Genomic DNA, 164,969 nt, shown 5'->3' with positions numbered 1-164,969 from the left:
GAAATCAGGAGATTTCTTTTGATTTATTGGGCACGAATGATGCTATCGCTTAACATTCGTGCCAGTGCTATTTCTACAAATTTATAGCGCAAGAGTTAAGCGACAGCGTCTCTTGTGCTTTAAAGATCTTAAGAAGTCTCTGACTTCTAGGTTAATAATGATGTAGTAATATTTACAATTCAAAAACAGAAACTGAATTGACAATATCTCCACCAAGGAATAACAAACCATCTTTCTCAATAATTGCCCCTGCCTCTTCTACTACTTTCCCTTCCTCATCTGTAAACACTCTAATAATTTCTCCTTGATCCGAGACTTCCATTACTAATCCATATTTTTCAGGTTTCGGTTTCATAAAATCAGGCATCGCAAAAACCATTTGCTTCATCCAAGGTTTCGGGTGGATATTGTCTAATTGTTGATTTCTTTTTGTCGTAAAACCTAACCAGTAATTGCCATTCGAACTCTGTTTCAGGTTGTTCGGGAAACCCGGTAAATTATCTAAGAACACCTCCGATTGTCCTTTCTTTTCACCTTTAATCCAATATCTTAATATTCTGTATTTTGAGGTTTCTGAGACTAGAATAGATTGCTCATCCTTGCTGAGTACAAGACCATTTCCGAAATAATTTCCTGATGATATAACTTCCGTTTTCTTTGTTTTGGGATCGAAACAATACACTCCTCCATCTGGCTTCATTTCTAAAATAAGCTGATTGATAGTTGCAATAGAAGTCTCCATGTGCGAGGAAAGATTATTAAAATAGATTTTTCCATCTTGTGCAATATCAAGCCCTGAACCCATCAATATCGGTTTCCCATCAGGAGTTTGGGTCAATAAGGTATCAAAAGAGTGATCCGCATTGATTTTCAACAAGCCCACTCCATTCATCAATAGAATCATTTCGTTATTGGCATTAAAATGCATTCCAGTGACCCATTTATCAGTCTTGATATACTCTTCTACATTCAATAAAGAATCGATTTTTAGGATAGCTCCTCCTGTAAAATCATCATTACTGTTATGGGTTCCACAATACAAATTACCTTCTTGGTCCATCGCAAAATCTTCTGCTCCTGAAAAGCCTAAAAGTGATACCGTCCTGGAGTCGGTAAGTTGGTTTGTTGATGGTAATGTGCTAATATCAACTTCTGTTGCTGTTGGCGTCCATTTATTGGGGTGAATCGCACAACTTGAAAGGAGAAAGTTGAATAATAGGATAGAATAAAATGGTAATGCTTTCATAGTACTTTTTGATTTTTAGTGTACCACAAAAGTGACCAACAAGGATTAGTGAAACATTTACATATGTAATTTTAATCCAGATTGCTTTTCAATATACCCTTTCGAATTCTGCTTAATTGAGTAGCAGAAATTCCTAAATAGGATGCAATATGATATTGAGGGATTTGCTGTTCTAAATTTGGAAATTCTTTTTGAAAAATTACATAACGTTCCTCACCTTCCAACAATCCCATTTCTAATTCCTTTTTTTCTTTTTCTAAAAAATAATGTTCCGCAATTTTCCTCCCTAGCTTCTCTAAGGCGTGATGTTTTGAATACAAAGCTTCAATATCTTTGTATTCTGCTTCAAGAATTTCACAATCCGTCAATGCTTGCTGAGGAATCAAATTGGGAGTATTGGTTAAAAGCGATGTATAAGGACCAATCAACGATGGCCCTACAAAAAACTGCTTATTGTATTCTTTGCCTTCCTCATTCAAATAAAATGCACGTATCACTCCATTCATCAAAAAACCAACCTTATGAGCATATTCTCCTTTTTGTGAAAAGAAATCATTTTTCTCCAATGAACGCACACTAAAACATGCAAACAATTCCGACAAAACATCTTCTTTGAGATCACTACTGATTTGCTGACAATAACTAAAAAAATCCTTTTTCATAAATAGCAATTAGAACCAATTGGGAGGTAAAAATAAACTATTTTTTGAAAAAGGATTTTATCTCAATACTAAGAATGTATTAAACGATCTCTTCAATCGAAGATACATATTCAATATTCAGTTTATCGATAACAAGATCTTTATACTTCTCTTCTATTTGTGCCCTGCCCGCTTTTACTGATGCTTCAAACCAAGGTAAATTTTGAGGAAGAATTTTTACATGATTGACTAATCCATACTCTTCAAACATTTCTCTTTTCCAAAACACAAAATACCATTCCATTGAAGGCTGATGAAATACTCTAAGGCTTTGTTTATCGAACAGGAACTTGTCTACTTGATCAAACAGTGAGAAGTTTAAGGTGATAAAATGAAAGACTTTTTTAAAATCCTCAATTGGAATATATTCTTGTAGTGCTTCACATACTAACAGGTTTTTCTCTTGAATAAAGTAGACTTTTGTGTATTCATCCTTGTAAAGGCAGTCAAAAAGAGTATTTCTTGTTGTTTTTAATTCACTTGGGGTAGTTACCATGATAAGATTTTTAAAAGATTATAGTTTTATTCCCATTACCAAAACATCATCCGTTTGTACTTTGTTCCCTCTCCATTTTTCAAAAGTGAGGTCAATGATTTTCTGTTGTTTTTCTATTGGGTAGTCGGCAATTTTTAACAAAAGGTTCTTAAAATTTTTCCTTTTAAACTTTTCATTATTTTGTCCACCAAACTGATCAATGATACCATCAGTAGACAAATAAATCATATCTCCCTGTTCAAATTCTAATTGATGATTTATCAACTTTTCTTGTCTTTTGGAAAACTCCCCAATGGAATAGGAAGCCCCTTTGTATTCTTCAATAGTTTGAGAAGAAACATGATATAGTCTTTGATGAGTTGATGAAAAGTAAATTTTATTAGACGATTTCTCTTTCATACAAAAAGTGATATCCAAACCGTCCTGAATTTTCTTTACACCTTCATTCTTGTTCAAATAATAAAAAAGACGTTCATCCAATTTCTTTAATAAAATATCTGCACGGTTGCTTTTATTTTCCTTTAAAATTGACTCCAATAATGAGTTAACTATCAAAGTCAAAAAAGCCCCAGGAACACCATGTCCAGTACAATCAATCACTGCCAAATAGTTGAAGCGATCATCTTCGTCTGCATAATAGAAGTCGCCACTCACCACATCTTTTGGTTTGTAAAGCACAAAGGAATCAGGATACAAACGATGTACTTTCTGATCTGATGGAAGTATTTTCTGTTGGATGCGTTGAGCATAGTTGATGCTTTGCTGTACCCTTTTATTTACTTTATCAATCTCATCCTTGGCTTCGGTTAGTTTCTCATTCGCATCTTGAAGAAAACCGATGGTCATTTCAGTCATTTGCTTTTGCGACTCGTATTTCTCCTCTAATTTCCGAAGTTGTTCAGTTAAATCTTTTACACTGTTTTCATTGATACTGGTAGTCTGCATAAGTCAGAATTTTAAATGTACAGATTAGTAACTGACTTTTGGTGAATTTTGTTTAAACAAACATCGTCAAAATCAAGCTTTAGACAACAAAAAAGTCATTCCCAGTAATTTGAGAATGACTTCCTTGTTGATGTTAGTGAATTACTACATCGCATATTCAATGATTGGCTTAATGAAAGTAAGCTTACCATTTTTATATTTTAAAAGATCTTTACGTCCACGTCCTAAAGCTGTTCCTTCATAATCTGCTAAGATTAATTTCTTCTTACCCGCTTTTTTTACAGATAAAGTTATAAACTTAAAAGGAGAATCTTCAGGAGTGATGATGATTGAATCTTTTCCTGCTTCAATTTTTTTCTTGATAAAAGACAGATATGGATATAAGTAATCACCTTCATCTAATCTTTTCTTTTGCATGTATTGTCTAGTTTTGATAACGATTCCTGTAGTTATCGCAGCGCCGGCAGCAATAGCAGTAACTAGTGTTGTTGCTTGTCTTCTTTTCATGGTTTTTAAAAATATTATAGTTTCCTAACAAATAATATTACGTCTTTCAGTAATAATTAGTTTTGTGATTAAGTTTTATTTTATGTTAAGTACTATGACAAAAGTATATAACACTAATTCATATTATTTTTGGCTTAGTACTTCAACAGAAATTGTACATTTATAAGATGCCCCAACTTCTTGTTTATAAAAAAAGGTATCAATATTAACTACTGATACCTTATATAATTTTATCCTATAACAATTTAACCTTTTATTGCTTCAGAACCAACTCTATTGACTAACTCTTCACCTTTTTCAAAGGCAGTTAAGTTACCAAGCGTCACTCTTGCAATTTGAGTCAAGGCTGTATCCGTGAAAAAGGCTTGGTGACCTGTTACTAATACGTTAGGGAATGACATCAAATTCAACATTTTTTCATCTCTGATCAATGTTTCTGATAAGTCTCTGAAGAATAATTTTTCTTCTTGCTCATACACGTCAATACCAAGGTATCCTAAGTGACCTTTTGATAACGCACGAATAGCTGATTCTGTATCAATTAAACGACCTCTTGAAGTGTTGATCAACATCGCTCCTTTTTTCATTCTCCAAATAGAATGATCATTGATGATATGATGTGTTTGAGGCGTCAATGGACAGTGCAATGAGATAATATCAGAATTTTCTAACAACTCATTTAATGTCACATATTCTAAAATACCTTCCTTTTCAAATTCTTTGTTAGGGTATAAATCAAAGCCCACTACTTTACAACCCATACCTTTCATGATTCTAGCGAAAATCTGACCGATTTTACCAGTACCAATCACACCAACAGTTTTACCGTAAATATCAAATCCCGTTAATCTGTCTAAAGAGAAATTACCTTCACGAACACGGTTGTAGGCTTTGTGTGTTTTTCTATTTAATGTAAGAATTAATGCTAATGTATGCTCTGCAACTGCATAAGGAGAATAAGCTGGTACTCTTAATACTTCAATACCTTGCTTCTCTGCCTCAATCAAGTCAACGTTATTAAAACCAGCACAACGTAATGCAATTACTTTGATACCAAATTCACCTAACATTTTAACTGTTTCTGTATCTACTACATCATTCACAAATACACATACAGCATCAAATCCTCTTGCTAGTGGGGCAGTCTTCACTCTTAAGCGGGATTCAAAGAAAACTAATTCGTGTGTAGTATTTACTCCTTCAAGTTTAAAAAACTCTTTATCGTATGATTTTGTACCAAAGACAGCAACTTTCATATTAATCTTATTTTATAAGTGAATTTTTATATGTAATAGTTATTACTTTACCATAGGGAACAAATAAAGTACCACGGTGAAGTAATTGATACAATTTACATTATTATTGGAAAACAAAATAGGACTTTTGACAACTCCCTTTCGTTGAAATGACACTTTAAAACTTTGTTATCAGCAATTTACAATCAAGATCAAAAAGGATATGTTTAGTATTCAACTATTTACAATAGTGTCCAAAAGGCCCTTTATCACCTTTATTTTTTTGTGAATAAAGGTGAAATTTTCAATTTAAAAAGTGATCGGCATTCCACTTTTCACCAACTTCCCAACAGATTGCTCTGGAATATTCAAGACAATACCACACATGTAAGCGTGAGCATAGAGCTCGTTATCTAAAATGCTTGGCTGTAACTCCTTTCGTTTATTTAAAAATGCTTTTTGAAAACCTTTCATGGCTTCACCTGTAATAGAGTCTCTTGTAGGTACAGGACAACGCTCACAAGGCTTATACCCTCTCAATTCAGTACCATTGATGAAGAACGACCTCGGTTCACTTTTAGAAGGTCCCATCAAGTTATCTTCTCCAAAAGCAGTTTCGTTATCTATAATAAAGTTCATTCTCATTCTTCGCTCCACCTCATCAACAGGTAAATCAAACCACTCACCCACTTTCTCCAAAGTCTGTATCGAAACCAACGATGCTCCTACATTTCCTCCACTATGGTCTGGAAAACCCGTCTTGGCATTTTCTAATACATAAACTTCCTCTTCAAAATAGTCGGACAAATACTGATTCATTTGTGTATAATCTCCTTCAAGCACAAATGAACCGATTCCAACTTTAGCACTTGACATCTCTACTCTGAGATCTTCCAAGTCGTATTTTGTTCTTAGTTTATGGATTGTAGGGTATTTTTTTCCGTTGACGGTTCTACCATCACTTTTGCGGTGAATCCCCCATCTTCTATCCCATTTTAACGTTGCTCCTTCAGAGATTTCAACCTCATCCAATACTATTGAGTCCAATGATTTAATTGGAAATACATTTATTTTCTTTAATTCCATAAGGCATTTTTCTATTTTTTTGCCCAAATAAGGGCTTTTTCATTAAAAAACGTAAAATAATACGTATTTCATGAATCCTATTTCTATTCAATAACGTTTAATACAAAAACGTATTTCACTTTTAAACCTAAAGCCATGAAGCATTTAATTCTAAAGAAGGAAATCCAACTTGGTAAAGTTATGGCAGTTCCTGAAACAACAAAAATGCCGTTAACATTAAGTGAATTGGTCAACTACATGAGTTTTCCAACAAACAAATTCGCACTATTGGCCTTAAGCCAGCTATTCAAGGATAAAGATAAATTTATTCAGCAGAATTTTAATACAAAATTCAGTGCAGATCAACTTTTAGTTGAAGCAGGATATTCCTTCAAGCACGAAGCAGATAAGGATACTCAAAAGTATCTTGAGGAGGTAGAAGAAGCTTGGACAGATTTCCTTAGAAAAATGAAAAGTGCATTAATGAATGTACGCTATCGTTTTCTAGAACAGAGAGTAGACATTAATCCCTCAAAACTATATCAATAAATAAATTGTGACTTGCTTGTTTTCAAAAAAAAGGTTGTCTGATTATAAAAAATCAAGGCGACCTTTTTTTATTGGTCGCCTGTTGATGATGATTTGATTTCTAAATGATTTTATGCTGCTCTATGTTTTTCTCTTATTGTTTTCAATGTATAGTTAAAATCCTTTTTTGAATGAATTTCCGGCATTTTCTCAAACAATATATAAAACTCTGAATCTGACATTTCGGTAATTTCTTCGTTGATTTTACCAAGGTATTGAGCATACAACTTCGCACTCTCCGTAAGTTCTACCAATGCTTGTTGATCAACGCAAGTATAGTTTTCTGATTTGTAAAGCGGTTCCATCCATGTATTACCATTTCTTTGAAGAAAGAACTCGAAATTAATAGTACAAGAATCATTAAATTTCGCTGATACAGTTTTAGTGATAAGTATATTCATAGTAGTAGAGTTTTAAGCTTTTTATTTTTTTGCGGAATACAAAATTGACGGTTATGTAATATCACAATACAAAAAGCTGTTTTCACATTGTTATTGTATATATATTACACAATTAATAGACGTAATACCCTACCCTTTGTTCTTAGAAAATTACTATATTCGATTTTATTGACATCTATTTTCTAGCATTTACAAATAAGGTTCATAAAGTAGCTTTTTGTACCCTATGAACCTTTTTCATCTATTGACATTAGACGATGTTTTATTTTGTAAACCCTATGATCATCACATCATCCACTTGTTCTTCATCTTGCTTCCAGCTTTCAAATTGTGTTTTCATAAACTGTTTTTGGTCTTTAATTGGAAGAGAAGAACAAGCTTCAAGAATCTTTCTGAAATTAGGGCTTTTCAATTTTTTACCTTTTGGACCTCCAAACTGATCCGCATAGCCATCAGAATAAATAAAGAACATCTTCTGCGATGTATACTCGAAGGTATGTGTCTCGCATGTTGAGAAAGTTGAAACACCACCTACACCTCTTGACGTACCTTTGATGATCTGATGCTTATTGTTGTCTACAATGGTCATAGACATCCCTGCCCCTGCATATTGGACAGTATTATTCTCATTATCGATCAAACAAACAGATACATCCATTCCGTCCATATTTCCAGATTTTTTCTGTCTTAATATACTTGACAAACGAGCATGTAATTCCTCTAGAATCTTAGAAGGGTAATAGATTTTTTGAGAGTCAACAATATATTCCAAGGCTGTCTCTCCTACCATACTCATAAAGCCACCTGGTACACCATGACCTGTACAATCGGCTGCAATCAAGATTCCTTTTGAGTTATCTATATTTTTAAACCAGTAGAAATCACCTGAAACAATATCCCTTGGTTCAAAATAAACAAAAGAGTTAGGCAAAAATGTTTTGACATGTGCCCAGCTTGGTAGAATAGCCTTCTGAATGCCTTTTGCATAATTGATGCTATCCATTATATCTTGAGACTTTGCTTGAAGTAAGTTATTGATACGGTGAATCTCTTTAGATTGCAATTCCAATTCTGATTTTTGGATATGCAATGTATGGTTAATCACCTTCTTATTTTTATTTTCTTTGTATAGGTAGTAGATAAAGAAACTCAAAATGATGATCAAAATAAAAGAACCAAACATAATGATGGTATGTCGTTCAATTATTATTTGATTAATCTCTTGATCTTTTTTCAGTATTTCATTTTCCTTTTCTCTTTGAGCAACTAAATACCTTACGTTTATTTCAGCCAATTTTAATCGTATTTCCTCATTGAAAATAGAGTCTTTATAGTTTTCAATCAGGTCGTCATATTCTAATGCTTTCTTGTATCTTCCCTTTGCTCTTTCTATTGTCTTTAACTCTAAAAAGGCATTTAATGCCATGTGCTTAGCTCTAATATTGACAGAAATATTCGCTGCTTTCTCTGCTAGTTCTTTCGCTTTATCATAATTTGCTTGATTTCTGTAGATTCTAGCCATATCAATTAAGGTACCGACCATTGTATCGGCATCTTCATTGTTTTTTTGATTTAAGTCTAATGAAAGTTTTAGGTATCTTAATGCCTCTTCATATTGACCTGTTTCAGCATAGACTGTCCCCATATCGGAGTAAGTCACGATCTGACCATACAAGTCATTTTCTTTTTTTCTTAAATCTAATGCCTCATTAAAACTATCTACAGCTTTTTTGAAGAGCTCAGTCGCAAAATAAACCCTGCCATAGTTCGTCAATACATAACCAAGCATTCGTTTATCTTTTAATTGTTTACTGATTACCTCTGCCAGTTCAAGATGAATAATAGCTTCATTATAATTATGCTGATAGATGTTGACACTTGCAATGTTGATATGGGCATACCCTTCATCTTCCAAAGATTGAATGGTCGTCGACTTTTCTAATGCTTGCATAAACAAGTTCATTGCATTCTGGTACTCCCCTCTATTTCTCAATGCAATACCTCCATAACTTATTGCACGGATTTCATATTTTTCAAACTGATTTTGTTTACTTAAATCTTCCGCAATTTTGGCATATAAATAAGCATTATCAGGTGATACGTTTCGGTACAACCAAGCTAATTGCAAAGCCGTTCCGATTCTGACAGAATCAGAAGTTTCCTTACTTTCAAACACAGTCAATAAGCTGTCAAACTGAGGGATTTTATCCACTGTTTTTGGGTATGAAAAACATAAAGTTGAAATAAGTACAAAAGATACAGTAAAGAAAGTTTTCATTTAGAATAGCCTAAAGACACCACACCAAAAATTGAATGTTAGCATCAAAAAATTAACAGATAAAAAAAGATGAAAATAGATCAAATTACTAATTCAAAATCAGCACATTATTACTATTTCCGATCACATTGTACACAATCATTTATGATATTGATTGAGCACTTAAAAATAAATAAAATAACATTACCCCAAAACAAAAGCCCAATATTAGTACTAATATTGGGCTTATATAGAAGAACTAAAGCGTTTTATGGCTTTAATCCTTAAGTATTATTGTCAAAGACTAACCTTTTCTTTCGATTGCTTTTTTAGCTGCCGCAACAACGTCATTTGCAGTTAATCCATATTTCTCCATTAATTGAGCAGGAGTACCTGATTCACCAAATGTATCATTTACTGCTACGAATTCTTGTGGAGCTAATAAGTTTCTAGTTAAGCAAGCTGATACGCTTTCGCCTAAACCACCTGCAATTTGGTGCTCTTCAGCTGTCACTACACAACCTGTTTTACCTACTGACTTCAAGATTGCCTCTTCGTCCAATGGCTTAATGGTGTGAATGTTGATAATTTCAGCAGAGATACCTTCTTCTGCTAATTTCTCACCTGCTTGAATAGCTTCCCAAACTAAGTGACCTGTTGCTACGATAGTAACATCAGTCCCTTCGTTTAACATTACCGCTTTTCCAATTTCGAATTCACCTTCTGGCATGAAAACAGGAATTGACGGACGTCCGAAACGTAAGTATACAGGACCATCATGTTTCGCTGCTGCGATTGTAGCTGCCTTTGTTTGGTTGTAATCACAAGTGTTAATTACAGTCATGTTTGGCAACATTTTCATCATACCAATGTCTTCTAAAACTTGGTGAGTTGCTCCATCTTCTCCTAAAGTTAGACCTGAGTGAGAAGCGGCAATTTTAACGTTCTTTCCAGAGTAAGCGATTGATTGACGGATCTGATCGTAAACACGGCTTGTTGAGAAATTGGCGAAAGTACCCGTGAAAGGAATTTTACCACCAATTGTCATACCTGCTGCTACGTTGATCATGTTTGCTTCAGCGATACCCATTTGAAAGAATCTCTCAGGGAAATCATTTTTGAATGCATCCATTTTTAGAGAACCTGTTAAGTCAGCACATAATGCTACTACATCCTCGTTCGTTTTACCTAGCTCATGTAAGCCCGCACCAAATCCTGAGCGCGTATCTTTTTTCTCTGTGTATGTATACTTCTTCATTTTAATGTTTGAAGCGATTTATGATTCTTTCAAATAAATTCGGATACAAATCTAAGGTTTGTCTTTAATCGGACAAAATTATTTCGACTACAAAAGCGTATATTGTGAAAATGTTGCATAATGAGACGTTCAGAACCCCTATTAACCCTCTATTTTTTGAGGAAAAGATTAATTTTGATAGTACTATTTTAAGTATAGGGTCTTGCTTTGCCCAAAATATTGGCCAACGACTTCAAGAAAATAGGTTCAATATCACTATTAATCCTTACGGAGTACTTTACAACCCAGTAAGTATTTTTGATAATTTATTTCAGGCTTTTACCGATCATAAAAAAGTGGATGAACAGATGATCATTGAAAACGAAGATATTTTCAAACACTTCAATTTTCATTCGGATATCTCTGGGTTAAATCAAAAGGACTTAATTGATCAAATCAAAAGTATTCAACAATCCACACACAACATTTTACAGAAAGTGGATTTTCTCATTATTACTTTGGGAACTTCTTTTGTTTTTAAGCATAATGAGCACCAACAATTAGTGGCTAACTGTCATAAAGTCCCATCAAAACAGTTTACGCAAGAATTATTAGAAGTAGACCAAATGATGGAGAAGTTTAATGAGCTTCTAACTCTACTTCCTCAAAGTTGCAAAGTCATTTTTACAGTCTCTCCAATTCGGCATTTCAGAAATGGATTAGTAGATAATAGTCTAAGTAAATCCATCTTGAGATACTTCACTCATCTAGTAACCTCAAAATATGAAAACTGTTTCTATTTCCCTGCCTATGAAATAATGTTAGATGAATTGAGAGATTATCGTTTTTATACTGATGACCTTGTTCACCCATCAAAATTGGCCCAAGACTATATTTGGTCTTATTTTGATCAGGCCTTAATTCATGAAAAAACCCATTCAACAAGACAAAAATTAGATAAAGTACTCAAAGGTTTAAATCACAAACCTTTCAATCCTCAAAGTACACCACATCAAAAGTTTCTTCAAAAATTACTAAATATAAGTCAGTCCATAAAAGAGGTCAATGTTAAGGATTTGATAACTGAAATTGAACAAAGAATCAATTAAATAAGTCGGTTAAAAATAATTCACAATTGATATTTTTATATTATTCAAATAGTGACCTCTTTTGGGGCTAATATTTTAATAACATGTTTACACTACCTAACATGTTGACTACAATCCAATATAATTTCTAAAGAATACTATTTAAATGAACATCAAAAAATTACTGATCACCTCCGTCCTTATGGGGACGAGTATACTGAGTGCTTTTGCTCAGTTTACAGAAGACAAACCCAAAGTTGTTGTAGGAATTATTGTTGATCAAATGAAGTACGATTATATCTCAAGATATTGGGATAGCTTTGGACAAGATGGTTTTAAGAAACTAGTCAACGATGGTTATAACGTCAGAAACGGCCAATACAATTACGCCCCAACGGTAACCGGGCCAGGTCATGCTTCTGTTTATTCGGGTACTTCACCTGCGTACCACTCTATTGTCAATAATAATTTCTATGATAGAGAATTACGTAAATCAGTCTATTGTGTAGATGACAAGAGATACCAAACAGTAGGATCTGACAGTAAGAATGGGCAAAAATCACCTTATCGTCTTGCGGTAACTAACTTATCAGATGAATTGAAATGGGCGAGTAATTTCAGATCAAAAGTGATCAGTGTTTCTATTAAAGATAGATCTGCTGTTCTTCCTGCTGGGCATAAAGCAGATGCCGCTTATTGGTTAGATGAAAAGAATGGTAATTGGATTACTTCTTCTTTTTACATTGATCAATTGCCAGATTGGGTAACAGCTTTAAATGAAGGTAAAAACCGACCTATCGATCAATATATGAAATCTGATTGGACACTTTCTTTGCCTATCGAAGAATACACTGCTTCAACAGAAGATGATACACCTTACGAATCTTTGTTTCCTGGAAAAGACAAACCGACTTTCCCTTACAGTATCAAAAAAGCAGTAGTAGCTGATAGAGTAAGAGCAAAGACTGGTAAAAAATACGATATCATTAAAGGCACTCCTTATGGTAATACTATTGTAACTGAAATGGCAATGAGTGTTATTGATAATGAAAATATGGGTCAGGATAACTTCACTGATTTACTTGCAGTAAGCTACTCTTCTACCGATTATGCAGGTCACGCTTATGGTCCTCAATCTATTGAAGTACAGGATATGTATATCAAACTAGATCAGGAAATTGCCACTTTAATTAATCATTTAGATCAAAAAGTTGGTAAAGGCCAATATGTTATTTTCTTAACTGCCGATCACGCTGGAGCTCAAAACGCTGCATTTATGCGTGATAGAATGAATTTTGAAGCAAAAAACATTAAGAGTAAAGAAGATACCGAATACATTGAAAAGGCTTTAAATGCACGATTCGGCGAAGGTAAATATGTTGCTTCCAACTACTCTGGTCAACTTTATTTGGATAGAGAATTCATTAAAGAAAAAGGGCTTGACTTAGAAGAAGTTCAAAAAGCAACAGCTGAAGCATTTATGGAATTACCACAATATACTCATGCTTTGTTAGGTAAAGATTTAGAACGCAATGAGTATTCTCAAGGATATAAAGGTTTAATTTACAATGCTTTTAATCCTAGATTCTCGCCAGATGTATTTGGTGTTCTAAGATCACATTATGTAGATTACGGACCTGCAGGTACTACACACTTTTCTCCTTATAAATATGACACTCATGTTCCTATTTTATTCTATGGTTGGAATATTAAAGCTGGAGAAACACATGCACCTCACACTGTAACAGAGATCGCACCAACAATTTGTTCATTCTTGAATATGAACTATCCTTCCGGTTGTTACTCTAATCCTATTTTGATTCCTTTGAAGTAAATTACAAATTGATTTATAATAAAAAGGCTACAAGGTCGATAACCTTGTAGCCTTTTTATTATTGATTAGCTATCTCTTTTAATTCAACAATAGATAGCCCTGTCCCTTTCAGCCTGTTCTTGTATAGGGAAACTAGAATAATGAATTGTTCTATCCTTGAAAAATTTCTGAGAAGCTCTCTGCAATTCAACAATAAACTTTTCACCTTTCTAATTCTCACAATATAAATCATAAATAGCCTTATGGTCTGTATCATTTTTTGGAAGATGTTCAGTTGACTTATAAGTCAAATCTTAATTTGATCTTCCGCAGGTAATACAGCATTTAAAAAAATTGATAAGAATATCCTTATTAGATTCTTCACCAAATATCTTCTTAAAACCGAAATCCGTAAAAGGATTTATATAGCGTGAATTACACATGTTTATTGAATAAAGATACTATTTTAAAAGTATTGAACTTCAACAAGAATTAAAAAATGGCTACCAGATTTTTAAACTAATAGCCATTTTTATATATAATAATTTAGAAAGGAGGATCATTTGACGGAGGAGGTGCCCCACCATCGTTATCTCTATTCAATTTTGATGGAAGCGTCTGAAACTCTTGTCCTCCATCATCCCCACCTTCATTAAAATCGATATCTGGAGGCATGGCATTCATTTGATCAAAAGTGACTTCGCCTGGCATATTACCACCTGCTTCTGGAAGACTTGATGGAATAGCAGGAGCGCCAGCAAAACCACCGTGCATACCTGACATCATATCTTCAGTTGACATAAACGATCCGTCCTCCCAATCTGCAAACTTGGTGTACTGACCAATAAATTTCAAGCGAACATTTTCCAAGCCACCACTACGGTTTTTAGAAATGATCACCTCACCCATACCTTTTGTTGAATTGCCTTCTTCATCCTCATCTAAACCGTAATATTCAGGACGGTATAAGAACATTACCATATCGGCATCTTGCTCAATCGATCCTGATTCACGAAGATCGGAAAGCTGTGGTCTCTTATCTCCTCCTCTGGTTTCTACGGCACGACTCAACTGAGAAAGGGCTATTACAGGCACATTTAGTTCCTTTGCAATTTGTTTCAACGATCGAGAAATAAAGGCAATTTCCTGTTCACGGTTACCCTTCGATTTACTATCACCTCCACTCATCAGCTGAAGGTAATCAATCACAATCATTTGGATATCATGTTGTGCTTTTAACCTTCTACATTTGGCTCTTAATTCAAGTACCGTAAGTGCTGGCGTATCATCAATATAGATTGGTGCTGAAGACAAACTAGATGTTTTATCTACTAGACGTCTCCACTCCTCATCCGTCAGATTACCTTTCTTCAATTTCTCACTTTCCAACTCTGCTTCAGCGGAAACCAAACGTTTTACCAACTGTGCTGCAGACATCTCCAGAGAGAAAATTGCGGTAGGTTTTCCAAAACCAACGGATGCGTTTCTACAAGCTGATAAAATAAAAGCTGTTTTACCCATCGCTGGACGAGCCGCAATAATGATCAAATCAGAAGGCTGCCACCCTGAAGTAACCCTATCAAGGTTCGTAAATCCAGAAGGAACACCTGTAAAATCATTATCATTGTCTCTTAGTTCTTCCAGTTCATGGAAAACCTCCTTCACTACTTCATTCATGCCCATGTAGTTTTTACGTACATTTTCTTCTGACACTTCAAAAAGTGAGGTTTCCATCTTATCTAAAAGATCAAAAACATCAGTGGTATCCTCATATGCTTTTACTTGAATCTCATTTGAAACGTTGATCAGTTTTCTTTTGATCGAATATTCCTGTAAAATACGTGCATAGTGAAGAACATTGGCAGAAGAGGTTACACTTTGTGTAAGACGAGCTATATAACTTACTCCCCCTACTTTCTCTAACTCCCCTGATTTTCTAAGTTCTGTCACAATCGTCATATGATCAACAGGTTCACTTCTGTTGAAAATCCCTACGATTGCATTATATATATATTGATGTGCTTCTCTATCAAAAGTATCCGTCTTCAGCACCTCAATTACTTCATTGAGGGCTTCCTTCTCTAAAATTAATGCACCCAAGGTCACACGTTCCAACTCGTGGTCACATGGTCTTTTTTTAGCATTCATTAATTCTAGACCTACATTGTCTGGTTTATTTTGATTAAAAGCAGATTGAATTAAACTACTTTTACTACTAGACTTCTCCATGGGTACAAAATTAAGGAGATTTATTCTAAAATTTAGGTTTTATTCGAATAGATCTTCAAATAAGTGTCATATCGTATACTAAATTATTGATCTTAAAAAGATTCCTATAACAACTTGTTTATGCCCTATACAATATTTCAATAATCAAATACGGATTATCATTATTTCTAGATGAACAAATTAGATGTTATTTATAAAGATTTACAATATGATGGATTGATTTCAATATGAATAGTAGTCTATTCGTCAAAATTTAATAAATTTGCACTTCAAAAGTAAAAGAAGGGCTTCCTTTTTATGTTTACTTTGAATACATCATATTATTTGAATTATTTTATTCTACAATAGATATACATGAGAGTTCATTTTATTGCAATAGGTGGAAGCATTATGCACAACCTAGCAATCACATTACAGCAAAAAGGTTACAACGTGAGTGGTTCTGATGATCACATATATGAACCTGCATATTCTAACCTTAAGGAATTCGATTTACTTCCTGCTGAAATGGGATGGCACCCTGAAAAAATTACAAACGATATCAACGCTGTAATTTTGGGTATGCACGCTCAAAAAGACAATCCAGAATTAGTAAAAGCTAAACAATTAGGACTTAATATTTATTCTTTCCCTGAATATATCTACTCTCAGACTAAGAATAAGCAACGTGTTGTTGTGGCTGGAAGTCATGGTAAGACGTCTGTAACATCAATGATCATTCATGTTCTTAACTATTGGAATATCGAATGTGATTATCTTGTAGGAGCTGCGTTGAAAGGTGTAGAAAGACCTGTAAAAATTACAGATAGTGCTCCTGTTGTAATCCTAGAAGGTGACGAATACTTATCTTCTCCATTGGATTCAAAACCTAAGTTTTTAAATTATCATCATCATATTGGAGTTATCACTGGCATAGCATGGGATCACGTAAACGTATATCCTAAATATGAAGATTATGAAAAACAATTTGAGTTATTCGTAGAAAATTCTCCAAAAGCAGGTGTAATTATTTACAGTGCTGATGATAAAGTTTTAAAGAAATTAGTCAAAAGACTCGATATATCAGGCGATGTTGACGTTATCCCTTACGACAAATTAAAGTCGAAGGTAAAAGATGGCAAAACAATTATCACTGCAGGACATGTAAACACTGAAACGAAAGTATTTGGTGATCATAATTTGCAAAACATGTCTGCTGCAATGGAAGTGTGTAAGCGTCTTAATGTAAGCAAGGATGAATTCATCGAAGCGATTGCTTCTTTTGAGGGAGCTGCACTAAGAATGCAATTACTCAAAGAGACTCCTAATACAAAAGTATTTAGAGACTTTGCACATTCACCGTCAAAAGTTCAAGCCACTGTACATGCCGTAGCAAAGCAATATTCTAAAGAAAAGCTTGTAGCTTGTTTGGAATTACATACCTTTAGTAGTCTTACTTCTTCTTTCTTAACAGAGTATGAAAAAACACTCAAGGAAGCGGATATTCCTTTGGTCTATTTTAACCCTAAAGTAGTAGAAAACAAAGGTCTAAGTTCAATCACGAAAGAAGATGTTTTCAACGCTTTCAAACAAAAAAATGTAGAAGTTTTTACAGATGAGAAAGCTCTTCAAAAAAGATTATTAGAGATTGACTGGAATAAGAAGAACCTATTGCTAATGTCTTCTGGACAATTCAACAAAATGCCAATTGATGAGCTAGTGGAAGAAATTACTAAATAGTACTTCTCACTACCAATAATAATACAAGGCGTTGGGTTGATTTCAATTCGAAAATACAACCTGACGCCTTATTTTTTAAAGACCTATGAAAACAAATATTTCACTCCTACCTTACCACACATTTGGTGCTAAAGTAAATGCTGATTTCTTTACGACTTTTTCAAATAAAGAAGAATTAACTACTATCCTTGATCAAAAACCTAATGATCAAAACTTCATTATCCTTGGAGGTGGAAGCAATATACTTTTCACTCAAGATTTCCATGGTTTAATCATTAAAAATGAAATTAGCGGCTTTGATGTCATCTCTGAAGATGATAATCATATTACATTAAAAATTGGTGCCGGTGAAAATTGGCATGATACGGTAATGCAAACAGTAGAAAAAGGTTGGCAGGGCATTGAAAACCTTGCTTTAATTCCTGGAACCGTTGGTGCAAGTCCTATACAAAATATTGGTGCCTATGGCGTTGAAGTAAAAGATGTAATACAAAAAGTCGAGTTTTATCATTTTGATAAAAAAGAGACATTTGAATATAGCAATCAGGAATGTGCTTTTGGATATAGAAATAGTATTTTCAAAAATGAGTTGAAAGGAAAAATTGCCGTTCTCTCTATCACTATTAAGCTCAATAAAAATTGGCACTTCAATACAAGTTATGGTGCTATTGAAGACGAAATTAAGCATCAAGGTATCGAAAACCTTACTCCTCTTGATTTAGCTAATGTGATCATCAAGATTCGTGAATCAAAATTACCAGATCCTAAAGAAATTGGTAATTGTGGTAGTTTCTTCAAGAATCCCGTTCTTCCAAAAAAGGATGCCTTAAAAATCATTGAAAAATACCCGGAAGCACCTCATTATATTGTAGGTGAAGAAGCAATTAAGATACCTGCAGGGTGGTTGATTCAAACCGCTGGATGGAAAGGAAAATCTTTAGGAAATGTAGGAACATATCCTAAACAAGCATTGGTACTCGTCAACAATGGTGGAGCAACAGGTGAAGAAGCTTGGGCTCTAGCACTTCAAATTCAAAAAGATGTAAAAACGCAATTTGGTATCAGCATCGAACCTGAAGTGAATATACTATAGATGAGACCCATAATATCCAAAATATTACCGGCCTTTGGTGTTATTCTCTTTATTTTGCTAATGGGAACAGTTGGTTTTATGGCTACATCAAGTACCCCTGTAGACCCAATTGATGCATTCTTTATGACTGCAATTACTATCACAACCATTGGCTATGGTGAAGTAATCCCATTAGACAATAATCCCGTTGGAAGATTTTTTGCTATTTTTATAGCATTCAGCGGAATCGGTACTTTTACTTATATTGCCACTTCTTTGTCGGCTTTCTTTTTGGAAGGACACATACAGGAGGAGTTTATCAAAAGAAGAAGTTTACGTATGATCAACAAACTAGACAAACATCTTATCATTTGCGGTTTAGGAAGAGTTGGACTTAAAATCGCTGAAGAGTTAGATAAAAAAGAAAAAGCTTTTGTGTTTATTGAAAGCGACAATCAAGTTTATCTAAAACATAGAAAAGTATATAAACATGCTTACGGTATTGTGGGTGATTGTACCGTTGATGATACATTAATTTCAGCTGGAATTGAAAATGCAGAGGGTGTATTTGTCTGTACTAACGATGACAACATTAATCTAGTAACTACTCTTTCCTCACGGCAGCTCAACCCTACAGCTAGAATTGTTTCTGCTAATAAATTTCCTTCTTTCAAACAAAAACTAATTTCAGTGGGTGCAAACGAGGTAGTGTCTCCCCACTCCATTGGAGGTAGAAGAATGGCAATGGAAATGCTTCGCCCTACCATCACTACTTTTATTGATGCCATTAGAAGAGAAAAAACCGACTTTTTCAGACTCGAAGAAATTCATGTCAACGAATCTTTCGCAGGTCAAAAACTTGAAGCCTTAGAAATCCACAATTTGCCTTCTACTCTTATTTTGGCCATCAGAAATAATGAAGATTGGCAATTTAAACCCGATGTTAATACAGTTCTTCAAAGTGAATCTGTATTGGTGATTATGACAAATTCGGAAGAAAAAGCGTATATTCAAGAACGCTTATCAAAAGTATAGATGAACTACAAGAAAATATTTTCAACAATTATTTTTATCTATCTTCTTATTTTTAGTTTTGCTGGAGTAGCTCAAGATAAAGATAGACCACAAACGCTCGCTCATTCTGATGAGGATGAAAACTTTATTACCCAAACTTCCAAAAAACAAATTCTAACAGGCTTTGGATATGGTCTTGGTTTCGCTTATCAAAATCGTAATTTGGGTTTTACAAATAGTAATATTTTAGTGGATGCCTTTGGTACTTTATACGCAGGATATTTCATTATAGATGAGCTAATGATTGGAGGGTTTGTGCATGGAGGGTTGAGAACTTTATCTTTTACTTACGATAATAAAAACATAGAAACTTTCATTGGCGGCGGCCCAAGAGTAAGAAAATACCTAAAAAATGGTATTTTTGGAGAGTTATCTTATGCGAGAAGTAAAACGCGTGTTACTTATACTGTTCAAGACAATACGGCAAAGTTTGATGGATATGGTAATGTATACGGTATAAGTCTTGGGTTTGGTAATTTTTGGACTCCAAGAATTTCTCTTGAGATTGTCCTCAATTACTTCTACATAGAAAGTCATTATGATATTTATACAGTACCTAATACTTCAAGCAATTTTAGTATTACAGCAAGTATCAGCTTTGCCACAAAGAAAAAACATAGAATTCAATGAAGCCAACATTTGGACTTTGTATATATAGTACCCTAGCGGTAAGAGGAGAAGCGGCACATTCATCAGAAATGACAACACAATTGTTATATGGCGAATTGTATAAAGTTTTATCCGTTGATGAAAAAGAAGAGTGGATCAAAATTAAAATGCTCAAGGATAATTATGAAGGTTGGATTACTTTCGGCCAACATAATGAAGTAGCTCCAGAATATGCTGAAAGGTATAGAAAAGAAGAGCACCCCGTCGTTACACGTTTGATCTACCCTATTTTTGACAATCAAAAAACCATACATTTATCAGTAGGATCAACATTGCCTTTTCATTATGAAAAATGTAACTCTATGCAATTAAAATATGCTCAATTGCATAGTGTATTACCTTCAAAAAATGAAGAGCACCCCATCACTACAGCGGAGAAATATATGGGAGTCCCTTATTTATGGGGAGGTCGCTCAATTTTTGGAATTGATTGTTCTGGTTTTGCTCAAACAGTCATGGGTGCACATGGTATTCTTCTGCCTAGAGATGCTTACCAACAAGCTGAAATCGGAACTAAAGTCTCTTTCTCCGATGCTAAAGCAGGTGACTTAGCGTATTTTAATAATGAAAAAGGGAGAATTACGCATGTTGGAATTGTTTCAGGAGAGGGTAAAATTATACATTCTTCCCATTTTGTAAGGGAAGACATTTTGAATATAAAAGGGATTTTTAGTAATCGAGAAGGCAAGCAGACCCACGAACTATCACATATTATGAGGGTTTCTAAAAGTCTTGTTTAAGTTTTTAGCATACTATTTTATTTGCTTCAAATCTAAAGTATTCATTAAAAACCTCTTACAAAACCTACAAATACCTTTTTTTCAGCTATTTGTAGGTTTTTGATTTGGAATAAATATTTAATAATATTAAAATTGTATAACATCAATTTGTTACTGCAAAAAAAGGTTAATCATGTTCTCGCCGATTTTTACCCGAAATCATGAGAAATAATAATTAACATCACTTATTGATGAAATTACTTTCAACAATTTAGCCGGAACTAGCCGTGGCCATCATGATTTCTTGATGGCTTTTTTTGTGTCAAAATTTATCTTAATTCATTTCACTAACTATCACTCTCCTCTTCAATAGCATTGCATTTTTTAACATGGAAATAACATTTTTAAAGTATTACAAATAGCTTTTTCTAAAAGAATAATAATACATTGGAGTATAAATAAAACTAATCACCTTTAGCTAAACTATTGTATCATAACTACATACCCTGAGTTAAAACTGGTGAAATTCAATCTAATTATTTAAATCATGAAACTACTATTAAAAGCTATTATTGTACTTTTTCTCAACGTGCTTCTATTTAGTTGTACGGAACAAAAGCTGGATCAGACCACAAAAATTGAATCTTTCTCCAAGGTATGGGGATTCTTAAAGTACTACCACCCTGAGATAGCAAAAGGGAAAAAGGACTGGGATCAAGAGTACCTCTCAAAAATTGAGGTCATCAAACAAATTCAAACTAAAGATGAACTCAATGAATTTTACTCCAAATGGATCAAAGGACTTGGGGAAGTTCCTGAATGCATAACTTGTAATGACGAGATTCCTGATAGTTTGAAAGTCAATTTGAACCTTGATTGGATCAGTAATTCATCGTTGTTTAACAATGAAGTCAAAAAACAATTGGATTACATAAAGACCAATAGAAATCAAGGAGACAATTACTATGTTTCTGCTGCTCCTGAAATTGGCAATACATTATTTCCTAATGAGAAAAGGTACGCTGAGTCAACTTATCCTTCTGAAAACATGAGACTTTTGGCATTGGCTCGCTACTGGAACATCATTGACTATTTTTTTCCTTACAAATACAAAACAGATGATAACTGGGAGGACGTATTACCTGCTCAAATACCCAACTTCATTGAAGCTAAAGATTCTGTTGAATACCATCTTGCGGTGTTAAAAATGGTTGCAAAAATTAATGATTCACATGGATATGTAATCTTTGACAACTATATCGTAAATGAATTCTGGGGAGATAATTATGTTCCTTTTCTTTTTCACACTTATGAGGATAAAGTCGTAGTGACAGATTTTTTTGATGAAAAGTTATGCAAAAACAATGATATCCAAAGAGGTGATATCATAACAGCAGTCAATCAACAAAGTATGGAAGATAGAATAAATTATATCGCTGAATACTATGGAGGTTCAAATAAAAACGCTGTTATGAGAGATATGTTACCTTCAATTTTTAATGGAAAATCAGACTCTTTAGACATCACATTTGAAAGAAATGGGAAACAATTGAATAAAAAGATAAGGAGATACCCTCTAGACTCCATAGCATTTAATATGCCTTATGACACCTCAACAGTAAAGATTCTCAATGATGGAATAGTCTATTTCAATATGGACCTGTTAAAAGAAAAGGAAGCTTTAAATATATTAGAGAAACATAAAAATGCCAAAGCGATGATTTTTGATGTAAGAAATCATTCAGATGGTTTTGCTATGTATGAAGTAGCGAAATTCCTAAATGACAAAAAGAAGGAATTTTCTCAATTCTCTAAACCTAATTTGAAATATCCTGGAACTTACACATTTTATACTGACTCTTCAGGCTATTGTGGTGAAGAGAACGAAGACTACTATAAGGGTAAAGTAATTCTACTTTGTAATGCCTATACACAAAGTCATGCTGAATATACGTTGATGGCTTTACAGACTGCACCTAATGTAACTTTAATTGGAAGTCAAACCGCAGGTGCTGATGGTAATGTCTCAGAAATACCATTGCCTGGTGGAATTACAACATTGATATCTGGAATTGGAGTCTTCTACCCTGATGGAAGAGAAACTCAAAGAATTGGGATTGTGCCAGATATTGAAGTTTATCCAACTCCAGAGGGATTAAAAGCAAACAAGGATGAAATATTAGATAAAGCATTAGAAACAATCAATCAGATTTAGTTTAAGATAAATGAAAAGAGTTAGGAGAAATCTTAGCTCTTTTTTATTTCAGCTTGATGAGCTAAAATTGGCTAAAATCATACTATTACTCGTTAAATCTATACCAATTATATTCAGCTGTAAAATGGATATTTGTTTGAAGCATGAATTATTTCAACAAACATTTTTTGATATGTCAACCTTAGCAACACAACAGGAACAACAATCCATTTCAGCAAAATCCATTTTAGCTGTATTTTCAGCAGGTGCATTTTTCTTTTATAGTTTTATTCAAATGACACTCTTCAGTACCGAAACAATGAAAGGGTACTTTATGGATAAATTGTCACTTTCAACCGTTTCTGAATTTGGCTCATTTGCAGGAACGTTCCTTTATGGAACTGTTTTATTATTAATTCCTATTGGAGTGCTTCTGGATAAAGTATCTGTAAAAAAAGTTGTACTTGGAATGTGTGCTGTCGCTGTACTTTGTGTATTTGGTACAGCGTTCACTAAAAGCGTTTTGGTTGCTTCAATCTTAAGGTTCATTTTAGGTATCGCTCATTGTGTGGCATTTATGGCACCTTTTCGATTAGCACCTAGATGGTTTCCTTCTTCTAAACTCGCATTAATTTCAGGTCTTCTAGTAACATTTGCAGTATTCGGCGGATGGGTATCAGGCTCTCCTGTATTGATGCTTATGGATAATTTCGGTGGTGACACAACGATGCTAATCAATGGAGGTATTGGTATTGTGATATTAGTATTAATTGCATTATTTGTTAAAGATAGTCCTTCTGAAGAAGTCAAAAGAGATGAAAATGATAGCGGATTATCGCTTATTGAAGGATTGAAATTGGCTGCTTCTAATTCTCAAAATTGGTTAGCAGGTCTTTATATTGGGCTATTAAACCTTTCCGTTCTTCTTTTAGGAGCCGTTTGGGGTACAACCTATCTTAAATTTGTCAATCCAGATTTTTCTGAAGCTACTTCCACAGGTATTATCGGAATGATTTTCATCGGCACTATGGTCGGCTCACCTTTGTGTGGTTGGATTTCAGATCAACTGCAATCTAGAAAGAAAGCAATGTTAGGTGGTGGTGTATTATCTTTTATCATTATGTTATTAATCATGTTTCCAATTTCTACGGGAGCTACCTATTTTTATACATTATTTCTTTTACTGGGAATTATCACTGCGGCTCAAACTATTGGCTACCCTGTAATTGGCGAATCCAATAGTGACGAAGTTTTAGGAACAGCCAACGGTTTATCAGCAGTTGTATTAATGGGTATTGGCGCTGTTGGTCAGCCATTATTCGGTTGGTTGGTTTCTTATTTTGGAGGACATGAAAACTCATCACCTGAAGCTTTACAATCGGCATTCCAATCCGCTATTTGGGTGATGCCAATAGCCTTTGTTTTGGCATGTATTTGTTCGATTAGCTTAAAAGAAACTTTCAAAAAAATATAGTATTTTTAAAACAAAAAGGTTAATCAGAGGTGTGAATCAATCATGCCTCTTTTTTTGTTTTTGACCTATTCCTCTTTCCTTTTTCATCTAAATAAATCGTACATTTGCTCAAAATAGAATTACAGATTATTTATGATGAATTTATATAAAGTTGGTGGTGCTGAACTGAATCAGACTCCATTGGATTGGAACAACAACTTTCAGAATATATTACAGGCAATTCAAACAGCCAAAGAAGAAAATGTGGGTATCTTATGCCTTCCTGAATTATGCTTATCAGGTTACGGATGTGAAGATGCTTTTTACTCTCCAAATACAGAACAACAATCACTCAAATTATTAGGCGACTTATTGCCCCACACAAAAGATATAGTGATCTCTGTTGGACTTCCTTTAAGACATAAAAATAAATTATACAATACCGTTGCTTTGATTGCAGACCAAAAGATTTTAGGGTTTGTAGCAAAGAAACATTTAGCAGGAAATGGCATTCATTATGAACCAAGATGGTTTACCCCTTGGGAAGGTGGAGAAGTTTCTGAAATTAAATTAGATAAATCATACGAGAATACTTTAGGTGCATCTACTTTCCCTATCGGGGATTTATTATTTGATGTAAACGGCGTTCGTATCGGTTTTGAGATTTGTGAAGATGCTTGGGTAGCCAACCGCCCTGGTCGTTCTCTTTATCAAAATGGGGTAGATATTATCTTAAACCCGTCAGCGAGTCACTTTGCTTTTGATAAATTAGATGTTCGTAAACGATTTGTCTTGGAAGGTTCAAGAGCATATGGTGTGGGATATATTTATGCCAATCTTTTAGGTAATGAATCTGGAAGAGCAATTTATGACGGTGGTGTAATGATCGCCTTATCAGGAAATCTTTTAGCCATCAGTAAACGCTTTTCTTTTAAAAACTGTAAAGTCACAACCGCTACATTTGATTTGGACGTTGCTCGTTTAGCACAAATCCAAAGTCACACTTCTAATACAGGTACTTCCAATATTGAAGTGATCAATTCTGATTTTACAATTCCTCAAACTGTCCCTGAAAAGCACTCTCCTTCAGAAGCTTCTTGGGAACATTCCAAATACATTAAAGAAGAAGAATTTGGAAGAGCGGTAGCTTTAGGTCTTTTTGATTATATGCGAAAAAGCTATTCAAAAGGCTTTGTCGTTTCACTTTCTGGAGGTGCCGATTCTTCTGCTATTGTGACATTGATTCACTTGATGATTGAGATGGGCGTTGAGGATTTAGGACTAGAAGGTTTTAAAGAAAAATTAGGCTACTTCGCTTCTTTAAAAGGCTGCAACTCTATCAAAGAAATCTGTAATAAAGTTTTAACTACTGCTTATCAACCGACTGAAAACAGTGGCGATGTCACTTTCAATGCTGCTAAATCATTGGCAGAAGCCGTTGGAGCTACATTCTACAATGTGAATGTCAACCCAATGTTCAAAGGGTATTTGAATGCCATAGAAACAGCCATCGACCGTGAATTGACTTGGGAACAAGACGATATTACTCTACAAAATATTCAAGCAAGAGTACGCGCCCCTTCAGTTTGGATGTTAGCCAATATTAATGGTGCCTTACTCCTTTCTACTTCCAACCGTTCTGAAGCTGCCGTAGGTTACGCGACCATGGACGGTGATACGAGTGGTGGTTTAAGTCCGATTGCCGGTATCGATAAAAATTACTTGAGAAGCTGGTTGAGATGGATGGAAAAAGATGGTTTGGATGGTAAATGGAATATCCCTGCCCTTTCTTTCGTCAATGAACAACAGCCTACAGCTGAGCTTCGACCTGCGGATTCTAAACAAACAGATGAGGCGGATTTAATGCCTTATGATGTATTGGAAGAAATTGAAAAATTAGCCATTCGTGATAAGAAATCACCTCAAGAATGTCTTCTTTTTGTACAGGCGAATCATCCTGATACCCCTAGAGAAACCGTACATCAATGGATTACGAAGTTCTTTAGACTTTGGAGTAGAAACCAATGGAAACGTGAGCGCTATGCTCCTTCTTTCCATTTAGACGATAAAAACCTTGATCCTAAAACTTGGTGCAGATTCCCTATTTTGAGTGGAGGGTTTACATCTGAGCTTTCTGATTTGAAATAAAAAACTTCATTCCCTCTTTTAACCAATTCATTAGGGAAATGAACATTAATATCACAAGGGCTAAAACCCTTATTCTGGGCGGGCAGACACATGGGTCTGCCCCTACGGACAATTCAATTAACTTCTAATTATTATAAATGAAATATCAATTAACTAATTTGTTAATCCTACTCTTTGCTTTGGCGACTTTCGCTCAAGAAAAAGAGGAGAAATGGGATATTACCAAACCCCAACGTGAGGTAAAAAGTGTAGACTTTGAAACAGAAGAAGGCACTTGGATGAATTTAGATATCAGCCCTGATGGCAAAACAATTGTTTTTGATTTGTTAGGTGATATCTACACTATGCCTATTACTGGTGGTGATGCTAAGTTACTTCGTGGTGGTTTGGCTTGGGAAACACAACCTAAGTTTTCTCCTGATGGGAAGAAAATAGCATTCACTTCTGATGCAGGTGGTGGTGACAATATTTGGGTAATGGACAGCGATGCTCAAAACCCCAAGCAAGTCACTAAAGAGAAATTCCGTCTGACCAACAACCCTACTTGGAGCGAAGACGGACAATACATTATTGCTCGTAAACACTATACCTTTACAAGATCATTGGGAGCTGGTGCACTTTGGATGTACCATATTTCTGGTGGTGAAGGTATCGAATTAGTTCCCCGCAAAAATGAGCAACAAGACATCAACCAACCTGTTGTTTCTGCTGATGGGAAATACATGTATTATGTTGAAGATGTATATCCAGGTGGTTTCTTCCAATACAACAAAGACCCAAACAGTCAGATCTATGTCATTAAGTCTTACAATCGAATTAATGGCGAAATCAAAACAGTAGTAAGTGGCCCTGGTGGAGCGATTGGTCCTGTTCCTTCCCATGATGGTAAAAAACTATCTTTCATTAGAAGGGTTCGCGACAAATCAGTTTTATTTATCCATGATTTCGAAATGAACAGTCAACGCCCTCTATTTGATCAACTAGAAAAAGATCAACAAGAAGCTTGGGCTATTTTTGGTCCTTCAACAAAATATGCTTGGACTCCAGATGACAAATACATAGTGCTTTGGGGTAAAGGCGGTAAAATTTGGAAAGTAGATGCTTCAACAGGTGAAGGTGAAATCATTCCTTTTAAGGCAAATATTCATCAGGAATTTACAGCTTCACTCCGATTCAAACAGGAAGTTGCGCCTGAACAATTTACTGCAAAGGCTTTAAGAAATGTGATCACTTCAAAAGATGGAAAGAAAACTTATTTCCATGCAGCTGGATATTTATACGAAAAGAAATTACCAAAAGGCAAACCTGTTCGATTGACTTCTCAAAATGACGCGTTTGAATACGAGCCTCACATTTCACCTGACGGAACTAAAATGGTTTATGTTTCATGGTCGGACAGTGAAAAAGGAAAAGTACATGTAATTGATTTAACCGCTAAAAAAGTGAGTCCAATTACATTAGACTTACCTAAGGGGATCTATAGAAAACCTCAATTCTCCAAAGACAATCAAACCATTGTTTTATTAAAAGAGTCTGGTAACAACCAACAAGGCTATGCTTTCACCAAAGAAACCGGAATTTATACCGTTAATATCAATGATGTAAGCTCATTAAAAAGAGTGGTTGAAGAAGGCGATTTCCCTCAGTTCAATACAGCAGGAGATCGTATTTTCTATCAAACAGGCGGTTTCTTCTTTGGTAGTTTAAAGAAAGCATTCAAAAGTGTGGATCTAAATGGTCAAGACAAAAGGGTGCATTTCACTACAAAATATACCAATCAATTTGTACCATCTCCAGACAACAAATGGATTGCATTTACAGAGTTATTTAAAGTATACATTGCTCCAATGCCAATGGCGGGTAAAGCGATTGATTTATCATCAGGTACAAAAGCGGTTCCAGTAGCACAAGTTGCCAAAGATGCAGGTTATAATATTCATTGGTCGGGTGACAGTCAAAAATTACATTGGTCATTAGGTAACGAATATTTCACGACATCTCTTCAAGAAGTCTTCTCTTTTGTAGAAGGTGGAAATGAAAAACCGGTAGATCCTAAATCAGAAGGCATTGAAATCAACCTTGAATTGGAAAGTGCTAAACCTTCTACCACTTATGCTTTAACCAATGCGAGAGTGATCACGGTAAATGCCAAAGATGAGGTATTGGAAAATGCTACTGTAGTTGTTAAAGAAAATAGAATTGTAGCTATTGGAACTGATGTACAAGTTCCATCAGGAGCTAAAGTGATTGACTGTAAAGGAAAGACAATCATGCCGGGTATTGTGGATGCTCATGCTCACTTGGGTGCTTTCCGTTTAGGAATGAGTGCACAACAAAACTGGCCTTATTATGCTAACCTTGCATATGGTGTTACAACAACACACGATCCTTCTGCTAACTCTGAAATGGTATTCAACCAATCGGAAATGGTGAGAACAGGTGCAATGGTGGGACCTAGAATTTACTCAACAGGTGTAATTCTTTATGGTGCTGATGGTGACTTCAAAGCCAATATCAACTCATTGGAAGATGCTCGTTCGGCAATCAGAAGAACAAAAGCTTGGGGTGCGATTTCTGTAAAGTCTTACAATCAGCCTAGACGTGAGCAGAGACAACAAGTCATCAAAGCGGCAGAAGAAGAAGGAATCATGGTAGTTCCTGAAGGTGGTTCTACTTTCTACCATAATATGACGATGATTTTAGATGGTCACACCGGTGTAGAACACAATATTCCAATCACTCCTGTTTTTGATGATGTTCAAAACCTTTGGGCAAAAACGGAAGTAGGCTATACTCCTACTCTGATTGTAAACTATGGTGGTATCAACGGTGAATATTACTGGTACCAACATACCAACGTTTGGGAGAAAGAAAGATTATTGAACTTCACTCCAAGAGCGATTATTGATAGTAGATCAAGACATAGAACGATGGTTCCTGAAACCGAATACAAGATTGGTCATATCGCCACTTCTGAATCAGCAAAAATGTTATCAGATAAGGGTGTAAAAGTAAACCTTGGTGCACACGGTCAAATTCAAGGTATTGGTGCACATTGGGAGCTTTGGATGTTAGCACAAGGTGGAATGTCTCCATTAGAAGCTATCCGTTCTGCTACTTATAATGGTGCTCATTACCTAGGTTTAGATGGAGATGTTGGTTCTTTGGAAGAAGGAAAATTAGCCGACCTTATTATTATGAATAAAAACCCATTGGAAGACATTCATAATACTGAATTCATCAACAAAGTAATGATCAATGGTGAACTTTATGATGCTGAAACAATGCATAATGTAAATGGCGAGGAACGCCATAAATTCTATTGGGAAGAAGAAAGCTATAATGCTTCTTTCCCTTGGCATGAGGCCTCACAAGGATTTACAGTGCCAAAATGTGGTTGTGGTTTGCATTAAGATTTGATATTAATATTAGAATGCCCCTTTGTCGAATATTTCAGACAAAGGGGCATTTTTTATTGAAGATATTTCTTAATCATCATAAGTCCACTAATTAATTCTAATTTTATGATGAAAATAGTTTTTTATAATGTCTCTAATTCTGTAAGAGCTTTCTTCACCTTCTCAATATCAAAACCTATCTCATTAATAAAGTCTCGAGTTTCCATCAAGGCGAAACCTAACAAATTTAATCCTTTCCAGCTATTAACATCATTTGCACTTTCGCTGTCTTTAGTCAAACCAATACCCCATATAGTATCTACAGGACTTGCTTCTACCAAAACTCTCGATTGAGTACTTAATAAGTATTGACCTAGTGCTGGATTTTGAGTGAATTTATAAATATTCCCTTTGGTGACAATTTCATATCGATGTTGCTTCCATAAAGATTCATCAAAATTTCTCACTTTCCTTCCTAAAGCTTTTGCTTCAACAGGCTTTTTACAATTGATAATTTGATCATAAATCTCAGTATCATTAAATAGTTTTGCCTTTTGAGCCATCATCCAATGCTCAGTAGATTTAAATGTGATACCATCCACTTCAAAGTCACTTTCAAACCACTGACTGAAACAAAAATTACCTACTACCTGATTTTTTGATTTTGTATGCCCCCAAAAGAAGAGGAATTTTACAGATTCATTATTATTGACTTTATCTTGAAGCCACTCCAAACTATAATTTGCTTTCATTTTGTGTGTATGATTAGTTTATTCAGCATTAAAGTTAAAAATTTCCCCGCTTATTATTACTCCTTAACGCTTTAAATCCTTTCAAATCTTCCGATTCCAAAATTAATTTTCTACCTTTGCGTGCTGATTTACACGTACTAGCTCTGTAAGGCAGTTGTTAATCCACGTACTAGCTCTGGATTTTCATTAATAATTTAATCATAAATCTCTTGCGTCATAGCACTAGCGTAAGAGCGTAAACAGTGCTCATATATTATTATGTCAGAACAATCACAAGACTTCAACTGGGACGAGTTTGAAAGCTCTACATCATCATTCGGCGATGGTTACTCAGCAGCAGAAAAAGAAGAGATGCTTAAAATGTACGAAGGTACATTAAACCAACTTAATGAAAAAGAAGTTGTTAAAGCATCTGTAGTATCTATTACTGACCGTGATGTAGTATTAAACATCGGTTTCAAATCTGATGGTTTAGTTCCTTCAAACGAATTCCGTGACACTCCAGACCTAAAAGTAGGTGATGAAGTTGAGGTATTTGTTGAGCAACAAGAAGACAACAACGGTCAACTTGTTCTTTCTAGAAGAAAAGCAAAAATCGTTCGCGCTTGGGAGAATATCCAAAATGCTCTTGATAACGACGTTGTTATCGAAGGTGTTGTTAAGCGTAGAACTAAAGGTGGTCTTATCACTGATATTTTCGGAATCGAGGCGTTCTTGCCAGGTTCTCAAATTGATGTGAAGCCTATCCGTGACTTCGACGTATTTGTAGGTAAGAAGATGGAATTGAAAGTAGTTAAAATTAACTACGCTAACGATAACGTTGTAGTTTCTCATAAGATCCTTATCGAGAAGGATTTGGAGGAGCAAAAGCAACGCATCTTGAACAACCTAGAAAGAGGTCAAATCTTGGAAGGTGTGATCAAAAACATGACAAACTTCGGTGTATTCATCGATTTAGGTGGTGTAGATGGTCTTCTTCACATTACAGACATCTCTTGGGGACGTATCTCTCATCCAGAGGAAGTATTGCAGCTTGACCAAAAAGTTAACGTTGTTGTACTTGACTTTGATGATGATAAGAAACGTATCTCATTAGGTATGAAACAACTTACTTCTCATCCTTGGGATTCTCTTGGTGCAGATGTTGAAGTTGGAGCTAAAGTTAAAGGTAAAATCGTAAACGTTGCTGATTACGGTGCGTTCTTAGAAATCATGCCAGGCGTTGAAGGTCTGATCCACGTTTCTGAAATGTCATGGTCACAACACTTACGTAACCCTCAAGACTTCATCAAAGTTGGTGACGAAATCGAAGCAGTTGTATTAACTATCGATCGTGACGAGCGTAAGATGTCATTAGGTATCAAGCAATTAACTGAAGATCCTTGGACTAAGAAAGATCTTTTAGAGAAGTATGCTGTAGGTACTAAGCACTCAGGTGTAGTTCGTAACTTAACTAACTTCGGTTTATTCCTTGAGTTAGAAGAAGGTATCGACGGTTTAGTACACGTTTCTGACCTTTCATGGACTAAGAAAATCAAGCATCCTTCTGAATTCATCAAACAAGGTGAAAAATTAGAAGTTGTTGTTCTTGAAATCAACCCTGAAGAGCGTCGTTTAGCTTTAGGTCACAAGCAGTTAGAAGAGAACCCTTGGGAACACTTCGAAACAGTATTTACTCCTGATTCTGTACATAAAGGTACTATTATCTCTAAGTCAGATAAAGGTGGTGTGATCGAGTTACCTTACGGTATCGAAGGATTCTCAATCGCTAAGAACCTTAAGAAAGAGGACGGATCTAACCCTGAAACTGGTGAGTCATTAGACTTCAAAGTTTTAGAATTCTCTAAAGAGGACAAGAAGATCATCCTTTCTCACGTTCACGTATACAACGAAGCAGCTAGCACTTCTGCTCCTAAGAAAGGTGGTGCTAAAAAAGGTGGTGCTAAGCCAGCTGCAGCTTCAAACGAAGAGGCTACTACTTCATTAGGTGATTTAGATGCTCTTGCAAACTTGAAAAGTCAAATGAAAGACAAAAAATAATTAAGATCTCTTAATTATAAGTCTTTTATAAGCTATAGGTCCCTCCTAGTTACGACGGTAACTGGGAGGGTTATTTTTTGCCCAAAATTTAATGCTTCGAAAGCTAATTTATATTTTTTTTCTAATCAATCTACCTACAAGATTTATAGGGTCTACTTTCAAGTTTCCTTAACAGCCTAATATTTAATTTACACGTTTATTTAAAAGAATATTTAAAGTGTTTCTATTCAAAACACCAAGCAAAAGACTACACTGTGTTATATGTATAATCCTGATAGTATTTGCTTTCGCACCTCCTATCACCCAAAGTATTTGAATTCAATTACTTAAAATGTTTTAAACACTGCACTCCTATTTTGTTAAAAAGAGAAGCTAAACCTCCATTTTACACTTAATTTATCTTAAATATCTACTAATTCAGTAGAATATAAATGAATAATTACTCATTATGTTAATTTTATAATGACAAATGTAATGATATAACCTTTCAGCAGAATATTATTTTGAACATCTAATATTAAACAAAATTAACAATACGTAATTCATATTAAATTATATTAATTTTCACAAAAACCAATGTTAAGCCTAAGTGAATTAACGTTTGTTTGATAGTTGTAACATACTCATTTTCAATAATATGTGATTTTACAGTGATTTAGTTGCATTAATTATGGTAATTATTGTGAAAATATAGCATAGTTTTGCCCTCGAAATCTAATTCAAATTTATTTATCTAATTAAACAAACTTATTCTTTTATGAAAAAGTCGTTTATGTTACTTCTGTCATTCATAGTTTCATTATCTCTTTTTGCACAAGAGGTATCTACAACTATTGAAGGTAAAGTTATTGACGGAGCAACTGGTGAAGCAGTTATCGGCGCTTCAATTGTACTAAAAGGAACTACTGTTGGTACAATCTCTGATTTCGATGGAGAGTTTAAATTAAAAACTTCAAGAAACGGTAAGCAAACTGTGATCATTTCATTTGTTGGCTTGACAACAATAGAGAAAGAAGTCACACTTAATGGTACAGCAATCAACTTTGGTGAAATTACTTTAGCATCTGATGCTATTGGTCTAGCAGAAGTAGAAGTTATCGCTTCAGTTGCTATTGATCGTAAAACGCCAGTAGCTGTATCAACAATTAATCCTGAGAGATTAGAAACAAAATTAGGAACTAAAGAATTCCCTGAAATATTAAAATCAACTCCTGGTATCTATGCTACAAAACAAGGTGGTGGATTTGGTGATGCTCGTGTGAACATTCGTGGTTTTAACTCAACTAACGTTGCCGTTATGATCAATGGTGTTCCTGTAAACGACATGGAAAATGGTACTGTATACTGGTCAAACTGGGCAGGTCTTTCTGATGTAGCTCGTACAATCCAAGTACAAAGAGGTTTAGGTGCTTCTAAAGTAGCTGTTCCTTCTGTTGGTGGTACTATTAATGTCATTACTAAAACTACTGATGCTGAAAAAGGTGGTACATTATATTACGGTATTGGTAATGATGGTAGACAAAAAATGAGTGTTAACCTTTCTACTGGTAAAATGGACGATGGTTTTGCTGTAACTTTTGCAGGATCAAGAACTACTGGTAACGGATATGTAGATGCAACAGCATTTGAAGGATACTCTTACTTTATGAACATTGCAAAAGAAATCAATAAAAATCACATGATTTCATTTACTGCATTTGGTGCTCCTCAAGTTCACGGTCAAAGAACAGGTAGAGATGAAGGTATCGTAGACTATCAAAAATATGGAAGAAGATACAATCCAGATTGGGGTTACTTGGATGGTCAAGTGTACAATATGCACACTAACTTCTATCACAAACCACAAATCTCATTAAACCACTATTGGAAAATCAATGAGAAATCTAACCTATCAACTTCAGTTTACTACTCTCTTGGTACTGGTGGAGGTACTGGTTTATTAGGTGATGATAAATCAAATGATGCTAATTATAGAAGAAATGATGGTTTGATTGACTTTGAAGCAATCAGAGATGACAATATTGCTGCTGCTGCAAGAGGAGAAGGTGCTTCAACTGTACTTAGATCTTCAAACAACAACCATACTTGGGTAGGCGGTATTTCAACATATGACAATAAGTTAACGGACTACTTAACAGTAATGGCAGGTGTTGATTTAAGATACTATTATGGTGAGCACTACCGTCAAGTAGAAGATTTATTAGGAGGTACTTACTATACAAGTGATGACAACATCAATGACCTTGGTAAAAAAGCTGTTGTAGGAGATAAAGTAGGTTACAATAACGATGGTGAAGTATATTGGACTGGTGTTTTTGGTCAGTTGGAATACTCTAAAGACAAATTATCAGCATTTGTTTCAGGTGCTATCTCAAATACTACTTATACAAGATACGATTACTTCCAATATACACCTGAAAACCAAAAATCTGTTGCACTTGATTTCTTAGGTTTTAGTGGTAAAGGTGGTGTAAACTACAACTTAACTGACAACCATAATGTATTCTTCAATACTGGTTACATTTCTAGAGCTCCTTTCTTCGGAACTGCATTCCCAGGTTTCCAAAACGTTCCTAATGCAGATGCAGAAAACGAAAAAATCTTATCATTCGAATTAGGTTATGGTTACCGTTCTGCAAAATTGAAAGCAAACGTGAACGTCTACCATACAAAATGGCAAGATCAATCATTTAGAGTTCAAGCTGGTCAGCAAGGAAGTGCAAACATCTTAGGCTTAAATTCAACTCACCAAGGGATTGAATTCGATGCCAACTACAAAGTGAATCATAAATTATCATTCACTGCTATGCTTTCAATTGGAGATTGGCAATATGATAATGACATCAGAGATATTCCTGTATTTGATGACAACAACAACATCGAAGAATATATCAATGTATATTTGAAAGATATCAAAGTAGGTAACTCAGCACAAACTACAGCCGCTTTAGGTGCTAACTATGAATTAATCAAAGGTTTAAGAATTGGAGCTGACTTCAACTTCTTCGGCGACAACTATGCTGATTTCGATCCAACAGATCGTACTGATTCAGAAGATAGAGCACAATCTTGGAGATTAGAAGATTACTCAGTAGTTGATATGAACATCAATTATAAATTCAAACTTGGTAAGTTAGATACTTCTATCTTCGGTAACGTTGACAACATCTTTGACACTACTTATATCACTGATGCTACTGACGGTACTGACCATACTGCATTATCTGCAAAAAGAGTTTACTACGGTTGGGGTAGATCTTGGAGCATGGGTATGAAATTAAAATTCTAATCTGAAACCATTCAATTTATTCGAAAAATGAAAAAATCATTAATATATATTCTTGCTATTGTTGCTGGACTTTATTCATGTGATCCTTACAAGGATTTGAATGATTCAGTAAAACAAGATTTATCAGATCAAAGAGATGATGAGTCTATTCCTGATGCATTTGAAATTTCATCAGAGGATATGGTTTTCTTCAGTGTGAAAGAAGCTCAAGATTCAATTCCTAATTACCTTAAGGAAAACTATACTGCAAGTAAGTTCACTGATGGTAGAATTGTTGAAGTGACTTATACTGTTGAGATGAAAAACATGACTCCTAAGAGTTTCTTTACAGACAGCGATTACGCTATTGCTGGTAACGAATTTTGTAAAGAAGAGGCAGGTTGGTCTATTGACACATTGAAATTTGAAGATGCAGAGGTAGAAATCACATTAGAAAGTGATGATTATACTTACCTAGGTTTTAGATTCCCTAACTTCAGTGATGATGACTATGATGAAGGTGCTTATTTAGGTTACACTTACTCAAGCAGAATTGAAGCAATGATCAGTGATGTTCTTGAAACACAACGTAGTGCTGATAGAACAAAATCTACTGCTGTAATCTTTGATGTATATGATGGCGATGATACGTCTGCAGATACTTTAGTATTCAAAGCTGATACTTTAAAAGGATGTGCATACCACTTCTTACCTTCAGATGATGTAGAAGCTAAGATCACAACAATCTTCAATTCAAAGTACCCTGATCAAGCAAAAGACTCTCAAAGTGCAGCAGTGTACAAGGTGGGTGACATCGGAGGTGAAGTAATGGAGTATTCTGAATTCTTCCAAAAAGACGAAACTTCAGTTTGGAAAAAAATCGCTGAAGAAGACTTAACTCAAGAATACTATACACTTGCAAAAGAAGATTATGATAGCTTCGGTTTCAAATATCCTAACTTCTCTAGCTCTGTAAAACAAGAGAATTACCTTCCAAGATTCTTAGCTGGTAAGTTCCCATATGCTCAAGAGAACGATAACATTAGAATCAAATATGATTACTATAGCGGAGGTACTACTGAGCATATTGTTGAGTACACTTTCATGGAAGGAGCTTGGAAACAAGTTGCTCCATATGCTGAGGAAAGCACAAATATGGATAAGTTCAAATACAAGCATGAGGAAGCTTCTTGGGCTCACTCACAAACTGTAGTAATTGAACTTGAAGATGCAGACTACGCATTAACTGGAGATGATAAGTACAAAAACTTTGGTTGGGGTGACGAGCCAGGTGAATACAATGGCAAAGAAGTTGACAACATCAACGATGCTAAAATCATCCATATCTTAACAGAGAACTATAGTGACTTAGCAAAACCTGATCAAGAAGTGTCAGTGTCTTACAAATTCTACAATGGTTCACATAGTGTACAAACAAGACTATTTATTTATGACGCTACCTTAGAAACTTGGGTACGTATATAATTTAGCCATTGGCTAATCATAATTTATCCTACTACTCTACTTTTACTTAGTAAAACGTGAGTAGTAGGATTTTTATTAACCAAAGAATTCTATTTGCACTTCTTACCTATTACAGCAAGAACACTAATTATTTATTACATTAGAAAAAAACATAAGCTACTCACTCCTTTACTATCCAAATTACAACACTAATATTCAATATCTTACATGGCATTTCGTTGTGTTATGGAACTATACAAAGTCTTCATGTAACTTTTTCGTGTTATCCTTTTGAAATTCTATAAACAATACACCTACCTATCGAAGAAGTACTTTTTAATATTTATATTAGGTTAAAATTTTAAAGAGAAAATTTTTCAAAAAAATTAACTATAAAATTACTCTTCAATAATTAATTAACTATTTCTTATGAAAAAGGCTACATTGCTGCTTCTATGTACTATAGCAAGTCTTTCGCTTTATGCACAGGAAGTAACTACTGTAATTAAAGGTACCGTAATTGAAAAAGATGTTGCTCAACCTGTCATAGGTGCATCTATCGTAATCGAAGGTACAACTATTGGAACTACATCAGATTTCGATGGGAATTTTATCCTCAAAACCTCCAAATCTGGTGATGCCAACCTAATTATTTCCTTTATTGGATTACAATCTATCAAAAAGCAAATCTCATTAAATGGTAAAGAAACCGATCTTGGGCAAATGGAAATGGCTTCTGATGCAATTGGATTAGCAGAAGTGGAAGTAGTAGCCTCGATTGCCGTTGACCGTAAAACTCCTGTAGCTGTCTCGACGATTAAGCCTGAAGCATTAGAAGAAAAATTAGGTTCTCAAGAATTTCCAGAAATCTTAAAATCTACACCTGGCGTTTATGCTACAAAAGCAGGTGGTGGATACGGTGACAGTAGAATAAACCTAAGAGGTTTTTCTTCTGAAAATATAGCGGTAATGATCAATGGTGTACCAGTCAATGATATGGAAAATGGAGCGGTTTTCTGGTCAAATTGGGCTGGTTTAGCAGATGTTACAAGATCAATGCAAGTTCAAAGAGGATTAGGAGCGTCAAAAGTTGCAGTACCATCCGTTGGAGGTACAATTAATATTTTAACGAAGACAACCGACGCTGAGAAAGGTGGAAATATTTTCTATGGGATCGGTAACAATGGATACAATAAAGTTGCTTTTACAGCTTCAACAGGTTTGACTGACAATGGTTGGGCAATTAGTATTTCAGGAGCTAGAACAGCAGGAAATGGTTTTGTAGACGGAACGCAATTCGAAGGATATTCTTACTTCGCTAACATTTCAAAAGAGATCAATAAAAGTCATCAACTTGCCTTTACAGTCTTTGGTGCACCACAGGTACACGGGCAAAGAAGAAATAAGCTGTTGTTATCTGATTTTAAGGAATCAGGAAGAGGAATAGTCTACAATGGAGATTGGGGTTACCGAAATGGACAAGTGGCCAATGTAAGAGAAAACTTTTACCACAAACCTCAAATGTCATTGAACTGGTATTGGAACATCAACGAAAAAATGGATCTCGCTACTGTTATATATGCTTCTATCGGTAATGGAGGTGGATCTGGAGGTGCTGGTATTGATAAATTCTCACCTAACATCAATAACCCTTGGAGAAGAGACGGCGTGATTGACTTTGATCGTATTGTCGATGAAAATATCGCTAAAGGCCGCGAAGGTTCAGAAACTGTTTTATATAACAGTGTCAATAATCATAAATGGTACGGAGGTCTCGCTACACTTACCACCCAGCTTTCAGAGCATATTAATTTCACTGGAGGCCTTGATATTAGATATTATGAAGGAAATCATTACCGTGAATTAAGAGACCTTCTTGGAGGGCAATTTTATACAGACCCATCCGTTGGAGGTGCAGAAGCTGGAGCTGTTGGTGCTGATCCTAGAGCTGTAAAGGTCGGTGATAAGATACAATATAATAACGATGGTAATGTTTGGTGGCAAAGTATAAATGCTCAAGCCGAATACTCTAAAGATGAACTTTCTGCATTTTTATCTGGATCTATTTCGAACCAATCCTTCAAAAGAATTGATTACTTCCAAAAACGACCTGAAAATCAAGAAACGGAATGGCAAAACTTCTTTGGTTTCAATATAAAAGGTGGAGCTAATTATAATCTAACTGATGTACATAACGTATTTTTCAATGCCGGTTATTTCTCTAGACAACCTTTCTTCAATAGCGTTTTCCCAACATTTACCAATGATGTCAATGAAGGAGTTGTAAATGAAAAAGCACTAAGTTTTGAATTAGGTTATGGCTACAGAGGTAAATTAATATCAGGTAATATTAATTTCTATCATACTACATGGAAGGATAAATACTATAGAGCATCGGTTCCTGTTGGTGGTGTTTCTTTCTCTGCCAATATTCCTGGTATCGACGCCGTACATATGGGTGTAGAAGTTGATTTTGTCATAAGACCAACTGATAAATTGAATATCACGGGTATGTTGTCTGTAGGAGATTGGAAATGGGATAAAGATGTGTTAGGGGTCCCTATCTTAGATGATACTCAACAAGTTGTAGGAGAAGTGAATGTATTTGCGAAGGGTATTCATGTTGGTGATGCTGCACAAACAACAGCTGCTTTAGGTGTTAACTATAATATTATGGCGGGGTTAAAAGTAGGTGCAGACTGGAATATTTATGATCGTCTATTTGCAGATTTCAATGTTACCCAAATTGATTCAGAAGAGAATAGACAAGATGCATGGAAAGTCCCTACTTATAACCTATTTGATTTAAATGCAAGTTACAAGTTTGGTATTGGTAGCCTTGATGCAACATTTTACGCAAAAGTAAACAATGTATTCAACATCAAATATGTTTCTGATGCCTTTGATGGTGCTTCTCGCGATTGGGATACTGCCCTCGTTTTTTATGGAGCAGGCACTACTTGGACAACTAGTATCAAATTAAACTTCTAGTCATTTATACTCAAGATTATGAAAAGCATTTACAAATATATTGGGATAAGCTTAGCCTTGATATCAATCAATGCTTGTGATCCTTTAAAAGATATCAATGATCAAATTGTTGACGGAAGGCCGTCTACTAATACAGATTATACACTTGTCGAGGACGATTACGATTTATCATGTAGTGACGCTGTAAAACGATTTAAAAGTTTCAGCAATGATGTACCACCTGATAATGACACTTGCGGGGTAGCTCAGATTTTGAATCAAAAATTCCTAGGTGTCGAAGGAGATATTCTTAATGCAACCTATGACTTTTATAACCCTCTCTATAAGGGAACAACGGTACAATATACAGCCACACAAGCAGATTATGATCGCTTTGGTAATTTCAGTAACCTCAACCTCACGCAATCCATTATTGTTTGTGATTCTGTATTTACGCTTACATCTGGAAAACAAGCTGTTAAAACTGACATAGTTGCGCTTACTGCTAATTATTACGATGGTAGAAATACAGCAAGTGACACTTTAATTGAATATGTATCTTTCGGAAGTCCAATATGGCATCAGATTTATGTTTTGCAGACTGACGATTATCAATTGATGGATCAGGCCACTAATCCGAATTATTTCACGAGCAAGAGTACAGCTATTGATCGAATTCCAGTGTGGTTAAAACTATACAGTGATCCATTTGCTAGTGCAGGAGACACAAAAATTATTCAATATATCGTACGAGAATTTGATGACGATAATAATGCTCAGTACAAAGATTACCTTGCCCAGTTTGATTACAATGGGGCTGAATGGGAAAATATCACTGATACTTCCCCTCAAACTTCAGCATTTAAATGGTCTGCTGAAACTTCTGATTGGGCAATATCACCAGTATATACTTTTATAAGACAGCCTGATGATACCGAACCTACTGATGGTAAAACGTATACACTTCAAGCTTCTGACTATACTTCGGTGGGTGAGTCATTCCCTAACTTTGACACTAGAAATAATTCACAAGAGGATATTGACAGAAAAATTGGTACAATTCTTAATTCTCAATCTGAAATAACTATAGAGGAAAATGATAACATCAAAGTTATCTATGCAGTCTACCCTGCTGGCAGTGCTCCTACAGAAGGAGTATATAAAGCCACTCTTTAATGGATAAGATATACTCATGAAAATAATGCTCAAAAATCTAAATATGAGCACTTTAGAAAAATAAATAATTTTCATCACAGTTTCATTCTTACAACTTTAAAAATAAAGTCATCTTCACTAATAATGGAGATGACTTTTCTTTTCTTAGCTCAAAACCATAATATATTATTATGTTTATCATTAAAAGTATAAATAAAAACTAATGACTTATTTTCTTCATATTTGCGATATAACCATTTAAAACCTATTGCATATGAGTACATTAGAATTAGTTAGTAGAACAGAAGAAAAGAAAATTAAAGTACCTGTAAAAATTGCTGTTGCTGAAGGAGATGGCATTGGTCCTGAGATCATGAAAGCCACTTTAAACATCTTAAAAAAGGCCGGTGCTGAAATAGAACCAGAGTTTATTGAACTCGGTGAAAAAGCATATTTAGCAGGAAAAACATCAGGTATAGACGAAGATGCTTGGGGTATCATCAAGAATAACAAGATCATCCTAAAGGCTCCTATTACAACACCACAAGGAAAAGGATACAAGAGCTTAAATGTTACTCTAAGAAAAACATTAGGTTTATTTGCCAATGTCAGGCCTGTAGAAGCCTACTCTCCTTTTGTTCCTACTCACTTCCCAAAAATGGATGTGGTTATCATAAGAGAAAACGAAGAAGACTTATATGCTGGAGTCGAACATAGACAAACCCAAGATGTGTATCAATGCTTAAAACTAATCACTAGACCGGGTTGTGAAAGAATCATCAGATACGCTTTTGAGTACGCAAAAGTTTACAATAGAAAGAAGGTAACATGCATGGTCAAAGATAATATCATGAAAATTACCGATGGGTTATTCCATAAAGTATTTGATGAAATCGCTCAAGAGTACCCTGAAATTAAAAACGAAGTACAGATTATAGATATTGGTTCTGCCAAACTTGCGGCTCAACCAGAAGATTATGATGTAATTGTAACCTCAAATCTTTATGGTGATATTATATCTGATATTGCCGCTGAAATTGGGGGTTCAGTAGGCATGTGTGGATCTTCAAATATAGGAAAAGAAGTAGCAATGTTTGAAGCAATTCATGGTTCTGCCCCAGATATAGCCAGTAAAAACATCGCCAATCCCTCCGGACTTTTAAATGCTGCTATCTCAATGCTTGCTCATATTGGACAAGCTGAAATTGGAGACAAGATCAAAAATGCTTGGCTATGTACGATCGAACAGGGGTATCACACTGCTGATATCTATAGAAAAGATGTTAGTAGAAAACAGGTAGGCACTGAAGAGTTTACAAATATCATTATTTCAAATATTGGACGAACACCTAACCTTCTACCAAAGAGTTTTAGTAGCTCGGGAAACAGAATGATAAATATTCCAGACTATATCAGAAAAGAACAGAAAAAGGAATTGGTGGGCGTAGATGTATTTTTGGATTGGAAAGAAGCTGACCCTGAGAAACTTGGTAGCGTACTATCAAGGCTTGACATCTATCAATTAAAGCTAAAAATGATTACAAATAGAGGTGTAAAAGTGTATCCAGAGGGATTAAGCGAAACGTATTGCACTGACCATTGGAGATGCAGGTTTGTGAGTCAAAGTGCTATTATCAATAAAGATGAACCTGATTATAAAGCCATTGAATTTGAACATATCTTAGCTTTACAATCCGTATTACATCATCTTGGTTACGATGTTATCAAAACTGAGAATCTTTATGAGTTTGAAGGCCATAGAGGTTTCTCTTTAGGCCAAGGCGAGTAAGTAATAATAAACCCACTGAACGTATATGTCATACTGCATTCAGTGGGTATTTTTTTGATAAATGACCAAAATATAGTTTCACTTATTCAACAATTAAATTTTGATGTTCTACCATAAAATAAAAGGCTAATTCCTCTAATATTAATTTTTAAAACTTTTCTAAGTAGTCATATGAACAAATAGCAGAAGTTATTGAATAAAAAAATCTCGATGAGTTCACTAAAAAGCTTACTCACCGAGATCTATATTTTTATTTGTATCGAAAGATTCTTAAAAACTTAAAGCATCTTTCAAATTACAAAATCAATTCTAATTAAGAATTAACTAAAAGCTTAGATGAAGGCTTGAACTTCGTTAAGTTGATACCTTTTACTGCTGCTTGGTACTCAGTTAAATCAGGAGTTCTACCTAAGATAGTTGAAAGTACTACTACAGGAGTAGATGATAATAATGACTCACCTTTCTTCTCAGAAGAATCTTTTACAACTCTACCTTGGAATAAACGAGTTGAAGTTGCCATTACAGTATCACCTGGCTCAGCTTTTTCTTGGTTACCCATACAAAGGTTACATCCAGGACGCTCTAAGTATAACATGTTCTCATACTTTGTACGAGCAGCACCTTTAGGAGCATCATCATCGAATTCAAAACCAGAGTACTTTTGAAGTACTTCCCAATCTCCTTCTTCTTTTAACTCATCTACAATGTTGTATGTAGGAGGAGCTACTACTAGAGGAGCTTTGAATTCTACTTTACCATGTAACTCTTCAATGTTTTTCAACATTTGAGCAAGAATCTTCATATCGCCTTTGTGAACCATACATGATCCAACGAAACCTAAATCAACTTGTCTGTCTCCACCGTAGTAAGAAAGAGGTCTGATGGTATCGTGCGTATAACGCTTCGACACGTCTTCGTTGTATACATCTGGATCGGCAATCATTGGTTCGACGATTTCATCCAAGTCAACTACTACTTCAGCGAAGTACTTCGCGTCAGCATCTGGAGTCAATGGAGGTTTAGCACCTGACTTCACCTCTTCGATTCTTGTATTTGCTTTGTCAATTAAGCCTTGAAGCACTCCTTTTTCGTTGTCCATACCCTTCTCAATCATGATCTGGATTCTAGACTTAGCGATTTCTAATGACTCTACTAATGTTTCATCTTCAGAAATACAGATAGATGCTTTCGCTTTCATTTCTGCAGTCCAGTCAGTGAAAGTAAACGCTTGGTCAGCTGTTAAAGTACCGATATGTACCTCAATTACTCTACCTTGGAATACGTTGTCACCACCGAATTGCTTCAACATTTGTTGTTGCGTGGCATGAACTACATCACGGAAGTCCATGTAAGGCTTCATATCACCTTTGAAAGTCACTTTTACTGACTCAGGAATTGGCATAGTTGCCTCACCTGTTGCCAATGCTAATGCTACTGTACCTGAGTCAGCACCAAAAGCAACACCTTTTGACATTCTTGTATGAGAGTCACCACCGATGATGATATCCCAATCAGAAACTGTGATATCATTCAATACTTTATGAATAACGTCTGTCATTGAGTGGTAAACGTGTTTAGGGTCACGAGCAGTAATCAAACCGAAGTCGTTCATGAATTTCATCAACTTAGGAATGTTTGCTTGTGCTTTCTTATCCCAAACAGATGCAGTATGACAACCTGATTGATAAGCACCATCAACGATTGGAGAAATAACTGTAGCAGCCATTGACTCTAATTCTTGAGAGGTCATCAAACCAGTAGTATCTTGAGAACCAACGATGTTTACTTCAACACGAACGTCTGAACCTGCGTGTAAAGTAACACCTGGAGTAGTTCCTACTGCATTTTTATTAAAGATTTTTTCAACCGCAGTTAAACCTTGACCATCAACTGAAATCTCTTTTGATGGAGCAAATACTACTGGAGCTTCCACTCCTAAAGTCTTCGCTGCGAATGATTGTAATTTCTTACCGAATACAACTGCGTAAGAACCACCTGCTTTGATAAACTCTACCTTTTGTGGAGTTAATGAAGCTGAGATGTCAATTAATTCTTGATCACCGTTGTATAACTTTTTAGTCTTAGTGTTGATTGTTAGCACCGTACCAGTTTCTACTGAGTAAGCCTGCTCTAAAACTGGCTCGCCTTCAGCATCTAATACTGTGTTACCATCAGCATCTTTTTGCTTCACCCAGTTTTGAAGGTCAATACCGATACCACCTGTTACTCCTACTGTAGTTAAGAAGATTGGTGAAATACCGTTTGTACCTGCAATAATTGGAGCGATGTTTACAAATGGAACATATGGGCTACCAGGGATACCTGTCCATAATGCCACGTTGTTTACACCAGACATTCTTGAAGAACCTACACCCATTGTACCTTTCTCAGCAATTAACATCACTCTCTTGTCAGGGTGCTCTTCTTTTAATGCTTTTAAAGCTGCTTGTTGCTCTTTATTGTGTTCGAAGATACATTGTCCGTGTAACTCACGATCTGATCTTGAGTGAGCGTCAGCACCAGGAGAAAGTAAATCTGTAGAGATATCACCTGTTCCAGCAATAAATGTTACAATTTTGATTTCCTCATCCACTTCAGGAAGTTTTGTGAAGAACTCCGCGTTAGCATAGCTTTCTAAAATATCTTTCGCGATAGCATTACCTTCTTTGAAAGCAACCTCTAAACGCTCCATATCCGCTTCGTATAAGAAAACTTGTGTTTTCAATACTTTTGAAGCTTCTTCAGCAACTTTTACGTCAGCACCTAAAGCAAGGTCTAAAAGTACTTCGATAGAAGGACCTCCTTTCATGTGTGACAATTGCTCAAATGCAAACTCAGAAGAAATCTCAGCTACAGCAACTTCTCCAAGAATAATCTCTTTTAAAAACTTCGCTTTTACACCTGCTGCACTTGTAGTACCAGGTAATGTGTTGTAAATAAAAAAGTTAAGTGAACCTTCACGGTGTTCGTTACCAGTGTCTTTGATTTGTTCAATTACTTCTGAAAGTAATTCTGCGTCATCGATCGGTTTCGGGTGAAGTCCTTGCGCTTTTCTCTCTTCAATTTCCTTGAGGTATTCGTTATATCTGCTCATAAAAATTCTCTTTGTGGTGTAAAAGGTAGTTTATAAGTTTGTTTTATGTAAATTAGTAAAATATGTATATTACTGATTACTTGATAGATAAATACAATTATCTGTTTTTTCGCAGTGCAAATTTACAAATAAAATTTAATATTTATCCCCTAACCTAGTATAATCGGATATCATACCACTTAATATCCAACTCTATTTTTAGAATTTAAACTAAAATCGTATTAATAAATTATTACAATTTTGAAGCAATATTCATTATTAAAGAACCCACAATAATCAAATTAAGAGTTAATCTAGATGTTAAATGAAGTTGTTGCGAGTCCTTTTAAGTATTACTACGTAAATTTACGTAAAAAATCTATCAATTCAAACCCAATTCAGAAGTGTATTACATATCTTACACCTATTCATGGATTCTAATTCAAATTTAGTAATAAACTCTTTTAATTTTTATTAAAAACAAAAAAGAGAAGCTTTTTTAAAACTTCTCTTCCTTATTTATTTTAATTCTAAAGCAACGACGTTCTCTACGTGGTAAGTGTGAGGGAACATATCTACAGGCATTACCTTTGTCACTTTGTATTTCTCATCTAATAGTGCTAAATCTCTCGCTTGTGTAGCAGGGTTACAACTAATGTAAACGATGCGCTTCGGAGCTACTTTCAAGATCTGAGCAACTACCTTTTCATCCATACCCGCTCTTGGAGGATCAGTGATAATCACATCCGGTTCTCCATGCTTTTTGATGAATGATGGCACCAAGATATCTTTCATATCACCAGCAAAGAACTTACAGTTTTCAATACCATTCAAATCCGTATTGACTTTTGCATCTTTGATGGCATCTTTTACATACTCAATACCAATCACCTCTTTTGCCTTTTTAGAAACAAATTGAGCAATTGTACCCGTACCTGTATAAAGGTCATATACTTTTTCCTCACCTGTCAACTCTGCAAAGTCACGAGCTACTTTATATAAATTGTAAGCTTGTTTAGAGTTTGTTTGGTAGAACGATTTAGGTCCAACTCTGAAACGCAAGCCCTCCATTTCTTCCTCAATATAAGGCAAACCATGGTAAGTAATTACATCCAGATCATGGTAGCTGTCATTTCTCTTACCATTAATCACATATAATAAAGAAGTAATTTCAGGGAATTGTTCTTTAATATGATCTAAAAGAGCATTACGTTTCTCTTCATCATCTTTGAAGAACAATAACATCACCATGATATCTCCTGTTGAAGAAGTTCTGATGACCATGTTTCTTAAGAAACCATCTTCTTCTTTTTGATCATAAACTGTATAGTCATTCTTTACAATAAAATCATAAACAGATTTTCTGATATCGTCAGAAGGTTTATTTTGAAGGTAGCAATTGTTTAGGTGTAGAATCTTATTCCACATACCTGGCAAATGAAGTCCTACTCCTCTTTTTTCAATTCCTTCCGTATTGGATTCCATTTCTTCTTTTGTCAACCAACGGTTACCTGTAAAGGTAAATTCCATTTTATTACGGTATTCAAAAGTTTCTTCAGAAGCAAAAATTGGAGTGATCTCAGGTAATTCAACCTTACCAATTCTTGATAATTGATCCACAACTTGTTTTTGCTTGTAATGCAATTGCCATTTGTAATCCAACATTTGCCATTTACAACCTCCACAAGTACCAAAGTGCTCACAGAAAGGTTCAACTCTTTGATCAGATAATTCATGGAACTGTGTTGGGCGAGCTTCCATATACGCTCTTCTCTTTTTTGTCACTTGAAGGTCACAAACATCACCTGTAACGGCACCTGTTACAAAAACAGTCATGTTATCTTCTGTTTTTGCAATTGCTTTTCCTTCACTTCCAACATCAATAATATTGACGTTCTCTAATACTATATTTTTTTTTCTTCTTCCCATTAAAGTATTTCCTATCTAAAGATAAACCTATTTAATTGACAGCTTTTTTACTGTAAGCGGATCTTTACAGTGCAAAAGTAAATCACTTAAAGATTGATTTAAAACCGGATGAACAAAGTTTGGTAATATTTCTGTTAATGGTTCTAATGTGAACCTTCTTTCTTGAATAAAAGGATGTGGCACTTTCAAGTTTTCATCTGAAACCACCTCGTTTTCAATAAACAATATATCAACATCAATAATTCTTGCTCCCCACTTTTCTTTTCTAACTCTCCCTAATTTCTGCTCAATATTTTGAGTTGTGTTTAATAAATCTTGTGGATTCATCGTTGACTTACACACCAAAACTTGATTGTAATAACTAGGTTGATCCTCCTTTCCCCACGCTGCTGTTTCATAGAAATGTGAAAGGCTTAAAACTTCACCAACATCATTATTAATTTCCTTTACAGCCTGACGAAGAGTCTCTTCTTTATTTCCAAGATTAGCCCCTAACAAAAGGACAATATTCTTTTCTGACATTTATTCATTTTAAAATTTCGCACAAAAATAAGAATAATTAGAAAGGATACCCTATACCGATGTTAAATTCAGTAGTCCCTTTTCCAAGAAAATCGTACCCTGCCACAAAACGATCTCCTTCTCTTCTTGCTGGATCATAGATCTTCGTCCCTACATCTAAACGAATAAGCAAGAACGAAAAGTCGATTCTAGCTCCTAGTCCTGCTCCTATTCCAAATTCTTTCCAAAAACGAGTCACATCAAAGTTTCCTCCAGGCCTTGTATTATCCTCTTCCAACAACCATACATTAGTAGCATCAATAAAAAAGGCCCATTGAAAAAGTTGTGATATTTTATAACGCCATTCTACATTGAACTCGATGATCATATCACCGGGCTGTTCAAAACTATAATTGAAAGATCCATCTTCATTTTGAGGAGGTGTATAAGAACCTGGTCCCAATCGCCTAGGTCTCCAAGCCCTATTACTATTACCTCCTCCGGAGAAGAAATATTTTTCATAAGGTAAAGCCTCTACTTCACCATAAGATTTTGCAACGCCCATATGTAACCTTGATGCAAAGAAGTGTTTTTTCTGACCTCCAATTGGTGTCACCTTACGGTAATCAAAATAGAATTTAAAAAACTTATAGTAACGAAGTCCATAAATTGCTCCAGGTTCACTGCCTGACCATTGATTTACTAAATCGAGAATATTACCACCCACTTCTCCAAAAAGCTTCATGTAAGACGCTTTAGAAGAACTAGTCATATAATCCCCTCTCATGCGTGACATACTGATGTGGGTACTTGAGACAAATGAGTTATCAAATGAATAGTGTAGCGTGTTTCCTTGCTCTGCTAATTGTTGTAATCGCACTCTGAAATCATTACTCAAAAATGGCGTTCTGACAACGTTCAAATCAGCAAGAGACAACTCAAATAAATCTTCTTTACGGTTTCTCCAATCGTATCCAAAAAGCCCTTTTAAATTAAGACGAGTATATTCGGGTCTACTTACATAAGAAACATCTGCCAGCACTTTCGTTTTGGCATTTCTGATATAATAAGACTCATTGAATCTATTATAAAATGGAATTAATGGTCTTGGAATATTTAAGATTGTACTAAAACCATATTCAGTACCATTATAAATTTCGTTGCTGCTTTCTGATACACTGGCTTGTGCTTCTAATGAAAAACGGCCTCTAAACTCTATTGATTCAGCACCTCGAAAAACGTTTCTTGATTTTAGAGAAACACTAGCAAAAGGCCCTGGTAAAGATCGGCTCACATTTAAACCTGTTTCAAAGGCATATTGGTATTTATCAAATGAACTTGGGTAAATAAAAACATTCAGAGAATCTTTACCCGTTTTTACATATTCAATGTTCACAAATTTAAAAGCGTCCATTTGACTAAGAAAACGCCTTGTATCATTGGATAATAATTCATTGTATGGCGTGCTTTCTTTTAAGGCTAATTTGCCATCTAAAATTTTAGGTTTATACTTTTTTGCATGCTGAATGTATGTGACATCCTCATATTCGACGGTGTCTGAAAGTACTGGATCAGTAGGGTCCGTTTCAAAAGTAATATCATTGATATGATACCTTGTATGTCGTTCCCCTGACTTTGGGGCATCAACTAAAATTAATATATCTACTTTACCATGAACATTATTTGTATCCACCTCATAATGAATATAGTTTGATGCAAAATCAAAATATCCACTATTTTTCAACACTTTAGTAAGTCTACTTCTCTCTAACTGTAAACTATTTTCTGAGTAAGGACCGTTCTCTTGTAAATAACTTTTTTTACTGTAAGTCAGAAGTTCATTATAAATACTGTAGCTTGGGGTTTTATATTTAACCGAATTGACCTTCCATTTTGATTGTTCTTTAATGATATATTTTTCAGAAACTAATCGATAATCTCTGTAAATGACTGTATCTACTTCTAAATCTACAGATGCATTAAGATAGCCTTTCGCATGTAATGTCCTTTCTAATAGTTTCTGGGTATTTTGTGACTCTTCTAAATCAAAATAAGCAGGTGGTTCTCCGGCTGATCGCATCCACCAGTTTCCATTCTCTACTCTCTCAGCAATTTTCTCCGTTTTACTGATTGATTTAGATTTGATTTTTCTCAATTTTTTGATTCCACGTACAGAATCCCTCACTGCCTTTCTCTCTGCCTTTCTTAAATCTTTATAGACCAAATAAACATCTTGCTGATAAAGACTATCTAAGTTCGCTCTGTTATCAATTACATCTTCTTTCCATTCATCCTCCATTGCTTTTATGACTTCCTCAAAATACTCCGTCATGTCAGCATATTTTATACTATCTTTTTGATAGTTTCTTTTATAAAATTTCTCCCCTCTCATATAAAAATAAAGAGGTAATCGAATATCCGACTTGAATAATGATCGATTGGGTTTTAATCGTATATAAGAATATAGAGTAGATTTATCAATCGCTTTTGACCCTTCAATTTTTTGATCAACCAAAAGACTCCTATCCTGTTCCAAATTTTTATAGGAAACACAACTTGAAATCAACAATAGGTTTGAGAAGAAGATGATAAATATGTATAAATGATTTCTCAAGTGAAGTATTTACAACAGTGAAAAAATATATCTTTTCAGATACTTAGCCTTAATTTAAAACGCAAATATACCTATTAAAAGCACTTTTTATATTCCTTGAAATGAAATATCACTTTCAAATAGGAAAGTTTTAAATTATTAATGATAAATTAGAAATAAAAAAGCATTAAGCAAGAATTGAAATGAACTCAGAAGCACTAAAAATTCATAAAAAGAAATTTCCTAATATTAATCCCAATTCATGGGAGCATCCTACCGATAAATTAGCCTTATCTGCATTACAAAAAATGCCTGGCTTTGATACTCTATTGAAATTCATAATTAGTAACACAACAGAAAAGTCACTGAGGATGATGACATTAGCTTCATCAGTCAGAGTCAATGACCTCCAATTTCCAAAAGTTTACGAATTATTAATAGAAGCATGTCAGATTTTTGACATTAAAGATATTCCTGAATTATATATTTCTCAGAGTCCAGTGCTTAATGCAGGAGCAATTGGGGTTGAAAGACCTTTTATTGTTCTTAATTCTAGCATGGTGGAAACCTTGAATCAAGAAGAACTTCTGACCGTAATAGCACATGAATTGGGGCACATTTTATCAGGTCATGTTTTATACCATACTTTATTGCAAGTTCTACTGAAGTTATCGATTATGGACATTGGCATTCCGCTTGGGAAAACAGCTATATTAGGGTTGATAATGGGACTAAAAGAATGGGAACGCAAAAGTGAACTTTCTGCCGACAGAGCAAGTTTACTTGCTTCTCAAAACCCAGAAACCTGTATCCATCTCTTAATGAAAATTGCTGGTGGAGGTATGATTGAGGAGATGAATTTGGGTGAATTTTTAAAACAAGCTGAAGAATATGAAAGACAATCAGGTTTTATGAATAAGACTCACAAATTTTTAAATACGGTCTTTGAGTCTCATCCATTTCCTGTTACAAGAATTGCAGAATTATTAAAATGGGTACAAAGTGGAGAATATGAAAACATCTTGAATGGCAATTATGATAACTCTCCTCTTTCGGAAGACAATGCAAAAACGTATAGTTTTCAGGAGGATTTCAAAGATTATACTGACCCCATCAATGAAAAAGTGAAAGATGCTACTGATTTTGTAAAGGGAATCTTAAACAAAAAAAGTTTCGAATAAAATAGCTACAACGTAAACCTCATAAACTAATAAAGCCTTAGGAATCGGTTCCTAAGGCTTTATTGTTATATAGTAAGCACTAATGACTAAGTCATCAATACTGCTTTAAAGTTGTCTAAGTTTTTCAATGCCTGTCCTGTACCACGTACAACTGCTCTCAACGGATCATCTGCAACATGAACTGGAAGCTTTGTTTTAATCGATAAACGCTTATCTAATCCTCTCAATAAAGCTCCTCCACCTGTTAAGTGAATACCTCTGTCATAAATATCTGCTGACAATTCTGGTGGTGCAGTTTCAAGTGCTCTTAATACTGCTTCCTCTATTTTTGAGATAGACTTATCAATAGCGTAAGCTACTTCTGAGTAAGTTACTGTGATTACTTTAGGAATACCAGTCATTAAATCTCTACCCCTTACTTCAAATGGTTCGATTTCTTCATCTAACTCTGTCAATGCAGAACCTACCTCTACTTTGATTTTCTCAGCAGAACGCTCACCTATTAATAGGTTATGTTGGCGACGCATATAATCCAAGATATCTCTTGTAAATACATCACCGGCAGTTCTAATTGACTGATCTCCAACAATACCAGATAAAGCAATGACTGCAATTTCAGTCGTACCTCCTCCGATATCTACAATCATACTACCTACAGGTTGTTCAATATCAATACCGATACCAATTGCAGCTGCAATCGGCTCAGGAATCATATAAACTTCTTTTGCTCCAGCATGCTCTGCTGAGTCACGTACGGCACGTTTTTCCACTTCGGTGATACCAGAAGGGATACAAATTACCATACGGTGAGAAGGAGTAAAGAATTTTTTCCCTTGATTGATCATACGTATCATACCACGTATCATCTGCTCTGCAGCGTGGAAGTCAGCAATAACACCATCACGAAGAGGACGAATAGTTCTGATGTTTTCATGCGTCTTCTCGTGCATTTGCATCGCTTTTGTACCCACAGCAATGACTTTTCCATTCTGACGGTCTAATGCAATGATTGAAGGCTCATCTACAACTACCTTGTCTTTCTGAATAACGAGTGTGTTGGCAGTACCTAAGTCAATTGCCAGGTCGCTAGAAAAGAAATCAAACAATCCCATATATTATTATTTCAGTATATTTCTATTATTGGTCCAATAAAAAAGATCACAATCACCTCATTTTTGATGAAGTTCTGCACAGTTTTAAGGTCAGTTTATCCATTAACTTTGCAAATCTGCAAAAACTACCTCTAAATAGAAAGTAAGAGTACAAATTACATTCGTTTTTTTACATCTGTTTTGTAATTTCTCTATGTATTTTAATTCTATCTCCTTATTATTGGAGGTATTTAAGAACGAAACATAAAATTCATCAGATGCACATTGAAGAAATCTATCAATTAGAAAAAAGTGACCGCCTAGATTTGGAAGCTCATAATATCACTCCAGAAGCAAGCGATTTTATTTTTTCTCTTAATGAGTTTGAATTCTTTAAATCTATTTATGATCAAAGTGAAGAAAGCAATTCTTCTCTTTTCCCTCCTTTTACAGCTTCTGAGTTACAACAAGTAAAAGCAATACTTGACAATATTGACTTCAGTAAAGGAAAGAGGACTCCTGTATACAATGCTATTCAAGAAGTACTCCAAAAAGCAGAACAACTGTCTTTTTTCAAGGATTTAAGTGAAAAACTAGATGAAATAGAAACAGATTGGGAATACGAGGACGAAAACCGATGGGAACTAATTGATTCTCTGAAAAACATTAGTGTTCTTTTCATGATGAATGAGATTGAAAGAGAATTTGGCGATAGTGAATTAACATCAGCTACTACTCTTTCCGATCAAGAATTTGAGTTTTTGTCTATTATTCATGAAGACGAGACAAAGAACAAGAAAGAGGTGAAAATTGGCCATCTCACTTTTAACCTTGCTCAGCTGGATTATGTTCGTGAAATCATTACTACACTTGAATATCCTGAGAACACTCCATTAGACATGGATCAAGAGCATTTCATTCTAAATATTTTAGAAAAGTGCTCACTCCTCAATGATGAGGAGCCCAATGAGTTCCACACCTTTAGTATTCAAGAGTTGTATGAGATTGAATCATCAAGCAGCACAACGAATGATGACAATTCTATTTTTGCAGATAATAATTTTTCAAAAGCTGAATTAAAACTTCTGGATGCTGTATTTAATGATAAAACATTCGTTAAAATAGGTGATTCAAAATACAATAAAAAACAACTTAGCAGTTTAAAAGGAGCCTTTACTGAAGAAATTGAATGGGATAGCATCAAAAAATACTTCTCTGAAAGTCAACAGGAATTAATTACTCATATTCTTTTAGTATATGAAAACCAATTCTTAATTGAAGAAGATGAAGAAGTTGAGGAAGGTAAAATTGACATAGAGGTTTTTTATCTAATGGATCAAATTGAGAGAAATGAAATGAATAATATTGGATCTTCTATTGGAGACCTGATTTTTACAGACCCTCAATATGAACTATTGGATGCTATTTATAAAAATAAGCCTTCGTTTGAGAATAAACTTCTAAAAATTAGTTTGAAAAGGGACGAGTTGGATAAAGTAGCTAAAATATTTGATCAATTACCATTGTACCAATCAGGCAAGATGGTAATTTCTCTACCTAAAAAGGCAAAACACTTTGTAGATGATTTAATTAATACTGCAATAGAAAATGACCCTAAGATATAGAGTAAGAATAGCTACATAAAATGAAAGGAGAGCAATTAAGACTCTCCTTTTTTTATTCTTCTAAAATATGCATGTGAATTGGTAGTTTGATAACTTCCTTGAAGTCTTCTCCAGATTCTTGCATATCTTCATCATCTTCTTCGTAATACCAATTTACTTCAACTTCATGTCCGCTTGCTTTTAAAAACTCTAGCTTTCTAAAAACTTCAACTAGACACTTTGAAGAACTTGTATTAAAGTACTCTAATCTCACATCGAACTGAGTTTTCGATTGTGGTTTAGTATTATATTCATCCAACCATTCAAATAATGGTCTATAAAACTCTATCGAATTTTCAGGAATCGACCTACCTGATATTAAAAAATAACCACTCTCATATTCCATTTGTATAAGAGGAGTTTTAGGAGTATCTTTTTTAAGAAAATCTTTCATCTTCTAGTGCGATTATACGGGTACGCTTACTTTGATTGTAAAAAATGAGTTTCTATTATCGTTAGTGATAAAATCATAGTCCAAATTCTGACCAGATTTACGAGCTATATCAATTATGCCTAAGCCTGCACCTCCTTGCTCTGAAAAATCACCATTACTGAGAACTTTGCGGTAACGCTTCTTAAGTTCTTCTACAGATAGATTGTTAATAGAATCTATTTTCTCTTTTAAAAATTCCGCGGTCTCAATAGGAACATAATTTCCTGCTATAATATAATAGGCATCTTTTCCTTTAGATAGCAAGAACATGACAACATTGTGGGAAGGATCATTAACAGTAGTGGAATCTACTCCTTCAAAATGATGAAATATATTTTGAAGAATTTCTACAGCAATCACATTAATTCGACGTTGAAGCTTCATTAATGATTCATACTCAGACAAAGTATCCTCCACTCTACTTAGAATCTCTCCGAGAATATCGTCATTCATCATGCCTTTAAATGCAAATAGTTCTTCTCCATTTGCACCCCGCATTTTTTGGTATAGTGTATCGACTTCTGAATGCACTTTCAATAGAGTGTTATCCAATTTTTAACTATGTACTCATCTCATCATATCAAAATGAAATGTTATAATTATACAATTACTTCATCTTAATTTGATATTCAAAATGTTTCTTTAAAAATAATTACAAAATTTAAATATTTACCAATTTTGTACCCTCATTTGTGAATTCTACAACCCCAATTTTGTATAAATAACCCAAAATCTGTTTGAATTGTTTTTTACTCATTTGAAATTCACGCATAATATCTTTCGGGTGACTCTTGTCGTTAAACGGCATCGAACCTCCTTTTTTTCTCATTAATAGAATTAGTTCTTTTCCTTTTCTGTCAACATCATCTGAGTGATAGCCTTGTTTTGTTAGCGAAAGATCGAGTTTTCCGTCAGGTCGTATGGCAGAAATAAAACCTTTTATTTTACTTCCTTCCTTTAAAGGTTTAAATACTTTATTCTTATATAATAAACCTCTCCATTTTTTATTAACAATACATTCATACCCAAGTTCTACTTCATGAGCTATGTATAAAAAAACTTCCTGATCAGTATAAAAAGATGAAGTATCTCTGGATAAATATTTATATAATTTTGTAGAAGCAAAAACCCTTCCTGTTTTTCTATCCAAGTCAATATAGACAGTATAATACTTCTTTTTTCTAAGGGCTTCTTCTTGTTCTGCGAAAGGAACAAATAGATCTTTGGATATTCCCCAGTCTAAAAACGCCCCCATTCGGTTGGTATCTTTACAAGGAAGAGTTACAAAGTCACCCACAATACCTTTGGGTTTTTCATGTGTAGCAACCCATCTTCTATCTTGATCTGTATAAATAAAAGCTGTAGTAGTTTCTCCTACTTTCAACTCTCCTTTTGCTAATCTTTTAGGCATAAAAACGTCCCCATCATCTGTGGCAAAGAAGTAACCAAAATCCGTTACTCTAGCCACTTCCAATTCGTTATATACACCAACGAGTACCTTACTCATAATTAATATCTATTAATGTTAATATCTCTTTAAAATCACTTGGTAGTTCTGCTTTTATCTCCGTCAACTTTTGTGTTATGGGATGTATGAAACTATACTTCCAAGCATGTAACCATAATCGGTCTAATTGAAACTTCTCCAAGAACATGTTATTATGGCGGTGATCACCATACCTTCTATCACCAATAATAGGATGATTTTCTCCTCTTAAATGAAGCCTGATTTGATGTGTCTTCCCTGTATAAGGTCTTGACAAAACTAAAGTATACCTTGAGGTTTGATAAGGCCCCACCGGAATAGGCAACTCTACTCTCTCCAATGGTTCTATATAAGTTTTAGCCGATTTATAGACTTTATCGTACCTATTTTTGATATCTTTAGTCAGCACCTTAGATTCCAATAAATGCCCTCTTACAATGGAGAGGTACTCTTTTTTTACTTCCCCACTTTCGTTATTCAACTCTTGAAACTGTTGACACATTTCTGAACTGAATGCAAAGATCAACACTCCTGAAGTAGCCCTATCCAATCGATGACAAGGATATACATATTTACCCAACTGATCTCTTAATAAATACATTGCAAACTCTCCTTCACGTCCGGTAAGTTCTGAAGGATGTACCATTAAGCCTGAGGGTTTATTGATGGCTACAAAATGTTCATCTTGATATAAGATTTCCAACATTTATTAATTTAACCTAAAGAAATTTCAATTATTAAACATAGACACCTTACCTTACGTTATAATAAAGTGTTTATATTTGCAAAAAGACAAATATACAGTTAAGTCTTCAATATTTTCATTATTGGAGCTTTAATACAGAAACATTACGAAATTAAATTATACAAATTATACTTATGCTAATAAAAATATTAATTGTTGTCGCTGCATTTGTATTTCTTTTTAAAAGATATTCTAAAGTCATTATTAAGTTCTTAATGGGTATCTTAAGCAAAAGATTGATGAAGATGCAACAGCAACAAGCACAAAACAATCCTTATTTTAGCCAACAGCAACAGTCTAATCCCTCTTATCAGCAACAAAACAACTTTGAGAAAGCGATAAAAGTGGACGACGACATGACCATTTATGTACCAAAAAAGAAAAAATAAAAAAATGATGCTGTTTCAATTTGAATTGAAACAGCATCATTTTTTTATCGCTTATTATTAATACTACTAATATGAATAAATTTATTTTTTCTAATAATTACAACCCCGTCTGAATTCTCACAAAATCAATTTTCTTTTCCATCTCCCATTCTACAGGTATCCAATGGATTTTCGTTTTTTTCTCCATTCTTCTAAACCAAGTCATTTGTCTTTTCGAAAACTTGCGGATGGACACCATCAGTATTTCTCTCATTTCTTCAAATGAAATTTCATCTAACAAATACTCTGTAATATGTCTATATTCTAAACCAAAACTTTTCAATTTCTCTGCACCCACTTCATCTAACAAAGCTTTCACTTCATCAATCATACCTTCATTAAATCGCTCATCCAATCGTTTTTCAATTTTTTTCCATCTTGTATCCTTATCAATGAGAATTGCAAAGTTTGAAGTCTGTAATTGTGGAATATCAACAGGTCTATCTTTTGATATTTGATCGCTTTTCAGAAACGACTCGATCTCGATTGCCCTGATTAGTGATCGCTCTCGATGCTCAATTCCTTTATGATCATCACGACTTGTCTTTAATTCCTCATAAATTGATGACAGTTCATCGATTGTTTTTCCTTCAAGAGACAATCTCAATTCTTCATTTCTTGGAATCCAAATATGTTCATAACCTTCCAATGTTACTGCTTCGATATACAATCCAGTCCCACCGCTCAAAATTGGAACAGTATGATTCGATTGAATTTGCTGAATCGCTTGTGCATAATGCTTCTGAAATTGATAAACATTAAAGGTCTCCCCAGGTTCACATATGTCAATTAAATGATAAGGTATTGGATTTCCATTGACACTATATTCTGATAAATCTTTTCCTGTACCAATATCCATCCTCTTGTAAACTTGTCTAGAATCTGCACTAATTACCTCTCCATTTATTGTAGCAGCCAAGTGTGTTGCTAAAGCTGTTTTACCGCTTGCAGTTGGCCCTGTTATTACTACTAATGGAGAATTCAAAGATTTTTCTTGTGACATATTTATAAATAATATCTATTGATAAAAAAAAACACGAAATTAAATATTAACTCCTAAGTCAAAAATTAATTTTCACTTTTGACTTAGATTAAAAGTGCTAATCTAAATGTATTTCAGTGATTTTACACTAATGTAAATTTACAATAACATTTATTGACCCAATCTATATATCGTGAGCTGTTTGTAATTTCAATTACATAAGGTAGGCCATTAGACAAGAATAACAGATGTCCATTAAACTTGAAATACCTTTAATAAATTACTCGTTGTTTCAATCTATTAAAAAACGAATCTCAGAGCTATTTGAAGAAGTGACCCAAAGGGAGTCAGATAGAAACTTTTTACTCTTTTCTATTCTTATGACTTTTGGTGGTACAACTTGGAGTGGGCTTTCATTTTATTTTGATCTTCAAACAGCAGGTTATATCCCTTTAGGCTACGTCATTTTCAGTATTTTCAATCTCTACTTTTGGGCCACAAAAGATTTTAAAAGATCCTGTAAAGCATTACAAACCTTCTTATCAATACTTTTACCTTTTGTATTTCAAATCATATTAGGTGGAACACGTTCTACAGGAGTTGTAATGATATGGTCTCTTTTTGCCTTGACTTCGACCTTAGCTTTTTACAGAGGCAAATCTCTATACTATTGGCTTTGTATTTTTGTATTTTTGATGGGCATCGTGATTTTAATTGACCACGACATTGAACATATCACTCCTAAATCACTGAAAAATTATCATGTATTCAATATGCTACTCATGATCAATTTTTCTATGATTTCCACAATGCTATTTTTCTTATCTAAGTTTTTTGTTGACCAGCAATTAAGAACATTAAATGAATTAGTAGAAACCAATGGACAATTAATCTCTGCAGAAGAAGAGGTACGTCAAAACGCTGAGGAAATATCTGTCATGAATGACATGCTCAAAGAGAGTAACAAAAAGTTAGAGGATGCTTACATAGAATTAGAAAAGAAGAAAAATGTTCAAATTGAATCTATGAACCATGCTATCCTTGAAAGTATTAATTATGCTAAACAGATTCAAAGATGTTTTCTTCCTTCTATCCATCGCTTTTCTGAAATTGTTAAAGATGGTTTTATTTTTTTCAAGCCAAGAGACATTGTCAGCGGCGACTTTTACTGGTTTTACAAGCAAGAACAATATACAGTAATCGCTGCCGTGGATTGTACAGGTCATGGTGTCCCAGGTGCTTTCATGTCGCTATTAGGTTCTGAAGCATTAACCAATATTGTCATCAATAAACAAGTATTTGACTCTGCTGAAATCCTAAATCAATTGGATCTAACTATTCGAAAAAAGCTGAAACAAGAAACTACAAGTAATAAAGATGGTATGGATCTAGCACTCACCGTATTTGATTCATATAATAAAACATGCTCATTTTCAGGGGCTAAAAACCCATTATTATATACTGACAATGAAGAACTTGTTTGTATAAAAGGGGATCGCCAACCTATTGGGATGTTTCATCCTGACCAATTACCAGTTCCTTTTACCAAACATGAATTTTCATATCATGAAAATATGAGATTTTACATGTATAGTGACGGTTTCCAAGATCAATTTGGAGGTGAAAGGCTGAAGAAATTTATGCCGAAAAGGTTAAAAAACACACTATTTGAGAACAGAAATATGGAAATGAAAATGCAACTTAGTACTCTTGAAAACACCTTCTCAACATGGAAAAAAAGTGAGGAACAAACTGACGATGTGTTAGTAATGGGATTCACCATGGAATAAGAATTCCTTGAAGAATACATTTTTATAAAGATTATAGATTATATTTACGGTCAAATATTTTTTTAAAACTAGCAAATGATCAATGAATCATAGAAAGTATAACCTATTCTACTTTTTAATACTCTTATTCTTCCATTTTTCTTGTACTACAACTAAAAATGGAGAAAATAGTGGAAACGCTAACCAAGAGATTGTTGAAACTGAAATAGAAGAAGAAAAGTTTAGCAATAAAGATTTCCCTGAAATTAAAAGAAGAGGAAAACTGATTGCTTTAACTGCCTATAGTTCTACTTCTTATTTTATTTATAAAGGTCAAACCATGGGATATGAGTATGAATTACTCTCAAAATTAGCTCATGATCTTGATTTGGAACTCCATGTTAAAGTTTACAGAAGCATTGATAGTTTATCCATGGCCTTACAAAAAGGTGACGGAGATTTAATTGCTTATGGACTTGCTATTACAAAAGACCGTCAAGAAAGAGTGGATTTCACTACTTCTTTAGCTCAAATCAAGCAAGTACTTGTACAAAGAAAACCTGATAATTGGCGTAAAATACCCAAACATAAAACAGATAAACAGTTAATAAGAAATGTTATTGATCTTGCGAACAAGACGGTAACAGTAAGAGAAAATACACCTTATCATTTACGTCTAAAAAACTTAGAAAATGAATTGGGTGAGGACATAAATATCGTATTAGCGAACAAAACTACAAGTACTGAAGAGCTTATTCATAAGGTTGCTAATAAAGAAATTGAACTTACTGTAGCAGACGAGAATATCGCTAAACTAAATAACACCTATTACCCTAATATTGATATTGAAACTGCGATTAGTTTTCCTCAACGTATTGCTTGGGCCACAAGAAAACAATCACCAGAGCTCAAAGCTAAAGTAAGTCACTGGTTAGACAGCATGAAAAACACCACTGATTTTTATGTCATCTATAATAAGTATTTCAAAAACGTCAGAGCCCAATCGAAACGTTTTGACAGTGAATACTTTAGCAGCGTAGATCATAGAGGTTTACTTTCAAAATACGATGAGATAATCAAGGAACAGGCTGATATTTTAGGATGGGATTGGTTATTACTTGCTTCTTTAGTATTTCAAGAATCAAAGTTTGACCCACATGCAAAGTCATGGGTAGGTGCTGTTGGACTTATGCAATTAATGCCTGCTACTGCTAAAATGTATGGTGCTAATAACCCACGTGATCCTCGACAAAACCTACGTGCAGGAACAAAATACCTGAAATGGCTGGAAGAGTATTGGAAGGATATACCGGACGAGAAAGAACGATTGAAATTTGTCTTAGCATCTTACAACACAGGACAAGGTCATGTTAGAGATGCCCAACGTCTTGCAAAAAAATATGATCATGACCCTCTAGTTTGGGATGATAATGTTGAAAAATACCTTTTACTTAAAAGTAACAAACATTATTACCATGATGAAGTCGTAAAATTTGGGTATGCAAGAGGAAAAGAACCTGTTCATTACGTTACTGATATTTCAGAACGATACAACAGATATATTGAATTATTAAGAAATAATTGATAAGTAGTTAACTCTCTCTCCTATAACAAGTTGTATTTATTGAATTCCTAAAGTGTAAAAAAATTATTCACGTATTTTTTACACTTTAGGAATTTTAGGTTTAAAACCCCACATTTTTCCTTATTTTTGCATCGAATCAATAATGACGAATCGTAAATATCGTCCTAAATAAAGATGACAAAAAAGCAAATCTCAGAATACACTTTTTCGAAAGAAGAAGTAGTGAATGACCTCAGGATAGCTATTGAGAGTAGACATGCGAGTTTAATTGGTCGAAAAGAAGTCTTCATGGGTAAAGCCAAATTTGGTATTTTTGGAGACGGAAAAGAAGTCGCCCAACTTGCAATGGCTAAATTCTTCAAGGAGGGTGATTTTCGCTCCGGCTATTACCGAGATCAAACATTTATGTTTGCAATCAATCAATTAACTATCCAAGAGTTTTACGCTCAATTATACGCACATACTGACATAGAAGCCGAGCCATCAAGTGGTGGTAGATGTATGAATTCTCATTTCTCTACTAGAAGTATTAATCCAGATGGTTCTTGGAAAGATTTAATTAACCAAAAAAATTCAAGTGCTGATGTTTCTACTACATCTGGCCAAATGCCTAGAATGGTGGGTTTAGCCTATGCTTCTAAGTTATATAGAAACAATCCTGAGCTTTTGGATAATGAAACTGCAAAGAAATTTACAAATAAAGGAAACGAAGTAACATTTGGTAGTATTGGTAATGCCTCTTGTGCAGAGGGTGCATTTTTTGAATCAATCAATGCTGCTGGTGTTCTACAAGTACCGATGGTCTGTGCTGTTTGGGATGATGGATATGGCATCTCTGTTCCCAACGAATATCAAATGACCAAAAATAGTGTTAGTGAAGCACTGAAAGGTTTCCAAAGGACAAAAGGTTCAAATGGTCTTGAAGTATTTACAGTAGATGGTTGGGACTACCCTGCCCTTGTTAAAACGTACAAGCAAGCTGTTGATATTGCAAGAAAAGAACATGTACCTTCATTAATTCACGTGGTGAATGTAACCCAGCCTCAAGGTCACTCTACTTCTGGCTCTCATGAGCGTTACAAATCGAAAGAACGTTTAGAATGGGAATTGGAATACGACTGCCTTAAGAAAATGAAAGAATGGGCTGTAGGAGAAGGTTTTATTACAGAAGAGGAAATTGCAGTCATTGAAAAAGAAAGCCTTGAAAAGGTAAAAAAAGAAAGAAAGGCAGCTTGGGACAGCTTCAAAGTAAGTATGACAAAGGAATACGACGAAGCAATGCAATTGATGAACAGAGCTGTAAGTTCACTTCCTGAAAACAATGAAATCTTACGTTTAGCCAAAGAGCTTAAAAAGACCATCAACCCTATTCGAAAAGATGCTATTTCTGTAATCAGAAAATCTTTAAGAGAGCTCCGCAATACTAATTTGCCCATCAAAACAGATATGCAGGAATGGGTAAAGAAAGAGAGAAGAGAAAATTACGAAAGATATAGCAGTCACCTTTACAGTGAATCTGCAGCTGCAACAAAACATATTAAAGAAGTACTTCCAATTTACAATGCCAACTCACCAATGGTCGATGGCAGAGAAATTATGCAAGCTTGCTTTGATAAAATGTTTGAGCAGAATCCTTTAGTTTTTGCCATTGGTGAAGATGTAGGTAAAATTGGTGATGTAAACCAAGCTTTTGCTGATCTTCAAGACAAGTATGGTGAAATCCGTATTACTGATACAGGTATTAGAGAAACATCAATTCTCGGTCAAGGTATTGGTGCTGCACTTCGTGGATTGAGGCCAATCATTGAAATCCAATATTTGGATTATATCTATTATGCTATCACTGCATTAACTGATGATTTGGCTTGCTTGGAATACAGAACAAAAGGCGGTCAAAAAGCCCCACTAATCATTAGAACACGAGGTCACCGTCTAGAAGGTGTTTGGCATTCTGGTTCACCAATGGCGGCACTCATCCATAGTATGAGAGGTGTCAATATTCTAGTACCAAGAAACATGACAAGAGCAGCAGGTTTCTACAATACAATGCTCAAGTCTGATGAACCTGCATTAATTATTGAATGTTTGAATGGCTATCGCTTAAAAGAGAAAATGCCTGAAAACATCGATGAAGTTTGTACTCCACTTGGTATTCCTGAAGTTATTAAAGAAGGTCAAGATATCACTATTGTAACTTATGGTTCAATGTGTAGAATCGTAATGGAAGCCGCTGATCAATTGGCTAAAATTGGAATAAGCGCTGAGGTTATTGATGTACAATCATTGTTACCGTTTGACACAACAGGAATTATTAAAGCTTCTATTCAAAAAACAAATAGAGTTATTTTTGCTGATGAGGATATGCCTGGTGGCGGAACGGGATACATGATGCAACAAGTAATTGATGAGCAAAAAGCCTATGAATTCTTAGATTCATCTCCAGTATGTGTCTCTGCAATGCCTCATAGACCTGCTTATGCATCGGATGGCGATTATTTCTCTAAGCCTAATACAGAAGATATTTTTGAAGCGGCTTATGAGATTATGTCTGAAGTAAAACCAACTGAATACCCTGAATTATATTAAGAGTATTTCAAAGATAAAGGTCTGAAAGATCCAAAACGCCTGTACAAGCTATGCTGTATAGGCGTTTTTTATTTCCCTTCACATCAATAAAAAAACCACTCCCATAAGAAGTGGCCTAATGCGAAGTAAATGAGTTGCATTTCGAGGTGGATTTACCTCATATTTACTCAGCATTGCAAAGTTATATTTTAATTTGAATCTTTAAAAAGATAAATTTCTAAAAAAACGTAATCACTAATTAAATTTGATTGACTTGATCGGTGATATACCTAAAACAATAGAGGTAGGTACGAGCAAACTCATTGAAGTCAAGATAATTATAGTGATATTAATAATAAAAATAGTATCCCAATGAAAACTAAAAGGCACATGATCAAGATAATACGTAGATGCTTCTAGTGGGATTAATTTGAATTGATTTTGGATGATACCAAAGGAAATAGCAATAAAATTACCAATCAACATTCCTTTTACAGCCATTCGAATTCCATCAAAAATAAATATCTTTTGTAAAAGATTATTTGTAGCGCCCAATGCTTTAAATGTTCCAATCATAGAAGTTCTCTCCATTATTAAAATCAACATAATAGAAATTACATTAAAGATGGCTACACTTGTAATTACAATTAAGAAAATCCAAACATTGTTATACAGCATCTGAAACCAATCGAAAAAATGTGCATATTTATCTTTTACACTTCTTGATATAAGGTGAACATCAACATAGTTTTCGTCTAAATATTCTGAAGTTGCTTCAATCGTATCAAAATTATGAAGCATTAGTTCCATTCCTCCTACTAAAGAATCACCCCAATTATTAAGCCTTCTTACAAGATTTATATCACCATATGCAACAAGTTCATCAAAATCTTCAAGGCCAGTATTATAAATTCCAGAGATCTTCATTTTACGAGCCTTTGGCGGTTGTTGGATAAAATAGATGATAATATCATCTCCTATCTTCAAGTGCATTTTAGTCGCTAATGCTTTACTAATCACTATTTCCTTTGACCCTTTTTTATCTTTCTCAAACTCAGGAAACCTTCCCTCTTCCATCTGAGTATCCCATCTCGATACATCATAATCTTCGGAAAGTCCTTTAATTAAAATTCCCGACACCTCGTCATTTGATTTCAACAAACCCCATTTATGTGCGTAACTATATACGTTCTTCACACCAGGTAAATGTTCTTTCTCATTATAAAGAACAGATTTATTTACGTTGACAGGAGGTTCTTCTTTACTCCTATTCATTGTAAACTTTTCAACATTAAGGTGACCTACATGTAAGAAAAGTTTTTCCTCAATACCTTCTTTAAATCCATAAAAAATAGAAAATGCCAAAATTAAGGCTCCCACACCCAACGCCACACTACCAATAGCTATCTTTGATATCAGCTTTGTAAATGAATTATTTCTATGTTGACTTAACCTTTTTGATATAAAATAAGGTAAATTCTTTGTTTCTTTCATTCAAAAAAATCTATTGGTCCTCGACAAAAATTTCTGATAATTCCTTATCAATATCCTTCAACTTATCCTTACACCATTGTACCAAGAATTTTGCTCTATTGGCCAATTGTGATAATTGATCTATAGGCACTTCCTCTGACTCCAGTTTCTTTTGAATACTCTCTAATTCCTCAAGGGCAGATTCGTATGATAAATTCTCTTTTTTGTCTGACATTCTTTTTTTTCAATATTGTGGATGCAAGTTAAGAGGTAGTCGAAAAATATTACAATTTTTCATCTATTTTATCGACTATACTTTCAATAATTTTATGATGAGTATGGGTTTGTATTTTATCTCCTTTTTTGAGTTGTTGCGGATTAACGAGTTTTCCATCTTTCAAAGTCATAGAATAACCCAATGCCAATACTTCCAAAGGGTCTTTAGACCTTATACTTACTTCTTTCATTGAAAGCTTATACTTTTCTTCCTTTAACCTATTTTTAAGAGAAAATTGAAAATGTCCCCACAACTGATCTAGTTTTTCTACCTCTCGTTTTGTTGACAGCTTTGAAAAGTACACCTTCTTTTGATTTAACTTAAACTTCTCAAAATCTATATTTGTAGTAATTAAATTCTTCAGGTTAAAGCGTTGCTTTTCAATTTTGAAATGCTCTTGCTCAATTTTCTTCTGAAAGGCAGGTAATGTTTTTGTGACGTGGAACCTTAATGTAGATTTTCTAAATTGTATTTTTTCTGTTAGTATTCGGTGTATACGTTCTAACTTTAAATCCACTTTTTTATCAAATCCAAATGCCTTATCTAATAAATAATGAGCTACTGCAGTGGGGGTTTTAAAGTTTTCATGTGCTACCATGTCGACGATAGAGAGATCTCTATCGTGTCCTATACCTGTCAACACTGGCAATTCACATTTTGCTACTGCATAAGATAAATGATAATCATCAAACGCAACTAAATCAGCTTTTGCCCCTCCACCTCTAATCATTACCACAACATCAAAATTATCTTTATCAATTTTATGAAGAGCCGCAAGTAATTCTTCACTCGCATTTTGCCCTTGTACAGTTGCTTTGAAAAGTTTCACCTCAAACTTATAATTTTCATTGTTTGATAATAAATGTTGATTGAAATCTTCAAAACCAGCCGCTTTTGAGGAGGATATCACAGCAATTCTTTGAGCTACCATAGGCAGTTTTAGTTGTTTTTGCCATTCAAAAGCACCTAACTGCTCAAGCTTTGCTATATTTTCTTTTCGTATTCTTTCAAGTTCTCCTATACTAAACGACTCATCGATATCTTCAATTTGTAATGAAAGGCCATATACTGCATGGTATTTAATTGACACTTCGACTAAGACATTGACTCCCACCTTTACTACTTCATCAAAAATTGATTTCAGCCTATGCTTAAAAACTTGCAACTCCGCTTTCCATATTGTTGCTCTATTTCTGGCAATAATTTGGTTTTCATTCTTCTCAATTAATTCCAGGTAAGCATGACCTCCATTATATTGCAATTGGGCAATTTCTGTTTTGATCCAAAAAGAAGACTTCACCTTTAAAAGGTGAAGTTCAATACTTCTATTTAGCTGTGAAAGAGAATAAATGTTTTTACCACTCGTCATCTTCTTCTAATTGAAAATTAGTATAGGCAGATTGTAATTCTTTAAAAGCGTGATGATCTTTCTCTTGCTGACATATTTTCAACCCCGTTTTATAAGTCTCTTCGGCTTTATCTGACTGTCCATTTTCAGCATAAGCATAAGCAGCATGATAATATGTACCGGTATAAGTTTCATGCTCTTTTAATAGAATCTCATAATATTTTATTGCTTCTTCCCACTTTTCCACTGATGCATATTCTGTTGCAATTCCATAAATTACAAAAGGGTCCGAAGGGTCTTCTTTATAAAAAGCAAATAATTGATCTAATCTCTTTGTGTTCATTTTTTAATCTTTAACACGAAAGATAAATAATTTCATTTTTGCATCAAACAAAAGAAGGTCAGCTCTTTTTTAAAGAACTGACCTTCTTTTCATAATGTTATCACGCCTACTTATGGAAAGGGCTTAGGTTTACCAAAAAGTCATTGATATCAATTAAGAACTGACTCAAACCATCAATAAACGAAGCATCATAAGTGTATGCCAATGTGTAAACAATAAAGAGGACGTAGAGGAGAATTAATAAATAACCACTTTTTGCTCCCAATTTCTTTCTCTTTGCTCCATAATAAAAAATCATGGTAGCAAATAAAGTTAAGAAAAGAAGTAAAACTCTGAACTGCCCAATAAAGTGCATCTCATCGTTACCTCCCGTCATTACTATACTTTTATCGTACACTAACGTATAAATCGTTAGTGGCATACCTAAAGCAAAACAAATATCAAAAATATTACTTCCTAATGCATTGGAAATTGCATCATTGTAAGCTCCATTGTTTGCACTCTTTACAGAGATAATCGTATCAGGAACGGATGTTGCCGCTGCAGCAAAAATTAAAGCTACCACGTATGTATTCCAGTTTAAACCATCTCCTAGCATCTCACATCCCGTTACCAAAAGGTGACAAGATCCACCAACAATAGAAGTAGATAGTATAAGAAGAATCCATGCTCTAGTTGAATTCATATCGTTGTTACCTAATATAGCATGAGATAAATCCAATTTCAATAAAGCCTTCAATCTCCCTCCAGATCCTGCTTCATATTCATACTCCTCGTCATCATCACCTTCAGAATCCATTTTGATAAAGAACAGTGAAATAACATAAACAACATAAAGCGACATCAAAAATACACCATGATACCACTCTAAAGTTTTTTCAGAGACAAAAATAATTAAACAAAGGATAGCGAGCATTAGAGCAATTCCATCTCTCAATATTACTTTCGGGTTAACATTGATGTATTGAACTTTTCTGTTGATTACAATAACACTCATAATTACCGCCGCTGGAATAATCATAATGTTAAAAACTGCACTACCTGATGTGGTTCCTATACCGCTGGCAAAACCTGCAGCATCACCCGTTAACACTAAGAAGAAGAATGTTGTAAATAACTCTGGCATTGAACTACCGATCGCATCGATTGTCGCTCCCTTTACTCCTCCCTTCATATTACGGCCTAAGAATCCTGATGCGTCTTCAAAACCATCGCATGCTTTCCAAATAATAATACATGCAAAAAATATAATAACAAGACCTGAGATTATCTCCATTATTTGTTTAACCTATTAAAAAGTTTCTAGTTCAATTTTTTCTGCCAATACCTTAGTAATCCTGCCACACTCATAAAAGGTGGGTTAGCAGCATCATATTGTTTCAGCATTTCTTCCGTCAAATTTAGTGCCCTTAATGCGTTATCGACATGATTAATGAATAGATCCTCCATTTCCGGAAGGGATAACCCTTGATCAATATAACCTTTAATTATATCAGCAGTTTCATAAAGGTCTTTTTCTAATGCAATAAGATGACTTTCTATATCACTAACGGCACCGAAGTGAGTTAAGTATAAATTTGAAGGAGATATTTCCCGAATTAGATCAATTGAGGCCTGCCATTTCTCCAAATTAATATCTGGTGGTGGGCAAGGTGCCACAACTGGACCATTTTCGATTTTTACACCCGCCACATCGCCTGTAAACAAGTTATCTCCTATTTGCCATGCAATATGGTGATTGGCGTGCCCCGGCGTGTGCCAAGCTTTTATTTCCGTATCTCCTATCGTGATTATTTCTTCATGAGCAGTAGCATGTAATAAATTAGTAGGAATCGATTTCATATCTCCCCAAAGACGATCCATATCTTCTTTATAGATCTGTTTAGCAGAAGCCATGAGTTTAGTTGGATCAGCCATATGCCTCTCTCCAAAAGGGTGAAGATAAACTTTTGCTCCAAATTCTGCAAATTTCCACGCAGCTCCTGCATGATCTAAATGGATATGAGTAATAAATACATGTTGAACATCTTCCGGCTTATACCCATACTCTTTTAGTTTATCTTGAAGATTTTTGAATGTAGAATATGGGCCTGTCTCTATTAAAATAGGACCTTCTGAAGTTTCAATTAGGTAAGAAGCTATTGCTTCTTGGTTTTCTAAAAAATTTAGATCTAAGGTATGTATGTTAAACATTAAAAAATTAATTAGGGTTTATGTTTTTACTACTAAAAGTAGGTTCTATTTCAATGTAATTTAACAGAAATCACCTTAGGTATAATTTCCCCACTTCTTTTATTTGTCATTAACTGACCAAAATCAACTTCAAGAAATGATAAAATATTCAATCTAATAAGAAAAGAAAATCACTGAAATTTGAGCGTCACGAATAATTACTTTGGTATCTAAAGATCATTAATTTACTTTATTCCACCATATGCTCCAAAACACAAATTTTTATGTAAAATCTCTGTGGAAGAGAACCCTATCTTCTTCATTAATTCTAATTGATAAGTAATAGATCTTGGAGAATCCTCTTTTTCAATGTAATCAAGTACTTTTGCTCTATATTCTTCACCTCCGATACTTTCAAGGTATAGACCATATTTTTCCCAAATCATTTTATTGATGTTTGGATTTTCCTGGAGTACTAAATCTGAAATCATTAAACATCCCCCTTTTTTCAATAATTTAAAAAGTTTGGTGAATGTTTCTTCCCAGTCTTGATCGTCTCTTAGATGATGTAATACGGCACCTGCCAAGATGATATCAAATTTCCCTTCCTCTAAATCAATAGCTCTTATATCACCCTGTAATACGGTAACACTACCTTTTGTTTCACTACTAACTCTTTCTTTGGCTCTTTCCAACATTGGAAGGCTCAAGTCATTGAGCGTACAGTTTAAATCAGCAATTTTGGTCAACATTTTTAGCGTATAGTTACCGGCACCACAACCAATGTCCAACAACTCTTGTGCTTCCAAATTTACGTTTTTTGCCGCTTCAGTTATTAGTTCTAAGCTAACTGTCGCGTCTATCGTTGAAACTTGGCCTGTCTCTAAATTCGAGAAGCGTTCTACATCATTATCGAATCGCTCTTTAATTTCTTCAATTGTTGATTTTTCCATAAGCTTTTTCGTTAGTTTATTTTATTTTGAACACACATCCTCTCTCATCTATAAAAACTAAAGATTAAAAACGAATGAATACATCTCTTCTTTTTAAAGAGTAATCTCCAACAGAAATGCACTGTCATAAGTCGTTTAAAAAAGTGAAATTTCACTTAAAGAGAGGCCTTCAATTATGTTCTTCGTATTTAAAGTCATGTTAAATTAATAATAGATTCTATAAAATCAACAATATCACCCCTCAATCTTTTTTGTATATTGTATTTAATTGCGTCTTTAATGTAACTTTAGTGCTTCTAAGTTAAATAGCATGAATAACTCACAACAGTTTTTTTTCATATTCACTGTATTATTTTTTTCATTATTGGGTGAAACACTTTACGCTCAAAAAGTAGGTCATTACATTAAAGATATTGAGATTATTAGTGATACTACAATCACGAACCTCACATCTCATGGAATAGTATTGAACAGGAAAAGAAGAAATGAAAAAACATTACCATTTCATTTCAATAGTATTGATCAAGTCTTTGAGGTCAGAGTCTACCTAAAGAATGATGATAATATTGTTGATCTTAAATTAATTCCTACTTCAGAAATTAAAGTAGTCGATTACCCTTTACCTGTTGCTGACAACATATATAAATTCCGTATTCAATTCAATAAAGCAACCACGACACTTAGACCCGCTATCATTATAGCCTTATGGACCGCTGATGGTAAAGAATTAACTTATGAACAGCAATTGATGCCTTATACAAATACATCAGTAGAACTGATTGATAAAAAAGGTAATGAAGTTCGTGAATTATATATTGGAGAAGAAAGGGAATATGAAATATTGACCAATCACCCTATGAATATTAGGGTAGACAATATTTGGCATGAGCAAGAGTTTATGTCTTGGAGGGTTTCTAGAAGAGAAAATAGGATCTTCCTAGGTATTCTACCAAAGTCATTAAATACATTTTCTACAGAAATTGCTCTTGAGACATTCGCTCCTAATTTTCTTTTTGGGAACCCTCAATATGAGACCCTTCCTTTAAATTTAAGGTTTACGGTAAAAGCACCTCGTCTTACTTTCCTTTCTACCGACAAAAGTGAAGTTATATATGATGCAGAAGAACATGGACAAGAAGGTTTAGAGATTCAAATCCAACAAAACAGGAAGTTATTACTTAATAAAACCTATAGAATTGAAGCACAAGAAGAAAGAGGAGGAAAACTAGTTGCAGAACTTTTCACGAAAAATAACCTTAGTAATAACCGTACAATGTGTGCTTTGAGAGTCTATGATTACCACAACTTCCAAGATGGATATTTATACATAAAAGATGGTGATGATCCAGTATTTATTACCAACTTCAGTATTAATTCAAAAACTATTATTAAAAGTACTCAAGTGCTTCATGCAGGCAAAAACTGGACGGACAATTTAGATGTCTACCCAGGAGAAACGGTAGCGATTAAATTTGAAGGGGAACAGATGCAACATGCACGTTTTATGTTTGATGGACTTCGAAACTTAAGTATTGACTCCGTTAATATCACTAAGAATATGCAAACGATGCAGATTTCCATCCCTATTAATATTAATCGCAAAGAGCTTAAAATTTTTAATGGAGATGAGTTTACAGGCCTTTCTTTAAAAATCAAAGAAAAGCAATCCCCAAGAGATTTTGATTTTGTCACCATAGACTACGGGAATGCTCCTCGACTAGTTTCTGAGATAGAGAAACCTATTTTTTACTTTAAGGCCATGACAGATGTTATCCTTCGTTTTAACCCCGATTGGATTGACGATGGACTCCTCTATGGAAAACAGTACATTACGTTAGATGTAAGAGTCATCGGTCCAGCGGGTCAATTGGTAGAAATCGCAAAAGATGAGAATATTGTGATATGTCCAGGTAACTCCTCTCCCCGATATCATAACTATGAAAAAAATAATTGTACTGACCCTTTGATAACACTCAACAAGTACTTAGGTATTAAGACACATCGATTAGAGGATTGGTCAAAAATTGAAATTTACCTTAAACACCAAAAAGATAAATATTCTGAACAGATACACACAAAAAAAATTGAAATCTATGCCGCTAAAAAGTCTCAATTTGACGTAGAGCTTTCCTTCCCTGCCGGATTACTTGTTAAAAAAGCAAATGAAGATGATATTTCATCTGGCATTAGTGGTATTAGTATTTCAGCTATTGCCCAATTTAAGTTTTTCAAACCTGGAACAATCGGTAAAGTGAGACCTTACAGAGTTGGTGTTGGTTCAATTGCTCTAAATGCCTTCAACCTAAGTGACAATATTGATGTAGAAAGAGATTTAGGAATTGTAGCACTAGCGAGTGTACACCCTCTACAGCGGCCTGGTCGTAAACTCTCTTTACCATTGTACGTCGGTTTTGGATATTTCTTAAAAGCAGAAACTTTCTTTTGGATGATAGGCCCTGGTATAAGTGTCAGTTTTTAATAACTAAGTACCTATTCAAAATTATCTATAGCTTAAATGCATTTTAACGAAACCTGAGATCAATTCATTCTACATTTAGAAAATATTTAATTATGATCAGCTACTTATACCATTAAAAATTCTACAAAGAAAGAAGTACCATCTCCTTCGGTAGTCTCAAACCAAATACTTCCACCCATTTGCTCGATACCTCTCTTTGCAACGGCTAGACCAATACCTGAACCTGTCTCTTTCGTTGTGAAATTTGGCACAAAAACCTTATTCTGAACATCTTCAGGAATACCATTACCATTATCAATCACAGTTACAATAGCTTTTTCTCCATTTTCATAAAGATCAATGATTATCTTTGATTTCTTATCATCATCTATTGCCTGTATTCCATTTAATATCAAATTACTTAAAATTCTAGCAGTTAACTTTTCATCACCTTCAACAATAACATCGGCTCCAACTTGAGTGTTTGAGAAATGTATATTGGATTTACTTGAATGTAAAAGAATAGTTTGTTGAATGACTTTTGACAAATTGAATTCTTCTCTTTTCGGAACTGGCATCGTTGCAAATGAAGAGAATGAAGTCACTATACCACTTAATGTATCTACCTGATTAATAAGCATTTTTGTCGCTTTCATCAATTTCGGATTATCGTCAGTACGTGCTACTCTTTCCAACTGTTGTAAATACAGTTTCATTGGAGTCAGAGGGTTTTTTATTTCATGAGCAACTTGCTTTGCTACATCTCTCCAAGCACTTTCTCTTTGACTCTGCTCTAATTCCTTTTTGGACTCTTCTAACTTCGCTAACATTTTATTGTATTCTCCAACCAATTGTCCAAACTCATCATGAGCATTGTATTGAATAGGCTCATTCTTCTTACTCAAAGTTATTCTATTCAACTCTGGAATAATTAGTTTTATGGGACTTAAAAGTCCTTGGGCAGCATAATGAACGATTGGAAGTAATGTCAGGAATAATATTGTAAATATCATCATGATTGTAGTGATTACTTCCAAAGATCTATCATCCAAACGGTTTAAAGACTTGAAAAATGGTATACTGACGATTCCCATTACTTTACCAGTATTGAAGGCTTTCACACCAATATAAGATGTATTATACTCCAAAGTACCAATCTGTTCTTTAAGAACAACCCTAGTTTTCTTTTCTTCTACAATACCAACGTAAGCTTGAGGGTTAATTTCAGCAGATAGAATTTCTTCATCAAAAATTTCATTATCAGAAGCAGACTTTAAAATACCCTGTTTGTTATAAAAACGGATGTCTGCTTGCATAATATCAGATAACTCTTCGATAAACACATCTAGCTTTATCGTCTCATTTTCTGAGTAATTTTTAGATAACTCGTGATTTTTGAAAAGGTTACTTGCCACAATTTGAGCTTTCTCTAAGTATTGTCTTTCAACTTCCATTTTTGTAGTTGTAACCATCACTGAACCCATTACTATTGCTAACAAGAAGATTGGAAAGAAGATTGACAGGTTGAGGTAGATTTGTACTTTTGTGGAGAAACTTCTCGAATACTCCAAAGGGTTTCTGAGGTAATTTGTGAGGTTGAAAGTGAAGAAAACTATAAATACCAGAACAGTAAAATAGGAAGAAAAGGCCTTGAAATAATTAAGGTAATTAAACTCTTTAGAAGAAATTACAACTATTCTATTGTTCGTGTTAGGTAGTAATAAGTGTTCATAACCATTAAATTTCACATTGGACAATAGATAAATTGTTCCTTCTTTAAAAGACTCTTCTAAGAAGTTATTGGAGTAATTATAATCCCCCGCACTAAAAATTAGTTCTCCTTTAAAAAAGATTGCGTAAGAGTAATCTTCTTGGGAATTTCCAATGATAAAATCCTCATCTAACAATGTAGATCTAAAGTACTTCCCCCCGATTGACTTTTGATAAAGTTCTATTAAACAATAACCTAAAGTATCTGTAGACTCAAATTTATCAACAATTGGTATATTACAAAGGTAGCTATAGGTACCTTTTTGAAGGTCCATTTTGGTATTCAATCCCAATGTTATTTTTGAATCATTATTTTCCTGAAATGAATTAAGCAACTGTTCATGATCATACTCTCCAGATACATTCTCACCATTATCGAACAACATATTGACTTTTATATCAAATCGATTACCAAGCCACTCCACTAGTTCCAGCTTAATATTTTTTGAAACCTCTATTCCATATGGTTTATTGAGAAAAGCCATTGCATCTATTACACTATTATCTTCTTCAATTTGTGCTATAGTTTTTTCAAGCAGCGTTTTAACAAAGTCATCATTGTCCATCAGTTTTAATGCAAACTTCTGTTTAAAAGCTTCGTCTTTTTTTGTTTGAACACTTTCTATTACTATTGCACCCATTGTAGAGAACAAAACAATATGTGAAATGAGATACATGATTGCCGGAAACCTACCACTTGCATAATAGTTGGGAGATTTGATCATGAGAGAAACCCCAATAAAAATAGCAACAAGGTTTATTAAAATAAGGTCAAAAGGCTCAAAGAAGAATTGAAGGATAAATACCGTTAGAACTGAAATTAAGAGAGCTATTGATTTACCATAAAAATCTAACCACCAACAAATCAATCTCATAAAGAAATGAGCAGTCAGTCCCATCATCAAGAACCCCATCAGTGCAATTAGTTGAGATAAAAATATGAGTGTATTCATCTCAAAGAAAGTCAGCTCTATCTCATAGGTAAGAATAATTTCAAAAACATTGACAAATACATCTTTAAAACCATTAATTATGAAAAAGTAACCAATAATCATGAAAACACTAATCCCTATTTTCACCCTCGAATCTAAATCGATAATCGATCGAATAGAAAAAAGATATTTAAAGTTTTTAGAAATCCATCTGAAAATCAGTAAGCAAAATACAAAGTCTAGTAGAATAACTGCGATAGAATCCCAAGATCCCACAAAAGAGGTTCTAATAGGTTCTAATACTTTGTATTCATCTTTAATGAGAGGGTTACTTATTATATCAAGTACTATCTGATGTAAAAGGACCACTCCAATTAAAAAAACCGACAACATCACAAAAACAGAGTAGCCTTCTAAAATTTTCTCGGTGATATAAGTACTGAGTGACGATAGCAGAAAGAAAACGGCAAGTAAAACAGAGACTAGAAAAAATTGCCAAGGGAAAAATTCTACAATTGTTCTATTTGACACATCAATTGAGAAAAGGTATTTATCAAGCTTTGTCTTGATATTTCTGTAATTACTATTGACTTTAAATTTTGCTAGTTTGGGCTGCTTCTTACTTCCAAAAACAAACTTATTTACATAATCAGGAAGAATTATAGATTGATAATTTGACTTTATAAGTAGAGGTACTATAACAAAGATCTCGTAATCTTGGTTGTATAATAATATATTTGATTTTCTAACGTAGTAGTATGAGTCTTCCTTTTTTATAACATCTTCTACAAAATAGTTAAATAGCTTATCTTCAATATATTTTAATTTTAAATTATTGTCAGACCAATAAACTAACTCCCCTTTTTTGAAAATATAAGTTGGACCTGAATCTACAGATAATAAAGATTTAAATTGAATAGTTTCCCCTTTTTGACCTTTCAAAGATTGCTTGATCTCATAAATAGCATCATCAGCATTCTTACTCAAATCAATAATTCGATTTTGAACATAGGAGTCATACTTATCATCACTATAAAATTCTATATTTACTAGATAAATAATGATAGATAGGAACATAAAGACACCCCCTATGATGACTTTATTTTTTACACCGAAAACTTTTCTAAAAAATTGCTTAGCTGTCATAAAAAATCGATTGGAATACCCAATACTACAAAAAAAAACTTCAACAAGGCGAACTTATTGAAGTTTTTTGAAATGGTCAATATTTATTATTAAATAGAAAGAGCTTGCTTCTCTTTTTGAGTTTTTCTATACCATAAATAAACGATAGAGGAAATAATAATGTAAGGCATTACCATAAGGTATAAAATCCCATTATTCAATCCCGCACCAACTGCACTTGATCCGTCACTGATATTGTTTTCTACAGTTGCTCTACACATTGCACATTGTGCAAACAGGCTTACAGTAGAAAGTATAGAAATAGCGATTGATAAAAATATTTTCTTAAGCATAGTATGGGCTGATTAATAAATAAACAATTACACCTGTTACTGCTACGTATTCCCAGATTGGGAAAGTCCACTTTACAATTTTCCGGTGAGCTTCTAATTTCTTTGAAATTGCAAAATAAATTGCCAATAACACAAACGGAACTACGACAGCTGACAAAACGATATGTGATAATAATATCACTATGTATACAGTTCTTAAAGACCCTGCTTCTGCTTTTTCAGATTCTGATAGAATCCCATCCGCATTTAAATCTCCAAAAACGGTGTGTCCGCCTTGGAAATGATAGATTACATAAGATACTAAAAATATAGCTCCTAATGTAAACGCTATATACATCATTAGTTTATGCAATTCTAATTTTCTTTTTTTGGCAAAATAAGCTCCTAAAAGAAGTACTACCGCACAAGAGAAATTAATTACTGCATTGAGGTGAGGTAGAAAGGAAACATCAAGATCCCCCAACTTACCTGTTTGTGGTATAAAAAGTAGTAATGCTACAACGATTGGTATTAAAACTGAAACTACCCCGATTACAATCATCGGTAGTTTATCATTTTTGTTTGTAATTACCTGTTCCATTATTTTTCTGTTAATAGTATTGATATCTCAGTTAATAATCTTTTCACATCCTCCTGATCTGTTCCACTGTAAAATCCTCGGATTCTTCCTTCAGTATCTACTAATATTAATTTATCTGAATGTGATAGAGATGTACTTTGACCAAGTGCCTCCTCTTTGGCGGTAATGTAGAAACCACATTGACCTAAGTCCATGATCGTTTGTTTATCCCCTGTCAAAAGATTCCACTTTTTCGTATCTATCTTATTCTTTTGGGAATAGTCTTTCAAGACTGTTGGAGTGTCGTAGTTAGGATCAATAGAAAAGGATAAGATTTCTAATCTATCTTCATTTTTGAAACGTTCTTGTACTCTTAGCAAACCTGATGTCATCGCTTTACAGATGTCAGGGCAAGATGTAAAAAAGAAATCTGCTACATAAACCTTTCCTTCCAGATTTCTATTTGTGAATCGAACGCTATCTTGGTTCAAGAAATCAAAAGAGGGAATTCTATGTACTCCATTGATCTCGTTTGGTGTACAATTTACCGACTTTAAGTTGTACACCTGAAGTTCTTCTGGTGATTCTAGTTTATATTCGTTTGTTCCGAAGTTCTTCAAGAAGAAGAAGATAAATAATGGAGTTCCTATTAGTGCAAATAGAAAAATCCATTTTTTCGCATTAGGTTTATTCATTGATATAGTGCTATAAAAGTAAATATGGTTTGATTTCTACAAAGGTGAAGAAATCAAACCATATTATTGATTAATATTATCCAAAATTTGGGATTACCAATTCTGAATAGCAGTTACAACTGCTCCACCTTCATCAAAAAGGGCTACTAATAACCATACTAAAAACAGTAATGGGAATAAGATAACAAACTTTAAAAGTTTAGTTTCATGTCCTAGGTGCATGAATTCCCAAATAATATAACCTGCTTTCACTAAAGTTAAAGCAACAAAAATAATATTTAACGGTGTTCTGCTAGCGCCGTCAGGCCATGCAAAAGCAAAGATAAATTCAATAATAGTTACGATAGCTAAAATTGCAGTTACTTTTACTACAGTTTTCATTTTAGCTGCTTTGATTTGCTCAGGTGTCATTGAAGCATCAAAATGTGCCATATCTTTATTCTTTAATGGTTTTTAATCTAATTTTCTGTCTTATACAAGGTAGAAGAAAGTAAATACGAATACCCACACTAAATCGACAAAGTGCCAGTATAAACCTCCCTTCTCAATCATTTCATAAGTACCTCTTTCCTCATAAGTACCCATTACTACGTTGTAGAAGATCACGATATTAATAATAACACCAGAGGTTACGTGAATACCGTGGAAACCTGTAATAAAGAAGAAGAAACTAGCAAATAATTGAGGACCGTATTGGTTCTCTCTTAAATTGGCACCAAAAATTTGAACACCATCTCTGATTACACCTTCGTCAGTACCGTGAATAAAGTGAGACCATTCCCAAGCTTGACATGCAAGGAAAGTAATACCACCTACAATTGTCCAAAGCATCCACTTTTCAACTTCTGCTTTTGATTTTCTTTCTCCTGCTTCTACTGCTAATACCATGGTTACTGAAGAAAGAATAAGAATAAATGTCATTAAACCTACGAACATCAATGGAGCATCCACTCCGTGTAAACCAGGGAAAGCATTAAATACCTTTTCTGGAATAGGCCAGTAAAAATTATCTGAACTTGTAGCAAATTCAAAAGCTGAATAAGGGCCTTCGTACGCTGGGTGCATATACCTAACTACACCGTATGCAATTAATAAAGACGCGAATGTAAAAGCATCCGATACCAAGAAAAACCACATCATCAGTTTTCCATAAGTTGCTTTCATTGGTCTCTCTCCACCATCCCATTTAGTAACTACGGGATTCTTCAAAGTTGTAGATGATGACATAAAAAATTGTAAGTTATTTTTATAGTGTCTGTTTGAATTATATTTCCTAACACAAATAAATGGTCGTTTTTTAACAATAACAACTATTTGATGACATTTGTGCTATTTTTTTATGACGATTGTCATTCTTTAGCGATTCAAAAGTAGAAAAACAAACAGATAAACCCATAATCCACCTAAGAAGTGCCAATAATTGGCACACATCTCCATTCTTACGATTGATGATGAATTGATCTTGTTTCTATATGATTCTACTAATATAATCCCCAAATAAATAATACCACTTACAATGTGTAAACCGTGAAGTCCTGTCAAAACATATACAAAAGAACCTGATGGATTACCTACAAAATAGACATTGATGTCCACTAACTCTTCCCATCCAATAAATTGTAAGAACAAGAAAACAAGTCCGAGTACAGATGTCAAAGTAATAGCACTTTTCAATTGTGACATATTATCTTTTTTGGCTCCTAAATAAGCCCAATGCATCGTCAGACTGCTTACTAATATAACAACTGTACTAGCATACAAAATGTTTGGTAATTCAAATGTATACCAATTCCCTTCTGCTTGTCTTACGATGTATGCACTTGTAAGAGCTGCAAAAATCATCACTACACTAACGATGAACAACCACATCGCAAATTTCTTTGGATGCATGCTTAAAGGACGTTTAGGTGTATTTGCTACTGACATAGTTTCTTAAATCTTATCTATTAAATATACAATTTGAACAATGGGTAAGTAGATAAAGGATGAGAACATAATTTTCAATGCTGCTTTATCTGTTTTATCTTTTATAAGGCCGAATGTTTGGAATAGGAAACCTGCACCAGCCAATGCTGCAATAATCCCAGAAATATGTCCTGTTACGCCAAACTGCGTAGGCAAGAAGCCCATTGGCAACAAGAACATAGTATAAATCGAGATTTGTATTGCTGTATTTACATCTTTATCTCCATTAAAGGGAAGCATCTTAAACCCTGCTTTCTTGTAATCTTTATCTGCTACCCAAGCAATAGCCCAGAAATGAGGGAATTGCCACATAAATTGGATCGCAAATAATATTAACCCCTCTATACCTATAAAACCTGTCGCTGCTACCCAACCAATCATAGGAGGAAAACCACCAGGAAAAGCTCCTACTAAAACAGATAAAGGAGTAATCCTTTTTAGTGGTGTATACACGAAGGCATACAAGACTAAGGACAGCAAGGATAACATAGTGGAGTATGCGTTCAGAAAGGTAAACATGATTGCTCCTCCCAAAACTGCAAGAACTGCCGCATATATTGCTGCTTCTTTTCTTGAAATGATCCCCAATGGCAATGGTCTATTCATTGTTCTCTTCATCATCTTATCGTATTCCTTTTCAAGAATTTGATTGATGGTATTTGCAGAACCCGTAATTAGAAAACTACCAATGGTTAATGCTAATAATTCAATTGCAGAAGCATCTTTTGTCCCCAACAAATAACCAAAGACGCCTGAGAATACGACAACCATTGTAAGTCTAACTTTCAATAAGTCATAGAAATCTCTAAATCGACTCTTCCTCGGTGTTATCAACTGCTCTTTTTCTTTTACTTCTGCTACTAACATATTATGCTGTTGCGTTTTTTTGTTTGAATGTCTTATTGTCATAAGATATAGTGTTCTCTAGAACTTTAGAGTGATTCACTAACAATGCAATGTAAAATTGGCATCCAACAATTAGTGAACCTAAGAGTAAATGGACTGGCTGAAGGAAAGCAGGAATGGCAAAATGTCCCATAATTGCTCCAGATGCAATCACTACTCCAAAAAGACCTAACATTACTTTAGACCAGAATCTCGAAGGGTGATTGACTTCAGTACCAGAAAATATATGCTTTACAAAGATGATATTCAGAATCAATACTACGATAGAAAAAGACCTATGTACAAGGAATGTCCATCCTAATTGATCGATCCATAATTCTCTTTGTTGTTCATCAAAACTTTTTGCAACAATATCTACAGACTCTCTTACTTGTGTACCAAGAATAATCTGAAGGAATGACAACATCAAAATACCAATCATCCATTTATTAATCGTCTTGATATTATGAGGATCTTTATAGGTCAATTCTTTTTTATGAGATCTTGCAACGGCGTATATCAAAACACCAACAATAATTAGTGCTACCAACATGTGTAGTGTGATTAATACTGGATGCAGGTCAGATGACACCACCTTGGATCCCAACCATCCTTCAAAACCTACTAATACAAATGCTGTAAATGAACACCAAGTCACCACTGGGTCTTCCTTTCTGTAAGAGAAAGAAAAAACTAATGTTAGAAAAACGAAGAATCCAATCAATACTCCCACTAAGCGATTGACATATTCAATCCATGTTTTAATTGGTGAAAAGTCTGCAATTTCTCTTCCTTGAACTGCAAAAATCGTTTTATAATCTTCTGGAAGTTGACTGACATCCGTTGGTGGCACCCAAGTTCCAAAACATTTTGGCCAATCGGGACATCCCATTCCAGAACCCGTACTTCTCACTATCCCTCCCACTAGAATTAAGAAAAATACTGCATAGACAGTAATTACTCCAAATCTTCTGTAGAGTGCTCCGTTGTTTGTTAAATTCCTGCTGTTCATACTAAATATCAATTAACCTTTATTAAAAGGAACAAAGATCAACTCATAGGTTGTAACGCAAAAATATAAAAAACATCTGATTTATATGACATTTGTCATGTTTTATTTGTGATAATATTCATCTTAAAAGGGCATAAAAGCTCTTCCAAGGTCAAAAAATCCAAATGATTCTTTATAAGCACGGAACAAATGAGCTGTAAACCTGTCATATATCTCTGCCATGCTCGTCATCATTTTCGCTTTGATTTTATTGTTTTCCTCAAAAATATTATGAATTACTGCCTGAGGAATTACATAAACATCGGCGTGATCAGAGAAACAAACGGCATTGTAAGGTCGATTGGTTCCTTCCAAAATTGCGTTATCACCAAAAGTTTCTGTAGCCTTAAGGTGAACTAAATCTTCAAATTTATCTTCAATATCGATATTCAAAGTCACGATACCTCTTGAGATAAGATAAAGTGCCTGACTTGGGTCATCTCTAAAGAATATCACTTCCCCTTTTGTATAATGTCTTAGGTGTAAATGAGGAGTAAACTTCGAGAGTTCATCGTCTGTTAGTTTGGAAAACAAGATGCCTCTTCTCATAAAGTCGAAAAGTGTTCTTTCTTCGTTATTATATGTCTTTTTGAAGATATTAAACATGAACGTATATCTAGTATTAATGCTTTTCTATAGAAATCATCATCAATTTGCAAGGAAAATTCCTTATTCTCAAACTTTCTGAATTTCTAATGCCCAAAACGCTCAATATTTCCCCATCCTTGGATTCCAAAACTAATATTTCACTTCTCAAGTATTGTGGTATTTTCTCATCCTGTAATAAATCAAAAACTTTCTTACTTCCTTTTTTCATTCCAAAAGGCTTAATTCGATCTCCTTTATTTACATTTCTGATTGTTAGAGGAAATAGGCTTTCTGGAATATAAATATGATCAAAACTCATTTCATCCACTGAATGAATCTGCTTTTCAACTACAATGACTTTATTATGCTTGTGAAAGAACTCTTTTTCTTCACTTGTAATATTAGTAGCCAAGCTAAAATCAGATGTACGATCAGAAATCTCCTTTAAAATTGCATCATTTTGAGTCGTATAGAGTGCCATGACTTTATTCGCTGAATAATAAACTAGAGAAGATTTATCTTTGTTTTGATATAAATCCTGAACTGTTTTATAATCAAACTGATAAGGTTTTAAGAAATAAAACAACAAGATCTCATCGATACTTTGAATCTCTCTAAGTGCGATACTCATCTCCTCCTCTGACTCCTTGACATACTTATTTTTAAAGATTTCAAGCTGATAAAACAGGTTTTGTTCTACTTTATAAAATAACTCTGATGATAATTGAATTGTTTTCTCAACCGAAGGATTTATTTCTTTTAATATTGGAATTACTAAATGCCTCAGTTTATTTCTTGCATACTTGGTAGATTGATTCGATTTATCTTCTCTCCACTCCAATTGACTATCTTGAGCAATTTGTATTATTTCATCTTTTGACAGAAATAAAAGTGGACGAATAATATTTCCTCTTTTTGGTAGTATTCCATGAAGACCTTCAATACCCGTTCCTTTAGTCAAATTAAAAAGTATTGTCTCTAAATGATCTGACTTATGATGTGCTGTTGCAATGAAATCATAATTATTTCCTTTGAGTATCTCTTGAAACCAATCATACCTCAATCTTCGAGCTACCATTTGAACTGATTGCTGATCTTCTTCAACTTTTTTTGTTGTATCTACTTTCTTGACAAAAATTGGCACTCCAATTTTTTCTGCAAAATCTCTTGCAAATAGTTCATCATGCAGCGAATCCTCTCCTCTAAGCTGAAAATTCATATGCGCCAAGGCAAAATCAATCTTATTCAGTTTAAAAAACAAAGCTAATACTACAGAGTCTACCCCTCCACTAAATGCTAACAAGAGTTTATTTTTATGAGTTTGTACGCCTATTCGATTAAGAAAAGTTAAAAATTGGTCATTAACTGTTTTATGAATGTCTATCATATACAAGTAGGTACTTGGTCAAAAATAATTAACAAGAAATTCTAAGTATTTCGATTGTCTACCCTCCTAATAGGTGTTTTATTCCACACTTAATAGAAGAAGTAATCATAAAACAATATTAAGAATTAATGCGAATTATTTTCATTCGAGTCCTTAATTATTATGCTAACTTAAATTTTACCACTTGGAGTCAAATTAATTACAAATATTTTTCCATTAAAAGCACACGAAATATTGTTTTTAGACGCAACTAGGATAAATTTGCATTCTTGTAATGTATACTGAATAGTCTACAAAGCATTGATCACCGCTTTTAATTGAGTAATCCTTCTCTCACTAAATTGTGATCACATTTTTAAGCAGCAAAAATACAATGAAGAAACAGATTTTATTTAGCATTTTTATTTTGATTTCCTTACTTCAAAGTTTTCAATCTTATGGACAGCAAGAAGATAAAGTTAGGATAAAAGCTGCTAGATCTAAAGGTATCCCTGGATATAGAGTTTTTTACAGTGCACCTGGAAAAAGGGTAATTCTAACTCAACAATCAACAACTATTTATTGCGATGAAGCGCGTCAAAATAGTAAGACAGAAGATGTAGTTGCTACGGGTAATGTAATTGTTGTTGACAAAAAAACTAAAATATACGGCGACAAACTTGACTATAGAAAAACAAAAGGTGAAGTAATAATTACTGGCCGAATTGTAAAACTAATAGACGAAGACGTTACATTAACCACTGATAAGCTGTATTACTATACTGCCACTAAAGAAGCTAAATACCTTACAGGTGGTAAAGTAATTCAAGAGTCAATGGTGCTTACATCCATTGAAGGTTATCTTCAAAAGAAAGAATTAATCTTTATCAAAGATGTGGTCATGGATGACTCTGTACAGGTTCAACACCTCGAAACAGAAAAATTAATCTATGACAGAGAAACTAAGATCTCTACATTTAATACACGTACAACCATCACCAGTAAAGATGGAGACGTAGTTGCTAATGCTGGTACTTACAACAATGGCAATGGTATGGTACACTTTGAAGGTTCTGCTGTTGTTGAAAATGAAAAGTACATCTTAATCGGTGATAAAATTGATACGAATAAAGATACAGGAGACAGTAAAGCTTTTGGTAATGTAGTATTCTTCAGTAAGCAAGACACTGCTATGATCTATGCAGATGTCGTTATCCACAAAGACAGTTCAACATTTGCATATGGCGACGCTCTTATGTCGAAACCTATCAAAGGAAACTGGATGGATATGTATTATCTAGCTGCTGATACGCTTCACTCTATCAATGATACTACTACGCAAGAAAACACTTTATATGCCTACCATAATGTAGCGATGTGGTCTCACGACATGAAATCAAGATGTGACTCATTGGTTTACTTCTATAATGACTCAATGATTTACTTCTATGATGATCCTAGAATTTGGGCGCAAAAGTCACAAATGACAGCCACCACAATTAGAACTGATATTACATCTAAAGGTGTTGAACGATTGTATTTGAATAGAAATGGCTTTATTATTTCTGAAGATACAATTGAAAACTTCAACCAAGTAAAAGGTAAAAAAATCATTGCACATTTTGAGAAAAACGAACTTTATAAAGTAGATGTAAAAGGTAATGGTATGACTAGGTTCTTCCAATTAACAGAAGATAAAAAGCATATTTACGCTTTGAACAAATCATCCTGTCCTTCAATGTCTATTTACTTTGTACAAGATAACGAAGTAGAAAACATCATCTATAACGCCAAACATAATTCAAATGTATTACCTCCAAGTAAGATCCAAAAGCCGGACATGTACTTACCAGGTTTTAAAAATAGATTTGATGAAATGCCTCCAAGAGAGGAACTGTTAGAAAGAATTAGACTGAGAACTGATTTACCAGACCCTATGCCTAGGGATCCAGTAAAACAAGCAGATCAGATTAAAATTCTTTGGGATGGGTCTCAGGTATTGAATAAATTCTACAATGGCGAGAAACTTTTTGATCCTACCCGATTGATAAAGAAAAAGCAATAGGCTAAATCAAATGACATAAAAAAAGCGAGATGGTTTCAATTAATGAAATCATCTCGCTTTTTTATGTTCTAAAGATTTGGATTATTAAAAACCTAAATCAACATATAAAGGTAGCAACTGACCAATACCAAATGTCAATGAAAATAGTAACGAAGACATTGCCATTTGTTTTAAATAGGGATCCAATTCTGATGGCTGAGTAAGGCGTGTCACTGCCATGCCATTTTTCCTCAATAGAGGAAATGTCAAAACAAACAACCACTGTAAAGGCGATTCAAAATTATAGGAAACATAAAGTAACGCTAAGCCCATTGCTGAAAATAATAATGCCCAATGGTATAAAACAGCCCATTTTCTTCCAATACGAACTGGGACAGATTTCTTACCAGCTTTTATATCAGATTCAATATCTCTTATATTATTCACGTTGAGTACTGCCACTGCCAATAATCCACAAGCAGATGCAGGAAACAGCAACAATACATCTAATTCTTTCACCTGTAAATAATAACTACCAATCACTCCTACTAACCCAAAGAAAATATAAACACTCAAATCTCCAAGACCTGCATATCCATAAGGCTTCTTACCTGCAGTATACGTTATTGCTGCAATGATTGACAACACACCTAAACCTAAGAAGTAGAAGAACTCCGTCCATGAGGATAAACTTATATATAATAAGGTCAAACCTGAAAACAATGACAAGACGCTAAAAATGATCATTGCCGTTTTCATTGCACCCAATGAAATAGCTCCAGACTGTACTGCTCTTGAGGGCCCCTCTCTTTCTTCATGGTCTGCACCATGCACCGAATCTCCGTAATCATTTGCTAAGTTGGATAGTATTTGTAGAAAAATTGTGGTCAAAACACACAAACCTACAATTTCAAAACTGAAATATTCTTCTAATTGTCTATATGCTAGCAAGCTACCAAGAATAATACTTGATAATGCGAGTGGAAGTGTTCGTAATCTAAAGGCCTGGATCCAAGCTTTCATTGTAAAATAAATTATGTTCTTTAAAAAGTTCTGACAATATTACTTTCTTTATATGACAAAAGCACATCTATTTTATAACGTTTAGAGAGAAATTAACATGAAAAGGAAAAAAATTACCGTTTTAACTGGTGCGGGTATATCTGCGGAAAGTGGAATTGCCACTTTTAGAGGGAGTGATGGTCTTTGGGAAGGACACGATATTATGGAAGTCGCATCTCCTCAGGGCTGGAGTAGAAATAGAGAATTAGTGCTTCACTTTTATAATGAGAGAAGAAAAGCTGCCAAAAAAGCAGAACCTAATAAAGGCCACCTCCTATTAGCAGAATTAGAAAAAGATTATGATGTTACCGTCATTACTCAAAATGTAGATGACCTTCATGAACGAGCAGGATCAAGCAAAATTATTCATTTACATGGTCAGTTATTTCAATCAAGAAGCACCCTTGATGAAAGCTTAGTTTATAACATGGACAGTGATGTCATTAATATTGGAGACAAATGTGAGAAAGGTAGTCAGTTAAGACCAAATATTGTATGGTTTGGAGAAGATGTACCAATGATGGAGACAGCTGTTGAAATTACTGAACAAAGTGATATCTTCATTGTGGTAGGTACTTCATTACAAGTTTACCCTGCCGCTAATCTCATTCATTACACTCCCTCCCATTGTAAATCCTACTTAATTGACCCTAAGATTCCTGAGAATGCGGACTTAAGAAATATCCACCTCATCGAGAAAGGAGGAAGTGAAGGACTAGAAATACTAAAGGGTTTATTAACAAAAAATTGAAATTTCTTATAATTTTTTAATGAAATAATTGTATAAGTGTATGTTTTACATTATTATTGTTAATAACTCAATGAGAATCATTGACTTGTGTAATTCGATTGTAAGACTAACGAAACTATCTAAATGGAAAATTTATCAATTAACGCTTCTTTACAAAATAAGCAAATACCGCAAATCTTTCTCAATGCAGACAATGGTAAAGGGGAAATAACTGGTGCGTCCTTCCATGAAAATGCATTTTACTTGTACAAAGAAGTAACAAATTGGATTAACGAGTATTTGGAAGAAAACAAAACCCTAGCATTAACTTTTGGTGTGAATTACTTTAATACACCATCGGCAAAGGGCATTTACAACGTTCTATCTACTTTGAAAGAATGGACGCACGAAAACAAAGAAATATCATTGAAATGGTATGTATTTGAAAATGATGATGACTTATATGAAGACATTGAAACATTAGCGGAAGATGTGGAGCTCAATATTTCTATTATAATGAGTGACAAAAAGCATCAAATAGCCAGCTAAGTATGTTTTTATCCTCTAAAAACAACTATCATCAACTAAAAGGCATTTTTATGCCTTTTTTTGTTTTAATAAAGTTTTGGGTACAAAAAAAGCTTTCAATTTCTTGAAAGCTTTGGGCGAACGATGGGATTCGAACCCACGGCCCCCGGAACCACAAACCGGTGCTCTAACCAACTGAGCTACGATCGCCATTTATTTTTGCTCTGCAAAGGTAATTAATAATTTTACAAAACAAAACTTTATTTTGAGTATTAAATCAATTAAAATACAAAATACTGTACATCATTAATTTACCTACTCTTTGTTTTCAAAAACATATAAAAAGCTTTCAATTTCTTGAAAGCTTTGGGCGAACGATGGGATTCGAACCCACGGCCCCCGGAACCACAAACCGGTGCTCTAACCAACTGAGCTACGATCGCCATTTGTTTTTTTGCTCTGCAAAGATAGAAGGAAAGTTTACAAAAACCACATTGTTTTATGTAAACAAAATTCAACACCAATAAACCTCCTGTTAATCAGGAATAAAAAAATAAAGGGATAGTAAAAAAAAATTAGACTATCCCTTTATTTCGCATCAACATCATATAAAAAGGTATATTCCTACCCTCTCTTTTATTGATAAATCAATAATTATCTATCAAATGTCAATCTTTTTCCTTTTACATCTTCATGGAAAGTTCCATTCTCATACGCTAAGTGTCCAGAAACAATAGTATGAGTCACAGACGCACTAAAAGTATGTCCTTCGAATGGAGACCAACCACATTTATAATTAAGGTTTGATTTTTCAACTTTTTGAGGAGCTTCAAGATCCACTAATACAAGGTCAGCCCAGTACCCCTCTCTGATATAACCTCTCTCTGCTACTTCAAATAAAATAGCTGGATTATGACATGCTTTCTCTACAATTTTCTCTAAAGAAATTTTTCCTTCTTTATAGAAATCCAACAACACCTGTAATGAATGTTGTACTAATGGACCACCTGAAGGTGCTGATGTATATTTATTTGACTTCTCTTCCAATGTATGAGGAGCGTGATCAGTCGCAATTACATCAATTTTGTCATTCAAAACACCTGCAAGAATACCCGCTCCATCTTCTTTTGTTTTTACAGCAGGGTTCCATTTAATAAAAGCACCTTTCTCTTTATAATCTTCATCAGAGAACCACATATGATGTACACAAGCCTCTGAAGTAATTTTCTTTTCCTGTAATGGAATATCATTATCAAAAAGCTCTAATTCCTTCGCTGTTGAAATATGTAAGATATGTAATCTTGCACCATGTTTTCTTGCCAAAGCAACCGCTTTAGAAGAAGAAGAATAACAAGCTTCTGCACTTCTGATTTCAGGGTGGCATTCCATAGGAATATCATCACCATATTTCTCTACATACTTCTCCATATTCTCAGCAATCATTGGATCGTCCTCACAGTGAGAAGCAATGATCATTTGAGCATTCTTGAATAAATTGGCAAGTGTTTCTTCATTATCCACAAGCATGTTTCCTGTCGAAGAACCCATAAATACTTTGATACCACAAACATTTTTAGGATCTGCTTTAAGTACCTCCTCTAAATTGTCATTTGATGCTCCAATATAAAAAGAGTAATTCGCTAATGATGTTCTTGATGCAATCTCATACTTCTCTTCCAACTTCTCGATTGTCACTGTAGGAGGTTTTGTATTTGGCATTTCCATAAATGAAGTAACCCCTCCTGAAACAGCTGCTCTAGATTCAGTTTCAATATTGGCTTTTTGAGTCAAACCAGGCTCTCTGAAGTGTACTTGATCATCAATTAAGCCAGGAAGAAGATATTTCCCTTCGGCATTAATTACCTTTTCGTCTGTTTGTGCTTCCAACGAAGTTCCAATCTTTTCGATTCTCCCATTTACCACTCTTAGGTCCGAGTGATAAATAGTTCCTTCATTGACTATTTGTGCGTTTTTGATAAGTATCTTCTCCATGATATAAGTATGAATTTAAAATTACGTGAAGATACTACCCCGTTTTTTCTTCTAAAAATTAAACATAAAAAAAAGCCTCATCTAGTGAGGCCTTTTTGCAGTTTGTCAGTCTTATGTAGTTGTAACAACTACCTGTTTATAAAGTGAAAAGAACCATATCGCTCTTAAGACTTTATATTTTGTCTTTGTTCAATTACATATTACGAACTGAACTAAAAAAGAAAGGTTAAATTTTCAGTATCTTAACCTTTTTGTCAATAATTAAGATCCAAAAACCTTGCAATCAATCTATTAACTCACCATTTCTTCTTAGATAAGCACTATTTTTCTTTAAAAAATATCAAAACTTCTTCCATTACTTCAATTCTTTTTTGTTCAGAAAGAATGGTTTCAAATGGAAAACCTAAAGCTACAATCTTTTTATTTCCATTATTATAGCTTATCCCTGCCCCTTTTTGATTGCTTGTATATCTACAAATTTGATTACCGCCTTTTCCCCATGGTTCCAATGCGTCTGGAGATTCTACTTTATAAATAGGATCACTGTCTGATTTAGAATAATATAGCCCATTCAGGCTTTGGAATGATTTATCTACGCTTTTTACCTCTCCAATAAGATCCGCATGATCCGTTCTACCTATTAAATGTAAAACGTTCTTTCCAAAAAGCACATCTGGATGCTTTCTTCCCTTTGGAACACCATCTTCCTCATAAAATAAGCTTGAACCCAAATAAGCCCCACTTATCAATAAGTTACCACCTTGCTTTAAGTAAACTTCAATTTTATTGCGAAGTTCAGGAGATAGAAGTTTGTATTCCGTTTTCTTACCCCATTGGCTAAAATTCAAGTCTTTTTGTTCTCCTAAAACGATATCAACAGCAAAGTAATCTTCAAATTGAATTCCCCCTTCTTTCAAAGCTGTTTGATTACAGGATACAAATGACTGCTTCAAATAATACATTGCATTACCATGAATTCCTGGATAATTAAAGGCATTACCTTTAATTATGGTTGTTTCTTTATTTCCGAAACTTGCTCCAAAACCAGGAGCATCATCGTCAACCCAAGGTGAATTTGGATTAAAGTCATACTGAGCACCCACATAAGATAAGTCTACCTGATCTGCTACACCATGGTCCAAATGATTGAAACCCTTATAATTTTCTGTATCAATAAATGTCGGAGAAGATACGCGATCAAAAGCATTTACAACAAGAATTGGTTCATTTTCAAAATCTGCCATGCTCAATTCACCCGTTGGAAAACTTTCTCCACCACTGTTTACTGCGGTTACTTTAAAACTATAAAAGTGCTCTTTCTGTATAGAAAGTAGAATACTTGAATCATTAATAACCTGTCCATTATCCCAACCCTGATTATCGAAGTTTGTATACAGTTTGTAAAATGTAGGATCAGCTGATGCTTCTATTGGGTCTCGTTGTGGTTTCCATTTAATCAATGCACCATTTTCTTTTATGGCCACAGAAAAATGCGTTGGAGGTAATGGTTGAACAACGTATTTTCTATTTTCTTGAAAAGCCATATACTTTAGAATCCCTTTATAAATCGATCGACTGACATCAAATCTAAAAACAGGGTCCAAAGCAAACCACATATCTTTAAAATTTTGATGAGATAATAATTCAATCAGTACTGTTGGCACATCAGGGTAAACCGCCTCACTATATCTTCTATCCCATAATGACCTTCTATTCCAAATGGAATCATGTAAAATTCGAGCATCCTCTACGATCTGCGTCTGAATAATATCTGCTAAATCTCTACTCGTTAACCTAGACTGTCCACCCTCAAAATGAATATTTTTCTCCATATTGGTTGTGCTGTAAATTGCCAATGTCCCAATAGTTGTATCGGACTTTGACACACCAGCATCAGTATGTAATGCTAACGCCAAATCAATGGGAACTCCCAAACCTTCATTTTCAATCTTAGGATTTAAGGCTAAAGTTGCACCTGTTAACCAATTTACCCATTCCCCTCTCGATTGATAATCATCTTTATAATCATTCTTCCCTTCGTTTGGAGAATACACCCACTCCGGAGCACCCGAATATTGTAAATTGTATCTTGCTCCTTCTGTATATCTTGCTCTTAAACTACTCGTTCCTTCTCTTACAATATTTCCTGATCCTCCACCAAAACGAACAGCATCTGCTGTAACATAACGCCCTTTTGTTTTAGAATAAGAAGATAAATAAACACCTTCACCTGCTGAACCATCAAAGTGAAAAGTCCCCAAATACACCCAAGTCTTTGGTGCTATTTTCTGGTTGACGATAAAAGCTGTCTTTTGTTTTTTATGACGAACATAGTAATGTGTATCTTCTACCGGCAAATCATTCTTTGCATAAGAAACATATACTGCATATTCACCTTTGAGTTCTTTTGGAGCCTTCCAAGTAAAAGCAATATCATTTTTATTGTTGGTTGACTTTATTTTTCTCGAAGTCCCTAATTCGAAAGGGTTTTCATGATCATTGTAAAATAATTTATGTTCAAAGCCTACATTTCCGGCCACAACATTTTCACCTTCTTCATACCCCTCTCTTTCTCCATCATTATCGATTACAAAACTTTTTGATTGAATTCCCCTCTCTCTTGGGATATAGACATTTGCTCCTGCGTTTTCTAGCATTGGCGCTAAATACGGCAATACAAAAGCAGTAGGTAATAAATCTTCAACGGTTTGAAATAATCTTGCTCTTTGCCATTCCCACCTTTTCAAACTCTTTTCATAATATAAGCCATGACTATTCCAGATTGCGAGGTGATTTCCATAAAGGCCATTTCGAATGATTTCCTCTTCCTTTCTATCTACCCTCTTCACATGTATCGGGGTATTTGCATGACTCTTCGCTAATCGTCTGTCTTTATCAAGTGAATGAGTTCCTCTATAAAAATTGGGCACTAGATCTTTTAAATAGTTTTTAGGAATAACAGGCCATTTATTTTTTTTGGCCAGCTTACTGAAAGATGTACTTTTGGACTGCCCAACGAAAAAAATCAGATCATATCTGTTATAATTTTCCCCAAGTTGCTCTCTTACTTTTTTTTCAATGGAAGATAAATCATTAATCCTTATTGGTGTATACTCCCAGTGTTTACTCAAAAAATAGTAGATTTTTTTATTCTTCTTAGAAAAAGATAATGTATCAAGTACAGCGGATGAATCGGGTTGAAACGTATACTCCCCTGACTTTGCTTTTTCTAAATATTGATTAAAAGAATTTTGGATTTGCTGGATTGATTGACCACTTACTATAGTTAAAAAATGAAGTGATAAAAAAATGGTCAGTAATAATTTATTCATCGATATAATAATTTACCATTAAAAAAATTGGTGGAATGAAAAAAGAGGAACAAAGTAAAACTAGTCCCTCTAACCTTCAGTAATATAAAAGTATGGGCTACTACTCCCATACAATAATTCAACTTTAAAAATAAAATACCACCCTCCAACACTTTGCACTCACGAGGCATCTTACTTATTTTTGGCTTTTGCTTCCAAAAACCTCATCAAATTTATAACTTTTGTGTTAAAAACAAGAATAGAAATTAGAAAATAATACCATCGGAGAAATCTCTTTTCTAATTTCTTTAAATATTACAATTATTTACCCTTTTAGTGCCTTAATAAGCAAAAAAGGTTACCTTTTTATAAGGCAACCTCTATTTAATATCTATTTTATTTCTGTCTTACTTTAATGCTTTCATGCATAAAGTCGTAACAATTCTAGCATCATTTTCTACTAATCTATCATGACTAAATACTCCTGTCGCTCTTGAAGAAGCATATTGGATTGGAATAGCAGGGAAAACAGCATTAAACATTTCTACGTTGATTTCTTGATTCACCTCACCAGTATCATGCCCTCTTTGTACCATAGCTTTTGAAGATTCTGGGATTTTCAAAGTCATTTCCTTTGACATTAAAAACGTATAATCATTCATCAGCATATTGATGAATTTTGCTCTTGAAGGATTATCATTCGCTAAAGTAAATATCTCAATACAAAAATGAAGAATCACTTCTTCCAGCGACTCTTTCTCTTCCATATGTTTGAAAATGATATTCCTAAAATATTCAATATTTGAAGAATAAAGAGCTTGTACTAATGCGGCTTTACTTGGGTAATGTCTGTATAGATACCCGTCTGCTACCTGAGCTTTTTTAGCAATAGACGAAACCGATGCCCCTCCATAACCTTTGCTTACAACCATTTCGATTGTTGCTTCTTTAATTCGCTGTAATTTAGTTTCGTCGATACTTTTCGCCATTGTTTAAAATTAATTGAGGTAAATTAGAACTTACATAAAGGATGTCATAAATGAATAAGTTCTCACTTTATGTATCACAAATTTATCATAAACTTAATACCTTCCAAGAAAATAGACAAAATAATCTATGGAATATAACGAAATGCCGAAAAGATGTTTCTTAATCTAGATTTTAAATTGGAATGTAAAATAATAGTTTCTACCATCAGCCGGAATAATTCCCGGACCAGGATAACCGGTTGCTCTTCGTGTAAAATACATATTATTCGTCAGGTTATTGACCCCGGTTTCTACCCCAAACCACTTATAGTGATATTTCATAGATAAATCCATTACATAGTAGGCAGGCACCGGACCATAAACTGCATCAGGTAATGGTTTCTCAGTATTTGCAGCATCAGTATATTGCTTATCCACCTTAGTATATTGGAAAGATAAATTGAAGTTTTTGTATCCAGCATTGACACCTGCTTTCAAGTTATAAGGAGGAATTAATTCCACATCGTTTCCATCATATACTCTATCATCTGAAATATATTTTCCTTGAATAAAAGATACGTTACCAAATAAATTAAAGTGATATTGAGAGTATTCGTTAATAAAATGCATCACATTCAACTCTCCAAACGCTTCAACTCCTAACGTATAGGCATCTGCGATATTCGTACGAATTGGATTGGCAGGATTGGCAAGACCTATTTTATCATTATAGCGAAGATAGAAAGCACTTACATCAAAATTTAGGAAGTCTGTTTTTCCTCTCATTCCAATATCTGCAGAATACCCTTTTTCATCTTTCATATCTGGGTCAATCCTTACGTTTGTGTTCAGAGACCTTAAATCAGAATACGTAATGGCTCTATAGTTTTGGGAGATATTACCGTAGATTTCCAAATCTTCTTTCAACTTATAACTTAGCCCAACCCCTGCAATCAAGATAGACCTATTGTTATTAATTGTATCTGGTTCCGCACGAGTAATTTCTTCTATTAAGCCATCATCACCAACTTCGAAATAAGTTTTCTGATAATATCCTTCTCCTGATGTTCCTATAAGTTCAAACCTAACTCCTGGTGTTACGCTAAATTTATCCGTGATTTGGAAAATATTTTCCACAAAGAATGCGTAATTCTCAATCTTAAATTGATGGTCAGATAGTAATGAGTCGGGATGTGAAAAGCCAAAGTCTGCATCTTTCCCATCAGAAGCATCTCCTTGCTTTTTATCATCATTACCGTAGTAAACTCTTGATCCTAGAACAAATACTGAAGGTCTGTTATTCAAAGAATAATGCTGAAGATAGCGTACTTCAGTACCAACATTTCTAAACTTATCAGCAACTAATAATCGAGGTTCATCATATGGATTTTGCTTGTTAAGATTAATTCCTAATGCATCTCTACTTGCAAAAAGACCAAAATTTTTCATCTCGATTTTTGCATTGTGGTTGATTTTATATTGTAAATCTATCGCAGCAACATTCCAATTTACTTTAAACCAGTTCTTGTCGGTATAAGATGCTCGAGGATCTCTTTCAAACTCCTCATCGGTTAAACCACCTGGTTGTTGTGCCAAATAATCCATGTGAGTAAACTCAAAGCCAATTTTAAAACGCTCACTAACTTCAACATCTACTGCAGTATACACTGTGTTGACATCAAAAGCAGAATTTGGTCTCCAACCATCTCCTCCTTTATATTGATACAAAGCATAGTAATTTACTTTTCCTTTCTCTCCACCAATGCTATTAAATGAATTGTACAATCCAAACGATCCAACGGTTTGTCGAGTAACAAATTCAAAAGGTTTATTAGCTGGACCTTTTTTCATCTTGAAATTCAATAAACCTCCAAATTGGGTTCCATATTGTAATGAAGCAGCACCTCTTACAATTTGAACTTCATCTACCGCCTCTAATGGTGGAGTATAGTAACTTTCAGGATAACCTAAAGCATCTGCAGCTATATCATAACCGTTTTGTCTTGTATTGAAATTGGAAGTTCTATCAGGGCTCAAGCCTCTACCACCAATACCTAACTGTATACCGGCACCATCACTTTCCCAAATGTTCAATCCTGGTACTTTATTATAAACTTGTCTTGAATTATTTGTCGCTAAATTTGCCGTAAGATTATCAATTTGAATGACCTCACTTTTCTTCCCTTCAAAAATAGAGGTTCCTTCTACTGCCTCAAGCCTTGTTATTTCAGCAGTTTCATTATTATCCGTTATATCTACTTCATCTAAAACTTTCTCAATCACTCTCATTGTAAAATTCAATTCTTGACTTTGAGCAGTAATCTTGATGTCTTTTTCCATGGGTGTTAATCCATACTTAAAAACGCCAATTGTGTAGACTTTTCCTTTTTGTAGGTTAGAAAGTTTATAGCTTCCGTTTTTATCTGATTTCACTTTGATGTTCGTGTCCTTAATATAAACGTCTGCACCTTCAATTGACTCCTGAGAATCGAATTGAATTAATTTACCTCTCACTGATTGCGAATAAGAACTCAGAGATAAAAAGAAAAGTAGAGTAATGAATAATAACCTTGTCATATAATCTTATCCCTTAAAGGGAAGTATCCATGTTTTAGGAGCGAAAGTATCCTCCAACTTTGTTAAATCTATTGTCGGGTCTATAAAGGGTTGGCTTGCTCTACCGTTGAGCGAAACATGTGAATCAATATAAACCTCAGGGTTTTTCACCCCTTTTTCTTCAAAAACACTTTTTAAATAATGTGCATATTGAAGTATCATATCAGGCTGAGTAGCCATCATTTTTTCTTGTAATGGCGTCAAGAAATCTCTGTTATTGACTTCTATCTTATGATCTGTTTCAGGGTTTAATACATAAAAAGTTGCTGAACCTGACTTTTCCATCAACATCACTCTCCATGAAAAACGAAACCCTTGTTCTGTCCAGAAAAGTTCTCCTCCATACAAAGCATATCTAAATGGAAATATTACTTGTACAAATAGGAAAAGACCAAAACTCAATCTCATCAATTGTTGAGGTATTGAATTAATTTGACCTCTATTGACTTGCATTGATAAGTTTTCAGAACTAAAAAATCGACTTAAGAACAGAATTATTTTCTCGTGGAATTGATCAGAAAAGAAGATCAATGTTGACAAAATCATAATGTATGGGAACATCCCTATTGGGAATAACGCCGCTGTCATTACATGAAATGCCACCACTAAAAAATAAGCGAAACCTCTATATTTTTTGATACAGAGAAAGAAAGGAATAAATAGGTCATAAATACAGCCTATCCAACTAAAAGCAAAAGCCACCCATTTATATTTTAAAAGGGGGCCCACCAAAAATAAGTCTGCTCTTGATGCTAACCACAATCGAAGTGGCTGAGCATTCAGTAGCCAATCCGCATTAATTTTAGCGACTCCAGCATAAAAATAAACAATACCCAGTTGTGCTCTTACAATGTTGATCGTCCATGCTGAAACATACTTCCTGTAAGTTTCTGGATTTCGATAAACATCAATAGAAAACCTTCGATGGGCGGGCAAAAAAATCATTATAAATGCCATCAAACTGACGAAATAATAATGATTTAGGTAATTCGTAAGATCTATTAGTTCTACATAGGTAAAAGTAAGAAAGTACAACAAGGCTGAAATTCTATAAAAAGCACCCAATGCTATACCTATTGCACTAAAAATCATGATAAAGAAGATGATATACATCCCCTTTTCACCTAGTGGTTCTACCCATGAAAAACCAAAGTAATGAAAAAAGAATTTGGGTTGAACGAATTGAGAGTCTACCCAACCGTTCACCCAAAAGCGAACTGCACTCAAGGCCATCATGATACCGAAAATCATTCGGAAGACAACCAAGGGTGCAATTGAAGTTTGATTATTAACTAGTTTATGATAATATCCCATATTCTAATCTCCATCCGAGTCTTGGTAAGTAATTTTTACTGATAAAGCAGAAGGCATTTCTGATTTGATCATTACTACTAACTTCGACATCTCCGTATATAACTCTTCAACTGTCTCGTCTTGTGCTTCAATGTGATTTGCAAAAGGACTTTGACAGTTATCTAATTTTGAATGAATCACTTCAAATTGATTTAAAATCTTTGCGGATAAATCTTCTTGAATTGATCCTGTATTGTAGTATGCTGTCAAGTAATCATCTAAACCTACACCATCATTTCCTTTGAAGATGTTTTCTAAAGCAGTTACATTTCTTTTCAGTAAGTCTAATGAATTCACACTGTAGTAAGCTTCAATTGACATTGGACTCGGTCTACCAGATAAAGAGTTTTTACCCAAAGCATAACCAACTCTTTGATTTTTACATCTTTCGTAAGCTTTATTGTATTCATTGACAATTGCGGATAATGAGCTACTAGGATCATTTCCTTCATTTATAGCAAATGTTGCTGCATAGTCACCAGACCAAGCATCATTTACGTAAGTTGCTTTTGTCAATAAATCCGCCACAACTGCATTCAAATACTCACCTCTAAAAGAGTTTGCTTTGAAGGCTTCAATTACTGTTGTTTTACCATCCTTAAATAAAAGATAATCTACTGCTGGTAATCCTTTTTTGTTATTAGAAGTAACTGATCCAAGATTAATATTTTCAGCAACAATATCTGCTTCCAACTCTGTATAATCCGTTGGGAATGTATTTGTTGATGCTAGAAATGCATTTTCTAATGCAGGGCCGTATTGAAATGCATTGACTGTTGCCCAATTCTGATAAGCACTTAAAAATGCTGAACTTAAGGCATCAAAAGTTTCTTCTGTTGGTGCACTTACAAATGACTTAGTTTTTTCATCAAGTGAAGCGACCGAAGTGTGATAATTGCTAATTGAAGGTTTAATAATGTTGTTGGCATAATTGCCTAACATGTCAGTTTGTGAGAAGTCTAGCTCAATGTTTCCGTTTTCTTCAGAACATGAAAAGAAAACGAAAGCAGGGATAATAGTGATAAAAAATTTGAATAGTTTCATAATAAACTACAGAAGTAAAATGAACGAAGAAATCCTCAAACCATTTTAAATATGGTTTGAGGATGCAAAGATATATTATAAAGTGTTAACTACCTCAGCTGAGAAGCCATAAGTTGACTGTAAAATATTTTTTATTTCAATAATATTCTCAGTTGTCAACTCATCTACATTATTTCCGTGAGCCGCAATTACTTTATCTAAGTCAGCATCAGAGATTTTTTTAGATGCATTGTATTGTAAACACCAAGCAAATGCTAAAGCTTCAGACCAGTGATGCATTCTATCTCCATCTGTTGTATCAGTAAGTACTGAGTTTAAATAGTGAATAACGTTGATGGCTACCAACTCTTCCCACTTTGCGACAATGATATCACGTTGAGCATCTCTTACTGTATAATTTTTTGCAGTAATTGCAGCACGACCTGTTACAAATGCAGTGAAGATATCGCCTGATACATCATATACATCAGCACGAGACTTTGCATACTTTGCCCAATACCAGTTTTTAGCATCTGCATTTAATGGGTAATCGACTGCAGCACCAAAGTAACCAAATGCCTCATCCCAGTAATGTTCCATCGCTGTACCTTTACCTTCAGTCACCTCTTCATTATCAGCATCTAATTTCTCATCTGATAAATAATAAGAAACGGCTTGATAGTATAAAGTAGCTCCCATAAGACCTTTTGCTACCATTTGAGCAGGTTCGTGACCTTCAGCATCAAATAAACGGCCTTCGTAAATGTTTGCTACATTACCTGAAGCGGCCTCTGCACTCTTAAAGTAAGCGTAAACTTCTGTTTTCACATCTACTGTTAAACCTGCTTCACCATAAGTCTTGCTTTCTAAATCTTTTGAAGAACCAAATAAAGTTCCTGACTCATTTGCAAAAACAGACTGCATTACTGACTCTTCTAAGTTAGTAACACCATCGTTTCCTGACTTAATGTAACGCTCTAATGAATCTAACATTTGGATTCTGGCAGTTTGTCCAGAATAATCTACATTATCAAATGCATAAGTTGAAGGTATGTCGAGATCATTAATTATCTCTTCAGACTCTGAACAAGAAAATAATGCTGAAACTATAAGTGCTGATGTCGCAAATTTGTTAGCTAATGATGAATAGAATTTCATAAAAATGGATGTGAAAAAAATTATTAATAGTTGAAATTAACGGGAGCAAAATTATCTTTTATTTAGATTTAATCCAAATATTATTTAAAATTAGTTTAAATAAGAGTAAGACTTAAAACACATCTTATTCATTATCAATACAATTATATTTCCTCCCTTATCAACTCCTCTAATAATTTTAAGATCAATTTTAACACTCTGTTAAATGTCTACTTTCAATCTATATGCAAAAAGTACCTGTCTATACGCTGTCTATGCCCCAAAATAGACCTTTCACCAATAAATAAAGAGCTTTGGTACTACATCAATTAAATAACAAGTCTATGTGTTAAACACAAAAAGACAATCAACAATTATCAACCTATTGATTGAAATGAAAAGATTATTTATGGTGTTAATAGGATTGCTCGCCTTCAGTTATGGATGGTCTCAACCTAATACAACAACACCACATGAGAAAAACGAACAAGCTGTACGCTATTTAGATGGCTATAGATGGAAAATGAAAATGATGCTTCCGGGTGAGGGAGTAAAACAAGGATTACATAAAATTCCTCCTGAAGACATTGAAACATTGGTTTGGAACAATGCTAAAGTTCCTGGTGATGTCTATACAGATTTATGGAAAGCGGGTGTCATTGAAGATCCTTATTTTGGTAGAAACAGTGTAAAAGCACAATGGGTACAGCATTATGAATGGTGGTATACTCATCAATTTAATGTCAGCCAAGAAATTGATGATCAAGTGGTCGACCTTGTATTTGATGGTGTGGACTATGCCTGCGAAGTTTGGCTTAATGGTCATTACTTAGGAAAACATGAAGGTGCATTTTCTTCTTTTAGTTTTAATGTCAACGATTTTTTAAGAATTCATAAGCATGATTTCCTAAAAGCTCGAAATATGTTAGTGATCAAACTTGCTCCTCCCCCAAAAGTCAATGCCAATGTAGCAGGGAAGAAAACACCTTGGTTTGGTGATTATTGGAGAGACTTAATACCATTTGGAATTACCCGATCGATCAAAATGGTGAGAACAGGTAAAGTGAGATTTAAAGACATCTATGCCAATAATAAAATCAATAAAGATGGTTCTGCGGATGTTTCACTAGAAATGATGGTAGAAAACACCTCTGATGCAACAAAGAAAATGGTTTTTGTGACTTCTCTTAAAGGAAAAAACTTTGATAGTAAAGAAGTCAAATTAACTTTTGAAGAGGATGTTCAACCGGGTGTACACAAGGTTGTCAAAAACATTCATCTTAAAAAACCACAGTTGTGGTGGCCTTGGGATTTGGGCAAACCCAATTTATATGAAGCGAAGGTAACTTTAAAAGAAAATAAACAAAACCATGATTTCAATGCCATTACATTTGGTATTAGAGAAGTTACCTCAAAGTGGAACCCTGGCTTTAAGAAAAATGTCGATGTGAGTTTCCCTCGTTCAACATACATCAATGGTAAATTTCACTTTATACGCTCAGCATGTTGGGGTGGGCCTCCCGATATTTTTGTAGGAAGAACATCTTTAGAAGAATATAAAGAGTTGATTCGTCTTGCAAAAGAAGCTAACATGAATAACATCAGGATCTTTGGATGGCACCCACCTGAAATACCTGAGTTTTACCAATATTGTGATGAAATGGGAATTACAGTTTGGCAAGATATGATTCCGTTAGGCACTGGAAATATTCCAAGTGAAAGAGCTCAATTGACAGAAATTTTTGATGAAGCAGTCAAAGTGATTAAAGAACGAAGAAATCATCCTTCACTTATTATGATGGAGGGAGGAGAAGAAATGTTACTTCGTACACGTGATCCACAATTTGGAAGAGCTTTCTTGGAAGAATTAGGAGACTCTCTTCAAGCTTATGCCAACCTTCCTTATGTGCCAGATTCTCCATTGACTTGTCATGTTTCAAAAGCAGCAGGTTTTAAGAAAAAAGAAGCTGTACATGCTTTGCGTTATTTTTATGATATGGGAAAATGGCTGCATGAAGATTGGTATCAGACCTTAAAATTTCCGATTGTTCCTGAATTTGCCATTACATCAGTGCCTTCTGTAGAAAGTCTCAAAAAATTTATCCCTAAAGATGAATTATGGACTCCAGGCTTAAGTTGGGGACACCACTGGGCTGACCTTACCCGATTGAGAATGCAAAACTGGGATGTATTTGGAAGTGAAATGAAAGGCTCTTTGGAGGAATTTGTCAATGCGACGCAAGATGCACAAGGTGTAATTTTCCAAAATGGTATTGAATATTTCAGACGTCAAAAACCTGAACTAAGTGGTATTGCTCTTTGTCATTTCATTACCTATTGGCCTGATATGAAATGGGGCATTGTAGATAATTATCAAAAACCGAAACGCTCTTTTGATTTTGTCAAAAAAGCCTATCAACCTACATTAATTAGTCTGAATTTCCATAAAAGAAGATGGTCTAATAATGAAGCGTTTAAAGGTGAGTTATGGGTGATCAATGATTTATATAAAAGCTATAAAAAGACTTCTGCCACTTTAAAAATCAAAGACGATAAAGGCAATATATTGACTGAAAAGGAATACTCTTTTGGTAATGTTGCAGAAAACAGTGCAAAGAAATTTGTAGACATTTCATTTGATGTTTTAGATAAAGTCAACAGTAAGTTTTTCGTAGAATTAGTACTTGAAGATCAAAACGGTAAAGTGATTTCTCAAAATGATTACTTCTTTCTTATCGGTAATCAAGAAGAAGCTTCAAAAGAGTTTAAGGTTTGGATGAAAAAACGTAAAAACCTTGAAAACAAATACGGACTTTATGGTTCTTACTACCATTTCTTTGAAGAGTTTTCAGGTGAAAATGGAGGAAAATACGAGAGTGACACTCAAATCCCTAAAGCCTTCGGGTTCCCAGATAATGAAGAAAAATAAGTCTTCAATACAGGTTTATTCTTAACCTAAAAAGGTCTGTTACTGTATAATCAAACCAGTAACAGACCTTTTCAAATTAAACTCTACGGAAATTACAACTCTTCCTGTTTTTTAGTCATGATCAAAGTGAGCTGATTAAAGTTCGCCGCTGAATTGATTACCCCTCTAAACTCCTCATAATTCTCCTTTGGAAATTTAAACGTCTTATAGACCTCGTCTACTGCTATTAATAAGGAAGTATCCTTTAATTGATAATCCGAGGTGAAGTAAGCCATTTCTTCTCCATTTACTGTAATAGTCTTTTTATTCTTGATTTCCTCAAGGCCTTCTATTTGATATCCTTCAGGAATATTAATTGTAATCTTATGACGGTATTTCTGAATGGTATGCATCACTATATCATTTTGCCTCTCTTTTTCTTGATATAACTCAGACTGCCTGCCAATCACTTTCCCTACTGAAATTAAATATTCATTCCCTGCCCTTTCCACTAATTCTGGACTGGTATATTCAACATTTATAGTAACGAAATTTTCAGGATTTGTAGATAAAGCTATATCCTCCCCTTCAACATCAGTAGATAAAACTTCAAAATTCTCAAATGCCGACAACGTCACATCTTTAATAAATTGTGTTCTATATTTGTTATCTGCATTTTTTAATGCAGAACGGTAAGAAAATGCTCTATACCCCTGTGCTCTATCTTCCAATTTCACCTTTGGCAAGGCTAAATTATCCTCGAAATCAATCGTTACAGCCACCCCTATTTGATTCAAATTATAGCTTAAGCCTTTTAACTTCTTAAAGTTGTAATTCTTATAATAGACTTTATTATAATCCACGTAATAATTTATGAAAATAGCTTCAGTATCCATCAACCCCGTATGTACCGTTCCAAAACGCATATGATACTGTTCGGGTAATAAATATTTCTTCAATTTCGGGAAGTAAAAAAACATTTCATTTAAGGAGGTTACCGTTGCAAATGAAGAATCTATCACTCCATCATATCGATTACAACCAAATACTAATTGTGCTTTGATATCCAATGCGTCAAAGCAGTAGATATACAATTGATAAATACCTGTAAGATTACCAACTCCATTTGCTACAATATCCTTAGGCTTGTATAATGCTTCAGCTACTCCTTGCTCCAAACGAATTGTCGATTTTATCTTATGCTCCAATGCTATCAGCTTTTCTGCATCAGAAAGATCTTGTGCTAAGATATCACTCACATATTTCTTGGCTACTTTTGCAGTTTTAGGTGAGCTATACTCCTCAGTCATTCTTTTTAGTAGATTGATCCATGAAAACATATTCTTTACTACACCTCCATTACTTGCTATTTTATACTCAAAATACATATAATTAACACGGTTCGTAGAATATTCTTCTTCCTCAAATGCAGGAATGTCTTTTTGATGCAAAACTATCACTTTTTGTTTTTGGGCAATTAGATCAAATTTTGCATCATTCAAACCGTTATATGACTTGTATTTAAAATCCCATGCTTTAGGGTATACCAATTCCAATGAGGTCTTTAAAACAGGCACATCAGTTTGCATTATTTCTTTACCAAAAGGTAAAATTGAAGATTTAACGGAATATAAAAATTCCGCTTTACCCCCCACTTCAAGTCCCTCAATAGCAAATATTTTTACATTTTGAAACCCTTCTACATTTTTTAATTCTTTGATATTTTCTCTCTGTATTGCAGTGATTTTTCCCTCAGGGCTTATTGCTCTAACTTTTAGATGTCTAATACTTGCTCCTTTCCTCATTGGAACATATACCCTATTGTACTTTTCAATTCCTGCATCTGAATTAATGTGAATTAATTTATGCACTGTTTTTAAAGTTGAAGGTCGACCGTACTCAAAGAAATATTCTATTATTTTTCTTTCTTTTATAATTACCGCCTCATAAGATGCATGATCTTCTGTAAGTTGTATGGATTGAAGGTCAGTATCTGATGTTAAATTCACTCTGGCATCAGAATAGACAATTTGAGAATATAGACGTAATGTTGTCATCAACATAAGTCCTATTAATGCTAATTTTTTCATAGTGCTTTTCATTATTTTATTGTGAAGGAATGCTTCCTCCCAATTGCTTATAAAGTTGCTTTAAGAATTATATTTTCGTGATTGATTTCGGATACGGTCTGCATAAATTGATTCCATTCTGCAAAACTTTCTGGTTGCATCAATAAAAAATTGGAAACGAATTTTTTGGAATAAACGACCTGTCCCTCTTTGATTTCATAACTTGTTTCAATTGATCCATACTGATTTTGAATGGATTTTTTTTCTGGAACAAAAGCAACGGCAAAACCTTCTGGAACTTCTAATACTACCTTTGAAACTACCGTTTTTTTATATTCTTTCTCAAAAGGAACAAGTCTACTTTCTTCGTCCAGTTTTTCGTTTACTTCCTGCTTATAAAAATTAAGATTAACGTAATATCGGTTGCTAACTTTTCTTGCATAATTGGGCATTTTAAAATCCAATGCTATTTCTCCATTTTGCGATAAATTTGAAAAGCCAGAAATACTATCATTCGACACTTCAGTACTTTTTGTCCCAAAAGCTATAAAGTCTTTTAAGGCATCTTTATCATGGCTCATTTCAGCCCTGTAATTTCGAATTTGATATTCTTCCTTTTCGTAACCCTCTACTTTAGTCGACAACTTACCCACTACGTTCTTACCAACGAGCTTACACATTATATTGTCTACTCTGACATTGGAAGATGCACTTATTTCTGGAACCTTTGCTACCTTATATTCCTTATCATTAATAGCTAATAATGCCTCTTTTCCTTGTATCATGCTTGTCGGCATTCCGAAAGCAGAAAAAGGGTTCGTTGCGTCTAAAAATAGTGTGGTATCATTTTCGGTAATTGCACAAATCATATGATTATCAGCCACCGTACTTGGCAACTCTTCATAGGTGTAAGGTTTCTTTCGGGTGCCAATCCAAGCAATGTGAGCATCAACCCCCATTACTTTATAAAATGAATAGAGTAGATTGGCCATATCTTTACAATCTCCATATCGTTTATTGAGGACATCGCAAGCACTTCTTGGCACAAAACCTGCCATCCCATCTTCAAAGGCAATGTATTTTATATTATCTTGAACCCAATTGTATACAGCTTTTTGAGCCTCTTGCTTATCCATTTCAGGAGTAACAATTTGGCTTAATACGCCTTTTATCTCCTCTTCCTCACAATTTCTAATTTTATTAAGCAAAGTGGAATACCAAGCGTATAGCTCTGATATACCTCCAGAAACTTTGATTTCACCAATAGAACTTTCATACGATTCAATCAACAAAACAATATGAGGTGAAGTATATGTAGTCGATGGAGCATCGACAGTATGCTTATAGCTTTTTACAGATTTTGCTTCCCATATCCATGTAATCGTTTTCTTGTCAATAATTTCCGTCATTTCAACATTCCCTTCATGTGCACCAAACAAAAGTGGCTTTAATTTTAGTTGTTTAGGAAACGTTACTGAATATTTAGCATGTATTACTGGATCTGAATTTTGGAAGTAAAAAGGTTTTATAAAGTGTGGATCTTTTACGTATTTGGTATATTTCAACTTCCCCACTGCATCTTTTGAGAGTTGGGGATAGACGAAATGTGTACTTTTGTAACCACTATAAAAAATACCCCTTTCCATTACGTCACTTGTACCAAAGTTCTTCACTTTTATTCCTTTTTTCGAATTTTGACCTGGTAAAAAGCTGGCTGCTTCTAAGAGTATTATCTTATCAAATTCAGAAAAATAAATATTCTCCTTTGCATTTTCCTCAAAGTTTCTTTTGAATAATTTTTCTACTTCATGATGTTCTTTTATGTTAAGCTTTGCACCTAAAATTTCAATCGATACATGGGTATGATTCTTTAGGTAAACAACATCTGAGTCTTCTAAGTCGTTAGCCAAAAATGTAGCATGTGCCATAGCAAATAAGCACATCATTATGATATTTCTCATCACACTTAAACAATAGTTTCTAAAAGTAATTTAATCTATAGTTGAAAAAATGGCTTGTTATTTAGTCTGATTTAATTATCAAAAAAAATATAAATAAACCATTATTCTATGGTATTCAATCCAATAACTAACTCAAAAATAAGAATGTAATTCTGTTTTTTTATAAAAAACACAAAAAAATGATGTTCTACTTTCAAGCTTCCTTCTTCTTCGTTTATCCAAACGAAGAAAAACAAAGCAAAAAAAATAACTCTTCAAATAATGTGTAATTACTTTGAAGAGTTTTTGGTGATGCTTAAATAAGTACCTTACTATCCGCTTTCCAACTTTGTGATAATATATTTTTCAATAAATCAATGTATTGCCATCCAATCTTGCGAGCAGCCATCATTATCAAGCTATCACTTTCTTGTCGATGAGGTCTCGATGCAGCACCCATATTAGGTTCTAAATTAATGTCAAAGATAAAATACTTTCCTTTGGCATTGGCTCGGCAACTTATCTGAATTGGTGCTTTTATACCAATAATTTCAGCTGCTTTCCTACAAAATTGAGAAACTTTAAATACAGGTTCAGAATACAATTCATCATCCTCTAACACCACACTCTGTTTAACGATTTCGTTTTCATCGGTTGACGCAAATCCATTAGGGTGATGTAATAATTGTACAGCAGGTAAACACCAAGGACGAACATACTCCACTTCTCGATGATCAATAATATATTCTCCAGCAGGCATTACTGTAAATATGATTTCTTGTCCCTCTAAAAACTCCTCAAGGTACACGGCTGAACCGTAGTTTTTAGAATTAAATGACTGCACTAAAACATTTTCAAGTGCTCTATAGTCATCTACCTTTGATAGGTTTTGATTACCTCTTAGGGGCTTCATTACTAATGGAAACTGAAGCTCATCTATAGCAAAGCTACTATTCCCTTTTGAAACAATCTGACCATTGGGTAATGGTATATTTTGATTACGTAAAAGGTCATTCATATAATATTTATTACCTAACAACTCTACATGAGCCGGTAATTGACCAATTAACTTAATACCTCTATCCATGAATTTTTCTATCGCATGATTTTTATAGAGCATTGTATTCAGCCAAAAGGTATCAGCTCCCTTATTTATGGCTGCTAAAATTCCATCTTCGGTATCAGGAAAGACCCAATCAAGATCGTTCTCAATGTTAGGAGAGGTTTGTGGGGTGATAACAATAAATCCATATTTTGACAATTCAAAGGCCATATCAGCTCCACTGTCAGAGAGGCCTCCTTTTTTCATTGATTTTGTTATTCCGTTAATTGTTGGAGCCTGTTGAGCCTGATATAAAAGGGCTATCTTTTTCATTGGTTCGCTTATTTTAATAGTTATTTCTGAGCTTTAAGGTAAAAACCAAAACACGTTTTTATGACATAGCACTTAGGTAAAAATCTTCGGACATTGGGTTTACCGATCACAATAAGAGCTATAGAATACTAATATAAAGAAAAAACCCATGATAGAGATCATGGGTTATCAAAAATATCGTTTAAAAGGTGTTCTAATGATTATTTCGATACTCTTTTATCATTTCCAACGTTTTCTTCGGAGGTCTTCCTGCTGCTTTTTCAAAATCAGAAACTAAATCATAAGCCCCTGATGCAATACCAGAATAGATACCAGCAATCACAACCCCAAGGAAATCACCTAAAACACTCTTTCTTTCTTCTGTATATTCTTCTACGGAAACGGAATTAAAGACTATTTCTGTACCATATACTTCGTTGATAAGATCTGCCAATTCTTGTTGTGTTATCGCTTCTCCTACCAAGTTATAGGTTTGACCATTGTGTTCCTCTCCTATTAACATCTTTGAGTAAGCATAACCTAATTCTGGGCGACTGATGTAAGTACATTTCCCTTCCCCTGCACAATTTCTAATTTCTCCTTCTTTCTTGTAGTTTTCAATGTATTCAAGATCTGGCTCAATGTATATTCCATTTCTTCCCAAAGCCCAGTCAAGTCCTGAGTTTTTAACATCTTCCTCCGTCTGACGGTTACTTTTCACGATAGGGCTAAAAGAATTTCCTTCATTGATTCCAACGATACTAGTGTAAACGATTTTTTTTACACCATTTTGTTTCGCTGCTTCAATTACATTTCGGTGTTGAGGTATTCTTGCTTCAGGGTCTCCCATTCCAGAGATCAATAACACTTTATCAATTCCTTTTAGTGCATCATTGTACTCTTCACGACTATTATAATCTCCTTTTCTGATTTCAATACCGAGATGTTGTGCTTTTTCTGGAGTACGAACAACACCGACTACATTTTCTGCTCCGATCTCTTTTTTTAGTGCATTGACAATTGCGGTACCTAATTGACCACTTGCTGCTGTAACTGCAATTTTCATTTCCTATTTGCTTTTGGGTATTTACTCAAAACTGATTTTCTCTTAATCTAATAAAATAAGAGGAAGGACTGAAATAAATTTACGTTAGCTTTTTAATTTATAAGCAACAGTCAACTTAAAAGAATTTAATGGATAAATAGTGGTTTCAAGTTCTTCATTAGAAATAGGATTTTCAACTTTTATTTTTCTACTGAAACCGTGGTCATAACTTAGCATCACCAAATATCGATTGATATGAGCCCCAAATCCAATATTGAGACCATAATCTATTTTAGACCAATAATTCATCTCAAATAAATCCCCTTCTACTTTATTTCCATCCATTATTAATTCATTAACATCAAAGAGGAAAAAATTAAAGTATGGACCCATCAACACAAAAAGATTCGTTTTCTCTATGTTAAAGTTAACTTTCATATGAAGTGGCACATCCATTGAAAATTGATTAAGAGAACTTTCCATTTTACTTTTAATCTGATCATCAATATTAACATTCAATATTGACTTATTCCTTTTCATTGTAAAGTAAGCCTGAGGAAAAAAAGACACCGTTTGATTCAATTTTAATTCCATTGCGGACCCCACTTGAAAACCTAATTGGTAAATATCTTCAATTTCAAAGTACGAATTATTACTCATACCATGATCTTCATAGGAAATATTAGCACCTAGAGCTAAATAAAAATCTTGTGCGTTTAGTGAAGTGAAAGACAGAAGGAAATAAAGTACAAAACATATTCTCTTCATTAGAATAGTGAAGTTCATAAAGTATTTATTTGTTCGTTGATCAATAATTTGCAGAGCTAAACTATATAAAAAATAGAGGAATAAAAATTTCCTTATTTATTTTCTTCTAACTCTCTTTTTCTCATTGGCATGCTATCTATTAATTGGAATAAGTCGTTATGAGTCAAGATATCTGACCCTCTCAATTTTATAGTACCATCAAGTCCAATTAGTATTGCTTCAAATTTTTCAGAAAACGACACACCCAACTCACTGTCAACTGTTAACCCATGGAAAACCTGTTGTGGGCTTGAGAAATCCTGAATAGAATAGTGTTGATTGATAATAGTGATGAGGACAATTTTTCTTTCACTCAATGCCATTTGATGCTCCTTAAATTCAAGAAGTTGCTTTTGATACATTCTGTTGGAACTGTCTGAAGTATGAATGACAATTAATCGATTTTTCCATTTATAACTGCTCAAATCTTGTCCAAAAGAGCACATTGAAATAAATAAAAACAGTGAACAAGAAATTAGTATTTTAATACTCAATAAAAATTCACTTTTCATATATTTCACCCTAAGTTAAAACAAAATAAAAAACTGACTTAAAGCCTATTATAATAAATATACTTTAAGTCAGCCTAAATTTCAAAAACTCTAATGAATGATGGTTTTATCTCTTCTAAAGCCAGAAGGAATTAAAATTTTTAATCATCCTTGTTATTCTGTTCTGCCAAAGATATTGTTTCTGTGTATTGTCTTGCTTTTTTAGTAGACTGCGACTTTTTTCGCATTGCAGTTAAAGATCTCTTCTTTTGCATTCTTGCAATAATTGTTGCTCGTTGTATTTTCGTATGATCTTTTTTTAGTGTGTTCAAAGGCTCCGTTTTCTCATAAGTTCTGAAAACTTCTGTTTTTTCAGGAGGTATTGAAGAGGTAGAGATCGTATTTTGATAAAAGTATAATGCAGTAATTGCACTACTCAAAAGCAAAAAAGAGACTACACATATCTTAGTGGTATGTATTCTTTTTTTAATGTTTCTCTTCATTCTTTCCTGAATTCGATTTTCAACTTTTTCAGAAAATGAGAGAAACTCCATCGTACGCTCATAAGATGGATGATATTTCACTCCCCAATCATAAGTTGGCTGTTGTTCTTCCTTCCATTTAACAAATGATTGTAGCTCATATTCTTTCAACCTACTTCCTTTTCTATTCTGGAATTTCTCGGCTGTTTTGGCCAATTTTAGATAAGTTTGAATAGAGGCTTTTTCTTTTTGAGTCCATCCTTTTAAGAGAGGCCAAGATTTGATTAAAGATTCATGAGCAATACCAATAATAGAAGTCTCATAAATTGTGGAGTTATCTATGGGTGATAAAATAGCATTTTCTCTTTTTCTGAAAATGTCTATCACTTCTATTATTCGTCGAATATCATCAATTCCTGAAATTTCGATTAATCGATATAATGAGCATGGATTACTTACAATTTCACCCTCATTATTTACGGTGATGATGGAACGAAAAATTTTCTCACTTACTTCTTTTTGATGATCATCTAAACTATCAAAAACCTCTTGTGCATGATTCGGTAAACTTTCATTGATTCCACCCACGGCAAAATAATGTTCTAATTGTATTGGTTTTGATAAGTTATTATCGTTTCTCCAATGTTCAAACGTCCTCATCATCGCATGCTGTAATAAGGGCATTTGGTTTTGTGAAAAATCTAGATTTACAATTAAGAATTGAAGAAGTTCATCTGTAATTTTAACACCCGCCCATTCCAAGGGTTTAGTAATTGTTGTTACCACCTCTTCTTCTGTCATATTTGGCATTAAAAACTGACTTTGATTAAGGCGGTAAGTTAATGTAGGATAGTCAGCACAATGTTCGATAAAGTCAGAGTGCATTGTGATAACAATATGAAAATCTGATAAAGGTGATGTAGAGAGTAGTACTATTAATTCAACAAACTTTGTAACCTCAAGGTCCATTGCATTAAACTGTAGGTCATATTTAAACAGTTCCTCAAACTGATCAATATACATCACCGGTGTCTTTGAAATATTGAGGCGATAATAATATTCAAAAAATGAGGTTACATCTATTAAAAGGGATTGAAAGATAGCCAATCTCACCTCATCATTTTCTTTCTTAAAAACCTCGTTAATTAGCTTTTTCAAAGGTCCGTGTGTACCTGGCGAAAATATATAGGTTATAGGATTGATCTTACACTCAAGGGTGGGTAAAATACTACTAAAAACAAAAGATGATTTACCAGTTCCTGATTCTCCTAAAATTGCAGAAAATCGATTCTCTATTAACTGAGAAACTACATGTTCGGTATGTTTCTCCCTACCATAATATAAATGTGCCTCCTCTACTGAAAAAGGATGCAACCCCAGAAAAGGATTTTCCAGGCGTGTTAATTCAATAGTACTTGTTTTCATTTTTGGGTTCTTTAGTTGATCAGTGAAAGCATTGTATCCATTATTAGTTTAAATCGAATTTTTTGGGAGTTATTCTGATGGCTTTAGCCAATTCATTTCAAATGATTAATTGAATCTTACTTTTTACATTTATCAAAAGAGTATAATACATCAGGCTACCTGTTCTAAAGAAGAAGCAGAAACAACTTTCATTGCTTCCGTCTTCTTTAGTGAGAAATAGTGAAGTAAGTTCAAAACTTATTTCTTTAGCGAAGAAAGGTTTTCAAACAAACATTTTCTGAAGACCACTTCTACTTTTAGCTAAAGTTTAAATGTTTTAAACAGGTTTAGATGTTATCTTAAACTAACTTTTTAACTATTTCTACTGACTATATTATACATTAGAATAATAGTTTTTTTTCTGAAAATATATTTAGGGAGTATACTAAAAACTTTTCAAATACATCCATATGATATGTACAATTGAAATACATTGCCTCTAACAACAAATTAAATGATTGAAATAACTTAAAGTATTTTCTTCATTAAGTTATCAATCAAAGAAATTGAACTATAGTGGATATAGATACAGGTAGAGTAACAGTTGGATATTTATATTAAAAAGTAATAGTTATTTATTTTGTGAATCATCATTTTCAAAAATTAAATGACTCATAAAATACTCCAATTCAATTGGATATATAATTTATTTATAAGTTTGTTATTCATATCATTCAAGTTATAATTCTAGTAATTTAGTAATAGAGCATTTGTTTAATTATCGCAATGTTTTGCGTTATTTCACTATAGTAAAAGGTGCCTCTCTTATTTGCTGCCACAATGTAATGTTTAATCAAAAATATTAAAATATTCACCTCGATATATTTATAATTAAAAAGGAAATTATCCGTACCGCACAATTCAATCTAAGAATGGTAATATTTTATTCTACAATTTTGAATATAAATCCTCAGAAATGAATATCACGAACAACTCTTTTACTTTTTAAGTAATCGTATGTTTTATTGATAAAACTCCATTTTTTAATCACCAACTTCAGCTACAAAAAATATTTTCAACTATTTGGTTAAATATTTCTTGACTTGAATTAACCATATAGTTAAATTGAAGAAAAATTAACCAAATAGTTAAATGGATTCAAGAGAAAAAATACTTGAGGTAGCTAGAGAGATCTTTCAGAAAAAAGGAAAAAGTGGCTCTAGAATGCAAGAAATTGCAGATGCTGCAGGAGTCAATAAAGCCTTACTTCATTATTACTTCAAAAACAAAGACGGATTGTTCAAAGAAGTGTTTGTAGACCTTATTCGAAAAATGCTTCTTCCTTTAAAGCAGCAATTCTTCCAAAAGGACCTCACGCTGGAACAACGTATTCAGAATTTTGTGGATGGTTATATTAATTCATTAAAAGAAAACCCTCTCCTCCTCACTTTTATCATTGGAGAACTCAGAATGAATAATATGCCTTTTGTTCCCCCTCCCGAAATTGCAGAAGGAATTGTACAATTAGGAGTAGAACTCAAAGAAGATGAAGAATTCAAACATATTGATCCTTTTCAACTTGTCACAACCATTATTGGAAGTTGTGTTTTTCCATTTATCGCAAAACCAATGCTTCTAGGATTAGGGTTAGAAAAGAATACTTCATTTGATGAATTTCTAGAAGAAAGAAAAAAAATACTTCCTCAACTCATCCTTTCAGGAATAAAGATCAAATAAGGCATGAATCGAATACTAATTTTATTATTTGCAACCTTCAGTTATCAAGCATTCGGACAGACTACACTCACCTTTGAACAAGCTGAACAGGAAGCGCTTGAAAAGCACCCTATAGCACAACAAAGGGAAATGTTTGAAAGAATGCATCAAAGTGAAACTGAGGCTATACAAAAAAACAAACTTCCAAAGTTTAATTTGCAAGGTCAAGTAGGGTATTTTTCTGATGTTGTAGCTCCTACTGACCCTGATGTTGCTCAAGTTGGGTTATTTCCAGACATTCCAAAAACACAGTGGCAAACCTATGCATCTGTAGATTACCTGCTTTATGATGGTGCGATAAAAAAGAAACGCCTGGCTGACAAGGATGCAGACTTCAATATCAAAATGCAAGAAAATGAAGTTAGCCAATTTAAGATTAAAGAATCGGTATCACGGGTATATTTTGCCGCATTAAGTTATCAAGAGCAAGAACTTCTAATTAAAGAAGGAATCATTAAAGAAATCGAAAATCAACTTAAAGAGGTAGAAGCTCTTGAAAAAGGTGGTGTTGTCTTACCTAATACTACTGATGCTTTAAGGGTAGAATATCATAAAGCAAAACAGAAACTACTTTCTGTTGGAGCACAAAAAAATGGAGCATTGAAAGTATTAGGTATTTGGTTAGAGAGGGAAAATGAGTGGAACCAATTTGTACTTGTGAGACCCACAATTCTCAATGATAATGCAGCCGAAATTAATAGACCGGAGTTAACAATGTATCAGCTTCAGTCTTCAAAAATGGACAGAAGTAAAGATTTACTTCAAACTGAAAGAATGCCGAAAATCTCTCTTTATGCATTAGGTGGATATGGCAATCCCAACCCGTATAACTTCTTTGAAATCAATGGCGATACATTCTATCAGTTGGGTGTTAGAGTAAAATGGTCTCCTTTTGATTATGGTAAAAACAAAAAAGAAAGGCAAGTCACTCAGATTCAAAAAGAGGTGATTAACACTGAAATGGAAGCCTTCAATAAAAGCTTAAGCATTCAGATTTCGCAAATACAGTCTCGTATTGATCAACTTAACAGCTTAATTCTAGAAGATCATGAAATTATTAAAATTCATGAAAGAAAAACGAAACGATCTAAAGGCGCTTTGGACAATGGTGCTGCAACATCTTCAGAATATGTTTCTTCTCTAAATGCAATGGTCGATGCAAAACTCAATTTATCCAATCATGAATTAGAGCTACTGCAAACGCAATATCATTTAGCAATGACAAAAGGTCTTCTGTAATTTTCTGTTCAATATTAAAATCAATTCCAATGAAAAATAGATCATTTAATCCAACATTAATATTTATCAGCCTTCTACTTTCCTCTTCATTTTTAGGATGTAATTCGGGGGATGAAAAGTCAGATGCCTATGGTAATTTTGAAGCAGTAGAAGTAATTGTATCTTCTGAAGGACAAGGTAGAATTATCGACCTTAAAATTGAAGAAGGAGATAAAATAAATGAAGGTGAAAAGGTAGGACAAATTGATACCGTTTTATTACAACTTCAAAAGGAAGAAGTAGAAGCAAATATTGCTGCTTTAGGTGCTAGAGTGATGAGTATTCACGAACAAATAGCGGTTTATGAAGCTCAGAAAAAGAAACTTTTGATTGATAAAGACCGTTTGGAAAAACTCTTTGCGAACGAGGCGGCAACCCAACAGCAGTTGGACAATGTCAACTCTTCATTAGCGATCAATGAGAGACAATTAGAAGCTACAAAAAGAAAAATTAAAGACTCTAACAAGGCAACAATGAGTCAATATGAACCACTTAGTAGAAAAGTAGATCTGATCAATGAACAAATCAGTAGATGTTCGATCGTTACACCTGTCAAAGGTACTGTTCTTCAAAAGTTCGCAGAGAAAGGCGAAATGACCTCCATGGGTAGACCTTTATATAAATTGGCTGATTTGTCCACTTTAAAAGTGAAAGCCTATGCTTCTGCTTCTCAATTAGCATCTATTAAAGTGGGGCAAAAAGTGACAGTACTTACTGACAGTAAGGAAGGTGAAATGAATCAAACTGAGGGCATTATTGAATGGATCTCTGATAAAGCTGAATTTACCCCTAAAACCATTCAAACAAAAGAAGAAAGAGTGAGTCTAATTTATGCTTTTAAGGTAAAAGTAAAGAATAAAGAAGGGTACTTTAGAATAGGTATGCCTGCTGAAATCAACTTTAAATAATAGCATTATGGCTGTCATTAAAGTAAACAATCTTAGCAAAAATTATGGTGAAGTGGAAGCTTTAAAAGGTATTGCTTTTGAAGTTGAACAAAATGAAATTTTCGGTTTGATTGGTCCTGACGGTGCAGGTAAGTCTACGCTGATTAGAATTTTGAATTCCCTGATTTTGGCGGATAAAGGAGAGGTAAGTGTAATGGGAAAAGATCCCAACAAGCAATATCAATATATCCGAAATAACATTGGTTATATGCCTGGCAGATTTTCACTGTATGAAGATCTATCTGTAAAAGAGAATTTAGAATTCTTTGCAACCATATTCGGCACAACGATCAAAAAAAGCTATAATTTAATCAAAGATATCTATCAACAAATCGAACCTTTTAATGATAGAAAAGCTGGGGCATTATCTGGAGGTATGAAGCAGAAATTGGCCTTATGTGCAGCTTTAATTCATTACCCAAAAGTATTGTTTTTAGATGAACCAACCACTGGTGTAGACCCTGTTTCAAGAAAAGAGTTCTGGCAAATCATAAAAGGTCTTCATCAACATAATATCACTATCGTGGTCTCTACTCCGTACATGGATGAGGCTGATTTATGTGACCGCGTAGCTTTGATGAATGAAGGTGAGATACTAAGAATAGATACCCCTAAAAATGTTGCCAATTCATTTGATAAACCTTTGTATGCATTAGAAGCCAAAGAAGGAAACTATAAATTAATCAAAACACTAAGGGCTTACCCTTTTCTTGAGAGTGTTTTCCCTTTCGGAGAGAAATTACATTATACAGATCAAAGAGATTTGGACGTTACACAAGCGCTCATTGAACACTTAGAAGCTGAAGGTTTTAACGACATTAATATCAGTAAAATAGCTTCTAATACAGAAGACGTTTTTATACGGTTAATGAATAATCAAAAGCAATAGTTATGAATTCAGAAAAAATAATTGAAACCACAAAACTGACAAAAGCTTTTGGTTCATTTAAAGCCGTCAATGAAATTACTTTTGATGTCAAAAAGGGTGAAATATTCGGTTTTTTAGGTGCTAATGGTGCAGGAAAATCAACGGCTATGAAAATGCTAACAGGTCTACTGTCCCCTACTTCTGGAGAAGCTACTGTTGCAGGTTTTGATGTATTCACTCAGCAAGAGAAAATCAAAAAAAACATTGGCTATATGAGCCAGAAATTTTCTCTTTATGATGATTTAAGTTTGCTGGAAAATATCAAATTCTTTGGAGGTATCTATGGTCTTTCTAAGGAACAACTCAATGAAAGAGGTACAGCAATGATAGAACGATTGGGACTTTCAGATGTTAGTCACAAACTACTAAAAGAAGTTCCTTTAGGTTGGAAACAAAAAATTGCCTTTTCAGTCGCTACACTTCACCAACCTAAAATTGTATTTCTAGATGAACCCACTGGAGGAGTTGACCCCATTACAAGAAGGCAGTTTTGGGAAATGATCTATGAAGCTGCCGATAATGGCACTACCGTTTTTGTAACAACGCATTATATGGATGAAGCAGAATACTGCAATCGTATCTCTATGATGGTGGACGGCAGAATAGCAGGATATGGCTCTCCAAAAGAGTTAAAAGCAGATTTCAAATCTGATAATATGGATGAAGTTTTTGTAAAAATTGCAAGAGGTGAAAATTATAAAATCCAATAGATATGTTTGATCGTTTAAAAGGAATCATCAAAAAAGAATTCTATCATATTTTTAGGGATCAACGTACGCTATTGATCTTGTTTGGAATTCCTATTGTACAAATTGTACTATTTGGTTTTGCTATTTCTAATGAAATTAAGAATGTAAAAATTGCTATACTCGATCAATCAAAGGATGAGCATAGTACTCAAATCATCGATAAAGTACTCTCTACTTCCTATTTTGATTTAGATAGTTACCTCAATTCGTTTGAAGAAATAGATGATGCTTTTCAGAAAGGTAGAATCAAAGCTGCATTGGTTTTTCCGCCAAAATTCAGTGAAACACTTCAAAAGGAGAGTAAAGCAGATGTACAGATTATTTCTGATGCCACTGATCCCAATACGGGAACACAAATAGGCAATTACTTACAAATGCAAGTTCAGCAGTACTTGATGGAACATGAGGTAACTGCAACATCAACCCTTCCTCCAATGCTTATCAATACAGAGGTTGAGATGAGGTATAACCCCGAATTAAAGTCAGTATATATGTTCGTCCCTGGACTTATTACCATTATTTTAATGTTAGTCTGTACCATGATGACGTCTATTGCTATTACAAGAGAAAAAGAAACGGGAACGATGGAAGTTCTACTTGCTTCACCTATGCATGCTTCCATTATTTTATTAGGAAAAGTCATTCCTTACCTCCTTCTATCTTTTGTCAATGCTTCCTTAATTATTGCCTTAGGAAAATTTATTTTCGAAGTACCCGTCATGGGGAGTTATGCTTTACTGATAGGTGAAATTATTCTGTATTGTTTAGTAGTGCTCGCTTTAGGTATTTTCGTTTCAACAATAGCAGAAACGCAACAATTGGCATTAATGATTTCATTATTTGCCCTTTTCCTTCCTACCATGCTTTTGTCAGGTTTTATTTTTCCCATTGAAAATATGCCACTTCCGCTTCAAATCGTTTCTAAAATTGTACCCGCCACCTATTTTAATATTATCATCAAAAGTATAATGCTGAAAGGAGCAACACTTTCTTTCATCTTAAAAGAAACCCTAATACTGGCAGGTATTTTCTTTTTCTTAATGGGAGTCAGTATCAAACGCTTTAAAATCAGGTTGGAGTAAAGAATGAAACAAATTGGGTTTTGAGTAAGAACTCAATTACATCAATTCAAAAATATTTCCACCAAAAAAGATTAATATGAGTGCATTAAAATTTATTCTTCAGAAGGAATTCAAACAAATATTCAGAGATAAAGGAATGCTACCCATCATTTTTGTAATGCCTATAATGCAATTGATGGTACTTTCTTTTGCCGCTACTTTTGATGTAAAAAATATTCAATTGGAAGTGGTAGATCGTGATCATTCTCAATTGTCACAATCGTTAATAGAAAAGTATGTAGCTTCCGAATACTTTAATTTGGTACACTTTAAACATGCTACAGATACGAAAGGTACATCCCTACAGGAAGGCTCTGTCAATATCAGCTTGGAAATTCCGAATGATTTTGAGAAAAATATCATGCAGAAAACCCCTGTAACGCTATCTGCCAAAGTCAATGCAATTGATGGTATGACGGCAGGTATCTCTGCCTCTTATGCACAATCAATCATTCAGGAATTTAGAGAGGAGTTTGTAAAAGCAAATATTGGGTTGTTTGAACAACAAAATACTCCTTTTGAGATTAACTTCTCTATGCAGAATTGGTACAATGCTACGTTGGACTACAAATTTTATATGGTTCCAGGGCTACTTGTGCTACTTGTAAGCATGATTGGAATGTTCCTAACCTCGATGAATATTGTGAAGGAAAAAGAAATAGGAACTATTGAGCAGTTGAATGTTACTCCCATTACAAAAGGGGAATTTATCATAGGTAAGGTACTTCCCTTTTGGTGTATTGGAATGTTTGTACTTAGCCTTGGACTTACAATAGCGAAGTTAGTTTTCAGTGTCCCCATGCAAGGCCCTATTTATTTGATCTTTTTATTCGCTATGCTGTATTTATTTGTGGTCTTAGGTATTGGATTGTTTATATCAACATTAGCAGACACTCAACAGCAGTCCATGTTTATTGCATGGTTCTTTATGGTAATTTTCGTACTTCTTAGCGGTATGTTTACTCCTATTGAAAATATGCCGGTTTGGGCCCAGAAAATTACTCTTTTGAACCCTTTCAGATACTTTATTGAAGTGATGAGAAGTGTACTATTAAAGGGGGCTACTTGGGATGATGTAAAAATGAACTTCTTCATAATAGGCATTTATGCCATTGTGATCAACACCATGTCAGTGCTTGCTTACAGAAAAACAAATGGATAAATGGTAAATCTAATGTTTAATGAAAGGTTAAAAAGCCTCTATTGCCTATTGAAATCGCTAATTGTAACCTTTTATGCGTCTGTTTTATCATTCTATACCATAAAAAAATTGATATAGACAAAAGTGGTTACTAATATTGCATCAAATTTTTTAGGATATGACAACAGACATAGCAGATTTATTAAAAATGACAATTCCAGCTGGATTTGTCTTATACGGTGCCTTCTTTATTGTAAAAATGTTTTTACAGAAGGAATACGATACACTTTCAATAAAAGTGAAGAGTAGTCAAATAGAACAAACTTTACCTTTAAGATTGCAAGCCTATGAGAGATTAGCCCTTTTTTTAGAAAGAATCACTTACAGAGAATTATTGGATAGAATCAACTATGATGATATTTCTGCTGTACTTTTCCAACAAAGTTTACTAATCACAATCAGAGATGAATTCAACCACAATTTATCTCAGCAGATTTATGTAAGCCCAGAACTTTGGGAGATGATTAGAGGCACAAAGGAAGAAAGTATTTCTTTTATTAATAATATCGCAAAAGACCTCCCTGAAAATGCAACTGGTTTTGATCTTGCTAAAGCATTATTAGAAAATAGTATTAGTGATGAAACTTCAGCCTTAGACGCTACACTAATGAAGCTTAAAGAAGAAGTTGGCACACTATTTTAATAAAATTCACACTCATTAATTAGCATTACCTTTTGTTAAATAGATAATTGAAACGGATGCATTTACTTTACGTTAAGTTAATTAAACAAAGATAAAAGCAACTTATCATCGTATAAGTTTCAAGATATATAAGATTAAGAGTAATAGTTAGTTTTTGGGTTATGAGAAAGAGTTTGAAGTTTCTTCGGACTCTTTTTTTGTGTTTAAAGATACATTTAACATTGTATAAAGTCTTTAAAATTCATTCACAATAATTGAGTAACCTCAACGGATTAATACCGTTTTTAATATTATAAATTGATAAAAACAGTTCATGTAATACGCATGAATTTAAAAGATATATAAGAATAAGAGTAATAGTTAGTTTTTGGGTTAGGAAAGAGTTTGGAGGTTCTCCGAACTCTTTTTTTATACCCCATTTTAGAGCAATGAATATTCATTTAGAAATGTAAAAAGTCTTTAAAATTCATTCACAAAACTTGAGCAACCTCAACGGTGGGCTACCGTTTTAAATAGTATAAATTGATAATAACAGTTCATGTAATACACATGAATTTAAAAGATATATAAGAATAAGAGTAATAGTTAGTTTTTGGGTTAGGAAAGAGTTTGGAGGTTCTCCAAACTCTTTTTTTATACCCCATTTTAGAGCAATGAATATTCATTTAGAAATGTAAAAAGTCTTTAAAATTCATTCACAAATAACGTGAAACATAAGTGACGACATAGCGTTTGATGTATTAAAGTTTAGATATAAAGAATGTCATTTAAGACATCAAAAGAAATATAAAAGTTAAGAGTAATAGTTAGTTTTTGGGTTAGGAAAGAGTTTGGAGGTTCTCCGAACTCTTTTTTTTGTACCATCGCACTTCAAATAGTCATCAAAGCTGGTGATCATAAAAAAGTTTTCCTATTAAAATTTGTTCACACAAATATCCAAACAGTGAATAGATATTCACCGTTATAGTTATTGTAAGTTAAGAAAAAAGGCTCATTGCAATGAGCATAAGATATATAAGAAAAGAGTAATAGTTAGTTTTTGGGTTATGAAAGAGTTTGGAGATTCTCCAAGCTCTTTTTTTATACCCTCTTCCCTCCTCAATAAAATTGAAAACGTTTAATACATAATCAAAACATAACGTAAACTAAGTTTTCGTTGATATATACAATCTCTTTTATGAAAAAAAAGTAGTGTATGGTGGTTCGTGAGGACGTTGCAATACAACTTCCTTACATCATTCCATTTTAGAAGATTATTATAGAACCTTTATCTTTTGACATTTAATCAGACAATCATTTGGTGGTACCCCCTCGGCCTTGAAGGGAAAAGCGTTCAGAATTCCATGTCTTGAGCCGTTAAAAATGATTTTGTTGCTTGAGCATCTCAAAGCGATGAAGTTTTGATCGGGTTATCCTTTCAATAGGCGAGAGAAATGGAATTTAGCTTTTGACTTCTAAGCCTTGAATTTATTGCTTCTTTTTATTTCAAGACAAACCTTAACGAAAAGGAAAGAAGCTTGAAAGTAGATCCTATAATTTCTTGTAGAAAGGTCGATTGAAAGTTGACAATAATTTAGTTTATAATGCAATAAATATATTGGATTAAAAAAAAGTTCAAGCATTAAAACTTATTCACTTAAAGTGCTAAACATCAACAATATAATATGCGTTTATTTGTATGTAAGTTAGAAAAAGCAATCACTATTAAAGTGATTTAAAGATATATAAGAAAAGAGTAATAGTTAGTTTTTGGGTTATGAAAAGAGTTTGGGGTTTCCTCGAACTCTTTTTTTATATAAATCTTTTTATGCAACCTTAATAGCCTTACTATCAAACCTTCTACTTTCCCATGTAAAATATTTTACATTTTGTTACAGCAATATAACAAAACAATGAATAAATATTCATTTTTTAATAAATCTTAGAAATAGTATTTATATTTAATTTTATAGTTAATAGGAAAATTTATTTTATTAATTTGCGATAAATAAGATATAATGAAGATTTCTTAAATATGAAATCATTTTTAAACTATCATTTGTAACCACCACTATGTCAGCTGAACAAGCAATAACAGAATATCGTCCATTATTGTATGCCGTAGCCTATAGGATACTTGGAGTAGCCAGCGATGCTGAGGATATGGTGCAAGACACTTTTATCAAAATTCTTAAGGTTGATCTATCAAAGATTGCTGACATTAAGAATTATCTAATCAAGACTATCACTAATACGTGTTTAAATCATCTTGAAGCATTAAAAAGAAAAAAAGAACACCTAGTTGATAATTGGGCCAATATTACCCATAATTTTCATTTTGATCCCATCGAGAATTGGTCATCAGACAAAGCCACTGAAATTTCTGAAGGTTTAAAAAATATGATGAAAAAATTAAACGATGCTGAATTAGGAGTATACTTAATGAAGGAAGCGTTTAATTTGAACTACAATGAGATTACAGAAATCGCAAGAAAAAAAGCAGATCATTGTAGACAACTTTTCCATAGGTCAAAACAGAAATTAGAGGAAGGAAAAGATAAATTTAATGTTGATCCAGAAAGACATTTTCAGATTTACAAAAAGTTCCAACAAGCCAATAAAGACGGTGAAGTGAGAAATCTTGTTGATTTTATTTTTGGAAATAAGAAAAAGTAATAAAAGTTGAAAAAAATATAGTTAATAAGTTTTACTGAGTCAAATGAATTAACAACTTGTTAAAGACCAAACATTAAAAGTATTTTTTTCAAGACAACAAAAGCATTGCATTCATAATAAGGGGATTACAGAATAATACATCTGTAATCCCTTTATTTTTTAAGATAAACTACTGAAATAAAGGTTTTTAGTACACTTAAATTTTGTAGCTATTTGGGTAAAATTGCCAACAAATAATGATATTTATCATTCCACAAGACAAACTATGTAAGTACGTTTGCAATGTAGTTAGTGACACGGCAATTAAAGTTAGTCAGAGTCATAAACTCTCAACTTTTGAAGAATTATTTATTCAATTTTAATATTTAAATAAAATTATGGCAATTAAAGTAGGTATCAACGGTTTCGGCCGTATCGGACGTTTCGTATTTCGTGCTTCAGTAGAAAGAGAAGATATCGAGGTAGTAGGAATTAATGACCTTATCGACGTTGAGTACATGGCTTATATGTTAAAGTATGATTCAACTCACGGACGTTTTAACGGTACTGTTGAAATTGTTGACGGTAACTTAGTTGTTAACGGTAAAACTGTACGTGTAACTGCTGAAAGAAACCCTGAAGATTTGAAGTGGGACGCAGTAGGTGCTGAAGTAGTTGTTGAATCAACTGGTTTATTCTTAACTGACGAAACTGCACGTAAGCACATCACTGCTGGTGCTAAGAAAGTTGTTATGTCTGCTCCTTCTAAAGACGCAACTCCTATGTTCGTTATGGGTGTGAACAACAAAGAATATGCTGGTCAAGATATCGTATCTAACGCTTCTTGTACTACTAACTGTTTAGCTCCTATCGCTAAAGTTCTTAACGACAAGTGGGGTATCAAAGACGGTTTAATGACTACAGTTCACGCTACAACTGCTACTCAAAAAACTGTTGACGGTCCTTCAATGAAAGACTGGAGAGGTGGCCGTGGTGCTGGTCAAAACATCATCCCTTCTTCTACAGGTGCAGCGAAAGCAGTAGGTAAAGTTATTCCTGAATTAAACGGAAAACTTACTGGTATGGCATTCCGTGTTCCAACTCCAGACGTTTCTGTAGTTGACTTAACTGTAAACTTAGAGAAAGCTGCTACTTACGAAGAAATTTGTGCAGCTATGAAAGAAGCTTCAGAAGGTGAATTAGCAGGTGTTCTTGGTTACACTGAGGATATGGTTGTTTCTAACGACTTCATCGGTGAAGTTCAAACTTCAGTATTTGATGCTAACGCTGGTATCGCTTTAACTGATACTTTCGTGAAAGTTGTTTCATGGTATGACAACGAGATCGGATACTCTAACAAAGTTCTTGACCTTGTAGCTCACATCTACAACGCATAGTTTGTAGAGTAGACACAAGTCTAAATATAAAGGGCAAATCTTCGGATTTGCCCTTTTTTATTATCAAATTTGTAGAGATTTTTTGGATCCAATTTTTCCTACAAATGCAAAAATACCTTTTCTTACTTTTAACCTTTTTTTCTCATTCCATATTAGCCCAAGAATGTGAAAACGAACTTCTCAAAAAAAACTGGAAATATAGAGTAAACCTAAGTACATTTATCAGTCAAAAAGAGGGAATCGATATCAACCCCAACAAAATATACTATGACTTTATGAGGATGCCCATTGGCGTACCTTTCAACTATATTGACTTTATTCAAATCAGAGATTTTCAATACAAAGAAATTGATGGTGATCAACTCCTCTACCCTGCCTACGAGGCTTACTTGGATATGAAACAAGCAGCTTTCCAAAACAATATTCACATCAACATAAGATCATCTTACAGGAATAAGAGAACACAACAAATTGTATTCAATAAATATGGAGAAAGTAGAGCTGAAAGGCCCGGATACTCCGAACACCACCTTTTGACAACAATAGACATAAGATATGCAGGAGAAAACACAAAGCTGTTTCTATGGCTTCTCAACCACGCTTTCGAATATGGATGGGTACCTACCTATTATTTCAGAATAGAAAAAAATATTCGACAAGAGTCCTGGCACTGGAGATTCGTAGGGCAAGAAGCTGCACAATGGTTTAGATGTGCATGGCAAAAAGAAATCAATACTGAGATCAACAGGCTAAGCCATACTTTTGGCAAAATATAGTTAATAATGTAAATATATTTTTTGATAAATATTTATTGTATTACTTTCAGCACTAATTAAACGTACTTATCACAATTCAAAAACGTAAATTATTATGTTTAAAAAACTAGCTTCTGATGTCATGGGATTGAGTGATATTGGTAAAATCATCGATCCTGTTGACTATGACAAAGTAGACTCAGATGACTATATCATGCATGAAGATGGAGAAAAAATCTTTTTCTTGATTAAATCAAAAACAGACGAATACTGTTTCACTAATACAGCTTTGATTCACCTAGATGGTACTTCTGCAATCAATACACGAAGAACCCTTTACAGATACCCTTATAAGAAATATTTCTTCTCAGACGTAAAACTTGAAACAGCTGGAAATATTGACCTAGACGTTGAAATTAAATTTGGACTTGGTGATAAAGCTTTCAGTATCGATGTAGATCGCAAACAAATCGAAAAACTTAAAGATCTTTATAAAAGTCTAATAAAAATCGCTTCTCTTCAGGATAGTGATTTTAACTCGTTTGCTCAATCACAAGAGAGTGTAACATTGGCAATGGAAACTTTAAAAGGTACGCTAGGAAGCAACACGAATGCTGATGAATTTGAGAAATTAAATGATTATATCTTCTCATGGAAAACTAGTAAATACAAGGAATTCCACAGAGATGACTATTCGGAAGTTTTTGATTTATACATCAACAACTAAACCAACGAAAACGGCCAATGATTACTCATTGGCCGTTTTTTATTAAGCTCTATATTAAAGTGCTTTCGTAAAGCATCTTTTTCTCTTATGTTGAATATGATCGTAGTTTTTCCAGTTTTGGATCGCTTTCTGATTTGTCTCGAACATTCCTGTTGTTTCTAAATACTTAATACCATTTTCTTGCATCGTTTTCTGCAATTCACCAACAAGCATCACCCCGCCCCCAAGACGTTGTAATTTTGGGTGAACAGCTGTTAGAAGAAAATCACAAGTATCGTTTTTCTTTAACGCTTGCATGATGTGATACCAACCAAAAGGCCAAATACTTCCATTTGCTTTCTGAAGTGCTTTCGACAATGAAGGCATTCCAATTACAAAACCCATCATTTCATCATCCTCAGACATTAATACTTTTACATATTTAGGGGATAATAACTTCAAGAATTTCTTTTTATAGTATTCTACCATTTCATGATCAAAAGAAATAACACTATAAAGATCCTTAAAAGATTCACCTAATAAATTAAAAATATCATCAGCGTAGCTCACTAATTCATCAGAACTATTGAAAGAAATAATTTTGGTCTTCGTTCTTCTCATCAAAAGAGCAGCACCTTTTTTACCTTTTTCAATAACTTCCTCATCAAGGGTTAATCTAAATTCGATCCAGTCGACTAATTTATCATAACCTAATGCCTCTAAATGCTCTTTATAATAAGGTAAGTGATATTCTGAAGCTACCGAAGGTAAATGCTCGTGCCCTTCAATCATCATCCCTTGATGATCAAGGTTCGTAAAACCCAAAGGTCCAACAATACCTGTCATCCCTTTATCTTTACCCCACTTTTCAGCTGTTTCTAATAATTTTTGAACAACTTCTCTATCGTTGATAAACTCTAATCTCGTGAAACGAACATTAGACTCATCTGCTTTTTCATTATATTTTGAATTAATGATCGCACCTATCCTACCTACACACTTACCATCCTTATAGGCTAACCAATATTGAGTGTCACAAAACTTTTCAAACGGATTGTTTTCGTCAAAAATGGAAAGTTCATCTTTTTTGATTGGCGGTACCCAAAATTCACTTCCTTTGTAAAGCTCAAATTGAATATCTACAAATTTCTTTTGATCTTTTCTAGTTACTACTTCACGTATCTCAATACTCATGATCTATATTTATTCCTATCGTTCGTTTTGTTGATTCATTTTTAGACGTGCAATATAAAAACCATTTTATTGAATCGGTTAAAAATATGATAGAAAAGTTATTTTCTTGGAAAAAATTAAGGTTAAAATTTACAAATAGAGAACACCTTAAAGAAGAAATAAAAAGGTCACACTCCCTAAGTGGAAATGTGACCTTTTTGTGGTGAATGAAGATTTCAATTATTGAACCATCATATCAGAAATAATCAATGTTACTTCTTTCAAATACTCATCTTTTTTGATGATCTCTTCCCACTTCTCAGCAGATTTAGCGATCACTGAATCAGGTTTTGAAGTTGGGTAATGATCTTTCATCACTGTCACTTCAAACTCATCATGAGTAGTTGTTGCTTCTCTTAATTTCTTCGATTCCTCATCTAATCTCTTTTGCTCAATTTTAAACTCTTCAAGATTCAATGTATAATATTTCTTTTCATCTTGTTTCTTCAAACGCAATGCATTTTCTTCCACCATTTTAAATACATCGTTGTTTGCAACTCTTTGCTCCGATTTTGCTTTTAAATCAGCAATTGGAAGTTGTTGAGGCCACATTGAGTATTTAGAAGGCTCCACCTCATCCCAAGGCAACACATAAGGAAGATCTTCCTCACCTACCTCTAAGTATGCATAAGTATCAGGTAGTTTAATATCAGGTGCTACGCCTCTTACTTGAGTCGCCCCACCATTGATTCTATAGAATTTTTGAATTGTCAGTTTCAATGAACCTAATGGCTTGTATTCATTCAATCGAGACATTCTATCTAAATCAATAAAGCGTTGTACTGTTCCTTTACCAAAAGAGTTAGAACCTACAATTACTGCTCTTCCGTGATCTTGTAAAGCCGCAGAAACGATTTCTGAAGCTGAGGCAGACATTCTATTGATCATTACTACCAATGGACCATCGTACTCAATATTATTTGTTTCAGGTTTTAAAGTTTTAGAACCAGAGATTTTACTCTTCACTTGTACCACTGGGCTTCTGCCTACAAAATGACCCACCATTTCAACAGCATCACCAAGTGATCCACCTCCATTATTTCTTAAGTCAAGAACAATACCGTCAACATTTTGAGCTTTTAGTTTTTTGATTTCTTGGTAAACATCTTTTCCACTTGATCTACCGTTTCGGTCTTGGAAGTCTACATAGAAACTTGGTAAATGAATCAGACCAATTTTCTTACCTGATTGCTTATCTTCAATAACCGCTGATTTAGCATAAGATTCTTCAATCACTACAACATCTCTGATAATTGGAATAACCACAATTCTACCATCAGTTTTTCTTACCGTCAAACGAACTTCTGTACCTTTTGGCCCTTTGATTAACTTAATGGCATTTTTTAATGACATACCAGAAATATCTACGGGATCTTCTTCACCTTGAGCTACTTTAAGGATAAAATCATTTGCTTCTAAATCACCTTGTTTCCATGAAGCACTACCCGTGATGATACTTACCACTTTCACTTCTCCTCCAGTTTGTTGTAATCTTGCACCAATCCCTTCAAAGTGACCTGAGATTTCGGTATCAAACTGTTCTTTTCTTTCTGGTGGAAAATATTCTGTATGTGGACCATAAATAGAGATCATTGAGTTGATATACAAAGCATAATGATCTTCCTCATCTTGCTTTCTCATATAATCAAACACATCTTTATAATTGGTCAATACTTTTTCTCTTACGTCTGCTTCAATCTCTTCATAACTCATAGGAGTGTAATCTTCTCCTTTCTTCTCTGCATCTTCCTTCTTTGATTCTTCAGTTTTCAACTTCGAATTCATTCTTAAAAGAGCCGCATACTTCAATGACTTTCTCCAACGATCGTATCTTTCCTTTTCATTTTTAGGAAAGTTCATCTCGTCTCTATCAAAAAGAATTTCTTCTTTCTTTTTAAAATCAAATGGCTTAGAAAGAATATCAGCAGTAATCTCTTCTACCTCTTGTCTTCTTTGATTAAAAATAGAAACTGAAAGTTCGTATAATTCAGTATTATAATTGTTTTTAATTTCGTCGTCTAATTTATCTTTAGATTTATTGAACTTATTAATATCACTTTTCAGAAAATATCGTTTGTTCGGGTCTAAATTTTTTAAATATTGATCATAAGCCTTTTCACTAAAATCGTCATCTATTTCTACACTGTTATAGTGCATCTGTTTTAAGGCTGTAAATAATAGACTTCTTTTTATTGCGTTTTTATCGCTATCTTCTGGAGCTTCTATCCTTGCTAATAATGAAAACCCAAATAATCCCAACCCTACTAAAAGTACAGGTAAAATGAGTGCTTTTTTTCTGTTTATCATCCTAAATTATTCTCGTTATTTTATTTCTTTAAAATGGGTATAATTTTTCAAACTATAAATCTAATCAACTTGACGTTTATATTTTTTTAAAATTTCTAAAAAACTTTTAGAATCTCTATAACCAACATAAACTTTTTCTTTACCTTTTGGGTGTATAACAATTATTGCGGGGTAACTGTTTACATCATGTGACAAAGCAAATGACTCATTGGTATAATCCTTTCCTTTAAATTGAAATGAACCATCTTTCTCAGGATTGAGTTTTACTGCATGGTAGTTGTCCGATACGTAATCTACTACATCACTATTTTGAAAAGTCTTTTTATCTAAAATCTTACACCAACCACACCAATCAGTGTACACGTCAATAAAAATTGGTTTTCCATCTTTTACTGAAGAAGCTATAGCTTCATCTGCTGACTTCCAACTTATTTCACCCTTGACTTTCAAAGTTTTAAATGAATAACTAAAAACTACAGCGAATCCTATTAAAAGAATAATTGATATCTTGTTCATATTAATTAACGGAGATGATTATGAAATATATGAAGAAATTTTTAATCGACGTTATTTTTTATTTATTTCTTTATACTGTTTTAATTTTAAAGATCTTTTAGAAATCATCTAAAACCTTTAATCTAGTACACAAATTTAACTTATTTGGCAGAGGAGATGACAAATTTTATTAAGTATAAAACATCAATTCTTACAATATTTATGTTCAAGATTTCTACTTTTGCATAATCTCCAATGGAGATAGTATTTAACTATTAATTAGATTCTAAAAAATCTTCAATTTTATTTTAATTTCTCAATCATTTTTTATGATGAAAACCAAAAAAACAAATTTAGTCTTTCTTATTCTGTTCCTTTTTTCAACACTTTCGCTTACAGCACAGGATTCTACTTCTGTCACTCCTCCAAAGAAATGGAAACATGGTTTACAAGTAGGTTTAAACTTTTCAAATGTAGGCCTCGTCAATTGGTCCGGTGGTGGTGAAAGTTCATACTCATTTGGAGGCCTCTTGAATTACAAAGCGATTCGAGAAACTGATAGAGCTATCACTCGTCTTTACACTGATTTGGCTTTTGGCCTCATCAATCAATCCAATAGCAGATTTCCATTTAAGAAAACAGATGACCAACTTAACCTTGGTGCAGATTACAGTTACAAATGGCATGAAAAAGTACTTCTTACCGCTGCAGGTGACTTTAGAACTCAATTTGCAAAGGGATATGAGTATAAAAATGATGCAAATGGTGTAGAACAAGAAATTCAGATTTCAGACTTTCTTGCTCCAGGTTATTTGAACCTCAATGTTGGTATTACTTATACGCCTGTAAAATATGCTTATATCACTTACTCTCCTGTAGCCAATCGTATGACCTTTGTAAGAGATACTGTTTTCTCAGAGAGATATGGTTTAGATGCTGGACAACAACTCAGAGATCAACTTGGTATGAACGTAAAGGTAGGGTTCGATAAGGAAATCGTTAAAAACGTAACCCTAAAATCAATTTACAATATGTTCGCTCAATATGACCGATTAACCGAATGGGTTGTCAACTGGGATTTAACGATTGATATGAAAGTCAACAAATTTATGAATGTGAACTTTACAAGTCAGTTAATCTATGACCCAGATGTAGTTGTAACCAGAAATGATGGAACACAAGGTCAAGACATACAGTTTAAACATGCTTTAAATATTGGCTTAGTCTATCGACTTGGTATCTCTAAGGAATAATTTACTCTTATTATTATATGAAGAAATTATACTTTATAGAAAATTTCATCTTTTGATGATGAATTGAATTTAGCTCTAAATAATACTAAAAAAGGGATATCATCTATAGTGATATCCCTTTTTGGATTATTATTAGTCTCATACAGATATCTTCTTGAATAGGCTACTCATTGTTAGCCTCATTATATTCCGAAACAATATCCTGTTGATCCTTTGGTCCAGTCATCATGAAAGTCAATAATCCTATTGCAAATAATATAGGCATTGAGATAAGAATAATGCCAATGAATAATTCCATAGTAGTAATACGATAGTTCAAGTGTATACCGTAATTATAACACTTAATTTAAAGTAATACAAACAGCTATAAAATTAATCACAATTGGTATAAGTGTAAGTTTCGTTTACTGATGTAATTATACCTGGAGCAAAATTAAACGTCTTACTACCCGTCTTAGGATAATTATTTTCATTTGTAGTATACGTCATATCTTCATCAAAATCATCCGTCTCTACGTATTGAGATCTTTCATATCTTTCTGTTTGGTAGTTATAGATGCTTAATCGATAGAATTGTGCCATACCAGGACTTAGTTTAGATGCATCACCGAAAAACATACCATCATTTTCAAATGATGTTTCAAATAGTGAAATAATAAAGAAGATTAGTCCTTGATATGGATTCTTCATTGTACTATTATATTGAAAATCATTAATGAGCTCCTTTGTTCCATTGGCTGCAGTTAAGCTAAATTCAACGATATTACCTTGTTCATCATATATCATTTCATAGTGTGAGATGGTAGAAATTTCCCCACCTTGATCTTCCTTGTTATACACATATTTTAATCGGTTTTGATCGTCATACTCCATTACAAATTCAATTTGTCCTCCTGAACTTGCCTCAGCAAACAAGATATATGGTCTCCCATCGACATTTCTAATTCCCAATAGTTCTTGACCATTATTCTGCACTGAAACAAGTTCAGTTCCAGAATACTCAAAATCATACACTATAAAACCAGATTGCTCTTGACGTTGACCTGTAGTATCGATGAAACTGTAATTCACATCATCACGGTAAGTTTTTAGCAATTCACTCTCATAAGTATAGGTTTCAGTGTTCTCATATCTCAGAAAGTTTACATTAGCACTGTCAATTGACTCCACATAAGTATAAGAAGCTAATTTACAATCAGCAGCTACTGGTAGAGTGTTATAAATGGGTCCGCTACTTTCCTCATCAGAACATGAGAATAATGCTATAAATGGGACTAATAGGAATAAGGTTCTTAATTTAATCATAGTAGCATTAAGTTTAAACATTAGTTAAAATTTATGATAACTAATATTAACGATTTTAAAATTAAATTGTAAATATATGTTACTAAAAAAGTTCCAAAACCGATTATTTTCACAAAAGACCCTTTAAAAAGTACTATTTACATTTGTACTTGACCAAGATACGTTAAATATAAGCCGTTATAACTTTTTGTTATTTAATTATAATTTTTAATAATAACACACCCTTTTTACCATAGTTTTTCGCCTTTGAAATCCCTTAGCTATTGTTTTTTGTAAATACAAGATGCAAATTTGTAAAACATATCATCACTAAGAATGTTGATATGATTGAAATAGTAAACAAACAAAGATGTCAAATCAGCTTTGATGTTAGCGAACCACTAACCGATTGACTCTTTTTTAAAATAGAAAAACAATATGGCGATTATTATCACAGACGAGTGCATCAACTGTGGGGCGTGCGAACCAGAATGTCCAAATACAGCAATTTATGAAGGTGGTGTAAATTGGTCATGGGGCGAGGGAACTTCCCTTACTTCTGTTGAGATGGAAGACGGATCAGCAATTGACGGTGAAGAAGAGCAAGAACCTGTATCGGATGAGTTTTACTACATCGTTCCTGACAAATGTACAGAATGTATCGGTTTCCATGAGGAACCACAATGTGCAGCGGTTTGTCCTGTAGACTGTTGTGTTGACGATCCAGACTACAGAGAATCTGAAGACGAATTATTAGCCAAAAAAGAATGGCTTCATGACGAATAAGAATTTCACTTTTTCTTAATCGTTACAATAAATTAAGGGTTTCATAAATTCAGATATGAAACCCTTTTTTTAATATCTTATCTTTCTAACTGCTCTTCGTCAAACCAGCTGCTGTACATTACATAATTGTTGGCTGTTCTTTCAAAAACTGCTTTCAGTTTATCATCCAATGGTTTGATTTTCTTCGCCGGAATACCTGCATAAAGGTAACCTGATTCCAATCGTGCATTTTGTAATACTACTGCACCTGCTGCAATAAGCACATTTTCCTCTACTACTGCATCGTCCATTACAATCGCTCCCATTCCTACTAATACATTGTCATGGATAGTACAACCGTGTACTAAAGCATTATGACCAATAGAGACATTATTGCCTAAAGTTGTTGCTGAAGTTTGATAGGTAGCGTGGATTACTGCTCCATCTTGGATATTACATTTATCTCCAATAGTGATTTTATTTACATCACCTCTTACAACAGCACTAAACCATACACTGCACTCCTCACCCATTATTACTTCACCAACTACGGTTGAATTGTCTGCTAGAAAACAGCTCTCAGGAATTACTGGAGCTACACCTTTTACTTTTTTTATTAATGCCATACTTTTTTCTTTTTTAGTACTTAAAGGTAATAAGTCTGCTTAATGAAGAACAATGTTTAAAGTCACTCATCACAATAGACATATATTCTTAGCATTATTTAATAATAATTACTATTTCAATCGAAAAAGGCTTTGTTTTGGGGAGCGAATCAATACGATAATTATTCTTACAATATTTTTTTCAAAAAGAAAGCTCAATGTTGTGAAGTATTTAGTTTTTGTTGGAGTATTTTTTTGTTAATTTCGCACATTAAATTAATGACAAAAATTTAGACTAGTCAGACATTAAACATGGCAAGAATTCTAACAGGAGTACAAAGCTCTGGAAGACAACATTTAGGAAATGTTTTAGGTGCAATCCAACCTGCAATTGAACTTTCACAGTCAGACGATAACGAGGCGTTCCTTTTTATTGCTGATTTGCACTCGATGACAACCATCAAAGATGCAGAAGAAAGAAAAAATAACGTGTATGCTACTGCAGCTGCATGGCTGGCTTTGGGTTATGACACTAAAAAGAATGTTTTCTATAGACAATCGAAGATTCCTCAGGTTTGTGAGTTAACGTGGTACTTAAGCTGCTTAACACCTTTCCCGATGTTAGCTAATGCGCATTCATTTAAGGATAAATCTGACAAGTTATCAGATGTCAATGCAGGACTTTTCACTTACCCTGTATTAATGGCGTCTGACATCGTGTTGTATGATGCTGAAAAAGTACCTGTAGGTAAAGATCAGAAGCAACATATTGAGATTACAAGAGACATCTGTTCTGCTTTCAACCGTCAATACGGTGAAACTTTCGTAATGCCGGAAGCTGTAATCGACGAAGAGATTATGACAATACCTGGTACTGATGGTAGTAAAATGAGTAAGTCATACGGAAACGTAATTGATATTTTCTTACCAAAAGGACAGTTGAAAAAGCAAGTGATGAAAATCCAAACAGATTCATTACCATTAGAAGATCCAAAGGATCCTGATACTTGTAATGTATTTGCTTTGTATAAATTGATTGCTTCTGAAGAGCAAATTGAAGAGATGAGAAATAACTATACAGGTGGTAACTATGGCTATGGTCATGCAAAAACTGCCTTATTGAACCTTATCTTGGAAAAATACGCTGAAGCAAGAGAGAAGTTTGACTACTACATGTCAAACCTTGATGAGTTGGAAAAAGAACTTAGCATTGGAGAAGAAAAAGCAAAAGCAATTGCTTTGAAGAAGCTGGAGGAAGTTCGTCAAAAAGTTGGTTTCTAAAAATAGAAGAAAAAGATAATGAAATTTATTGCATCCACATCTACAATTCTGAAGCAAATTCAGATGTTGAATGGTGTTATCCCAAATAACCCATCTATGCCTATCCTTGAGAATTTCTTGTTTGAAATTCAAGGTGGTTTATTGAGAATTACTGCATCGGATATGCAGACTACAATTATTTCTGAAGTAAATGTTGAGGCCAACTCTGATGGTAATGTTGCGATCCCAGCTAAAATGTTGACGGATACATTAAAGAACTTACCAGAGCAACCAGTTACATTTACAATTGATTTTGAAACGTATACTATCGAAATCAGTTCAGATAATGGTCGTTATAAGTTAGCAGGTGAAAACGCAGAGGACTACCCTACTAATCCTGATCTTCAAATGTCAAACACTTTGTCAATGACAAGTGAAGCATTGGCAGATGCGATTGGGTACACTTTATTTGCGACTAGTAATGATGACATGAAGCCTAACATGAACGGTGTATTCTTCAACTTAACGGAAGAGCACTCTGATTTTGTGGCGACAGATTCTCATAGATTAGTAAGATACAGAAGAAACGATATTCAAGTAAATGGTGTGATGTCTCCTATTATTATGGGTAAAAAGGCATTAACTCAATTGAAAAATATTCTTCCTTCAGAATCTTTAGATATTACTTTAGAGTTCAATGAGCAATACGCAGTGTTTACTTTTGGTAGCATGAAGTTGATTGCCCGTTTAATTGATGAGCGTTTCCCTGATTATGAGAACGTAATTCCATTAAACAACTCTAACCATATCACTTTAGATCGTCAAGCGTTATTGGGTTGCTTGAAGCGTATCGTTATTTATGCAAACAAAACAACGAACCAAGTACGTTTTAAGATCCAAGACAATGAGTTATTCGTTTCTGCTGAAGATTTAGATTTCTCTAATGAAGCAAAAGAGCGTTTATTCTGTGAGCACGATGGTGAAGATTTAGAAATTGGTTTTAATGCTAAATTCTTAATTGAAATCTTAAACAACATCGCTTCAGATCGTATTACTTTACAATTATCTGAGCCGGGTATGGCTGGATTGATTGTTCCTGAAGATCAAGATGAGAACGAAAATATTCTAATGCTTGTGATGCCAATCATGCTTCACAATTTTTCTTACTAGTTGTAAGAAAGTATTAAACACAAAAAATCCTCTTCCCGTAATGGAAAGAGGATTTTTTTATATCTAAGTAAAAAATTAATGCTTCTCGTAAACGATTTCTGGTTCCTTGATCTCCACAATGTTTTGATCATTGACCTGCACTAATTCTACTTGTTTTAATTCATTGACTAAAGCTGGATCATATTTCGCCTCTACTCTCACATAGTTTTCAGTGAAGCCAAACATTTTTCCTTCTTCAATATCATGCTCGAATAAAACTGTACGTTGCGTACCGATTTGAGATTCGTAGAATGCTCTTTTCTTCTTGTCTGACAAGATTCTCAACATCTTCGAACGTTTTGCTCTTTCAGCTTTAGGAACGACACCATCCATATGTACTGCATCTGTATTTGGTCTTTCAGAATACGTAAATACATGAAGGTAAGCCACGTCCAATTCATTCAAGAAGTTATAAGTATCCAAGAAATCTTCTTCCGTTTCACCAGGGAAACCAATGATCACATCCACACCGATACAAGCATCAGGCATTTGAGATTTGATTTCAGTGATACGTGATTTATATAAATCCGTTCTGTAACGACGTCTCATCAATTCCAACATCTTATCAGAACCCGATTGTAATGGAATATGGAAGTGAGGCACAAACTTGTCTGACTGACCACAGAATTCAATGATCTCTTCATCCAATAAGTTTGGTTCAATAGATGAAATTCTAAATCTTTCAATTCCCTCTACTTTATCCAACTCCTTTAAAAGATCAATCAATCTTTCCTGACGTCTTCCATCAATGATACCAAAATCACCAATATTCACACCTGTCAATACTACTTCTTTCGTATCAGTTGCAGCAATTTCCTCTGCATTTTTGATAATATCAGCAATAGTAGCACTTCTTGATTTACCTCTTGCTAATGGTATCGTACAGAAAGAACATTTATAATTACAACCGTCTTGAACCTTTAAGAAGGTTCTTGTACGATCATTCATTGAATAACCGGAAACAAACTCTTTTGTTTCTTTGATTTCTGTTGCTAAAACTTTTGGAGCCTCATCTTTCACAAAACCATCCAAAAGCTCTAATAATCTGAATTTTTCAGCAGCACCCAATACGGCATCGACTCCTTCTAATTCAGAAATTTCTTTAGGTTTTAATTGTGCATAGCAGCCAATGATTGCCACATAAGAGTTGGGAGCAATCTTTTTTGCCTCACGCACAATCTTCTGACACTTCTTATCTGCATTATCAGTAACAGAACAAGTGTTTATAATATATATATCGGGTGTATCCGAAAATTCAACTTTCTTGTAGCCTTTTTCCTCAAACTGACGACCTATAGTAGATGTCTCCGAGAAGTTCAGCTTGCAACCAAGCGTGTAAAACGCAACTTTTCTCATACTAACAGACTGTTAATCACCTATAAACAACTCACTTGAGTTACTTTAGATAAATTTTGGCTTGTACTTATTTTTTTAAAGGTTACAAAAGTACGGAGAATGTTACTGATTTGGAAATTAATAGACGAACGTATGTTAATTCAAATTAAAATAATTCAATGTCAAATATTTAATACTAAATATGACAGAAATTAGGGAGAGTGTTAATAATAATTTTCAGACTTTATTAAATTTGGAAACTTTATGCCTTGCAAAGTGTGTTTACAAGCAAAAATCACTGTTATTGAGGTTTTTGAGGCATGTGTATACTCTAATAGTCCTATGTTATAAATTTCGGAATGAAGAATTACTTACTAATACTACTTCTTTTTTTATTTTTTTGTCATGCACCCTGTTTTGCACAAGAGAAAACGTTTCAATACCGTTATAAATTAGATTTAAATAAAGTAGAAAATGATAAGGTTGAGGTTGAGCTCACAGTAAACACTCCTCCTAACAGCTCTATTTTTCAATTTCCTGCTATAGTTCCCGGAACTTATAAAGTATATGACTTTGGTAGGTTCATATCCAATTTAAAGGCATTTGATAAAGATGGAGAACTTTTAGAAGTCCAAAAACTCAACGACAATCAATACAAAATCATTGATATTACCCAACTCGCCACTATTCAATACACCGTGGACGACACTTGGGACACAATGATGCCCAATAAGGTATTTGAACCTGCAGGGACCAATATTGAAGAACCTGATGTTTTTGTCATCAATAATCATGGTTTTTTTGGATACTTTGATGGATTAGAAAAAAGCCCCTTTCATATAGAAATCAAAAGACCTCAGCACCTATTTGGAGGTAGTGCACTTCATAAAATTGAAAGTGATTCCATAACGGATCATTTTGATGTAATTAATTATCATAGGTTAGTAGACAATCCAATCATTTACACTGAAGCAGATACGATTACCTTGAATATTGGTGCTACCAAAGTATTTGTAAGTATTTATTCCCCTAATAAAAAACTCAATGCTGATTTAGTAGGTCAGAAATTAATTGATGTTTTAGAAGCTCAAAAAGTTTTCTTAAAAAATCAAATGCCTACAGATCACTATTCATTCCTCATCTACTTGACAGACAAACCTAGCAATTCAGGTGCTATGGGGGCACTGGAACATTGGAATTGTTCCTTTTACTTTCTTCCTGAAGAAAACCCCGCAATACTTCTCCCTGTAATACAAGAGATTGCTGCACATGAGTTTTTTCACATCATCACACCTTTGAGTATTCATTCCGAAGAAATAGCAGATTTCGACTACCTTGATCCCAAAATGTCCAAGCATTTGTGGCTTTATGAAGGTGTCACTGAATACTTTGCGGGGCTAGCTTTAGTTCAAAATGGAGTGATTGATGAGGAGGCTTATTTGGATGCACTTAGAGGAAAAATCTTAACTGCTAAGTCCACTTATGAAGATGATCTAGCCTTCACTGAATTAAGTTTAAAATGCCTTGACGAACACAGTAGTCAATACGGAAATGTTTATCAAAAAGGAGCCTTAATTGGTTTGGCCTTAGACTTGATCTTGATTGAAAACAGCAAAGGAAAATATAATTTAAGAGATTTGATGTTGGAGCTCAGTAGTACATTTGGATCAGACCGTGCTTTCAAAGATGATCAATTATTTCATATCATCGATAGTATATCTGGTATCCCGGAAGCCACAACATTTCTAAATCAATACGTCGCGTCATCAGGCCCTTTCCCGTATACTGAAACTTTCGATAAAGTAGGTATTAAATACCTTCCGGAGGAGATAAGTACTTTCGGTACCTTTGGAAACATAGGAATTTCCATCAATGACAATGATGAAATATTTATAGAAGACACCGTTGACATGGACGATTTTGGGAAGCAAATGGGCTATCAAATTGGTGATGTTCTATTGAAAATGAATAATACTCCCGTTACTATGGAAAATATTGGGGATTTAATGAATAATTACATTAATCACCCTGAAAAATTTCCTAAATTGAAACTCCAAATAAGAAGAAATGGGAAAACTATAAATTTGAAGTCAAAAACACATATTTTAGAAGAAAAGGAGTATGACGTCTTTTATAAAGAAGAAAATCCAACCAAAGAACAACAACTTTTATATAGACAGTGGCTTCAAAAATAATTTTTTAGTAAGTACTTAACCAAAAGTAATTCACAAGTAATTCTTTCATGAAATTTTGACTGTAAAAGGACACTCAATACTGATCTCACCTTTTTATGTCAGAAACCTTCACTACATCACAAAGAATGAATGTCAATTAGTTTTGTATTCGTATTTTTAAAACATCTAAAGACAAGAAATACAGAGAATGAATTTGAATTTACGTAACCCATTAGTGGTCTTTGATTTAGAAACTACAGGTACTAATGTTACAAAAGATAGAGTCATTGAAATCTCCATGGTTAAGGCAGATGTCAATGGAAACAGAACAGTGAAAACCCACAGAGTCAACCCTGAATGTCATATCCCATCGTCATCTAGTAAAATTCATGGTATTTATGATGATGACATTAAAGATAAACCTACATTCAAGCAAATTGCTAAAGAAATTGCCGCTTTTATGAAAGGATGTGATATCGGTGGTTATAATGTGCTTCGCTTTGATTTACCCGTTTTGACAGAAGAGTTCCTAAGAGCAGGGATTGAGTTTGATTTCAGTAATAGAAAAATTGTTGATGCTCAAAAAATCTTCTTCATGATGGAACCTAGAACTCTAGGGGCCGCTTTAAAGTTTTATTGTGGTAGAGAATTGGAAGATGCACATTCAGCTGAAGCCGATACCATTGCAACATTAGATGTTATTGATGCACAAGTAAAACATTATGAAGGCGTTACCATCAAGGATAAACATGGCAAAGATTATGAGCCTGTTAAAAACGATATGAACGCACTTCATGATCTTACGGCAAGTAATTTGGTCGATTTTGCAGGGAGAATGGTTTTGAACAATGAAGGAGATGCCATTTTCAACTTTGGTAAATACAAAGGCAAATCTGTGGTAGAAACATTGAAAAAAGATCCTCATTATTATGACTGGATCATCAACAACGATTTTGCGTTAGACACTAAAAATAAGTTGACTCAATTACGATTAAAAAGTCAGTTTTCATAGATAATATTTAAGGTCAATACTTCAGGGTGTTGACCTTTTATTTTTCGAGTAACCTCAAGGCTTCTTTCTTACTCAAATTACTTAGTTTGACCTCGGTCGCTACATATTCCATGACCCACTCAGGGTTGGTACGACTATATTCTCTCAATACCCAACCGATAGCTTTATTAATAAAAAACTCTTTGGACCCTAATAGTGGAGTAATATTTCCCACCAGCAAATTTGTATCAAGATCTGATTTGTATTTCAATTGAAACAATACGGCAGTTCTTTGCAACCATATATTATTCGACACTAACCAACGCTGAGAACATGATTTTTGCATTGATGGATATTTTCTCAATAAAGCCCCTACTTGTTTATAGGCTAAAAAGTCTACAGTATCCCACCAAGATTTTTGACAAATCAAATTTTCTAAAAAAGCAATATCATCCTCCGTGTATTGTCTTTTGTATTTATCCAAAAGATCTAAACAAAAAAGCTGGAATTCTCTCTGAGGTTTGCTCCATAAAATTGCAATGATTTCAAAAGCTTCCTCTTTTGTGGGTAAATAGTCTTTTTGGAGAAATGGCTTTTGTAGCTCTTTTCGAATTGGAGAGGTCAAACCATAAAATTCAAACTGATTTCTCATATATGCTTTCTGCTGCAAAGCTCTTTCATGATTACGATGCTCTTCGAATACGGCTTCTAAAGTTGTAATATATTCGCTCATAAATAAGGTATTTTCGTTGTAAACTTCAATTTTACACTAGTTTTTGGACTATATATGTTATCAAATGTTAAAATATCAACTTAATTGTAAAAAATACATTTATAATTTGCGTATTAAATACACTTTTGCAATATTTGTACTACCGATAAACAACATAGTAATAACACACAATGCTAATCGAGATTGTAGAAATATAATCTTGATGTTTGAAACACACAATCGCACACACAACACTAAAAAAAGCAGATCAATAATGATCTGCTTTTTTTTGTCCAAAAATTTTTGATGCTAGTAGAGTTTATCACAATTCTATTATAATAGTTTCAAAATATACTTTCGTCCATCATTAAGAACGATGTTTCAAGTGTTAAGCGTGAGCGTCACTTGGAACTACTCATTGGTAAAGTCTCCCGACTTCGATAAAAAATACCACACTTTCATTCATATCGAAGTCGGGAGACTTCGCCAATATATCATCACAAGTGACGCCTATCGGCTTAACACTTGCGATATTAGAGCTTGGAAGTAGATCCTATAAATGCTTGTAGAAAGGCTAATTTAAAGTTGACGATAACGTAATTTACAATGCAATAAAAAATGCACTCCATTAAGAAGTGCATTCATTTTTTATCGTTTTCTAGATTTAAAGGACCATGTAAAATGAAATTTAGAAACTACCGTCCCATCTGGCATTGTTCCTATCGTTTGCATTTTCACAATCTGCCCCTCTCCTGTCTCATATGCTTTCTCTATTGCTTCCTTAACCAAGTGACCGTCTTTGCATACAAAAGTAACTTTATCGACTGCTTTTTTCAGAAACTCAGCTTCCATATCAACAATGATGAAAGCAATTTTCTTTAGGTGTTCATTGAGGTGTAACATTCCTAAAGCTGCTGTTGACAATTCCGCGGCCATACTTTGTGCAGCAAAATAAGTTGACTTAAAAGGGTTCTTATTCAAAAACTTATAAGGAAGTGTAGTAGAACATTGGTTTCCATCTAATTCAATAAGCTTCATCCCTGCTATAAAACCAAGTGGCACCTGTGTCATTGTAAATAGTTTAAACTTAAAAGGACTTAGCATTTTTCGTGAAAAAGCTTTTTGCCCTGCAGTCAATTCTATTTTAGAATGATGGGTCTCTAATGTATTCATTTCTGCGTCTAAAGTGTTGTGTTTATTGGTAATAATGAATGATTTGTTTCACAATATAATCAATAAACAAAACTTTCCATATCATAACAACCTTAAATAACGGTATTGAATAAATATTCATTTAAGTTTATTAATTAAAATAACCTAACTTTTTTCACTCTCGACGTATATGATTTTAAAATATGTTTCACGAATAAAACTAATATGGCTCCCTATATTACACTCTATTTAGTTATTGCCAACATTGCTATTATCATTAAATGTTACAAAGTATTTTTAAGTAAGATGTTAGTAAAGAATGCTTTTATCACCTTAGGATTGATTATCGTAGGCCTGATTTCAATTGATATGTATTTCTATACTCAAGTAACAGAGGGCTATGGCTCAGAATGGGCTGGATTTCTATCGGTTCTATAGTTATTAATCCAATAACATTAAATATGTCTATTTGCTTTATCAATAGCATATAACCTAAATGATAATAGAGATGAAGGGCTTTCCCTTCTCTCTACAGAAGAAAAACTATATTACTCCCTCCCTTATACATTACAATTTATTTTCGGAAAGTACCTCTTAACTTTGTAAAAAGACATCAAACTGATTGAATAATTGATTTCTCAATAAATCTGCATCACCTGATAATGGAATCTCATTCAAAAATTGATGAAATGCCAATACCACAGAACGGTTCAAGACCAATGTCTTTTCTAAATTTTGATCTACCACTGACACATTGAATCGGCTTTCATATAATTCTATAAGAATTTGATGTGCAATATTATCAGGCAGATTATTTTTGTAGGCCTCGGCTAATCGAATCAAAATGCTTTGCAAAAAGCGAAATTCCAATGTTGTTAGCTTTAATCTATATTTCTTCATCTTCCACTAAAAGGTAAGCATAATAATTTTGTACCAAATTTACATCTACTAAAGGTAAAAATCCAGATTGAACTTTATTGAGATGAATTGAAAGTGGATGTTTTTGCTCCATTTCCTTTTGGAAAGCTACAAAGTCAGTCACTTCGTGTTTTGTCACAATTCTCCACTCGGCTTTCTTATGCAATGGCACTGCTTTTTGTAAGCCTAATGTTACATGCCCCATGGTGTATCTTGGGTTAATTTCTACACATGGATGAATAAACCTTTCTCCATTAGCCCCCTTAAACACCAATGCGTCGATTCCAAAATGGCCTTCTAACCGTTTTTCATCTTTTAATTTAGTTTTTATCAGTGTTATAATCTTCATAATACTTTCCCACTCAAGATCTGAAAAATAACTACGAAAAGTATTTAAACCCGACCCATAATATTGTCCAGTCAACCCCGCCAAGAAAGATGACCCTCCCAAAAATTCAATTGTATTATTATGCTTTTTGAATAACAAAGAAAAATCAAATTCCTTTTCTAGTAAAGGCTCCACCAAAACACTACCTTGTTGATTAAGAGCACTTTCAATCCATTTCTGAACACTTGGAGTTATTTCATTTCTTTTGAGTACTAATATCCCTCTTCCAGAAGAACTATAAGGAAGTTTCATTATTACACCGAACGAATTTTTAATAAACACATTCTCTATTTCGTTGACAACTTCCTGATAATCAAGACAAAACTTACCAATCCTGGTGCTAGAAATAGCTCTATTCACTTCGTTATCAATGATATAGGTCAAAATATTGTATCCAAATTGCCTATGAAAAACATCTTTAAGTTGTCGATTCCATTCGTAGAATTGCTGGTATTTGGGAGGTAAAAAATGAAAATCTGAAACTAAACTAGGTGATTTACCCCATGACTTCACTGCATTAAAAGCAATTTTACTCTCTTTTACCTCTTTAGAGGTTACAAATTTAAAATCAATTCCCACAACACTATGCAATAATTCCTTCCAAGCCTTATTTACCACTTGCTTTTCGATCAAAACACTATCACCATCACCTACTAACCATGCTAACAATACAGAAAGGTCATTTTGCACTTTTTTTATCATCTTAGGTGGGGTATAATGTTGCTGTTCTTTAAGTATAGACAGCTCACAATGAGGGTTAAACAGCCATAAATCACCTTTTATCTTCATACATTTAAGGGATATAAATACAAATAATCAAACAAGATGGTTTGTTAATCTCTCTACTCAAAGTTAAAATAATCAAATTATTTATTGGTATTGTTAAATGTTATTATGATCTTGTAAAAAAATTAATAAGCCAATTTTTCTGTTTAGACTTTTTAAAACTCATCATAATTGATATGCTTAGGTTTTTATTCTCATGCATAGCTACGCTTTATGCAGTCAATTTACTAGCAGGCATAAATGAACACAAACTCACTTTAGAGGAATCAAAACCTTATGTGAATGCTGCTTCAAAAGCTTACTTTTATATTGATCCGACAAACACTATGGACTTTTCTCAAATTTCAAGTCCAACCTTTTCAAAGTTTACAGAATGGGACAATAGTTCTTATGTCAGTTTTGAATACGGTCAATCTACCTATTGGGTAAGAGTTGATATTGAGAATGAAAAGAAAACAATGAAGCCCGACTGGCTCTTGGAGGTAAACTATGCACCTCTGGATTTTGTGGACTACTATGTGGTAAAAGATGGAAAATTGATTGATCATGTAGCAACAGGAGATCATGTAAGTTTCAACCACCGACCAATTCAACATCACAACTATGTATTTCCATTACAAGTGGAAGGAGAAGGTGTGACAAGTATGTATTTAAAAGTAAAAACGGATGGTTCTGTTAAAATTCCTATGCGATTGTACCGCCCTTGGAAGTTTGCGGAGATTAATTCTAAATATGAAGTTGGATTCGGTTTATTTTTCGGAATCTTATTAATGATGGCTGTTTTAGGTCTCATTACCTACCTTCCAACGAAAGATATCAGTTACCTGATTTTTCCGATTCCAATTATTGCCAAAATTTTATTTACGTTTTCATTATCAGGGCATACTTTCCAATTCCTATTCCCTAACAATATTTACTTGGCAAATAAAATTACGCCTTTATCTATTGGTATATGGATGGTGGGTGTCTCGTGTTTTAACTTATACTTTTTAAGGCTCAAAAGACTCTCACCGATTGCACATAAACTCAACTATGGAGGTTTAGCTATTGGTGTTATCGCCATTTTTGGAGCAATATTTTTACCCTATTACACGGCTATTCAAATTGTAACGGGAACTTCGATTCCATTTACGATGCTTTCTCTAGGTGTAGGTATTACCTCTTATGTAAAAGGCAATCGATTTGCAAGCTATTACATTGCCTCATTTAGTATATATCTTACTGCACTTTTACTTTTTGTAGGTAGAATGAAAGGTGTAATTCCTGACAACCTTCTTACTTCAAGGATTTTGGAATATGGAGATGTAATTATGGTCACCCTATTATTTACAGCTTTGAGTAAAAAATATGCCATTTACCGAGAAGAAAAGAATGTTGCGATTAAGCAGATGCTTCAAATGGAAGCGGATGCCAAAGCAACATTAGAAGTAAAAGTCACTGAAAGAACTTTGGAGCTTCAAAATGCTACAGCTGAACTTGAGGAACAAAAAGAAGAATTAGAAACACAAGCCACTCAGCTTGTTTCGAAGAATGAGGAAATCATGGCACAATCAGAGACACTACAATCACTGAATAACGCCATGAATGAAAAGAATGATGAGCTAGAGCAACAAAACGAAGAAATTGCAGCCCAAAGGGATATGGTAGAACAGAAGAATATTCAAATAGAAAGAACTACCAAAAACCTCAGAGATAGTATCAATTATGCAAAGCGTATTCAAAATGCTATTTTACCTGCTGATGAAACTCTAAGTAAGGTTTGGGAAGAGTATTTCTTAATGTATAAACCAAAAGATGTTGTATCTGGAGACTTCTACTGGACCTATGAGAATGAAGCCGAAAATAAATCGATTCTTATCGTTGCGGACTGCACTGGTCATGGTGTTCCCGGTGCTATGATGTCAATGATTGGTGATGGATTCTTACAACAGATTGTAAAACTGAGAGGTATTACTTCTCCTGCTCGTATTCTATTAGAAATGAATGCTAGCCTTCACAATATGTTACAAATCGATGAAAGCACTAGTATTAGAGATGGTATGGATATGGGTGTAATCGTTTGGGATAAGGCTAATCAGAAAGTGCACTTTGCGGGAGCACATACGCCTTTAGTCTTTGTACAGAATAATACTATTTATAATATAAAAGGTGAACGTTTGAGTCTGGGCTCTTGCAATAAAAAATTAAATATCAAAGAGCACATCATTTCTTTAAAAACGACAACTTCATTTTACCTTTTCTCTGATGGATACCAAGATCAATTTGGAGGAGAAAATGATCGTAAAATCTCCAGCAAAAGATTAAGAGAGCTAATTCTTATGGTCGCTTCGAAACCTATGGACCAACAAAAGATCGCTTTAGAAAACTTTTATGAATCATGGGTAAATGCAAATAAAAATTCTACAGGAAAACAAATTGACGATATATTACTTATGGGAGTTAAAATAAAACCATAAAATATTGTATAAATATCTTAAAGAATCACCCTTTTGTGACTGTTACTTTTTAACATTTGCAAAAGGGTGATTTTTATCGCTGTAATTCTATGAGATAGTTGTGATATTAGTTCAACGAAAAATTTTATATCATTTACTACGCATTAAAAGTGAAAATTCTCATACTTAACTCTGGTAGTTCTTCTATCAAGTTCCAACTTATCGAAATGCCTTCAGAAAAGGTCATCGGAAAAGGATTGATAGAAAAGATTGGCTTACCAGACGCTTCAATTACAGTCAAGAACAGCGAGGGACGTAAAGAAATAATCCGATTAACAATACCAGACCACTCTAAAGGAATCGAATTTTTATTAAGCATCATTACAGATGAAAAGCTAAATATTCTTTCTTCACTAGAAGAATTATCAGCGGTAGGACATAGAATTGTACACGGTGGTTCTACGTTCTCAAAAAGTGTTTTGATCAATGATGACGTAATGCACGGCATCACTTCGTGTATTGATTTAGCACCGCTGCACAACCCTGCCAATATCAAAGGTGTGGAAGCCATTGAAAGAGCTATTGGTAAGATCCCACAAGTTGCAGTGTTTGATACAGCATTCCACCACACTATTCCTGAACAAAGAGCCGTATATGCTTTACCGATCAGCTTCTTTAAGAAGTATGGTTTGAGAAAGTACGGTTTCCATGGTACGAGTCATCAGTATGTTTCTGACCGTGCTAAAGAGCTGTATGGTGAAGATAGAACCTCTAAAATGATTACATGTCATTTGGGTAACGGAAGTTCACTTGCTGCTATTGAAGAGGGCAAATCAATTGAAACATCAATGGGCTTCTCTCCTACTGATGGTTTGATGATGGGTACACGTTGCGGATCTATTGATCCAGGTGTTATTCCTTTCATTGCAGATCACGAACACCTTGATGTAAAAGGTATTTCGAATCTTATCAATAAAGAATCAGGTCTATACGGTGTTTCTGGTGTTTCATCTGATTACAGAGATGTATCTATCGCTGCAAGTAAAGGTAACGAAGATGCTGACCTTGCCTTAAGAATGTTCCATTACGATGTAAAAAAATATATCGGTACTTATATGGCTACATTAGGAGGTTTAGAAACCATCATCTTTACTGGTGGTATTGGTGAAAATGCCATCAACGCAAGAAAAGAAATCCTTAAAGGATTAGAAGGACTTGGTATTAAGCTAGACCATAGTAAGAACGAAGCACTAATGGGTGAAGAAGCTGTAATTTCAGCGGATGACTCAAAAGTTAGAGTTGCTGTAATTCCTACGAATGAAGAAGTGATGATCGCAAGAGATACCTTCAACTTAGTAAAGTAAACATTCCACTCACATCTATATTAGGCTTTGTACTTTTCATTAAGTATAAAGCCTTTTTTATTTACCAATTCTGATACTCTATAAGCTTATGTTTTTGGGCAAAGAAAAAGCTACCCTCATTGCTGAAGGTAGCTCTTATATCATTGACTACTATTGTAGTATTTTTGACTAGCTGTTGGCTGCTGCTGCCTTGTCAATCCATCCTTGAACCGCGTCTTTTGAAGGGTTAGGGATTTGCTTCAATTTCAATTTCTTCTTCATACCGATGAAGTCATTCATCAATTTACCTACTGCTTTATCAGCAAGGTCAGAAGTCATATAGAAACCTAATTTGTGCATCACGTTGATCAAATCTTTCTCAACACCGATTGCTGACCACTCTTGCTCCGAAGAAGCTACAGGCCATTTTTCAGGACGCATTTGAGGGAAGAATAAAACTTCTTGGATAGAAGCATTATCCGTCAACATCATTACTAAACGGTCGATACCGATACCTAAACCTGATGTTGGAGGCATACCATATTCTAACGCTCTTAAGAAGTCTTGGTCGATGAACATTGCTTCATCATCACCCGCTTCCATTAATTTCATTTGCTCCTCAAAACGCTCTCTTTGATCAACTGGGTCATTCAACTCAGAGTAAGCATTGGCTACCTCTTTACCGTTCACCATCAATTCAAAACGCTCTGTTAATTCAGGATTATCTCTATGACGCTTACATAAAGGAGACATCTCAACAGGATAGTCAGTAATGAATGTTGGTTGGATATAGTTACCCTCACATTTCTCACCGAAGATCTCATCGATTAATTTACCTTTACCCATTGTCTCGTCATGCTCAATACCTAACTCGTCACAGAATACACGTAATTCTTCAACAGATTTACCGTTGATGTCTTTGCCTGTATGTTCCATGATCGCCTCTGCCATTGTTACACGACGGTAAGGTGCTTTGAAAGAAATATCATTATTGCCAACCTTCGCATCAGTAGTACCATTTGCAGCGATGGCAACGTGCTCTAAACATTGCTCCGTGAATTCCATCATCCAGTTGTAATCTTTGTAAGCAACATAGATTTCAACGGCTGTAAACTCAGGGTTGTGCGTTCTGTCCATACCTTCATTTCTGAAGTTACGTGAGAACTCATATACACCATCAAAACCACCTACGATCAATCTTTTTAAGTATAATTCGTTGGCAATTCTTAAGTATAAAGGTGTATCTAAAGCATTGTGGTGCGTAATGAACGGACTAGCTGCTGCACCACCAGGAATACTTTGTAATACTGGAGTATCTACTTCTAAATGTCCGTGATCATTAAAGAAGTTACGCATAGCGTTGATGATTTTCGTTCTTTTCACGAAAGTCTCTTTTACTTCTTTATTGACTACTAAATCCACATAACGTTGACGGTATCTTAATTCAGGGTCAGAAAATGCATCGTGCATTGTTTCTTTACCATCCTCGTCTTTTGTTACCTTAACGGCAGGAAGTGGTTTTAAGGCTTTAGATAAAACCTTTAGAGTTTTGGCATGAACAGTAGTTTCACCTACTTCTGTTTTGAAAACAAAACCTTCAATACCGATAAAATCACCTCTATCTAAAAGTTTCTTAAAAACCGTATTATATAATGTCTTATCCTCTCCAGGACAGATTTCATCTCTATTTACATAAACTTGGATACGACCTGAGGCATCTTGTAATTCTACAAAAGCTGCCTTACCCATCGCACGAACACTCATAATACGACCAGCAATAGACACTGTTCCATAATCATTAGGACGACGATCGAAATTCTTATGAATATGTGCTGCTGAAACGTTTACATCAAATTTTTCCGCTGGATATGGATCGACACCCAAGTCCATTAGCTGTTGTCTTTTTTCTCGACGGAGTACTTCTTGTTCGCTAAGAATTTGCATTTTGATTGTTTTTTGCTCAACGTCAGAAATGCATAACCGAAAACCCCTTCGGTTACTATACATTACTGCACAATTTCAAAAGGCGAAAATAATAGAATTTATTGGAACTAGGAGGATTGATTTTGAAAAAAACAGGGAATCATTTAAAATTTAAATCTATTTTCAATTAAATGACAAAATTTGTTTGCTTTTAGTCTATTTGAAGAGCAATTCGTAATACTTAAACAGCAGTTCTTGGCTTCGTCCTCTTTTTATATTGATGAGGTGTTTCGCCCGTTTCCTTTTTGAAAATATAATTAAAAGTTGACTTAGAGTTAAAGCCACAATCGTAAGCAATAGCCAATAAAGTGAGGTCTTGATTTTCGATTTGATGTACTCTTTTCTTGAATTCTTCTACCCTATAGATATTAATAAAGTGATAAAATGATTTTTTAAAACCTTGATTAAGGATAATGGAAACCTTTTTCGTGGAAAAGCCTACTTTCGAAGATAATTTTTCTAAGGTCAACTCATGATCTAAATACAACTCTTCTACCTCCATCACTTTTTGTAGGTATTCCATATCACTCTGTAGTCTATTCGACTTGATAATCGTTATTTTTTCAGGTTCTTCAATCTTCACTTCTTTTGTGAAATGCGTAATTCTCTCATAAAAACCTTTTAACCCTAACCAATAAATCACAAACGCCAAATAGAGAAATAAAATGTAATAATCTGAATAAGGTCTTTCGTAGTTAAAGAAAATAAGATCTACTAAAGATAAAACAGCAAATAAGATCCACCCTACTGACCATCCATAGATAATTTTTTTCATCCATATTCTGTTTTGCACATCAGCATCCGAAATCTCTTCTTCTTCATCAATCGTTCTAAAAGTCATAAAAGCATACACGCTCATGGAGAAAACACCAACTATCACTTCTAATTTACCATAGCCGTTTAGAACCTCAAAAACGCCCACTTTAAAGTAAAATTGATCAATCATATTGAATACCCTTCCAATAAAGAAAATAAAAGAGGGCAATAAGTGTTTTAAAGAATTAAAATCGAAAACATAGTTTAATGTACAAATAGACCTTGTATATAAATACAACAGTGGTCCTATCATCAATAAGTAGGTCAACGGAACACTTTCTAATAAAGGATGCTGTTTTAATACTTGCATATCAGACAATACATGACGACCCATAGTCAATGCAATACAAGCAATTAACGCTGATAACAAATAGTTTGAACTTTTACGACCTCTATGAAAAAAAAGTATTATAAGCGAAAATATCACCCCTTGAACAGCTCCTACAATGCTCAAGAAGTTATAGATGTTGAAATTCATGTTATGAAATAAAAGTTAGTCTCAAGCCCAATGTAATAGAAATATTTGGATTTATTTACATTTTATTCAATTTGAAACAGATTGTAACTAATCCTCATTTTTTGTAACACTTAAGGAGGACTAAAACCTACCTGCTTTACACTTTATAGATGAATACATCCATCATTTAGAGTGAATAGATTATTACATTATCCACTGAGTTTTCAATTACTTTCAATCAACATTCCAACAGTTTTTTTATTCTTTCTTTTAAGAACAAATTTTCTCTATTTCACTTTTTAAAACGGGTAATAATTCAACTTCAAACCATTCGTTTTTTCTTAACCAAATATTGTTTCTTGGAGAAGGATGTGGCATCACAAAGTATTTTGGGTAATATTCCTTCCAATTTTTAACTGTAGAGGTTAAGTTAGGTTTTCTGAGTTCGCCAAGAAAGTGTTTTTGTGCATACTGCCCTATTAAGAGGGTGAACTCTACATTTTTGAGCTCTTTCATGATTTTTGGCAACCACTTTTGAGCACATATCGGTCGAGGTGGCAAATCCCCTGATTTTCCTTTACCAGGAAAACAGAAGTCCATGGGTACAATGGCTACTTTTTCCTTATTATAAAAATCGTCATCCGATATACCCATCCATTCTCTTAGCCTTCTCCCACTTGCATCATTCCAGGGAATTCCTGATTCAATGGCTTTAACTCCGGGAGCTTGACCTACAATCAGTATTTTAGATTTTGATGAAAAATTCAATAATGGTTTTGAATTTGGTGGCTCACATCCTTTGCAGATATCCGAGTTGATGATTTCATTTATTAATAGTTCAGCTGAGTCCATGATATTTTTTGGGTTGTATTATTTTCAAATTAGTGTAAACCTCAACTAAGAAGATAAATCAGTACTTATTTTTATTTAATAAGTACTCCGTTTGAAACTTTTTTATCAGTTTTGAGAAAAGTTCACTTTTGGAGCTAATACATTCTATGTTGCCGAATACAGATGATCCAATTGGGATAAAATATTCTACTTGAGGGCCTGCTTTTATCAGCATCGCATCAAAGTAATGCCGTTCAAAATTTGACGAACAGATTTCATAAATAACATGGTTTTCTTTTAAAGAAGAGATAGTATCAAAAATACAATTCACTGTACTAGTAAAAACAACTTGTTCTTCTTCTATTTTAACTTCAAAAAAACATTGTTCACCTTGTGAGTAAAGGGTATAAGATTTCCGACCCATTCCATCAATAGTTAATAGTGTCATCATAAACTTATGATTCAAATCGACTTTATTTAAATCTAAATACTGTAAAGAAAAGTCATTCATTTCTTCTTCTATGATTGTACAACTTTGTGCATTTGAAACTGAAATAGTTCCATATAACACAACTATATAAACAATTAGTATGGAGTTCCATTTTATGATTACTTTTTTCATTACAATAGTTCTTTTATAATTCAATAACTTTATCTCAAAGCAATAACATTTATATGGCTTAGTCCTCAAGGTAAATATAACATCACAAAATAATTACCTCTTTACCTTTTACTTCTTCAGCCGTCCATTTTGTTTCTTTTTTTAATCTTATCACAATTTCAAAGATGTTATCTGAGAAAGGCACGTTTATTTTATCAAAGGATACTATTTCACCAAGAATTTGACTTTCAAAGACAATACTTCTTCCATTTATTATTTCACCTGTTATTTGCTCGCATACATAGATTAAATTATCACTGTTACTTAAATCTCTAAACACGCCAGTAAGTTTTAATCTATTAACCATCTTATTTTTTTGAAGAACATTAGTTCATATTGATACTATTTTTGTTTCTGTTCAAGAAATCATGGATATATTTTATTGTAATAAGTTTCAAACTTATACAATTCTAAAGTTCGTAATGACGCCTTTCGGCTTGACATCACGAACAGTTCTATTGAGACAATTAGATAGATCTATTGTTGACTAATAATATGAATTAATTCCTCACATAAACGACCTTTCTCTTTCTCAAGCCCTTTAACAAATACCTGCACAATCTGCCTAAAATCATATCACCGCCAATATAAATAAACATGGCTCCTATGGGAGGGTTGATAGTTTGGAAGATCCACTGTTTTTGATCCCATTTCCATACTCCGTAATACGTTCCGATTATTTCCAGATATAACACCAATGCACTCATCACAAGGTAAAAAGGCATGTAATTTCTTCTCCATAAAGCCCAGAAGAATAATGCTCCTAGGGCTAAACTTAACGTGTCTTTGAAGTATAGAATTACTATTGCGAAAAGTAAAATATAAAAACCCATCATCCATTTTTTGAATTGAAGAGCGTTGGAAAGAATTGGGCTTTTTTGAGTGATATTCCATCCCAATGCAAATATTACAGCATGACCAAAGGGTACATACATCGGAATTTGTCCTCCCCTATAATCATACATATCCATCCATACACAACACAACATTTCACCTAACCATGACAAAGGCACCATGACTGTCATTAAAAATCGGATGCGTAATGATGATAAGAAAAATATGATTGCAAATATGCTGTAAACCGATACGGTAGAGATTATTTTTCCATCGAAAAAATTTTCATCAAAGTAAGGAGAATCAAAAAATAAAATAGGAATCCATAAAAATGCAATCCCTACAAAATAATAGAAAGATTTACTGTAGCTGTTAGTATTCATAGTAAAGTAATTAAATCACATCAAATATTGTAGATGTTTAATTTTCAAAATTACAGTTTTTGATGCAACAAACTAGAAAATAATCTAATGTTAGTTTTTCAATACTTCCATTGTAATCAACTTAAAACTAAGTAATCGTCAACTTTCATCTTTCTCTTCTAAAAGAAGTACTTTTTTATGTTACGCATGGATGCATAAATTTTGTCGCCATTTTCTGTAAGAAGCTCCAATACTGATGCTAAAATAGTATCTTTTTCACTCACAACTCAAGCATATCTAAATGGAGTGATTGTTCCAAAAAGTTAATAAATAGAAGTGTATATAATAGTTTCACGATCACATTTATAAAAATGTCGCTAAGCTAAGAAAAGAAGTTGAACTAGATCAAGATGTTGAAGTGTAATGCTGTTAAAGTTATGTCTTATACATTTACCTACAAGTGTTTTGTATAGGTTTTAATGTAGACAATTCTTTACCTTAACTTTTTCCAATAAATGACTTTATCTTCTCCCTCTTTCCAAAAATCCCGAATAGTCGCTTCCTTTCTATATCCAAGTTGGTCATAGAATTTTCTTGTGAGTTTATATTGAGAGTCGCTTGATGTTTCTACAATTAGAATTCTATGCCCTTTAGCAGAGAGTAAATGCTCAATGTAGTCCATCATTTTCCTACCTTCTCCTTTTCCTTGAAACTCTTTTTTGACTGCAATTGCAAGTAAATTATATGTTCCTTGGGTCAGCTTTTCTGGAGTACAGTAACCAAATCCAATAATTTTCCCGTAAGATATATTTGTAAACCAAATTTCTTCTGTATCAGGATTATTAAAATAGTCAGAGATCATCTCGTCTAGATATTCAGAAGGAAAAAGTTCACTAGAGTCAAGAACTTCTTTTAGTCCATCAATATCACTTTGAATAGTGTTACGTATTTCTGTGGTCATTATTTTTTGTTCGTTTTTATGCATACAATGACTCGGCTAAAAAGCATTTCAAAAAACTTACGTTCCGTCTTCTAAATAGCCGCAAATCGTTTTAAGTTTTTCATTTTGTGGAGAGCACGCTTAAATGCAATAATCTTAACGCTTTTTTGGCCTTTGTCCGCCATTTTTTTCACTTGAGTTTCCTATAAGTTCAAACTTCCCTTCTTCATCTAATCCGAGTAGATTCTGTATCATTTTGGAAAACTCTTTTCCTTTAAATTGATAAAGTTTAATGCTTGCAATATCATCTAATTGATAAAAATTGTTTTCATCATCTACATACAAGGCTGAATTGTAATCATCAATATTGGCAAAACAAATTAGTTTCTTTTCTAATCCATATCTTGCTCCATTATTCATTTGTTCAATAGTTTCAGGAAATTTGATATTTCTCGGAGTCCAGTAATCAGATTCATAAGTTGTGATTAACTCTAATCCTCCAAACTCGGAAAGAATATTCCAAGCATGTTTTAATTCAGGTTGTAAATTTTTTGTTTCTACAGCCTTTTTCATTTTCCTACCATCGAACCAGCCTGCTTGTTCTAAAATCTTATGATACTTGAAGTTTTTCAATTCCTCTAAATCAATATATTTCCCCAATAATGCTGATTTAATTGCATAAACACTCTCTTTATTATTAAAATCTGCATTGATTAAGTCAAAAAAGCAATCAGTGCCTAATCTAGATTCTAGCTCTGAGTTATTATATACCCAAGATTCAAATTCTTTTACAGAGACATTACCTGATAGGAAATTTAAAATTTTTCTTTTATCTGCCTCTTCCATTTTATCTATCAATAATAATGTAAAGTAGAGCCTGATCGCTCACTCAAATTAATAATTATAAAAGTAATCAATTTCAGTAAACGATCAGTACCCATTTCTATCAACCTACCAGTATTGTTTCCATTGATTTGCTCCTGCTACGGAGAAACGTCAATGATCATTATGCCACGTTTTCCCTCACAAAAGGCTCAAAGAAAAAGACTTCCCGAATAATCGAAAAGTCCTTCCTAATTTCATATAGTTGAGTGCATGAAAAATTCACCTACTTTGTTCAACTAGGGCTTAATTTTTGGGTCTGAAGACCAAACTAAGCCCTAATTATTGCCACCCGTTTTTAATCCCAAAATTCGTATTTAAAGTATCTAGGTATATATCCTCTTATACTTTTTAATAATCCGTTCTTATAATATGAGTAATTTAGTTCATACTCATTGATTCTATCATTCAAAAATATAGATTTGATTTCTGATTTTATAAGTTGAGAGTTCGAATCAAAACTGTTTTTAATAATCTTATTGTCCTTGAATTTTTCTAAATCATCATAGTCTTTATAAGCAGTTGTGTTTGGAACTCCTTCTATAGTATCTGTAATATTCTTTAGCTTCGGTTCTAAATAAAAGCCATAAAACCTACTGACATAAAAATCCTTATCATACTCCTTCGTTTTATTATATACTATTACTGAATCCTTTCTTCGGATTGTAGTTTCCACTAAAGGATTATGTTTGTACATAGTCTCATAAACAAAATTTCCTAATCTCTTTTGAGATGAGATTAACTTATTATCATTTCCATATTTGAAAATAGTAGAATCTGTTTTTAATGAATCAATTATTCGAATCAAATGGTTTTTTGAATCATACTCATAGAAACTTACTTTATCAATCCCTTTCAATTTTCTGGTCTTTTTGTTATAGGATGCACTGAATTTTGTAGAGCGAATCCTCTTCCCTGTAGTATCAAATTCTACGATTTCAGATAAATCTTTTGGTGAATTTAAATAGACGAATACTTTCTTTACTTGTCGATTTGAGTAAACACTATCAGGTTGCCATCGATTTTCTATTTGTCCGAATGATAGAGATGGAGTAAAAATTAATATCAACAAGATTATTCTTTTCATTTTATACAATTCTGTTTCTTAATGGGTGGCAACGTGATTACTAAACTCGAGAGCGGTTGCGTCAACCGTGATTGGAGTTTAGTTGATATTGAACAAAAGTTCCGCTAGCTAAATCCTTTAATTTCGCAAGACGAAATAAAATTAGTACTATACTAGACAGAGCATTTAATGTTCCTAGTTTCAAAGAGATGTACAATGAGGTATATCGTAACATGTCTTTAAGTGGAAAGTCAAAGTCTACTTTTGATAACTACATCAAGTCTATTGCTAAAATTGCTTTGCATTTTAACAAGACTCTTCTTGAACTTTCCGATGATGAAATTAATGATTATCTACTTCAGCTCAAAGAAAAAGAGCCACTCCTGATATTTTATCAGTCGAGAAATGTAAAGCCATTTTTAAAACACCTGACTTACTGAAGTACAGGGTGATGTTTGTGCTGATTTACTCAGCAGGATTAAGAGTTAGAGAGGTCGATCATACTTGGGGACAAAATTTGAGTCTGCATCCTCACCTGCATTGCATTATTCCGGGAGGTGCACTTTGTAATGGCAAGCATTGGGTGGGCAGTGACAAAACAGGAAAGTACCTTTTCCCGACAAAGGCATTAGCAAAAATGTTCAGAGCAAAACTTGTAGATCAGATAAGAAAGAATGGTATATCAAAAACGTATTTAGACCAAAAAAACACTGCGAAAAGTTGTTTTGAAAAGGAATGGGTGGTCTATGCCAAAAGACCTTTTGGAGGTGCAAGGCAGATCATCGAATATCTTGGTAGATACACTCACAAAACCGCCATCTCAAACCACCGTTTATTAGACTACTCTAAAGGAAAAGTCACCTTTTCTTACAAGGATTACAGAACCGGTGCACAGAAAAAAGAGATGAAGCTATCGGATGTGGATTTTATCAAAAGATATGCTATGCATCTGCTTCCAAAGGGCTTTAGAAGGATCAGGCATTTTGGGTTTTACAACGGAGCCATCAAAAAAGTCAAAATAGAGAAAATCAGAAAGTCTATCGGCCAGAAACCACCTCAAAAGGTAGAATGGAACTGGATCAAACTTTCAAGAGAAAAACTGGGGTATGATCCATTAGTCTGCCCCTGCTGTGGAGAAAGGTCGATGGTTATTATGCCACGGTTCGCTTCTCAAAGAGCTCCACCAAATAAGGAAACAGAAGTAGAACGCAACCTTAATTAGAAACTGACCCTCTCATTTTTTTGCTTATGAAAATAAGCCTGATAGGTTACACCCTAAACTTTCCAAAAGCAGGCGATTCAGTCCTAATGAATACTTTATTTAGGGCTTTTAAGGTGAAAAAATGAGAGGGAAAGTGATCTATAAAAAAGTTCTCTACAAAAAAAGACCTCCCGAGTAATCGAAAAGTCCTTCCTAATTTCCATACAACTAAATGCAAGAGAACTACACCGCCTTTGTTCAACCAGGGCTTAATTTTTGGGTCTGAAGACCAAACTAAGCCCTAATTATTGGGTACTTTTGATTTTGTATTCCCCTTTAAATCTATAAGTTAGATACACATTTTTAATAAGGCATACCTTGCTTCAACTTATATTTAAGACTAGGGTCAAATTCCATGATTTTTAAATCATTGGGTTCCCATTGATAATTGATATATTGATCAGGAGACTTCTTTATATCATTCCATTCACAATTATCAAAGATAAATAAATCCCAATGATCGCTATCCCACGTACCATATTTTTGTTCATTTGGTAACCAAAGTAAAATAAATTCAGGATCATAATATTCATTTTCTCCAGTTAAACTAACAGCAGGTATCTCATAATAAGATTGTGTTTCTTCTGGTCCTTCTAAATATATATGACTTTCCTTCAGATTTTCATGTTTATGTAAACCAACAAATCCAGGTTCAACTTTAGATATATCATATTCTAATTTTTGACCTAATTTTAAAAAATCCAATAGTTCTTTTTCTAAGTTCATTTATTGTAAAAGGTTTATAAGTTCTCGTAAATTGAGTCCAATTGTACCCAACGTAAATGCTAAACAGCGAGCGAGGTCGCGTCGACCGAGACTTGCTGTTTTAGCTGGTGTTGAACAAAAGCTCCGCTAGCTAAAGCCTTCAATTTCTTAACTTTACATCTTAATAAATTCAATACCACTTCAATTTCGTAAGATGAAAAAAAAATTGGTACTATACTAGACAGAGCATTTAATGTTCCTGGTTTTAAAGAGATGTACAACGAAGTATATCGTAATATGTCTCTAAGTGGAAAGTCGAAGTCTACTTTTGATAATTATATCAAGTCTATTGCTAAAATTGCTTTGCATTTCAACAAGACTCCTCTTGAACTTTCCGATGATGAAATTAATGATTATCTACTACAGCTCAAAGAAAAAAAGCAAACTTCTTATACGGCTTTCAAGCACTATGTCTATGCACTGAGATACATTTTTAAATACTCTGGAAGAGAAGAGAAAAACATCAAGCTTCCTGTATTAAGAAAGAAAAAAGTGATTCCTGATATCTTGTCAGTCGAGGAATGTAAAATCCTCTTTAAAATACCTGACTTACTGAAATACAGGGTGATGTTTGCTCTGATTTACTCGGCGGGACTAAGAATTAGAGAGGTCGCTCAACTGAAGGTCGCTGACATCGATTTGCAAAGAATGACGATCTATGTCAGAGATACCAAATATGCCAAAAACAGAGTGGTGCCTCTTGCTGAAAATATGAAAGTGGGCATCAAGAAATATCTTGAAACTGAAAATCCAAATATATGGCTTTTCCAAGGATACGGATCTCAAAAACATATTGCGACAACCTCAATTGGAAGAATGCTTAAGCAGACAGTGAAGGCGGCAAAGATTAACAAAAAAGTCACAACACACACCTTAAGGCACACATATGCCACGCACTGCGTCGAAATGGGAATGGATCCTTTTACATTAAAGGAACTGCTTGGGCATGAATCGCTTCAAACCACCTTGGAGTATATCAATCTTACAACCGTCAAAAAATCCAATTCCTTCTCGCCTTTCGACAAGATCTATGAAGCCAAAAATTGAGATCAGTCACATTCTCAATCAGCAACAGTTTTGGAGAGCTTCTACTCATTTTCTCAGCAGGCAGAAATACGATCTGCATGCAATGACAATATGCCGGACGGCTAAACTCGGGAGGCATATCGACTACTGTAAAAAGTGCAATGAAGTGAGAGTTTCATACAACAGTTGCAGAAATAGAAACTGCCCGAAATGTCAGGCAACCTACAGGGAGAAATGGATTGCGAGACGGGAGGAGGAAGTGCTGAATGTGCCTTATTTTCATACTGTATTTACGGTACCTCATGAATTGAATGATCTCTTTCTGCATAAGCCTGATTTGATGTATAATCTGCTTTTCAAAACCGTCTGGGAAACCATCAGAACATTCGGAAGCAAAAGTCTAAAGGGGGAAATGGGAATGATCGCAGTACTTCATACTTGGGGGCAAAATTTGAGTCTGCATCCTCACCTGCATTGCATTATTCCGGGAGGTGTACTTTGTAATGGCAAGCATTGGGTGGGCAGTGACAAAACAGGGAAGTACCTTTTCCCGGCAAAAGCATTAGCAAAAATGTTCAGAGCAAAACTTGTAGATCAAATAAGAAAGAATGATATATCAAAAACATATTTAGACCAAAACACTGCGAAAAGTTGTTTTGAAAAAGAATGGGTGGTCTATGCCAAAAGACCTTTTGGAGGTGCAAAACAGATCATTGAATATCTTGGCAGATACACCCACAAAACCGCCATCTCAAACCACCGTTTATTAGACTACTCTAAAGGAAAAGTTACCTTCTCTTACAAGGATTACAGAACCGGTGCAAAGAAAAAAGAGATGACGCTATCAAATGTGGATTTTATCAAAAAATATGCTATGCATCTGCTTCCAAAGGGCTTTAGAAGGATCAGGCATTTTGGGTTTTACAACGGAGCCATCAAAAAAGTCAAAATAGAGAAAATCAGAAAGTCTATCGGCCAGAAACCACCTCAAAAGGTAGAATGGAACTGGAT

The 164,969-nt window shown here is 34.0% G+C and carries 129 protein-coding genes, 2 tRNA genes and 1 pseudogene; 53 read left to right on the top strand and 79 right to left on the bottom strand.

The window, feature by feature from the left end; translation table 11 throughout:
• Positions 1–172 precede the first annotated feature (172 nt).
• From PL77_RS08050 to PL77_RS08020, 7 genes are all read right to left on the bottom strand, one after another.
• Positions 173–1,246: an SMP-30/gluconolactonase/LRE family protein gene (locus PL77_RS08050; RefSeq protein WP_044203595.1), complete on the bottom strand. Its 1,074-nt coding sequence runs from the start codon at positions 1,244–1,246 to the stop codon at positions 173–175.
• Between the two features lie 71 nt (positions 1,247–1,317).
• A complete protein-coding gene (locus tag PL77_RS08045) occupies positions 1,318–1,908 on the bottom strand; it encodes a Crp/Fnr family transcriptional regulator (protein ID WP_044203594.1) in 591 nt (196 codons plus the stop codon).
• Between the two features lie 79 nt (positions 1,909–1,987).
• Positions 1,988–2,443 carry a hypothetical protein gene (locus PL77_RS08040; RefSeq protein WP_044203592.1) on the bottom strand — a complete coding sequence of 152 codons (456 nt, stop codon included), beginning with the start codon at positions 2,441–2,443 and terminating at the stop codon, positions 1,988–1,990.
• 18 nt (positions 2,444–2,461) lie between these two features.
• Positions 2,462–3,388: a PP2C family protein-serine/threonine phosphatase gene (locus tag PL77_RS08035; RefSeq protein WP_044203590.1), complete on the bottom strand. Its 927-nt coding sequence runs from the start codon at positions 3,386–3,388 to the stop codon at positions 2,462–2,464.
• Positions 3,389–3,532: 144 nt separating this feature from the next.
• Positions 3,533–3,895 carry a hypothetical protein gene (locus PL77_RS08030; protein WP_044203587.1) on the bottom strand — a complete coding sequence of 121 codons (363 nt, stop codon included), beginning with the start codon at positions 3,893–3,895 and terminating at the stop codon, positions 3,533–3,535.
• A 245-nt stretch (positions 3,896–4,140) separates the two neighbouring features.
• Positions 4,141–5,151 (bottom strand): 2-hydroxyacid dehydrogenase, encoded by a 1,011-nt coding sequence (locus tag PL77_RS08025; RefSeq protein ID WP_044203584.1) that lies wholly within the window; start codon positions 5,149–5,151, stop codon positions 4,141–4,143.
• A gap of 288 nt (positions 5,152–5,439) precedes the next feature.
• The gene (locus tag PL77_RS08020; RefSeq protein ID WP_052444254.1) at positions 5,440–6,216 is read right to left on the bottom strand and encodes an MOSC domain-containing protein; all 777 of its coding nucleotides are present in this window, start codon (positions 6,214–6,216) and stop codon (positions 5,440–5,442) included.
• A gap of 135 nt (positions 6,217–6,351) precedes the next feature.
• Between PL77_RS08020 and PL77_RS08015 the strand changes: the two genes are divergently transcribed.
• Complete coding sequence (locus tag PL77_RS08015; RefSeq protein WP_044203582.1) at positions 6,352–6,744, top strand: hypothetical protein; 393 nt, start codon at positions 6,352–6,354, stop codon at positions 6,742–6,744.
• A gap of 110 nt (positions 6,745–6,854) precedes the next feature.
• Here the strand turns inward: PL77_RS08015 and PL77_RS08010 are convergent, their stop codons facing one another.
• From PL77_RS08010 to PL77_RS08000, 3 genes are all read right to left on the bottom strand, one after another.
• The gene (locus tag PL77_RS08010) at positions 6,855–7,184 is read right to left on the bottom strand and encodes a hypothetical protein (protein WP_044203580.1); all 330 of its coding nucleotides are present in this window, start codon (positions 7,182–7,184) and stop codon (positions 6,855–6,857) included.
• 262 nt (positions 7,185–7,446) lie between these two features.
• The gene (locus tag PL77_RS08005) at positions 7,447–9,462 is read right to left on the bottom strand and encodes a tetratricopeptide repeat protein (RefSeq protein ID WP_044203577.1); all 2,016 of its coding nucleotides are present in this window, start codon (positions 9,460–9,462) and stop codon (positions 7,447–7,449) included.
• Positions 9,463–9,745: 283 nt separating this feature from the next.
• Entirely contained in the window at positions 9,746–10,699 is a 954-nt protein-coding gene (locus PL77_RS08000) for a transketolase family protein (protein WP_044203575.1), read from the bottom strand.
• Positions 10,700–10,809: 110 nt separating this feature from the next.
• Between PL77_RS08000 and PL77_RS07995 the strand changes: the two genes are divergently transcribed.
• A complete protein-coding gene (locus tag PL77_RS07995) occupies positions 10,810–11,787 on the top strand; it encodes a GSCFA domain-containing protein (RefSeq protein WP_044203573.1) in 978 nt (325 codons plus the stop codon).
• 145 nt (positions 11,788–11,932) lie between these two features.
• Positions 11,933–13,600, top strand: a complete 1,668-nt coding sequence (gene pafA, locus PL77_RS07990; protein WP_052444253.1) for an alkaline phosphatase PafA — start codon at positions 11,933–11,935, stop codon at positions 13,598–13,600.
• An 83-nt stretch (positions 13,601–13,683) separates the two neighbouring features.
• Here the strand turns inward: pafA and PL77_RS32380 are convergent.
• Both PL77_RS32380 and dnaB read right to left on the bottom strand, forming a co-directional pair.
• Positions 13,684–14,022: pseudogene (locus tag PL77_RS32380) on the bottom strand (PD-(D/E)XK nuclease family transposase).
• Positions 14,023–14,125: 103 nt separating this feature from the next.
• The gene (gene dnaB / locus PL77_RS07985) at positions 14,126–15,808 is read right to left on the bottom strand and encodes a replicative DNA helicase (protein WP_082026450.1); all 1,683 of its coding nucleotides are present in this window, start codon (positions 15,806–15,808) and stop codon (positions 14,126–14,128) included.
• A gap of 354 nt (positions 15,809–16,162) precedes the next feature.
• Between dnaB and murC the strand changes: the two genes are divergently transcribed.
• From murC to PL77_RS07940, 9 genes are all read left to right on the top strand, one after another.
• Entirely contained in the window at positions 16,163–17,527 is a 1,365-nt protein-coding gene (murC, locus tag PL77_RS07980) for a UDP-N-acetylmuramate--L-alanine ligase (protein WP_044203571.1), read from the top strand.
• An 85-nt stretch (positions 17,528–17,612) separates the two neighbouring features.
• The gene (murB, locus tag PL77_RS07975) at positions 17,613–18,620 is read left to right on the top strand and encodes a UDP-N-acetylmuramate dehydrogenase (RefSeq protein ID WP_044203569.1); all 1,008 of its coding nucleotides are present in this window, start codon (positions 17,613–17,615) and stop codon (positions 18,618–18,620) included.
• On the top strand, positions 18,621–19,634 hold the full coding sequence (locus tag PL77_RS07970) for a TrkA family potassium uptake protein (protein WP_082026449.1): 1,014 nt from the start codon (positions 18,621–18,623) through the stop codon (positions 19,632–19,634).
• A complete protein-coding gene (locus PL77_RS07965; protein ID WP_044203566.1) occupies positions 19,635–20,303 on the top strand; it encodes a hypothetical protein in 669 nt (222 codons plus the stop codon).
• Positions 20,300–21,082 (top strand): C40 family peptidase, encoded by a 783-nt coding sequence (locus tag PL77_RS07960; RefSeq protein ID WP_044203564.1) that lies wholly within the window; start codon positions 20,300–20,302, stop codon positions 21,080–21,082. The genes PL77_RS07965 and PL77_RS07960 overlap by 4 nt, the downstream gene beginning before the upstream one ends.
• A 526-nt stretch (positions 21,083–21,608) precedes the next feature.
• A complete protein-coding gene (locus PL77_RS30335) occupies positions 21,609–23,276 on the top strand; it encodes a S41 family peptidase (protein ID WP_052444252.1) in 1,668 nt (555 codons plus the stop codon).
• A 172-nt stretch (positions 23,277–23,448) separates the two neighbouring features.
• Positions 23,449–24,729 (top strand): MFS transporter, encoded by a 1,281-nt coding sequence (locus PL77_RS07950; protein WP_172665821.1) that lies wholly within the window; start codon positions 23,449–23,451, stop codon positions 24,727–24,729.
• A 135-nt stretch (positions 24,730–24,864) separates the two neighbouring features.
• Entirely contained in the window at positions 24,865–26,856 is a 1,992-nt protein-coding gene (gene nadE, locus PL77_RS07945; RefSeq protein WP_044203622.1) for an NAD(+) synthase, read from the top strand.
• 137 nt (positions 26,857–26,993) lie between these two features.
• Positions 26,994–30,269: an amidohydrolase family protein gene (locus tag PL77_RS07940; protein ID WP_044203559.1), complete on the top strand. Its 3,276-nt coding sequence runs from the start codon at positions 26,994–26,996 to the stop codon at positions 30,267–30,269.
• Positions 30,270–30,397: 128 nt separating this feature from the next.
• Here PL77_RS07940 and PL77_RS07935 read toward each other — a convergent pair whose 3' ends face one another.
• Complete coding sequence (locus PL77_RS07935) at positions 30,398–31,006, bottom strand: NADAR family protein (RefSeq protein ID WP_044203557.1); 609 nt, start codon at positions 31,004–31,006, stop codon at positions 30,398–30,400.
• A 258-nt stretch (positions 31,007–31,264) separates the two neighbouring features.
• Here PL77_RS07935 and rpsA point away from each other — a divergent pair, with 258 nt between their 5' ends.
• From rpsA to PL77_RS07905, 6 genes are all read left to right on the top strand, one after another.
• On the top strand, positions 31,265–33,046 hold the full coding sequence (rpsA, locus tag PL77_RS07930) for a 30S ribosomal protein S1 (RefSeq protein WP_044203556.1): 1,782 nt from the start codon (positions 31,265–31,267) through the stop codon (positions 33,044–33,046).
• A 757-nt stretch (positions 33,047–33,803) separates the two neighbouring features.
• Entirely contained in the window at positions 33,804–36,335 is a 2,532-nt protein-coding gene (locus PL77_RS07925) for a TonB-dependent receptor (RefSeq protein ID WP_044203554.1), read from the top strand.
• A gap of 27 nt (positions 36,336–36,362) precedes the next feature.
• Positions 36,363–37,799, top strand: a complete 1,437-nt coding sequence (locus tag PL77_RS07920; protein ID WP_044203552.1) for a hypothetical protein — start codon at positions 36,363–36,365, stop codon at positions 37,797–37,799.
• Positions 37,800–38,207: 408 nt separating this feature from the next.
• Positions 38,208–40,769: a TonB-dependent receptor gene (locus tag PL77_RS07915; RefSeq protein WP_044203549.1), complete on the top strand. Its 2,562-nt coding sequence runs from the start codon at positions 38,208–38,210 to the stop codon at positions 40,767–40,769.
• A gap of 18 nt (positions 40,770–40,787) precedes the next feature.
• Positions 40,788–41,924, top strand: coding sequence for a hypothetical protein (locus tag PL77_RS07910; RefSeq protein ID WP_044203548.1), 1,137 nt, complete (start codon positions 40,788–40,790; stop codon positions 41,922–41,924).
• A 253-nt stretch (positions 41,925–42,177) separates the two neighbouring features.
• The gene (locus PL77_RS07905; protein WP_044203547.1) at positions 42,178–43,692 is read left to right on the top strand and encodes an NADP-dependent isocitrate dehydrogenase; all 1,515 of its coding nucleotides are present in this window, start codon (positions 42,178–42,180) and stop codon (positions 43,690–43,692) included.
• Between the two features lie 313 nt (positions 43,693–44,005).
• Here PL77_RS07905 and PL77_RS07900 read toward each other — a convergent pair whose 3' ends face one another.
• From PL77_RS07900 to PL77_RS07885, 4 genes are all read right to left on the bottom strand, one after another.
• Positions 44,006–46,786 (bottom strand): bifunctional aconitate hydratase 2/2-methylisocitrate dehydratase, encoded by a 2,781-nt coding sequence (locus tag PL77_RS07900; protein WP_044203546.1) that lies wholly within the window; start codon positions 46,784–46,786, stop codon positions 44,006–44,008.
• Positions 46,787–47,284: 498 nt separating this feature from the next.
• Positions 47,285–48,694: a 23S rRNA (uracil(1939)-C(5))-methyltransferase RlmD gene (rlmD, locus tag PL77_RS07895; protein ID WP_044203544.1), complete on the bottom strand. Its 1,410-nt coding sequence runs from the start codon at positions 48,692–48,694 to the stop codon at positions 47,285–47,287.
• Between the two features lie 27 nt (positions 48,695–48,721).
• On the bottom strand, positions 48,722–49,216 hold the full coding sequence (folK, locus tag PL77_RS07890) for a 2-amino-4-hydroxy-6-hydroxymethyldihydropteridine diphosphokinase (protein ID WP_044203541.1): 495 nt from the start codon (positions 49,214–49,216) through the stop codon (positions 48,722–48,724).
• 37 nt (positions 49,217–49,253) lie between these two features.
• Positions 49,254–51,731: a BamA/TamA family outer membrane protein gene (locus PL77_RS07885; protein ID WP_156152288.1), complete on the bottom strand. Its 2,478-nt coding sequence runs from the start codon at positions 51,729–51,731 to the stop codon at positions 49,254–49,256.
• Between the two features lie 260 nt (positions 51,732–51,991).
• Here PL77_RS07885 and PL77_RS07880 point away from each other — a divergent pair, with 260 nt between their 5' ends.
• Positions 51,992–52,969: a M48 family metallopeptidase gene (locus PL77_RS07880; RefSeq protein ID WP_044203538.1), complete on the top strand. Its 978-nt coding sequence runs from the start codon at positions 51,992–51,994 to the stop codon at positions 52,967–52,969.
• Positions 52,970–53,055: 86 nt separating this feature from the next.
• Here the strand turns inward: PL77_RS07880 and PL77_RS07875 are convergent, their stop codons facing one another.
• Positions 53,056–54,081, bottom strand: a complete 1,026-nt coding sequence (locus PL77_RS07875; RefSeq protein WP_044203537.1) for a rod shape-determining protein — start codon at positions 54,079–54,081, stop codon at positions 53,056–53,058.
• Positions 54,082–54,338: 257 nt separating this feature from the next.
• On the opposite strand from PL77_RS07875, the gene PL77_RS07870 reads away from it, so the two are divergent.
• Positions 54,339–55,685 (top strand): hypothetical protein, encoded by a 1,347-nt coding sequence (locus PL77_RS07870; RefSeq protein WP_044203535.1) that lies wholly within the window; start codon positions 54,339–54,341, stop codon positions 55,683–55,685.
• A gap of 52 nt (positions 55,686–55,737) precedes the next feature.
• On the opposite strand, the gene PL77_RS07865 is transcribed toward PL77_RS07870, so the two are convergent.
• The 4 genes from PL77_RS07865 to PL77_RS07850 form a co-directional block, all read right to left on the bottom strand.
• Complete coding sequence (locus PL77_RS07865) at positions 55,738–56,118, bottom strand: DUF1987 domain-containing protein (protein WP_044203533.1); 381 nt, start codon at positions 56,116–56,118, stop codon at positions 55,738–55,740.
• A 12-nt stretch (positions 56,119–56,130) separates the two neighbouring features.
• A complete protein-coding gene (locus PL77_RS07860; protein ID WP_156152287.1) occupies positions 56,131–56,655 on the bottom strand; it encodes a SiaB family protein kinase in 525 nt (174 codons plus the stop codon).
• A gap of 163 nt (positions 56,656–56,818) precedes the next feature.
• Positions 56,819–57,664 carry a S1 RNA-binding domain-containing protein gene (locus PL77_RS07855; RefSeq protein ID WP_044203529.1) on the bottom strand — a complete coding sequence of 282 codons (846 nt, stop codon included), beginning with the start codon at positions 57,662–57,664 and terminating at the stop codon, positions 56,819–56,821.
• Positions 57,657–58,349 carry a pseudouridine synthase gene (locus tag PL77_RS07850; protein WP_044203527.1) on the bottom strand — a complete coding sequence of 231 codons (693 nt, stop codon included), beginning with the start codon at positions 58,347–58,349 and terminating at the stop codon, positions 57,657–57,659. Before PL77_RS07850 ends, PL77_RS07855 begins: the two co-directional genes overlap by 8 nt.
• Positions 58,350–58,522: 173 nt before the next feature.
• On the opposite strand from PL77_RS07850, the gene PL77_RS07845 reads away from it, so the two are divergent.
• A complete protein-coding gene (locus PL77_RS07845) occupies positions 58,523–58,777 on the top strand; it encodes a hypothetical protein (protein WP_044203526.1) in 255 nt (84 codons plus the stop codon).
• A 97-nt stretch (positions 58,778–58,874) separates the two neighbouring features.
• Here the strand turns inward: PL77_RS07845 and miaA are convergent, their stop codons facing one another.
• Positions 58,875–59,819, bottom strand: a complete 945-nt coding sequence (miaA, locus tag PL77_RS07840) for a tRNA (adenosine(37)-N6)-dimethylallyltransferase MiaA (RefSeq protein WP_044203524.1) — start codon at positions 59,817–59,819, stop codon at positions 58,875–58,877.
• Positions 59,820–60,046: 227 nt separating this feature from the next.
• Between miaA and PL77_RS07835 the strand changes: the two genes are divergently transcribed.
• The 3 genes from PL77_RS07835 to PL77_RS07825 all read left to right on the top strand — a co-directional run bounded on the left by PL77_RS07835 (position 60,047) and on the right by PL77_RS07825 (position 65,738).
• Entirely contained in the window at positions 60,047–61,588 is a 1,542-nt protein-coding gene (locus PL77_RS07835; protein ID WP_044203523.1) for a SpoIIE family protein phosphatase, read from the top strand.
• Positions 61,589–61,670: 82 nt separating this feature from the next.
• Positions 61,671–63,152, top strand: a complete 1,482-nt coding sequence (locus tag PL77_RS07830; protein WP_044203521.1) for a transglycosylase SLT domain-containing protein — start codon at positions 61,671–61,673, stop codon at positions 63,150–63,152.
• Positions 63,153–63,326: 174 nt separating this feature from the next.
• On the top strand, positions 63,327–65,738 hold the full coding sequence (locus PL77_RS07825; RefSeq protein WP_044203520.1) for a thiamine pyrophosphate-dependent enzyme: 2,412 nt from the start codon (positions 63,327–63,329) through the stop codon (positions 65,736–65,738).
• Positions 65,739–65,972: 234 nt separating this feature from the next.
• On the opposite strand, the gene PL77_RS07820 is transcribed toward PL77_RS07825, so the two are convergent.
• From PL77_RS07820 to PL77_RS07790, 7 genes are all read right to left on the bottom strand, one after another.
• Positions 65,973–67,211 carry an ABC transporter permease gene (locus PL77_RS07820; RefSeq protein ID WP_044203518.1) on the bottom strand — a complete coding sequence of 413 codons (1,239 nt, stop codon included), beginning with the start codon at positions 67,209–67,211 and terminating at the stop codon, positions 65,973–65,975.
• A 10-nt stretch (positions 67,212–67,221) separates the two neighbouring features.
• Positions 67,222–67,425, bottom strand: coding sequence for an exodeoxyribonuclease VII small subunit (xseB, locus tag PL77_RS07815; protein WP_044203516.1), 204 nt, complete (start codon positions 67,423–67,425; stop codon positions 67,222–67,224).
• A gap of 49 nt (positions 67,426–67,474) precedes the next feature.
• Positions 67,475–68,836, bottom strand: a complete 1,362-nt coding sequence (gene xseA, locus PL77_RS07810; protein WP_044203515.1) for an exodeoxyribonuclease VII large subunit — start codon at positions 68,834–68,836, stop codon at positions 67,475–67,477.
• The gene (locus PL77_RS07805) at positions 68,823–69,158 is read right to left on the bottom strand and encodes a tetratricopeptide repeat protein (protein WP_044203514.1); all 336 of its coding nucleotides are present in this window, start codon (positions 69,156–69,158) and stop codon (positions 68,823–68,825) included. The genes xseA and PL77_RS07805 overlap by 14 nt, the downstream gene beginning before the upstream one ends.
• 106 nt (positions 69,159–69,264) lie before the next feature.
• Positions 69,265–70,434: a sodium:calcium antiporter gene (locus PL77_RS07800; RefSeq protein ID WP_044203513.1), complete on the bottom strand. Its 1,170-nt coding sequence runs from the start codon at positions 70,432–70,434 to the stop codon at positions 69,265–69,267.
• Positions 70,435–70,460: 26 nt separating this feature from the next.
• Entirely contained in the window at positions 70,461–71,351 is an 891-nt protein-coding gene (locus PL77_RS07795; protein ID WP_044203512.1) for an MBL fold metallo-hydrolase, read from the bottom strand.
• A gap of 224 nt (positions 71,352–71,575) precedes the next feature.
• Positions 71,576–72,283, bottom strand: coding sequence for a trans-aconitate 2-methyltransferase (locus PL77_RS07790; protein ID WP_044203511.1), 708 nt, complete (start codon positions 72,281–72,283; stop codon positions 71,576–71,578).
• Between the two features lie 310 nt (positions 72,284–72,593).
• On the opposite strand from PL77_RS07790, the gene PL77_RS07785 reads away from it, so the two are divergent.
• Positions 72,594–74,762, top strand: a complete 2,169-nt coding sequence (locus PL77_RS07785) for a hypothetical protein (protein WP_044203510.1) — start codon at positions 72,594–72,596, stop codon at positions 74,760–74,762.
• A gap of 104 nt (positions 74,763–74,866) precedes the next feature.
• Here PL77_RS07785 and PL77_RS07780 read toward each other — a convergent pair whose 3' ends face one another.
• The 11 genes from PL77_RS07780 to tilS all read right to left on the bottom strand — a co-directional run bounded on the left by PL77_RS07780 (position 74,867) and on the right by tilS (position 85,967).
• Positions 74,867–78,589, bottom strand: coding sequence for an ATP-binding protein (locus PL77_RS07780; RefSeq protein ID WP_044203507.1), 3,723 nt, complete (start codon positions 78,587–78,589; stop codon positions 74,867–74,869).
• 89 nt (positions 78,590–78,678) lie between these two features.
• On the bottom strand, positions 78,679–78,921 hold the full coding sequence (locus tag PL77_RS07775; protein ID WP_044203506.1) for a hypothetical protein: 243 nt from the start codon (positions 78,919–78,921) through the stop codon (positions 78,679–78,681).
• Positions 78,914–79,501, bottom strand: coding sequence for a DUF420 domain-containing protein (locus PL77_RS07770; RefSeq protein WP_044203505.1), 588 nt, complete (start codon positions 79,499–79,501; stop codon positions 78,914–78,916). The genes PL77_RS07775 and PL77_RS07770 overlap by 8 nt, the downstream gene beginning before the upstream one ends.
• Complete coding sequence (locus PL77_RS07765) at positions 79,501–80,175, bottom strand: SCO family protein (protein ID WP_044203503.1); 675 nt, start codon at positions 80,173–80,175, stop codon at positions 79,501–79,503. The genes PL77_RS07770 and PL77_RS07765 overlap by 1 nt, the downstream gene beginning before the upstream one ends.
• A 93-nt stretch (positions 80,176–80,268) precedes the next feature.
• The gene (locus PL77_RS07760) at positions 80,269–80,607 is read right to left on the bottom strand and encodes a cytochrome C oxidase subunit IV family protein (RefSeq protein WP_044203502.1); all 339 of its coding nucleotides are present in this window, start codon (positions 80,605–80,607) and stop codon (positions 80,269–80,271) included.
• Positions 80,608–80,646: 39 nt separating this feature from the next.
• Positions 80,647–81,402: a cytochrome c oxidase subunit 3 gene (locus PL77_RS07755; RefSeq protein WP_044203500.1), complete on the bottom strand. Its 756-nt coding sequence runs from the start codon at positions 81,400–81,402 to the stop codon at positions 80,647–80,649.
• A gap of 129 nt (positions 81,403–81,531) precedes the next feature.
• Positions 81,532–82,101, bottom strand: a complete 570-nt coding sequence (locus PL77_RS07750) for a cytochrome c oxidase subunit 3 (protein WP_044203498.1) — start codon at positions 82,099–82,101, stop codon at positions 81,532–81,534.
• Positions 82,102–82,107: 6 nt separating this feature from the next.
• Complete coding sequence (gene cyoE / locus PL77_RS07745) at positions 82,108–83,049, bottom strand: heme o synthase (RefSeq protein WP_371199181.1); 942 nt, start codon at positions 83,047–83,049, stop codon at positions 82,108–82,110.
• Entirely contained in the window at positions 83,009–84,037 is a 1,029-nt protein-coding gene (locus tag PL77_RS07740) for a heme A synthase (protein ID WP_044203495.1), read from the bottom strand. Before PL77_RS07740 ends, cyoE begins: the two co-directional genes overlap by 41 nt.
• Positions 84,038–84,160: 123 nt before the next feature.
• A complete protein-coding gene (locus PL77_RS07735; RefSeq protein ID WP_044203494.1) occupies positions 84,161–84,682 on the bottom strand; it encodes a Crp/Fnr family transcriptional regulator in 522 nt (173 codons plus the stop codon).
• A 16-nt stretch (positions 84,683–84,698) separates the two neighbouring features.
• The gene (gene tilS, locus PL77_RS07730) at positions 84,699–85,967 is read right to left on the bottom strand and encodes a tRNA lysidine(34) synthetase TilS (protein WP_172665820.1); all 1,269 of its coding nucleotides are present in this window, start codon (positions 85,965–85,967) and stop codon (positions 84,699–84,701) included.
• A gap of 457 nt (positions 85,968–86,424) precedes the next feature.
• On the opposite strand from tilS, the gene PL77_RS07725 reads away from it, so the two are divergent.
• Complete coding sequence (locus PL77_RS07725; protein WP_044203490.1) at positions 86,425–88,095, top strand: OstA-like protein; 1,671 nt, start codon at positions 86,425–86,427, stop codon at positions 88,093–88,095.
• 84 nt (positions 88,096–88,179) lie between these two features.
• On the opposite strand, the gene PL77_RS07720 is transcribed toward PL77_RS07725, so the two are convergent.
• Positions 88,180–89,097: a 1,4-dihydroxy-2-naphthoate polyprenyltransferase gene (locus tag PL77_RS07720; protein WP_044203488.1), complete on the bottom strand. Its 918-nt coding sequence runs from the start codon at positions 89,095–89,097 to the stop codon at positions 88,180–88,182.
• Between the two features lie 97 nt (positions 89,098–89,194).
• Here PL77_RS07720 and PL77_RS07715 point away from each other — a divergent pair, with 97 nt between their 5' ends.
• Positions 89,195–89,887, top strand: coding sequence for an NAD-dependent deacylase (locus PL77_RS07715; RefSeq protein ID WP_044203486.1), 693 nt, complete (start codon positions 89,195–89,197; stop codon positions 89,885–89,887).
• A gap of 123 nt (positions 89,888–90,010) precedes the next feature.
• On the top strand, positions 90,011–90,415 hold the full coding sequence (locus PL77_RS07710; protein ID WP_044203484.1) for a DUF1987 domain-containing protein: 405 nt from the start codon (positions 90,011–90,013) through the stop codon (positions 90,413–90,415).
• Between the two features lie 115 nt (positions 90,416–90,530).
• Here the strand turns inward: PL77_RS07710 and PL77_RS07705 are convergent.
• From PL77_RS07705 to PL77_RS30325, 9 genes are all read right to left on the bottom strand, one after another.
• Positions 90,531–90,604, bottom strand: a tRNA-His gene (locus PL77_RS07705).
• A gap of 159 nt (positions 90,605–90,763) precedes the next feature.
• Positions 90,764–90,837, bottom strand: a tRNA-His gene (locus PL77_RS07700).
• A 211-nt stretch (positions 90,838–91,048) separates the two neighbouring features.
• Positions 91,049–92,386, bottom strand: a complete 1,338-nt coding sequence (locus PL77_RS07695; protein ID WP_044203482.1) for a dihydroorotase — start codon at positions 92,384–92,386, stop codon at positions 91,049–91,051.
• Positions 92,387–92,706: 320 nt separating this feature from the next.
• Positions 92,707–95,718, bottom strand: coding sequence for a hypothetical protein (locus PL77_RS07690; protein ID WP_052444251.1), 3,012 nt, complete (start codon positions 95,716–95,718; stop codon positions 92,707–92,709).
• A gap of 386 nt (positions 95,719–96,104) precedes the next feature.
• On the bottom strand, positions 96,105–96,686 hold the full coding sequence (locus tag PL77_RS30330) for a TetR/AcrR family transcriptional regulator (protein ID WP_052444250.1): 582 nt from the start codon (positions 96,684–96,686) through the stop codon (positions 96,105–96,107).
• Positions 96,687–96,851: 165 nt separating this feature from the next.
• The gene (locus tag PL77_RS07680; RefSeq protein ID WP_044203480.1) at positions 96,852–99,242 is read right to left on the bottom strand and encodes a TonB-dependent receptor domain-containing protein; all 2,391 of its coding nucleotides are present in this window, start codon (positions 99,240–99,242) and stop codon (positions 96,852–96,854) included.
• Between the two features lie 6 nt (positions 99,243–99,248).
• Positions 99,249–100,595 carry an HTTM domain-containing protein gene (locus PL77_RS07675; protein WP_044203478.1) on the bottom strand — a complete coding sequence of 449 codons (1,347 nt, stop codon included), beginning with the start codon at positions 100,593–100,595 and terminating at the stop codon, positions 99,249–99,251.
• Positions 100,596–100,598: 3 nt separating this feature from the next.
• Positions 100,599–101,678, bottom strand: coding sequence for an imelysin family protein (locus PL77_RS07670; RefSeq protein ID WP_044203476.1), 1,080 nt, complete (start codon positions 101,676–101,678; stop codon positions 100,599–100,601).
• A gap of 75 nt (positions 101,679–101,753) precedes the next feature.
• Positions 101,754–102,815, bottom strand: a complete 1,062-nt coding sequence (locus tag PL77_RS30325) for a DUF4856 domain-containing protein (RefSeq protein ID WP_052444249.1) — start codon at positions 102,813–102,815, stop codon at positions 101,754–101,756.
• A 373-nt stretch (positions 102,816–103,188) separates the two neighbouring features.
• On the opposite strand from PL77_RS30325, the gene PL77_RS07660 reads away from it, so the two are divergent.
• Positions 103,189–105,723, top strand: a complete 2,535-nt coding sequence (locus PL77_RS07660; protein WP_044203473.1) for a glycoside hydrolase family 2 protein — start codon at positions 103,189–103,191, stop codon at positions 105,721–105,723.
• Positions 105,724–105,815: 92 nt separating this feature from the next.
• On the opposite strand, the gene PL77_RS07655 is transcribed toward PL77_RS07660, so the two are convergent.
• The 7 genes from PL77_RS07655 to PL77_RS07625 form a co-directional block, all read right to left on the bottom strand.
• Positions 105,816–107,792, bottom strand: coding sequence for a DUF3857 domain-containing protein (locus PL77_RS07655; protein ID WP_172665819.1), 1,977 nt, complete (start codon positions 107,790–107,792; stop codon positions 105,816–105,818).
• 47 nt (positions 107,793–107,839) lie between these two features.
• Positions 107,840–109,732, bottom strand: coding sequence for a DUF3857 domain-containing protein (locus PL77_RS07650; RefSeq protein WP_082026447.1), 1,893 nt, complete (start codon positions 109,730–109,732; stop codon positions 107,840–107,842).
• A gap of 295 nt (positions 109,733–110,027) precedes the next feature.
• Positions 110,028–111,086, bottom strand: coding sequence for a hypothetical protein (locus PL77_RS07645; protein WP_044203467.1), 1,059 nt, complete (start codon positions 111,084–111,086; stop codon positions 110,028–110,030).
• Between the two features lie 193 nt (positions 111,087–111,279).
• The gene (locus PL77_RS07640) at positions 111,280–112,131 is read right to left on the bottom strand and encodes an SDR family oxidoreductase (protein ID WP_044203465.1); all 852 of its coding nucleotides are present in this window, start codon (positions 112,129–112,131) and stop codon (positions 111,280–111,282) included.
• An 84-nt stretch (positions 112,132–112,215) separates the two neighbouring features.
• The gene (locus tag PL77_RS07635) at positions 112,216–112,878 is read right to left on the bottom strand and encodes an outer membrane beta-barrel protein (protein ID WP_044203463.1); all 663 of its coding nucleotides are present in this window, start codon (positions 112,876–112,878) and stop codon (positions 112,216–112,218) included.
• Positions 112,879–112,970: 92 nt separating this feature from the next.
• Positions 112,971–113,429 (bottom strand): DUF4174 domain-containing protein, encoded by a 459-nt coding sequence (locus PL77_RS07630; RefSeq protein WP_082026445.1) that lies wholly within the window; start codon positions 113,427–113,429, stop codon positions 112,971–112,973.
• 140 nt (positions 113,430–113,569) lie between these two features.
• On the bottom strand, positions 113,570–115,315 hold the full coding sequence (locus PL77_RS07625; protein WP_044203459.1) for a hypothetical protein: 1,746 nt from the start codon (positions 115,313–115,315) through the stop codon (positions 113,570–113,572).
• 1,131 nt (positions 115,316–116,446) lie between these two features.
• Between PL77_RS07625 and PL77_RS07620 the strand changes: the two genes are divergently transcribed.
• From PL77_RS07620 to PL77_RS07565, 12 genes are all read left to right on the top strand, one after another.
• Entirely contained in the window at positions 116,447–117,031 is a 585-nt protein-coding gene (locus PL77_RS07620) for a TetR/AcrR family transcriptional regulator (RefSeq protein ID WP_044203458.1), read from the top strand.
• Positions 117,032–117,034: 3 nt separating this feature from the next.
• Positions 117,035–118,309, top strand: coding sequence for a TolC family protein (locus PL77_RS07615; protein WP_044203456.1), 1,275 nt, complete (start codon positions 117,035–117,037; stop codon positions 118,307–118,309).
• Between the two features lie 29 nt (positions 118,310–118,338).
• Positions 118,339–119,256: an HlyD family secretion protein gene (locus tag PL77_RS07610; protein ID WP_044203454.1), complete on the top strand. Its 918-nt coding sequence runs from the start codon at positions 118,339–118,341 to the stop codon at positions 119,254–119,256.
• Between the two features lie 7 nt (positions 119,257–119,263).
• Entirely contained in the window at positions 119,264–120,184 is a 921-nt protein-coding gene (locus tag PL77_RS07605; RefSeq protein ID WP_044203452.1) for an ABC transporter ATP-binding protein, read from the top strand.
• Positions 120,185–120,186: 2 nt separating this feature from the next.
• Entirely contained in the window at positions 120,187–120,933 is a 747-nt protein-coding gene (locus tag PL77_RS07600; protein ID WP_052444248.1) for an ABC transporter ATP-binding protein, read from the top strand.
• Positions 120,934–120,935: 2 nt separating this feature from the next.
• Positions 120,936–122,054, top strand: coding sequence for an ABC transporter permease (locus tag PL77_RS07595; RefSeq protein WP_044203450.1), 1,119 nt, complete (start codon positions 120,936–120,938; stop codon positions 122,052–122,054).
• Between the two features lie 76 nt (positions 122,055–122,130).
• On the top strand, positions 122,131–123,255 hold the full coding sequence (locus tag PL77_RS07590) for an ABC transporter permease (protein WP_044203449.1): 1,125 nt from the start codon (positions 122,131–122,133) through the stop codon (positions 123,253–123,255).
• 157 nt (positions 123,256–123,412) lie between these two features.
• Positions 123,413–123,937, top strand: a complete 525-nt coding sequence (locus PL77_RS07585; protein WP_044203447.1) for a hypothetical protein — start codon at positions 123,413–123,415, stop codon at positions 123,935–123,937.
• A 2,052-nt stretch (positions 123,938–125,989) separates the two neighbouring features.
• Entirely contained in the window at positions 125,990–126,592 is a 603-nt protein-coding gene (locus PL77_RS07580; RefSeq protein ID WP_044203446.1) for a sigma-70 family RNA polymerase sigma factor, read from the top strand.
• Between the two features lie 374 nt (positions 126,593–126,966).
• Positions 126,967–127,968: a type I glyceraldehyde-3-phosphate dehydrogenase gene (gene gap / locus PL77_RS07575; protein ID WP_216595892.1), complete on the top strand. Its 1,002-nt coding sequence runs from the start codon at positions 126,967–126,969 to the stop codon at positions 127,966–127,968.
• A 104-nt stretch (positions 127,969–128,072) separates the two neighbouring features.
• Complete coding sequence (locus tag PL77_RS07570; protein ID WP_044203442.1) at positions 128,073–128,744, top strand: D-alanyl-D-alanine carboxypeptidase family protein; 672 nt, start codon at positions 128,073–128,075, stop codon at positions 128,742–128,744.
• A gap of 94 nt (positions 128,745–128,838) precedes the next feature.
• The gene (locus tag PL77_RS07565) at positions 128,839–129,450 is read left to right on the top strand and encodes a PH domain-containing protein (protein ID WP_044203440.1); all 612 of its coding nucleotides are present in this window, start codon (positions 128,839–128,841) and stop codon (positions 129,448–129,450) included.
• A gap of 54 nt (positions 129,451–129,504) precedes the next feature.
• Here PL77_RS07565 and PL77_RS07560 read toward each other — a convergent pair whose 3' ends face one another.
• From PL77_RS07560 to PL77_RS07550, 3 genes are all read right to left on the bottom strand, one after another.
• Positions 129,505–130,623 carry a GNAT family N-acetyltransferase gene (locus tag PL77_RS07560; protein WP_044203438.1) on the bottom strand — a complete coding sequence of 373 codons (1,119 nt, stop codon included), beginning with the start codon at positions 130,621–130,623 and terminating at the stop codon, positions 129,505–129,507.
• Between the two features lie 219 nt (positions 130,624–130,842).
• Positions 130,843–132,969 (bottom strand): carboxy terminal-processing peptidase, encoded by a 2,127-nt coding sequence (locus tag PL77_RS07555; RefSeq protein WP_052444247.1) that lies wholly within the window; start codon positions 132,967–132,969, stop codon positions 130,843–130,845.
• Positions 132,970–133,029: 60 nt separating this feature from the next.
• The gene (locus tag PL77_RS07550) at positions 133,030–133,485 is read right to left on the bottom strand and encodes a thioredoxin family protein (protein WP_052444246.1); all 456 of its coding nucleotides are present in this window, start codon (positions 133,483–133,485) and stop codon (positions 133,030–133,032) included.
• 308 nt (positions 133,486–133,793) lie between these two features.
• Here PL77_RS07550 and PL77_RS07545 point away from each other — a divergent pair, with 308 nt between their 5' ends.
• The gene (locus tag PL77_RS07545; RefSeq protein WP_044203436.1) at positions 133,794–134,717 is read left to right on the top strand and encodes a DUF3078 domain-containing protein; all 924 of its coding nucleotides are present in this window, start codon (positions 133,794–133,796) and stop codon (positions 134,715–134,717) included.
• A 163-nt stretch (positions 134,718–134,880) separates the two neighbouring features.
• Here the strand turns inward: PL77_RS07545 and PL77_RS32455 are convergent, their stop codons facing one another.
• On the bottom strand, positions 134,881–135,015 hold the full coding sequence (locus PL77_RS32455) for a hypothetical protein (protein ID WP_255516167.1): 135 nt from the start codon (positions 135,013–135,015) through the stop codon (positions 134,881–134,883).
• 74 nt (positions 135,016–135,089) lie between these two features.
• Positions 135,090–136,022 carry a hypothetical protein gene (locus tag PL77_RS07540; protein WP_156152286.1) on the bottom strand — a complete coding sequence of 311 codons (933 nt, stop codon included), beginning with the start codon at positions 136,020–136,022 and terminating at the stop codon, positions 135,090–135,092.
• 417 nt (positions 136,023–136,439) lie between these two features.
• Between PL77_RS07540 and PL77_RS07535 the strand changes: the two genes are divergently transcribed.
• Entirely contained in the window at positions 136,440–136,787 is a 348-nt protein-coding gene (locus PL77_RS07535) for a 4Fe-4S dicluster domain-containing protein (protein WP_044203433.1), read from the top strand.
• Positions 136,788–136,864: 77 nt separating this feature from the next.
• Here the strand turns inward: PL77_RS07535 and PL77_RS07530 are convergent, their stop codons facing one another.
• Positions 136,865–137,392, bottom strand: a complete 528-nt coding sequence (locus PL77_RS07530) for a gamma carbonic anhydrase family protein (protein ID WP_044203431.1) — start codon at positions 137,390–137,392, stop codon at positions 136,865–136,867.
• Between the two features lie 291 nt (positions 137,393–137,683).
• Here PL77_RS07530 and trpS point away from each other — a divergent pair, with 291 nt between their 5' ends.
• Positions 137,684–138,652: a tryptophan--tRNA ligase gene (trpS, locus tag PL77_RS07525; protein WP_044203429.1), complete on the top strand. Its 969-nt coding sequence runs from the start codon at positions 137,684–137,686 to the stop codon at positions 138,650–138,652.
• A gap of 18 nt (positions 138,653–138,670) precedes the next feature.
• Positions 138,671–139,801, top strand: coding sequence for a DNA polymerase III subunit beta (gene dnaN, locus PL77_RS07520; RefSeq protein ID WP_044203427.1), 1,131 nt, complete (start codon positions 138,671–138,673; stop codon positions 139,799–139,801).
• Positions 139,802–139,876: 75 nt separating this feature from the next.
• On the opposite strand, the gene mtaB is transcribed toward dnaN, so the two are convergent.
• A complete protein-coding gene (gene mtaB, locus PL77_RS07515) occupies positions 139,877–141,196 on the bottom strand; it encodes a tRNA (N(6)-L-threonylcarbamoyladenosine(37)-C(2))-methylthiotransferase MtaB (protein WP_044203425.1) in 1,320 nt (439 codons plus the stop codon).
• 338 nt (positions 141,197–141,534) lie between these two features.
• On the opposite strand from mtaB, the gene PL77_RS07510 reads away from it, so the two are divergent.
• Together PL77_RS07510 and PL77_RS07505 are read left to right on the top strand one after the other, a co-directional pair.
• Positions 141,535–143,370, top strand: coding sequence for a hypothetical protein (locus PL77_RS07510; RefSeq protein ID WP_052444245.1), 1,836 nt, complete (start codon positions 141,535–141,537; stop codon positions 143,368–143,370).
• Positions 143,371–143,557: 187 nt separating this feature from the next.
• On the top strand, positions 143,558–144,361 hold the full coding sequence (locus PL77_RS07505) for a 3'-5' exonuclease (RefSeq protein WP_044203423.1): 804 nt from the start codon (positions 143,558–143,560) through the stop codon (positions 144,359–144,361).
• A 37-nt stretch (positions 144,362–144,398) separates the two neighbouring features.
• On the opposite strand, the gene PL77_RS07500 is transcribed toward PL77_RS07505, so the two are convergent.
• The 4 genes from PL77_RS07500 to PL77_RS07480 all read right to left on the bottom strand — a co-directional run bounded on the left by PL77_RS07500 (position 144,399) and on the right by PL77_RS07480 (position 148,299).
• Entirely contained in the window at positions 144,399–145,073 is a 675-nt protein-coding gene (locus PL77_RS07500; RefSeq protein ID WP_044203422.1) for a DNA alkylation repair protein, read from the bottom strand.
• Positions 145,074–145,700: 627 nt separating this feature from the next.
• Positions 145,701–146,225, bottom strand: coding sequence for a DUF4442 domain-containing protein (locus PL77_RS07495; RefSeq protein ID WP_082026444.1), 525 nt, complete (start codon positions 146,223–146,225; stop codon positions 145,701–145,703).
• Positions 146,226–146,798: 573 nt separating this feature from the next.
• Positions 146,799–147,104: a hypothetical protein gene (locus PL77_RS07485; RefSeq protein WP_044203420.1), complete on the bottom strand. Its 306-nt coding sequence runs from the start codon at positions 147,102–147,104 to the stop codon at positions 146,799–146,801.
• A complete protein-coding gene (locus tag PL77_RS07480) occupies positions 147,091–148,299 on the bottom strand; it encodes a hypothetical protein (RefSeq protein WP_044203417.1) in 1,209 nt (402 codons plus the stop codon). Before PL77_RS07480 ends, PL77_RS07485 begins: the two co-directional genes overlap by 14 nt.
• A gap of 173 nt (positions 148,300–148,472) precedes the next feature.
• Between PL77_RS07480 and PL77_RS07475 the strand changes: the two genes are divergently transcribed.
• Together PL77_RS07475 and PL77_RS07470 are read left to right on the top strand one after the other, a co-directional pair.
• Positions 148,473–150,752 (top strand): 7TM-DISM domain-containing protein, encoded by a 2,280-nt coding sequence (locus tag PL77_RS07475; protein WP_044203414.1) that lies wholly within the window; start codon positions 148,473–148,475, stop codon positions 150,750–150,752.
• 149 nt (positions 150,753–150,901) lie between these two features.
• The gene (locus tag PL77_RS07470) at positions 150,902–152,095 is read left to right on the top strand and encodes an acetate/propionate family kinase (protein WP_044203412.1); all 1,194 of its coding nucleotides are present in this window, start codon (positions 150,902–150,904) and stop codon (positions 152,093–152,095) included.
• Positions 152,096–152,263: 168 nt separating this feature from the next.
• On the opposite strand, the gene lysS is transcribed toward PL77_RS07470, so the two are convergent.
• The 9 genes from lysS to PL77_RS07425 all read right to left on the bottom strand — a co-directional run bounded on the left by lysS (position 152,264) and on the right by PL77_RS07425 (position 160,927).
• Positions 152,264–154,018 carry a lysine--tRNA ligase gene (gene lysS, locus PL77_RS07465; RefSeq protein WP_044203410.1) on the bottom strand — a complete coding sequence of 585 codons (1,755 nt, stop codon included), beginning with the start codon at positions 154,016–154,018 and terminating at the stop codon, positions 152,264–152,266.
• 220 nt (positions 154,019–154,238) lie between these two features.
• Positions 154,239–155,351, bottom strand: coding sequence for an AraC family transcriptional regulator (locus PL77_RS07460; protein WP_044203409.1), 1,113 nt, complete (start codon positions 155,349–155,351; stop codon positions 154,239–154,241).
• Positions 155,352–155,600: 249 nt separating this feature from the next.
• Positions 155,601–156,182: a uracil-DNA glycosylase family protein gene (locus PL77_RS07455; protein WP_044203407.1), complete on the bottom strand. Its 582-nt coding sequence runs from the start codon at positions 156,180–156,182 to the stop codon at positions 155,601–155,603.
• Positions 156,183–156,240: 58 nt separating this feature from the next.
• Entirely contained in the window at positions 156,241–156,783 is a 543-nt protein-coding gene (locus PL77_RS07450; RefSeq protein WP_044203406.1) for a hypothetical protein, read from the bottom strand.
• Positions 156,784–156,865: 82 nt separating this feature from the next.
• Positions 156,866–157,129 carry a hypothetical protein gene (locus tag PL77_RS07445; RefSeq protein ID WP_044203405.1) on the bottom strand — a complete coding sequence of 88 codons (264 nt, stop codon included), beginning with the start codon at positions 157,127–157,129 and terminating at the stop codon, positions 156,866–156,868.
• Between the two features lie 193 nt (positions 157,130–157,322).
• A complete protein-coding gene (locus PL77_RS07440; RefSeq protein ID WP_044203403.1) occupies positions 157,323–158,039 on the bottom strand; it encodes a hypothetical protein in 717 nt (238 codons plus the stop codon).
• Positions 158,040–158,511: 472 nt separating this feature from the next.
• A complete protein-coding gene (locus tag PL77_RS07435; protein ID WP_044203603.1) occupies positions 158,512–158,979 on the bottom strand; it encodes a GNAT family N-acetyltransferase in 468 nt (155 codons plus the stop codon).
• 135 nt (positions 158,980–159,114) lie between these two features.
• Complete coding sequence (locus tag PL77_RS07430; RefSeq protein WP_044203402.1) at positions 159,115–159,804, bottom strand: SUKH-3 domain-containing protein; 690 nt, start codon at positions 159,802–159,804, stop codon at positions 159,115–159,117.
• A 334-nt stretch (positions 159,805–160,138) separates the two neighbouring features.
• Positions 160,139–160,927 carry a hypothetical protein gene (locus PL77_RS07425; RefSeq protein ID WP_044203401.1) on the bottom strand — a complete coding sequence of 263 codons (789 nt, stop codon included), beginning with the start codon at positions 160,925–160,927 and terminating at the stop codon, positions 160,139–160,141.
• 188 nt (positions 160,928–161,115) lie between these two features.
• On the opposite strand from PL77_RS07425, the gene PL77_RS32535 reads away from it, so the two are divergent.
• Together PL77_RS32535 and PL77_RS07415 are read left to right on the top strand one after the other, a co-directional pair.
• Positions 161,116–161,346: a phage integrase N-terminal SAM-like domain-containing protein gene (locus PL77_RS32535; protein WP_044203400.1), complete on the top strand. Its 231-nt coding sequence runs from the start codon at positions 161,116–161,118 to the stop codon at positions 161,344–161,346.
• A 17-nt stretch (positions 161,347–161,363) separates the two neighbouring features.
• Positions 161,364–162,128, top strand: coding sequence for a transposase (locus PL77_RS07415; RefSeq protein WP_172665818.1), 765 nt, complete (start codon positions 161,364–161,366; stop codon positions 162,126–162,128).
• A 342-nt stretch (positions 162,129–162,470) separates the two neighbouring features.
• On the opposite strand, the gene PL77_RS07410 is transcribed toward PL77_RS07415, so the two are convergent.
• The gene (locus tag PL77_RS07410) at positions 162,471–162,893 is read right to left on the bottom strand and encodes a hypothetical protein (RefSeq protein ID WP_044203399.1); all 423 of its coding nucleotides are present in this window, start codon (positions 162,891–162,893) and stop codon (positions 162,471–162,473) included.
• A 252-nt stretch (positions 162,894–163,145) separates the two neighbouring features.
• Between PL77_RS07410 and PL77_RS07400 the strand changes: the two genes are divergently transcribed.
• Both PL77_RS07400 and PL77_RS07395 read left to right on the top strand, forming a co-directional pair.
• Positions 163,146–163,979, top strand: a complete 834-nt coding sequence (locus PL77_RS07400) for a tyrosine-type recombinase/integrase (RefSeq protein WP_052444243.1) — start codon at positions 163,146–163,148, stop codon at positions 163,977–163,979.
• Positions 163,963–164,969, top strand: a 1,007-nt coding sequence (locus PL77_RS07395; RefSeq protein WP_044203396.1) for an IS91 family transposase, incomplete at its 3' end; no start/stop codon positions are given. The genes PL77_RS07400 and PL77_RS07395, both read left to right, overlap by 17 nt.

Origin of the sequence: Flammeovirga sp. OC4 (assembly GCF_000812565.1) — a bacterium.
Taxonomy (GTDB): domain Bacteria; phylum Bacteroidota; class Bacteroidia; order Cytophagales; family Flammeovirgaceae; genus Flammeovirga.
Note: the sequence above shows the minus strand (reverse complement) of the source record. Positions and strands in the feature narration are given on the sequence as shown.

Coding starts and splice junctions, on each gene's coding strand:
- PL77_RS07650 (WP_082026447.1), bottom strand. CDS start 109,732: ATGAGAAATATCATAATGATGTGCTTATTTGCTATGGCACATGCTACA.
- PL77_RS07770 (WP_044203505.1), bottom strand. CDS start 79,501: ATGGAACAGGTAATTACAAACAAAAATGATAAACTACCGATGATTGTA.
- PL77_RS07965 (WP_044203566.1), top strand. CDS start 19,635: ATGAACTACAAGAAAATATTTTCAACAATTATTTTTATCTATCTTCTT.
- PL77_RS07710 (WP_044203484.1), top strand. CDS start 90,011: ATGGAAAATTTATCAATTAACGCTTCTTTACAAAATAAGCAAATACCG.
- PL77_RS07500 (WP_044203422.1), bottom strand. CDS start 145,073: ATGAGCGAATATATTACAACTTTAGAAGCCGTATTCGAAGAGCATCGT.
- PL77_RS07530 (WP_044203431.1), bottom strand. CDS start 137,392: ATGGCATTAATAAAAAAAGTAAAAGGTGTAGCTCCAGTAATTCCTGAG.
- PL77_RS07855 (WP_044203529.1), bottom strand. CDS start 57,664: ATGAGTAAGGTACTCGTTGGTGTATATAACGAATTGGAAGTGGCTAGA.
- PL77_RS07620 (WP_044203458.1), top strand. CDS start 116,447: ATGGATTCAAGAGAAAAAATACTTGAGGTAGCTAGAGAGATCTTTCAG.
- PL77_RS07580 (WP_044203446.1), top strand. CDS start 125,990: ATGTCAGCTGAACAAGCAATAACAGAATATCGTCCATTATTGTATGCC.
- PL77_RS07740 (WP_044203495.1), bottom strand. CDS start 84,037: ATGAACAGCAGGAATTTAACAAACAACGGAGCACTCTACAGAAGATTT.
- PL77_RS07695 (WP_044203482.1), bottom strand. CDS start 92,386: ATGGAGAAGATACTTATCAAAAACGCACAAATAGTCAATGAAGGAACT.
- xseB (WP_044203516.1), bottom strand. CDS start 67,425: ATGTCAGACAAAAAAGAGAATTTATCATACGAATCTGCCCTTGAGGAA.
- PL77_RS07970 (WP_082026449.1), top strand. CDS start 18,621: ATGAGACCCATAATATCCAAAATATTACCGGCCTTTGGTGTTATTCTC.
- PL77_RS07445 (WP_044203405.1), bottom strand. CDS start 157,129: ATGGTTAATAGATTAAAACTTACTGGCGTGTTTAGAGATTTAAGTAAC.
- PL77_RS07820 (WP_044203518.1), bottom strand. CDS start 67,211: ATGAAAGAAACAAAGAATTTACCTTATTTTATATCAAAAAGGTTAAGT.
- PL77_RS07550 (WP_052444246.1), bottom strand. CDS start 133,485: ATGAACAAGATATCAATTATTCTTTTAATAGGATTCGCTGTAGTTTTT.
- PL77_RS07755 (WP_044203500.1), bottom strand. CDS start 81,402: ATGTCATCATCTACAACTTTGAAGAATCCCGTAGTTACTAAATGGGAT.
- PL77_RS07870 (WP_044203535.1), top strand. CDS start 54,339: ATGCACATTGAAGAAATCTATCAATTAGAAAAAAGTGACCGCCTAGAT.
- PL77_RS07640 (WP_044203465.1), bottom strand. CDS start 112,131: ATGAAAATTGCAGTTACAGCAGCAAGTGGTCAATTAGGTACCGCAATT.
- PL77_RS08040 (WP_044203592.1), bottom strand. CDS start 2,443: ATGGTAACTACCCCAAGTGAATTAAAAACAACAAGAAATACTCTTTTT.
- PL77_RS07570 (WP_044203442.1), top strand. CDS start 128,073: ATGCAAAAATACCTTTTCTTACTTTTAACCTTTTTTTCTCATTCCATA.
- PL77_RS08010 (WP_044203580.1), bottom strand. CDS start 7,184: ATGAATATACTTATCACTAAAACTGTATCAGCGAAATTTAATGATTCT.
- PL77_RS07475 (WP_044203414.1), top strand. CDS start 148,473: ATGCTTAGGTTTTTATTCTCATGCATAGCTACGCTTTATGCAGTCAAT.
- dnaB (WP_082026450.1), bottom strand. CDS start 15,808: ATGGAGAAGTCTAGTAGTAAAAGTAGTTTAATTCAATCTGCTTTTAAT.
- PL77_RS07510 (WP_052444245.1), top strand. CDS start 141,535: ATGAAGAATTACTTACTAATACTACTTCTTTTTTTATTTTTTTGTCAT.
- PL77_RS07505 (WP_044203423.1), top strand. CDS start 143,558: ATGAATTTGAATTTACGTAACCCATTAGTGGTCTTTGATTTAGAAACT.
- PL77_RS07760 (WP_044203502.1), bottom strand. CDS start 80,607: ATGGCACATTTTGATGCTTCAATGACACCTGAGCAAATCAAAGCAGCT.
- PL77_RS07595 (WP_044203450.1), top strand. CDS start 120,936: ATGTTTGATCGTTTAAAAGGAATCATCAAAAAAGAATTCTATCATATT.
- PL77_RS07850 (WP_044203527.1), bottom strand. CDS start 58,349: ATGTTGGAAATCTTATATCAAGATGAACATTTTGTAGCCATCAATAAA.
- PL77_RS07450 (WP_044203406.1), bottom strand. CDS start 156,783: ATGAAAAAAGTAATCATAAAATGGAACTCCATACTAATTGTTTATATA.
- PL77_RS07915 (WP_044203549.1), top strand. CDS start 38,208: ATGAAAAAGGCTACATTGCTGCTTCTATGTACTATAGCAAGTCTTTCG.
- PL77_RS32535 (WP_044203400.1), top strand. CDS start 161,116: ATGTACAATGAGGTATATCGTAACATGTCTTTAAGTGGAAAGTCAAAG.
- PL77_RS08025 (WP_044203584.1), bottom strand. CDS start 5,151: ATGAAAGTTGCTGTCTTTGGTACAAAATCATACGATAAAGAGTTTTTT.
- PL77_RS07600 (WP_052444248.1), top strand. CDS start 120,187: ATGAATTCAGAAAAAATAATTGAAACCACAAAACTGACAAAAGCTTTT.
- PL77_RS07995 (WP_044203573.1), top strand. CDS start 10,810: ATGTTGCATAATGAGACGTTCAGAACCCCTATTAACCCTCTATTTTTT.
- PL77_RS07645 (WP_044203467.1), bottom strand. CDS start 111,086: ATGAAAAAGATAGCCCTTTTATATCAGGCTCAACAGGCTCCAACAATT.
- lysS (WP_044203410.1), bottom strand. CDS start 154,018: ATGCAAATTCTTAGCGAACAAGAAGTACTCCGTCGAGAAAAAAGACAA.
- PL77_RS07905 (WP_044203547.1), top strand. CDS start 42,178: ATGAGTACATTAGAATTAGTTAGTAGAACAGAAGAAAAGAAAATTAAA.
- PL77_RS07735 (WP_044203494.1), bottom strand. CDS start 84,682: ATGTTTAATATCTTCAAAAAGACATATAATAACGAAGAAAGAACACTT.
- PL77_RS07545 (WP_044203436.1), top strand. CDS start 133,794: ATGATGAAAACCAAAAAAACAAATTTAGTCTTTCTTATTCTGTTCCTT.
- PL77_RS07605 (WP_044203452.1), top strand. CDS start 119,264: ATGGCTGTCATTAAAGTAAACAATCTTAGCAAAAATTATGGTGAAGTG.
- PL77_RS07910 (WP_044203548.1), top strand. CDS start 40,788: ATGAAAAGCATTTACAAATATATTGGGATAAGCTTAGCCTTGATATCA.
- PL77_RS07725 (WP_044203490.1), top strand. CDS start 86,425: ATGAAGAAACAGATTTTATTTAGCATTTTTATTTTGATTTCCTTACTT.
- PL77_RS08045 (WP_044203594.1), bottom strand. CDS start 1,908: ATGAAAAAGGATTTTTTTAGTTATTGTCAGCAAATCAGTAGTGATCTC.
- PL77_RS07795 (WP_044203512.1), bottom strand. CDS start 71,351: ATGTTTAACATACATACCTTAGATCTAAATTTTTTAGAAAACCAAGAA.
- PL77_RS07805 (WP_044203514.1), bottom strand. CDS start 69,158: ATGAACACAAAGAGATTAGATCAATTATTTGCTTTTTATAAAGAAGAC.
- PL77_RS07880 (WP_044203538.1), top strand. CDS start 51,992: ATGAACTCAGAAGCACTAAAAATTCATAAAAAGAAATTTCCTAATATT.
- PL77_RS07435 (WP_044203603.1), bottom strand. CDS start 158,979: ATGACCACAGAAATACGTAACACTATTCAAAGTGATATTGATGGACTA.
- PL77_RS07455 (WP_044203407.1), bottom strand. CDS start 156,182: ATGGACTCAGCTGAACTATTAATAAATGAAATCATCAACTCGGATATC.
- PL77_RS32455 (WP_255516167.1), bottom strand. CDS start 135,015: ATGGAATTATTCATTGGCATTATTCTTATCTCAATGCCTATATTATTT.
- PL77_RS08020 (WP_052444254.1), bottom strand. CDS start 6,216: ATGGAATTAAAGAAAATAAATGTATTTCCAATTAAATCATTGGACTCA.
- PL77_RS07630 (WP_082026445.1), bottom strand. CDS start 113,429: ATGAAAAGTGAATTTTTATTGAGTATTAAAATACTAATTTCTTGTTCA.
- PL77_RS07430 (WP_044203402.1), bottom strand. CDS start 159,804: ATGGAAGAGGCAGATAAAAGAAAAATTTTAAATTTCCTATCAGGTAAT.
- PL77_RS07800 (WP_044203513.1), bottom strand. CDS start 70,434: ATGGAGATAATCTCAGGTCTTGTTATTATATTTTTTGCATGTATTATT.
- PL77_RS07830 (WP_044203521.1), top strand. CDS start 61,671: ATGAATCATAGAAAGTATAACCTATTCTACTTTTTAATACTCTTATTC.
- PL77_RS07775 (WP_044203506.1), bottom strand. CDS start 78,921: ATGCTTAAGAAAATATTTTTATCAATCGCTATTTCTATACTTTCTACT.
- rpsA (WP_044203556.1), top strand. CDS start 31,265: ATGTCAGAACAATCACAAGACTTCAACTGGGACGAGTTTGAAAGCTCT.
- PL77_RS07400 (WP_052444243.1), top strand. CDS start 163,146: ATGTACAACGAAGTATATCGTAATATGTCTCTAAGTGGAAAGTCGAAG.
- folK (WP_044203541.1), bottom strand. CDS start 49,216: ATGTCAGAAAAGAATATTGTCCTTTTGTTAGGGGCTAATCTTGGAAAT.
- PL77_RS07925 (WP_044203554.1), top strand. CDS start 33,804: ATGAAAAAGTCGTTTATGTTACTTCTGTCATTCATAGTTTCATTATCT.
- PL77_RS08035 (WP_044203590.1), bottom strand. CDS start 3,388: ATGCAGACTACCAGTATCAATGAAAACAGTGTAAAAGATTTAACTGAA.
- PL77_RS07785 (WP_044203510.1), top strand. CDS start 72,594: ATGAATAACTCACAACAGTTTTTTTTCATATTCACTGTATTATTTTTT.
- PL77_RS07835 (WP_044203523.1), top strand. CDS start 60,047: ATGTCCATTAAACTTGAAATACCTTTAATAAATTACTCGTTGTTTCAA.
- PL77_RS08030 (WP_044203587.1), bottom strand. CDS start 3,895: ATGAAAAGAAGACAAGCAACAACACTAGTTACTGCTATTGCTGCCGGC.
- PL77_RS07660 (WP_044203473.1), top strand. CDS start 103,189: ATGAAAAGATTATTTATGGTGTTAATAGGATTGCTCGCCTTCAGTTAT.
- PL77_RS07495 (WP_082026444.1), bottom strand. CDS start 146,225: ATGAATACATTAGAGACCCATCATTCTAAAATAGAATTGACTGCAGGG.
- pafA (WP_052444253.1), top strand. CDS start 11,933: ATGAACATCAAAAAATTACTGATCACCTCCGTCCTTATGGGGACGAGT.
- PL77_RS08000 (WP_044203575.1), bottom strand. CDS start 10,699: ATGAAGAAGTATACATACACAGAGAAAAAAGATACGCGCTCAGGATTT.
- PL77_RS07635 (WP_044203463.1), bottom strand. CDS start 112,878: ATGAAGAGAATATGTTTTGTACTTTATTTCCTTCTGTCTTTCACTTCA.
- PL77_RS07590 (WP_044203449.1), top strand. CDS start 122,131: ATGAGTGCATTAAAATTTATTCTTCAGAAGGAATTCAAACAAATATTC.
- PL77_RS07565 (WP_044203440.1), top strand. CDS start 128,839: ATGTTTAAAAAACTAGCTTCTGATGTCATGGGATTGAGTGATATTGGT.
- PL77_RS07900 (WP_044203546.1), bottom strand. CDS start 46,786: ATGAGCAGATATAACGAATACCTCAAGGAAATTGAAGAGAGAAAAGCG.
- PL77_RS07610 (WP_044203454.1), top strand. CDS start 118,339: ATGAAAAATAGATCATTTAATCCAACATTAATATTTATCAGCCTTCTA.
- PL77_RS07535 (WP_044203433.1), top strand. CDS start 136,440: ATGGCGATTATTATCACAGACGAGTGCATCAACTGTGGGGCGTGCGAA.
- PL77_RS07875 (WP_044203537.1), bottom strand. CDS start 54,081: ATGGGATTGTTTGATTTCTTTTCTAGCGACCTGGCAATTGACTTAGGT.
- PL77_RS07845 (WP_044203526.1), top strand. CDS start 58,523: ATGCTAATAAAAATATTAATTGTTGTCGCTGCATTTGTATTTCTTTTT.
- PL77_RS08015 (WP_044203582.1), top strand. CDS start 6,352: ATGAAGCATTTAATTCTAAAGAAGGAAATCCAACTTGGTAAAGTTATG.
- PL77_RS07935 (WP_044203557.1), bottom strand. CDS start 31,006: ATGAAAGCAAATTATAGTTTGGAGTGGCTTCAAGATAAAGTCAATAAT.
- PL77_RS07940 (WP_044203559.1), top strand. CDS start 26,994: ATGAAATATCAATTAACTAATTTGTTAATCCTACTCTTTGCTTTGGCG.
- cyoE (WP_371199181.1), bottom strand. CDS start 83,049: ATGACAATAAGACATTCAAACAAAAAAACGCAACAGCATAATATGTTA.
- PL77_RS07485 (WP_044203420.1), bottom strand. CDS start 147,104: ATGAAGAAATATAGATTAAAGCTAACAACATTGGAATTTCGCTTTTTG.
- PL77_RS07555 (WP_052444247.1), bottom strand. CDS start 132,969: ATGATAAACAGAAAAAAAGCACTCATTTTACCTGTACTTTTAGTAGGG.
- trpS (WP_044203429.1), top strand. CDS start 137,684: ATGGCAAGAATTCTAACAGGAGTACAAAGCTCTGGAAGACAACATTTA.
- PL77_RS08005 (WP_044203577.1), bottom strand. CDS start 9,462: ATGAAAACTTTCTTTACTGTATCTTTTGTACTTATTTCAACTTTATGT.
- PL77_RS07625 (WP_044203459.1), bottom strand. CDS start 115,315: ATGAAAACAAGTACTATTGAATTAACACGCCTGGAAAATCCTTTTCTG.
- PL77_RS07425 (WP_044203401.1), bottom strand. CDS start 160,927: ATGAAAAGAATAATCTTGTTGATATTAATTTTTACTCCATCTCTATCA.
- murC (WP_044203571.1), top strand. CDS start 16,163: ATGAGAGTTCATTTTATTGCAATAGGTGGAAGCATTATGCACAACCTA.
- PL77_RS07790 (WP_044203511.1), bottom strand. CDS start 72,283: ATGGAAAAATCAACAATTGAAGAAATTAAAGAGCGATTCGATAATGAT.
- PL77_RS07780 (WP_044203507.1), bottom strand. CDS start 78,589: ATGACAGCTAAGCAATTTTTTAGAAAAGTTTTCGGTGTAAAAAATAAA.
- PL77_RS07715 (WP_044203486.1), top strand. CDS start 89,195: ATGAAAAGGAAAAAAATTACCGTTTTAACTGGTGCGGGTATATCTGCG.
- PL77_RS07540 (WP_156152286.1), bottom strand. CDS start 136,022: ATGATTAAATTAAGAACCTTATTCCTATTAGTCCCATTTATAGCATTA.
- PL77_RS07950 (WP_172665821.1), top strand. CDS start 23,449: ATGTCAACCTTAGCAACACAACAGGAACAACAATCCATTTCAGCAAAA.
- PL77_RS30335 (WP_052444252.1), top strand. CDS start 21,609: ATGAAACTACTATTAAAAGCTATTATTGTACTTTTTCTCAACGTGCTT.
- PL77_RS08050 (WP_044203595.1), bottom strand. CDS start 1,246: ATGAAAGCATTACCATTTTATTCTATCCTATTATTCAACTTTCTCCTT.
- PL77_RS30325 (WP_052444249.1), bottom strand. CDS start 102,815: ATGAAATTCTATTCATCATTAGCTAACAAATTTGCGACATCAGCACTT.
- PL77_RS07765 (WP_044203503.1), bottom strand. CDS start 80,175: ATGAATAAACCTAATGCGAAAAAATGGATTTTTCTATTTGCACTAATA.
- PL77_RS07690 (WP_052444251.1), bottom strand. CDS start 95,718: ATGAATAAATTATTACTGACCATTTTTTTATCACTTCATTTTTTAACT.
- PL77_RS07655 (WP_172665819.1), bottom strand. CDS start 107,792: ATGAAAAAATTAGCATTAATAGGACTTATGTTGATGACAACATTACGT.
- dnaN (WP_044203427.1), top strand. CDS start 138,671: ATGAAATTTATTGCATCCACATCTACAATTCTGAAGCAAATTCAGATG.
- PL77_RS07440 (WP_044203403.1), bottom strand. CDS start 158,039: ATGAATACTAACAGCTACAGTAAATCTTTCTATTATTTTGTAGGGATT.
- PL77_RS07670 (WP_044203476.1), bottom strand. CDS start 101,678: ATGAAACTATTCAAATTTTTTATCACTATTATCCCTGCTTTCGTTTTC.
- PL77_RS07920 (WP_044203552.1), top strand. CDS start 36,363: ATGAAAAAATCATTAATATATATTCTTGCTATTGTTGCTGGACTTTAT.
- PL77_RS07720 (WP_044203488.1), bottom strand. CDS start 89,097: ATGAAAGCTTGGATCCAGGCCTTTAGATTACGAACACTTCCACTCGCA.
- xseA (WP_044203515.1), bottom strand. CDS start 68,836: ATGACGAGTGGTAAAAACATTTATTCTCTTTCACAGCTAAATAGAAGT.
- PL77_RS07825 (WP_044203520.1), top strand. CDS start 63,327: ATGACAAAAAAGCAAATCTCAGAATACACTTTTTCGAAAGAAGAAGTA.
- PL77_RS07480 (WP_044203417.1), bottom strand. CDS start 148,299: ATGAAGATAAAAGGTGATTTATGGCTGTTTAACCCTCATTGTGAGCTG.
- PL77_RS07865 (WP_044203533.1), bottom strand. CDS start 56,118: ATGAAAGATTTTCTTAAAAAAGATACTCCTAAAACTCCTCTTATACAA.
- PL77_RS07675 (WP_044203478.1), bottom strand. CDS start 100,595: ATGGGATATTATCATAAACTAGTTAATAATCAAACTTCAATTGCACCC.
- mtaB (WP_044203425.1), bottom strand. CDS start 141,196: ATGAGAAAAGTTGCGTTTTACACGCTTGGTTGCAAGCTGAACTTCTCG.
- PL77_RS07860 (WP_156152287.1), bottom strand. CDS start 56,655: ATGCGGGGTGCAAATGGAGAAGAACTATTTGCATTTAAAGGCATGATG.
- PL77_RS07615 (WP_044203456.1), top strand. CDS start 117,035: ATGAATCGAATACTAATTTTATTATTTGCAACCTTCAGTTATCAAGCA.
- PL77_RS07585 (WP_044203447.1), top strand. CDS start 123,413: ATGACAACAGACATAGCAGATTTATTAAAAATGACAATTCCAGCTGGA.
- miaA (WP_044203524.1), bottom strand. CDS start 59,819: ATGTCACAAGAAAAATCTTTGAATTCTCCATTAGTAGTAATAACAGGG.
- PL77_RS07750 (WP_044203498.1), bottom strand. CDS start 82,101: ATGTCAGTAGCAAATACACCTAAACGTCCTTTAAGCATGCATCCAAAG.
- PL77_RS07560 (WP_044203438.1), bottom strand. CDS start 130,623: ATGAGTATTGAGATACGTGAAGTAGTAACTAGAAAAGATCAAAAGAAA.
- rlmD (WP_044203544.1), bottom strand. CDS start 48,694: ATGGGAAGAAGAAAAAAAAATATAGTATTAGAGAACGTCAATATTATT.
- PL77_RS30330 (WP_052444250.1), bottom strand. CDS start 96,686: ATGGCGAAAAGTATCGACGAAACTAAATTACAGCGAATTAAAGAAGCA.
- PL77_RS07460 (WP_044203409.1), bottom strand. CDS start 155,351: ATGAATTTCAACATCTATAACTTCTTGAGCATTGTAGGAGCTGTTCAA.
- murB (WP_044203569.1), top strand. CDS start 17,613: ATGAAAACAAATATTTCACTCCTACCTTACCACACATTTGGTGCTAAA.
- nadE (WP_044203622.1), top strand. CDS start 24,865: ATGAATTTATATAAAGTTGGTGGTGCTGAACTGAATCAGACTCCATTG.
- PL77_RS07960 (WP_044203564.1), top strand. CDS start 20,300: ATGAAGCCAACATTTGGACTTTGTATATATAGTACCCTAGCGGTAAGA.
- PL77_RS07410 (WP_044203399.1), bottom strand. CDS start 162,893: ATGAACTTAGAAAAAGAACTATTGGATTTTTTAAAATTAGGTCAAAAA.
- PL77_RS07680 (WP_044203480.1), bottom strand. CDS start 99,242: ATGACAAGGTTATTATTCATTACTCTACTTTTCTTTTTATCTCTGAGT.